The sequence below is a fragment of the Paraburkholderia sp. Clong3 genome (assembly GCF_050436485.1).
GTDB lineage: Bacteria > Pseudomonadota > Gammaproteobacteria > Burkholderiales > Burkholderiaceae > Paraburkholderia > Paraburkholderia tuberum.
Genome location: NZ_JBNDMH010000002.1, coordinates 2,071,238 through 2,298,260, shown reverse-complemented (window position 1 = coordinate 2,298,260; position 227,023 = coordinate 2,071,238). Strand labels below are relative to the sequence as shown.

Genomic DNA, 227,023 nt, shown 5'->3' with positions numbered 1-227,023 from the left:
AGCGCTTCCTGCCGCGTATCAAGCCGCAGATGCCCGGCTCCGCGTGGCTGCTGAATCTGCTGCACGTGACCAAATCGCTGCGCAGCGAATACGATCATCTGATGCTCAGTCTGCACGACGGCATGAAGGCCGACCTCGACTATCAGAAGACGAGCCCGCAACAGACCATGCCGTTTCCACCGGGCAGCGTGTGGGTGTGCTTCTCCGACCAGACCTCGCATGCGGTGATGTCCGGCCAGTTCATGCTGGAGCAGACTTTCTTCCTGCCAGTGAAGGCGATGGCGCAGCCGGAATGCGCGCCGCTCGGCATTCTCGAGCGCCTGAAGGGCAGGGCGCTGGTTTGAGCGCGGCGGTCGATTCGAGGGCCGGGCAGATGCCGGCCCGCATCGCGCGCGTGAGCGCGCTGCGCTTTCCGAATCACGCGGGGCGCCGATGCTAAGGGCGATCTATCGCGCGCTCTGGTGGCTCATCGCGCCGCTGGCGGTGCTGCGTCTGTTGATCCGTTCGCGTAAGGAGCGCGGCTATCGCGAGCATATCGGCGAGCGCTTCGGTTATTCGCGCGGACGCTTGTTGGAGGACAGCGCGCCGTTGATCTGGGTGCATGCGGTGTCGGTCGGCGAGACGCGCGCCGCGCAACCGCTGATCGATGCGCTGATGAAGGCGCGCCCCGACGCGCACATTCTGCTTACGCACATGACGCCGAGCGGCCGCGCGACCGGCATCGAGATTTTCGGCGACCGCGTGTTGCGCAGTTATCTACCGTACGACATGCCGCATGCGGTACGGCGCTTCTTGCGCGGGTGGCGGCCGTCGCTCGGTCTCGTGATGGAAACCGAGGTGTGGCCGACCCTGATCGACGAGTGCCGTCGCGCCGACGTGCCGCTCGTGCTGACCAACGCGCGGATGTCGGCGCGTTCGTTCAAGCGCGCGGCGAAATTCGGCGGTGCGACGAAAGACGTGTTCGGCGGCTTCGCGCGCGTGCTCGCGCAGAGTCCGTCCGATGCCGAGCGGTTGACCTCGCTCGGCGCGCGCAATGTCGCGGTGCTCGGCAATCTGAAGTTCGACATGAGCACGCCGCCCGAACTCGCGGCACGCGGCCACGCGTGGCGCGCGGCGATCGGCACGCGGCCCGTGTGGGTCGCGGCGAGCACGCGCGAGGGCGAAGAAGCGCTCGTGCTCGAGGCGTTCGCGGCGCTCGGCATCGACGATGCGCTGCTGCTTCTGGTGCCGCGTCATCCGCAGCGCTTCAATGAAGTCGCGGCGCTCGTCGAGAAAGCGGGGTTGCGGCTCGAACGCCGATCGAGTTGGGCGCCCGATGCGAAGGTCGCGTCGGCGGCGCGCACCGCTGACGATGGCGTGGCGCCGCTGCCTCGCGACGTGAACGTGCTGCTCGGCGATTCGATGGGCGAGTTGGGCGCTTACTACGCGGCGTCGGATCTTGCGTTTATCGGCGGCAGTCTGTTGCCGCTTGGCGGACAGAACCTGATCGAAGCGTGCGCGGTCGGCGTGCCGGTGCTGATCGGGCCGCACGTGTTCAACTTCACGCAAGCCACCGCCGATGCGGTCGCGGCCGGTGCCGCCGTGCAGGTGCAGGACCCGGCCGATCTGGCGCGCGCGCTGCGCGAGCTGTTCGGCGACAAGTCGCGGCGGCTCGCGATGGGCGGTGCGGCTGCCGCGTTTGCGGCGAGGCATCGCGGGGCGACGGCGAGGACGGTGGATGTGTTGGCGGCGTTGTTGCCGGAGTAGAGGTGACTGTGGTGCCGCGGTTAGCAAAAAAGGGACGCCCGACTCTGTTGTACTTTTTCCTGCAGTGGCGTCGTGCCCGAGATGTCGGGGGCCTCAGGAAGCGACAAGGCGCAGTCCGCGCCAATCGAAGTGCAAAATTCTGAGCTGAGGTCCCGGAACGCCGGTGACGACCGCGCCGAGCGAATTATTCAAGCCGCGAGCGCCACGCACTTTGTGGCTAACGCTTGCTTATGTGATATGAACCATCCGAGTGTTATTGCTGCTTCGCGACAGACTCGTCGCTTATTGGGCTTGTGTCGGCGCTACGGCGTCGAGCGCTTCCTCTTCCTGCGGAGGTGTGTGGGTCTGCCGGATTTGCTCAATCATCTTGGTTAAGACATCAAAAGCCGTTTCCGGCGTGGCTTGCGTCGGGGTTGGTTTGCCTGGGTTTTGATGTGCAATCCAATCGCGATATTGCTTGATTTGCTTGACCTGCCCGATGAGATCGGGGTCAACTTCGCCTTTGAAAAGATTGAGAATCTCACCGAACTTCCAGTATTCGACTTCATTCTCGAACTTTTCAGCCAGCTTGTCGGAATACTGCTGCGGATATCCGGCGGCCAGCAGCCGATTGGCCGTTTGCAGATGCTCGATGACGAACCGCTCAAATGTGGCGAATAGCGCCAAAATGGCAAGGTCAGCCGCTTGCCTGGCTGCGTCTTGAAGGGCGGTATTTGCTTCCTCCGGAGTTGCCCCAATGAACTGTGTGCGTCGGATGAGTTCTTCGTGCTGGATTTGAATCGTGCGCGTGGCGACCTTGAAGCAATCGTTCGCCACAGCAAATGCCTTATAGACTGGATCCAGAGGATTATTAAAATTCATAGTCGGAAACATCCGTGAGCAGGTCAAGAAACAGACTCTCTTCAACGCGCTTTGCTCGACGTACTCTCGCCTCGATCCAGTACCAGCCATCTCCGTCGACTCCAGAAAGCATGGGTGCCGACGACGAGGTTGTGTTTTTCCCACCAACGGTAGTCTGCGTCGAAAACGTCGGACCTTTTCCAACGTAGAAAAGGAACGCATGTCTCGTCACACGGCCGATTAGATCCACTCTCCCGTGCGCGCCGATGATTTTCGATCCGACAGGCTGGATCTTGGCCACTGACACTCCGTCCTTTGATATGTGAAGGATCGGGGCATCATATTGGGCCATCATCTCTTCACTGAGTGTTGTGACGTCGCGTTCCACGGTTAGACCATGGTCTCTGCACCAGGCACTCACTTCCCCCAGGAAGGTTGTGACGCGCTGCACATATTCGGCGGAAGAAGAGCCTGCATCTTCGGTTGTTGGTTCAGCCATTGTCTGTCCTTGTATCGTCAGCATGCGCGCACTGCGGCACGCCAACGTCTGCCAGCACAGTCCACATATTTGCGCGTATCAGTGAGATATGAGCAAATGTTCTCGCGCTCACATCTGAAGCCTCAGCGTACCACTGAATCCGTCGCAAAACCTTCAAAGCGTTTGCTGGCGCTGTTGCGGAATGATCGATTCACGCTCGCCAAGCTTACGTTCGGCGATTTGCAGAGCCACGTGGCGGCGCGTAACGAAGCGCTCGAGTGGGGGCGTTTTCCGAGGTGAAGGTGAACAAACGCGCTATACGCCCGACGTCGCGCTGCGTGAGGCGGGGCGGTATACGCCTTTGCCTACCGTGCCGGGTGCTCCAGAGTTCAACTGAGTTTTCGGCGCAGGGACCCGCGCGCTCAGCGAAGAAGTTTCCAATCCATTCGAACGCGGCTGCGCGTTGTTCCTGTTCGGCGCGTTGCAGCAGTTTTTCTTCGACGGCAACAAGCGCACGTCGCGCTTCATGATGAACGGCGTGCTGATGGCAAACGGTATCGATGTGATCAGCGTGCCCGCTCATCGCGCGGCCGACTTCAACGAAAAGATGGTGCGCTTCTATCTATCGAAGGATGGCACCGAAATGCTGGCATTCCTGCGCGAATGCCATCCTGGCGAGTGAAGCGTCACTTGCTTACACCTTCAACAACCCCTTCTTTTCAATAAACTTGACCACATCATCAAGACCCTCGAGCGCCTTCAGATTGCACATCACAAACGGCCGCTCGCCGCGCATCTTCTTCGCGTCCGATGCCATCACATCGAGGTTCGCGCCCACCAGCGGCGCGAGATCCGTCTTGTTGATCACGAGCAGGTCCGACTTCGTGATGCCGGGTCCGCCCTTGCGCGGAATCTTCTCGCCGCCCGCGACGTCGATCACGTAGATCGTCAGGTCCGACAGCTCCGGGCTGAAGGTCGCCGCGAGGTTGTCGCCGCCCGATTCGATGAACACGATGTCCGCATCCGGAAAACGCGTGAGCATGCGGTCGACCGCTTCGAGGTTGATCGATGCGTCCTCGCGGATCGCGGTGTGCGGGCAGCCGCCCGTCTCGACGCCCATGATGCGCTCGGCCGGCAGCGCGCCCGCGACGGTCAGCAGACGCTGATCCTCTTTCGTATAGATGTCGTTCGTGATCGCGACGAGGTCGTACTGGTCGCGCATCGCCTTGCACAGCATTTCGAGCAGCGTGGTCTTGCCCGAGCCGACCGGGCCGCCGACGCCCACGCGCAGCGGCGGCAGCTTCTTCGTGCGGATCTGGCTCGCGGTATGGGAAACGGAATGATGAGATGCGTTCATGATGGATCGTGGGAATCGTGCTACGAGCGGAAGAGCCGCGAATACTGCGACTCGTGGCGCGCCGACAGAATGCCGAGCTGCGGCGCGAACGTGTTGAGGTCGTCACGCGAGGTCGCGAGCGCGCGCGCGACGGCCGCGTCGATCGGCTCACGCAGCGCGACGATGATGCGTTGCCCCGCGAGTTGGCCGAGCGGCACCGCCTTCAACGCGGCGGCGGCCTGGTTCTCGACCCAGCTGAACGCATAGGCGGCGAGCGCGGCATCGACCGGAGCATCGTGCGCGTGAGCGGCGAATGCGAACGCGCTCGGCTGCGCGAGTGGCGTGAGCGACGCGAGCGTTTCGCGCCTCGCCACGTCGCCCCATTCGAGCGACACACACAGCTGTCGCAGCGACCAGCCCATCTGCTCCGTTTCGCGGCGCAGTTCGGCGGACTCGCGACTCGCGAGGAATTCGGCGTTGGCGTCGGCGAGTTCCACGGCGTCGTGCGTGCGCCAGCGTTCGGTCTGCTGCGCGAGGAACGGCAACTCGCCGCGCGCGAGCACGTCGGTCAGGCCGCGTTCGATCCATATGCGCGCGGAGTCGGCATCGGTGATGAGCTGCGCTTCAATCGCCGCTTCGAGACCCTGCGAATAGCTGAACGCGCCAATCGGCAGTGCTGGCGACGCGAGATGCAGCAGCGCGGTGAATTCAGCGATGCGCATGACGATGCGGGTGGTGTCCATGTCCGCACGATTCGTCGTGCACGTGGTCATGGTCGTGATCGTGCGAGTGCGAAGAGCCCTCATGGGCATGAGCATGCTCATGCCCATGATGCTCACCAAACACCTGCTGCGCGATCGCATAGTCCTCGGCGAACGTCTCGTCGTGCCCATGCTTATGTCCGCCGCCATACGCCCCGGCCTCAGGCTGAAACGGCAGCGACACCTGCTCGACCGTCGCGCCGATGCGCTTGAGCATGTCGGCGAGCACCGGATCGTATTCGAGCTTCAGATAATCGGCGCCCACTTCCACCGGCGTATGACGATTGCCGAGGTGATAGGCGGCGCGCGTCAACGTCAACGCGTCCGATGCGCGTACGACAAGCACGGCTTCATCAGCCGCAACGACACGCACGAGCCCGCCATCATCGGCGACAAGCACGTCGCCATCGCGCAGCACAGTGCCGCGCGGCAACAGCAATGCGATTTCCTCGCCGTCATCGAGCGTCGCGGCGAGACGGCTCTTGCGACGTTCATCGAACGCGAGCGTCAACGTCGGCGCACGCTTGACGAGTACCGGCGCGATCTTCAGATGCGGCGCGAGAAGTTTGTTCAGTGTACGCATGATCAGAACAGGAAATAGCGTTGCGCCATCGGCAGCACGGTGGCCGGATCGCAGGTCAGCAACTGGCCGTCGGCGATCACCTGATAGGTTTCCGGATCGACGCTGATGTTCGGGCGCCACGCGTTGTGAATCATGTCGGCCTTCGTCACGTTGCGGCAGTTCTTCACCGCGACGATGCGCTTGTGCAAACCATAGCGTTCGGCCACATTCGCATCGGCGGCGAGTTGCGACACGAAGGTCAGCGACGTGCGGCCCAGCGCTCCCCCGCGCGTCGCGAACATCTCGCGATAGTGCACGGGCTGCGGCGTCGGAATCGACGCATTCGGATCGCCCATCTGCGCCATCGCGATCATGCCGCCCTTCAGGATCAGCGACGGCTTGATGCCAAAGAACGCCGGCTCCCAGAACACGAGGTCGGCCCACTTGCCCGGTTCGATCGAACCGACTTCATGCGCGATGCCGTGCGTAATCGCCGGATTGATCGTGTACTTCGCGACATAGCGTTTCGCGCGGAAATTGTCGTGGCGCGCGTTGTCCTCGGGCAGCGCGCCGCGTTGCACCTTCATCTTGTGCGCGGTCTGCCACGTGCGGATGATCACTTCGCCGACGCGGCCCATCGCCTGCGAGTCCGAAGAAAGCATCGACAGCGCGCCGAGATCGTGCAGGATGTCCTCGGCGGCGATCGTCTCGCGGCGAATCCGCGATTCGGCGAACGCGATGTCTTCGGCAATCGACGGATCGAGGTGATGGCACACCATCAGCATGTCGAGATGCTCGTCGAGCGTGTTGACCGTGTAGGGCCGCGTCGGATTCGTCGACGACGGCAGCACGTTCGCTTCGCCGCACACCTTGATGATGTCCGGGGCGTGGCCGCCGCCCGCGCCTTCGGTGTGATACGTGTGGATCGTGCGGCCCTTGAACGCGGCGACGGTCGCTTCGACGAAGCCGGCTTCGTTTAGCGTATCCGTGTGGATCGCGACCTGCGTGTCGGTATCGTCGGCGACGCCAAGGCAGTTGTCGATCGCCGCGGGCGTCGTGCCCCAGTCTTCGTGCAGCTTCAAACCGATCGCGCCCGCGGCGATCTGTTCGGTGAGCGGGGCCGGCTGGCTCACGTTGCCCTTGCCGAGAAAGCCGAGGTTCATCGGATAGCCGTCGGCCGCTTGCAACATGCGTTCGAGATGCCATGGCCCCGGTGTGCAGGTGGTCGCATTCGTGCCGGTCGCGGGGCCGGTGCCGCCGCCGAGCATCGTCGTCACGCCGCTCGCGAGCGCTTCCTCGATCTGCTGCGGGCTGATGAAGTGGATGTGCGTATCGATGCCGCCCGCGGTCACGATCAGCCCTTCGCCCGCGATCACTTCGGTGGCCGCGCCAATCGCGATCGTCACATTCGGCTGGATGTCGGGATTGCCGGCCTTGCCGATCGCCGCGATGCGGCCGTCCTTGATGCCGATGTCGGCCTTCACGACGCCCCAGTGATCGAGGATCACCGCGTTCGTCACGACGGTATCGACGACCTCGGCATGCACGCGCTGCGACTGGCCCATGCCGTCGCGAATCACCTTGCCGCCGCCGAACTTGACCTCTTCGCCGTAGGTCGTGAAGTCGCGCTCGATCTCGATCAGCAGTTCGGTGTCGGCGAGGCGCACGCGGTCGCCGGTGGTGGGGCCGAACATCTCCGCGTACGCGCGGCGGCCAATGCGTAGTGTCATGGTGTGGGTCCGGAATGAGCTACAAGCGAGCGACAGGCAAGGCAAGGCGCAGCAGGGCGGTCGAAATGCCAGGGCGCGGGCAGCGCATCACAGCTTGCCCATCACCTTGCCGTTGAAGCCGTAGACGATGCGCGCGCCGGCCAGCGCGACGAGTTCGACCGTGCGCTCCTGACCGGGCTCGAAGCGCACCGCGGTGCCCGCCGCGATGTTCAGGCGAAAGCCGCGCGCCGCTTCGCGATCGAACGACAGCGCGTCGTTCACCTCGTAGAAATGATAATGCGAGCCGATCTGCACGGGACGGTCGCCGGTATTCGACACGACCACCGTGACCGTCGCGCGGCCCGCGTTCAGTTCGTGCTCGCCGTCGTCGATGAGGAGTTCGCCGGGAATCATGGGGCCTGCCTTGACGAAGAGGAGTTCAGGGAATCGGGTGATGGACGGTGACGAGCTTGGTGCCGTCGGGAAACGTCGCTTCGACCTGGATGTCGGGGATCATCTCGGGCACGCCCTCCATCACGTCGGCGCGCGTAAGCAGCGTGGTGCCATAGTGCATCACCTCGGCGACGCTCTTGCCGTCGCGCGCGGCCTCCATCAGCGCGGCGGTGATGAAGGCGACCGCCTCCGGATAGTTCAGCTTGAGGCCGCGCGCGCGGCGCCGTTCGGCGAGCAGCGCGGCGGTGAAGATCAGCAGCTTGTCCTTCTCGCGAGGTGTCAGCTTCATCGGGTGTGGGTCTCGGCGTTTGATGTCTCGTGGCGGCGTCGTGGTCGCGTCGCGGTGACGGGGCCTGGCGTCGCGCGATCAGCCGGTCACGGTATCAAGTCCGGCTAACGGCGCGCTTACAACTACGTTTGCGACCGCGCATGCCACCGCGTTTGCAGAATTACAGGTCGGCGGGCAGCGGTGCGCCGAACCACTTCTTCGACATCGCACCGAGCGTGCCGTCGTGTTTGGCCTGGGCGATCGCAGCATCGACCTTCTGTTGCAGGCGCGGCTCGTTCTTGTTCATGCCGACGAAGCACGGAGAGTTCTTGATCACGAACTTCGGCTCCGGACGGCGCGGCGGATTCTTCGCGAGGATCGCGGCCGCGACGATGTTGCCGGCCGCGATCAACTGCACCTGGCCGGACAGGAACGCGGCGATCGTCGCGTTGTTGTCCTCGAAGCGCTTGATCGTCGCGTTCGGCGCCATCTGCGTGAGACCGATTTCCTCGAGTGCGCCGCGCGTCGCGCCGACGGTCTTGCCGGTGAGATCGGCGGGACCGCTCACCTTGATGTCGGCGGGACCGAACACGCCCTGGTAGTACGGCGCGTACGCGCTCGAAAAGTCGATCACCTTCTCGCGCTCGGGCGTTTTGCCGAGCGACGAGATCACGAGGTCGACCTTGCCCGTTTGCAGATACGGAATGCGGTTCGCGCTGTTGACCGGCACGAGTTCGAGCTTCACGTTCATCGCTTTGGCGAGCAGCGCGGCCGTGTCGATGTCATAGCCCTGCGGCTTCATGTCGGGGCCGACCGAGCCGAACGGCGGATAGTCCTCGGGCACGGCGACCTTCAGCACGCCGGCCTTGGCGATGTTGTCGAGCGTGTCGGCGTGCGCGGGGCCCGCATGAAACGCGAGATCGGCGACGATGGGCAGGGCGAGCAATGCGGCCAGCAAGGCGCGGCGCGCGGAGCGGGAGAGAGTGCGGGTCATGGGCGTGAGCGGTGGTGGTGTCGTGGGTGTCGGGTCGTCGCTGGCTTCATCGTGGCCGGCCGCGAAGTGGCGAGTGCCACGCAAGCTGTGTGCCATCCCTCTGCCGCGTGGCGCGGCGGCGTGCTACGCCAGTTCGCGCACATGGTTGGGGCGTGCGCGTGCGCCGCCTTGGTGCGCAAAGAGCGTGATGAAGACGAAAGCGGGAAGCGCGCTGTCAGGTCGACCAGATCCGCAACGGCACCGCCGCGACACCATGCACGACCGGCCGTAATTGCAGCCAACAGCGCGTGAGCGCGTGCTGCAGCGTTTCCATCGAGCGCGACACCGCACGCACGAGCAGCACGCCGTTCGTCACGCACGAGGCGGCCGCTCGCAACGTGTCGTCGAACGGCAGTTGCGCGCTCAGCGATTCGGCGAGCGCGTCGTCGCAAGCGGCGCCTACGGCCCACAGCGTGCCGTAGGCCGGAAAGCCGGCGAGCCCCTGCGGCGCGTCGCGCAGCGGATCGTCGGCGGTGAGGCTCGCGCGTTCGAACCACAGCAGCTCGCCATTCGCGCCGACGATGCGCGACACCGCGCGCAAGCTACCCGCCGACCAGCGTTCGCCGGCCGCCTGACGTCCGAGCTGGGTCGCGTCCCAGCCGATTGCGCTCGCGCCGTCGGCGAGCGTCAGCGAAAAATCGAGGTGCGCGTTCGCGTGATCGAACACGATGTTGTTCTGCGGCAGCCAGTCGAGCTTCGCGTGCTCACCGACACGCAGCGCGATGCGCTGCCGCGCCGCGCGGCCGTTCGACTTGTACCACTTGGTTGCGCCCGGCGTCGTCAGCACCGCATGCGTTTGCGCGGCGAGCGTGATGTCGATGTCGAGCTGATCGCCACCCGCGACGCCGCCGGGCGGATGCACGATCACCGCGTGACAGATCGCCGGGCCTTCCGGATAGAGCGGCCGTTGCACGCGCAGCGGTCCGTCGTGCAGCCGGTGCGCGAGCGTCGTGCGAGCGTCGCCGCCGACGAAGCCGAGTTCGAGTCGCGCGCGCCACGGCGTGTGCGCGGCGGCGAGCGTGGCGTGGTTTTCGTGAAGCGACATGCGGATGGATGGGGGAATCGGCGTGCGACGAGGATAGCACGCGTGTCGAAGCGCGGAAGCCGCGGCAGCGGCTATGACGCGGTACTCTCGGGCGAGGCTTCGGTCACCGACAGCACCTTGATGCCCTCCCACTGCGGATGCAACAGTCGCAGCAACGCAAGGATCGCGCGGGGGGTGTTTTCCTGGACGGTCAACGAGTCGCTGCCTGTCTGGATTGCTTTCTTGCCATGTTGGCAATACTGATATTCGACGTGAACCGTCACGGACATGCTTTTCTCCCTCCATATCGATGTTGTGTCGCCGACCCGGGCCGTATCGCGGCGGCGTCTAGGGTACGAGTGTCGGCTCGGCGTGATCGTCCACGCCCCGTTCCGCGCGATCGATGAATCCGCAGTCGAGCAATAGCTGACAGAAAGCTTCCGGCGAACACGACGGACCGGTCGTCCCGGCCATTCTCGCGAGAACGTCGGGGAACGACGCGAGCACGTGCCAGCTGTCGTAATACGCGTGCAACTGCGGCGCGAGTTCGTTGCCGAGCTTCTCCCAGCGCACCGACAGCATGCCGACCGTACCGCCGCTGTCCACTTCGAATAGACCAAAAGTGACCGCCGACACGACGTTCATCACCCTGCAATAGGAGGCTGGATTTCTGTAAAACTCGCGTCTGACCTGCTTGTTGTCGTCCATGGTGTCCACCTAGTCGAACCGTTGCGGCGTTGCCTAGCCTGTGTAACGGTTGCGCGGCGGATTACTTGAGCTCGCTTACACGGCAATCAACCCCCTTACCCCATCCGCATCCATGTTCGCCCCCTCGCCGCCCGCGACGATCTCGCCGCGACTCATCACCCAGTAACGATCGGCGATCGCTTTGGCGAAGTCGTAGTACTGCTCGACCAGCAGCACCGTCATGCCCATGTCCTCGACGAGCTGCCGCAGCGTGCGGCCGATGTCCTGAATGATCGACGGCTGGATGCCCTCGGTCGGCTCATCGAGGATCAGCAGTTGCGGCTCGCTCATCAGCGCGCGGCCGATCGCGAGCTGTTGCTGCTGACCGCCGGAGAGATCGCCGCCGCGCCGGTTGCGCATGTCCTTCAGTACCGGGAAAAGCTCGTAGATGCGCTCGGGGATTGTCTTCGGCGCCTTTCTGCTCGCGGCGCCCACCAGCAGATTTTCCTCGACGGTGAGGCGCGGAAAGATATCGCGGCCCTGCGGCACGTAGGCGAGCCCCTGAGCGACGCGGGCATGGGTCGGCAGTTTCATCAACTGTTCGCCGCGCCATGCGATCGCGCCGCTTTTCGCGGGCACGACGCCCATCAGGCAGCGCAGCAGCGTGGTCTTGCCGACGCCGTTGCGCCCGAGCAGCACCGTCAGCTTGCCGTCGGGCACCGTGAGCTTCACGTCGCGCAGAATATGGCTGCCGCCGTAGTATTGGTTCAGTCGGTCTACTTCGAGCATTGTTCAGTCGTCCTGTCGGGTTGACGATGCGGTGCCGCTTCCAGCAGCAATCAGCGGCCTAGATAAGACTCGATCACCGTCTCGTCGCGCTTGACTTCGTCGAGCGTGCCGTGCGCGAGCACGCGGCCTTCGGCCATCACCGTCACCTTGCCTGTGTCGCCCGCGAGCGCCGCGACGAACTCCATGTCGTGCTCGACGACCATCATCGAGCAGGTGCCGCGCAGGTGGTTGAGCAATTCGGCGAGTTGCATCGTTTCGTCATCGGTCATGCCGGCCGCCGGTTCGTCGAGCAGCAGCAGCGCCGGTCGCTGCATCAGCAGCATGCCGATTTCGAGGCGCTGCTTCTGGCCGTGCGATAGCTCGCCGGCGAGCCTTCGCGCTTCGCTTTCCAGCCCGATCAGCGCGAGCGTTTCCTCGATGCGGGCCTGCGCGTCGCCATCGAGCCGCGCGCGCAGCGACGCCCACCAGCCCTTGTCGGTCTTCATCGCGAGTTCGAGGTTTTCCCACACCGGATGCTGCTCGAACACGGTCGGCTTCTGGAACTTGCGGCCGATGCCGGCGCGCGCGATCGCCGGTTCGTTCATGCGCGTGAGATCGATCGACTGGCCGAGAAACACCTTGCCGTGATCGGGCGCGGTCTTGCCCGTGATCACGTCCATCATCGTCGTCTTGCCCGCGCCGTTCGGGCCGATGATGCAGCGCAGTTCGCCCGCGTCGATCGCGAGCGACAGCGCGTTCAGCGCGCGAAAGCCGTCGAAGCTGACCGTCACGTCTTCGAGGTAGAGGATCGTGCCGTGCGATACGTCGATCTCGCCGGGCACGACCGCGTGTCCCATGCTCGCGACGCCGCTCAGCGAGCGTTCCGGTGGTGCTTCGGGTAAAGCCAGATCGGGAACCATCGGGTTTTCGTTCATCAGCGGTTCCTTTTACGCGTCAGCAGATCGGCGAGCCCCATGATGCCGTTCGGCAGCAGCAGCGGCACCAGCACGAAGATCAGGCCGAGAAAGAACAGCCAGTATTCGGGGAAGTTCGCCGTGAAGAAGCTCTTCGCACCGTTCACGGCGAACGCGCCGATGATGGGGCCGATCAGCGTGCCGCGTCCGCCGACCGCCACCCAGATCGCCATTTCGATCGAGTTGCCCGGCGACATCTCGCCCGGATTGATGATGCCGACCTGCGGCACGTACAATGCGCCCGCAATGCCGCACAGCACCGCCGACACGGTCCACACGAACAGCTTGTACGCGAGCGGGCTGTAGCCGAGGAACATCAGCCGCGTTTCGCCGTCGCGCACCGCGGTCACCACGCGGCCGAGCTTCGACGTGACGATCGCGCGCGCGCCGATGAACGCGGCGATCAGCACGGCGAACGTAATGAGCAGCAAGGCGGCGCGCGTGCCCTGATGCGTGATCGGAAAACCGCCGATGCGCTTGAAGTCGGTAAAGCCGTTATTGCCGCCGAAGCCCGTCTCGTTGCGAAAGAACAGCAGCATCGCGGCAAAGGTCATGGCCTGCGTGATGATCGACAGATAGACACCCTTCACGCGCGAGCGGAACGTGAAGAAGCCGAACACCCACGCGACCACGGCGGGTACCAGCACGACGAGCAAGAGCGCGTAGCCGAGGTGTTGCGTGCCCTGCCAGTACCACGGCAACTGGTGCCAGTCGAGAAACACCATGAAGTCGGGCAGATCGCTGCCGTACTTGCCATCGTGGCCGATCGCGCGCATCAGGTACATGCCGATCGCGTAGCCGCCGAGCGCGAAGAACAAAGCGTGACCCAAACTCAGGATGCCGCAGTAGCCCCACACCAGATCGAGTGCGAGCGCGGCGATCGCATAGCACATGAACTTGCCGGTCAGCGTCATCGCATACGCGGACAGATGCAAGGCGCTCGTCTCCGGAATCACCAGCGCGGCGAACGGCACGCCGAGGCCGAACACGATGATCAGCGCGATCAGCGCGAGCCACGCGCGACGCGACAACAGCGCGGGCCGCGGTGGCAGGCCGAGCGCGAAGCCGGTGTTGGACTCGCGCGCGCCGCCAGCGCCAGCGGCACCGGCGCGCGACGACGAAGCGGAAGCGGGGTCTGCCGATGAAGTAGCCGATGTCATCTCATGCCTCCGCGCTACGGCCCTTCAAGGCGAACATGCCCTGCGGACGCTTCTGGATGAACAGCACGATCAGCACGAGCACCGCGATCTTCGCGAGCACCGCGCCCCAGAACGGTTCGATCGCCTTGCTGACGAGTCCCAGCCCGAAGCCGCCGAGCACGGTGCCCGCGAGCTGGCCGACGCCGCCGAGCACGACCGCCATGAACGAATCGATGATGTAGCTCTGGCCGAGGTCCGGCCCGACATTGCCGATCTGCGACAGCGCGCAGCCGCCGAGCCCCGCGATGCCCGCGCCGAACGCGAACGCATACGAATCGACGCGCGCGGTCTTCACGCCGACGCACGCGGCCATGCGACGGTTCTGCGTGACCGCGCGCACGAACAGACCCAGCCGCGTGCGCGTGAGCACGGCCCACGCGATCGCGACGACGATCATCGAGAACGCGAGAATCGCGAGCCGGTTGTACGGCAGGATCAGATTCGGCAGCACGGTGACGCCGCCGCTCATCCACGACGGATTGACGACCTGGACGTTCTGCGCGCCGAACAGCATGCGGGTGGCCTGAATCAGGATCAGGCTCACGCCGAAGGTGGTGAGCAGCGTTTCGAGCGGGCGGCCGTACAGGTGCTTCAGCACGAGCCGTTCGAGCACGATGCCGACCAGCGCCGCCGCGACGAACGCGGCCGGTATTGCGAGTAGTGGATACCAGTCGAACGCGTTAGGCGCGAAACGCTGAACGAGGTTCTGCACGACATAGGTCGCGTACGCGCCGATCATCAGGAATTCGCCGTGCGCCATGTTGATCACGCCGATCAGGCCATATGTGATGGCGAGGCCGAGCGCGGCGAGCAGCAGCACGCTGCCGAGCGACAGCCCCGCGAACAGCGTGCCCGCGATCTGGCTGCGGCGCTGGATCGCATCGAGCTCATCGATGCCGCTTTGCGCGGCCGCGCGCACGCGTTCGTCGGCTTCGGCAAACGTGCCGTCGGCTTTCTTCGCGACCAGCGGGCGCAGCAGTTCATTCATTTCGAGGTCGTGGCGCGCGGCGACCAGTTGCACCGCTTCGAGGCGCCTGGCCGGATCCGGGTCGTGCAATGCGCTCATCGCCCACAGCGTGTCGAGACGTTTCTTCAGCACGGGATCGGTTTCTTTGGCGCGCGCCGCGTCGACGAGTGGCTTGATCGACGGATCGGGGTTTTGCAGCAGCGCATCGACGGCGGCTGCGCGTGTCGCCCGATCGGGCGAGGCGAGTTGCAGACCCGACAGCGCGCCCGCCACTTTCGAGCGCAGCAGGTTGTTCAGCGTGACCGGTTGCGCGTCGCTCGTGGCGACGGGCTGGCCGGTGACGGCATCGCGGGTGGCGTCGCCGTCCTGCAGCAGTACCGCGCCTGCGTCGGTGGCGAGCGCGTTGTCGTCGGCGAGCGCCTTGAGCACCGCGAGCGACGCGGCATCGTGCGTCGAGATCAGCTTGTCGATCGCGGCGGACTTGGCCTCGAAGTCGTCGCCCGCGAGCGGCGCGACGTCGGCCTGGGTCAGCGCGAATGCGGCGCCCGGCGCGGCGGCGAGAAGGACCGCGAGCGGCAGCAGGAGCGTCGCGCCGCGTCGTCGTACGGAAGTCGGAAATGAAAACGCCATGATGGCCTTTTGCACTGGGTTGAATCGATGAGCCGCCCGAGAGCGCGAGGGCGTCGCGTCAGACGTCGCCGCCGCTTCAGCGGGACGTTGCCGCGCATTGGCGTGCGCGGTCACGCCGCGCGACACAGCGAACGCGCGGCGGCGGCGCGAAGCGCAGGGCGTCTGGGTCACGCGCGAGCCGCGCGCGCGTCGGCACGCAGGTCGCGCGTCGCGACCGGAGCGGCGCTACCCGCGCGGTGACCCGCGCGCCACACCGCCGCCGCGAGCCGCAACGAGGCTCACGCCGACACGTCATGCGACGCGCGAGCGCCGCAGGAACGCCGGAATCGAGCTGACCACATCCGGCTTGCCAGCATTGCCGGCGATGAACGGGCTCCACGGTTGCGCGCGAATCGGTCCCTTGGTGTGCCACACGACGTTGAACTGGCCATCCGCGCGTACCTCGCCGATCATCACCGGCTTGTGCAGATGGTGGTTGCCGTCCATCTCCAGCGTGAAGCCCGACGGTGCGGCGAAAGTCTGGCCGACCATCGCGACGCGGACCTTGTCGACCTCGGTGCTCTTTGCTTTCTCGACCGCCTGCTTCCACATATGCATGCCGACGAAGGTCGCTTCCATCGGATCGTTGGTCACGCGCTTCGTGCCGCCCGGCAGGCTGTTGTCCTTGACCCACGTGGCCCATTGCTTCTTGAACTTCTCGTTGGTCGGATTGCGCAACGACATGAAGTAGTTCCAGGCCGCGAGATTGCCGACGAGCGGCTTCGTATCGATGCCGCGCAGCTCCTCTTCGCCGACCGAGAACGCGACGACCGGCACATCCGACGCCTTCAGCCCCTGGTTGCCGAGCTCCTTGTAGAACGGCACGTTCGAATCGCCGTTCACGGTCGAAATCACCGCGGTCTTGCCGCCTTGCGAAAAGGTCTTGATGTTCGCGACGATGGTCTGATAGTCGCTGTGACCGAACGGTGTATAGACCTCCTGAATGTCGGCTTCCTTCACGCCCTTCGATTTGAGGAACGCGCGCAGGATCTTGTTGGTCGTGCGCGGATACACGTAGTCGGTGCCGAGCAGGAAGAAGCGCTTCGCGCCGCCGCCTTCGGCGCTCATCAGGTATTCGGTCGCGGGAATCGCCTGCTGGTTCGGCGCGGCGCCCGTATAGAACACGTTGCGCGACATTTCCTCGCCTTCGTACTGCACCGGATAGAACAGCAGGCCGTTCAGCTCCTCGAACACCGGCAGCACCGACTTGCGCGACACCGAGGTCCAGCAGCCGAACACGACCGCGCACTTGTCCTGCGTCAGAAGCTGGCGCGCCTTCTCGGCGAACAGCGGCCAGTTCGACGCGGGGTCGACGACCACCGGCTGGATCTGACGGCCCATCACACCGCCGTTCTTGTTGATGTCGGCGATCGTCATCAACGCGGTGTCTTTCAGCGACGTTTCGGAGATCGCCATCGTGCCGGACAGCGAATGCAGGATGCCCACCTTGATCGGGCCGCTATCGGACTGCGCGTGCGCGAACGGCACGCGGCCCGCGAGCGCGAGCGCGCCGGACATGGAGCCGAACTTCAACAGACTGCGACGTTTCATGTGCTTTCCCCTTGTCATTGATGGTCCCTGTTTATGAGCGTCGATTTCAGCCAGCCTGGCTGAGCTCGCACGACTAGCCAATCGTCTACTGCAAGGCACATGCCATGTGACACATTCGGTGCGATGCGCGTGCGATGCCCGTTGCGGCGCGGCTATCGGCGCGAGTGCGGCGCGTCGGGGCATCGATGCCGCGGCGCGAAAGTGGTGCAGTCGCGCGCGCCGCGCCTCGTTCGGGTGCGTGTCGCGCCGCGACGACGCGCACTTCGCCGCCAGCGAAGCGCCGCTGGCGCGCGCTGGGCATCGGCGGTGCATGGGCGGTGCATCGGCGGCATCGGTACGCCGCGTCTTTGTGCATGTCGTGCGCTCTGCCTACTCTGGATGGCCACTGATGCGGAACAAGGAGGCTCGACATGAGCGAACGCGCCGCGGGTGCTCGCGAGCGCGAAGGGGATGTATTACACGACGCACGATGGCCGCGCGAGCTTAGCCAAGAGCAATGATTGAGTCGATCAATTCCGCCCCACCCTCGATGTCTTCGTGGCCAATAAAACGAGACACTTCCATATGCCCATCGCCGAATACATCAATTTCGACGCGCTGGCCGACCACGGTGATGGAAAGAAGCACGCTACCCAGTCGTTGTCGGCTTAAGGAATAGTGAATTTTGGCATCGTCAAGCTTGTCGAGCAGGTCATACAGTGGATGAGGCATGGCTGTCGTCCTATTTCTTGAATCTTCCGTCGTTGAGTAGCTTGAGCGCCTTGCGGGCATCTTTTACCCCGTCCTGCGCATCGCTCCGAATATCGTCCAGTGTTGAGTTTAGGTATTGGCCAGGAAACTCACGCAACACGGACCCTTTGCACTCTGCTGAAATGATGTCGCATGCATACATGTCGCCGCGACTGCCAATACCGGCCAGATACGCGGCGTCACCACTCACCGCGTCCTGCCTATACTCGAACGGCTCTGCATCGCCGAGCAGCGTTAAGGTGAGCCCATCATTGGCCAGGCCGCTGCCATTTGCGCTATCCGCGTCACTCTCAGCGGCCGGCGCACCGACCATGTCGACAGCCGCTTCGAGCAGGGCGCCCACGTCGCTGCTACCGACATGCATTGCTGCGCGTGCGGTTGTCAACCCCGTTTGCCGTGTGGCCGGATGATACGGGCCGACCAACATGGGTCCGCCGTTCGTGAGATCGACTGCCCTCGCCGCGAGAGTCCTGATTGGCGTGACGTGTGACTGCGAAAACAGGTCGGTACGACGCCCCTTAATGGCAAGCAGGGAGCCCCTGCGCACCTCGTCGAGAAGCGCACTGATAACCCACCAGCCATCTGTCTCGGGGTTCCGGTCCCGCACATTATGAAACCACAGCCAGCGATGCTTCATGATGCGCTCGACCAGCTTCCGGTCCTCCCCCCAGTCGCGACAGTTCAGTTCGGCAATACCGAGAAATTCCCGCGTATCTACTTTGGCCTTCTCGGCGTCCGCTGCCTTGCGCAGGCACGCCTTGTAGTGCCACTCGTCACAGATCACATAACATGCACCCAGAGGCCTATGGCAGAACATTTCCAACGAGTGCATCTCAAATACTGACAGGGACATAGGCGTGCCGACGATCTATTTGAAGGCGCTGCCCGGATCGGCAGCGATCAGATAATCACCGCGCGATCGCTTGTCCGTATATGGGCGACGGCCCAAAATTTCCGCTTGCTTTTGCCAGCGTGCGCAATAGTCATCGGTCGGCAGGGACGTCCACGAACAACCGTTAGTCCCTGCTCAATGATGGGCTGAACGTTCGCTCACAAAAAACAAAACACCCCACAAGCCGTCGATCTTGCGGGGTGTTCGCCACCATTTCTGGCGTAGCGCCAACGAAAAGCGGCGCAAGGACCGTCAGCCCTTGCGCCGCTTCAACGCGCTACCTTCGCGCCGAATCTCAGTAAGTCGGAACCGACGGATCGACCTGACGCGACCACGCGTCGATCCCGCCTTGCAGATTGAACACGTTGGTGTGTCCGCGCGATTCGAGGAACATCGCGACCTGCGCGCTGCGCGCACCGTGATGGCAGATGCAGACGATCTGCGCGTCGTCATCGAGTTCTTCGCTGCGCGCGGGAATCTCGCGCATCGGAATCGACACGATGCCGGCGATCGACGCCGTTTGCAGTTCCCACGGCTCGCGTACGTCGAGCAGCACGGGTGCGGGGCGCGAGGTATCGGCGAGCCATTCGGCGAGTGCGGGAGCGGTCAGGTTTTGCATCAGCGAGACATCCAGTTCGTGGGACGGCGGCTTGCTCGCCGCCCGTCCAGATCAACAATACAGCGCCAGGCGCAGCGAAAAAGAGCCGCTTAGAACCTGAACCGCGCCGGCTGCACCGCGTTGGCGAGCGGCTCGACATAGGTTTCGAACACGTCGGAGATGCGGTATTGCTTCTCGTCGATGCGCGTGATGATTTGCGCCTTCATCACCGGCGCGCTGCCGACGAACGCCGCGAGACGGCCGCCGACCTTCAGCTGTTCGAGGATTTCCTGCGGCAGCACCGGCAGACCGCCCGACACGCAGATCACGTCGTACGGTGCCGCGCCGGTCCAGCCGCGCGCGGCGTCGCCGGTCGCGACTTCGACGTTCAGCACGCCGTTGGCGATCAGGTTGCTCTTCGCGAACTCGGTCAGTTCCGGTTCGATGTCGACGGTCAACACGTGTTGCGCGCGATGCGCGAGCAGCGCCGCCATGTAACCCGAGCCCGCGCCGATTTCCAGCACGCTTTCGTGCTTCTTCACCGCAAGTTCCTGCAGCACGCGCGCCTCGATGCGCGGCGCCAGCATGTGCTGGCCGGCCGGCAGCGGCACTTCGAAGTCCGCAAAAGCCAGGTCGCGGTAAGCGGCGGGGACGAAATTCTCACGTTTGACGATCGACAGCAGATTCAGCACGTCCTGGTCGAGCACTTCCCAGGGGCGGATCTGCTGTTCGATCATGTTGAAACGCGCTTGCTCGATGTTCATGGTGGATTCGGCGGTTTTGGTTTGGCGAGCGGGCGGCGGCCGCAGACTTTTGTCCTGACCCGGCCCCGGCGGATTGCCGGCGGCCGCGGCTTCGGAGCAAGGTATTCGCATCGCAAGCCGCGTCAGGGGAACTGCGGGATTGTACCAAATGGCGGACTCGCGCCGGCCGCTCGCGGGCAAGCGCCAGGCCGGGCGGCCCCCGTGTTAATCCCTAGCGATCCGTCCTTGCGATTCGCATCACCATCGCCACAAAATGTAATCGATTACATTTTTGCTGCGAGGTCGTGTGTCCCGAACGCCGTCCCGATCGTCGCCGGCCGTGGTGTCCGGCGCGAGCAGTCGACCGCAACCTCAGCCGCAGAGGCGCTCGCCGCGCGCGGCCGACAGGCCGTCGATCGCCGGCGTGGCCGAGCAGGCGGGCGTGTCAGTCGCGACGGTGTCGCGCGTGCTGAACGGCCACGAGAACGTGCGGACCGCTACCCGCGACAGGGTGCTCGCCGCGATCGACGCGAGCGGCTACCGCGTCAACGAACTTGCGCGCAATCTGCGCACCGCCGAAAGCCGCCTGCTGCTGACGATGGTGCCGGACTTCGGCAATCCGTTTTACGCGGAGATCGTGCGCGGTATCGACAGCGTCGCGCGTCAGCACGGCTATTTCATGCTGCTATGCGACACCGGCGCGGACCCGGGGCGTGAGCGCAGCTACTTCGACATGCTGCGGCGGCGCCGCGCGGACGGCGCGATCTGCCTCGATCCGGCGACGATCCAGCAGGCGCTCGGCGAAGCGTCGCAGGCGCTGCCGTGGGTCGCGTGCTGCGAGTTCGATCCGCAGATGGGCGTGCCCTACGTCGGCATCGACAACTACCGCGCGGCCGGCGACGCCGTGCGCCACCTGCTCACGCGCGGCCACCGGCGCATCGGCTTGATCAATTCCGACGTCGACTATCTGTATGCGCGCCAGCGTCAGCAGGGCTACCTCGACGCCTTGAGCGACGCGGGCATCGCGCCCGACCCGCGCTGGCGCATGAATCTGAACAGCCTCGATTACGAGGCGGGTGCGTCGGCCGCGGCTGCGTTGATGCGGCAGCCCGATGCGCCGAGCGCGATCTTCGCGGTGTCGGACACGCTCGCGATCGGCGTGATCCACGGCTTGCGCAGCGTCGGCAAGCGCGTGCCCGACGACGTCGCCGTGGCCGGCTTCGACGACATCTCGCTCGCCGCGCAGATCGATCCGCCGCTCACGACGATCGCGCAGCCGATGCGCGAGCTTGGCGAGACCGCCGCGCGTCTGCTGCTGCAACGCCTCGCGAATCCGCAGGCCAACGTGCCGGGCGTGCTGCTGCCGCATCGCCTCGTGATCCGCGGGAGTGCGTGAGCCATGAGCCTCGCGATCCGTTTCGACGACATCCGCAAGGACTTCGGGCCCGTGCGCGTGCTGCACGGCGTGAGCTTCGAACTCGCACCCGGCCGCATCTACGGTCTGCTCGGCGAGAACGGCGCGGGCAAGTCGACGCTGATGAAAATCCTCGCCGGCTATGAAACGGCAACCTCAGGCAGCGTACTGGTCGACGGCCACGCGCAGCGCTTCGCCGGCTCACGCGACGCCGAGGCGCAGGGCATCGTGCTGATCCACCAGGAGTTCAACCTCGCCGAGCATCTGACGATCGCGCAGAACATGTACCTCGGTCACGAGAAGCGCCGCGGCTGGTTAGTCGACGATGCCGCGATGCGCAGCGACGCCGCGCGCTATCTTGCGCAGGTCGGGCTCGAGCGCGCGCCGGACACGAAGGTGCGCGAGCTGATCGTCGCGGAAAAGCAGATGGTCGAGATCGCGAAGGCGCTGTCGCGCCGCGCGCGTCTCCTGATCATGGACGAGCCGACCGCGACGCTGACGCCCGCCGAGACCGAACGGCTCTTCGCGCTGATGCTGAAGCTCAAGGCCGATGGCGTGACGATCGTCTACATCTCGCACAAGCTCGATGAAGTGGAGCGCATCACCGACGAAGTGATCGTGATGCGCGATGGCCGCTTCGTCGCGCGCGGTGAAACCGCGGGGCTCGCGCGTCAGCAGATGGCGAACCTGATGGTCGGGCGCGACGTGTCCGACATGTTCCCCGACAAGCAGACGGTGCCCGCCGACACGCCGATCGCGTTGCGTGTGAACGGCCTGACGGTGCCCGACTGGGTCGAGGATCTGAGCTTCGAGGTGCGCGCGGGCGAAGTGCTCGGCTTCGCGGGCCTCGTCGGCGCGGGCCGCACCGAGGCGTTCGAGGCGATCATCGGCTTGCGCAAACGCACGGGCGGCACGATTGAAATCGCCGGCCGGGCAGTCGATCTGAAGAACCCGCGCGACGCGATGCGCCACGGTCTCACGTATCTGAGCGAGGACCGTAAGGGCAAGGGTCTGCACGTCGACCTGAGCCTGCAGGACAACGTCACGCTGATGACGCTCGAACGCTACGCGCATCCGCTGCTCGACATCAAAGCGGGGCGCGCGGCCTTGCAGAAGGCCGTCGGCGAATTCGGCATTCGTACCGGCGACCTGTCGAGCCGCGCGCGCATGCTGTCGGGCGGCAACCAGCAGAAGCTCGCGCTCGCGAAGTTCCTGCAGCCCGACCCGAACGTGATCGTGCTCGACGAGCCGACGCGCGGCGTCGACGTCGGCGCGAAGCGCGACATCTACTTCCTGATTCATCGTCTCGCCGCGCAGGGCCGCGCGGTGATCGTCATTTCATCCGAACTGGTCGAGCTGATCGGCTTGTGCCATCGCGTCGCCGTCATGCGCGCGGGACATCTGCAAGCGACGCTGACGCTCGAGCATCTGACTGAAGAGGAGTTGATCGCTCATGCGACCGGCACCCACTGAAGCCGTGCAATCACGGCGCGCGCTGCGCGTCGCGCAGCGGCTCTACACGCTCGGGCCGCTCGCCGGGCTGATCGTGCTGTGCATCGTCGGCACGCTGCTCAATCGCGACTTCGCGACGCTCGACAACCTGATGAACGTGCTCACGCGCACGTCGTTCATCGGCATCATCGCGGTCGGCATGACCTTCGTGATCATCTCGGGCGGCATCGATCTGTCGGTCGGCTCGATGGCCGCGCTGATCGCGGGCATCATGATCTGGCTGATGAACGGGCTCGCGGCGGGCGCCGCCGGTCATGCGTTGCCGCCGCTCGTGATCGTGACGATCGGCATCGTCGCGGCGTTCGTGCTCGGCGCGCTGTTCGGCTGCGCGCATGGGCTGTTGATCACCAAAGGGCGCATCGAGCCGTTCATCGTCACCCTGGGCACGCTCGGGATTTTTCGCGCGGTGCTGACATGGCTCGCCGATGGCGGCGCGCTGACGCTCAATGATTCGCTATCGGACCTCTACGGTCCCGTCTACTACGCGAGCCTGTTCGGCGTGCCGGTGCCGATCTGGGTGTTTCTCGTGGTCGCGGCCGGCGGCGCGCTGATCCTCAATCGCACCGCGTTCGGCCGGCACGTGCAGGCGATCGGTTCGAACGAACAGGTCGCGCGTTATGCGGCGATTCGCGTCGATACGGTGAAGATCGTCACTTATGTGCTGCTGGGGATTTGCGTGGGCGTGGCCACCGTGCTCTACGTGCCGCGCCTCGGCTCCGCCACGCCGACCACGGGCCTGTTGTGGGAGCTCGAAGCGATTGCGTCGGTGGTGGTCGGCGGCACCGCGCTCAAGGGCGGCGAGGGACGCGTGATCGGCACCGTGATCGGCGCGATCCTGCTGTCGGTGATCGCGAACATCCTGAACCTGACCAGCATCATCAGCGTGTATCTGAACGCGGCGGTGCAGGGCGTCGTGATTATTTTCGTCGCGTTCGTGCAGCGTGGGCGGCGCTAGCCGCGCACTTCCAGGCGGCGCGAGCGCAGTGAAAAAAGCGCGCTGAACAAATCGCAGCGAAGCAGGCGTAGCAAAGCAGGCGCGGTAAACCAACGGCAGGTCCGAAAAATCGGGGCGAGCGAACGCCTCATGATTGGAGACACACACCATGAAGCAAGTCATTCGAGCGATCGGCGCCGGCGTGCTGGCGTTGGGGATACTGGGCACGAGCGGCGCGGCGCGCGCCGACGACAAGGTCACGCTGGGCGTCGCGATTCCGACGGCCGATCACGGCTTCACCGGCGGCATCGTCTGGTGGGCGAACAAGGCGAAGGCGGATCTCGAGAAGGCGCATCCCGATCTGAAAGTGATCGTGAAAACGGCCGCCAACGCGCCCGAGCAGGCGAACCAGTTGCAGGATCTCGTGACGGTCAACAAGATCAACGCGCTCGTGATCTTCCCGTACGAATCGGCGACGCTGACACAGCCGGTCGAGCAGGTGAAGAAGAAAGGCGTGTACGTGACGGTGGTCGATCGCGGCCTGACGAACACGAGCGCGCAGGACGCCTACGTGGCCGGCGACAACACCGCGTTCGGCAAGATTCCGGCCGAGTACCTGGCAAAGGCACTTGATGGCAAGGGCAACGTCGTCGCGCTGCGCGGCATTCCGACCACGCTCGACAACGAGCGCTGGACCGCCTTCACCGGCGTGATGAAAAACTATCCGGACATCAAGATTCTCGACGCGAAATACGCGAACTGGAATCGCGACGACGCGTTCAAGGTGATGCAGGACTACCTGACGCGCTTCAAGCACATCGACGCCGTATGGGCCGCCGACGACGACATGGCGGTCGGCGTGCTGAAGGCGATCGATCAGGCGAAGCGCAGCGACATCAAGATCGTGTTCGGCGGCGCGGGCTCGAAGGGCATGGTGAAGAACGTGATGGACGGCGCGCCGATGATCAAGGCCGACGTGTCGTACTCGCCGAAATTCATCTACGACGCGATCAAGCTGACGGCCGAAGCGCGGCTGAAGGGCGACAAGCTGCCGGCCACCACGATCATTCCGTCCGTGCTGATCACGAAGGAAAACGCCCAGCAGTTCTATTTCCCCGACTCGCCGTTCTGAGCGGCGCGCCGGGCATCGTCTAGCACGCGCGGGCGCGGCCCGCGCGCAAAGTTCGAGGAACCGTACGATGAAAACCATCAAAGGGCCGGCGATTTTTCTCGCGCAGTTCGTGGGCGACGACGTGCCGTTCGACAACCTCGGGCATCTCGCGGATTGGGCCGCGGGTCTCGGCTTCAAGGGCATCCAGGTGCCGTGCGACTCGCGCCTGATCGATCTCGACAAGGCGGCCGCGAGCGACGCGTATTGCGACGAACTGCGCGAGAGCGCCGACAACGCGGGCGTCGCGATCACCGAACTATCGACCCATCTGCAAGGGCAACTGGTCGCCGTGCATCCGGCTTACGACACGCTGTTCGACGGCTTCGCCGCGCCGCAGGTGCGCGGCAATCCGGCGGCGCGCACCGAATGGGCGATCGCGCAGATGAAGCTCGCGGCGCAGGCGTCGCGTCGTTTGGGCCTGAGCACGCACGTGTCGTTTTCGGGCGCGCTCGCGTGGCCGTATCTGTACCCGTGGCCGCAGCGGCCGGCCGGTCTCGTCGAAGCCGCGTTCGAAGAGCTCGCGCGCCGCTGGACGCCGATTCTCGATGCGTTCGACGCGGCCGGCGTCGATGTCTGCTACGAACTGCATCCGGGCGAAGACCTGCACGACGGCGTGACGTTCGAGCGCTTTCTCGCGGCGGTCGATCAGCATCCGCGCGCGAACATCCTGTACGACCCGAGCCACTTCGTGCTGCAACAGCTCGACTATCTCGCGTTCATCGATATCTACCACGAGCGCATCAAGGCGTTTCATGTGAAGGACGCGGAGTTTCGTCCGACCGGCAAGCAGGGCGTGTACGGCGGCTACAGCGGCTGGGTCGAACGCGCGGGGCGGTTTCGCTCGCTCGGCGATGGGCAGATCGACTTCGGCGCGATTTTCTCGAAGATGGCGCAGTTCGATTTTCCGGGCTGGGCCGTGCTCGAATGGGAATGCGCATTGAAGCATCCGCACGACGGGGCGCGCGAAGGCGCGGAGTTCATTCGCCGGCACATCATCCGCGTGGCCGAGCGTGCGTTCGATGACTTCGCGGGAAGCGGTGTCGATACCGCACAGTTAAAAAGCGTGCTCGGCATCTGACGGCCGGGCGGTGACAGCCGACGCAACACATGGGAGCGCAAACAATGCAGCGAAGAAGGTTCAGGCTGGGGATGGTCGGCGGCGGGCAGGGCGCGTTCATCGGCGCCGTGCATCGGATCGCCGCGCGGCTCGACGATCGTTTCGAACTGGTGGCGGGCGCGTTGTCGTCCGATTCCGAGCGCGCGCGGGCGAGCGCCGTCGAAGCGGGCATCGCGCGCAGCTACGCGGATTGGCGCGAGATGGCGCGCGCCGAGGCCGCGCGCGAGGACGGTATCGACGCGGTCGCGATCGTCACGCCGAATCATCTGCACGCGCCGGTCGCGACGGCGTTTCTCGAAGCCGGCATCCACGTGATCTGCGACAAGCCGCTCGCGGTTTCGCTCGCCGAAGGCGAAGCGCTCGCGAAGCTCGCGCAGTCAAAAAAGCGGCTGTTTGCGTTGACGCATACCTATTCGGGCTACCCGCTCGTGCGGCATGCGCGCGAGCTGGTCGAACGTGGCGAACTGGGCGAGATTCGCGTCGTGCAGGTCGAGTATGCGCAGGACTGGCTCGCCGAGCCGGTCGAAACAGGCGGCGCGAACAGGCAGGCGGGCTGGCGCACCGATCCGGCGTTGGCGGGGCCGGCCGGGTGCCTCGGCGATATCGGCACGCACGCGTATCAACTGGCCGCTTTCGTGACGGGGATGATGCCGCGCGCGCTGTCGGCCGAGTTGCACACGTTCGTACCGGGGCGTCGTGTCGACGATCACGTGCAGGCGATGCTGCGTTATGCGAACGGCGCGCGCGGCATGTTGTGGGCGAGCCAGGTGGCGAGCGGCGCGGAGAACGCGCTGCGCTTGCGCGTGTATGGCACGAAGGCGGGACTCGCGTTCGATCAGGAGGAGCCGAACGCCTTGTGGTTCACGCCGTTGGGCGGCGCTGCCGAACGATTGACGCGCGCTCGGGTGAATAGTCAGGTTGCCGCGCATGCGACCCGTGTGCCGGCCGGGCATCCGGAAGGCTATCTGGAAGCGTTCGCGCAGTTGTACCAGGATGCGGCGTTGCAGATCGATGCGTTGAACGATGGTCGCGCGCCGCCAGCCGAGAGCCTGCTGTTGACGACGGTCGATGATGGCGTCGACGGTTTGCGGTTTATCGACGCGGTGCTGAAAAGCAGTACGGCGGATGGGCGGTGGGTGCAGATGGAAGGGGCATGAAGCGTTGCAACAAAACGCCAGGTCGACGAAGCTGCCGAAGCGTCAACCGCCCTTGCTTTTCTTGATCTGCGCTTCGAACGCGATATCGAGCTTGCTGGCCTTGCGCGGCTTCTGCGGGCCGTACGCGTCGACGAACTTGACGAAGTCGTCGAGCGTCAGCGGGTCGGACACTTTCTGGTCGACTCCGCTCGATTTGTCGACCAGATAGAACAGGCCGCCGGACAGACTGATCGCGGCGAAGCGCGGGTTGCCGCTGCGCGTTTTCAGGCGCTCGACGGCGTGGATGGCTCGGGTGGTGCGCATGATGGGGACTGCGGCGGCTGATTGACGAGAGCGTTACTTTAACAATTTTGCCGACGGTATGCGGTTGGGGACTACGGACGAAAACACGCGATGAACCACGACCCGCTCAGCGACGGCAAGATCATCGCTTGCTGGCAGCGCAACGCGTCGCTCCGGCGTGCTCGCTCAACTCCCGATGCAACGCCCGATACTCCTGCGCGAGCTTATGTCCCGGATCGAGATGAATGACGGGCGTCGCCAGCTGATGCGACTCGCGGATCTTCACCGACGATGACAAGCGCGACCCGAGCACCGGCAAGCCTTCGCCGATCAGTTCGTCGACGAGCTTTTGCGGCAGGCTCGCGCGAGGCTGGAACTGGTTGATGACGATGCCCTCCACCTGCAGCGCGTCGTTGTGATCCTGCTGGATCTCCTTGACGTTTTCGAGCAGCGTGTAGAGCGCGCGACGCGAGAAGTCGTCGCAGTCGAACGGAATCAGACAACGCTCGACGGCGATCAGCGCCGAGCGCGTGTAGAAGTTCAGCGCGGGCGGCGTGTCGATGTAAATCGCGTCGTACATGTCGAGTTCGTTCAGCGCGTCGCGCAGCTTGTAGATCTTGTAGCGCGATTCGAGCTTGCCGTGCAGCGTGTCGAGGTCCGGATGGGCGGGCATCACGTCGAGATTCTCGAAGCGCGTCGGATGGATGAACGAGGTCGCTTCCACGGGTTTGAAGCTGAAGCCGAGCGCGGTTTCGAAGAAGCCCGCGACGGTGGGGTGGACTTCGCTCGCCTGCGGGCCGAGCAGGTACTGGGTCGAATTCGCCTGGGCATCGAGGTCGATCACCAGCGTGCGCAGCCCTTCGCTCGCGCTGATGGCCGCCAGGTTGCAGACGATGGTCGATTTGCCTACGCCACCTTTCTGATTGAATACAACGCGCCGCATGGTCTCCCCTTGAACGGAAGCGGTTACAAAGGGCCCAGCATACCTGAGTCGGATGACTGCGCTGATTTCGACGGGTTGTTCATGACCGGGTCAGCGTTGCGCGGTATCCACGTCGACCACCACCTTCACACGTCCAGTCCCACTGCCGACGAGCTGATAGGCCTCGTCCGCGCTGCGCAAATCGAACCGTGTCTGATCGACCACGGGCGCGAGCGCGCCGCTTTCCACGAGCCGCGTCGCTTCGCGCATCATCTCGCCGAGGTGCGCGCGATATCGACCGGTCAGCAACGGATACAGCGTGAAGATCCCTGAATAGCTGGCTTCACGAAACGACAGCGGCGCAAGCGCATGCGTCCCCCAGCCAAGCGCACTGACCACGTGCCCAAAATGCCGGACCGCGGCGAACGACGCATCGAGCGAGGCCCCCCCTACCGTATCGACGACCAGATCGAAGCCTTCGCCATCGGTCAAAATCGCCACATACTGTTCGACCGTCTGCGCGCGGTAGTCGATCGGTGTCGCGCCGAGCCGCCGCACCAGCTCGGCATTGTGTGCGCTCGCGGTTGCATAGACGTCGGCGCCGAGCGCGCGCGCCAGTTGCACGGCAATGTGGCCGACCCCTCCGGCGCCACCCTGGACCAGCACTTTGGTTCCGCCTTGCAGATGCGCGCGATCGACGATACCCGCATACGACGTGATGAACGCGAGCGGCAACGCGGCGGCCTCGCGCAGCGACAGATTGCGCGGCGCATGGGCGAGCAGGGCGGCATCGACCGCAGCGTACTCGGCGAGTGACCCCTGGATGCCGCCGACGCCGCCGGTCATGCCATACACGTTGTCGCCGACAGCGAACCCGCCGACGCCATCGCCGAGCGCCTCCACCGTGCCCGCGAGGTCGATACCGAGGACGAGCGGCAACGGGTGTTGCGCGTGCGCGGCCTCGCCCGCGCGAATCTTGATGTCGAGCGGATTGAGGCCGCTCGCGGCGACGCGCACCAGGACCTGGCCGGCAGCGGGTTCCGGGCGGGGCAGCGGCGTGTAATCGAGCTGGCCGTTGTATTGGCTGAGGACCAGAGCGTGCATGGACATGGCGGTCTCCTTGGTTCGACGCGTTACCGCGCGGCCGCATCGACGAGGGCGGCCACACCGCTCACCGGCTTCATCAAATCGTCCGGCAGACCATGCCGCTCACGAAGATAGGCCGTCGAGTTGAAGGATAGCCACGCACGGCCGTCCGCGTCCTCCCAGACAAGCACCTTCAAAGGAAGATCGAGCGCGGCGGTCGGCGCGAGTTGCATCAACGGTGTACCGGCTTTGGGATTGCCGAAGATCAGGAGCCGGCTGAACGGCATCGCCAGTCCCTCGCGCCCAGCGTCACCGCTGAAATCGATGCACGCGAAAACCGTCAGCCCTCGCTCCAGAATCAAGGTTTGAAGACGCTCGGCGGTCGCGTCGCCCGCATGGGTGCTTGCAACGGTGACGATGCCAGCGCTGGCGTTCTCTGTGATCGAAGCGGTGGCCATCATGCCTCCCGTGCGGATGTTGTGCTCCGGCAGCGTTCGCGTGATCAGGTCTGCCGGACGGGCAACGCGTTGACCGTGACGCAGCATGCGTCGCATGCGTGCAATGCGCCAACGGAGAAGCGGATCCATGCAGTGTAGGCGTTCGCTGGCGCGGTGTGGCCGATCGTGCGGACGCGCTGTGAGGGAAGTTCTACCGAAAGGCGAAAGAAAGCGGATGGGGTGCCCGCTGAACGAACGGCGGCTTGCACATTCGCGAAGCCGCTGTCAGGGGCGCCTGATCGGCGCCCCGATGCCAGATTACTGGCTCAGGTAAACAAACTTGCCATTCTTGATGGTGCCCATCACGCTCGCCCGCTGATCGAGACCGACGTGATCCTTCGGGCTCGTATTGACGACCCCGTTCGGCACCACCAGCTCATGCGCGTGTTCGAGCTCGTCGCGCAATGCGACGCGAAACGCCGGCGTACCCGGCTGCGCGGTCTTCAACGCGCGCGCGACGGCGTCCTGCAGGCGCGGGTACACGCCGGCCGCGTCGCCCGCGAACTGCGTGACGCTGCCGGGGCCGTACTTCGCCTCGTACGCGTCGACGAACGCGAGCGCCGCCTTCTTCGACGGATGATCGGCCGGCAGCGTGCGCGCGACGACGACCGGTTGCGTCGGGAACAGCGTGCCTTCCACGTCTTTACCGCCGAGCTTGATGAACTCCGGCGTCGCGATGCCATGCGTCTGATAGATCGGGCCCTTGTAGCCGCGCTCGATCAGCGTGCGCTGCGGCAGTACCGTCGGGGTGCCCGCGCCGGCGATCAGGATCGCGTCGGGCTTCGCGGCCATCAGCTTCAGGATCTGGCCGGTCACGCTCGCGTCGGTGCGGTTGTAGCGCTCGGTCGCGACCAGCCGGATATGGCGCAGCGCAGCGAACTTGCTGAACTCGTTGAGCCAGCTTTCGCCGTAGCCATCCGCGAAACCGATGAAGCCGACCGTCTTCACGTCGTGGTTCGACATGTAGCGCGTCATCACGTCGGCCATCGCGCTATCGGTCTGCGCCATCTTGTAGGCCCAGATCTTTTTGCCTTCCTGCGGCTCGACGACGATCGCCGAGCCGATCAGCGTGATCATCGGCGTCTGGCTGTCGGCGACCGGATCGAGCGCGGCCATCGCGGCCGGCGTGATGTTCGGGCCGACGACCACGTCGACGTGGTCCTCGTCGATCAGCTTGCGGATGTTGCGCACGGCGTTGCCGGGGTCGGACGCGTCGTCGAGGAAGATGTAGTCGGCTTTCTGGCCGGCGATCGTCTGCGGCCACATCAGCATCGCGTTCTTGCTGGTGATGCCGATCACGGCGGCCGGTCCGGTGTACGACAGATCGATGCCGACTTTCAGGTCGGCGTGCGCCGCGCCGGCGACGAGCAGCGCCGCGGCCGCGAGGCCGCGCAGGGTGTTGCGCACTTTATTGTTATGCAACTTCATCGGAAGGTCTCCGTAGCGAGAGAGCGGTATGGAAGCGGTTCAAAGCTCATAGGTTTCGTGTTCGCCCTTCAGCGCCTGCTCGATCAGCTTGCGGCTCAGGCTCGGCGACAGCAGCTCGACGAGCGTGTACACGTAGCTGCGCAGATACGCGCCCTGTTTCAGCGCGACGCGCGTCACGTTGCTGCCGAACAGATGGCCGACCGGCATCGCGCGCAAATGGCGGTCGCGCTCGGCGTTGAACGCGATGTCGGCCATGATGCCGACGCCGAGGCCCAGCTCGACGTAGGTCTTGATCACGTCGGCGTCGATCGCCTCGAGCACGATGTCCGGATGCAGCCCGCGCAGGCGGAACGCCTCGTTGATCTTGGTGCGGCCGGCGAACGCGTTGTCGTACGTAATCAGCGGGTACTGGGTCAGGTCGTCGAGCGATAGCAGCTTGCGCTCGAGCAGCGGATGGTCGGGCTGCAGCACCGCGACGTGGTGCCACTGGAAGCAGGGCAGCGACACCAGATCCTTGTAGTTCGAGATCGCCTCGGTCGCGATCGCGAGGTCGGCCTGGTCGTGCAGCACCATTTCGGCGACCTGGGTCGGGCTGCCTTGCAGAATTGAAAGGTGAACCTTCGGAAAGCGCTTCTTGAACTCCGCGATCGCCGCGGGCAGCGAGTAGCGCGCCTGCGTGTGGGTCGCGGCGATCGTCAGGTTGCCCTGATCCTGCGCCGCGAAGTCCTTGCCGACCCGCTTCAGGCTTTCCACTTCCTGCAGGATTTTTTCGACCGACTCCAATATGATGCGGCCCGGCTCGGTCAACGAGCGCACGCGCTTGCCGTGGCGGGTGAAGATTTCGACGCCAAGTTCGTCCTCCAGCTCGATGATCGCCTTCGAGACGCCCGGCTGGCTCGTAAACAACGCCTTGGCCGCTTCGGTGAGGTTGAAGTTCTGCCGCACAGCCTCGCGGACGAAGCGGAATTGGTGCAGGTTCATATATAACCTCGCCGCATATAAAAAGAATTTTTTAGTCGTTTGAAATATAAGGCGAGTTTATTACGATCTGTCCATCATTTTCAATATGGATATCTGTATTTGTTATAAGCAAATGAGCGATGGGTCTAAACGCTCGCTTGCGATAGCTGACAAAGCCGGTATTCAAGCCGCGGCCGAGCCGGACGGTCGCGTGTCACGCAAGTTTCGAAAAAATTGGGGCCCCCGAATGTACCAATACGATCAGTACGACCAGACCATCGTCGATGAACGGGTCGCGCAGTACGCCGATCAGGTTCGCCGCCGCTTGTCGGGCGAATTGAGCGAAGAGGAATTCCGTCCGCTGCGCCTGCAGAACGGTCTGTATTACCAGCGCCACGCGTACATGCACCGCATCGCGATTCCGTACGGCAACTTGCGCAGCGACCAGATGCGCGTGCTCGCGCAGATCGCGCGCGAACACGACCGCGGCTACGGCCATTTCTCGACGCGTTCGAACATCCAGTACAACTGGATCAAGCTCGAAGAGACGCCGGAGATTCTGCGCAAGCTCGCCTCGGTGCAGATGCACGGCATTCAGACCTCGGGCAACTGCATTCGCAACATCACCGCCGATCAATTCGCCGGCGTCGCGCCCGACGAAGTCGTCGATCCGCGTCCGTGGGCCGAAATCCTGCGTCAATGGTCGACGTTCCACCCCGAATTCGCGTGGCTGCCGCGCAAGTTCAAGATCGCCGTGTCGGGTTCGAAGGAAGACCGCGCGGCTGTGCAGATCCACGACATGGGCGTGTATCTGCGCAAGAATGAACAGGGCGAACTGGTGGCCGACATCCTCGCCGGTGGTGGTCTGGGCCGCACGCCGATCGTCGGGGCGGTGATCCGCCGCGATCTGCCGTGGCAGCATCTGCTGACCTACTGCGAAGCCGTGCTGCGTGTGTACAACCGCTACGGCCGCCGCGACAACATGTACAAGGCGCGTATCAAGATTCTGGTGAAGGCGCTGTCGCCGGAGAAGTTCGCCGCGCAGGTCGAAGAAGAGTGGCAGCACCTGAAGGACGGTCCGTCGACGCTCACCCAGGCCGAAGTGGATCGCGTGACGCAATACTTCGCGCCGCCCGCTTACGACAAGCTGCCGGACACCGATACGCCGTTCGAAAAGCATCTGCTGGAAAACCGCGCGTTCGCGCGCTGGGTCGAGCGTAACGTGCGTCCGCACAAGGTGTCGGGCTACGCGTCGGTCACGCTGTCGCTGAAGCCGACCACGGTTGCGCCGGGCGACGCGACGGACGTGCAGATGGACGCGGTCGCCGACTGGGCCGACGAATACTCGTTCGGCAAGGTCCGCGTGTCGCACGAACAGAACCTGATCCTCGCCGACGTCAAGAAGCGCGACCTGTTCGCGCTGTGGGAAAAGGCCAGGGCGCAGGGTTTCGCGACGCCGAACATCGGCTTGTTGACCGACATCATCTCGTGCCCGGGCGGTGACTTCTGCTCGCTCGCGAATGCGAAGTCGATTCCGATCGCGCTCGCGATCCAGGAGCGTTTCAACGATCTCGACTACGTGCACGACCTCGGCGACGTGTCGCTGAACATCTCGGGCTGCATCAACGCGTGCGGTCACCATCACGTCGGCAACATCGGCATTCTGGGCGTCGACAAGGACGGCTCCGAGTGGTACCAGGTGACGCTCGGCGGCGAGCAGGGCACCGGCGCGACCGGCGCTCACCTTGGCCGTGTGATCGGCCCGTCGTTCTCGGCCGAGGAAATGCCCGACGTGATGACGAAGGTGATCGATACGTTCGTGGAAAACCGCCAGGAAGGCGAGCGTTTCATCGATACGTACACCCGTATCGGCATCGTGCCGTTCAAGGAGCGCGTGTACGCCGCGCGTCAACCGGCTCACGCGTAACCGCGAAAGGATACTGAACAGATGGCTTCAATCATCAAGAACCGCGCGATCGTCAACGACGACTGGAGCGTCGTGCGTGCCGCGGAAGACGGCGCTTTGCCGGCAGTGGCCGAACTGCCGCCCGGCAAGGTCATCGTGCCGCTGGCGCTGTGGCAGGCCGAGCGTGAAGCGCTCGTGGCCGCGTGTCAAGCCGCCGACATCGGCGTGTGGCTCGCGCCGGATAACGAACCGGCGGACCTCGTCGGCGACTTCGACAAGCTCGCGCTGATCGCCGTGGACTTCCCGGTGTTCCGCGACGGCCGTGGCTACAGCATCGGCCGTCTGCTGCGCGAGCGCTATGGCTACAAGGGCGAACTGCGCGCGATCGGCGACGTGCTTCGCGACCAGATCACGTTCATGTTCCGCTGCGGCTTCGACGCGTATGCACTGCGCGCCGACAAGGACATCAACGACGCGTTGAAAGCGTTCGACGACTTTAGCGTGCAGTACCAGGGCGCCGTGGACACGTCGCCGCTGTTCCGCCGCCGTGCCGCGCAGGCTGGCGCCGCCAAGGTCCCGGCATGAGCACCGCGCAATCGTTGAGCCCGGAGCTCGCAGCGAAGGTCGAGCGTCTCGACGCGCTGCTCGACTCGATCGCCGCGCGTCACGCGAACGTGAAGCTCGCGAGCAGCCTCGCGGCCGAAGACATGCTGCTCACGCATGCGATCCTGTCGCGCGGCGTGAAGATCGGCATCTTTTCGCTGAACACGGGGCGTCTGCATGCGGAAACGCTCGGCATGCTCGACCGCGTGAAAGAGCGCTACGGCTACGACATCGAGCAGTTTCATCCGCAGGCGGCCGCGGTCGAGCAGTATGTGAACGGGCACGGTCTGAACGCATTCTATGAAAGCGTCGAGCTGCGCAAGCGCTGCTGCGAGATCCGCAAGGTCGAGCCGCTCAATCGCGCGCTTGCCGAGGTCAGCGCCTGGGTGACCGGGCAGCGTCGCGAGCAATCGGTCACGCGTGCCGAGCTGCACCAGGAAGAGCACGACGACGCGCGCAATATCGCCAAGTTCAATCCACTCGCGGACTGGACCGAAGCCGAAGTCTGGGATTATCTTAGTGCGTTCGACGTGCCGGTCAATCCGCTGCATGCGCGCGGTTATCCGAGCATCGGCTGCGAGCCGTGTACGCGTGCGATCCGCCCCGGCGAAGACAGCCGGGCGGGGCGCTGGTGGTGGGAGTCGCGCGATACGAAGGAATGCGGCTTGCATATCACGGCGATTACTCCGATTGCGGTCGAGCGCAACGAAAACGCGTCGGCCTGAGCGCCGCGTACCGAGCTTGCGGCGCATTACTGCCGAAACCGATCTGAATATTTTCGCCCGTGCGAGCAGCGCTTGCCGGGCGAACCAACGAAGGACCCGCTATGAGCACCACGCTCGATTCCTCTGTCAACGCTCCGCTTGCCAACACGGTCAACCGGATGGATCACCTCGATTGGCTCGAAGCCGAGTCGATTCACATCCTGCGCGAACTGGTTGCCGAATGCAGCAAGCCGGCGCTGCTGTTTTCGGGCGGCAAGGACTCCGTGGTGGTGCTCGCGCTCGCGCTGAAGGCGTTCGGCCTCGGCGCGAACCGCAAAACGCAGCTACCGTTCCCGCTCGTGCATATCGACACGGGCCACAACTACGACGAAGTGATCGACTTCCGCGATCGTCGCGCGCAAGAGATCGGTGCTGAACTGGTGGTCGGCCATGTTGAAGATTCGATCAAGCGCGGCACCGTGCGTCTGCGTCGCGAAACGGATTCGCGCAATGCCGCGCAGGCGGTGACGCTGCTCGAAACCATCGAGCAGTACGGCTATACCGCGATGATCGGCGGCGCGCGCCGCGACGAGGAAAAGGCCCGCGCGAAAGAGCGCATCTTCTCGTTCCGTGACGAATTCGGCCAGTGGGACCCGAAGGCGCAGCGCCCGGAACTGTGGAGCCTGTACAACGCGCGTCTGCACAACGGCGAACACATGCGCGTGTTCCCGATCTCGAACTGGACCGAGCTCGACGTATGGCAATACATCGCGCGTGAACAGCTCGAACTGCCGTCGATCTACTACGCGCACCAGCGCGAGATCGTGCGCCGCAACGGCCTGCTCGTGCCGGTCACGCCGCTCACGCCGATGCGCGAAGGTGAGACGAGCGAACAGGCGCTCGTGCGTTTCCGCACGGTCGGCGACATCAGCTGCACGTGCCCGGTCGAAAGCGACGCGGACGTCATCGAGAAGATCATCGCCGAGACGGCCGTCACCGAAATCACGGAACGCGGCGCGACGCGGATGGACGACCAGGTGTCGGAAGCGGCGATGGAGCAGCGCAAGAAGCAGGGTTATTTCTAAGCACACTTGGGACCGGAGTAAGCGCTGAAGCGCTAACTCCGGCCGACAGAGGGACAAGGAAAATCATGAGCAGTATTCATCAACCAGAAGACCTCGGCGTGCTGCGTTTCATCACCGCGGGCAGCGTCGACGACGGCAAGAGCACGCTGATCGGCCGCCTGCTGTACGACAGCAAGGCGGTATTGAGCGACCAGCTCTCGGCGCTGTCGCGCGCGAAGAACAAGCGCACCGTCGGCGACGAAATCGATCTGTCGCTGTTGACCGACGGCCTCGAAGCCGAGCGCGAGCAGGGCATCACGATCGACGTCGCCTACCGCTACTTCGCCACCGCCAGGCGTAAGTTCATCATCGCCGATACGCCGGGCCATGAGCAGTACACGCGCAACATGGTGACGGGCGCGTCGACCGCGCATGCGGCGATCATTCTCGTCGACGCGACGCGCGTGACGTTCGACAACGGCGTCGCGCAACTGCTGCCGCAAACCAAGCGTCATAGCGCGATCGTCAAGCTGCTCGGTCTGCAGCACGTGATCGTCGCGATCAACAAGATGGACCTCGTCGACTACAGCGAAGCGCGCTTCAACGAGATCCGCGACGCGTACGTCGAGCTCGCGCGTCACCTCGGTCTGCAGGACGTGCGCTTCGTGCCGGTGTCGGCGCTGAAGGGCGACAACATCGTCACGGCGAGCGAGCGCATGCCGTGGTACGCGGGCGAGCCGCTACTCGACGTGCTCGAAGCGCTGCCGGTCGAAACCGCGAACGGCGAGGCGCTGCGCTTTCCAGTGCAGTGGGTCGCGCGCCAGGACGGCAGCCGGGCCGACGATTTCCGCGGCTACATGGGCCGGGTCGAATCGGGTGAAGTGAAGCTCGGCGACACGATCGTCGTGTTGCCGGCCAATCGCGAAGCGACCGTGGCCGAGATCATCGCGCCGGTGGTCGGCGGCACCGCGCAGGTGGACCGTGCGTTCGCCGGTCAGACGGTGACGATCCGTCTCGCGGAAGACGTCGACGTGTCGCGCGGCGACACCTTCGTGCTGCGCGAAGCGGCGCCGGAGCCGGCGAAGAAGCTCGAAGCGGACCTCTGCTGGTTCGACGACACGCCGCTGTCGACGCAGCGCAAGTATCTGCTGAAGCAGACCACCAGCACGGTGTTCGCCAAGATCGGCGCGATCAAGGAAGTGCTCGACGTGCATACGCTGTCGCAGGCGACCGATCGCAAGGAACTGGCGATGAACGACATCGGTCGTGTCGCGCTGACCTTGCAGAAGCCGCTCGTGTGCGACGCCTACGACTCGCATCAGGGCACCGGCGCGTTCGTGCTGATCGACGAGGCGACGAACCACACGGTCGCCGCCGGCATGATCCGCGTGTTTTCCGCCTGAGCACGGCAAGGCTAGCAGGCGACGGATGGGCCACACAGGCGGCGCAACGCGCCGCCGCGTACGCTCCAACGAACAGGTTGATGTCAATGGGTAAGGTTTATCTGATCGGCGCGGGACCCGGTGCCGCGGACCTGATTACGGTGCGCGGCGCGCGGCTGCTCGGCGCCGCCGACGTCGTGCTGCACGACGCGCTGGTCGAGCCGGCGATGCTCGACTACGCGCCCGCGCGCGCGAAGCGCATTGCGGTCGGCAAGCGCTGCGGCCAGCTATCGACGGCCCAACAGTTCATCAACAAGCAGATCGTCGATGCGGCTTTGGAGCACGACGTAGTCGTGCGTTTGAAGGGCGGCGATCCGATGCTGTTCGGCCGCGCCGACGAAGAGATGCGCGCGCTCGAAGCCGCGGGCATCGAGTATGAAGTCGTGCCGGGTATCACCGCCGCACTGGCAAGCGCGGCCACGCTGAAGCGTTCGCTGACGCTGCGCGGCGTGTCGCGCAGCGTCGCGCTCGCGACGTTCAGCCGCGCGCCAGGTTCCGATGAGATCCGCGAGCAGGTCAACGCCGATTCGCTGGTGTTCTACATGGGCCGCGACAGCGGCGTCGAAATCGCGCAGCAACTGATCGATGCTGGCAAGCCCGCGACGACGCCCGTGGCGATCGTCGAGGCGTGCAGCACGCCGCGCGAACGCATGCTGACGCTGACGTTGGAAGATCTTGCGGCCGGCGAAGCGCAGCGCTGGGTCGATGCGTCGCAGCCGAGTCTGTTGATGATCGGCGAGGCGTTCGCGGCGCGGCAGACCGAGGCGAAGCGCTCGTCGAACGGGATGCTGGTCGCGGCCTGAATATCCTCGGCGGGGCCGACCCGAGAGCGGCGAATCTGAGCAACCAGAACGAAAAAATCAGAGCTGCCGCAGGCAATACTGCGCGAGCGCATCCAGCACCGAATCATCCTCGCCGACTGCCACCGCGCAGTGAATCTCGACACCGGGATGCGCGGCGCGGCAATGATCGACGATCGCGGGCAAATCCTTGCGGACATGACCGCCTTGCCCGAAGAACACCGGCACCACGGTGATCGCATCGCAGCCTTGCGTGACGAGTTGCGCGACGGCCGTCGGCAGGTCGGGTTCCATCAGTTCGAGAAAGGCGAGCGTAACCGCAGGAGCTTCGCCCGTCGCCGCGCGCGCGGCGCGCAGCTTGTCGGCGAGCCGTTCGAACGGCTCGCGCCAGCGCGCATCGCGCGCGCCGTGGCCAAACAGAATCAGTCCGTGCACAGCCATCGCATCAGCTCCTGACGATGCCCCTCAACGCACTGGCGTTAGTGCCGGTCGACCCACTTCAAGCCGACGAGCCCCAGCACCAGGTAGACGAGCCCAGGTGTCGCCGCGGTCAACGGCGCGGGCCACGTATTGAGCGTGCCGATATGCGAGAACAGCGTGTTGAACAGCTGGAAGCTCATGCCGAGCATGATGCCGCCGAACACCTTCACGCCGACCACGCCCGCGCGCGTATGCAGATACGCGAACGGCAGCGACAGCACCAGCATCACGAACACCGCGAACGGATACAGCACCTTGCGCCACAGCGCGATTTCATAGCGCTGCGTGTCCTGATGGTTTTCGGTCAGATGCTGGATATAGCGGAACAGATTGAACATCGACATCCGGTCCGGCGACACCAGCAGCACCGACAGGATCTGCGGCGTCAGCTCCGAGCGCAGCGAATACTCGGGCAGCGTGACCTGCTTCGCGCGATAGACCGGATTGAGCGCATCTGCCGGCGTACCCGGAGCGGGGGCCACGTCGAGCAGTTGCGTATCGGTCACGCCGGTCAGCAGCCAGTGGCCCGGCGGCTGATAGCGGCCGCTCTGCGCGATGCGAATGTTCGTCAGGCGGAACTTCGAATCGAACTCGTAGATGCGCACGTTGCTGATCGTCGCGTCGGGCTTCAGCTCGCCGACGTTGACGAAGCGCGTGACCTGCTCGCCGTCGGCGCGCTCGGTCAGCGTGTCCTTGACCCACACGCCCGACTGGAAGTTGCTCGACACCGACGAGCCGAGCGCCTCGAGCCGCACGCGCTCGGAGAGCTGATCCGTATACGGGCCGACCACTTCGCCGATCAGATAGGTGACGATCACGAGCGGAATGCCGATCTTCAGCAGCGAGCGCAGCGCCTGATTCGTCGCGAGGCCTGATACGCGGAAGATCGTGTATTCGGAGTTCGCCGCCATCTGCGCGAACACGTAGATCGCGCTGATCAGCGCCGCGACCGGAATGATTTCGTAGAAACGCGACGGCGTTTGCAGCGCGACGCGCAGCACCGCGTACTGAAACTTGTAGTTGCCGTGGCCGACCGAGTTCAGTTCGTTGATCAGGTCGAAGAAGAAGAACAGACCTGAAAATGCAAACAGGATGAACACGAACGTGAGATAGATCTGACGCGCGAAATACCTTTCATAAATGCGCATCGCTCAGGCTCCCTGCGAACGGCTGAACATGGCGCGCGTAAATAGCGGCCGGTTGCGCACCCGCATCCAGAAGATGAACGCGACGATCCCGAGCACGATCACATGCAGGATCACGAGCCCGACGCCGAACGACATCTTGCCCTGCTCGATCCACGCCTGCACGACGTTCAGCAGATTCGAATAAGTGAGGTAGATCAACACGGCCATCACGAGGTTGATCGTGCGGCTGCGCCGCGGGTTCTGGTGCGCGAGCGGAATGGCGAGCAGCATCAGGTTGATCGCGATCAACGGAAGACCCGCGCGCCACGCGAATTCGGCGAGGTTCTCTTTAGTGGGATTGCGCAGCAGCGTGAGCGTCGGCAAGCCGGTGGTGGTCGGCGTATTGACGACCGGCTGGCTCTGGATCTTCACGCCGTAGCGCTCGAACTCCATGATGCGGAAATCGGGGTGGCCCGGTTCGCCGTCGTAGCGGCGGCCGTTTTCCAGCACGACGAAGCGGTCGCCGTTCTTGTGCGTCTCGATGTGGCCGTTCTTCGACACCACGACGTTGATCTTGCCGCCCTCGGTGCTCGTCACGAACACGTTTTCCACATGTCCCTGGTCGGGCGACATCTTCTCGATGAAGAACACGCGATGCGTGGTCGGCGATTCGCGGAACTGCCCCGGCGCGAGCAGCGAGACTTCGTCGCGCTGCTGGAAGCGCGCGCGGATCAGCTTGCTCTGCTGGTTCGACCACGGCCAGCCGACGAACACGAAGAACATGATCAGGATGATGATCGGCGTGGCGAAAATGCCGATCGGCTTGATGAATTGCGTGAGACTGACGCCCGAGGACAGCCACACGACCATCTCGGAGTCCTGGTACCAGCGCGTGAGCACGAACAGGATCGACACGAACAGCGTCGCGACGAGCATGATGGCCAGATAGCCGATTACGGTGAGGCCGATCAGGACCAGCACGTCGCGCGGGTCGACCTCGCCCGAGGCCGCGAAGCCGACGATGCGGATCATCATCGTCGTCAGCACGAGCGTGAGGAGAACCATGAACACGGCGCCAGCCGTGTACGCGAGCTCGCGCTGGAGGGAGCGTTCAAAGATCATTGTTGATGACGAGAGGGGGCGCTCACGGCGACGCGGGGGTGTTCGTTCCCGTCACGCCTCCGGTGCAGCCGCCGCGGGAAAAATAGCGGATAATTGCGGCTTTCATCTTAAGCCCAGATTTTATCCGAGGACAAGCGCGATGGACTTTAGCATAAAAGCCTGTGATTGGACCAAAGGCTCGACGAACGGTTTCCTGACCGGGAAATCCGATTGCATCGTGATCGGCGTGTTCGAGTCGCAAACGCTGTCGGGCGCCGCGCTGGAGATCGACGCGGCCACCAAGGGCCTGCTCACGCGCGTCATCAAAGCGGGCGACATGGACGGCAAGGCGGGTACGACGCTGTTCCTGCACGAGGTGTCGGGCATCGGCGCGTCGCGCGTGCTGCTCGTCGGCCTCGGCAAACAGGACGCTTTCAGTCAGAAAGCCTACGGCGAGGCGGTCCGCGCCGCATGGCGCGCGCTGCTCGGCACGAAGATCGTGCAGGTCACGTTCACGCTCGCGCAACTGCCGGTGCTCGAACGCACGGCCGACTGGTGTGTGCGCGCCGCGATCCTCGCGCTGCGCGAGTTGACCTACCGCTTCACGCAACTGAAGAGCAAGCCGGACAACACGCCGCGCGCGTTGAAGCGCATCGTGTTCAGCGTCAACACCGGTGACGAGAAGGCCGCCAAGCTCGCCGCCAGGCAGGGCGGCGCGCTCGCCAACGGCATGGACCTGACGCGCGAGCTCGGCAATCTGCCGAGCAACGTCTGCACGCCGACCTATCTGGCGAACACCGCGAAGAAGCTCGCGAAAGACTGGAAGCTGAAGGTCGAGGTGCTCGGCGAGAAACAGTGTGAAGCGCTGAAGATGGGCTCGTTCCTGTCGGTCACCGCGGGCGCGGTCGAGCCGGCGCAGTTCATCGTGCTGCAGTACCAGGGCGCCGCCGCGAAGGCCGCGCCGGTCGTGCTGGTCGGCAAGGGCGTCACGTTCGACACGGGCGGCATCTCGCTGAAGCCGGGCGAGGGCATGGACGAGATGAAATACGACATGTGCGGCGCGGGCTCGGTGCTCGGCACGCTGCGCGCGGTCGCCGAGATGGGCCTGAAGATCAACGTGGTCGGCATCATTCCGGCCGTCGAGAACATGCCGTCGGGCACGGCCACCAAGCCGGGCGACATCGTCACCAGCATGAAGGGCCTCACGATCGAGGTGCTGAACACCGACGCCGAGGGCCGCCTGATTCTGTGCGACGCGCTCACCTACGCGGAGCGCTTCAAGCCGGCCGCGGTCATCGACATCGCGACGCTGACGGGCGCCTGCATCATCGCGCTCGGCCATCACAACAGCGGCCTGTTCTCGAAGGACGACGCGCTCGCCGGAGAACTGCTCGACGCGTCGCGCGAAGCGGCCGACCCGGCATGGCGCCTGCCGCTCGACGACGAGTACCAGGACCAGCTGAAGTCGAACTTCGCAGACGTCGCGAATATCGGCGGGCGTCCGGCGGGCAGCGTGACGGCCGCGTGCTTTCTGTCGCGTTTCACGGATTCGTACCCGTGGGCGCATCTCGACATCGCCGGCACCGCGTGGAAGAGCGGCACTGCGAAGGGCGCGACGGGCCGTCCGGTACCGCTGCTCGCGCAGTTCCTGATCGACCGCGCCGGCCAATGACGCAGTGCGGTAAGCGCGCGCACGGCGCGCGGCAAGCGGCGCGGAGCGGCCGATGACGAGAATCGACTTTCACTCGAACGTCGGCGATTCGCTGCTGTACGCGTGCCGCCTCGTGCGCAAGGCGTATCTGGCGGGCCAGCCGCTCGTCGTGCTGGCCGAGCCCGCGCGCCTGCGCGCCTTCGACGAAATGCTGTGGACCTTCTCGCCGCTCGACTTCGTGCCGCACTGCATGGCGGGCGCGCCGCTTGCCACCGACACGCCCGTCGTGCTGGCCACGAATCTCGACGACGTGCCGCATCATCAGGTGCTGCTCAATCTGGGCGCAACGGTGCCGGCGCAGTTCGCGCGCTTCGAAAGATTGCTCGAAGTGGTCGGTAACGCACACGAGGAACTCGCTGCGGGCCGCGAGCGCTATCGCTTCTATCGCGATCGCGGCTATGCTTTGAACAACTACAAGCAGGGCGGCTAGTTCGTTGCGCTGCGCGTCATGGCCGCGAGGAACGCGGCATGCGGACCGCCTGCCCTGGCTTCGACTCAAACACGGAGAGCGCACGTGTCCGATCCCCACGACAATTCGATTCCGGTCCTGAACGAGGTCCTCGTGCCGGGCCGCGCGCGCGAGGCGTCGACCGATGCCGCCGCGCCTGCATCCCAGCCGGGTGCCGAGCCCGCAAGCCCAGCCGTCGCGCAACCGGCGGCGGTGCCCGAGCCCGCTTCCCGCACGGAGCCCGCGTTCGTGCCACCGCCCGCGCATCGAGCCGACCCGACGCTGGCGCCCGAGCCGGTACTCGCGCCCCAACCGGTGCCCACGCCCGAGCAACTGAGTTCGCCGGAGCCCGTGCTCGTGCCGGAGCCGATGCCGACGCGAGAGGCCCCGCATGCGGCGGAGCATGAGCCCCTCGCGCAGACCGAGCTTCATCAGCCACACGTGGCTGATCACACGCACCCGAGAAAACACGCACGGCCGCATCACGGCATTCATGTGCGACATGGGCATGACGACTTGCATGAGGACGTGGAGGTGTCGCCCGGCGTGTTCGATCGTACCGAGCCCTTCATACCGCTCGAAGCCGGCGCGACCGTGCCGCCGGATATCGACCATGAAGGCGCGCACGAAGCCGCTCCCGCTCAGCCCACACTCGATGCCGACGCGCTCGCCGCACGTTTGCACGGACGCTTCCAGCGTTTTCTGACGGGCGAGGGGCGCGGCATCATCGAGGCGCGCTGCCGTGATGCAGTGCAGCAGCACACCAGTCTGCTCGTGAGCCAGATCACGCGCGAGGTCGCGCAGACGCTCGAAGCCGAGATGACCGACTGGGTACGTGAAGCGGTGGAAGAAGAAATCGCGCGGCGCTCGCGTTGACGCCGCGGTGACCTGAGAGCGCCGTTATTTGAGCGTCAGCACCCAAGCCGCCAGCGTGGCCGCCTGATCGGGCGTCAGTTGCGTGTTCGCGGGCATCGGCACGGTTCCCCATACGCCGGTGCCGCCATCGAGGATCTTGCGCTTCAGATAGGAGGCGGCGTCGTTGCGTCCCGCATAGCGGGCTGCAACGTCGTGCAGCGCCGGCCCCATGAACGGGCGAGTGACCGAGTGGCAGCTCATGCAGTTCTTCTGCTGGGCGAGCGCGAGCCCGGCTGTTTCGGCTCGGGCTGCGGGACTGGCGGCGCTCAATGCGGCGGCGAGCGCAACAGTGGCTGCCACGGCTGCGTACGACATCGATTTCATTATGGTCTCCGCCAGTGCAGATGCCCGGCTCGTGGTGCACGCATTATAAGAGCAATGGGGCGCACGGATTTTCGTGCGCCCCTTGCGTTTTCGCGTAACGTGGCGGCGGGTTATCCCTGTCGGGGCGGGCCACGCCGGCCGCGGTCATTACCCCGTCACCGCCCCTCGATTCGCCGGCTGCGCGAGCGCGAAATACTTGGCCATCACGCCGCGTGTGTAGCGCGGTTTCGGCGCCTGCCATGCGGCGCGGCGGCGCTGCAGCTCGGCATCGTCGATGTTCAGTTGCAGCAGCAGCCGGTGCGCGTCGATCGTGATCGAATCGCCTTCCTGCACGAGCGCGATCGTGCCGCCGACGAACGCCTCCGGTGCGACGTGCCCAACCACCATGCCCCAGGTGCCGCCCGAGAAGCGGCCGTCGGTGATGAGCCCGACCGATTCGCCGAGCCCCTTGCCGATGATCGCCGAGGTCGGCGCGAGCATTTCCGGCATGCCGGGGCCGCCCTTCGGGCCAAGATAGCGCAGCACGACGACGTCGCCGGCGACGATCTTGTCGGCGAGGATCGCCTCGAGCGCGCTCTGCTCGTCGTCGAATACGCGCGCCGGGCCCGTGATGACCGGGTTCTTGAGCCCGGTGATCTTGGCGACCGCGCCGTCTTCGGCCAGATTGCCCTTCAGGATCGCGAGATGGCCTTCGGCGTAGAGCGCCTTGTCGATCGGGAAGATCACCTGCTGATCGCTGCGCGGCTTGGCTGGTACGTCCTTCAACTCCTCGGCGATCGTTTTGCCGGTGATCGTCATGCAATCGCCGTGCAGAAGCCCGGCGTCGAGCAGGATCTTCAGCACCTGCGGAATGCCGCCCGCCTTGTGCAGATCGGTGGCGACGTACTGGCCGGACGGCTTCAGGTTGCAGATCACCGGCACTTTTTTGCGCATGCGCTCGAAGTCCTCGATCGTCCATTCGATCTCGGCCGCGTGCGCGATCGCCAGGTAGTGCAGCACCGCGTTGGTCGAGCCGCCGGTCGCCATGATCAAAGCAACCGCGTTTTCGATCGACTGCTTCGTGATGATGTCGCGCGGCTTCAGATCCTTCTTGACGGCTTCGACGAGCACACGCGCCGATTCGGCGGCCGAGTCGACCTTCTCCTGGTCGGGATTCGCCATCGTCGACGAATACATGAGCGACATGCCGAGCGCCTCGAACGACGAGCTCATCGTATTGGCCGTGTACATGCCGCCGCACGAACCGGTCGACGGGCACGCATTTTTCTCGATGCCCTCGAAATCCTCCTGCGACATGCGGCCCGCCGTGAATTCGCCGACCGCCTCGAACGACGACACGATCGTCAGATCGGTGCCTTTCCAGTTGCCCGGCCGGATCGTGCCGCCGTACACGTAGATGCCCGGCACGTTCATGCGCGCGAGGCCGATCATGCCGCCCGGCATGTTCTTGTCGCAGCCGCCGATCACGACCACGCCGTCCATCCATTGCCCTTGCACGCAGGTCTCGATGCAATCGGCGATCACCTCGCGCGACACGAGCGAGTACTTCATGCCCTCGGTGCCCATCGACATGCCGTCCGAGATCGTCGGCGTGCCGAAGGTCTGCGGGTTCGCGTCGGCGCGCCTGATCGCGGTGACGGCCGCGTCGGCGAGACGCTGCAGGCCGGCGTTGCACGGCGTAATCGTCGAGTGGCCGTTGGCGACGCCGATCATCGGCTTGTCGAAATCCTCCTTCTGGTAGCCGAGCGCGTAGTACATCGAGCGATTCGGTGAACGCGCGATGCCTTGCGTGATGTTCTTCGAACGACGGTTGTAGGCCATGGGGAGCTCCAGTCTGGCTGTTCTGATGAAAGCGCGCGGCGGCGTCCGCGCGCGCATCCGTTCAGTGTAGTTCCGCCAGACCGTGCAAACCGGCGGTTTTGCGTGACACGCGTCGTGTGTATTATTCGCGGTTGTTCAGGTCGTAAAATATATTAATCATGCTGCCGACGATCCCCGACCTGCGTCAGTTGCGCTATTTCGTCACCGTCGCCGAGGAAAAGCACTTCGGGCGCGCGGCCGCGCGTCTGTCGATGACGCAGCCGCCGCTGTCGCAGGCGATCCGCGCGCTCGAGGAGACGCTCGGCGTCGAGCTGTTCGCGCGCACCAAGCGCTCGGTCGAGTTGACGGCGGTCGGCGCCGATCTGTTGCCGGAGGTGCAGCGGCTGCTCGCGGCCGCGGAAGGGCTCAGGCCGCTCGCGCAGAGCCTCGCGCGCGGCGAGGCGGGCGTGCTGTCGCTCGCGTTCGTGTCGACTGCGGATTACGGCCTGCTGCCGCTGCTGCTGCGCGATTTCGGCGCGCGGCATCCGCGCGTGCGGCTCGAACTGACCGAGGCGACTAGCGACGTGCAGGTCGAGGAACTGGTGGCCGGGCGTATCGACGCGGGTCTGGTGATCGCGCCGCTGCCGTCGCGGCATGCGGCGCAGCTGTCGTGGCTGCCGATCGCGCGCGAGCCGCTCGTGATCGCGATGTCGACGGAGATGGCGCAAGGCTTGCGGGGCAGCGTGAACGCAAACGGCAAGGGCAGCGCCGCCGAAGACCCCGCCGCCGAATGGCTCGACATGCCCGTCAGCCTGCGCGATGTCGCCGACGCGCCGCTCGTGATCTTCCCAAGGCGTCTCGCGCCAGGCTTTTATGACATCATTATGGATTGCTACGGCGTTGCGGGCCTCGCGCCACGGATCGGCCAGGAGGCGATCCAGATGCAGACCATCGTGAGTCTCGTGTCGGCCGGCATGGGCGTCGCGCTGGTGCCGCAATCGTTGCGTAACCTGCGGCGCACGGGCGTCGTGTACCGGCCGCTGTCCGAGTCGGTGCCCGCGATCGAGACGGGCCTCGTCTGGCGCAGCGACGAGGTCAGCCCGGTGCTGGCGGGCTTCATCGACATCGTGCGCGCGCATGTGGCGAGCGTCGCGTCGCGTGTCTAGATCCCGCTTCTGATTCCCTGTAAAAACTGCTTTCGAACCTGAACTGCCCATAACTACACGATGCTCATTCACCCCAATTTCGACCCTGTCGCCATCCATCTGGGGCCGCTCGCCGTGCGCTGGTATGGCTTGATGTACCTCGTCGCGTTCGTCGCGGCGATCGTCGTCGCCCGGCTGCGGCTGCGGCTGCCGTACGTCGCCGCGCAAGGCTGGACCGCGAAGGATATCGACGACATGCTGTTCTACGGCGTGCTAGGTACGATCCTCGGCGGCCGGCTCGGCTATGTGCTGTTCTACAAGGCGAGCTTTTATTTCGCGCATCCGCTCGACATCTTCAAGGTCTGGGAAGGCGGCATGTCGTTTCACGGCGGCTTTCTCGGCGTGACGATCGCGATGATGCTGTTCGCTTATCAGCGCAAGCGCTCGTGGCTGCAAGTCACCGACTTCGTCGCGCCGATGGTGCCCACGGGCCTCGCGGCGGGGCGCCTCGGCAACTTCATCAACGGCGAGCTGTGGGGCCGCGTGACCGATCCGTCCGCGCCGTGGGCGATGCTGTTTCCCGGCGCCGCGCCTGACGACGCCACATGGCTCGCCGCGCATCCGCAACTGGCCGCGCAATGGCATCTGAACGAAGTGTTCGCGCAATATCACATGCTGCCGCGACATCCGTCGGAGCTGTACGAGATCGCGCTCGAAGGCGTGGCGCTGTTCTTCGTGCTGATCTTTTTCTCGCGCAAACCGAAGCCGCTCGGCGCGATTTCCGCGATGTTCCTGATCGGCTACGGCCTGGCGCGCTTCACGGTCGAATTCGCGCGCGAGCCGGACGATTTCCTCGGCCTGCTCGCGATGGGGCTGTCGATGGGTCAATGGCTGTCGCTGCCCATGATTCTCGCAGGCATCGGCTTGATGGTGTGGGCGTATCGCCGTGGGCGTCGCGAGCAGGCGCAGGCGGTTGGCGCGAACTGAGCGGCGCTCGGCTAGCGTAGCGAGTGTTGCATGAAAAAACGCCACGGCATCGATGGATGCCGTGGCGTTTTCTGTTTGGGCTTGCGCTTGCGCGTCACTTCATCTGCACCGACCCCGACACATTGACCGTCACCGTCGACGTGCCGCCTTCGAGCGACAGCGGCGCGCTCTTCGCGTCGGCGCCCATCGCGCGTGCGCTCATCATCATCATCGGACGCGGCATCACGCCGCTGTGATTGACGTTGACCTCGCGGATCGAATAGCCGCTAAAGCCGAACGCCTGCGAGGACGCCGCGGCCTGCTCGCGAAACGATTTGATCGCCTCGCCGCTGAGCCGCTGTTCGGCCGCGCGCTGCGCTTGCGGCGACAGCGAGAAACGCACGTTGCCAACCTGCATGATCGATGCCATCTGTCCGGCGAGCTTCGATGCCGCGGCGAAGTCGCGTGATTCGAGCACGACTTCCGTGCGGCCGCGCCACGTCGAGATGCGTCCGTCGCGGTCCGTCGACGGGAAGATCGAGAAAGCGCCCGAGCGCGCGGTCACGCCGCTGACGCCGCGCGCTTTCTGCAATGCCGCGTCGGCGCGTTCGTTCAGCGTCGACGTCAGCGACGACGGCTCGCTCGCTTCCTGCTCGTAAAACAGCGTGATTTCGACTTCGTCCTGCGGGACTTCCGCGCTCGCCTGCGCATTCAGCGACAGCACGCCCGAAGGCTGCGGCATCATGGTCTGCGCTCGAGCGGGCGCAGGGTTCAGTGCGAGTGCCACAGGCGCGCCCAAGGCGAGCGCAAGTGCGAGGGACCGTGCGGTTTTTGTCGTCATGACTGGAATCCTTGTTTGAACAGGTTGTGCACGTTCGACGCGAGCGCCGGGTGTGGCGCGCGGTTTGACGGATGCGCTGGCGAATGCATCGGCTTGCCGTCGAGCGGCCGGTTCGAGCTCACGCTTTCGTCGACCGATTAGGCGCGTTTTACCGACGCTTGGTTCCCCAATTAGTGCTTCGCCGCCGCATCGGAAACGATGACCTGGATGCGATCACGACAGGTGCCGCGTCGCGCGTTCGCCCTTAAACCAGCTGTTTAGTGATGAAGCGCCATTCGGCTTCGGTCACCGGCGTGATCGACAGGCGGTTGCCTTTGGCGAGCACGCGCATGTCCTGCAATTCGGCATGCTCGCGCAGCGCGGCAAGCGGAATCAGCGCTATTTTCTTCTTGAACACGACCTCGACGAGCATCCAGCGCGGCGTTTCCGGCGACGATTTCGCGTCGTAGTACGGACTCTTTTTATCGAACTGCGTAGGGTCCGGATACGCGGTCGACGAGACCTCCGCGATGCCCGCGATGCCGGGCTCCGGACAGCTCGAATGATAGAAGAGCACGCCGTCGCCGACCTGCATCACGTCGCGCATGAAGTTGCGCGCCTGATAGTTGCGTACGCCGGTCCACGGCAAGGTGCGATGAGGTGCGTTGGCGAGGTCGTCGATGCTTGCTTCGTCCGGTTCGGACTTCATCAGCCAGTAGCGCATGAATCGGAGTGAGCGTGTGAGATTGAACGAAGCGCTCCAACAGCAGGCGCGTACGGAAAAGCCCCTGAAAAAGGCGCTCAAACGAAAAAACGACGACCAAAGAAAAACGGCATCGAACCGAAGTCCGATGCCGTTCCAGATAAGATCCCCGCCTTAGCCGCTAGGCCGGCATCCTGAACCGAGGGTTCAGAATTGGTCGCAGTTAGCAACACTTCGGGTACATCAGACTGAGTGACGCGCACACCCGTGCTACAAATTTCCGCAACCGTGCACATGGCATTGGTTCAAGGAATGTATGACCTTGGCGAACCAGGCAGGGAAGCTAAACCGATGAAGCTACAACCCAAACCGTTCAACACGTGACCGGTTCGAAACCGGCCCACTACTGCTTACTGCAAGCTGTACTGCTCGATCACAGTACCTAGCTGTTCGTTCATTTGCTGCATTGTACGCCGGATTTCTTCAGCGGGAAATGCTTCTCCGTGTCGCACGCTGCTTTGCAGCTTAAGCAGTTCCGATGCCAGCGACAGCGCAGCCATCACCGCGATGCGATCGGTGCCGCGCACGCTGCTGCCGCTGCGGATTTTCTGCATCTCGGCGTCGACGCGTGCGACCGCCTCGAGCAGCGCGCCTTCCGTTTCCGGCGAGCAGGCGAGACGATAGGGTACTTCGAGAATCGATACTTCGATCTGCTTGGTGGTCATGCGCTTTCTCCGTGTCGGCTCACGTCGCTTTCCGCTTCCTCGTGTTCGGGCCGGGCGGACTCGAGCAGATCGAGCTGGTTATCCGGTTCGCTGCTCGCGCGTGCGCGCGGCAATTTTTCGAGAATCGCATTCAGGCGCACCTGAGCGTCGTCGATCTTGGCGGACAGCGCGTCGCGTTCCGCCTGCAGTGCGTCGCGCTCTTCGCGCAATTGCGCGAGTTCCGCATGCGTGGCTTGCACTTCGGCACGCGTTTGCGCGAGTTGCTCTTCGAGCGCGAGCCGCGCTTCGTTGTGGCGCTGGCTGATCGCAATCAGCTTGCCGATGTTCTGGGAGAGTGATTCGAGTTCGGTGAGCATGTGCTGCGTCCTCTAAAGACATCGCATTTTAGCGCGGAATATTACAGGTTCCGACAATTGTCTCGTTTCGAGACGTAACAGCATCGCTTCGTGCACGTTCGTTGGGTGTCGCGTCGTCGACCATAAGATAAAAACCGGCAATCCATCCGACAATAACCTGCATTCAACAGAACCGATTGCGCTCCGGTCGACCTTTCTTGACGCCCCGCGACGCCGCTCCTAAACTTCCCGCACTCTGGTGCCCGCGCGCGCTTTTCGGCGCGCGCAGTTAAACGGGAAGCAGGGCGCGCGCGGTGCCAAAACCGGATGCGCGAACCTGCGCTGCCCCCGCAACGGTAAGCGACCGCATGTGATGTGCTCATGCAGGTCGGTCCTGGTCGCAAGGTTGGAAGTTCAACGTGCGAGTGTGCCACTGCGCGTCACGCGTGGGAAGGCGGGATCGATGTGTCGTAGCCCGGATACCGGCCAGAAAAGAGGGACGTCCCCCCGCGAAAACGCTAAACAAGGGGGCGCCTCGTGACGCGTCGGCCTGCGGGGAAGCAGGCCGCGCACGCTATCCACAGGAATGTCATCCCATGCTGTCCCCCATCGCCCGCGCAACGCTGCTCGCGTTCGCGAGCCTGCCGCTCGTCGTGCATGCGCAAAGCGCCGAGCCGGCGTCTTCATCGTCCGCGACGGATGCAACCGCTGCGAGCGCCGCAAACGTTGCCGACGCGGCCAATCTCACTTCCACCGATGCGCCGGGCAACCTGCTGTCGCCGATCGTCGTGACCGCGCAACGCGGACCGCAAGCGTTGCGCGATGCGATCCCGCAGACCACGCGGTTCGATCAGCAGGACATCGCCGACACGACCGCGACCGATCTGCCCGGCCTGCTGCAACTCGCGCCAGGCGCGCAAATCTCGCGCACGGGTGGCCCCGGTTCGACCACGAGCCTCTTTCTGCGCGGCGCATCGTCGACGCAATCGCTGCTGCTGATCGACGGCGTGCGCGTCGATTCGGTGAGTCTCGGCTCAGCTCAACTCGCACAGATTCCGCTCGATCAGGTCGATCACGTCGAAGTGGTGAACGGCAACGTGTCGGCGTTGTATGGCTCGGGCGCGATCGGCGGCGTCGTGCAGGTGTTCACGAAAGACGGCGGCGATCATCCGCCGCGTTTCAATTTTTCGCTCGGCTACGGCAGCTATCGCACGCAGACGCAAACGGCCGGCGTGAACGGCGCGCTCGATCAGGACGGGCGCACGACCTTCAACATCTCGCTCGCGCGCACGAAGGACGACGGCTTTTCGTCGCTCAATCCGCTCGAGGCGCCGAACGCGAATCCGAACGCAAACGGCAATCTGAACGAGAGCATCAGCGCGTCGCTGCGTCACAAGTTCACCGACAGGTGGGACGCGGGCGTCAGCTACTTCCAGTCGAACAACGACAACAGCTACGACAATGCGTACGGCGAGCCCACCGATCTGAACAATCTCTATAGCAAGGTGCGTCAGGTGTCGGTATTCGCGAACGGCAAGCTGACCGACTGGTGGACCACCCACGTCACGCTCGCCGAGGGCGACGACCGCAGCGTGTCGACCACCAATGGCATCTACAACGGCCGCTTCGATACCGACAATCGCCAGTACACGTGGCAGAACGATTTCGCGCTCGCCGCGAACCAGAAGCTGCAACTCGGCTACGAGCATCTCGACCAGACGCTCGACTCCGACACGTTCGCCGCGCCCGACCGTCACGTCGATTCGGTCTTCGCGGGCTACAGCGCGCGCTTCGGCCGCAACCAGATTCAGGCCAACGTGCGACGCGACCAGTACTCCGATTTCGGTGGAGCGAACAGTTACTATCTCGGCTACGGATTCGACATCACGTCGCGCTGGAAGGTAACCGCAAGCTATTCGGATGCGTTCCGCGCGCCGAGCTTCGACGATCTGTACTATCCGATCAGCGGCAACCCGTCGATCCAGCCCGAGCGCAGTCATTCGGTCGAAGCCGGTTTGCAGTACGCGACCGATGCGCTCGGCGTGATGCGTCTGAACGCATTCCAGACGCGCTATACGAATCTGATCGACTACGTGCAGACGATCCCCGGCATCTACCTCGCGGAGAACGTCGGCCATGCGAAGGTGCAGGGACTCGAGGGATCGTGGAGCGGTCATGTCGGCAAGACCGACGTGCGCGCAACGGTGACGCTGCAGAACCCGGTCGATCTCGACAACGGTACCGACCTCGTGCGGCGCGCGCGTCGGTTCGGGGCGTTCGCGGTGAACCGCAGCATCGGTGGATGGCGGGTGGGCGGCGAGTGGATCGTCAGCGGTCCGCGCACCGATAGCACCGGCAACCTCGGCGGTTATGGCATCGTGAATCTGTCGGCGCGCTACAACGTCACCAAAGCGTGGTACGTCAGTGCGCAAATCGACAATCTGTTCAACAAGGATTATGAAACGGCCTACTCGTATAACTCGCCGCGACGCGGTGCGTATCTCACGCTCGGCTGGCAGCAGCAGTGACGCGCGCGCCGGGTTGCCGCATGCGTGAGCGCATGCGGATGAGTCGCGCGTCCGCTTCGCTGCGCGCCGCGATGGCGACGCCGCGCCCGATGAACGCGAAACGCGCGGCCGCGATCTGGCTCGGGCTCGCGCTCGCCGCCGTCGCGGTGCTCGGCGCGTCGCTGGTGCTCGGCAGCGTGCCGCTCGCGCCGTCGCGCGTGCTTGCGGCACTCGTGCCGACGCACACGTTCGGCGGCACGGGCAGCGACGATCTCGCCGGCGAAATCGTGCGTACGTTGCGTTTGCCGCGCGCGCTCGCGGGCTTCGCGTGCGGCGCGTTGCTCGCGCTCGCCGGCGCGCTGCTGCAGGTGCTGCTGCGCAATCCGCTGGCCGAGCCATACGTGCTCGGCGTGTCGGGCGGCGCGGCGACGTTCGCGCTCGTTGCGATGATCGCGGGCGGCGCATGGTGGCTCGTCGATGCGAGCGCGTTCGCGGGTGCGTTCGTGTCGATCCTGCTGGTGCTCGGCCTCGCGCGTCGCGAGCTATGGCGCGGCGAGCCGCAGGACACGTCGCCCCGTTTGCTATTGACCGGCGCGGTGATCGCGGCCGGGTGGGGCGCGCTGATCACGCTGCTGCTCAATCTCGCGCCCGACAGCCGTCTGCGCGGCATGCTGTTCTGGCTCACCGGCGACCTCAACGGCGGCGCACTGCCGTGGACCGCGCTGATGGCGCTCGCGCTCGTGCTGCTTGCGATCGTGCCGGCCGCGCCGCGTCTGAACGTGTTGCTGCGCGGCGACGCGGCCGCGCAGGCGTTGGGCGTCGCCGTGATGCCGCTGCGTTTGCGTGTGTACCTGGTCGCGTCGCTGGCGGCGGCCGCGGCGGTGACGACCGCGGGCACGATCGGCTTCGTCGGTCTCGTCGTGCCGCACATGTTGCGGCTCGCGTTCGGCAACGATCAGCGCATGCTGCTGCCGGCGGCCGCGCTTGGCGGCGGTGTCGCGGTGATGGGCGCGGATCTGATCGCGCGGACCGTGATCGCGCCCGCGCAATTGCCGGTCGGCGTGGTCACGTCGCTGGTCGGCGTACCGGTGTTCCTGTGGATGCTGCTCAAACGCCGCCGATGATACGAGCCAAACCCAGCCCCACCTGTTCGATGCTGAGCACGCAGCGCCTGACGTTGCGCGCCGGTGCGCGCACCTTGCTCGACGCGTTCACGCACACGTTCCATGCGGGCGAAATCTGGTGCATCGCCGGGCCGAACGGCGCGGGCAAGACCACCTTGCTATCGACGCTGGCGGGGCTGTTGCATCCGGCGGCGGGCCATGTCGAACTCGATGGCGTGCGCGTGGCCGGCTGGCAGCCGCTGCCGCTCGCACGGCGCCGCGCGCTGATGCCGCAAAGCGCGGCCGATGCGTTCAACGCAAGCGTGCTCGACATCGTGCTGCTGAACCGCTTCCCGCATCTGGGCGGCTGGGGCTGGGAGCGCGACGAGGATCGCGCGGCCGCGCGGGCGGCGCTCGAACGGCTCGGCCTTGCGGACTTTGCGGCGCGCGACGTGCTGTCGCTATCGGGCGGCGAGCGTCAGCGCGTTGCCCTCGCGGCGGTGCTGTGCCAGGACGCGCCGCTGTTGCTGCTCGACGAACCGTTGTCGCATCTCGACCTGCATCATCAGGTCGACTGTCTCGAAGCGCTCGTCGCATGGACGCGCGAACCGCGCCGTAGTGTGCTGTTCTCGTGCCACGACCTGAACCTCGCGCGCCGCTTCGCGACGCACGCGTTGCTGCTCGACGGCGCGGGCGGCGCGTATGCGGGCCCAGCGCGCGATGTGCTGACGCCCGCGTTGACGAGCCGCGCGTTCGGCTATCCGCTGATTCTGATTCGCGACGGCGAGCACGAGGCGCTGATACCCGCGCCGCGCGCGCGTCACGAATCGCCTGCCGGCCATGACGCACAGTCAGGCTGATATTCGTTCCTATCCCTTGTTTCGATCACACCTATGACTCGCATCCCACACCCAGCCGGTTTGCCCGAAGTCGCGCCGCTCGATCAGACGCTGCGCGCCGAGCTGCAGCGGATCATCGATACGCGCACCAAACCGCCCGGCAGCCTCGGCCGGCTCGAAACCCTCGCGCGCCAGATGGGCCTGATCCAGCGTAGTACGCGTCCCACCGTGCAGCGTCCCGCGATGATCGTTTTCGCGGGCGACCACGGCATCGCCGCCGAAGGCGTGAGCCCCTATCCGCAAGCGGTGACCGCGCAGATGGTCGCGAACTTCATCGCGGGCGGCGCGGCGATCAACGCGCTCAGTCGCGTCGCGGGTCTCGAACTCGAAGTGGTCAACGCGGGCATCGCGACGCCGCTGCCGTCCACGGACCGACTCGTCGACATTCCGGTCGGGCCCGGCACGCGCAACTTCGCACACGAAGCCGCGATGACGCACGCCGAAGTGCTCGCCGCGATGCAGGCGGGCGCCGCGCGCGTGCGTCATCACGCGGCGCTCGGCACGAACGTGATCGGCTTCGGCGAGATGGGCATCGCGAACACCTCGGCGGCCGCGTGTCTGATGAGCCGCCTGTGCGGTGTGCCGATCGACGACTGCGTCGGCCGCGGCACGGGTCTCGACAATGCCGGACTCGCGAAGAAGCGCAACGTGCTCGCGGCGGCGCTCGCGCGCCATGCGGATGCACGCGCGCCGCTCGACGTGCTCGCGACCTTCGGCGGCTTCGAAATCGCGATGATGGCGGGCGCGTATCTGGCGGCCGCCGAGGCGCGCATGACCATCCTCGTCGATGGCTTCATCGCGACGTCCGCGCTGCTGGTCGCCGATGCGTTCTCGCCCGACGTGCGCGAGTACTGCGTGTTCGCGCATGCGTCGAACGAGGCCGGGCATCGGCGCATGCTCGATCATTTCGGCGCGCAGCCGCTGCTGTCGCTCGACATGCGGCTCGGCGAAGGCACGGGCGCCGCGCTCGCGGTGCCGTTGCTGCGCGCGGCGGTGGCCTTCGTCAACGAGATGGCCAGCTTCGATTCGGCGGGCGTCGCCGATCGCGAACCGTGACGCGCGTGAGCACGCGCTTCGCGATAACGCGAAGCTCGGCCCGCAGCGCCGTGAACCTGCACTCGCCACGTTCATGAACCCGCTCGCGGAAGTGCGCTATTTCTTCACGGCGCTCGGTTACTTCACGCGCGTGCCCGTGCCGCGCTGGGTCGGCTTCGAGCCGCATTATCTGAACGCCGCGGCGCGCTATTTTCCGCTCGTCGGCGTGTTGGTCGGCGGCTTCAGCGCGCTCGTCTATCTGGCCGCGCTGCGCGTGTTTCCGGCGAGTGTCGCGGTGCTGCTGTCGATGGCCGCGTCGCTCGTGGTCACGGGCGCATTTCACGAGGACGGTCTCGCCGATTGCATCGATGCGTTCGGTGGCGCCTATACGCGCGACGATGCGTTGCGCATCATGCAAGACTCGCGCATCGGTGCTTTTGGTGCCATCGCGCTCGTGATCGCCCTGGCGATCAAGTGGCAAACGCTCGCGGCGTTGCCACCGCTGCGTGCCGCAAGCCTGATGCTTGCGGCGCATGGCGCGAGCCGCGCGTGCGCGATCAGTTACCTGGCCACGCTCGACTATGTGCGCGCGGCCGGCAAAGCCAAGCCGGTCGCGCAGCGTTTGAGCGGGCCGGCGCTGCTGTGCGCCGCGCTGTTCGGGCTGCCCTGGCTGCTGTGGCCGAACGGCCCCGGCATGCCCGACTGGCGTTTTGCCGCGCTCACGTGTGCTGTGCTGTTCGCGCTGCGCTTTGCGATGGGCCGTTATTTCGTCAGACGCGTCGGCGGCTATACCGGCGATTGCCTCGGCTTCGCGCAGCAGATCTTCGAATTGAGCATCTACCTGGTGGGGCTTGCATGGATATCGTCCTGATTCGACATCCCGCTGTCGCGCTCGAGGCGGGGATTTGTTACGGCCATAGTGATGTCGCGTTGGCGGAAAGCGCCGAGGTCACGTCCAATGCGTTGGCGGTGAAGCTCGCGAGCTTGCAGGTGCCGGCGCCGCGTGTGCTGATCACGAGTCCGCTTACGCGCTGCGCCGCGCTAGCGACCGAGATCGCGAACGACTTCGGCTGCGTGGTCAGCCACGACGAGCGTTTGAAGGAAATGGATTTCGGCGAGTGGGAAGCGCAGCGCTGGGATACGATCGATCGCGCGCTGCTCGACGACTGGGCCGCCAATTTCGAACATGCGCGCGCGCACGGCGGCGAGAGCGTCGCGCAATTCGTCGCGCGTGTGCGAGCGTGGTTCGATGCGTTCGCGCTGACGCGCGAGCTGTCGCCCGCATACGTGGTCACGCACGCGGGCGTGATGCGCGCGATCGCGTCGTGGGTGCTGGAGGTGCCGCTCGCGCATTGCCTGCAGTGGTCGCTGGATATGACGGGGATCGTCTGGTTGCGACGTAACGACGAGACGCTGCAGTGGTCGCTCGTGCGATGGAATGCGTGACCCGCGTGGTCATCCGGAAAACCGATCCTTTTTTCTCGCCACACGCGGCGCCGTCATGGCGTGGGCTGCTTGCTGCGCGAGCGCGCCAGTTCGAGGTCCTCGCACAGTTGCCGCGCGCCTTGCGCGATGCGCGGCGCGGGGCGATTGATCAGATCGCCGTCGATCGCAAACAGGTTGTTGTTCGCGACGGCCGCGAGGCCCGGCCATGCGCGCCATGTGTCGAGTTGCGGCAGCATCGTGTCGGGCCGCGTCGCGCCGGGTGCGGCGGTGACGATCGCCTGCGGATTCGCCGCGAGCACCGCTTCGATCGACACGGTCGGCACGAGCGGCTGCAGGTCCGCGAACACATTGCGGCCGCCGCATAGCGTGATCACGTCGCTGATCATGTGCTCGCCGTTGAGCGTCATCAGCGGCCGGTCCCATACCTGATAAAAGACGCTGACGGCCGGGCGGTTCGCATACCGCGCGCGCAGACGGGCGATGTCGTCGCGGAAGGCGGCCGCCGCCGCATCCGCGCGCGCCGATGTGCCGAGCAGCCGGCCGAGCCTGGTCAGCGACACGGCGATATCGTCGAGACGGCGCGGCTCGCTGAAAAAGAGCGGCACGTGTAGCTCGCGCAAGCGTTCGAGCTGGCGCTGCGCGTTGCCATGCCGCCATACGACGATCAGGTCCGGTTTCAGCGCGACGATGCGTTCGAGGTCGAGCGCCTTGTTGTCGCCGACGCGCGGGAGTTGCTTCGCTTCGGGCGGATAGTCGCTGTACGACACGGCGCCGACCATCTTCGGGCCGCCGCCCGCGGCGTACAGCAATTCGGTCACGTGCGGGGCGAGGCTGATCACGCGCCGCGCGGGCGCGGCGAGCGTGACGGTCGCGCCGCTGTCGTCGGTGACGGTGATCGCGGCGTGCGCGCTCAGTGCGCTCAGTGCGCTCAGCGCGAGCGCTGCGGCGCCGAACCAATGGAGGAAGCCATGCGCGGGCGGGGCAAAGCGGATGGAACGAGCAAAGCGGATCATCGGACGAGGGCGGATCACGAAGCGTTGAGCGGCTTGGGTTCGAAGGTCACTGCGCTAACTCGACCGCGCGGTATCGATCGAGTCAACCGCCTGTTGCAACTGTTGCTCGAAGCGGGTCCATTCGGCTTCGTCGCCCGGCAGCCCGAAGCGCACACTGGCCGATGGCACCCGAAGCGATGGCGGAAACAGGCGCGTCCACACGCCGCGCCGCGCGAGCGCTTCATGCAACGCGGCGGCGCGCGCATCGTCGGTCCATGCGAAAAGCGGCGTGCCCCGTGTCGCGAAACCGTGCGCATGCAACAGCCCGGCAAGCCGCGCGCTGTCGCCGATGAGCCGCTCACGCATCCGCGTTTGCCACGCGGCATCGTCGAACGCGGCGCTCACCGCATGACGCGCGGGACCGCTGACGGTCCACGCCCCCAGCCTGTCGCGCAACGCGGCGAGCAATGCGGGCGCGCCCAGCACGAAGCCGGCGCGCACACCCGCGAGCCCGAAGAACTTGCCGGGCGAGCGCAACACGACGAGCCCGTCCCGATGCGTATGCGCCGCCAGCGACGCGACCCGCGCGGCCGGCAGCGTATCGGCGAACGCTTCGTCGACGAGCAGCGTGCCGCCGCGTTCGCGCAACTGCGCGTGCCAGTACAGCAGCCTGGCGGCATCGATATGCGTGGCGGTCGGATTGTCGGGGTTGACGATCGCGACGTGCGTGAGCGCGGCGGGCAGCGTGTCGCGATGCACGTCGAGCGGCGCGACCGCGTGTCCGGCGCGCGCGAACGCGGGCGCGTACTCGCCGTAGGTCAGCGGCGCGATGCCGACCGTCGCGGGCGAGAGCAACGCGGGCAGCGCGCGAATCGCCGCCTGGCTGCCGGCGACGGGCAGCACGTGCGCGCCATCGGGCGCGCCGTAGTAGCGCGCGGCCCGCTCGGCGAAGCCGTCGCCTTCGTCGGGCAATCGGCGCCACGCGTCGGCGGGCAGCGGCGGCACCGGATAGCCGTGCGGATTGATGCCGGTCGACAGATCGAGCCACTGCGCGTACGCAATGCCGTAGCGCGCCGCCGCTTCGTGCAGGTTGCCGCCGTGCGCGATCGGGCCGCTTGCGGCGTGCTCCCGCGGTTGCGTCCAGTCGCTCATGCGCTCATACCGATCGCTACGCGCGTCGTTCCGCTCAGCCATGAAACGGCACGCTCAACAACGCCAGCACGATCAGCACGGCCAGCCAGAGAATCACCGTGCGTTCGACCAGCATCAACGCGGCGCCCACATGACGCGCCTCGGCGGGACGCCCGAAGCCCAGCGTCGGCCGATGCTCGAGCGTGCCGTGATACACGGCCGGCCCGCCGATCAGCACGTTCAGGCTGCCGGCGCCGGCGGCCATCACCGGGCCCGCGTTCGGGCTGTCCCAGCGCGGCGCCTGCTCGCGCCAGCAGCGCCAGGCGGTCAGCGTGTCGCCGAGCAGCGCGTAGCTCGTGGCAGTCAGGCGCGCGGGAATCCAGTTCAGCACGTCGTCGATGCGCGCGGCGGCCCAGCCGAAGCGCAGATAGCGCGGCGTGCGATAACCCCACATCGCGTCGAGCGTATTGGCGAGGCGAAAGCCGAGCGCGCCAGGCCCGCCCGCGAGCGCGAACCAGAACAGCGCGCCGAAGATCGCGTCGTTGCCGTTTTCGAGCGCCGATTCGACCGCGGCGCGCGCGAGCGCGGCCTCGTCCGACTGCGCGGTGTCGCGCGAGACGATCCGTGCGGTCAACTCACGTGCCGTGGCCAGATCGCGTTGGCCGAGCGCCCGCGCGATCGGCGCGATGTGATCGCGCAGGCTGCGCGCGCCGAGCGCGAACCACAGCAGCGCGACATGCAGCGCGCAGGCCGCGAACAACGGCAGCACGGCGACGAGCCACCACGCGATCAACACCGGCGGCAGAACCGCGAGCGCCCATGCGAGCAGGCCCCTGAGCCGCAGACGCCGGTCGTGATTGAAGCGCGCCTCGATACGCGCCGCCCAGTTGCCGAACCCGATCAGCGGATGCCGGCGGTTCGGCTCGCCGAACCAGCGGTCGACGGCGACGCCCGCGACCGCGAGCGTCGCGACCAGCGGCATGGTCAGCGGCGGCATCACGCGCGGCTCGCGCTTTTCAGCGCGAGCGGCAGTCCCGCGACCATCAGCGTGGCCGCGCTGCTCAACGCGGCGATGCGCTGATTGAGGCGGCCGAGTTCGTCGACGTAAAGACGCGTGGCTTCGCCGAGCGGCACGACGCCGAGGCCGATCTCGTTGCTGACGACGATGATCTTGCCGCGCGCGCCGGCGAGCGCCGCTTCGAACGCGGCGGCCTGCTCGTAGTAGTGCGACAGCGGCGCCGCCGCGCCGTCGGCGGGACATAGCAGGTTTGCGAGCCACAGCGTCAGGCAGTCGATCAGCAGACACTGGCCCGGCGCGTCGTGTTGCGCGAGCGCGCCGGCGAGGTCGTCGTCCGCTTCGACGAGCCCCCAATGCGCGGGCCGCCGTTCGCGATGATGCGCAATGCGCGCGTTGAATTCGGCGTCGTTGGTAACGCGGGCGGTGGCGATGTAGATGACGGGGAAGGCGCTGTCGCTGGCGAGCCGCTCGGCATGCGCGCTCTTGCCCGAGCGGGCGCCGCCGAGGACGAAGGTGAGGTCGCGGGGAGTCATCCTATGATTGTACCGGCGCGATGGGATAATGCCGCTCGATTGCATTGCAACGCCACTGTCCATCTTCCACCTGCACCGCCGTGACCCGAATGACCATTCCTCCCGACACCCTGCCCGTGCCGCGCGGCACGCTGATGATCCAGGGCACCACGTCCGACGCGGGCAAGAGCACGCTGGTTGCGGGACTGTGCCGCCTCGCGCGGCGCGCGGGTGCGCGGGTCGCGCCGTTCAAGCCGCAGAACATGGCGTTGAACAGCGCGGTGACCGTCGACGGCGGCGAGATCGGCCGCGCGCAGGCATTGCAGGCGCTCGCCGCGGGCATCGACGCGCACACCGATCTGAACCCGGTGCTGCTGAAGCCGACCAGCGATCGCGGCGCGCAGGTGATCATCCACGGCAAGGCGCGCATCAACCTCGACGCCCGCGCGTATCACGACTACAAGCCAGTCGCGTTCGAGGCGGTGCTGGAGTCGTATGCGCGGCTGCGCGCGTCGTACGACACGATTTTCGTCGAAGGCGCGGGCAGTCCGGCCGAGATCAATCTGCGCGAGCGCGACATCGCGAACATGGGTTTCGCGGAGGCGGTCGACTGCCCGGTCGTGCTGGTCGCCGACATCGATCGCGGTGGCGTGTTCGCGCACCTGACCGGCACGCTCGCGTGTCTGTCCGACAGCGAGCAGGCGCGCGTGCGCGGCTTCATCATCAACCGCTTTCGCGGCGACATCGGTCTGCTGAAGCCCGGGCTCGACTGGCTGGAAGCGAAGACCGGCAAGCCGGTGCTCGGTGTCGTGCCGTATCTGCATGGCCTGACGCTCGACGCCGAGGACATGCTGCCGCCCGAGCTGCGCGCGGCGGCGAGCGTTGATTCGCGCCGTCTGCTGCGCGTGGTCGTGCCGGTGCTGCCGCACATCAGCAATCACACCGACTTCGATGCGTTGCGCGCCCATCCGCAGGTCGATTTTCACTATGTGCGCGCGGGTACGCCGCCGCCGGCCGCCGATCTGATCATCCTGCCGGGCTCGAAGAACGTGCCGGACGACCTCGCGTTTCTGCGCGCACAGGGCTGGGACGACGTGCTCGCGCGGCATCTGCGCTACGGCGGCCGCGTGATCGGCATTTGCGGCGGCATGCAGATGCTGGGCCGCGAGATCGCCGATCCGCATGGCGTCGAGGGCGCACCCGGCACCTTCGCGGGCTTCGGCTGGCTCGACTATGCGACGGTGCTCACGCGCGACAAGACGCTGAAGAATGTGACCGGGCGCCTCGCGCTGCCCGGCACGCCGGACGTCGCCGGCTACGAGATTCATATGGGCGAGACGCGCGGGCCGGCATTGGACACGCCGGCGCTGCGACTCGACCACGCTGGCCCGCACGAGGGCGGCGCGGACTTTGGCCGTCCCGATGGCGCGATGTCCGCCGATGGCCAGATTCTCGCGACCTACGTGCATGGCCTGTTCGACACGCCGGCCGCGTGCGCGGCGCTGCTCGCATGGGCGGGTTTGAGCGATGCCGAAGCGCTCGACTATCCGGCGTTGCGCGAGGCGTCGCTGGAGCGGCTGGCCGATACGCTGGCCGGGCACGTCGATATGCGCAGGCTGTTCGCGGCGCTGGGGTGACGCTTTGCGCCGGCCTCCTTCATCGGCTTGAACGCAATTGCTGCGCGGGCGGTTCGCTCAGTACAACACCATCTGCGTGCAACGAAACAGTGCGATGGTCTTACCATCCGGACCGGTGACCGTCGCGTCCCAGACCTGCGTGCTGCGCCCAAGGTGCACACCCTTCGCGACCGCGCGGATCGTGCCCTGCGTCGCGGTGCCGAGGAAGTTGCTCTTCAGCTCGATCGTCGTGAAGTTGCGCGAGTTTTCGGGCAGATGCGCGATGCACGCGTAGCCGCACGCGGTGTCGGCGAGGCCGATCACCGTGGCCGCGTGCAGGAAGCCGTTCGGCGCGAGCAGCGCCTCGCGCACGGTCAGTTCGGCGACCAGCGTGCCTTGTTCCAAGGTCAGCACGCGCAGGCCCAGCAGGTCCGGCAGCGTGCCCTTCTGGCGCTCCAGCAGGCGTTCGACGGTGTATTCCGGGCGCAGTTTGCTCATGAGATTCAGGTCCTTGTGGAAAAAAACGGCGGGTTGGAGCGGCCGATTCGCGATGCGGGGGCTTCGGCCGCGCTGAATTTGTCGATATTATCAACGGCTGGACCGGCGGGCGTCCCTGGAAACCGAACTTCGAACGGCAGCGATCGTGGAGCCCGCCGACGCCGGTCACAGCGGATCGGCGGGGACGGAGCAATAGCGCGGCAAACCGGCTGGCGGTGTCCAGCCTTCTTTCCGGGAGATTTCATGTCGGTGATCGTGGTGGCGAATCCGAAGGGCGGCGTGGGCAAGAGCACGCTATCGACCAATCTGGCCGGCTATTTCGCCGCAGCGGGCGAATGGGTCGCGCTGGCCGACCTCGACAAGCAGCACTCTGCGCATGCGTGGCTCGAATTACGGCCCGCCACGCTGCCGAACATCGAAACCTGGGAGGTCAATCCCGACACGCCGGCCAAGCCGCCGAAAGGCCTCGAGCACGCGGTCGTCGACACGCCGGCCGGCCTGCACGGCAATCGCCTGAACATCGCGCTCGATCTCGCCGACAAGGTGATCGTGCCGTTGCAGCCGTCGCTGTTCGATATTCTCGCGACCCAGGAATTTCTCGAGCGGCTGGCGAAGGAAAAGGCGGTCAGGAAGGGCGCGATCGAGGTCGGCGTGGTCGGCATGCGCGTCGATGCGCGCACGCGCTCGGCCGAGCAGCTGCATCGCTTCGTCGAGGGATTGAAGCTGCCGGTGCTCGGTTTTCTGCGCGACACGCAGAACTACGTGCAGCTCGCGGCGCACGGCCTGACGCTGTGGGACGTCGCGAAAAGCCGTGTGGAGAAGGATCTGGAGCAGTGGCAGCCGATCGTCGAGTGGACGAACGGCGCGGGGAAGAAGGGCTGAGGCGGGGGCTGTCCGCCATCAGTCAAGCGTCAAGCTGAGCTTCGCTCAGCTCCAGGCCTGCGTGGGCACGTGGTCGCGGCTGCCCTTGATCTTGTTGTTTTCATCGACGAACACGAGGTCCGGCTTCCAGCCCGCCTTCAACTCCGCCTCGTCGACCACCGCGAACGCCGCGATGATGACCAGATCGCCGAGCTGCGCGCGACGCGCGGCCGAGCCGTTCAGCGAAATCATGCCGCTGCCGCGCTCGCCCTTGATCGCGTACGTCGAGAAGCGCTCGCCGTTGTTGATGTTCCAGATGTCGATACGCTCGTTTTCGACGATGTTCGCCGCTTCGAGCAGATCTTCGTCGATCGCGCACGAGCCCTCGTAGTGGAGCTCGCAGTGCGTGACCGCGACGCGGTGAATCTTCGACTTCAGCATATTGCGTTGCATGATCAATCCAATCCTGTGTGACTGCGCAGTGTAACTGTGGTCGCGCGGGCGGTTGCGGCGTCAGATTTCGAGGTTGTCGATGAGCCGGGTCGCGCCGAGCTTCGCGGCGGCCAGCACCACGAGCGGTGCGCTGGCGTCCTGCGCGCCGGGCGCGATCAGGTTCGAGCGCTTGCGGATCGCGATGTAATCGGGATTCCAGCCGCGCGCCGCGAGCGTCGCTTTGGCCGACTCTTCGAGTTTCGCGAAGTCGCGCTCGCCCGCGAGCACCGCGTCGCGCACCCGATTGAGTTCGGCGGCCAGCATCGGCGCCTCGGCGCGTTCGGCGGCCGAAAGGAACCGGTTGCGCGAGCTGAGCGCGAGGCCGTCGGTGTCGCGCACGGTTTCGGCGGCGACGATGTCGGTCGGCAGCGCGAACTGGTGGCACATCCGGCGCACGATCATCAGCTGCTGGTAATCCTTCTTGCCGAACACCGCGACGCGCGGCTGCACGCACGACATCAGCTTCATCACGACCGTGCACACACCGTGGAAGAAGCCGGGGCGGAATTCGCCCTCGAGGATGTCGCCGAGATCGTGCGGCGGATGCACGCGGTATTCCTGCGGCTCCGGATACATGTCCCTTTCGGTCGGCGCGAACAGCACGTAGACCCCTTCCTTTTGCAGCTTCTCGATGTCGGCTTCGAGCGTGCGCGGATATTTGTCGAAATCCTCGTTCGGGCCGAACTGCAGGCGGTTGACGAAGATGCTCGCCACGACCGGGTCGCCGTGCCGGCGCGCGAGGCGCATCAGCGACAGGTGGCCCTCGTGCAGGTTGCCCATCGTCGGCACGAAGGCCGTGCGATTCTGGCCGCGCAACTGGTCGCGCAATTCATGGATCGAGCTGATGACTTTCATGATCGGACAGGGATAGGCTCGCGCGGCGCGCGATCCGGTTGGCGCGACACCTGGCGGAATCGCGCGGGTCATCGCCTCACCGGCAAATGACGGGTTCGGAGCGCGGATTGTAGTGGATTTGGGCAGCGGACGCACCGAAACGCGGCGGCACTTCCGAGCGGCGCGCGACGAGCTTGCCGCGCACTCCCCGCTGAGGCCCGCCAAGCTTCGCTGCGACGGTGTTCGTAGCGAGATTTCCACGGTCCGGCCGCGGTCCGGCCGTCAAGCGGCCGTCATTCAGCGCTCAGGCCGGCAGATACGCCAGCCGCACGTAAATCGGCGCGAACGGCTCCGCCTGGGTGATTTCGACGAGCGATTCACGGCACAGCTCGAGCACGGCGATGAAATTCACGATGACGACCGGCACGCCGCGGCTCGTGTCGAACAGATCGGAAAACTCGATGAAGCGCGCATTCTGCAACTGCCGCAGGATCAGGCTCATGTGTTCGCGCACCGACAACTCCTCGCGCGAAATCTTGTGATGCTGGACCAGCTTCGCGCGCTTGATCACGTCGGCCCACGCGGCGCGCAGGTCGTCGCTGTTCACGTCCGGGAAGCGCGGGGCGACACTCTGCTCGATGTAGACCTCGGCGCGCAGGAAATCGCGCCCAAGCTGCGGCAACTGGTCGATGCGTTGCGCGGCGAGCTTCATCTGCTCGTATTCGAGCAGGCGCCGCACCAGTTCGGCGCGCGGGTCTTCGGCTTCCTCGCCGGTGTCGGCCTTCTTGACCGGCAGCAGCATGCGCGACTTGATTTCGATCAGCATCGCGGCCATCAGCAGATACTCGGACGCGAGTTCGAGATTGGTCTTGCGCAGTTGCTCGACGTAGCCGAGATATTGCACGGTGACATCCGCCATCGGGATGTCGAGCACGTTGAAGTTCTGCTTGCGGATCAGGTACAGCAGCAGGTCGAGCGGCCCCTCGAAGGTCTCGAGGAATACCTCGAGCGCGTCCGGAGGGATGTACAGGTCGTTCGGCAGCTTGAACAGCGGCTCGCCGTACAGACGCGCGAACGCGACGCCGTCGACCGTGTCGGGCGTCGAATCGGTGGCGGGCGTGGAAAGCGCGGTGTCGGACGGTGCCGGCGCTGGGCCGTGAACCGGGCCGTGAACAGGGCCGTGTATCGGGCCGTGAAGCGGACCATGCACCTCGTCAGCGTGACTCATCGTCGGCGTGACTGGGGAGCTTAGAAGTTCTGGTAGTACGAGTAAGGCGTCTGCTGCACGCGCGAAGTTTTCTGCTCGGCGCGCTCTTCCAGATCGATCGGCTGTTTGTCCCACAGCAGTGCGCGGCCTTTGCGTTGCTCGGCCTCCAGATTGGGCTTCTGTTGTTTGAGCTGGTTCAGGAACTGGGTGATGTCCGATTGATACATGGCTCGACGTCCGTGGTGGGTAGGGTGGCGGCTCTCGGGCTGGCCGCTGCGCGGTGCCGCGGGGAGGGCGCCGTCGTCCGCGATTTTACCGCATGCGTCGCGGGCGGTCGAAAATCGCCGCGGGCCGCCCATTTTTGAGATGAAGCGCGGAGCTCCGCCAGGGGCACGAGAGAGGCCGATCGGGGTCGCGTTGTGGTCAAATAGCATGCCTCGATCGCATGCGCGGCCGGGGCGCGAGAATTCACTCATTGAGGCCGGAGGTCCTGTTTGGCGGGAGGTACGATCGACATGCCGCGTGCGTTGCGCGGCGAGACCGGCCAGGCGCGCGGGCGCGCGCGTGAGCGCGAGGCGCTCGCGCGGTGCTGGCTGCGTGTGTCGCTCGCCATCGGCCTCGGCCTCCTGATGTTGCTGCTCGCCTTGGGCAAGGCTCACGCGGCGAGCAAGGCACCGAGCTACAAGGTCGAGGTGGCCGCCGAGCCGCGCGCGCTGCGCCGGCTGCTCGAACAGAACCTCGATATCTCGCGTTTCGCGAAGCGGCCCGACGTCACCGACGACCAGTTCTCGTTCCTGATCACCGCGACGCCGCAGCAGGTGCGCGATCTCGCCGCGACGCAGGGCTATTTCTCGCCGCTTGTCAGCACCGATGTGCGCACCGTCGACAACCTGCGGCAGGTCACCGTGCGCGTGGAGCCGGGCCCGCAGACCAAAGTCACGTCGGTCGATCTGTCGTTTCGCGGCGCGGTGCTGACCGAAGACCCATCGCGCGAAAACGCGACGCGCTTCGCGTTCTCGCTGCACGAGGGCGAGCCGTTCTCGCAGGGCGCCTGGGACGACGCGAAGAACGCGTCGCTGCACGAGCTGCAATCGCGCCGCTACCTCGCCGCGAAGATCTACCACTCGGAGGCGCTGATCGATCCGCGCACGCACACGGCGAAGCTGTCGGTGATCTACGACAGCGGGCCGACCTTCACGATGGGCCAACTCGACGTGCAGGGCACGAAGCGCTATCCGGAGCGCATCGTCCACAACGTCAATCCGATCTCGCCGGGCGACATCTACGACACGCGCACTGTCGCCGAACTGCAGCGGCAACTGCAGAACACGCCGTACTTCGCGAGCGTCGCGATCGACCTCGACAACAACCCCGCCAAGCCGCTCGACACGCCGGTGCACGTGAAGGTGTCGGAGTTTCCGTATCACAGCTTCCGCGGCGGCGTCGGCTATTCGACCGACAACGGCCCGCTCGTGCAGGGCGGCTACACGTATCTGAACACGTTCGGCGCGGCGTGGCCGTTCACCGTCGAGGGCCGCGCCGACAACACGCAGCAATACGGGCAGATCCAGCTGTCGATGCCGCCGGGCCAGCGCGGGTGGACCAATAGCGTGCTCGCGTCGTACACGACCACCGACGTCTCCGACACGCGCATCTACAGCATCCGCGGCGGCGTGCAGCGCTCGCGCACGTCGCAGTTCCTCGACTACAGCTATTCGCTGCTGTTCTACGACGATCAGCTCGACCAGAACGCGGCGCCGCCGACCCGCGCGCACGCGCTGGTGCCGGGGTGGTCGTGGACGCGGCGCGACACCGACGACCCGCTGTTCCCGCGCCGCGGCAACCTGATCCACGTCGAGGCGGGCTTCGCGGTGAAAGGTCTGCTCGCCGACCAGTCGTTCATCCGCGGCTACGCGCGCGGCCAGCAGTATTTCCCGATCGGCGTCGACGACATCGTGCTGATCCGCGCCGAACTCGGCGGCGTATTCACGAGCGGCAGCTCGAGGGGCATTCCGGCGTCGCTGCTGTTCCGCGCGGGCGGCTCGAACTCGGTGCGCGGCTACGGCTTCCAGAGCATCGGTAACAACGTCGCCGGTTCGATCCTGCCGACCAAGTACCTGGTGACGAGCGCGGCCGAATACCAGCACTGGTTCTCGCACAACTGGGGCGCGGCCGTGTTCTTCGACATCGGCACCGCGACCGACACCTGGGGCGAAAAAGTTTTCTATCCGGGCGCCGGCGTCGGCGCGCGCTGGCGCAGCCCGGTCGGCCCGGTCAATCTCGATGTCGCTTACGGGATCCGCGATAACCGGGTGCGGCCGTATATCACGCTCGGCATCGCGTTCTGACGTTTTGACGACAACCCACTACCTTATTTGCCACCGTATTCACGCATGACCACCGACGTCACCGCCCCGCCCCCCGCGCAGCCGCCCGGCGCCATGCCGCCAGGACCGCCGGAGGGGCAGCAGCCGCCCGACACGCCGCCGCCGAAGCGGCGCTGGGGCCGGCTGCTGCTGAAGTCGGTCGCGGGCACGGTGGTCATGCTGGTACTGCTCGCCGCACTCGCGGTCGGTCTGCTGTACGGGGCGCTGACGACCGAGCGCGGCACCGCGTACGCGTGGCACGCGGCCGTGAAGCTGCTCGGCGGCCGGCTCGCCGGCACGCTCGACGGCGGCACGCTCGCGCGCGGCGTGCAACTGCGCGACGTGCGCTGGCGCAGCCTCGACGGCAGCGGCACCGACATCGAGATCGACCGCGTCGCGGGCAGCTGGGCGCTCGCGCGCGAGCCGTGGCGGTTCACGATCGACTACCTGCACGTCGGCACGATCGAGGCGCGCGTCGGCCCGTCGTCGGCGAGCACCAACGAGCCGCTGAGCTTGCGGCAGGATCTGCAGCTACCGATGCAGCTGGAGATCCGCGACGTGCAGGTCGAGCGGCTGCTGCTGCACCAGGGCGCGTCGACGACGGAGCTGTCGAGCTTCGCGTTTCATGGGCGCAGCGACGGGCGTCATCACGAGGCCGCGATCGATCGGCTCGATACGCCGTTCGGGGCGCTGACGGCAGCGGCGAAACTCGATGGCGTGCGGCCGTTTCCGCTCACCGGCGAAGTCGGTTATGCGGGCAAGGTCAACGATGAAGCGGTGCAGGTGGCCGGCCACCTGAGCGGCACGCTCGAGCAGCTCGTCGCCGAGCTCGATGCGAGCGGCATGAAGCTCGCCGGCCACGCGCGGGTCGAAGCGACGCCGTTCGCCGCGGTGCCGTTGCAGCGCGCGACGCTGAGCTTCGATCATGTGAATCCGCAGGCTTTCGCGCCGGGTGCGCCGCTGGCCGATCTGGCGGTGCGCGCGGAGCTGCAGCCGGTCGAGCAGGGCGCGGCGACCGCCCCTGGCACAGCCAGCGCGGCGAAACCGTCGGCCGCCAGCCATCCGCACCACATCATCGGCGGCCATCACGCGCCGGCCAAACCGGCGGCGGGTTTCGCCGTCGCCGGCCATGTCTCGATCGTCAACGCGAAACCCGGCGCAATCGACCAGAAACTGCTGCCGCTGATCGATGCGAACGCCGACGTGCGCCTCGACGCCCACACGCAGAGCATCTCGAACCTGAACGTGCGGCTCGTGCGCAACGCGACGCTCACCGGCGGCGGCACGCTGAGCGGCCGGCACGGCCGGCTCGATCTGAGCGTCGCGCGGCTCGACCTGAACGCGCTGCAGGCGACCGTGCGGCCGACGCAGCTGTCCGGCCCGATCGGCATCCGCCTGAACGACGACATCCAGACCCTGACGCTCGATCTCGCCGACCCCGCCGCCGCGCTGCGCGCCCAGGGCAAGATTACGTTCGACCCCGCACGCATCAGCTTCAACGACGTGCGCGTCACGTCGGGCCGTGGCCGCATCGATCTATCGGGCGCGCTGAAGCACGATGAGAACTCGACCTACAACCTGAAGGCGCAACTGACCGATTTCGATCCGCTGTCGCTGACCTCGCAGATGCCCGCCCGCACGCCTGTCACGACATCCGGCGCGTCCGCCGCGAGCGGCGCGCAACGCGAGCGGCAAGCGCAAGCCGCGGCGCTCGTGGGCAGCACCGCCGGCGCGAAGAGCGCGGCGCCCGGCGATCAGGCCGCCGCCATCGCGAAGAACACCGCGCAAGCCGCGGCGCAGACCGAAGTGCTCGAGCGCAGGACGCCACCGCCCGCGCATCGCGCGGGCCCTGCGCCACGCGCAGCCGCGCAGGCAGGTCCGCCAGCGCGCAGGATCGAGGCGCGCGTGAACGCCACGGTCACGGCAGCAGGTGTGCTCGCGCCGGTCTTCACGACGCGCGCCGAATTCACGCTCGGTCCGAGCGTCTACAACGACCTGCCGCTCACGGGCGGCGGCATGATCCAGCTGGCCGGCTCGCGAATCCTGCCGAGCCACGCGAATCTTTCGGTGGCGGGCAACCGGGTGAATCTGCAAGGCAGCTTCGGCGCGGCCGGCGACCGGCTGCGCTTCGGCATCGACGCGCCGCAGCTCGATCGGCTCGGCTTCGGCCTCGCGGGCGCGGTCGCCGCGGACGGCGACGTTACCGGCTCGTTCGCGCATCCGAACGTCACGCTGAATTACAAGGCCGACAGCGTCGTGTTCGCGAGCAACCGCATCGGCCATGCGGAAGGCCACGCCGAGTTGCGCGACGGCGCGAACGGCGCGCTCGCGTTCACGACCGACGCGCGCAATGTCAACGCGGGCGGCGTCGACCTCGCCACGCTGACCGCCCGCCTGTCCGGCACACGCGCGAACCACACGCTCGAAGCCGCCGCGACCGGCAAGCTGCAGGACCGACCGCTCGATCTGACGCTCGCCGCCAACGGCAAGCTGACCGACACGCGCGACGGCTCGCGCTGGGACGGCACCGTCACGCGTCTGCAGAATCGCGGCACGCCGGCGCTCAATCTCGAATCGCCGCTCGCGCTCAGCGCCGGGCCGGGGCACCTCACGCTCGGCGCAACGCGCCTGACGATCGAAGGCTCGGTGCTGACCCTGAAGTCATTCGCGTTCGATCACGGCCGCATCCAGTCGGCCGGCAGCCTGACCGATGTGTCGCTCGCGCACTTGCAGGAGCTGCGTCGCCAGATCACCGGCGAGCCGCCCGCCGTGCGCACCGACCTCGTGTTCGACGGCGACTGGGACTTCTCGCTCGGCGCGACGGCGAGCGGCCACATCGAGCTGCGCCGGCGCAGCGGCGACGTGACGGTCGAGATCGGCCGCGGGCTCGCGTCGATGGGCATTGGCGACATCCGAGCGCGCGCCGAATTCACCGGCGGCAACCGGCTCAATGCGACCGTGCATGCGCAGGCGAGCCGCGTCGGCGTGATCGATGCCGACGCGCACACGCCGCTCGTACTGCGCGACGGCATGTTGAGCGTCGATCCGCAAAGCGCGCTGTCGGGCAACGTGAACGCGAACGTGCCGTCGCTGCGCACGACGGGCGGCCTGCTCGGCCCCAGCTATCTGCTCGACGGCCATCTCGCGCTGAAGCTCGCGCTCGGCGGCACGGTCGCGAAACCGAACGTGACCGGCTCGCTGACCGGCGACGGTCTGTCCGCGACGGTCGTGAGCCAGGGCGTGCAACTGAAGGACGGGGTCGTGCGCATCGCGCTGTCGCAGAACATGGTGGACTTCCAGCAGGTCGAGTTCCACGGCGCGAGCGGCACGCTGCGCGCGACCGGCCGCGTGCGTCTCGACAGCTCGGAGCCCGACATGACCGCGAGCATCGTCGCGGACAAGCTCGATGTGTTCGCGTCGCCGGACCGCCATCTGTCGCTGTCGGGCAGTGCGAACATCTCGAACGGCGGCGTGGAGCGCGGCCCCGTGATCGACGGCAAGTTCGTGGTCGACAGCGCGCGGTTCGATCTGCCCGAGCAGGCCGCGCCGAGCCTCGGCGACGACGTCGTGATCATCCGCCCGGACGGCACGCGCTCGGGCGGCCGGCCGCCTCCGAGCGAAGGCGGCCAGCCGCCGGCGAGCCCGTTCGCGCCGCGCGCGAACATCGAGATCGGCCTCGGCAACGACTTCCGCTTCCGTGGGAAGGGCGCCGATCTCGGCCTCGCCGGCACGATCACCGCGACGAGCGCGCCGAATACGCCGCTGCGCGCGGTCGGCAACGTGCGCGTCACGCCGGGTTCGACCTACACCGCATTCGGCCGCAAGCTCGCGATCGAGAACGGCTTCTTCACGTTCAACGGGCCGGTCACGAATCCGGGCATCAACATTCTCGCGATGCGCCGCAACCAGCAGGTCGAGGCCGGCGTACAGGTAACGGGCACGCTGCAGGCGCCGGTCGCGCGGCTCGTGTCGGAGCCAAGCGTGCCGGACAACGAAAAACTGTCGTGGCTGCTGTTCGGCCACGGCACCGACCAGGGAAATAACCTCGGCCAGCAGAGCACGATGACGACCGCGCTCGCGCTGCTCGGCAGCGCGACGGGTCAGCGGATCGCGCAGACCGTCGGGCTCGACGAGTTTTCGATCGGCCGCAGCGAGGTCGGCCTGACCGATCCGCAAGTCGTGATGGTGTCGAAGGCGATCAACGAGCGGCTCGTGATCGGCTACGAGCAGGGGTTGCAGTCGGCGAGCAATGCGATCAAGGCAACGATCAATCTGACGCGATACTGGTCGCTGGTCGTGTATGGCGGCACGTTCTATGGCGCCGACGTGCTGTACACGCGGCGCTTCGACCGGATCTCGTGGTGACGCGGGCAACATAAAAAAACGGAACGCCTGGAAGCGTGCCGTTTTCGTCATACCTGCCTGCGGCGAGGTGGGGCGAGGCGCCCGAAGGCGCCGCGCGTTACTTCACGCGCATGCCGGGCTTCGCGCCGCTATGCGGCTCGAGCACGTAGAGGCCCGGTTCGGCCTTCTCGTCCGCCGCCGATGCCGCTAGCACCATGCCCTCGGACATGCCGAACTTCATCTTGCGCGGCGCCAGGTTCGCGACCATCACGGTCAGCTTGCCGATCAGGTGCTCCGGCTGATACGCGGACTTGATGCCCGAGAACACGTTGCGGGTCTTCTCTTCGCCGACGTCGAGCGTCAGTTGCAGCAGCTTGTCCGAGCCCTCCACCGCCTTGCAGTCGACGATCTTCGCGATGCGCAGATCGACCTTCGCGAAGTCGTCGATCGTGATGATGCCGGCCTCTTCTTCCTTCGCGGCGACGGCCTTGGCGTGGGCCTTCGCCTTCGCCTTCGCATCGGCCGGGGCCGCTTCCGGCGTGGCCTGCAGCGAGTCGCGATTGGCCGCGAGCAGCGCCTCGATCTGCTTCGGATCGACGCGCGTCATCAGATGCTTGTACGCGTTGATCGGGCGCGCCGAGCTGAGCGGCACGGTGGCGTCGGCCCACACGAGCGGCTCGATGCCGAGGAAAGCCTCGACCGCTTCGGCGAGCTTCGGCAGCACCGGCTTCAGGGCCAGCGACAGCAGACGGAACGCCTCGATGCTGACGCTGCAGGTCTCGTGCAGCGCGACCGCGTTGGCCGGGTCTTTCGCCTGATCCCAGGGCTTGGCGGTATCGACGTAGGCGTTGACCGAGTCGGCGAGCTCCATGGTCTGACGCAGCGCGCGGCTGTAATCGCGCGCCTCGTAGTGCGCGGCGATCTGCGGCAGCGCCGCGCGCAGCGTGCCGAGCAGCGGATGATGCATCGCGCTGTCCTGCACGCGGCCGTCGAAGCGCTTGATCAGGAAGCCGGCCGCGCGGCTCGCGATGTTCACGTATTTGCCGACCAGATCGCTGTTCACGCGCGCCTGGAAGTCGTCGAGATTCAGGTCGAGGTCTTCCATCGTGCCGTTCAGCTTGGCCGCGAAGTAGTAGCGCAGCCATTCCGGATTCAGGCCGGTGTCGATCACGCTTTGCGCGGTGATGAAGGTGCCGCGCGACTTCGACATCTTCGCGCCGTCGACCGTCAAAAAGCCGTGCGCGAACACGTTGGTCGGCGTGCGATGGCCCGAGAACTCGAGCATCGCGGGCCAGAACAGCGTGTGGAAATACAGGATGTCCTTGCCGATGAAGTGGTACTGCTCGGCCGTCGAGCCCTTGCGGACCCACGCGTCGAAGTCGAGGCCGCGTTTTTCGGCGAGGTTCCTGAAGCTTGCGTAGTAGCCGACCGGCGCGTCGAGCCACACGTAGAAATACTTACCGGGCGCGCCCGGAATCTCGAAGCCGAAGTACGGCGCGTCGCGCGAGATGTCCCAGTCGGCGAGTTTGGCTTCGCCGGCGTCGCCGAGCCACTCGCGCATCTTGTTGGTCGCTTCGGGCTGCGCGAGGCCGCCGACCCAGGCGCGCAGGAAGTTCTCGCAGCGCGGATCGGACAGGCGGAAGAAGTAGTGCGTCGAGGTCTTGCGAATCGGCGTCGCGCCCGAGACGACCGAGTACGGATTGACGAGCTCGGTGGGCTGGTAGGTCGAGCCGCAGACTTCGCAGCTGTCGCCGTACTGGTCTTTGGCGCCGCATTTGGGGCACTCGCCCTTGATGAAGCGGTCCGGCAGGAACATTTCCTTGACCGGGTCGTACGCCTGTTCGATCTCGCGCGCGTCGATCAGCCCCGCTTCCTTCAGCGCGAGGTAGACGTTTTCGCTGAGCACGCGGTTTTCCTCGGAGTCCGTCGAGTAGTAGTTGTCGAACGAAATGCCGAAGCTGTCGAAGTCGCGCTTGTGTTCCAGCCAGACGCGATCGATCAGCTGTTTCGGCGTCAGACCTTCCTGTTCCGCGCGCAGCATCACCGGCGTGCCGTGCGTGTCGTCTGCGCCGACGTAGTAGACCTCGTGGCCGTGCATTCGCAGCGCCCGGACCCAGATGTCCGTCTGGATATATTCGACCAGATGGCCGATATGAATCTGCCCGTTCGCGTAAGGAAGGGCCGACGTGACGAGAATCTGACGGCGGCCGGGCGGCGCGCCTGCTGGGAGGTCGGTGGCGGGTGCTGACATAAGGATCGGGGGTGCCTGCGGTGGGACGAAACGGTGATTTTAGCAGGGCGCACGCCGCACGCGGACCGGGCGCGGCGGGCTGGACGCGCGGAACAGAGGGGGATGGGGGCGGGCGCTGCGGTGGGGGACAGCCAGGAACGATGCCTGGCGAAGCGGGGTGCAAAACCGCGCGGGCAAAAAAAAACCGGGGTCGATAAACCCCGGAGCAACAACGACAAGAGGAGAATGGTGACGTGATGGCTTCGCCAGCCACGTACCGTAAAGACAGACCGCGGATTTTCCGCAGAGTTCGAAATTTTTTTCGATCCGTCGACAAACCGGTCCGGCGGCTCGTCCCGGCCGCAAGCCGGGCGCGTGCGGCTGAAACGCCCGGCCGGCCCGGCGGTGCCTTCTCCTTGAGAGTTGCCCTTATTGGGTCGCGTGCTGGGCCGTGGCGCGCAGATAGATCTCGACGCGACGGTTGGCCGCACGGCCGGCTTCGGTGTTGTTGTCGGCGATCGGCTGGTTCGGGCCCATGCCGGTGGCCGACAGGCGTTGCGGCGCGATGCCGCGTTGCGCCAGATAGCCGGTCACGCTCTGCGCGCGATTGACCGACAGCGTCTCGTTGTATTGCAGCGAGCCGGTGCTGTCCGTATGGCCGACGACCGACGCGACGACTTCGGGATTCTGCTGCAGCGTCTGTGCGAGCTGGTCGAGCACCGGTGCGAACGACGGCTTGATCGCGTAGCTGCTGGTGTCGAACGTGACCGAACTCGGGATGTTCAGCTTGAGCGAGCCGTCAGGTTGCTCGGTGATCTGCGTGCCGGTGCCCTTGGTCGCGCCCGACATGCGGTTGCGGATGTTGTCCCAGTTGTAGCCGGTGATGCCGCCCACCGCGGCGCCGGTGGCTGCGCCGATCGCCGCGCCCTTGCCGCCGCCGAAGATCGCGCCGATCGCCGCGCCGGCACCAGCGCCCACGCCGGTGCCGACTGCTGTGTTGGTGCCCTGTTGAGTTGCGCAGCCTGCCACCAGCGAGCCGGCCACGGCGAATACGGCCACGCGAGTCATGATTCTTGCATTCATTTTGGTTTCCTTTCGAGTGCGAATGAGCTAGCGGGTAGCGGTCAGTCTATGCAGCGAACATTACGGCAATGCACTGACCACTCAGAAAGTTCGGGAACGATTCCTGCGCCTTGCTTCGCGCGGTCCTACAGCGAAGAAGGGTCTTCGGGCACCGTGTGCCGTCAGACACTACAATAGTGCCTGAAACACACAGCGATGCGACCCTACGGCGTCCCGCGTGCCCCGAAGGGTGCCCGGCACGTTCGATTTTCGCAATGCCGCATAACAATTTCTTGCAAATTCCGCCGCGTGGCCGATCGGTCCATCTCGCCGCGCCGCACCTCTTCCCCACGGAGTATCAATGAGTATCGATCGGGCTTTGGTCGACGCCGCCGTCGCGGCCGTCACTGACCCCAACACGGGCGCGCCGTACGCGGCCGCGAAGAGCATCCGCAACGTGGTTGTGGAGGGCGACGCGGTCAACCTTCAGGTGACGCTCGGCTACCCGGCGAAAAGCCAGTTCGACGCGATCCGCCAGCGGTTCGCCGACGCGTTGCGCGCGGTGCCCGGCGTCGCGAACGTGCGCGTCGAGGTTTCGCAACAGATTGCCGCACACACCGTGCAGCGCGGCGTGAAACTGCTGCCCGGCGTGAAGAACATCGTCGCGGTTGCCTCGGGCAAGGGCGGCGTCGGCAAGAGCACGACCGCCGTGAATCTCGCGCTCGCGCTCGCGAGCGAGGGCGCGGCGGTCGGCATTCTCGACGCCGACATCTACGGCCCGTCGCTGCCCACCATGCTCGGCATCGAGGGTCGCCCCGAATCGCCCGACGACAAATCGATGAACCCGATGACCGGCCACGGCGTGCAGGCCAGCTCGATAGGTTTCCTGATCGAGGCGGACAACCCGATGGTGTGGCGCGGCCCGATGGCGACCTCGGCGCTCGAACAGCTGCTGCGCCAGACCAACTGGCACGAACTCGACTATCTGATCGTCGACATGCCGCCGGGCACCGGCGACATCCAGCTGACGCTCGCGCAGCGCGTGCCGGTTACGGGCGCCGTTATCGTCACGACGCCGCAGGACATCGCGCTGCTCGACGCGAAGAAGGGCCTCAAGATGTTCGAAAAGGTCGGCATCCCGATTCTCGGCATCGTCGAGAACATGGGCCTGCACATCTGTTCGAATTGCGGGCACGAGGAGCACATCTTCGGCGCCGGCGGCGGCGAGCGCATGGGCAAGGAGTATGGCGTCGACGTGCTCGGCAGCCTGCCGCTCGACATCACGATCCGCGAGCAGGCCGACTCGGGCCGTCCCACGGTCGTCGCGGACCCGAACGGGCGCATTGCGGAGCTCTATCGCTCGATCGCGCGCAAGGTCGCGGTGCATATCGCCGAACGCGCGCGCGACATGAGTTCGAAGTTTCCGAACATCGTCGTGCAGAACACCTGAGCGGCCGTTCGGGCGAGGGATTAGGGGTGATCTCGATCCCTATTTTCACGAACTCTCGCGGTATCATGTCGACTTCACGAGTTCGGCTCGGCGGCCGCAGGGGCAGCCGCCAGGCCGACAAGAGGATCGCATGGGAAAACGAATCGACGGGCACGCGGTACATGCGTTCATCGTCCTGACTGCCGGCTGTGTGCTGTTGAGCGGCTGTGGCGTATTCCTGAGACCACAGGAAAAGCGCGCCGACGCGCAACTGCTGCCCACCGTGGGCAACCAGGCGCACGGTCTCGTGACCTTTATCGAGCGCTCGGACGGCGTCCAGGTCACCTACAATCTCACGGGCTTGCCGCCCAATAGCGACCACGCGCTGCAGGTGCACGAGCGCGGCGACTGCAACGCCGCCGACGGCTCCAGCGCCGGTCCGGTGTTTTCGCCGGCGGCCGAACGGCTCAAGGCCGGCGCGCGCGTCGAGGGCGATCTCGGCAACATCCATGCGGACGCGAACGGCGTGGCCACCGGCTTCATCGTCGCGCCGGACGTGTCGCTCGACGGCATCCGCTCGGTGCTGCAGCGCGCGGTACTGCTCCACCGCGATGCGACCGATCCCTACGCTTACCCTCAGCATGGCGCGGGCGCGGCGATCGCCTGCGGCGTGATTCGCCAGCAGTGAAGCGCGAGCGCGCTTTCGCCGCGCCCGTCCCGCCACGGCGTCGTGCCAGTCGGCGGACCCCCTTCATCGAGCGCGCCTCGCGCCATCTGCGGCAGCGTCTCCGTGATCGCGTAAAATAAGCGGCCTTTGCCGGCTGGGCGCCGCCGCCGGCCGTTTTCATCTATCTTTCGTCACACCTGATATTCACGTCGAGCAGCTCTCACCTATGACCATCAAATCTGACAAGTGGATCCGGCGCATGGCCGAGTCGCACAAGATGATCGAGCCGTTTGCGCCCGATCAGGTTCGCGTCTCCGAAGACGGCCGGAAGATTGTCAGCTACGGCACCTCGAGCTACGGCTACGACATCCGCTGCGCCGACGAATTCAAGATCTTCACCAACATCAACTCGACGATCGTCGATCCGAAGAACTTCGACGAGAAGTCGTTTGTCGATTTCAAGGGCGACGTCTGCATCATCCCGCCGAACTCGTTCGCGCTCGCGCGCACGGTCGAGTATTTCCGTATTCCGCGCAGCGTGCTGACCGTGTGCCTCGGCAAATCGACCTACGCGCGCTGCGGGATCATCGTCAACGTGACGCCGTTCGAGCCGGAATGGGAAGGCCACGTCACGCTCGAATTCTCGAATACGACACCTTTGCCTGCGAAAATTTACGCGAACGAAGGCGTCGCCCAGGTGCTGTTTTTCGAAAGCGACGAGATTTGTGAAACGTCGTACGCGGATCGCGGCGGCAAGTATCAAGGTCAGCACGGCGTCACGTTGCCGAAAACGTGACGCCGGCAGCGTCTTGACCCACCAGTTATTCGGGTAACCGCTGCGCTTTTTTGCGTAACGCAGCGGTCGTTTTCTTTTTGGAGAATCGCCCATGAAGTTCCGTTTCCCCGTCGTCATCATCGACGAAGATTTCCGCTCCGAGAACATCTCGGGTTCCGGCATCCGGGCTTTGGCCGAAGCCATCGAGAAAGAAGGCGCGGAAGTGCTCGGGTTGACGAGCTACGGCGATCTGACCTCGTTCGCGCAGCAGTCGAGCCGCGCGTCGTGCTTCATCCTGTCGATCGACGACGACGAGCTGCTGCCGTACGTCGATAACGTGGTCGTCGAAGGCGAGACGCCCGAGCTTGCCGCCGCGATCGTCGCGCTGCGCGCGTTCGTGACCGAAGTGCGCCGCCGCAACGCCGATATTCCGATCTTCCTGTACGGCGAAACGCGCACCTCGCGCCATCTGCCGAACGACATCCTGCGCGAGCTGCACGGCTTCATCCATATGTTCGAGGACACGCCGGAGTTCGTCGCGCGCCATATCATCCGCGAGGCGAAGGTGTATCTCGACTCGCTGGCGCCGCCGTTCTTCAAGGAACTGGTGCAGTACGCGGAAGAAGGTTCGTACTCGTGGCACTGCCCGGGTCACTCGGGCGGCGTCGCGTTCCTGAAGAGCCCGCTCGGCCAGATGTTCCACCAGTTCTTCGGCGAGAACATGCTGCGCGCCGACGTCTGCAACGCGGTCGACGAACTGGGCCAGCTGCTCGACCATACCGGTCCGGTCGCGGCCTCGGAGCGCAACGCCGCGCGCATCTTCAGCGCCGACCACGTGTTCTTCGTGACCAACGGCACCTCCACCTCGAACAAGATCGTCTGGCACGGCACGGTGGCGCCGGGCGACATCGTGCTGGTCGACCGCAACTGCCACAAGTCGATCCTGCACGCGATCACGATGACCGGCGCGATTCCCGTGTTCCTGACGCCGACCCGCAACAACTTCGGCATCATCGGCCCGATTCCGCGCAGCGAGTTCGAACCGGAGAACATCCGCAAGAAGATCGAGGCGAACCCGTTCGCGCGCGAAGCGCTCGCGAAGAACCCGAACCTGAAGCCGCGCATTCTGACGATCACGCAAAGCACCTACGACGGCGTGATCTACAACGTCGAGATGATCAAGGAGATGTTGGGCGAATGGCTCGACACGCTGCACTTCGACGAAGCGTGGCTGCCGCACGCCGAATTCCACGAGTTCTATCAGGACATGCACGCCATCGGCGCGGGCCGTCCGCGCATCGGCGCGATGGTGTACGCAACGCACTCCACGCACAAGCTGCTCGCCGGCATCTCGCAGGCGTCGCAGATCGTCGTGCAGGATTCGAAGAACAGCCGCTTCGACAAGCATCGCTTCAACGAGGCGTATCTGATGCATACGTCGACGAGCCCGCAGTACGCGATCATCGCGTCGTGCGACGTGGCCGCGGCGATGATGGAAGCGCCGGGCGGCACCGCGCTCGTCGAGGAGTCGATCGCTGAAGCGCTCGACTTCCGCCGCGCGATGACCAAGGTCGACACCGAATACGGCGACGACTGGTTCTTCAAGGTGTGGGGCCCGGACCAGTTCGCCGAGGAAGGCATCGGCTCGCGCGACGACTGGATGCTGCGTCCCAACGACGCATGGCACGGCTTTGGCCCGCTCGCCGAAGGCTTCAACATGCTCGACCCGATCAAGGCGACGATCGTCACGCCGGGTCTCGACATGGACGGCGGCTTCGGCGAAACCGGCATTCCGGCCGCGATCGTCACGAAGTACCTGGCCGAGCACGGCATCATCGTCGAGAAGACGGGCCTGTACTCGTTCTTCATCATGTTTACGATCGGCATCACGAAGGGCCGCTGGAACTCGATGGTGACCGAGCTGCAGCAGTTCAAGGACGACTACGACAACAACCAGCCGCTGTGGCGTGTGCTGCCCGAGTTCGTGCAGCATCATCCGATGTACGAGCGTGTCGGCCTGCGCGACCTGTGCCAGCAGATCCACAGCGTGTATCGCGCGAACGACATCGCGCGTCTGACGACCGAGATGTACCTGTCGAGCATGGAGCCGGCGATGAAGCCGTCCGACGCGTTCGCGAAGCTCGCGCACCGCGAGATCGATCGGGTACCGATCGACGAGCTCGAAGGCCGTGTCACGTCGATCCTGTTGACGCCGTATCCGCCGGGCATTCCGCTGCTGATTCCGGGCGAGCGTTTCAACAGGACCATCGTCAACTATCTGCGTTTCGCGCGCGAGTTCAACGAGCGCTTCCCGGGCTTCCATACGGATATCCACGGGCTCGTCGGCGAAATGGTCAACGGGCGCATCGAATACTTCGTCGATTGCGTGCGCATCTGACGATGGGGTGGGTGACGTTTCTGCCGGCCCTGGCAGCGATCGGCCGCTGGCGGCGCGGGGCCGGCGTGCTGGCCTTCGCGCTGGCGGCCGGCACGGTGGTGTTCGGCGGCATCGCGAGTCCGGCGGCGCATGCCGAGGTGGCCGCCGCCGATCCGATCGACGCGTCGATGCGCGCGTGCCTCGCGCGCGCCGACATGTCGACGACGATGGGACAGGTGCAGTGCATGGACACTGCGCGCATCGGCTGGAAGGTCGCGGTCGACAACGCGTACCAGCAGTTGCTCGCGAAGCTGCCGCCCGCGCGGCGCAGGCTGTGGGAAAGGAGCCAGTCGAGCTGGCTCGCGTCGCGCGATGCCGAGAAGCAGTTGCTCGCCGCGGTCTTCGCCACGACCCAGGGTTCGATGTACGTGCTTTCCGAAGCCGACATGCAGCTGCAGCCGGTGCGCGACCGCGCGCTCGCGCTGCGCAGCGCGCTCGCCGATGCGAACGGTCCGGCGCCGCGCCGGCCGCGCGCCTGCAACGCCGACGCGCGTTGCGAACACGCGATGTTCGATCTGAACCGCTATTATCGTGTGCTCGAATCGAAGATGCCGGCGCAATCGCGGCCGACGCTCGTGCACGCGCAACGCGCGTGGAGCGCGTATCTGACGGCGGCGACGCGGCTCGTCGACGAGCACGGGCGTATCGACATCATCGGCGCGCGCGTCGCGACGATCAAACGGCTCTCCGAAACGGCCGGCAACCACTGACGGCCGCCGACCGGCGCGGCCCACCGCGCATTCAATCCCATTGATAACGGTCTTCGCGCGGCTGCGGCGGCGCGAGCGCCGGCTCGCCGAGCAGATCGCGCATCGCATCCTCGATCATCGCGGACATCGTGTTGAGCGCGAGGTCATTGTCGTCGGTGCCGAACGGTTCTTCGAGCTGCGACGCGATCGCTTCGTGCGCCATGAACGTGTACGCGACGAACACCGCGAACACCGGCGTGAAAATGCCGATGCTATTGACGAGTCCGAATGGCAGCGACGCGCAGAAGAAGTACACGGTGCGGTGGATCATCACCGAATACGCGAACGGCAGTGGCGTCGACGCGATGCGCTCGCACCCGCCGATCACATCCGACAGCCCGTTCAGATTGCGGTCGAACGCGAGCACCGCCATCGGATCGAGCGCCCCCGCGCGTGCCGCGCGCTGCACCCATTCGCCGAGGCACAGCAACAGCGCGGCTGGCTTGTAGCGCGATCCAATCACACGTTCAAACAGTGCGCGGGGCAGCCGCGCGGCAAGGTCGTCGCGCGGTTCGGTCTTGCGCAACTGATGACGCAGCGCATGCGGGAGCGCGCTCAGCATCGCCAGAAACGCGGCGGCTTCTTCTTTGGGCAACTCGCGCGACGGCAGCGTCAGCGCTTGGCGCGTCAGCGAGCGCGACTCATTGAGCAACTGCCCCCACAGCTTGCGCGCCTCCCACCAGCGGTCGTAGCTCGCGTTGTTGCGAAAGCCGAGAAACACCGCGAGCGCAATGCCGACCAGCGAGAACGGCGCGATCGAGTTCAGGTTCAGGCTGACGGGCAGCAGATGATCGTGTGCGGCGAGCGCAATGATCGAGATGAAGAAGATCAGCAGGAGCCGCGGTAGCAACTGCGGCAGCACCGAGCCGCGCCACGCGAGCAGCATGTGAAACCAGTGGAGATGCGGGCGGATGATCATGGCAAAGCGGTTCGGCCAGGAGATAGAGCGCCTATTATCGGTCGCTTTTCGCGTCCCCAAACAGGAAAACCCGCGGCGGGCGCATCGAAGACGATGCACACGCCGCGGATTCGTTCACCGCGAGCGGATCGGGACAGCCGTTAACGGAGGCTCAGTCGCGCGGCGACGAAGCAGCGCCGTGACTGAGCCAGTCGAGCACGGCCGTCGCGTCGTCGTCGGCGCCTTCGCGCGCTTTTTCGACCGTCTCGGCGACGTCGTCGCTCGGCACCGCGCGCCGAATCGCCACACCGACCGCGAGAATGTCGATCATCACGAGGTGCAGGATGCGCGAGATCATCGACAGTTGCGACTCGCGAATCTCGATGTGATCGGTTTCCAGCGCGACCGTCGCACGCTTCGCGAGCGGGGTGTTGCTCGACGTGATCGCGATCACCTGCGCGCCGGCCTGCATCGCGACGTCGAGCACGCGCAGCAGCTCGGGCGCGCGCCCCGACTTCGACACCGCGACGATCACGTCGCCCTTGCCGAGCAGCGCGGCCGAGGCCGCCTGCATGTACAGGTCACCGTACGCGATGGTCGGAATGCCGAAGCGGAAGAACTTGTAGTGCGCGTCCTGCGCGACGATGTTCGAATTGCCGAGTCCGTAGAACTCGATGCGCCGCGCGCCGTTCAGCAGGTCGATGGCGCGTTCCACGTGCTCGAAGTTCAGATGCTCGCGCAATTGCAGAATCGCGGACACGGTGTTGTCGAGCACCTTCGCGCCGAAGTCGGTCGCGGTGTCGCCGAGATGCACCTGGCTGTGGCTGACCGGAATCGTGCCGGTCAAACCGGTCGCGAGCTTGAGCTTGAAGTCCGACAGCCCCTGGCAGCCGAGCGAGCGGCAGAAGCGGATCACGGTCGGCTGACTGACGTCGGCCTTGCGCGCGATGTCGACGATCGGATCGTTGATGATCGAACGCGGGTGGTTCAACGCGAGTTCGGCGACGCGGCGCTCGGCCGGCGTCAGCGCGTCGCGCATCTGGCGAATCCGCTCGAACACCGCCGACGAGCTGCCGCCCGCGCGGTTCGACAGCTGCTCCGCCAGAATCGCCGATACGCCGAGGAACGCCGGGTATTCGGCGGTAATCACATAGGTCGGCACGTTCTGCAGATACGCCTCGAAGCGGCCCTTCGCCTCGAAGCGCTGGCGAAACGACGAACGCGCGAAGAACTCGCCGAGGCGTGGCACGACGCCGCCGCCGATATAGATGCCGCCGAGCGCGCCGAGCGTCACCGCGATATTGCCGGCGAAGGTGCCGAGAATGCCGCAGAACACGTCGACCGATTCGGCCGCGAGCGGCTCGCCTTCGAGCGCGCGCTTGACCACATCGGCGGTATTGACGCTGGCCGGCACGCGCTTCTTGTCGCGGCCCGCGAGCGCGCGATAGATCACCTCGATGCCGGGTCCCGCGGCCACGCGTTCGAACGACACGTGTGACCACTTCTTGCGCGCGTACTGCAGCACGATATCTTCACGCTCGTCGGCGGGTGCGAAGGTGGCGTGGCCGCCTTCGCTGCCGAGCGCGATCCAGCGGTCGTCGGCGGGAATCAGGCCCGACACGCCCATGCCGGTGCCGGGGCCGAGCAGGCCGATCACGCTGTTCGGCCGGCGCTGGCCACCGCCCACCTGCACGCGCTGAGCATCGGTGAGGCCGGGCAGCGCCATCGCGAGCGCGGTGAAGTCGTTGACGACGAGCAGCGTGTCGAAGCCGAGCGCGCGGCGCGTCGCTTCGATCGAAAAGGTCCAGTCGTGATTGGTCATGCTGACCTGGTCGCCGTCGACCGGGTTCGCAATCGCGATCGCCGCGTGATTGACGCGGCCGATCTTCGTGTCCTTCAGATACTTCTTGATGACGTCGGCGACACTCGGGTAGTCGGCGCAAGGATAGATCTGCACCGAGCCGATTTCGCCGGGGCCCGTCTCGAGCGCGAAACGCGCATTGGTACCGCCGATGTCGGCCAGCAGCCTCGGTCCATCGGCGTGCTGGACCGCGCCCGGCACAGCTTTAGTTTGCACACCAGTAGACATCGAGTCTCACTCCCTTGTCGTTTGCCAGCTGCGAGATGGCATTTTTTTGTAGCGCGGCGGACGCGGCGTTGAGCACGTCCATCTTGCGCGGCCCTGCGATCAGCAGAAACAGATGCTTCACGTCCTTCAGCGCGGACAGCGACCAGCTCACGCGCGCGTGCGGCGCCGCGCCCGGATGCACGGCGACGAAACGCTCGGTCGTGTTGATCGCGTGATCCCATTCGGGCGCATCGGCGAAGATCGACGCGGTGTGGCCGTCTTCGCCCATGCCCAGCACCGCGACGTCGGGCGCCGTGGCAAAGCGCGCGTCCGCGTTCAGCGCGGCGACGTGCGAATGCAGATCCTGGGTGGTGTCGACGAGCGGCCAGAAGGTCGCGTGTTGCGCCGCGTTCTGCAGCAACGTGGCGCGCGCGAGCTGCGCGTTGCTCGCGCTATCGGTCTCCGGCACCCAGCGGTCGTCGACCAGCGTGATGGCGATGCGGGGCCAGTCGAACGTCTGCGTCGACAACGTTTGCAGGAACGGACGCGGGCTGCTGCCGCCGGACACCGCCAGCATGGCCGGGCGCGCGAGCGGGGTGGACGTGCCGGTGCCGGCCGCCTGTGCGGCAAGCGACGCATGTAACGCGTCGCCCACCGCTTTCGCCAGCGCGTCGGATTGGGCGCGCTGGTCGTCGAAAGCGTGAAGCTCGATCACTTCTCCTCCGTGCTGCTTTCTTGTTAGGTCTGCGGAATCAGCCTGACTGCTCTCGCACGATGCCTGCAAGGCGGGTGGCCTGCAAACGCATGACGCGATACCGGCGCGACTCCGTTCAGTTCGTCGGTGGTGTTGCCGGCGCCGCGCGCCGAGGTGTTCATCGCGCGCGGCGCCGTCCATCAATTCATCAAACTCAATTCTCTTCCTCGAGCCAGCAGGTGCCGTGCTGGGCGAGCATCGCGCTCGCCGCGGCCGGTCCCCACGTGCCCGCCGCGTACGGCTTGGGCGGCTTGGTCGAGGCCTTCCACTCGTTCAGGATCGGCTCGACCCAACGCCATGCGGCTTCCTGTTCGTCGCGCCGTACGAACAGCGCGAGGCGCCCGTGGATCACGTCGAGCAGCAGCCGCTGATAGGCTTCCATCTGGCCTTCGCGGAAGAACCGGTCGAACGCGAGATCGAGGTATACGCTCGCGAGGTTCATACCCTCGCCGGGCTGCTTCGCGAGACAGTACAGACGAATCGTTTCGTTCGGCTGCAGACGGATCACGAGGCGGTTCGCGCCCGCGCGCAGCGCCGACGCGCCAAGCGCCGAATGCGGCACCGCACGGAAATTCACGACGATCTCGGCGACGCGATCGGCGAGCCGCTTGCCCGTGCGCAGGAAAAACGGCACGCCGGCCCAGCGCCAGTTCTCGATCTCGACCTTCAGCGCGACGAAGGTCTCGGTCGAGCTATCGGGCTTCACGCCGTGCTCGGTCGCGTAGGCCGGGACCGTGTTGCCACGGATCACGCCCGAATGATACTGGCCGCGCACCGCGACCTTGCCGATTTCCTGCGGCTCGACCGGTTTGAGCGCGCGCAGCACGCGCAGCTTTTCGTCACGCACCGAGTCGGAATCCATCGAGTGGGGCGGCTCCATCGCGACGATCGACAGCAACTGCAGCAGGTGGTTCTGCACCATGTCGCGCAGCGCGCCGGTATTGTCGTAGAAATCGCCGCGCGCTTCGACGCCGAGTTCCTCGGCGATCGTGATCTGGATGCTTTCGACCCACTCGCGGCGCCACAGCGGCTCGAACAGCGCATTGCCGAAGCGCAGCGCGAGCAGGTTCTGCACCGGCTCCTTGCCGAGGTAGTGGTCGATCCGGTAGATCTGTTCTTCAGCGAAGATTTCGCCGACCGCATCATTAATTGCGTTCGACGACTTCAGGTCGTAGCCGAGCGGCTTCTCGAGCACGATGCGCGCGTTATGGTTCAGGCCCACCGCGGCGAGCGCATGGCAGATCGGCACGAACAGCGACGGACCCGTCGCCAGATAGAACACGCGGATGCCGGGCATCTCCTGGATCGCGTCGCGCAGTTGCGCGAAGTCATCCGGATTGCCGAGATCGATCTTCACGAACTCGATGCGCGCGAGGAAGCTCGTCCACGCGGCTTCGTCGAGGCCGTTCTTCGACACATGCGGCTTGACGTGCCCGTCGACCCACTGCAGATACTCGCCGCGATCCTCGACGTGCCGCGCGAGCGCGACGATCTTGCCGCTGTCGGCGAGCATGCCGCCCGCGCGGTGCGCCTCGAACAGCGCGGGCAGGATCTTGCGCATCGACAGATCGCCGGTTCCGCCGAAGAGAACGAAGGTGAAGCTTGAGTCGGTATGCATGAGTCTCCGTCGATGTCCTGAAGGGCCGCCGCGCTGATCGGACACTGCACGCGCAGCGCCCCGGAAGAGCGACCGTAGTCCGATAAAATATTTTTTGACACTGAATTGTAGTTTAACTACAATCCAAATCAAGAGGTAGCGTTAATTCGATGAAAAAAGCGTGCGCTGTGCTGACGGAATGCACGCTTTTTGCGAATCGGCGGGCGTCCCCGGCACGCTAACGGACAATGGGACAACGCCTTCCGGTACGCGCCAGCAGGGTGCCGGCGGACCTTACGGAAAGCCGGGGAGTCGACGGGCTTGCGGGTCGTTGCCCGCAGCCGACGTCAGGCTGGCGTCGAGTTGGCGTATGAGGTACCTCGAGTCTGCAGCGCGATGCGGGCAGGCAAAAATCAAAAGAGGAGACAGTCAGTTGCATCCCGAACCACTCACCTCTTGAGCGTCCAGCGGCCGGACATCGGTCCGCCGGCACATGCCCTCGCGCATGCGCCCGACCGTGCTCGATCGCCAGTGTTTTGCCTGTTTGAACCAACCACAGCACCCTGGCGACATCAGGGGCCATTCGTTTTTTTGTTCAGGTGTCTGGAGGAGATAAGCAATGAAATTTCGCGCGATCATGGGCGCTCTGTGCGCTGCGGGTCTGATGTGTGGCGTGTCGGCCGTGCAGGCCGCCGAGTCGATCGAAGTGCTGCACTGGTGGACTTCGGGCGGCGAATCCAAGGCCGTCGGCGTCCTCAAGGACGACATGACGAAGCAGGGCTACACGTGGAAGGACTTCGCGGTCGCGGGCGGCGCTGGCGCGGCTGCCATGACGGCACTGAAGACGCAGGTGATCTCGGGCAACGCACCGAGCGCGGCGCAGATCAAGGGTCCGCTGATCCAGGAGTGGGCTTCGCAGGGCGTGCTGGTGCCAATCGACTCGGTCGCGGGCGACTGGAAGAAGAACCTGCCGCCGGAAATCGACAAGATCATTCGCGCGGACGGCCACTACGTCGCCGCTCCCTTCTCGGTGCACCGCGTGAACTGGCTGTACATCAACAAGGCAGCGCTGGACAAGGCCGGCGGCAAGGTGCCGACCACGTGGCCTGAGTTCTTCGCGGTGGCCGACAAGATGAAGGCCGCGGGCATTCAGCCGATCGCAATGGGCGGCCAGCCGTGGCAAGACCTGACGCTGTGGGAAGACGTCGTGCTGTCGGAAGGCGCGGACTTCTACAAGAAGGCGCTCGTCGACCTCGACGAGAAGACGCTGACCTCGGACAAGATGGTTCAGGTGTTCGACACGGTCCGCAAGATCCAGGGCTACTTCGACGCGGGCCGTACGGGCCGTGACTGGAACCTCGCCACGGCCATGGTCATCAACGGCAAGGCCGGCATGCAGTTCATGGGCGACTGGGCGAAGGGTGAGTTCACCAACGCTGGCAAGAAGTCGGGCACGGACTACATCTGCGCGGTGGTGCCGAACACCGACAAGGCTTATACGTTCAACGTCGACTCGTTCGTGTTCTTCCAGCAGAAGGGCCAGAAGGCCGCGACGCCGGGCCAGCTCGCGCTCGCGAAGACGATCATGTCGCCGGCGTTCCAGGAGCAGTTCAGCCTGTACAAGGGCTCGATCCCGGTGCGTCTCGGCGTGCCGATGGACAAGTTCGACGACTGCGCGAAGAAGTCGTACGCGGATGAGCAGATTGCGATCAAGGCCGGCGGTTATGTGCCGTCGCTCGCTCACGGCATGGCTCAGCCGGATGCCGCGGCAGGCGCGATCTCCGACGTCGTCACGAAGTTCATGAACTCGCAGGAAGATTCGAAGACCGCGGTTCAGGCTCTCGCGAAGGCAGCGAAGACCAAGTAAGCGTAAGTACGAAGTGTTGCGCCCGGCGGCTTGCATCCGAAGCACCGGGCGCGCCCTTCGGGCCGTGTCGAGTCGGACCTCGAGCTGCTTTCGTTCGCAGCGCAGTCCGGCGCCACCCGGCTCACCCTGGTTTCATGGAGTCACACCCATGACTGTCGCGGTCCCGCGCCATGCGTGCACGGGCAGCCCGACGGCACAGTTTCAGCAGGAGTCGAGTAGTGACTGCTTCCATCAGCGGGAACGGGAAAACGGCCACCGTCACCCGCCGCACGTCGCCCATGGCGGCCCTTGCCGATCGCTATATTCCGAAGCTGGTGCTCGCACCCAGCGTCTTGATCAGCCTGATCTTCGTGTATGGCTTTATCGCAATCACCGGCTATCTGTCGCTGTCTACTTCGCGGCTGATGCCTCGTTGGGAGTTCGCGGGTCTCGACCGCTATCGCGAACTGTTCCAGAACGACGTGTTCTGGACTTCGGCCGCGAACCTCGGCTGGTTCGGGATTCCGTTCATCGGTATCTGCATCGGTCTGGGTCTGTTGCTTGCGATCCTGCTCGATCAGCAGATCCGCAACGAAGGCGCGCTGCGCGCCGTGTTCCTGTATCCGATGGCGCTGTCGTTCATCGTGACCGGCACCGCGTGGCAATGGATTCTGACGCCGAGCATCGGCATCGAGAAGGTGTTTCACGACTGGGGCTGGACGAGCTTCTCGTTCAACTGGCTCGGCGACCCGGACAGGGCGATCTTCTGTATCGTGATCGCGGCGGTCTGGCAGTCCACCGGCTTCGTGATGGCGCTGTTCCTCGCCGGCTTGCGCGGCGTCGACAGCGAGATCTTCAAGGCCGCGCAGATGGACGGCGCGAACCTGCCGACCATCTACCGCAAGATCGTGATACCGAGCATGCGGCCGGTATTCTTCTCCGTGCTGCTGATCCTTTGTCACATCACCATCAAGACGTTCGACCTGGTCGTCGCGCTGACCGCCGGCGGTCCGGGTACGTCGACGTCGCTGCCGGCCATCTTCATGTACACGTTTTCGTTCAACCGTGGGCAGCTCGGCGTCGGCGCGGCATCGTCGATCATGATGCTCGCTACCGTAGTGGCCGTGCTCGTGCCGCTGATGTATCTGGAATCGAGGAGCACCCGCAATGCAGCCTAAGATGACGATTAGCCGTGCCGTCATTTACGCGGCCCTGGTTCTGTTCGCGCTGTACTTCCTGTTCCCGCTGTACGTGATGCTGTCGACGTCGTTCAAGGACATCGACCAGTTGCGCACCGGCAACCTGCTGACGCCGCCGACGAGCTGGACCTTCGCGCCGTGGCTCAAGGCGTGGAGCGGCGCGTGTACGGGGGTGCGTTGCGACGGCATGCAGCCGTTCTTCATGAACTCGGTGCGCATGGTGATTCCGGCCGTGCTGATCTCGTCGATCATCGGCGCGTTCAACGGCTACGTGCTCACGCACTGGCGGTTCCGCGGCGCCGATCCGATCTTCACGATGCTGCTGGTCGGCTGCTTCATTCCGTTCCAGGCGATCCTGCTGCCGATGGCGCGCCTCGAAGGCATCCTCGGGCTGGCGAACACGGTGAGCGGCCTCGTGCTCGTGCACGTGATCTACGGTATCGCGTTCACGACGATGTTCTTCCGCAACTTCTACGTGAGCGTGCCGGCTGAACTCGTGAAGGCCGCGCGGATCGACGGCGCGGGTTTCTTCACGATCTTCACGAAGATCCTGCTGCCGGTGTCGCTGCCGATCTTCATGGTGTGCCTGATCTGGCAATTCACGCAGATCTGGAACGACTTCCTGTTCGGTATCGTGTTCTCCGGCGTCGATTCGATGCCGATCACCGTGGCGCTGAACAACCTCGTCAACACCTCGACCGGCGTGAAGGAATACAACGTGGACATGGCCGGCGCGATCATCGCGGCGCTGCCCACGCTGCTCGTCTACATCATCGCCGGACGTTACTTCGTGCGCGGCCTGACCGCGGGCGCGGTGAAGGGCTAAATCACCCTGGAGCGACGGCGTTTCACCGAACGCGTGCCGTCGTCGCCTGACAAGACGTTTTCAAGCAGTACCAGAGACTAGAGGATTCACAGCATGGCAAGCCTTTCCATCCGTGACGTGTACAAGACCTACCCGAACGGGGTGCCGGTTCTGAAGGGTGTCAACATCGACATCGAAGACGGCCAGTTCCTGATTCTGGTCGGCGGCTCAGGCTGCGGTAAGTCGACGCTGCTCAACATGATTGCCGGTCTCGAAACCGTGACCAAGGGCGAGATCCAGATCGACGGCAAGACGGTCAACAACCTGTCGCCGAAAGATCGCGACATCGCGATGGTGTTCCAGTCGTACGCGCTCTATCCGTCGATGACGGTGCGCGACAACATCTCGTTCGGCCTGAACATCCGCAAGGTGCCGAAGCAGCAGCAGACGCAGATTGTCGAGCGTGTGTCGAACACGCTGCAGATCAAGCATCTGCTCGATCGCAAGCCGGGTCAGCTGTCGGGCGGCCAGCGTCAGCGTGTCGCGATGGGCCGCGCGCTCGCGCGCGATCCGGTGATGTTCCTGTTCGACGAGCCGCTGTCGAACCTCGACGCGAAGCTGCGCATCGAGATGCGCTCGGAAATCAAGCTGCTGCATCAACGCCTCGGCACGACGATCGTCTACGTGACGCACGACCAGATCGAAGCAATGACGCTCGGCGACCGCATCGCGGTGATGAAGGACGGCATCGTTCAGCAGTTCGGCGCGCCGCAGGAAATCTACGACTCGCCGTCGAACCTGTTCGTCGCGGGCTTCATCGGCGCACCGCCGATGAACTTCATCGAAGGCAAGCTGGTCGAGCAGGGCTCGGGCGTCGGCATCGAACTCGATACGGGCGTCGCGCGCAAGGTGCTGGTGCTGCCGTTCGATTCGGCGAAGGTGCGCTCGCACGTCGGCAGCAACGTGATTCTCGGCCTGCGTCCGGAACGCATCACCGATGCGCGCGGCGCGCACGGCGACGACTCGAAGCTGCAGCCGGTCGAAGTGAAGGTCGACGTGATCGAGCCGACTGGTCCGGACACGCTGGTGTTCGCGCAGATCAACGGCAAGCGCGTGGTGAGCCGCGTGCACCCGGCGTCGAACCCGCAACCGGAGAACAATGCGACGCTGCTGTTCGATACGTCGAAGGCGGTGTTGTTCGATCCGGCGAATGAAGAGCGGATTGCGTAAGTCGTCGCCTAAGCGCTGAATCCGTCGCTACAGAAAAGCCCCATGTGTTGAATTGCGCATGGGGCTTCTGTTCTTTTGCAGGCGTTACGCCGCCTCGGGCAAACGCAAGTCCGGATTGTTGCGCGCGAGCTCGCTGACCCAATCGATAAACGCGCGCAGCCGCGAACTCAGATTGCGGCGATGCGCATACAGAATCGACAGCGGTGTACCGGGGCTCGTGTAGTTGCCGAGAATCTCCGTGAGCGCGCCTTGCTCGATCAGCTCGGCGACCATGAAGCGCGACGGCTGGATGATGCCGTGGCCCAACACAGCCGCCGTGATGTACACCGAGCCGTCGTTGACGGCGAGCGTGCTATCCATCGCGACGCGCTCGATTTCGCCGTCCACTTCGTATTCGAACGGGAAGGTCCTGCCGCTGCGCGCGGACACGTAGTTGACCGCGCGATGCTCGCCGAGGTCCGCCAGTGTGGTCGGCGTGCCGAACTTGCGCAGATACGCGGGCGATGCGCACGTGACGATGCGCGCAAGCCCGATGCGCTTCGCAACGAGGCTCGATTCTTCGGGCGTGCCCATGCGGATGACGCAATCGACGGCGTCCTGGATCAGATCGATGTTGCGGTCCGCGAGACCGAGGCGTACGTCGATCGCGGGGTATTGCGCGTAGAAGTCGTCGAGCGCGGGCAGCAGCAGCGAGCGCGCGAGCGTGCCGGAGGTGTCGACGCGGATCGTCCCGGCCGGATTCTCGCGCTTGCTCGACAGCGACGACTCGGCATCGGCGACGTCGGCGAGAATGCGCACGCAGCGCTCGTAGAACGATGCGCCGTCTTCGGTCACGCTGACCTGGCGGGTCGAGCGGTTCAGGAGCCGCACGCCGACGTGTTCCTCGAGCGCCTGGATCGTGCGGCTGACCTTCGCGCGCGGCAGATCGAGCGATTCCGAAACCTTGGTGAAGCTGTTCGCTTCGACCACGCGCGTGAAGATCTCCATCGCTTCGAAACGGTCCATGGTGTGCCTTGTGGGTGGTGAGCCAGAAGAAGGGCGGGACAGGTTTGCGACACGACAGGAAGTCTACAGCCAGCAAAACAGCTTGTCTGCCGGGCCTCGTTCGCGCGCAACTGCCACCGCCGCTCGTGGCTCAATCCCGCTCCGGCGCGCCCAGCGGAAATAACGGCCGGTAGGGCCGCGCCTCGTCGACCGCGCGTGCGAACGAGGGCCGCGCGAGCAGCCGCTGCCGGTACGCGCGCACGTGCGCGAACGCGGGGTCGATCGGGTGCGTCCAGTCGGCGTAGAACAGGAACGGGGCGGCGCCGCAGTCGGCGAGGCTGAAGCTGTCGCCGGCGGCCCATTCGCGCTCGGCCATGTGACGGTCGAGCCATGCGTACGAAGTGTCGAGCAGCGCGCGCGCATCGGCGACGCCACGCCGGTCGCGCTCGGCTTCGGGACGCAGGCTATCGAACACGACTTTTTGCTGTGGAGTCGAAATGTAGTTGTCGAAGAAGCGGTCCATCGTGCGCACCTCGAGCGCGGCGCGCGGATCGGCGGGCAACAGCGTGACAGGCCCCGGATAATGCAGGCCCAGATATTCGATGATGATGCTCGCCTCGACCACCGTGCGCCCGCCGTCGACGAGCACCGGGAAGCGCCTGATCGGCCACAGCGCGGCCAATTCGGCCATGACCTTCGGGTCGTCATGCGCGAGCACGCGCATCTCGAACGGCGTACCGTTTTCGTACAGCGCGGTGAGGGCCTTCTAGCAGTAGGACGAGAACGGATGGGCATAAAGCAGCACGGGCATCGCGATCACCTTTGACGGTTGCACAGCACGAGTACGCAGTGACGACGAGAGCCACACCGCGCGACGGCCGGGCTGGCCGTTTACCCCACGACGAACGACGGCCGAAAAAATCGACCTCAGACCTTTGCGCTCGCCCCATGCGGCGGCAACGACCCCGGCTGCAACAGCACGACCACCGCACCGGCGCCGCCGTCATGCGGGCGCGCCTGACAGAACGCGATCACTTCGGATTTCTGCACGAGCCAGGCGCGCACCTTGCCCTTCAGCACCGGCTCCTTGCCGATCGACCCCAGACCCTTGCCGTGAATCACGCGCAGGCAGCGCAGGCCGCGTTTGGCCGATTCGCGGATGAATTCCGCGAGCGCCTCGCGTGCCTCTTCGCGCCGCATGCCGTGCAGGTCGATCTGCGCCTGCACGATCCAGTCGCCGCGCCGCAGCTTGCGCACTACGTCGCGGCTCAAGCCGGGGCGGCAATACGACAGCGTTTCGTCGGTTTCGAGCAGCACTTCGGGGTCGAATTCGTCGGAGATCGCTTCGTGCAGCACCGCCTCCTCGTCGAGCAGCGTCTGCACCGGCAGCGGCGGCGGGGGATTGCGCGTGAGCGTCGCGCGCGGCGGAATCGCGAGCGGCGCGACTTCGCCGATCTCGCGGCGGAACAGATCGGCGTCGGCGGCCGCTTCGCGCTGCGCCGCTCGCGTCGCCGCCTGTTCGCGCTCGCGCCGCTCGGCTTCGCCCTTCAACGCTTCACGCAACGCACCGAGTCCGGCGAGCCCCGATGCGCGATCGAGCTTCGGGGCGACGGCGGGCGCAGCCGTTGCGGGCGCGGGACGCGTGGCGGCTTGCGGGCGTTTCGGTTCGTTCGGATGGGGCTGATTCTTCGGCATGTCGGCAATACAGGCGGAAAGGTCGGTCGGTGGTGCTGCCAACGCGCTCGACGCACATTGACAAAGCGGCAAAAACGACAAAGGCCGCCGGCATTTCAGCCGCGGCCTTCGTGAGCCAATGACAGCAGCGCTGCGCCACCGTCATTTTACTGTCGCGCCCGCTTGTCGGGACTTCGTCTCGCCATACGGCAGCGCGGCGCGGATCAGCGGTCCGCTTCCGCGCTCATCGCGTGCTCGCCGGCCATCTCGTTGATGGTCTCGAGATAGCGCTGCGCGTCGAGCGCGGCCATACAGCCGGTGCCCGCGCTGGTGATCGCCTGGCGATAGACGTGGTCCTGCACGTCGCCCGCGGCGAACACGCCCGGCACGCTGGTCGCGGTCGCGAAACCGTTCAGGCCGCCCTTCGTGATGATGTAGCCGTTCTTCATCTCGAGCTGGCCTTCGAAGATGTCCGTGTTCGGCTTGTGGCCGATCGCGACGAACAGGCCCTGCAGCGCGATGTCAGTGGTCTCGCCACTCTGCGTGTGCTTGATGCGCAGGCCGGTCACGCCGGAGTTGTCGCCGGTTACTTCTTCGAGCACATGGTTCCACTTGATCTCGACGACGCCTTCCTTCTCCTTCGCGAGCAGACGGTCGATCAGGATCGGCTCGGCGCGGAACTTGTCGCGGCGATGGATCACGGTCACCTTCTTGGCGATGCCGGCGAGGTACAGCGCCTCTTCGACGGCCGTATTGCCGCCGCCGATCACGGCGACGTGCTGCTGCTTGTAGAAGAAGCCGTCGCAGGTCGCGCAGGCCGACACGCCCTTGCCCATGAACGCCTCTTCCGACGGCAGGCCGAGATACTGCGCCGATGCGCCCGTCGAGATGATCAGCGAATCGCACGCGTATTCGCCCGAATCGCCGATCAGGCGAATCGGCTTCTCATCGAGCTTCGCCGTGTGGATGTGGTCGAAGATGATCTCGGTATTGAAGCGCTCGGCGTGCTCGAGGAAGCGCGCCATCAGTTCCGGGCCTTGCACGCCGTTGGCGTCGGCGGGCCAGTTTTCGACGTCGGTCGTGGTCATCAGCTGGCCGCCTTGCGCGATGCCGGTGACGAGCACCGGCGCGAGGTTGGCGCGCGCCGCGTAAACCGCCGCCGTGTAGCCGGCGGGACCGGAACCGAGAATCAGAACCTTGGCGTGTTTCGTTGCAGTTGCGGGCATGATCGAATCCTTGTACGGCGCGCGGCTCGCCGCTGCGTAGCCGTGCGTTTTTGAGCTGAAACTGTAGATGGGTATCAGTCGGGCATTATAAAGGGCGGGGCGTGCCGCTGCGCCATCAAGCTTTCTGATCGCCGCGATAGCGTGGCGGCGTGGGCGCTCGGGGCGAGCCCGCGGCGCGATACGGCGAATTCAGCGCGCCTCGCGCATGCATCTGTGGTCAAACAGCCAGGTTACCGTCATTTACAGCCTCGCGCGGGACACAGCGTTTACAATAGCCCGGATCGAAGTTTCCGGTAGCCGGGATCGGGCCCGAAGCCGTGCGCGGCGAGGCTCGGGCCGCGTTCCCGGCGGCAGTTTCAGCCTGAACCGGCTACCCCAGGCAACAGGATCAATGGCAAAAGCTCCCTATACCGCGAGCGCGCAGGCATTGCCGCACCGCATGTCGCGCCTCTTCACCGAAATCCGCTGGATTCTGCAGGTGGCCCTCGGCGTGTTCCTGCTGATGTCGCTCGTCAGCTACAGCAGGCACGACCCGAGCTGGACCCATGCCGCGCAGGTCGACCATATCTCGAACTGGGCGGGCCGCGTCGGCGCGTGGACTTCCGACATCCTGCTGCTGCTGTTCGGCCTGTCCGCCTACTGGTGGATCGTGCTGCTCGGCCGCCACATCTCCGCGAACTACAAGCGCATCACCCGCAACGAAGAGCCGCAGGACGACGACGCGCCGCGCGGCGTCAGCTGGCTCGCGGACGCGTTCGCGTTCATGCTCGTGCTGCTGTCGTGCAACGGCCTCGAGGCGCTGCGCATGTGGTCGCTGAAGGTGCAGTTGCCGCGCGCGCCTGGCGGCGTGATCGGCGAGGCTGTCGCGCGCGGCATCTCGCATGCGCTCGGCTTCACCGGTGGCACGCTCGCGCTGCTGCTCGGTCTCGGGATCGGGCTGTCGCTGTACTTCCGTTTTTCGTGGCTGTCGGTCGCGGAGAAGGTCGGCGAATCGATCATTTCCGCGGTGACGTTCGCGAAGCTGCGCCGCGAGGCCGGGCTCGATCGCAAGCTCGGCGAAGCGGCCGCCGTGAAGCGCGAAGGCAAGGTCGAGAAGGGCCGCGTGCGCATCGAGGAGCACGAGCCCGTAGTGATCGTGCCGCCGCTCGCCACGCCGGCGAAGTCGGAGCGTGTCGAGAAGGAACGCCAGGTGCCGCTCTTTACCGATCTGCCCGGCGACTCCACGCTGCCGCCCATCGCGCTGCTCGATCCCGCGCCAGCCGCGCAGGAAACCATTTCCGCGGACACGCTCGAATTCACGTCGCGCCTGATCGAGAAGAAGCTGAAGGACTTCGGTGTCGACGTGAGCGTGGTCGCCGCGTATCCGGGGCCCGTCGTCACGCGCTATGAAATCGAGCCGGCCACGGGCGTGAAGGGCAGTCAGATCGTTAATCTCGCGAAGGATCTCGCGCGCTCGCTGTCCCTCGTGTCGATTCGCGTCGTCGAAACGATTCCGGGCAAGAACTACATGGCGTTGGAGCTGCCGAACCAGCGCCGTCAGACCGTGAGCCTGTCCGAAATTCTCGGCTCGGCCGTGTATGCGGATGCCGCGTCGCCGCTCACGATGGGTCTCGGCAAGGACATCGGCGGCAAGCCCGTGTGCGCGGATCTCGCGAAGATGCCGCATTTGCTCGTCGCCGGCACGACTGGTTCGGGCAAGTCCGTGGGTATCAACGCGATGATCCTGTCGCTGCTGTACAAGGCGAGCGCCGAGCAGGTGCGCATGATCCTGATCGATCCGAAGATGCTCGAAATGAGCGTCTACGAAGGCATTCCGCACCTGCTGTGTCCGGTCGTCACCGACATGCGCCAGGCGGGCCACGCGCTGAACTGGGCGGTCGCCGAAATGGAGCGCCGCTACAAGCTGATGAGCAAGGTCGGCGTGCGTAACCTCGCCGGCTACAACAACAAGATCGACGAAGCGGCCAAGCGCGAAGAGAAGCTGCCGAATCCGTTCAGCCTGACGCCGGACGATCCGGAACCGCTGACGCGTTTGCCGAACATCGTGATCGTCATCGACGAACTGGCCGACCTGATGATGGTCGTCGGCAAGAAGGTCGAAGAGCTGATCGCGCGGATCGCGCAGAAGGCGCGCGCGGCCGGCATCCATCTGATTCTCGCTACGCAGCGTCCGTCGGTCGACGTGATCACCGGCCTGATCAAGGCCAACGTGCCGACCCGTATGGCGTTCCAGGTGTCGTCGAAGATCGACTCGCGCACGATTCTCGACCAGCAGGGCGCCGAGTCGCTGCTCGGCATGGGCGACATGCTCTATCTGCCGCCAGGCAGCGGTTTGCCGGTGCGCGTGCACGGCGCGTTCGTGTCGGATGATGAAGTGCATCGCGTCGTCGACAAGCTCAAGGAGCAGGGCGAGCCGAACTATATCGAGGGCATTCTCGAAGGCGGCGTGAGCGGCGAGGGCGACGAAGGCTCGGCGGGAACCGCGTCCACCGAAGGCGAGTCGGACCCGTTATACGATCAGGCGGTCGACGTCGTGCTGAAGAATCGCCGCGCGTCGATTTCACTCGTGCAGCGGCATCTGCGCATCGGCTACAACCGGGCGGCGCGTCTACTCGAACAGATGGAGAATTCGGGCGTGGTGTCGGCGATGTCGTCGAACGGCAATCGCGAGATCCTGGCGCCGGCGCGCGAGGCGGAATAGCCGCAACGAGCCATGGCGGCCATCGCGAGCGACGCCGCGTGCACCGTCCGGTGCGCCATTGCGGCTCGACGCCGGGCCAGTCAGGCTGTGTTCAGCGAGTGCATCGAGCCGGCGCAGCCCATCACCGAATTCATTCAAGGGAGAAAAACCTATGCAAGCAATCGCGCAGCAGGATGCCCGACAGCGTCGAGCGGGCCGCCTCGGCGAGCGCGTGTCCCGCGGCATGCGCAAGATCGCGCGCGCCGTGGGCAGTGTCGCGATCGGTGCGTCTCTGTTCGTCGCCTCGCACGCATTCGCGAGCGGCACCGAGCAACTGAAGGCATTCATCGCGCAGGTCCATTCGGCGCGCGGCACCTTCGTGCAGCAGGAAGTGCGCGCGCCGAGCAAGGCGCAGGGCGCGGCGAGCGGCGCGCTGTCCACCGCGAACCCGGCCAAGCCGACCACGTCGAGCGGCACGTTCATGTTCGCGCGGCCCGGCAAGTTCATCTGGCAATACGAGAAGCCCTACTCGCAATTGCTGCAGGCGGACGGCGACAAGTTCTACGTCTACGACAAGGATCTGAACCAGGTGACGGTGCGCCCGCTCGGCAACGCGCTCGGCGCAAGCCCGGCGGCGATCCTGTTCGGCAGCAACGATCTGGACAAGAACTTCTCGCTGCGCGACGCGGGCGTGAAGGCCGGCATCGACTGGCTCGAACTGACGCCGAAGGCGAAGGACACGCAGTTCGAGCGCGTCGGCATCGGTTTCAAGGACGGCAATCTCGAAGCGATGGAATTGCACGACGTGTTCGGTAACGTGACGCTGCTCACGTTCTCGAACATCCAGAAAAATCCGCAACTGCCGCCCGATGCATTCAAGTTCACGGTGCCGAAGGGCGCGGATGTGATCAACGGATAAACCGCGCGGTAGGCGCCGACACTGGCGCCTTTGCAAACGCCCGCGAAGCCGCGCTTGTCGAGCGCGGCTTTTTATTTCGCGCGGCGCGTGGATTGCTTAGGGATGCGCGCCCGGCGCCGCGACGAACATTAAATCGTCGTACCGGCAGACGTAATGATTTAGTGCGAGACTGGAAAGAGCGGCATTGCTCATGGGCTGGAGTTGGCGCGTCCGATCATTTTCCGGGATTGGGTACGCAATCTCTAACAATTTTTTTGCTGCAACGCAACAAAATAACGCCTAAACTGATCGAATCTGGGTTGTCGCTTCAGATGTCTGGAAAGGTGAGGCATGTCATGAGATTGTCTTCTTCACACGATTCACGCTTGTCCCCATCCCTCCATGTGTTCCAGCAGGAGGGCGGGTGGCATTGGGGAATAACGGTTCCGCGCGCGGCCGGAAGTGGTTTCAAGGTCGTTGCATATAGTGAAAAAACCTTTATCGATGAGGCCGAAGCCCATCGGGAAGGCAATCGCGCGCTCGAGCGTTTCGCCGATACGCCGGCGGTTCCGCTTGAACGGCAGTAAGGCGGTCAGGTTATCTAACGTATCCGGCAGCCCGTTATTTGGGTTTTCGAGCGGGAAACGCAAGAATTACCGCCGGTGATAATTTAATATGCAACCAATTGCATATTTTTTTGACTTCCGAAAAATCGTAGCGATAATGTCTCGTTTCGAGATATCGCATTTATTTTGACTTTCGCGGAATATGAAACCACCCACGCGCTAAGCGTGGAACTGGACGGCGTAAACTACGCCGGAACTTATCGCGTCATGACGGGCACCGTCGTCGTCCATTTCGCGAACGAGAGCAAATTCGCCTCGTACGCGCCGAATCGGCCGGAGACCGTCGCCCGTTGGCTGCTCACGGATCTGTGTCGCAAGGCCGAATCGCGTCGGCGCAAAGCGGCGAAAAAATAGCCCGCGGCGCGCCCTGTGATTGGCCGTTCGACGGTCACAAAAAAAGGCCTGCATTTGGATTGCAGGTCTTTTTTATTTTGTGACAGCTGCGTCTAATGCAACGCGCTGAGGGTGACGCGCTCACGCATACGCGGTCTTGCGCGCCGATACGAACGCGTAATAGCACACCGCGCCGATCGCAAGCGACGGCAGCGTCGCGCCGACATTCGGTAGCCATTGATTGATCACCTGGTACGAGGCGATGCCGATCGCCCAAGCGACGAACGCGCTCAGGTGCCAGCCGCCCGAGAAGCCGTAGCGGCCGCGCACATCGGCGAGCACCGCGGCGTCGACGCGACGCTTGCGCACGATGAAGTGATCCATCAGCACGACGCCGAACAGCGGCGCGAATACCGAGCCGATCAGCAGCAGGAAGTTCTGGTACTTCGCCATCGGCACGAGCAGCGCGATCAGCGTGCACAGCGCACCGAACGCGGCTGACAGCAACGGCACGCTCGCGCGTGTCCAGAACGTGCCGGTCGATACCGCGGCCGAGTGGATGTCGGCGAACGCGTTGTCGATTTCGTCGATCAGAATCAGCAGCAGCGCAAACCCGCCGCCCGCTTGCGCGAGCGCGCCGGTCAGCAGTGCATCGCCGCCGCCGGCCGCGAGCCCGTAGACCGCGCCGAGCGCATAGAACCAGATGTTCGCGATGCCATAGCCGTATAGCGTGCCGCGGAACGTCTCGCCGGCGCGGCGGCCGAAGCGCGTGTAGTCGGCGATCAGCGGCAGCCATGACAGCGGCATCGCGACCACGAGGTCGACCGCGCCGCCGAACGACATCTCGCCGGTGCCGGGACGACGCATCAGGTCCGCGAGATTGTGGCGCGCGAGCAGGTTCCACGTGAGCCACGCGGCGCCCGCGAGCAGCAGCCAGATCCCCCACTTGCGCAGAAAGCGCCGCACGAACGACAGCGGGCCGCTGATCGCGAGCAGCGTCGCGAGCACGCCGAAGATCACGGTCCACACGAGCGGCATCGACAGGCCGAACGCCTGTTTCGCGAGCGCATCGGCAGAATCGCGCATCACGATCACCTCGAACGAGCCCCAGCCGACCAGTTGCACCATGTTCAGCACGGCCGGCACCGACGCGCCGCGCACGCCGAGCGTCGGACGCAGCGACGACATCGCCGCGAGCCCGGTGTCGGTGCCGATCACGCCCACGAGCGCGAGCAGCACGACGCCGATCACGCTGCCGAGCACGATCGCGACGAGCGCATGCGGCAGCGACAGCCCCGGCACCAGCAGCGCGCCCGCCTGGGCGACGAGCAGGCCGATGCCGAGCGAGAACCACAGCGCGAACGCGTCGCCGGTGCGAAACGCGCGGCGCGCGTCGGGCACCGGCGTGAGCGGCGCGTAGGTGGAGCCGGCGTCGCCGGCGACGGAATCTTGAGCCATCTGATGTTCGTTCCTGTTGGTGGTGCTGTGATTCTTTGCGTTGCCGGCGCCCCGGGTCGGCCATCGCTTGGCCGCCGTCACTGTCATAATGCAGGACGTTGCCCGCGTTCGTGCCTGTGTTTCCGGCCGGACGCGGGCTTTGCGCTTGTCCCGCGAGGCGCTGCTCCGAAGCGGTGCGTGCCCCGGAAAGCCGAGATTATCCCCAAAACGTCATGTTTGAAGAAACCCGTGCCAATGTTCCGCTCGCCGAACGCCTGCGGCCACGCAATATCGACGAAGTGATCGGCCAGTCGCATCTGCTCGGTCCGAACAAGCCGCTCAGGGTCGCGTTCGAATCGGGCGAGGCCCATTCGATGATCCTGTGGGGCCCGCCGGGCGTCGGCAAGACCACGCTCGCGCGGCTGATGGCCGATGCGTTTCATGCGCAGTTCATCGCGTTGTCGGCGGTGCTGTCGGGCGTGAAGGATATCCGCGAGGCGGTCGAAACCGCGCAGATCCATCGCGCGAACGGCCATCAGACGCTGGTGTTCGTCGACGAAGTGCATCGCTTCAACAAGAGCCAGCAAGACGCGTTCTTGCCGCACGTCGAGTCGGGCCTGTTCGTGTTCGTCGGCGCGACGACCGAGAATCCGTCGTTCGAGGTCAATAGCGCGTTGCTGTCGCGCGCCGCCGTCTACGTGCTGAAGAGCCTGACCGACGACGAACAGGGCGAGTTGCTCGAGCGCGCGCGGAAGGAACTCGGCGGCCTCACGTTCACCGACGAAGCGCGCGCCGCGCTGATCGGATCCGCCGACGGCGACGGCCGCAAGCTGCTGAACAACCTCGAGATCGTCGCGCGCGCGGCCGCCCGGCAGAAGACCACCGAAATCGACGGCGCGTTATTGGGCAGCGCGCTCGCGGAGAATCTGCGCCGCTTCGACAAGGGCGGCGACGCCTTCTACGACCAGATCAGCGCGCTGCATAAATCCGTGCGCGGCAGCAACCCGGACGGCGCGCTGTACTGGTTCTGCCGCATGCTCGACGGCGGCGCGGACCCGCGCTATCTCGCGCGTCGCATCGTGCGCATGGCGTGGGAAGACATCGGCCTCGCGGACCCGCGCGCTGCGCGCATCACGCTCGACGCCGCCGAAACCTACGAGCGTCTCGGTTCGCCCGAAGGTGAGCTCGCGCTTGCGCAGGCGATCATCTATCTGGCGGTCGCGCCGAAATCGAATGCCGGGTACAACGCGTACAACGAGGCGCGGCGCTTCGTCGGCAAGGACCAGTCGCGCGCGGTGCCGGTGCATCTGCGCAACGCGCCGACGAAGCTGATGAAGGAACTCGGCTACGGCCACGACTACCGCTACGCGCACGACGAACCCGATGCGTACGCGGCCGGCGAAACCTATCTGCCCGACGGCATGCGCGAACCGCATTGGTACGAGCCGACACCGCGTGGTCTCGAAGGCAAGATCGGCGAGAAGCTCGCGCGCCTTGGCGAGCTCGATGCGCGGTGGCGCGCCGAGAACAAGCCGAAGAAGGCTTGAGGCGTTTCACCTTTGCCGGTGCGTTAAAATCGCGTTTTCATACAACGAACATCCGTCCCATCCCATGCTCGACATCCAGCTGCTGCGCAAAGACCTCGACGGCGTCGCAAAGCGCCTCGCCGACCGCGGCTATACCCTCGACGTCGCGGCCTTCACCGCGCTCGAAGCGGAACGCCGCGATACCCAGACCCGTACCGAAGAACTGCAGGCGCGCCGCAACAGCCTGTCGAAGCAGATCGGCGCGATGAAAGGACGCGGCGAAGACACGTCGGCGGTGATGGCCGAAGTCGGCGGCATCGGCGACGAGATGAAGGCGTCGGCGGTCAAGCTCGAAGACATCCAGAAGCGTCTGTCCGATCTGCTGCTCGACGTGCCGAATCTCGCGCACGAAAGCGTGCCGGTCGGCAACGACGAAGCCGGCAACGTCGAAGTGCGCCGCTGGGGCACGCCGCGCCAGTTCGACTTCGAGGTCAAGGATCACGTTGACGTCGGCACGCCGCTCGGCCTCGACTTCGAGACCGGCGCGAAGCTGTCGGGCGCGCGCTTCACGATGCTGCGCGGCCAGATTGCGCGGCTGCATCGCGCGCTCGCGCAGGTCATGATCGACACGCACACGCAGCAGCACGGCTATACCGAGATCTACACGCCGTACATCGTCAATCCCGACATCCTGTACGGCACGGGCCAGCTGCCGAAGTTCGCGGACGATATGTTCCGCGTCGAAAAGGGCGGCGGTGAACACACGGTCACGCAGTACCTGATCTCGACCTCGGAAATTTCGCTGACGAACACGGTGCGTGAGAGCATCGTCGAAGCGGACGCGCTGCCGATCAGGCTGACCGCGCACTCGCCGTGCTTCCGCTCGGAAGCGGGCTCGTATGGCCGCGACACGCGCGGCATGATCCGCCAGCATCAGTTCGACAAGGTCGAGATGGTGCAGGTCGTAGCGCCAGGCGCATCGTACGACGCGCTCGAGCAGATGGTCGGCCATGCGGAGGCGATTCTGCAAAAGCTCGAACTGCCGTATCGCGTGATCACGCTGTGCACCGGCGACATGGGCTTTTCCGCAGCGAAGACCTACGACCTGGAAGTGTGGCTGCCCGCGCAGAACACCTATCGTGAGATTTCGAGTTGCTCGAATACCGAGTCGTTCCAGGCGCGACGCATGCAGGCACGCTTCCGCAACGCGCAGGGCAAGCCGGAGCTCGTGCATACGCTCAACGGCTCGGGTCTCGCGGTGGGCCGCACGCTCGTCGCGGTGCTCGAGAACTTCCAGAACGCCGATGGCTCGGTGACGGTGCCCACGGCACTGCGGCCCTACCTCGGCGGCGTCGAGCGGCTGCAAGTGCCGGCGGCCTGAGCGTCGCCGATGCGCGCGCAGGCGCGGTGTCGTCGCGTGTCTGACGATGGATGCCGCGAACGGCATCGAGGTCCCGCGAAAATTTTCTAGAAATTTTTTGGACGAGGGGGCTTGGAAAACTGATTCGAGCTGTTCTATAATCTTTTTCTCCCAAGCAACGGCCCGCTTGGATCCGACGATGCAGTAGCGAGTTGGAATACCCGGAAAGGTGGCAGAGTGGTCGAATGTACCTGACTCGAAATCAGGCGTACGGTTTTCCCGTACCGTGGGTTCGAATCCCACCCTTTCCGCCAAATTCTGAAACCCCTTGATTTCACCGAGATCAAGGGGTTTTTGCTTTGAGTTCTCGAATGGCTTTGCCAAGGCAATTCGAAATTATTCAAGCATCATTTCTATTTTGGCGAAATCCTTTGTTTCAATTTTTTACATAAGCCATTCGTTGCTCGTGGTCTTTTTCATCTCATTTCCATACAAATATCTTAAGTCATCCGTACTGCACTGTCCCCTAATTCATATACCGGACATATTCGGGGCGTGGCTGTTGCACGCTATAAGGGGTCGAAGTCAGAAAATTTGCGGGCGACCCGCCCCCCGATCGACTTCTGAAAGTGCGAATCTTCGCCGACCCCACAGATCTCCGCAAGATCTGCCCTTTTTTACAGATAAATAAGTGTTCCTGGTAAAACGGTTTGACTTTGGCTAACCTGGCGTCTTGGTCGGTGCCGGGGTCGTGGATGAAGTGTGTCGTAGTGTTGAAGGCAGTCGAGGAGCTGACATTGCAGCAGATGTCGATCAATCACCGTCATCGGGATACGCGCACACGCGCGGCGGGCCTGTTGATGCTCGGACGTGGCCTCAAGGCCCGCGCCATTGCGGCGCAACTGGGCGTGAGTGGCCAGAGCGTCTACAACTGGTCGCACGCATGGCGCGAGCGGGGCATATGCGGCTTGATGGGCGCACATAACGGCGGCCGGCATGCGCTGCTGACTGAAGCCCAGATCGCTGTGGCCCTTGAGATCGCCCGCGCCGAACCGCTGACCCTTGGTGGCATTGCCCAGCGCGTCGAAGCCGCGCTCAACGAGCCGCTGCCCTGCAAGGTCGAAACGCTGGGCGAAGCTCTCAAGCGCAACGGCTTTTCGTTCAAGCGCAACCGCTACGCGCTCAAAAAAAGCGCAACGAAGAAGCGTTCGCAATGAAACAGGCCACACTCGAGAAACTCCAACAGGCTGCACGCGGGGACGCCGTGCGGTTGGTGTATCTCGATGAGGCGGGCTTCCATGGATCGCCGCCGGTTCAACGTAGCTGGTCACCACGAGGCTTGCCTCACCAGGTCGAACCGAACCATCACTGCCGCCGCAGCGTGATCGGCGCACTGGACTTCGGCGAAAACACGCTGATCCACGCCGCGCATACCGGCACCATTAAAGCCCAGGATGTCGAGTGCTTCATCGACAGTGTGCTCGCCACCGGGAACGGTCTGCCCACGGTGATCGTGCTGGACAATGCCAGCATCCATCACGGTATCAGCGACGCGACGCGCCAACGTTGGCTGCTCGAACATAAGGTCATCCTGTTTTACCTGCCTGCCTATAGCCCCGAGCTCAACATGATCGAGATCGTCTGGCGGCACCTGAAATACCGATGGCGTCGAGCCCTCACCTGGACGCGCGAGACCATCGATGCCGAACTCGCAGCACTGCTAAGCAGGTACGGCGCCGATTTTCAAATCAATTTTTCCTGAACACTTACGATTTTTGGTTGGGCTCGGTCATTCGTTCAGGGTACGATTTACGCCGTCAGAAGCTTTTACAGGAAGAATTTTCCTGAAAATGAAAGCTTCGGCAATTAATCAGTAAAACGTTTGCACCGCAAACGTTTGCGAACCAACGCGCACCCAGCCCTGTCAATCTGAACCACCGCGAGGAGCACCTTCGCGCGCCTCGGTTCAATCGGACAACACAGACGTGCGTTCAAAGCACTTCGGGACAATAGTCTTTAAGGCCTGCAAATTCATTTGCATCGAATCCTTATTGATTGTCCGTCGAATCACAACGAATTCACATTTTGGTCTTTTTATCGGGAATTTTCCCGACATTTGGAATTACTCCGCGATGATAAAACGACGTCAATTCATTGGGGGCCTGACGGCCCTGAGCGCAAGTTATCTTTTGACCGCGTGTGGTGGGGGCAGTGGGTCATCGAATGCGACTGGCAAGGCAGCCGCCGCGACCGGTGCTTCCGGTGCCGCGGCAGCTTCGGGTGCGTCCGCTACCTCCAGCACCGCGGACAATACGTCGCCGGTCGCGAAGGCGAGTGTCCCGAACATGTCGCCCGATGGCACCTCACTGCCTTCCGCGCCGTACATCATCGACCAGTTCGGCGCGACGTGGACGCTCTCCAACGGCGTCATCTATCGCAACGGCGCGACGTTCGGCATCACGTACAACGTGTCGCTCGTGTTGTTCTACGGCGGCAAGATCTGGCATTGCGGCACGGGGGGCGAGTTCTACGTCACTGCGGACGTCCCCAACCTATGGCTGCATTGCAACGATCCGCGCATCGCGATCACACCGCAGGCCGGCATGTTCTATGGCATGAACGGCCACTTCGACTACACGTACACGCCCCAGCAGATCGTCTCGATCCTGAAGGCCATGGGCTGCACGAGCTATCGCGTCGGCGTCACCAACAGTTCGAACCAGCTGAACGCGGCGATCGGGCTCGCACAGGCTTTCCAGGCGGCGGGCATGACGTTGGTCGCGCTGATCGACCAGGGCGTCTACGACTCCAACGGCAACCTGCTGGCTGGCGAGAATGCCGCTTACAGCCAGGGTTACGCGGTTGCGCAGTCGGTCGCGAACGCACTGAAACCGTATGGCGTGACCATTTACGAATGCGGCAACGAGTTGACGCGCACGAACGCCACCGTGCTCGACTTCAACGCTGCGGGCACGAAGGCAGCGGACTTCAACAACGCGAACTGGCCGGTGATGCGCGGCGTGATGCGCGGGATGATCGACGGCGTGAAAGCGGTTCAGTCGAACGCGAAGTGCGGCATCAATTTCTGCGTGAACGATGTCGGCGCGGCGGACGCGCTGTGGGACGGTAATCAGCCGGATGGCAGCGGCGGTCACCCGACCGTGCGCTGGGACATCACCACGTGGCACAACTACGAGGTGTATGGCGATGTGTTCTCCCTCGGTGCGGACGGCGCCCAACCTGGCTTCGATCTGCCGATCTATTGCAAGGCCCGGTATGGCGTGCCGTTCATCATCACCGAGTGGAACACCGGACCGGAGCAAAACGAGACCTATCGTGGGAACTACATCACGACGAAGCTCGGCGAGTTCTATCAGAACCGCAAGACGCACAATATCCAGGCCGTCATGTATTACGTGCTCGACAGCGGCGACCAGACCTTCGGCATCATGATGAACGGCTCGCCGTTGAATCCGTCGTACAGTGCGTTCCAAAGCTTCACGGCGGCCCATCCGGACAACTAAGCCGCGGATATTGACGTAAGCAGGCCCGCGCGTCTGTGGTCGATGCTGCCCGGTGTCAAGGGCAGCACGTCGCCGGGCCTGACAGCGGCGCCCAACCGTTGCCTTCAGCGTATCGAGGCCAGGGGACGGGCGTCTCATCCCACCCGAAACCCTTCCATCACCTCCCTCAACGCCCGCGCCTGTTCCGCGAGCGACGCGGCGGCCGCCGCGCTTTCCTCGACGAGCGCCGCATTCTGCTGCGTGACCTCGTCCATCTGCGTGATCGCGATGCCCACCTGCTGAATCCCATCGCTCTGCTCACGCGACGCCTGCGCAATGTCACCGACGATGCTGGTCACGCGCGCGATCGCCGCTTCGATCTGCTGCATCGTGCCGCCCGCGTCTCCGACGAGTCCCGCGCCGCGTTCGACGCTTGACGTCGAAGCGGCGGTCAGCGCGCCAATCTCGCGCGAGGCCGCGCACCTCGCCGGCGACGACCGCGAAGCCGCGACCCTCGTCGCCGGCACGCGCGGCTTCGACCGCTGCGTTGAGCGCGAGGATGTTGGTTTGAAATGCGATGCTCGCGATCGTGCTGATGATGCCCGTCATCTGCGCCGAGCCCGTGTGGATCGCGCACATCGTTTCGATCTTGCTGCCGACAGCGTCGCGGCCATGCGCGGCGAGGTTCGACGCGCCGCGCGCGAGTTCGCTCGCCTGTTCGACATTGCTCGCATTGATCTGCACGGTCGCGCTCAGCTGCTCCATCGCGGAGGCCGTCTCGCCGAGCGCGACGACCGACGCATAGTGCACCGCTGCGTCGGAGAAGGCATTCATTCGCGCGTTCCGGCGCTGGTCGGCAATGGCGCCGAAGCAGTACGCCCGCAATCAGCGTGATCCGTACGATATGGCGAAGGGCGGAACGCAGCGGGCGGCATGACGGGACGCCCGAATTTTAGTTCGGGAAACTGAACGATCACGATGTCCGGCTCGATGATCGTTCGAGTCCCTTTGCCGCCAGTCCATCTGAACGAGCAGGCCCGCAAGCTGGCCGAGCAAAAGCCCGTCATTATGATTCGGGCGCGCGCCACGGCATAGCTCCGCTAGCGCCACCGCCTCCTGCCGCGCACCGCTTCAGCCGATTTGCGCGGGGTCCATCCGCGATCCTCTGTACAATTGCCCGAAATCGCCCAATCGAGCGGCGGTTGCGGGCCGCCGGGCTTTCGGGCGCGACGGGTCGTCTCGCGCTTGACCCGCGACTCACATCGACTGATTTCATGGCCATTACCTACAAGACTCCCGACGATATCGCGAAGCTGCGCATTGCGGGCCGCCTCGCGGCCGATGTGCTGGCAATGATCGGCGAGCACGTCAAGGCAGGCGTCTCCACCGAGGACCTCGACGCGCTGTGCAACGACTACATCGTCCACACGCAGAAAGCGATTCCGGCCAATGTCGGCTATCTGGGCTTTCCGAAGACCGTCTGCACGTCGGTCAATCATGTCGTGTGTCACGGCATCCCGAATCGCAACGAGATCCTGAAGGACGGCGACATCATCAACATCGACGTCGCGATCATCAAGGACGGCTATTTCGGCGACACGAGCCGCATGTACTGCGTCGGCCAGTCGAGCACGGTCGCGCGTGCGCTGATCGACACGACCTACGAGGCGATGGTGGCCGGCATCCGCGAGGTGAAGCCGGGCGCGACGCTCGGCGACGTCGGCCACGCGATCCAGAAGGTCGCGCAGCGCGAGGGCTTCTCGATCGTGCGCGACTACTGCGGGCACGGCATCGGCAAGGTCTATCACGAGGACCCGCAGGTGCTGCACTATGGGCAGCCGGGGCAGGGGGTGCGCCTGAAGCCGGGCATGGTCTTCACGATCGAGCCGATGATCAACGCGGGCCGCGCCGGCACGTCGGTACAGCGCGACGGCTGGACCGTGATCACGAAGGACCGCTCGCTATCGGCGCAATGGGAGCACATGGTCGCCGTGACCGACGACGGCTATGAACTGCTGACGCCGTGGCCGGACGGCACGGGCGACTACGACGCGCCGTGAGCGGGACCGCATATTCTGGTCAATAATAAATTTGACTCGCCGGCCGGTTCGGTTAAAGCTACGCGTTAGGGTTTCCAGGGGTTTCGTCTGCATGAGTCCGTCATTGACCGTTCGCCGCATCACTGCTGATCAGGGCGCCGTTTTTCGCGAACTCCGCACTGCCTCGCTGCGGGAGGCGCCGTACGCCTTCGGCGCGACGCTCGAGGACGCGTTGTCGGCCGATGCCGCCAGTTTCGACGCGACCGCGGCGAATCACGCGGTTTCGCAGTCCGTCGGTGCATTCCTGCTCTATACCGAGGGTCATCCGGCCGGGCTGATCGAGGCGCATTTCGACGACACCGCGGCGCGCCGCGCGTTCGTCTGCGAGTTGTGGGTGGCGCCGGCCGTGCGCCATCTGCGCGGCGGCGAGCTGCTCGTCGATACCGCGAGCAGCTGGCTCGCGAATGCGGGCGCCACGGAAATCTACGCGTGGGTGGCCGACGCGAACCGCAACGCGATGCGCTTTTACGAAGCGCTGGGCTTTGGCCCGACCGGCGAGCACCGGCGCGTCGAGCGCGCACCCGAGCAGGTCGAAAGTCTGCTGGTGCGGCACGTGCCGACTACTTCGCAGGTGTTACAGCAGTGATCGCCCAAGCGGCGCGTCGCGCGCGCCGCTCGTCTTCGCCGTCCCTTCATCACGGTCTTTTTCCCGCCAGCGTTTCTTTCGCACCGTCGCGCGTCGATCGCATCGACGACACGCGTTGCGCTCGCGCGCGCGAGCACCGATTCTCCCGGGAAAAATAGTGGCCGCGCGCTTGTACGCCTGTAAAATACGCAAAATTTTTCGCCGAACGCTATGTCGCCCAAGAAATCGCCCTTTTTCGAACTGCGCAGCGGCTCTGTCGACACGCTGATGTTCGTGGTCAAAACGACCGACCTCGATGCGATGCGTGCCGAGCTGACGCGACGCTTCGAGGCGACCCCCGAATTCTTCGCTAACGACGTCGTCGCGATCGACGTGCGGCGTCTCGCCGGCAACGAACGCGTGCCGCTCGCCGACATCGCGCAACTGCTCGACAGCGTGCGCATGCGTCCGGTCGGCGTGGTCGCGAATGCGGAGCAACAGTGGGCGACGGAGTCGGGATTGCCGTTGCTCGAAGCGCGCGATCGCCGCGGCGCGCCGGCGAAGCAGGCCGATGAGGACAGCACGGCGAGCGCGGCAAACGCGGCAGCAGGCACCGAGGCAAGCGCGGGCACGAGCGCGTCCGCCAGCTCTGCATCCGCAGCCGCTAGCGCGGCCACGGGCACGGCCGCTGCCGCCGCCGTCGAACCCACGCCCGCCGCCGAGCCGGTGCGTCTTGCCACGTCGCCGCAAACGATGGTGGTCGACAAGCCGTTGCGCTCGGGTCAGCGTATTTACGCAAAAGGCGATCTGGTCGTGCTCGGTCTGGTCAGCTATGGCGCCGAGGTGATCGCGGAAGGCAACATCCACATTTACGCGCCGCTGCGCGGCCGGGCGTTGGCCGGCGTGCAGGGCAATCACGACGCGCGCATCTTCTGCACGTGTCTCGAACCGGAGCTGATCTCGATCGCGGGCATCTATCGAACGACCGAGAACCCGCTGCCGGCCGACGTGCTCGGCAAGCCGGTGCAGATCTGGCTCGAAGAAGAAAAACTGATGATCGAACCGCTGCGGCTCACGTAAAGCGCCGCGAAACGCGCGCTGCCCCGAGCGATTGCGGCACGCGGCGTTTCACGGCGAGGCGGGCCGCGCACCAATTGACGCATTTGACGAACACAAGGTAAGGGTAATGGCAAAAATCATTGTGGTGACTTCGGGCAAGGGTGGCGTGGGCAAGACGACCACGAGCGCGAGCTTTGCGTCGGCCCTCGCGTTGCGCGGCAGCAAGACCGCCGTGATCGACTTCGACGTCGGCCTGCGCAACCTCGACCTCATCATGGGCTGCGAGCGCCGCGTCGTGTACGACCTGATCAACGTGATCCAGGGCGAAGCGAATCTGAACCAGGCGCTGATCAAAGACAAGAAATGCGAGAACCTGTTCATCCTCCCGGCCTCGCAAACGCGCGATAAAGACGCGCTGACGATGGAAGGTGTCGAGAAGGTCATCAACGATCTGATCGCGATGGACTTCGAATACATCGTCTGCGATTCGCCGGCCGGTATCGAGTCGGGCGCGCTGCTTGCGATGCACTTCGCCGACGAAGCGCTGATCGTGACGAACCCGGAAGTGTCGTCGGTGCGCGACTCCGATCGCATTCTCGGCATCCTGTCGTCGAAGACCAAGCGCGCGATCGAAAGCAAGGAACCGATCAAGGAGCACCTGCTGATCACCCGCTACAACCCGAAGCGCGTCAGCGAAGGCGAAATGCTGTCGCTGACCGACATCCAGGAAATTCTGCGCATCGATCTGATCGGCGTGATTCCGGAATCGGAAGCGGTGCTGCACGCGTCGAACCAGGGTCTGCCGGCCGTGCATCTGGACGGCACCGATGTGGCCGAAGCCTATAAGGACGTCGTGTCGCGTTTCCTCGGCGAGCAGAAATCGCTTCGCTTTGTCGATTACCAGAAGCCCGGGCTGCTGCAGCGCCTCTTCGGCACCAAGTAAGGGGAGCGCACGTCATGTCGATTCTTTCGTTTTTGCTGGGCGAGAAAAAGAAGTCCGCGTCGGTAGCGAAGGAACGCCTGCAGTTGATCATCGCGCACGAGCGCGCCGGCGGCCATGCGCCCGCCGATTATCTGCCTGCGTTGCAACGCGAACTGGTGGCCGTGATCTCGAAGTACGTGAAGATTTCCGACGACGACATACGCGTGAGTCTCGAGCGTCAGGACGATCTCGAAGTGCTCGAAGTCAAGATCGAAATACCCCAGGCCTGAGCTTCGGATGGACCGCGGTCCATCTCGCATCATGTGCAGGACGTCGCAGGGCGTCGCGTCGCAGCGACGTGATGCGGTGCGGCGTTCGGCTCGTCGTCTGGCTTCTGTCTGAAGCCGTCTCTTCGCATCTCCACGGCGCTCGCCATTTCCCGGTCGAAATGAACCGTTGCACTCCAGCGGTGCCGTTACCCGCGCAACGTCAGCCTCGCGTCGCCCTCGCGCATCTACTGACGCGGCGAGTCGGCGGTATCCGTCGTGATGTCGCCTGCGGCATCGTCGGCGCTCGGCTCGCCGTCCTCGCTTTCCGCTTCCGGCACCTCGACCTCGGGCACTTCCGGCACTGGCGCGGGCGTGGGCTGCGGCAGCGGCGCCACGTAGCGCTCGGCGAGCGACTCATAGAGCGGCGGCGCGAACAGGCGGGACACTCGGCTCGCGATCAACGCGGTGGCCATCAGCGAAATCACGAGAGCGTGGCCGTCGATCATCTCCATCACGATTACGAACGAAGTGATCGGCGACTGCGTGACCGCGGCCAGATAGCCGACCATCGCGAGCGCGATCAGCATCGGCAATTGCATCGAATCGAACACCATGTGCAGCAGATTGCCGAAGCCCGCGCCGATCGACAGCGACGGCGCGAAGATGCCGCCCGGAATGCCCGGCAGGTATGAGCCGACCATCGCGATCATCTTCAGGAACGGATAGAACACCGACAACTGCTCGTGTCCCTCGAGCAGGCCGCGCGCTTCCGTATAGCCGCTGCCGAACGTCGTGCCGCCCGAGATCACGCCGACCACCGCGATCGCGAAGCCGCACAGCGCGGCGAACGCAACCGGCCGCTCGCCGTGCAACTGACGCAGCGGCTCCGGAATCCAGCGCGCGGTATTGAGCAGCAGCCAGCCGAAGATACCGCCTGCGATTCCCGTGACGATCGCGGTGAGCACCACCGCGACGGCGAGCAGATCAGGGAAATGCGCGCCGATCTGGATCGTGCCGAAATACGTGTAGTTGCCGTTCAGGCCCAGTGCGACGACACCCGCAATGATGATCGCCGTGATCAGCACGCCACTCGTGCGCGCCTCGAAGCTGCGCGTCAATTCCTCGATTGCGAATACGACGCCCGCGAGCGGTGTATTGAACGCCGCCGACAAACCCGCTGCCGCGCCCGCCAACGTGAGCTGCCGTTCGATCTGTGCATTCGAGCGCGGATAGAACCGGCGCAGATTGAACATCAGCGCGGCGCCGACCTGCACGGTCGGTCCTTCACGGCCGATCGTAAAGCCGCCGAGAATCGCGAGAAACGACACGCCGATTTTGCCGAGCAGAATTCGCAGCGACAGCAGCCGCGTGCCGTATCCGCGCTGTTTCGTGTGCAGCGTTGCGATGACCTGCGGGATGCCGCTGCCCTCGGAGCCGCGAAAGAACTTGCGCGTGAGCCAGACCGCGAGTGCGGCAACCGCGGGCGTGATCACGAGCGGCGCCCACACATACCGCTGCCGGACATCGAGAAACGCGTCATACCCCCAGTCGATCAGACGCGCGTACAGCACCGCGACCAGGCCGACGGCGATTGCACCGAGCCAGAAGATGCCGTATTGCCGCCACAGGCGTTTTGCGCGACGCATGACAGCGGGCGAACGGGAAGGGAAGGGCCGGGACATGAATTAGATTCGTGCAAAGGGCCAAGTATAAAGCGTGCGGGACCGACCAGAATACGTGAAAGATGTTTGAAATAATGAAGTGAAGTGAATCATCAGGCGGATATTTTTTGCTGTAACGTGCCGTATTGAAAATCGGACCGCGCGCGCAACGGCCATTTGGCGGGATCGGTAAAAACGTCAGCTAGAATAGTTTCAACTTGGAACAACGAACAGACCATCAATGAAGCGAATACTTATTGTCAAGGTCACTTCACTAGGCGATATCGTGCAGGCGTTGCCAGTCGTCGCCGACATCAAACGCGCATTTCCTGGCGTTCAGGTGGACTGGGCGGCGGACGAAGCATTCGCGCAAGTCGTGCATTGGAGCCAGGGCGTCGATCGCGTGCTGTGCGCGCCGCTGCGCCGCTTCAAGAAGGCGCGTCGCTGGAGTGATCTGAAGGCGATCTGGGCATCCATCGCCGAGCTGCGCGCGTATCGCTACGACTACATCATCGACATTCACGGCGTCTACAAGAGCGCGATCATCGCCTTCCTCGCGCGCTCGTCGCGGCGCATCGGCTATCAATCCCTGGATCTGGGCGAGCGTGGCGCGGCGTTCGCCTACACCGGGCGTTTCGGCCCACGTCCGCAAGGCAACGCGTGGCACGGCATGCGCATCAGCGCCAGCGAGGCGCTCGGCTACGAAGTGGAAGGACCGCCCATCTACGACCTGCAGCTACCCGAAACCGTCCCGCAGCCGTTCGCGACGCAAGACGCGCCTGTCGCGGCGCTCTTTCACGCCACCTCGAAAGCCGACAAGAAATGGCCGCTCACGCACTGGGCGGCGCTTGGACGCGAGTTGAGCGAGCGCGGTTTCCGTGTGGTGCTGCCGTGGGGTTCGGACGGTGAGCTTGCCGAAGCCGGGCAGATCGCCGCGCAGGTGCCAGGCGCGACCGTGCTGCCGCCGTTGAGTGTGACCGAAGTTGCGCAGATGATCGGCGCGTGCGCGCTCGTGGTCGGTACCGATACGGGTTTCGTGCACCTCGCGCATGCGCTGCAGAAGCGCACCGTGATGATCTTCGTCGCGACGTCGCCATCGCATTGCGGCGTCGAGGCGCCGTATCGCTCGACCTCGATCGGCGACGGCGACTCGGTGCCCCCCATCAGCGCGGCGCTCGAAGCGATCGACTACGTGTACGCGGCAGAGCCGGTGCTCGCGATGCAGCAAGCATCAGCCGCCGCCTGAGTTCGTTCGCGCGCTCGCGCAATCGTTTGCGCAAAAGAAAAGAGGCGCGATGCGTAGTCCACCCTTGCTGGCGGAGACTGCATCGTCGCGCCTCAAAGAACGCCCGTGTCGGGGAACAGCGGGCGGAGAGGAATCGATTACACGTCTGTTAAAACTGTCGCTTTTCGTTGGACGCCGAAGCGTCCGATGCGCGCACGCCAGGGCGGCAAGCTGATACGCCGCGGTGCGTCGAGGCTCGCACGGCGCGCGTCGAACCGCTCGATTGCGGCGACGCTGGCGCGGCCAGCAAGGCTGCTATCGCGACAGTGCGCTCAACGGAGTATAGGCGGTGTTTTCCGCCATGGTGGCGCGATCCGGCGGCAGCGGGGCGGTCGATCGAACGCGCCGATCCAGCGCGCCCGTCCTGTAACAGCTCGGTGATGTTCCCTTACAAATGGCAACGTTCGCTGCGGCGCGCATCGTGTCCAATCGGGTCATTCGGGGTTTGCGCTCGAATCAATCTGACTCGATGGAGAACAACATGAAACGCTTGATCCTGACTCTCGTGGCCGGCACGCTGCTCGCATCGGCACTCGGCGGCTGCGTTATCGCGCCGGCGCCGGGCTATTACTACGGCGGCGGTGGCTACTACCATCACGGCTACTACTACCGCTAAGCCGCGCGCCGTGCTCAGGCCCGGAGCACCAGCCTCAGGCGACCAGCATTTCGAACGCGACCACCGCGGCAATGGCCGCGGCGTTCGCGGCCAGCGCCTCGACGACGACGGATTTCCATGTCTTCGGACGGAAGCGCAGCGCGAGCAGCAGCGAGCCGAGCAAGGCCAGCGCGATGATCGTCACGATATCGGCATTGTGAAGATGGACGTTCATGCGGATCTCCCCGTTTTTTATAGGGTTATGTCAGGGAGTATAGGCAAGTCAAAAGGACGCGCAAGGCGGGGGTTTTACCCGGGCCGGGCCGCGGAAACAGCGAGGAAATAATGCTCTCTGCATGCTGCCGCAGACGCGTAAAAACTGCGCGGGTGCAGCATCGATCGAACCTCGGCAAACGCGCATCGACGAAAGCGTCGTTCCGTCGATGCGCGTTGCATCATTTCATCAAACTCTCATCACGCGTCTCGCGCATGCACAGCACGCCGACAAGGCTCACGGCCGCGGCGACCGACACGTACGCGCCGACCCACGCCAAGCCGCCGTGCGCGGCGAGCACCTGCGCGATATACGGTGCGACCGACGCGCCGAGAATTCCGCCGAGGTTGTACGCGACGCCGGCGCCCGTATAGCGCACGTTGGTCGGAAACAGTTCTGGCAGCAGCGCGCCCATCGGCGCGAAGGTCACGCCCATCAGGAACAGCTGGATCACGAGAAACAGCAGCACGAGCAACGGCTCGCCGCTGCCGAGCAGCGGCGCCATCGTGAAGCCCGACAGGATCGCCGCGATGATGCCGACGATCAGCACCGGCTTACGCCCGAAGTGATCGCTCGCACGGGCCGACAGCGGCGTCGCGATTGCCATGAACACGACCGCGATGCATAGCAGGCCGAGGAACGTCTGCCGCGGAATATGCAGCGACCCGACGCCGTACGACAGCGAGAACGTCGTCGCGTTGTAGAACAGCGTGTAGCAGACCACCATCGCGAGCGCGCCGAGCACGGTTGGCCGCCAGTGCTGCGAGAACAGCGTCGCGATCGGCACGCGCACGCGCTCCTTGCGCTCGATCGCTACCTGGAACGCGGGCGTTTCGGCAATCTTCAGCCGCACGTACAGCCCAAGCGCGACGAGCACCGAGCTGACGATGAACGGCACGCGCCAGCCCCAGCTGCGGAACTGCTCGTCGGAGAGCGACATTGCGAGCGCGAAGAACAGGCCGTTGGCCGCGAGAAAGCCGATCGAGGGCCCGAGCTGCGGGAACATGCCGAACCAGCCGCGTTTGCCGGCCGGCGCGTTTTCGGTGGCGAGCAGTGCGGCGCGCCGCCCCATTCGCCGCCGAGGCCGATACCCTGGCCGAAACGCAGCACGCACAGCAGGATCGGCGCGAGGCTGCCGATCGCGTCGTAGCCCGGCACGAAGCCGATCAGCGTGGTCGACAGGCCCATCACGAGCAGCGACGCAACCAGAGTCGATTTGCGGCCGATGCGGTCGCCGAAGTGGCCGAACAGGAACGAGCCGATCGGTCGCGCGACGAACGCGATGCCAAACGTGACGAACGCCGACAGCGCCTGCGCGGTGGCCGAGCCATGCGGGAAGAATACCGGTCCGATCACGAGCGCCGCGGCGGTCGCGTAGACATAGAAATCGTAGAACTCGATCGCGGTGCCGATGAAGCTCGCGAAGATGATCCGCGCCCTACTGTTTTGCCCGCTTGCGGGCTGAGCGGCGGAAATCGGCGAAGTGGACATGCAGGGTCTCCAATTGTATGAGGCCGCGGCGCGCTGAGCCGTGCGTCGCAGACAGGCGGCGCGCAAGGGCGGCATCCTCGTTGAGGTATAGGTTTGGGCGCCGCACGCGGGGTGGCGGCGCGGCACTGCAGTCGGCTCATGCGCCGCGCCGGCGGGTGTGCGGACGGCGTGAGCCATGCCGGAAGGCTCCGGCGCGGGGAATCGGAAAATTATAGCGAGCGCGCTCGTCGCGCAGCAATGGCGGCGTAAGTTTGCGCGGCAACGAGGGCGGCTTTATGAGTTATGCGCGATGACTCGGGTAGCTCGCGCGTGGCCGACCCATGCGCGGCTGCGCCGGGCGGTGCGTGTCAGCGCACGCGCCAACCGCGCTCAGTCGTACGTTTCCGCTTGCGGCGAGGCGAGCTCGCGCAGCTGGAATTTGCCGTTGTCGTTGAACAGCCAGTCTTCGAACAGCTCGAGCTGGCCGCGGCCGTTCAGCAGCTTGCCGGGCGGTAGCGGCAGCGGCGCCGAGCGGCGCAGCGTCGCGAGCGCGGTGCTTTCGGCTTCGCCGTCGCCGTTCGTGCGATACACCGACGACTCGACGATGTGTCCATAACGATCGACCGTGAACGACACCACCACCAGCGAGCGCAGCATCGGCTGGGGCCTGCCCTGGAGCACATACGACGGATTGCGCTCGACGATCCGTCGTGCGACCGCGTCGCGATATTGATCGAGCGTCGCGCTGTTGATCGCGGCCACCGGTGTGCTGACGGTTTCGTGCGGCGTCAGCGGTGTGATCGTGCAACCGGCCACGGCGACAACACCGAGCGCGGCGAGCGATAGCCGATGCATGCGAGCGGCCATGAAGGAGCGCAGAGCCACACGGTGAGGAACAGGAGGGGGAGAAGTGCGAGAGAGCATCGTCGACGAACCGCGAGGAGAACCTGATTGAATGGTAGTCAAAAACTGCCGGGATTCAATTGGCGTTCGCCCGCCGGATGTCATCGTGCGTGCCCCGCTGAGGCGCTTTGCGTTCCGATGTAATGGCCGGAAATGTGCGCGCATTGGTCGGCGAGCGAAACCCGCCTACACTCTGATGGCCTCTTGCTGAGGCATCGGTGGAAGTCTTTTCAGCCCGCTTCTGGGGGGCTTTCTTTTGCCTTCGATTCGCCATTCACACGCGGCAATAAAAAAGGCGAACCCGCCAAGCGGGTTCGCCTTTTCGATTCCGGTTCAACCAGCTACGCCGCAAGCTTAGGCTCACGGCGCTGCCCAGGCGTCGATTACTTCAACGTCGCACGCGCCGCTTTCACCGCGGCCAGCACCTGCTCGGGCGCGGTGCCGCCCGGATGATTGCGGCTCGCCACCGAGCCCTCGAGCGTCAGATACGAGAACACGTCGTCGCCGATCAGATGCGCGACGTTCGGCAGTTCGCCGCGCATTTCGTCGAGCGTCAGGTCCGCGAGATCGCAGCCGCGATCGGCGCACACGCGCACCGCGAGCGCGACTGCTTCGTGCGCGTCGCGGAACGGCAGGCCGCGCTTGACGAGATAGTCGGCGAGGTCCGTCGCGGTCGAGAAGCCTTGCAGCGCGGCGTCGCGCATCGCCTGCGGCTTGACCGTGATGCCGGCGACCATTTCGGCGAAGATGCGCAGCGTGTCGGCGACCGTATCGACGGTGTCGAACAGCGGCTCCTTGTCTTCCTGGTTGTCCTTGTTGTACGCGAGCGGCTGGCCCTTCATCAGCGTGAGCAGCGCCATCAGATGGCCGTTCACGCGGCCGGTCTTGCCGCGCGCGAGTTCGGGCACGTCGGGGTTCTTCTTCTGCGGCATGATCGACGAGCCGGTGCAGAAACGGTCGGCCAGATCGATGAAGCCGACGCGCGGGCTCATCCACAGCACCAGCTCTTCGGAGAAGCGCGACACGTGCGTCATGACGAGCGCGGAGGCGGCCGTGAATTCGATCGCGAAGTCGCGGTCGGAGACTGCGTCGAGCGAGTTCGCGCAGATGCCGTCGAAGCCGAGCGTCTTCGCCACGGCGTGACGGTCGATCGGATAGCTGGTGCCGGCGAGCGCGGCCGCGCCAAGCGGCAGACGGTTCACGCGCTTGCGGCAGTCGATCATGCGCTCGGCGTCGCGCGAGAACATTTCGACGTACGCGAGCAGATGGTGGCCGAACGTGACGGGCTGCGCGACCTGCAGGTGCGTGAAGCCCGGCATGATGGTCGCGGCGTTCTTCTCCGCGATCTCGAGCAGCGCCACGCGCAGTTCGGTGAGCAGCTCGCCGATGCGGTCGATCTCGCCGCGCAGCCACAGGCGGATGTCGGTCGCGACCTGGTCGTTGCGTGAGCGGCCGGTGTGCAGGCGCTTGCCGGCGTCGCCGATCAGCGCGGTCAGGCGCGCTTCGATGTTCAGGTGCACGTCTTCGAGGTCGAGCTGCCATTCGAACTCGCCGCGCTCGATTTCACCTTTGATCTGCGCCATGCCGCACTGGATCGCGGCGAGGTCGTCGGCGGAAATGATCTTCTGCGCGGCGAGCATCGACGCGTGCGCGAGCGACCCTTCGATGTCGACGAACGCCAGACGCTTGTCGAAGAAAACCGACGACGTGTAGCGTTTGACGAGTTCCGACATCGGCTCCGAGAAGCGGGCCGACCAGGCTTCGCCTTTTTTGTGCAGTTGGGACGTCATGGTGTTGGGCGGTAAAAACGAGCGGTGAAGAGGCTGGCAACGCGAGTGCGCGAATCGTGCAAGAGCGCCGCCGCAGCGAAGAAAGACGAAGATTTTAACACCGGGTGAGGGCGGCCAAAGCGCTGCCGCCCATTGCGGGCCTATTCGCGCACCAGCACCACGAGCTTCAGATCCTCGCGATGCGCGGGCTTGAACGTGATCTGGTCACACACGATGCGCCCGTCGCGCGGATGGTTGAACTCGCGCCTGCCACCTTCGCGCCCGCCGACGTCCTGGGAGGCCCAGTAGCGTGCGAACTCGTCGCTCGCGGCCGACAGCGAATCGATCAGCCCACGTGTGGGCGCATCGTTCAGATGGCGGATCGAGTCGGCGCGGAATTCGGCGGCGAGCCGCCGCGCGCGCGTTTCCCAATCGACGATCAACGCGCGCGCGGCCGGCTCGGTGAACGTGTAGCGCAGCAGGTTGCGGTCGTGCGCGCCGTCGAGCCAGCCGACGAACAGATCGGCCGCGCGCTCGTTCCACGCAAGCGCATTCCACTGCCGGTCGAGCACGTAGGCGGGCGTGTCGATGAGCTGCACGGTTTGCAGCAGCGTGGCGGGCGCATCGGCGGCGGCCGGGTCGGGCTCGGCCGGATCGCGTTGCGCGGCCAGCTCGAACAGATACGCGCGCTCGGCGCGCGACAGCTGCAACGCGACCGCGATGCGCGCGAGCGCATCGGCGGAAGCGGACACTGGCCGGCCCTGCTCGATCCACGTGTACCAGGTCGGGCTTACGCCGCACAGCTGCGCGACTTCCTCGCGCCGCAGACCGGGCGTGCGGCGACGCGGCCCCGGCGGCAGTCCGACCGCCTGCGGCGACAGCCGCTCGCGATGGGCGCGGATGAAGTCGCCGAGCGCGCGGGCCGGGGTGGCGTCGAGCGGCGGCGGGTGATCGGCGGAAGACGGCGTCGTCATGCTATCGGCTGCGCGTGGAGGGGGTAATAGAGATACCAGAATAATTGCCGAACTTGTACTGGTACATGGCGGGCTCCATTGTAGCGGCCGGATTCGCGCAATGAGAAAAGCCGGGTGTGACCTGCGTCGGCCACACCCGGCTTTTGTCCGCCAATGCGGCAACCTCAACCGGTATTGCGCAACCCCGCCGCGATCCCGTTGATGCTCAAATGAATGCCGCGCCGCACGCGCGCATTCGTGTCGCCCGCGCGATAGCGTTTGAGCAGTTCGACCTGCAGGTGATTGAGCGGATCGAGGTACGGGAAGCGATTCTTGATCGAGCGCGCGAGCAGCGGATTCTCGGCGAGCCGCTCGCTCTTGCCGGTGATCTCCGACAACGCCTTCGACGTGCGTTCCCACTCGGCGACGATGCGCTCGAACACATGCTTGCGCAGCTTCTTGTCGGTCACGAGCGCGGCATAACGCGACGCGACCGCGAGGTCGGTCTTCGCGATGACCATGTCCATGTTCGACATCAGGTTCGAAAAGAACGGCCAGCTCTTGTGCATCTTCTGCAGCAGCGCGAGACGGCGCGCGCGTTCGGCGTCGGACGGCGCGCTGTCGAGGTGCTCGGCGACCGCGCTGCCGAAGCCGTACCAGCCGGTCAGCAGCAGCCGGCATTGACCCCACGAGAAGCCCCACGGAATCGCGCGCAGATCCTCGATCTTGCGTTGCTTCGGATCCTGCAGCTTGCGCGACGCGGGGCGGCTGCCGATGTTCAGCTCGGCGATCTCCGCGATCGGTGTGGACTCGAAGAAATACTCCTTGAAGCCCGGCGTTTCGTAGACGAGCGCGCGATACGCGGCCATCGCCGTATCGGACAGCTGCTGCATCGTTTCCTCGTACACCGGCAGCTCGGCCAACGTGTGGTCGTGCGGCAGCAGCGACGCTTCGAGCGTCGCGGCCACGACGGTTTCCAGATTGCGCCGGCCGATTTCCGGATTCGCGAACTTGCTCGCGATCACTTCGCCCTGCTCGGTCAAACGGATCTGACCGTCGACGGTGCCCGGCGGCTGCGACAGGATCGCCTGGTAGGTCGGGCCGCCGCCGCGCCCGACGGTGCCGCCGCGCCCATGGAACAGACGCAGCGTCACGCCGCGTTCGTTGAACAGCGACACGAGCGCAAGCTCCGCGCGATACAGCTCCCAGTTCGACGTCAGGAAGCCGCCGTCCTTGTTGCTGTCCGAGTAGCCGAGCATCACTTCCTGCTCGTTGCCCTGATGTTCGATCAGCGCGCTAATGCCCGGCAGCGCGATCAGATCGCGCATGATGTGCGGCGCGTTGCGCAGGTCGGGGATCGTCTCGAACAGCGGGATCACCATCAGGCCGGCGCGCGCGGGGTCGTGCTCGTCGCCGAGGCGTCCGCGCAACAGGCCGGTTTCCTTCTGCAGCAGCATCACCTCGACCAGGTCGGTAACGGTCTCCGTGTGCGAAATGATGTAGTTGCGCACCGCGCGCGCGCCGAACTTCTCGCGCGTCATGCGCGCTTCCTCGAGCACCGCGAGTTCGCTTTTCACGAGCTCGGAGTAGTCGGCGGAGGGCACGCGCAGCGCGCGCGGCTGCGCGAGCTCGGCGACCAGCACGGTCAGCTTGTCGGCTTCCGGCAACGCCGCGTAATCGTCCTCGACACCGGCGCGCTTGAGCAGCTCGGCGATCACCGCTTCGTGGATGTCGGAGCTTTGCCGCAGATCGATGCTCGCGAGATGGAAGCCGAACACTTCGGCCGCGCGCGCGAGCGGCGCGAGACGCGGCGCGGCGAGCGGCGCGCCGTGATGCTCGGCGAGCGAATCCATCAGCACGTGGAGGTCGCGCACGAACTCGGCGGCGTCGTCGTAGGGGATCGCGCGGACCGGCGCGACGCCGCGGCCGGCGCTGCGCAGCGGCACGCTGCCTTCGCCGAGGCGCACGCGCGCGCTTGCCGCGAGCCGCGTGTAGATGCCGATCAGCGCGCGACGATACGGCTCGTCGGTGCGATGCGGCGAATGGTCGGGCGAGATGGCCGCGAGCTCATTCAGCGCATCGCTCGCGCCGACGAGCACATTCGACATCGATAGCTCCTCGCCGAGCTTGTGCACCTGCTCCAGGTAGTGCTCGAAGATCACCGCGGCCTGACGCGTGATCGCATTTTCGAGCGTTTCGGCGGTGACGTTCGGATTGCCGTCGCGATCGCCGCCGATCCAGCTGCCCATCTGGAAGAACGGCGGCAGGCGCGCTTCGAGACCATGCTCCTTCAGCGCCTCCTCGATGTCGGCGTACAGCGCCGGCAGTTCTTCGAGGAAGGTGCTGCGGTAGTACGACAACGCGTTTTCGATTTCGTCGGCGACCGTCAGACGCGAGTCGCGCAGCATGCGCGTTTGCCACAGCGACGTGACGCGCGCGCGCAGCATCGCTTCGTTGTGCGCGCGCTCGCGGTTCGTCAGCGGCTGGTCGCGCTCGGCGAGCAGACGCGCGATGTCGTGCTGCGCGTCGAGAATGCTCTTGCGCTGCACTTCGGTCGGGTGCGCGGTCAGCACCGGCATGATCAGCGCGTCGTCGAAAAACCGCTGCAGCACCGGTGTCGCGGCGGCACCAGCCGCGGCGAGCCGCTCGAGCGCATGGGCGATCGTGCCCGGCTGCGAGGCCGAGCCCGCGAGCGCGTGAATTCGGTGACGGCGGTTGCGGTGACGGTCCTCGGCGATGTTCGCGAGATGCGAAAAGTAGCTGAACGCGCGCACGACGCTGACGGTCTGCTCGGGCGTCAGCGTGCGCAGCTTCTTGTCGAGCGTCTGCGCGGCGGCGCTGTCGTCCTCGCGACGGAAACGCACTGCCGTCTGCCGGATCGTCTCGACGATGTCGAACACCGCCTCGCCTTCCTGCTCGCGCAGCACGTCGCCGAGCAGACGCCCGAGATAGCGGATGTCCTGGAACAGCGGGTGGTCCTTGTCCTCGCGCGTGCGGCCGCCGCTCTTCGCGGTGGTCGCGGCGACGGACTCAGCCGGCGGCACGTCCTTCGGTTTCGACGGTTTCGCGGCGCGCGGGGGTGTTGCGTCGCCATCGACCTTGGCCTTGGCCTTGGCCGGCTTGCGCGCGGTGGCCGACGTCGCGGCCTGTTCAGCCTTGCTGGCCTTGCCGGCTTCCGACGCCTTTTGCGCCTTGTCCTGCTTGACGGGCACCGAGGTCTGCGCGGCCTTCGGGGCTTTGGTGGCGCGAGCGGCGAGGGTGCGGCGCCTGGCGCGCTGGTCGGCGCGCGTGTCGCCATGTTGACCGACGCTCGACGATATGGCGTGCGCGGCAACGTCGGACAGGGCGTCAGGCGCCGCGGCGTCGGCCGGGCGAGCGGTGGGCGAGGCAGTGTTGCGGCGGGCGGGGCGCGCCGATCCGAAAGACGTCACGATGAGTTTCCTCGGGGAAGCCAGGGTCTGTTGATTGATGAACTGCGACTGCGGAACTGCTAGTGCAACTGCAACGGAGACTTGAAACGGCGACTGTACACGGCGATTGCTCGACCCACTGGAAGCGGGGCCCGCGCGTGCCGCACCGCGTACGCGGAACGACACGAGCGCTGCCGAATCGCGCGACGCCGACGAGGGAGAGAGGAGCCACGGGCTGCCAGCCCGCGCTGGGACCGAACACGCGTCAGGCATCGCCTTAGCATGTTCGCCGCCTTGCATCATCCCGCATGCCGCCGCGCAGTGCGCGAACGACCGTACGTGACAACGCGCAATGGGGGCCTTCGCGCGTGGCGCGAAGCCCGTCTCCTCCGTCGATGCCGCTTGCGCACGGCGCTTCGCCGTGCCTTGGAACCAAAGGGCGCGAACGAGGGCGCGTGCTAACATTGATTGTTATTCCATCCCGACATCCAGCAGCAAGCTAATGAACACCGAGACGTTTTCCACGCCACCCCACACGCTGGTGATTGCGTCGCGAGAGAGCCGCCTTGCCATGTGGCAAGCCGAGCATGTGCGATGTGCGCTGCACAAATTATATCCATCTTGTGACGTAAAAATCCTCGGAATGACGACACGCGGTGATCAGATTCTCGATCGCACGCTGTCGAAGGTGGGTGGCAAGGGGCTCTTCGTGAAGGAGCTCGAAGCCGCGCTCGCCGATGGCCGCGCCGACCTCGCGGTGCATTCGCTGAAAGACGTGCCGATGGAGTTGCCCGCCGGTTTCGCTCTGTCCACCATCATGGAGCGCGAGGACCCACGCGACGCGCTCGTGTCCAATCAGTACGACTCGCTCGCCGCGCTGCCGGCCGGTGCCGTGGTCGGCACCTCGAGTCTTCGGCGTGAGGCGATGCTGCGTATGCGCTATGCGCATCTCGACGTGCGGCCGTTGCGCGGCAATCTCGATACCCGACTCGCCAAGCTCGATCGCGGCGATTACGCGGCGATCATTCTGGCCGCGGCCGGGCTGAAGCGGCTGGGTCTCGCCGATCGCATCCGCGCGCTGCTCGATCCCGAGGACAGTCTGCCCGCGGCGGGCCAGGGCGCGCTCGGCATCGAGATTCGCGCCGATCGCGCGGACCTCGCCGCATGGCTCGCGCCGCTGCATCATCCGCACACGGCGGCGGCCGTCGAAGCGGAGCGCATGGTATCGCGCGTGCTCGGCGGCAGCTGCGAGGTGCCGCTCGCGGCCTACGCAACCTGGGGCGATGGCGCGCTGCATCTGCGCGGCATCGTCGCAACGCCGGACGGCCAGCGCGTGCTGAGCGCGCAGGCGTCGGCGCCGGCGCCCACCGTCGAGCGCGCGCGCGCGCTCGGCGAGGAAGTGGCGCACTCGCTCGCGCAGCAGGGCGCGCTCGACATCGTCCGCGCGCTCAGTACGGCGAGCGGTCCCGCGGCCGCGCCCAGCGCGGCGGCCAGCGAGTGATGGCCGCCGTCTCGCCCGAGAAGGCGCCCTTCACGGTCGTGATCACGCGGCCGGCCGGCCAGTCGAGCGAACTCGTCGAACGGCTCGAAGCAGCCGGACTCGCGTCGCTCGACTTCCCGCTGATCGACATCGCGCCCGTCATCGACGACGCGCCGTTGTGCGCCGCGCTCGCGTCGCTCGAACGCTACGCGCTCGTCGTGTTCGTGTCGCCGAACGCAGTCGATCACGCGTTCGCGCGCCAGCACGATATCTGGCCGCATGCGCTGCCGATCGGCGTGGTCGGCCCGGGCAGCGTGCAAGCGCTCGCGCGCCACGGCGTCAGCGCGCCCGAGCATCGCGTGATCAGCCCCGCGGCGGGCGCCGACGACGAATCGACGAGCTTCGACTCCGAGAGCCTGTTTGCCGCGCTCGAGGCGCAACTCGGTGCCGCGGGCCTCGAAGGCAAGCGCGTGCTGATCGTGCGCGGCGACGGCGGCCGCGAATGGCTGAGCGAGCGCCTGCGTGAAGCCGGCGCCGAAGTCGACGCGGTGGCCGCTTACCGGCGCATCGTGCCGGAGCCGTCGATCGGCGCATGGGCGCGCGTGCACGAACTGCTTGCGGGCACGCCGCACGCATGGCTTCTGACCAGCTCCGAAGGCGTACGCAATCTGCACGAACTCGCGCACGAGCATCTGACCGCCGGCGAGATCGAGCAGCTCAAACACGCGCCGCTCGTCACGCCGCATCCCCGCATCGCGCAGACCGCGCGGGCATTGGGTTTTGATAGGATTACGGTGTCCGGCGCGGGCGACGAGCGCATAGTTCGAGCCCTCGTTGCCGCAGCCGCCGTGCCTCCCGTCGTCCAACCGGTATCGTCCAACCCGGCTCAACCACGCATGACTGAAACGAACGCATCCACGAACGCCTCACCCCAGCCGCCAGCAAGCGCCGCCTTGCCGCCGAACCCACCCTTCACGCCGTACGAAGCGCAAAAGCGCCGCAGCGCGAGCGGACCGCTGCTGTGGTTGGTCATCGTGGTCATCGCGTGCGCGGCGGGCGTGGGCGGCTTCGCGATGAACCGCAAGCTGGTGCGCACCGAGCAGGAACTCGCGCAGCGTCAGCAGGCCAACGACACCCAGACCAACGAGCTGCGCATCAAGATCGACCAGGCGCTCGCCACCGTGCATCAATCGGACTCGCAGGTCGCGCAGCTCGAAGGCAAGCTCGCCGATGCGCAGGCCGCGCAGCAGGCGCTGCAACAGCAATACGCGGATCTCGCGCGCAATCGCGACGACTGGACGCTCGCCGAAGTCGGGCAGATGCTGTCGGCGGCGAGCCAGCAGTTGCAGCTGACCGGCAATACGCAGCTCGCGCTGTTCGCGTTGCAAAGCGCCGATACGCGCCTCGCGGCGTCGGACAGTCCGCAGGCGGTCGCGGTGCGCAAGGCGATCGCGCAGGACATCGACAAGCTGAAGGCCGCGCCGTCCACCGATCTGACCGGCCTCGCGATCAAGCTCGACAACGCGATCGATCGCGTGAACGGCCTGCCGCTGTCGGGTGAAGCACCGATTCCGCGTGCCACGCCGCATGCGGCCACGTGGGCCGACACCGCGAAGGTGGCCGCGGCCACCGGCAAGCCGCGCTGGGAAGTGTGGATCGACGAGGTCACGCACGGCATCGCCGAACAGCTGACGAGCCTCGTGCAGGTGCGCCGTATCGACAACGCCGACGCGATGCTGGTCACGCCGGATCAAGGCTACTTCGTGCGCGAGAACCTGAAGCTGCGTCTGCTGTCGGCGCGTCTCGCGCTGCTGTCGCGCAACCAGACCACGCTGAAGTCTGACCTGCAGGCGGCGCAGTCCGCGTTGACGCGCTACTTCGACGCGTCGTCGAAAGACACGCAGACGGTCATCGATCTGGTCAAGCAGGTGGACGCCGATTCGGCCGCGGTCGAGCTGCCGAACCTCGATACGAGCCTGCAGGCCGTCAATCAATACCGGAACCGGGGTTAATCATGGCGATCCGGGGACTCCTATGGCTCGCGGCGCTGTTCGCCGTCGCGGTCGTGCTCGCGGTGGGCGGGCGCTTCGACGCTGGGCAAGTGCTGCTGATCTATCCGCCGTACCGCGTCGACATGTCGCTGAACCTGTTCGTCGTCGGGCTGGTGGTGCTGTTCATCCTGCTCTATGCGCTGTTGCGCATCATCCGCAATATCTGGCGCATGCCGCAGCGCGTCGCCGCGTACCGCGCACGCGCGCGTATCGCGAAGGCGCACGCGGCGTTGCGCGATGCGATCGGCAACCTGTACGCGGGGCGTTTCTCGCGCGCGGAAAAGGCCGCCAAGGACGCGCTCACGAATGGCGACAACAAGGGCGCGGCCGGTTTGATCGCGGCGACCGCAGCGCATCGCATGCATGAGTACGCGCGGCGCGACGAATGGCTCGCGCAGATCGACGAAGCCGACTGGCAGGACGCGCGCCTGATGGCCACCGCCGACATGCGCGCCGACGGCCGCGACGCCGACGGCGCGCTCAATGCGCTGACCGAGATGCAATCGCAGGGCGCGCGGCGCATTCACGCGCAGCAAATCATGCTGCGCGCGCAGCAGCAACTGAAGAACTGGGGCGAAGTGCTGAAGCTCGTGAAGACGCTGGAGAAGCGCGAGGCGATCCATCCGGCGGTCGCGGTGCGGCTGCGTCAACTGGCGGCGGAAAATCTGCTGCGCGATCGTCGCCACAATGCGGACGCGCTGCTCGAACTGTGGAACTCGCTGTCGGCGACCGAGCGTCATTCGCCGCGCCTCGCCGACACCGCCGCCGAACTGCTGGTCGCGCTGAACCGTCCGCAGGAGGCGCGCAAGATCGTCGAGGAGGCGCTCGCGCAGAACTGGGATGCGCGCCTGTTGCGACGCTATCCGGACACGGCCGGCGGCGACGCGTTGCCGCTGATCCAGAAGGCCGAGGCGTGGCAGAAGGATCGGCCGGAAGACGCGGACCTGATGTTCGCGCTGGGGCGTCTGTGTCTGCATCAGCAGTTGTGGGGCAAGGCGCAGTCGTTCCTCGAACGCGCGCTGAAGCTTGCCGACAACGAGACGCTGAAGATCCGCTCGCATCGCGCGCTCGCGCGTCTGCACGAGCAGCTGGGCGATACCGACAAGGCGAGCCAGCACTATCGCGAGAGTGCGTTGGCGATGAACGTGACGTGAGTTCGGCGTTTTCGGCCATGCGCTGAAGCGCGCAAGCCTCGGAAACCGCTACCTGATGGCCGCAGCCCCGCGCTGCGGCCTTTTGTTTTTTCCGGCTTCCGCGGCCGGCGTCCCAGCGGCCGAGCGTGCGCTGGACTCGCGCGCAATTTGTAGATCCCGAGCTCGAATCGTCGGGACTGCGCTTTGCTTCACCACCTCACTGGATGTGCAATCTCGGAGGTGTTCAAAGTGGCCAGCGACGCTGTGACGGTGCAAACCGAGACCCGCAGCGGCGACGTCGAGCGCAAGCGCGTCGTCGTCATTACGGGGGCAAGTGCCGGCGTGGGGCGCGCCACCGCGTCCGAATTCGCGCGGCAGGGCTATGACGTTGGGCTCATCGCGCGCGAGCCGCGACGGCTCGCTCGTGCCGCCGAGGAGATCGCCGCGTCCTATGGCGTGCGCGCACTCGCCATTCCGGCCGATGTCGCCGATGCCGACGCGATCGAGCGCGCGGCGCAGCGTGTGAAGCGCGAGTGGGGCGGCATCGACGTCTGGGTCAACGTCGCGATGGCGACCGCATTTGCGCCGGTGTCGGCGCTCAGCGCGCGCGATGTCGAGCGCGGCACGCAGGTGACCTATCTGGGGCAGGTCAACGGCATGCTGGCGGCGCTCCCCGTGATGCGCGCGCGCGGGCACGGGACGATCGTCAATGTCGGCTCGGCGCTCGGGTACCGGTCGGTGCCGTTGCAGGCGATCTATTGCGGCGCGAAGTTTGCCGTGCGCGGCTTCACCGATTCGTTGCGTTCCGAGTTGCTGCACGACGGAGTCGATATCCATCTGACGATGGTCGATCTGCCCGCGGTCAATACGCCGCAATTCGACTGGGCGCTCAATCGCACGGGGCGCAGGGCACGGCCGGTGGCGCCGGTGTTTCAGCCGGAAGTGGCGGCACGGGCGATCTACTTTGCGGCCACCCATCGACGGCGGCAGGTGTGGGTCGGGTGGTCGACGGTCAAGGCGATCCTCGCGAACCGGATCGCGCCGGCGCTGCTCGATCGCTATCTCGCGCGGGCGGGTTACGACGGGCAATTGACCGATGAACCGTTGCCCGCCGATGCGCCCGCGAATCTCTACGAGCCGGTGCCGGGCCACTACACTTCGCATGGTCGCTTCGATGACGAAGCGCGTGCGTACTGCTGGCAGATGTTCACCGATCGGCATCGCAATGCGGTGTACGGCGCGGCAGCGATGGCGCTGGCGGGGGGCGTCGCGTGGCTGCTGAGGCGCAAGCGGCCCTGATGCGCGGCCGGTCGGCCTCATCTCTGTCGCCGACGGAATGTCTGGACTATCCTTCGAATGACGGTACCGCCCACAAACCGTGGCGCGGCGTCCTCGACTACGAACATTCCAAAAATGGACGCGGACAGGCCAGTTCCTCACAAAGAACAGACTGCTGTAAGCAGCGCGCGCCGCTGGATGCGCTGGCTGCCGGGACTGACGGTGCTCAAGACGTACCGGCTGAGCTGGTTGCCGAACGATCTGACGGCGGGACTGGTACTGACCACGATGCTGGTGCCGGTTGGGATCGCTTACGCGGAGGCATCCGGCGTCCCTGGCGTGTACGGCCTCTACGCGACGATCGTTCCGCTGTTGGCGTATGCGCTGTTCGGTCCGAGCCGGATTCTCGTGCTCGGTCCCGACTCCGCGCTCGCCGCTCCGATTCTGGCGGTCGTGGTGCAGATCGCTGCGGGCGACCCGTCGCGCGCGATTGCGGCGGCCAGCATGATGGCGATCGTGTCCGGCCTGTTCTGTATCGTGATGGGCTTGCTGCGGCTGGGATTCATCACTGAATTGTTGTCGAAACCCATTCGATACGGCTATATGAACGGCATTGCGCTCGCCGTGCTGGTCAGTCAGCTGCCCAAACTGTTTGCCATCTCAATCGAAGAGCGCGGGCCATTGCGGGACATCGTGAGCCTCGTGCAGGCCATCGCCGATGGCAAATCCAACTGGTATAGCTTCGCGGTGGGCGCTGGAAGCCTCGTGCTGATCCTGTTTCTCAAGCGCTTCGAAAAGCTGCCGGGCATCCTGATCGCCGTGATCGTCGCGACGTTGTGCGTAACCGCATTGCACCTCGATAGCCTCGGTGTGAAAGTGCTCGGCAAGATTCCTCAAGGCCTGCCGACCTTTGCGCTGCCGTGGGTCACCGACGCCGATCTGGTCAAGATTCTGCTCGGCGGCTGCGCGGTCGCGCTGATCTCGTTCGCGGATACCAGCGTGCTGTCGCGAACTTTCGCGGCACGTTTTCGCAGCCGCGTCGACCCCAATCAGGAGATGGTCGGGCTCGGCGCGGCCAATCTTGCGGCCGGCCTGTTCCACGGCTTCCCGATCAGCAGCAGCTCGTCGCGCACGCCGGTCGCCGAGGCGGCGGGTGCGAAGACGCAACTGACGGGCGTCGTCGGCGCGCTGGCGGTCGCGGCGCTGCTGATGGCCGCGCCCAATCTGATGCGCTACCTGCCCAACAGTGCGCTCGCCGCGGTCGTCATCGCGGCGGCGATCGGTCTGTTCGAGATCACGGACCTGAAGCGGATTTTCCGCATCCAGCAATGGGAGTTCTGGCTGTCGATGGCCTGCTTTGCCGGCGTCGCGGTGTTCGGTGCGATTCCCGGCATCTGCTTCGCGGTGGTGATCGCGGTCATCGAATTTCTGTGGGACGGCTGGCGACCGCACTACGCGGTGCTCGGTCGCGTCGAAGGTTTGCGCGGCTATCACGACTTGCAGCGCTATCCGCATGCCCAGCGAATCCCCGGGCTCGTGCTGTTTCGCTGGGATGCACCGCTGTTCTTTGCGAATGCCGAGCAGTTTCAGGAGCGCCTGCTGGAAGCCGTCGCCGAATCGCCGGCACCGGTGCGGCGTGTGGTGGTGGCGGCCGAACCGGTGACGAGCGTGGACGTCACCTCCGCCGACATGCTGCGGGAACTGACGCGCACGCTCGACGAGCGCGGGATTGCGCTGCACTTTGCAGAGGTGAAGGATCCGGTTCGCGACAAGCTCAGACGCTTCGAGTTGACGGATCTGATTGGCGATGCGTGCTTTCATCCGACGGTAAACAGTGCGGTTGATAGCTATGTCGAGGGGGTTGGGAAGGAATAGTATTTGGACCTGGAGCTGGATCACCGGAGAGCCGGCATGCGCCTGCCGTCCGCGTCCAAAACGCCTGCGAAAACGGTTTGGGACCGCGCCAGTTCACGTCCGCGGCATACCGTGATCCTGTGTTTCGCCGTGGTATTCGTTGTCACGTTGATTCTTGCCGTACACCAATATTTTCTCGTACGTGCCCGGGAGCTCGATAACCGTTCGCATCGGCTCGAGATTCAGGCCAGGGTTCTCGATGTCGCGGTCCGCAATAACAAGCAGCACTTGCAGTTTCTTCGCGAGAGTGCCGAGCGGCTCCTTGCGGACCGGACAGCACAGCTCGATCGAACACCGGATGCCTCGCTCCAGGCAGTACTCCGGGCGCAGGACGAGCGCGTCTGGAATCTTCAAGTTCGCGATATCGACGCTCCCATTCGGGGTATCGGCACACAGCAGCTCGCGGTGACTCCTGGTTTGCACCGTGACGAGCCCACATTTGTCGAGGACCTGCGGCTCGCCCAAATGATGAGCCGGCTGTTTGCCGTGCAATTCCAGATGGGCACGGGTCTCGAACGCGCGGTATATGTCTCGCCGACCGGTATCGTGGTCGCTCACCCAACCATTGACGACGACGAGGTAGTCCGGCTGTTGCAAATGTACGGCAGCTCGCGCCTGTTACAGCTGGCCAACCAGAACCCGCTCGATTATGACGTCACGTTCGATCCGGTTCGCGGGCGCAAGAACCCGGCAGGACCTCGGCTGCTGTTTGGCACAGCGGTGATGAGTAACGACGTGGTTCGCGGCCTCATATTCTTTGTGGTCCCGCAACGCGTCGTTCAGGACTATCTGTGGAACAACACCACAGCGGATGAAACTCACGCTCTGATAGACCCGAGCGGGATGCCCATTGCAACGAGCGGAAGTTCTTTCTCGGTCAATGATGAGAATTGGCTGAAGACTCTGCCGGCGCAGTGGAACACGCTCTCTGCTTCCACGCTGTTTCGGACACCCAGCGGAACGTTGAGTGCGGGACAGGACTTCCTGCTCTTCAGAAAGCTGGATACGGCGGATCTCGTATTGACCGATTACGTATCCGCTGCGACCGTATTCTTCTCGGTCGTTCGCTTGAGCAGCGCGCTGTTTGCCGGGGTGTGGATACTGATGGCATTGCTTCTCTGGGCCACTCTTTTTGTCGTCGACCAGCTTCTTTCCACGCAGATGGCACTCAACGGGCGGCTGCGGGAATTGTCGCTCGCGGACCCCCTGACCGGTCTCGCGAACCGCCGCCGTTTGAATGAGGAATTCGACGCACTTTCACGGCGCAACGACGAGCGCCGCATCGCGCTGCTGATGATCGATGTCGACCATTTCAAGGTGATCAACGACAACTGGGGGCACGCTGCCGGAGACGAGGCACTGAAGCACCTGGCCAACGTGGTCAGGATTGCCGTGCGCCCGGGGGATCTGATGGCACGTCTGGGTGGCGAGGAGTTCTGTGTGCTGCTGCCCGATACGACCGCGGACGACGCGGCCCGGATTGCGGAGCGCGTGCGCGAGGCCGTCGCCCGCAACGCCTGCGTCCTTCAGGAGACGCAATTAACCCGCACCGCGCCGGGCCGTGAGATATGGTCCACGATATCGATCGGGGTGGCGGAGAGTGTCTCGGATAACTGCTTTGACCTCGAGGGGTTGATTGCGGTCGCGGACCAGCGACTGTACGACGCGAAGGCGAGTGGGCGAAACAGGGTGGTGGCAAGCGAGTCCATGCAAAGCTGAAAATGCGGATGTCGTCTCTGTACATGCGGCGCTTTGCCACCTGCTGTTCAAGACGGGCTCTATTCACGGTGTTGCCGTTTCAACGCGGAGTAGTCACGATTGAGGCGAACGTCCATCAGGACTGGCGTTTTGGGTTCGTCTGGCGCCGGATCCTTTGGGTCGGGGTCGCCGAACGCAAATTCGACGTCCACCGGAAATCGGCTCATCGGCAGTTTCGAAGCACGATAGCGATAGTGATGCAGACGAATCTGCGGTGGCGTCGTTCCCATATCGTTGCCGGGCCACCGCTCGCCGTTGCCGTCGACCCAGTAGCCGATATCGACATGGAGGAGGTCTTCCAGCGTCGAGCGGTTGATGTCCGTCAATTGTGGATTGAAGCGGATCGTGAAGCGCCTCACGACCTGCTTGATTTTCGTGCGGTCGGCCGAGGGGTCGAGCGGATCGGGTACCACAACTACGATGATTTGCGTGTCCGGCAACACCGGATTCACGAAGGAATACTCCGCAACACCTACCACACCGCGCTCAGGCCGCGCCGCAAGAATGCAGCCGAATATCGTATGTGCGGGATCGAAGGGCTGGTCGTCCCGCAGGATCGTCATTGCCGTGGTCAATATTCTGAAGGCCATGTCGCGCTGGGCATCGGTCACAGTCGGTCTCATCTCAGCTCCTGACCCCGACTGTTCTGAGGGCGTCGGCGTACTGGGCCGTGCATGTACCGGGATTGCGAACGAGAGGATCACCAGGATTGCGCCAGTAGGCCTGAACCACTTCCGCGCGCCGTGGCGCTTTGCCACCTGCTGTTCAAGACGGGCTCTATTCACGGTGTTGCCGTTTCAACGCGGAGTAGTCACGACTGAGGAGAACGTCCATCAGGACCGGCGTTTTGGGTTGGTCCGGCGCCGGATCGTTCGGGTCGGGGTCGCCGAAAGCAAATTCGACGTCCACCGGAAACCGGCTCGTTGACAGATTCGAAGCACGATAGCGATAGCTATGCAGCCGAATCTGCGGTGGCGCCGTTCCCATATCGTTGCCGGGCCGCCGCTCGCCGTTGCCGTCGATCCAGTAGCCGATATCGACCTGGAGGAGGTCTTCCAGCGTCGAACGGTTAATGTCCGTCAACAGTGGACTGAAACGGATCGTGAAGTCCAGCATGACTTGCTTGACCTGCGCGCGGTCGGCAGAGCGGTCGAGCGGATCGGGTATCACAACTACGGTGATTTCCGTCCGTGGGAACGCCGGATTCTCGAAGGAATACTCCGTAACACCTACCACGCCGCGCTCAGGCCGCGCTGCAAGAATGCGGCCGAATATCGTATGTGCGGGATCGAAGGGCTGGTCGTCCCGCAGGATCGCCATTGCCGTGGTCAATATTCTCAAGGCCATGTCGCGCTGGGCGTCGGTCACAGTCGGTCTCATCTCAGTTCCTGGCCCCGACGATCCTGAGGGCGTCAGCGTACTGAGCCGTGCATGTACCGGGATTGCGAACGAGAGGATCACCAGGATTGCGCCAGTAGGCCTGAACCACTTCCGCGCAGGCGTAGGCATCTTCTTCATGAATCTGGCTCCTATAGCCGGTTTCGAATTGCACCATTTTTTGAGCTGTTTCAGCGGAGACATTCAGCAGGTCACATACCTTCCTTTCAGCACTCGGGAGATCTCGCCTGACGTACTCCCAGCCCCGCTTGTCCTGCATGTAGGAAATCAGCCAGTAGTAGTGGAATACAAGCATCCTGTGCAGACCGATGTGAACGCGTTGATCGTCGGGTAGCGACGTGTTCCCAGCCGCTGTATAGGCTTTTTTCAGCATCGTCGACCAATACAACGTCTGGACATTCGGCAGGTCTCTGTAGTCCTCCGGAAAGTGCTGAAGCAAAGAAAGCATCCAGAAGTACTGCTGACAGTGGCGAGACTCGTGATACAGAGTGTCGGCAAATGCCCTAAGACGGTTATCCAGCGAGGCCGGCTGGTCCCTGAGTTCGACGATGTGCGCGATCTCGCTCTCGTTGACGGCGATTACCCAGTACTTCCCGATGAATGCGGCGCTGACATCCTGCCGCAGGGCGTACTGCGTTGCCCGCTGTGGATCGACAATCACAAGCTTTGGCATGGCACCACCTTTTTCCGAGTTGGCGGCATCGCGTCGTGGCAATCCAAAGGGCCCGGCACCAAGCGCGATTTCCAGTTGCGGCGTGACCGCGTTTTGAATCGTCTCTATCGAACTGGAAGTCAACGGCCACCTCACCCCGGCCCAATCGATTCCCTGCAACGCGGTTTTAATCGCAGCCGTATAAGCCTTGGTCACCGGATATTCAACATCCTTGCGCATCGATATACCAGCCGGCGCATCAGCCTCGGTCGCACCGTTGATGAAGTGATGAAAGCGCAGACCGAAGTTCATCGGATCGCATGAAACGAATTCGGGCGGCTTGTCTTCCGTCGTCGCGCTTTGATTGGGAGAGGCCACGGCCTTTCCTGCGACCCTGGCGGTGCGTTTCTCGGCGTTGGGCACTGCGCCCGCAAACGGCTCGTTCGCCTCCCTGATCACCGCGCCTCTGCTCACCGCAATAACCTTGTCCGGTTCACTCGCGGCGAACAGTTCAACCGTCGCGAATGCAAGCAGATTGCTCGTGACGAGACTCGTTTCTCCAAGCGCATTGGTTACGCCCTGAATCACCTGACCATCGTCGAGCGTGATCCGGTACGGCTGGTTCGGCAGCGCAAAGCCCGTAGCGTGTTCGATCAGAACATGATGCGCGGCCAGCTTGCCCGGCCTTCCGGGCGTTACCGGCACACTGACAGGCCGCCCCGCTGGTCTGTCAGTTTGGTGACTACGCGCATGGACCCGATGCTCCCCATCCGTATAGACCCTGTACCCTTCCGAATTGATGACCACCTTCGTGCTTCCCGCATGGAGCACGATCTCTTTGCTGGCCATCAGATTGATCGAATCGGTTCTACTGATGATGCTGACGACCCGCTGCGCGATGATCTCCACATCATCGCTCTGCGCGTCGATTCGCACCTTGCCTGACGCGGCCTTGAGCCTGATGCCGAGATTCTGCGTGAACACCCGCACGCCGTTGATTGCCGACGCCAGAAGCGATTTCGCCGCCGCCATGCTGACGTGTCCGCCCGCTGTGAGCGCGATGTGTTCGATACTCGCCACGTGCATGCTTTGCGCTGCGGTGAGACCGACCCCCGCGGCGCTGGCCAGCACCATGTCGGGTGCGCTCAGTTGCGGGAAGGGAAGGTCCGCACGCGCCGCGACGCCGCGTATTGCCTCGTTCTGCGCCTTGATGGCCCGCGATACGTCGCTTTGACTGGTCTGCTGCTCCTGTGCCTCATACTGCCGCGCGAGACCCGCGAGGTTCTCGTGGATATCGCGCGCCTGCGTGAGGCGCGCCACGGTCTCGCCGAGATCCTTTGCCGGCTCGGTCGCGCCGCGACGCGCCTCCGTGGTGATCAGCATGCCTCTGTTGGCGCGCGCGACACCCCATGCGTCGGTGGCCAGTTCCCAGCCTTCGCCGCGGGCCTGCTGTCGGCCGGCCTCGCGCACGACCCGCGTGTTGTAGCCCAGCACGAGGCGCGAGCGTGCGTGATCGCTGGCGAGCTGTGCCTGGAGTTGGCCCGGCGTGTCATCCAGTACGACGTGATTGGTCTGGCCGTCGCAGCCACCTTTGAGCTCACTGCTCAAGACGCCTGAAAGTGCCTGGTTATCCGGTAGTTTCCAGGGCGGCTGGTTCCAGCCATTGATCATCCGGCCCGATACGTACGGCTTGTCCGGGTCCTCTTCGTGGTAGCTGACCATGACCTCCTGACCGACACGCGGCGGATAGATCGCGCCGAAGCCATTGCCTTGCCACGGCGACGACACGCGCACCCAGCAACTGGCGCTCTCGTTTGTCGGGCCAAGCCGGTCCCACACGAAACGCACCTTGGCGCGCGCGTATCCATCGACCCAGATCGGCTCGTGCTCGGGCCCAACCACGATCGCCGTTTCCGCCGCGCAGCGCGGCTTTTTCTTCGGGCGGTTTCTGAAGAATGTATTGGCAGGCTGAAGCACGAAGCTGGTCACGCACTGGCGCAACGCGTCGTTCGTGTCGTTACCGGACGGCTGTGTGTTCTGCGGCGCGTTGCGAATGTCGAGTGTGGTCGATACCGCCAGGTACTCGGCGTTGATGTCGCATTGCGGATGGTTGTCGAGCCAGAATGTTTTCCCGGTTGTCAGGCCGCGCAGATTCCCTCGGCCCTTCAGACGTAGCCGGTGGCAGCGCATTGCATCGACGCGCACGCTCGCGAGGTGTTCGGCTTCATTGCGGAAGTTGTTTCGCCTACCCGACAATCCCGTCGCGCCGGCGAGCGGTTGCGAGTAGTCGCCCCAGCCGTGTTGCTCGATGTTGTCGAAGGCCCGTTCGCTGAAGCTCTCGTACTCGCCCTCGAAGTGCATGCCGGGGCGCGTGTAGTCGTAGTCGATCAGACTGACCTTGCCCGTCGTGATCTGACGCGAGACCTCGAGCCTGTGAATGTGTTCTTCGTCGACGTGCCGGCTGTCAGGCGCGTGATAGCGGATAGTGTCGTAGCCGTTGTCGTGCTGTTTGTGCGAGCCGGGCGAATCGCACAGTACCAGCGTCATTCCGTCGAACAGATAGTAGATTCCCCATTCTCTCCAGATCCGCGTGAGGAATTCGAAATCGGATTCCCACATCTGCCGGACATGGTCCCGCTTTGGGTAGCCTTCGCACAGACCGGTCGCGCCCAACTCCATCACCACCGGAAAGTGATAACGCTCCTTGAGTATCCGGTCGGTGATGTCCACCACGCTCGCGTCCTGAAAGATCCTGCTTTCGCGGTTCTTCGTGGCCAGCCACAGCCAGGGGCGCACGACGAAGCGGTAATGGGCGCGCCGGTCGTCGGTGCCGGTCTGTTTCATGCCCGTGACGAGGCCCGAAATCGTGCGGCGGCCCGCGCCCGCGTGTGCTACCTCACCGGGTTCCAACTCCTGTTGACCGAACAATCCGTTCCCGTCGAACGCGATCGAAATGTCGATGACTTTGCCAATCAGGTTATCGGGTACGACCAGTTCCTGGGCTTGCCACAATCCGAGCGTCGGACTTTCGATCGTCGCCACATCGAGCGTGTATCGATAGAGCTTGCCCAGGGATTCGGTGCCGCGCAGGCGTAGCGGAGCCAGCAAAGGCTCATTGCCCCATGTGGGTAGCGCGTCACTGGAAAGACCTAGCGTGCGGTCCTGTGCGGGTTCGACCATGCGTGCAAGGAGCTCGGTGTTTCGTGGCAATCGGGAAGCGATCATGAAGCGATCAGGATCGCGCCGCAGCCCGTCCTGTCGCCGGCATGGCTGACCCGCTTGCCGTTGTGGGTTCGCTGGCCGGTCGCGGTGATCGGATAGACACCGCCACACCTCGGACACTCGACGCCGTGTCCATCGAGTGCAACCGGGATGCCCATGTGCATGAGGTCTGTCGCGGCCTCGATGACCGTGCCGTCGTGCGTCGTCTTGTCTGCGAGCCGGATCATCGGCTGGCCGTTGCCGTTCTTCATCGCTCATCCTCTGTTATGTGCGAACGACAGTATCGGGAGCGGGGCAACCAGGAGCATTCGGAATTGGATGAATTTTTAGCCTATGTAGGCGATTTATTTGATTTGTCGGGCGAACGGGATCTCACAGCTTCCAGGAAGAAGCATCCCTCATGCGCCGAGGCCCCGGATGAACCTGCCAACAGCGCGCTCGCGAGCCGATGCTTCCGGTTTTAGAAAGACTGATGACGGAATGCGGCTTTGGCGGAGAAGTCGAGGCGGACTGAGGTCTGAGGGGACTTCGTGATTTCGCATCGATTGATGCAGCCGGAGCGGCCACCACGCCGCACGGCTGCATTCTTCGGCACGCGCCGTCCATAGACGACGCGCACTTCGCTTAAAAGAACCCCAGCGCCTCCGCCTGATAGCTGACCAGCAGACACTTCGTCTGCTGATAGTTCGACAACGCCATCTTGTGTGTTTCGCGCCCGATCCCCGACTGCTTGTAGCCACCGAAGGCCGCATGCGCCGGATACAGGTGATAGCAGTTGGTCCACACGCGTCCCGCCTCGATCTCGCGTCCCAACTTGTAAGCGCGGGTACCGTCGCGAGTCCACACGCCCGCGCCCAGGCCATAGTACGTGTCGTTCGCGAGTTCGATCGCTTGCTGTTCGTCCTTGAACGTCATCACCGAGGCGACCGGCCCGAAGATCTCCTCCTGGAACACACGCATATCGTTGTTGCCGAACAGCATCGTCGGCTTCACGTAGAAACCCTCGCCGAGGCCGGCGCCAGGGGTTGCGCGCTCGCCGCCGACGAGGCACCGCGCCCCTTCGTCCCGGCCGATGTCGATATACGACAGGATCTTGTCGAGCTGCTGCTGCGATGCCTGCGCACCGATCATCGTTTCGAGGTTCAGCGGATGGCCAGCCTTGATGCGTTCCACCCGCGCGATCGCCTTCTCGATGAAGCGCTCGTAAATCGACTCCTGAACCAGCACGCGCGACGGGCACGTGCACACTTCGCCCTGATTCAGCGCGAACATCGCGAGACCTTCGAGCGCCTTGTCGAGGAACGCGTCGTCGCGATCGAGCACGTCGGCGAAGAAGATGTTCGGGCTCTTGCCGCCGAGTTCGACCGTCGACGGGATCAGGTTGTCCGCGGCTGCGTGCAGGATGCGCTTGCCGACCGGCGTCGAGCCCGTGAACGCGATCTTCGCGATGCGCTTGCTGGTGGCGAGCGCTTCGCCCGCTTCCTTGCCGAAGCCGTTGACGATGTTGATGACCCCGGCGGGGAACAGGTCGCCGATCAGTTCGATCAGCACGAGTATCGAAGCCGGCGTCTGCTCGGCCGGCTTCATCACGACGCAGCAGCCGGCCGCGAGCGCGGGCGCGAGCTTCCATGCGGCCATCAGCAGCGGAAAATTCCACGGGATGATCTGACCGACCACCCCAGCCGGCTCGTGAAAGTGATAAGCGACCGTGTTGTCGTCGATCTCCGAGATGCCGCCTTCCTGCGCGCGGATGCAGCCCGCGAAATAGCGGAAATGATCGACGGCGAGCGGCAGGTCCGCGGCCATCGTTTCGCGCAGCGGCTTGCCGTTGTCGATCGTCTCGGCCACCGCTAGCAGCTTCAGGTTCTTCTCCATGCGCTCGGCCACCGCCAGCAACTGGTTCGCGCGTTCTGTCACCGACGTCTTCGCCCATTTGCGGCGCGCTGCGTGCGCGGCGTCGATGGCGAGGTCGATATCGGCAGCGTTCGAACGAGGCACGCGACAAAACGGCTGCCCGTTGATCGGCGACACGTTGTCGAAATAGTCGCCGCCGACCGGCGGTACCCACTTGCCGCCGATGTAGTTTTCGTAACGCTGGCGATAGGGATACTCGATGTCGATGCCGAGGGCTTTCAGGTCAAATGGATTCATCACTTGTCTCCGTTTTGTGATGGTGATCGGGTGACTGCGCGGGACCACATCAGGCACGAACCGTACCAATGCATCGAAGTGGGATATTTCAGGGATTGCGGTGAGCCGCATGGCGGAAGTGTTTCGTTTCGGAACAGTTGCGCGGGCTGCGGGTGTTCAGAAACGCCGCAGGTCCGGCCGACGCTGACGCAGATCAAGGATGCGGGCCCGCGCGGGGTCGCCGCACGCGTCGGGCGCACTGACAAAGGGAGTATTCTGTTGACACGCATCAAAGCGTCCGGCACGACCCGGGCGCATTCAGGAGGAGACAATGCGCGACGACGTTCATCCGCTCAGCGTGGCGGCGGCTAATCGCTCCAAAGGTTGGCCCGCACCGGCGATCCAGAAAGCCCACGAACGCTCCGAGACGTTCGGCCTGCGCGCATCGATCCGGCCGGATTACGACATTCTGTCCCACACGGGCCTCGCGCTGAAGCGCGAACAGAACCAGGCGCTGTGCGCGCATGCGATGCCGGTCATGGAGACGCTGCGCGAGCAGATCGTCAACACGCAAAGCATGATCGTGCTGACCAACGCCGACGGGTTGATCCTGCATTCGATCGGCGACGACGACTTTCTGCATCGCGCGGAAAAAGTGGCGCTGCGGCCTGGCGCGAACTGGGCCGAGGATCGTCAGGGGACCAACGCGATCGGTACCTCGCTGGCCGAGGGGTGTGCGATGGTCGTTCATGGCGATCAGCACTATCTGGCGGCGAACCGCTTCCTGACCTGTTCGAGTGTGCCGATTCTCGATCCGTACGGCGATCTGATCGGCGTGCTCGACGTGACGGGCGACCACCGCAGCTATCACCAGCACACGACGGCACTCGCGAAAATGTCGGTGCAGATGATCGAAAACCATCTGTTCTCGACTGCGTTTCGCGACGTCCTGCAAGTATCTTTCCACGGACGTCCTGAGTTTCTCGGCACACTGATGGAAGGGATCATTGCGTTTACCGATGATGGTCGCTTTCTGTCCGCGAATCGAAGTGCGCAGTTTCAGTTGGGCTTGTCGCTCGCTGCGTTGCGCGCGCATACGCTGTCGTCGCTATTTCAGATCTCGTATGCGCAATTGATCGATCGTTTGACGCATGGCGTCGCGCCGCATCTGATGCTGAATTTGCACAACGGTGCGGTGGTTTGCGCGCGCGGGCAGTTCAGGCGGGCGTCGTTTGGGCTGGGGCATGGGGCGGTGGATGTGCAAGGTGTCGCCGCACCGCGACCGGTATGCGCAAACGCGCGCCAGCCGGCTGCGGGACTGTCGCGGCTCAGCGATCTCGATACCGGCGATGCTCGTGTGTCCGCACTGATCGCGAAGGTTCGCAAGGTGCTCGGCAAGGATATTCCGATTCTGATCGCCGGCGAGACCGGTACCGGCAAGGAGTTGCTCGCGCAGGCGATTCATAACGATTCGCCGCGAGGTGATGGGCGGTTTGTTGCGGTTAACTGTGCTTCGATTCCGGAGTCGCTGATCGAATCTGAGCTATTCGGGTATGAAGAGGGTGCGTTTACCGGAGCGCGGCGGAAAGGGGCGATCGGCAAGCTGATGCAGGCGAATGGAGGCACACTGTTTCTCGATGAGATCGGGGATATGCCGTATTCGTTGCAGGTGCGGTTGCTGCGTGTTTTGCAGGAGCGGGTTGTGACGCCGCTTGGGGCGACGCGGGCGGTTCCTGTCGATGTCTCCATTATTTGCGCGACCCACCGGAACTTGCGCGAGATGATCGCGCAGAATCAGTTTCGTGAGGATCTTTACTATCGGATCAACGGGCTTGCGGTTCGGTTGCCGGCGTTGCGTGAGCGGAGCGATCTCGCGGTCGTCGTTCAAAAGATGTTGCAGTGGGAATCAGTCGAAAGCGGGGGGCGGCAGGCGCTCAGCGTTGCGGCTGATGTGATGGCGGTGTTCGGCCGACATGCGTGGCCGGGTAACTGTCGGCAACTGGCTAATCTGCTGCGGACTGCGGCGGCGATGGTGGAGGAGGATGGGGTGATTCGCTGGGAACATTTGCCGGATGATTTTTTGGATGATGTGGGGGGCGCGGGTTGCGGCGATGGCGAGGTTGGACAGGGGGACTCTGCTGCGCCGGCTGCTTCGAGCTCGTCAGCCATTTCGGCCGGTTCGGCTGCGGATGCCCCTGCTGCTGGCGATGCGTCGCTGCCCGACGGTGCTCGGCTGCAGGATGTTGCCACCTCTGTGGTTGCGATGACGCTGGCGCGCTATGGCGGAAACGTGTCTGCCGCGGCGCGTGCACTCGGGGTCTCGCGGAACACGATCTATCGCAGGATGCCGGCTGTGCAGCCGGGGCGGGTGGCGGAAGAGGATTGACGCGGGAGTTTTCGCAGGACCAATCGATAATGGCCGCGGTGACCGGCCAGTTTTCCCTATGAGTCGAGTCACATGGGTGACGAAGGCTGCGGCGCCCGATGGCCGCCCGCCCGCCGCGCGCGCCGCGTGATGATCATGGACGTAACCCCCATTACTTCACGAGCTCCCGCAGACTGTCAACGACCTCCGGGTTAGCCAGCGTGGATACGTCTCCGGGGTCTTGATGGTTTGAAAGTGCTGCGAGCACGCGCCGCATGATCTTGCCCGACCGGGTCTTGGGCATGTCCGGAACAATGACCACCCGGTGCGGCTTCGCGATGGCTCCGATCCGATCGACTACCGAGTTTGTGACCCGCTTTGCAAGCTCCTCCGAAGCTTCCACCCCGGGCTTTAACGAAACATACAGTTCGGGCACTCTGCCCTTGATCTCGTCGGCGACCGGCACGACAGCCGCTTCGACGACTTCGGGGACAAGCAGGGCGGCTGACTCGATTTCTTTGGTACCGAGGCGATGGCCGGCGACGTTGATCACGTCGTCGATACGACCGAGAATCCGGAAGTAGCCGTCCGCAGCGTCGACAGCACCGTCTCCCGCCATGTAGGGCCAGTCGCGCCAGTCCTTGCTCCTGGGATCCCGGCAGTAGCGGGCATAGTACGTTTTCACGTAGCGCTCCGGGGCCCTCCAGATGGTCTGAAACGCGCCGGGCCACGGATTGAGAATACAGATGTTGCCCGCCTTGCCGGAACCGCTTGCAAGTTCATTACCGGCGTCGTCGTAAATCACCGGATGAATGCCAGGTATGCCCGGACCGGCACTGCCGGGCTTCATCTTGTGCAACGCCGGCACCGTGCTGCAAAGGAACCCGCCCGTTTCAGTTTGCCACCACGTGTCGACAATGACGGCCTCCCCCTTCCCGACAGACCGGTGATACCACTTCCAGACTTCGGGCTCGATGGGTTCGCCCACGGTCGTCATGTGCTTGAAGTGATAGCCGTACTTCGCGGGTTCGTCCGGTCCGCTGCGCCGCAGTGCGCGGATCGCAGTCGGCGACGTGTGGAAGATATTGACGCCGAGGTTTTCGGCAATTCGCCAAGGGCGCCCGGCATCGGGGTAGACGGGCACGCCTTCGTACACGACCGACGAGGCCGCGAGCGCGAGCGGGCCGTAGACAATGTAGGAGTGACCGGTAATCCAGCCGATGTCGGCCATGCACCAATACACGTCCTCGGGGTGGATGTCCTGGATGTATTTCGATGTCCAGGCGACGTAGGCGAGATAGCCTCCAATGGAATGCTGGCACCCCTTGGGGCGGCCCGTGGTACCGCTCGAATACATGAGGAATAGCGGTGCCTCAGCGGGCATCTGCACGGGCTCGACACGTTTGCCGCGGAACGCCTTGAGGGCGTCGTTGACGATGACATCGCGTTCTTCCACGAGCTGCGTCGGACTCGAATACTTGCCCGGATACCGCTGCCAGATCAGAACCTTCTCGGCCTGGTGACCCTTCCCGGCAGCTTCGGCGAACGCGGTGTCGGCTTTTTCCTTGTGATCGATCAGCTTGCCGCCACGCCAGTAAGCGTCCATCGTAATCAGCAGACGGCTCTCGGAATCCAGGATGCGGTCGGCGCAGGCCGCGCCGCTGAAGCCGCTAAATACCTGCGAGTGAATCACCCCGAGCCGGGCGCAGGCGAGCATCGTGATGGGCAGCTCCGCCACCATAGGCATATGGAGAGTAACCCGGTCACCGGCTTTTAGACCGCAGAAGTCGCGTAGCATGGCCGCGAACTCGCTTACGCGGACATAAAGTTCCTGGTAGGTGACATGCTGGACCGTCTCGTCCTCGGGCTCTGGCACGAAATGGATCGCGGCCTTGTTCCGGTAGGCGGCGAGGTGACGATCCACGCAGTTGTAGCAGGCATTGATCCGACCACCGACGAACCAGCGCCAGAACGGAGGATTGCTCGCGTCGAACATCGTGTCCCAGTACCTGTACCAGTCGAGCAGGTCCGCGAACTCCTTGAAGCACTCGGGGAATTTGTCGAGAGAGAAACGTGCGAACACGCCCGCGTCTGTCAGATTGGCTTGGGCGATGAACGAGGCGGGCGGCGGGAAATATTCCTCTTCAGGCCAGTGCACGGCGATTTGCGCCTCGGAAACCTCGGCCGCTTGTTGCTCTGCGGAAGCGCGGCGCGATGACTTGTCTCGTGACATGACAGTTCCTCCTTGCTTCTAGGTGCCCAGGGACACGAGGTGTCCCACGCTACCCGCGGCAGCGCGTCTTTTGACTTGTCTCATGGGTCTGGACACCAGGCGCGACAGTCCGTGCGCTGCATAACGAATTTAAGGCCAGGGCGGATGCAATGCCAAGCAACGTATTCCCTGTCAAAGAGCTGCATCCCGAGGGCCAATGGTGTTGGCGCGACGACGAGCGTTGACTTGCCGGTCGGTCAACCCTGAACTAAATTTTCATTGGGGTTCATCAAACGGGAGAGGCGCCATGGATCTGCTCGTTGAACGTGTCGATGTATGGGCGGCCACAATCGAGGACAGGCCCGGCGGTCTCGCCGAAGTGTTAAGTGTCCTGCGAGATGCCGGAGCGAACCTGCAATTCATCATCTCCCGTCGAACTGCGGAAGCACCCGGGAAGGCAGTCGTGTTTCTCGCGCCGCTTCAGAACGACCGAGAAATTCGTGCCGCCTCGCAGGTGGGGTTCAACGTCCTCCCGAGTCTTCACTCGGTGCGGGTGATGGGCCCCGACCGGCCGGGCATCATTGCAGAGTTGACCCAAAAGTTGGCTACCGGGGGAATCAACCTTCGCGGCGTTTCGGCTGCCGCTATCGGCACACAGTTCGTTGCCTACCTGGCAATGGACGCGCTGGGCGACACGATTCGTGCAATGGAGATTTTGCAGCAGGCGTAGGACGTTGCGCCGCCGCGACAGCAACGGGTGCCGCAATGCCGTGTGCTCGGCATGGCCCACTCCTCAGACAAGACGAAGGCGACATGCTGCCGACGCCCCGAATTTCTTCACCGGCCCCGATATACCAGCGCTGGTATCTTGCTGTGTGTTAGCGCCTTTTGCGTTTCGTCCTGACACGTTTACGACGTCGTAGAGCCGGCCAGTGATCACACCCGCCGATAGCGCGAATTGTCAGGGGGTATTCGTTCGAACATCAGAGTACCTCCATCGAACGGCGATCCATCGCCTCGTAACGAGTCCAGTCGGTCCACCTTTCTCGACCCACTTAGCTGATGTGAATGGCGGTCGGAATCCGACATTGGATGGCGGCGTCGGACAGCCGGGCGACGCGATTGCTGTTCAGCCCGGCGACTCTGGGACGTTTCATGAGGCTCACATTCGGGTGCGTCGGAGGGAGCCCGTAGGGCGAGCGCAGACGCACCGGGGATGTTCGGTTCGGCAGGGGGATGACGCGGGAATCGGGATGCGGTAGAAGAACGACTACAACTGACCGCCGAAGAAACAGGCCCGACACCGGTCCTAACCGCCAAGTTCATTCCAGTGTCGAGCCCCACACGCGCACAACGGGGTACGGGTGCCGGGCCAGTATGGCACGGCTGATCCGCCTCGTCGATTCCGCTTCGGCATTGACGGGGACTGCCGATGCCGGCCACTGGCCGCCTCTTTCTGTGCGCCCGCTGCCGGGCGCAGGTCGTCGTGTGCCGCCGTTGCGATCGCGGCCAGATTTACTGCGGTGGCGACTGCTCACAGGCCTCGCGCCGCGCCCGCCTGCGCGAGGCTGGCCAACGCTATCAACTCAGTCGTCGTGGCCGCTTTGCACATGCCGAACGGATGCGTCGCTATCGTCAGCGCCTCAATAAAGTGACGCATCAGCGTTCCCCGACACCCGTCGCCAATGCTCTACTGCCACTGACTTCGACGACGACGGCCACCGCATCGACATCCACTGTCGCCGCGCCCGGATCGACGCCTTGCTGCTTCTGTCGCCGCATCTGTTCGGGCCTTGTACGCATCGGGCCACTGCGCCGTCGGGTCTTCCGTGATGTTCGTACTACTACTGACAGAACAGGAAACGACCCATGACCATTGGAGCTGAACTCGAGGCGCAGATCCTGCGCTATTACCACGTGGAGAAGTGGCGTTGCGGCACCATCGCGCGCCAGTTGCGCGTGCACCGCGGCACCGTCCAGCGCGTGCTGGCCCAGGCCGGCCTGCCCAGGATTGGCGCCGTGCAGCGAGCCTCACAGATCGATGCTTACCTGCCGTTCATCCACGAGACGCTAAAGAAGTTTCCCTCGCTCACGGCCAGTCGCCTGTATGCGATGGTGTATGAGCGCGGCTACCGGGGCAGTCACCACCACTTCCGGCACCTGATCTCGCTGCACCGGCCACGCCCGGTACCTGAGGCTTACCTGCGCCTGCGCACGCTGCCCGGGGAACAGGCGCAGGTCGATTGGGCCAGCTTCGGTCACCTGCAGATCGGTCGGGCACGACGACCGCTGATGGCCTTCGTGATGGTGCTGTCGTGGTCACGGCAGATCTATCTGCGCTTCTTCCTCGATGCCCGTATGGACAGTTTCCTGGCAGGACATGCCGGCGCCTTCGAAGCATGGTCCGGGGTCCCCAGGGTTCTGCTTTACGATAACCTGCGTAGCGCCGTGCTTGAGCGTCAGGGCGATGCGATCCGCTTCCACCCGACATTGCTCGCGTTCGCCGCGCATCATCGTTATGAGCCTCGTCCGGTGGCTGTCGCACGGGGCAACGAGAAGGGGCGCGTTGAACGGGCAATCCGCTTTGTACGCGAGAGCTTCTTTGCCGCTCGCAGATTCACGGACCTCGACGATCTCAACGCCCAGGCGGCAATCTGGTGCGCGGGACCCGCTGCTGAGCGGCCCTGCCGCGAAGAACCCATGATCACCGTGCGCGAGGCCTTCGGGCGCGAACAGCCCAGCCTGCTCACGTTGCCGGAGAATCCGTACCCGTGTGAGCTGCTTCTCGCCGTGAAGGTCGGCAAGACGCCCTACGTGCGCTTCGACCTGAACGACTATACGATCCCGTATACCCATGTGCGACGCACGCTCACGGTACGAGCTGATCCCCGGCGCGTACGCATTCTCGACGGCGCCGATCTGCTCGCCACCCATGAACGCAGTTACGATCGCGGCGCGCAGATCGAGATTGCCGCACACATCGATGCGCTCGTCGCAAGGAAGCACGAGGCCCGTCACCATCGCGGTCTTGATCATCTGGCCCGGGCTGCGCCGGCCAGCCGGACCCTGATGCTGCACGCCGCTGAGCGTGGCGGCAATCTGGGCAATATCACCACGCACCTGCTGCGACTGCTCGACCGCTATGGCCCGGCCGAACTGCAGGCCGCGATCGAGGAAACCCTTGCCAGCGACGCGGCGCCTCATCCCAATCCGGTACGTCTGGCGCTTGAGCGCCGGCGCGAGGCACGGCAGGCCCCGCCGCCAGTCACCCTCATCCTGCCCGAACACGTGCGCAACAAGGACACGCTGGTGACACCACACCGGCTCGACATCTACGACCAGCTTGCGGGAGGCGCCGATGAACACGCCTGAGAACCTTCATGGGCGCGCGAACGCCCTGCGTCTGTACGGACTGCTCGCGCATTGGACCGATGTGGCCGCCGAACAGTGGGTCGCGCCGCTGTTGCAGTGGGAAGAGGATGAGCGCGCCCGCCGATCACTGGAGCGACGTATCCGCGATGCCCGCCTGGGCAACTTCAAGCCGCTGTGCGACTTCGACTGGAGCTGGCCCACGCGCTGCGACCGGCTTGCCGTTGAAGAGTTGATGTCGCTCGGGTTCGTCAGGGATACCGCCAACGTCGTGTTGATCGGCCCGAATGGTGTCGGCAAGTCAACCCTCGCGCTCAATCTCGCCTATCAGGCGCTCGTGCACGGTCACACCGCGCTGTTCACTACCGCCGGTCAGATGCTCGGCGAACTGGCCGCACTGGACAGCGATTCGGCGCTGCGTCGACGCCTGCGCCGCTATGCATCCCCTGACGTCCTGGTGATTGATGAGGTCGGTTACCTCTCGTACTCAAACCGCCACGCCGATCTGCTGTTCGAACTGGTCAGCCGCAGGTACGGATCGGCAAGTACCGTGGTCACAACCAACAGACCGTTCTCCGAATGGCACGAGGTGTTCCCGAACGCCGCCTGTGTCGTCTCGCTCGTTGACCGGCTGGTCCATCGCGCCGAAGTCATTGCCATCGAGGGCGAGTCCTACCGGGTCAAGGAAGCGCGCGAGAGGGCCGAGCAACGCGCCAGCAGACGCAGTAGCGCGCGTGCGGAGAAGAAATCATGAAGCGCCTGGCACACCTGCCTTCGGGCATCACCCGTGGGCTCGACTTCCTGATACCGGACAACTGGTCGCCGGAACAGGCGCTCGCCGTCGTCGAACTCATCGGGGATCTGCGTGCCCGGATCTGCATGCACTATGACCTCGCCCTGCATGACCTGCTGCACGAACAGCATTCCCCTCCCGAGGATCCCAATCTCAACGACATCGGCGATCCATTCTGATTGGGACCGGCCACCCCGACCGAGGCCGTCAACGGCGCTTCATTGTTGACGGTCCTGGTGAACCTTGTGCCGCCATTTATGTGCGGATTTACGCCGCCGTCAACAGCTGATACCGGAAAGACTCGATACTCAGACTTGGTCTCCGTCTCCATGGAGCACCGCAGGCCTGACTGGCCGGCGCGCTTGCTGCACGCCGGCCGACCCGCGCCGAGTGGCTAGGCCGCTCGCGGATGGGCTTGTGCCCAGTCGTGTGTCGGAAGCACGGTGTGTCCGAAGCTTTCGTTGATCACCATCGCCGCCGACGCATAGAACGCCAGTAGAGCGGTGATCAAGCCTACATAGCCGCCGGCCCGCGTGGCAACGCCCATACCTGTCCATGCGCCGATCGCCAACAGCAGAAAAGTGATCCACAGCGAGAGAAACACCAGTTGCACAGAGGTACTCGTGTGCAGCGAGCCGATCCACATGTAGAACGTGAAGACCCCCCACACAAACAGATACCAGCCGATGAAGGCCTCAGGCACCCTGGTGCCCAGGAACGCGACAAACAGCGCAAAGGACCACCAGAAGGCGCCGTAACTGAGGAACGCCACCGTGCCTAGCGTATTGCCGCGTGGAAATTCGAGCACGCCCGCGATCATCTGCGCCGTGCCGCCGAAAGCGAACGCCAGCGCCAGCACGAGCCCCAAGGCATCCTTGTCGAACCAGCCGGCGTTCACCATGCTGAGCATCCATGTGGTGAATGCGAATCCAGCGAGCCCGAGCGGCGCCGGGTTGGCTAACTTACTGTTCATAAACCGCCTCCTTGGTGGTTAGCCCTCTGAGACATATCCGGAGGCGATACGAATCCCTCGGTCGCCGCCGAACGCGACCGCGCCATGCTCGCTATCGATGGCCATCAGCGCAATATGCGTTCGGCCCAATTTGTGGCGCAGCCACGTGCAAGCCTGCGCGGTTCAACTTAAGTGTAGGATGCGTCGCGCCGCTCGCCGAATCGGATGGTACTGATCTGGCTGGAGGATGACCGCCAGATAGACGCAGCGTGTCGCTACCCGTATGAACGTGATCGAAAGCGGGTCAATGGCGTTCGAGCGTCGGTTGGGCAGAAGAAAGTGATGGGATTCGACTCGCTCACCGTCGCCCGTTTGGACTCACCTAACCCCTGCTTGACCGGGAGCCTCGATTTCAATCGGGTCAAGGTGGACGGCGGGTGCTCAGCGGTACCGGCAACGTTCTTGCGCGAAGGCTGCCGGTACAGGGATACGAAAGCATGATCCCGCGTGCACATCTCCCCGCGCGGGGGGAGATGTGTCTAGCGCGCCGCGATCCCTTGTGCCCCCGACGGTACGCCGGTGACTGAGCCAAGTGGCTCGAGTGTTCCGTCTGGCATCACGCGAAAGCCACTTACAGCGCCGTTACCTTCACGAACGTAGAGGAATTTGCTGTGACCACTGAGCGCCATGTCAAGGGGAGCGCTGAGTGTGCCTGCAGTCGGATTGAGCAAGCGTACTGTACCGTCCGCCGCGATCCGCAGACTGCTGATCGAGCCGCTACCGGCATTGGCGGTGTAGGCAAAACGTCCATCGCCCGTGGTGACAAGCCAGCAAGGGGCGCTCTGGCCCAAGGGAATTGCTGCACTGATGGAAGTCAGATGTTTGCTGTCCTCGACCTCATATGAGGAAACCGAATCAGACCCGGCCTCGGAGACGATCGCATAACCCCGGGTCGTGATGGAAAAGCCAAACGGCGTGACGCCGTTTGACCTGTGGCGGGTTGGAGTCGAGGCGTAACCGGTGAAGCCGACATAATACGTGTCAATGAATTGTGTGCCCTTTTCGGTCACGAGCAGTTCGTTGCCTTCCGGCGCAAACTTCACTTGCGCGGGCTGGGCGAGGTTTCCGCCGGCAAGTGGTCGCTGTGAACCCGGTAACGGAACGAGACGCTTGCCAAACGCGTCGACGATAAAGCCACTGATGTTCGGTGTGCCGCCGTTCGGTGTGCCGCCGGCATTGAGCACATACGCGATGGGCCCCTTGACTGTCACGCTGACGGGCATTTGACCGCCCGATGGTTTTTTGTCGAGCAGCGTCAGTTTGCTGCCGTCGACCGCGAACAGCGAAACTTCATTGCTGCCGGCATTCACGGCGAACAGAAAGCCCCCTTGCAACGTCAGCGAACCCTGCGAGCCTAGCGGATCGGTTCCTGTGCCTGCTCCTTGGCCGCCGGTTGAGTACGTGGCTTCATAGGTGAGTATTCCGTTGGCAGCCCGCGAATAGACAAGAACGGAGTTCCCGGACGGCTGGTTTGACAGAACGTAAACCGCTCCTGGCGGATCGACCTCCGAATCGGCTTGCGCAATGCTGATTGAAGCGAATCCTAACGCCGTAGCGAACGCGATGGTTCGCAACAGAAACGTTAAACGGCACGTGATAAATGACATGGCGTACTCCTTGCGTGGGCGACGAGCGAACGGGTGACGTCGGATGGACGAGTGGGCAGAGCAGGTAGCTGTACGTTACGTCCTTGATAAATTGGGCTACAGGCAGACCTGCAAGAGCGTTACCCAGTTCGCGAGCTGTTTCATTACTTCACCCCTTGTCGCGTTTACTAACGGTGGTTAAGGAGGTCGAACAGGGAACATCGGGAAGCGGTGGATTGGCCGGGAGCGCGTCGCCCCCGGCAATGATGCTAACGCTGCAATCCACTGACCGGTCCATGTGGGAACAGACGGGTCGCGACTATTCGGCGTCGTACATCTCCGTTCGGCTTGACTGCGGCTCTCGCGGACCTGAGTCAAGGGCGGTTTTCGTCGGACGTACAGCCATTCGCCGCCCCTCGTTTGTATATAGTCCATCTGGGCCGCTTGACCATGAACATTTTTTGACGGGTGCTCCCGATGCCGTTAAATCCCGGCAAGGTATGACTGATCCGCCAATAAGTGCTGCCAATGGACTACCTTCGGCCTTGACTTGAAAAGCCCTTCGGGGCGAACAGATTGACGATGGCCTCCTGTAGGGCAGCAAGGGGACATTCGTCAACGTGGATTGAGTGACTCGAAGGGGTCGCGTGCCGCCAATCGCTGCCGGGCTGCAGCCGGGGAACGAGCGACACTCGCGGACCTGCAACAAACGACCGCGGTTCTCATGAAGCGGACCTTGCATCTAAACGCGGTAGCTTTCACGACGTGATCGACTCCTCATCACGCTGGCCGCGCCGGGGCAGTACACTACCGATCTCGGCAAAAGCCAGGTAATCCCATCCACGTCAGACAGTCCATGGACTACTTCGCCGCAGTACGGGCCTTCGTTTGCGCAGCGGAACTGCAGAGCTTCAGCAAGACGGCCAATGCACTGTCAGTCAAGACCTCGACTGTCTCCCGCTATGTAAGCGAACTCGAAAGAGATCTGGGCATCGCCCTATTCAACCGGTCGACGCGCGGCCTCGTCCTGACAGAAGGCGGCCGGCTGTTTCGTGAACACGCCTTGTTAGCGTTGCAAGCACTCGATGACGCGCGCGAAGTGACGTCGTCGCTAAATCGCACGCCACAAGGCGTGCTGCGCGTGACAATGCCACCGGCATTCGGCCGCCTGCACATCGTGCCGCATCTGCCGGCCTTCATGGCGCGCTATCCTGATATCGACCTCGACATCGTCTCTACGGACGAAACGCTCAACATGATCGATGCGGGCATTGATGTGGCGATCCGTACCGGCGTGCTGCCCGATTCGTCATTGATGGCGAGGCGCCTGGCACCGCATCGTCGTATCGTCTGTGGCAGCCCGGCGTATTTCGCGCGTAGCGGCACACCGCGTGTGCCTGGCGATCTGGCCGCGCGCGATGCGCTTCGCGTGTCCCTGGTCCCGGACGACAAATGGTATTTCACGCTGGTCACCGCGGACGCGCGGGCGTCGCAAGAACAGGAACAGGTGCTGGTGGAGTTGCAGGGGCGCTTGCGCGCTGACGACTCCGAAGCCGTGCTCGCGCTCGCCGTGGCCGGTTGTGGCGTGGCGCTCCTGCCGACATGGCTCGCCTCTACGGCCCTGCGCGGAGGACGCTTGCAGCATGTGCTACCGGAATGGGAAGCACGCACCGGACGAGCCGAACCCGCGGTCTGGGCGGTCTACCCACCGAAGAAGATCGTCTCGTCGAAGGTGCGCGCCTTCGTGGATTTCTATGCCGAGGCGTTTGGCGAGCCGCCGTACTGGGACGACGGACTCGCACTGGAGCGTCAGCCTTGATGCGCGAAGCGGATGTCTAGCGTGCGCAGGTAAGTCTGCAAGCCTGCATCCTGGATCGGAATCACATAGGCGTTTTCGTTCGTTTCGTTGAAATGCGCATGCCAGTGTCCCGGCGGCGTGACGAATGCCATCCCCGTTTTCCAATCGACGCGGGTCGGGTTCACGATATTGCCATCCCTGTCCAGTTCCGTTCCGACCAGCGTATAGACACCCAGCTTGCCGCTGGCGATGAAGTCGAGTGCAATCGACTGGTGCCGGTGCGGCTTCTGCACCGAGTTGGGCGGCACGATGCCGAACATCGCCCACAACACATGCGTGACCGTGCGCGTGTGCGGAAAGTTGGTGTTGCCCATTAGTACGCTGATGCGGTTGCGACGACCCGCGTTCGCTTGTTCCGCGACCGCGCGCAGTGCTGCCTGCGCCTCGGCGGCCGGATAGCGTGTCGGCGCAAAGCGCGCATGTACCCCGGTGGTACCAAGATAGGTGAGCAGTGGCGCGTCATTGACGTAATAGAGCGTGGCCGTCGCAGCAGCGGACAGCACCGTGGCATGGCCGCCTGGGAGCGTGAAGAAATCGCCCATCGAAAAGGGGAAGCTCGTTTCGGACTGCTGCACGCTACCCGCTCCGCTAATGACGTAGCAGACCTGCGAGGTCGCATTGGGATCGAGTGTCAACGCGTCGCCCGCATTGATGCGCAGGAAGTTGGCGCTCAAGCCGGGACCGGTCGCGGGACCCGGGCAGCCCAACTCCGCAGACAGGTCAAGCGGCACGACTCGGGTTGCGCCGTCTGCATAAAGCGAAGGCGAGAAGCTGCAGAACGGCACACGCGAGATGAGCTTCGCACCGATCGGATTGGCGGACGAAGTGTATTCGAAGTATTGCGCGTCTTCCGTGGCGACATTCGGTTTGGTGAGAAGCGCGGGGGATGTCCTGGTCAGCATGGTTTTGCTCCTTTTGAGTTTTGAGGGGGCTTCGCGCGGTTCCATTTGTGAGGATCCGCATCCGAAGGCTGACCTGACTTTAGGCGCGGGGCGTTGGCGCCGGAAGTGCCGGACATCGAAATCACCTTTGCGCAAAAGGAACACCGTGCCACGACGGTTTCGAGGCGCGGCGGGTTGTTCATGCCGGGTCGCTATGCAGTTCATCATCGGCCAAGGTTCGGCCAGGAGGCAATGTTCAACGAGGTTGTGTTGACGGGCCGAAATCGTACCGACAGCGGACGTTTGATTTCGGACTCTGATCGAGCGCTTCACGCCCTGAGGCGGTCCGTCAAGGTTTTAGAAGGGGGAAGCATGAGGTTTGCAAGAAGGGGCGAGCCTCGCTTCCTCAATGCGTTTAGATAGACGCTTTCGTCGTATCGTGTCCCAGTCTGGCCAGCAGCGGTAGAGGATGCGTATCCATTTCAACACCAGCCATTTCTCTTGAGGCCGGTCTAGCGGCGTAAGCACTCATGCTGGCAGGCTGTCCTGTTCATGGATTTGGGGATTTCCCAGGCAGCCACAGGCCTGGGTAAACCAGAGATCCGGGGCCGACGACATTGGTTCGACATGTTGTTGAGTGCCGCGCTAACAGGACCTTTCAAGCCGCCTCTGGTTCCATCGCGAGAATATGCCCGGCACGATCAATTCGATGCTGACGTGACATGGCTTAGCTCCCTAAGCATTGGAAACGTTTCGGGTCTTAACGTTTCCTTCAGATCGGTCTAGTACGATCTTGTGCAACATGTGTTTCACCGTATTCGAGCACATGCTGCGCATCCCGTCGCGTTGGTACGCTGACGGCAGTTCCTCCTGCGGGCGGTTACGCATCGAGGCGCCAATTGAAGCATCGGAAGGTTTTGAATAGATCCGGGGCGGACTGAAGTTGCCTTCAATCGTCGCCACCATGATCCATGGCGATCATGGTGCGGGCCGCGATCGTCGTTCACGTTGCGTCTTAAAGTAACTGCAGAAAGCTAGTTACGCGAACCTTTCGCCACACTGCTGCGCGAGGGCGAAAATGAGATCGATGACTTCTGGAATCAGGGTGACAGGGAGACGGTGCGGAGCCGCCGCAATCACGGCGTTCACTTTTTCAGGCGCATATGCCGGCGGGATCGATCATGAAGTCGCGCTGGATCAGAGCGGCATATGGAACCGCAATGTTCAGCTCGCACTTGAATACGCCGTGATAGCCACGACGGCGGGTGGGGCTCTGTGGCTTGGGAACGACAACGAACTGGGCCATACATTCTGGCAAACGGCCGACGCTACGGCGATATCGGCGGTCGCTGCTCAAGGCATGAAGTATGCGTTCGGTCGCCAGCGGCCCAGCGCTGGCCAGGGACCGAACCAATGGTTCAGCGGCGGAAAGAGTTTTCCCAGTGGTGAAGTCACCCTTCAGGCGAGTTTCGTAACGCCGTTCATCGTCAACTATGGTCGGCGTGATCCGTGGGTTTGGGCACTCGAGGTGTTGCCGCTCTATGATTCGATCGCACGCGTGAAAAGCCAGGCGCATTGGCAGACCGACGTCCTCGCCGGTTGGGCGCTGGGCACGGCGGTAGGATACTTGAGCACGACGTGGCAGACACCCCTGTTCGTGCAGATTCTCCCGCACGGTTTTACGGTCGGCTTCGCGAAGCGGTTCTAGATCTGGTTGCGAAACGGACGTGACTGGTGTGCAGATGGCGGCGCGGCGACGTCCTGACCTCGGTTGAACAACGCTCCGTAAGTTCGACGCGGAGAGTTGCTCGCCACCACCCGTATCCAGGATTGCGAACCGTCATCGCGATGGAATGGCCGTTTGAATCCGCCCTCCAAACCTGACGATTTCACAACGTTGCGTCGAAGGACCGAAAGGGGTCGACAGTACGCATTCGCTCGCAGCGAGTGCGACATTCGCCAACTCCGACATGCGAATGTCGGAAATGCGACTTGGAGCGGCCTCACAAACCCCGACAGCCGAACGTCGGGTATGGCCGAATGGACTAAACCGCTCGCGCGGTAGGGGGCTGCGGCCCGTCTCTGGCGGCGAATGGGAGGCCAGTGGCGCCGGCGCTTATGTTGGTGGTTGAGGCAATCCGCCTCGTCCTCCAGCAGGAGCCCCATCATGACCTCCTCCGATCCGGGCATCAGCCCGCTGCGCCGCCGTATGCTTGAGGACTTGCGCATGCGCAAGTTCGCACCCAAGACCCAGGCCGCCTACCTACGTGCCGTACGTCAGTTCGCCCGATACCTCGGGCGTTTACCCGATACCGCCACTGTCGAGGACCTCCGGGACTACCAGCTGCATCTGGTCGATCACGGCGCGTCGCCGGTGTCGCTGAACGCCGCGATCAGCGGTCTGAAGTTCTTCTTCGAAGTCACGCTCGGCCGGCCTGAGCTGATGGCGCGGATGCAGCCGGTACGCGTGCCTCGCACGCTCCCGGTTGTGCTCAGCCCCGAGGAGGTGCGCCGGCTCATCGCGGCAGCCGGAAACCTCAAGCATCAGACCGCGCTGTCGGTCGCCTATGGCGCCGGGCTGCGTGCGAGCGAAGTGGTCGCCCTCAGGGTCAGCGACATCGACAGCCAGCGCATGACCCTGCGCATCGAGCAGGGCAAGGGCCGCCGTGACCGCTACGCGATGCTCTCGCCGGTCCTGCTCGAACGTCTGCGCGTCTGGTGGCGCGTTGCCCGTGCCCAGGGCTGCATGCTCGATGGCGGGTGGCTCTTTCCGGGCCTCGATCCGATCGACCCGCTCAGCACGCGGCAACTGACCCGCGCCATCCATGCGGCCGCCGAGACCGCAAACATCGACAAGCGCGTATCCATGCACACGCTGAGGCATTCCTTTGCCACGCACCTGCTGGAACAGAAGGAGGATATCCGCGTGATCCAGGTGCTCCTTGGACACAGGCAGATCGAGACCACCACGCTCTATACCCAGGTTGCCACTGACCTCCTGCGCAAGGTGGTCAGTCCGCTGGACCGCCTGCCCGCCGGCTAGCCCGGCCGCACGCGGAGCACCCCGTGCTGGAGGTCGCGGATATCTTCCGCGCCTGCGGGCCGGCGTGGCGGCGCACGGTAGCGCTGAGCCTGGGGCAGCTGAAGGTCATGTCGGCCATCGAACAGTGCCGCAGTGCGGCACTCGGGGGGCATGTGCTGCGCTGCGCCGGCTGCGACCGCATCGAGGTTGCCTACAACTCCTGCCGCAACCGTCATTGCCCGAAGTGCCAGGGCAGTGCTGCGCATCGCTGGCTCCAGGCACGCCAGGCCGATCTGCTTCCGGTCGGGTACTACCATGTCGTCTTCACGCTGCCCGCGCCCATCAGTGCCATCGCCTGGTACAACAAGGCCGTCATCTACGGGCTGCTGTTCGATATCGCCGCCGAAACGCTACGCACCATTGCCGCTGATCCGAAGCACCTCGGCGCCCAGATCGGCGCGACGCTCGTGCTGCACACCTGGGGCTCGGCACTCACGCATCATCCGCACGTACACGGTATCGTCCCCGGTGGTGGGCTGTCGCCCGATGGTCAGCGGTGGATCGGATGCCGGCCCGGCTTCTTCCTGCCGGTACGTGTGCTATCGCGCCTGTTCCGCAGGCGCTTGCTCGAAGCGCTCACGGACGCGCACCGGCACGGCCACCTGCAGTTCTTCGGCCAGTACGCTGAACTTGCCGACCCAGCTGTCTTTGACGTGTGGCTTGCGCCGCTGCGTGCCTGCGAATGGGTCGTCTACGCAAAGCGTCCCTTTGCAGGACCCGAAGCAGTGCTCGCGTACCTGTCGCGCTATACGCACCGCGTCGCGATCTCCAGCCAGCGCCTGCTTGCATTCGATGAACGCGGCGTGACCTTCCGCTGGAAGGACTACCGTGCGAAGGGGCACACCCGCTACAAGACCATGACCCTCGAAGCCGGCGAGTTCATGCGCCGCTTCCTGCTCCATGTGCTGCCCGGTGGCTTCCATCGTATCCGTCACTACGGACTGCTCGCCAACCCGGTGCGCCGCGCCAGTCTCGCGAAGGTCCGCGAACTGCTGCACGTCGCGACCGACGTCAACACATCAGCTCACGAAACCGTCATCGAAACGCGCCCCGCCTTCATCTGCCGGCACTGCGGCGCGCCGATGATCGTCATCGATATCCTTGCGCGCATTGCACCGATCCGCGCACCACCCACGCGCCGGGGCGAGATATGAGCGCCACTGTTCCAGGACGAACAACCCGACCCTCGGCTTTGCGGCAACGCGGCCCACGAGCAGACCTTTGCGTCTGTCGCTTCGCACAGGCCCTTGCACGTCCGTTCCGCCATCACGATGGCGCCACTGCACCGCTTCGGCACAACCTCAGCCCTCAACCGGCCTCCCGCCTGACCACGCATCCCGCAACACCGCTCGCCATCCCGGGCAATCAATCGCCATAGCCCCGAAGACTCCATTGCATCAGAGCACTCCGCGGTTTCCTCCCTTCAGGTTTATTCAACGCCTGCCCGCACGCGCCGGCGCGCACCCCGAGTCCACGGACATGGGCAGGCATCGAACAAACCTCAAGATGAGAAGCGACCGCTATCCCTCAGATTTAATGGCTGCTTCCTGGGCGCAGTGGAAACCTGAGTGTCCGAGCTGGTTACCGAAGATTGATTGTTGGCCGATCACCACAGGTGCCGCTGCTCGTGTACGGCTATAGCTTTCGGTTGGGAGCTCACACGCGAGGCACTAACCCGAGTCATTGCTCCAAATGCCAACGCGCCCAACACTGGGGGGACGCTTTTGAAGTAAGTCGAGCGAAGCTCGCCCGCCAAGTTGACACCGACTGATTTTGCGTCCGCTTCACTAAGGTCATATAAACCCGACCTCGTCGGTGGCATTCCGCGAAGGCGGGCAATCACTCTTTCTGCAACATTCAGCAGCGACTCCAATCACTTATTAACCATCCTCGCCGGCACACTAATAGCAAGCAAACCGCCCAGCACCATAAACGCCGCCAACATATACATCCCCGAATCGTTCGCCGCGGTAACCTCCTTCAACCACCCCACAGCATAAGGACTAAGGAAACCGGCAAGGTTGCCAATCGAATTAATCATCGCAATCCCGGCAGCGGCGCCGGTGCCTGCCAGAATCGCCGTAGGCAAACTCCAAAACAACGGCAGTGTAGTGAGGATGCCCATGGTAGCCAGCGTCAACCCAGTCATGGCAAGCAGGGTGTTATGCGCCCAAACGACGGAAAGCACGAGCCCCACAGCACCAAGAAACGCCGGCAACGCAATATGCCATCTCCGTTCCCTCGACCGATCCGCACTCCGCGCCACAAACACCATCGCCACAACAGCCGCCGCAAACGGCACGGCCGATAGCAGCCCAATCAAAAACGCATCGGTAACGCCGGTCGATTTGATAATCGTCGGCAACCAGAAGCTCACCCCATAAAGCCCCATCACAAACGAGAAGTAGGTGAGGCTCAGCATCAACACCCGCCCGCTAGTGAGTACCTGCCGAATCGGCATATCGTGCTTGGTCGCTTCCTCAGTTGACACCTGACTCTCAAGCAACTGCTGCTCTTCCCGGGTCAGCCACTTAGCCTTCGAAATCCGATCATCGAGCATCACGAACACGATGATCCCGACCAGCACCGACGGCACCCCTTCGAGCAGAAACAGCCACTGCCATCCGTGCCAACCGTTCACGCCGTTGAAGTTCTTCAGGATGTACCCAGACACCGGCCCACCAATCACCCCCGACAACGCAATCGCCGTCATAAACCAGGTCGTCATCCGTCCACGCCGATGCGCCGGATACCAGTAGGTGAGATACAAAATAATCCCAGGAAAGAAACCCGCCTCTGCAAGCCCGAGCAAAAAGCGCATCACATAAAACATCGTCGGCGTGGTGACTAACATCGTCAGCATGGATATCACGCCCCACGAAATCATGATCCGCGCGATCCAGACACGCGCGCCGACCTTATGCAGGATCACGTTGCTCGGCACTTCGAAGATGAAATAGCCGATGAAGAAAATCCCCGCGCCGAAGCCATACACCGCATCGCTCAAGCCAAGATCGGTGCTCATCCCCAGCTTCGCGAAGCCGACGTTCACGCGGTCCAGATAGGCAACGATGTAGCAGAGCATCAATAGCGGCGCGAGCCGCCAGGTAACCTTGCGATAAGTCGCCTCTTCGAACGTCGAAGGCGGCGCGCCAGCGCCGGGATGGTGGAGCGGATCTGCAGGACTAGCCATGACTATGTCTCCTCTTTTTTATGGAATTGAAGTGCCGCCGCCGAACGATTCTATCCGCGCCAGGTCTTTTGCAGGACGAATCGATATCGGGGGAAAACACTGACTGCGCACGCAGTGCGTGCGCAGCGCTTGACCTACCGCTACACGCAGCGCCCCCCATCCACTTCGAGGCACACGCCGGTAATAAACTCCGCCTCATCCGAAGCCAGATACAGCGCCGCATTCGCAATATCCTGCGGCGTCGAAAACCGCCCGAGAGGAATCCCTGCCAGGAACTTCTGCCGGTTCTGCGGCGTATCCTCGACCCCCATGAACTCGGACAACAGCGCGGTCTCACCGATCACCGGATTCACGCAGTTCACGCGAATCCGCTCCGGCCCCAGCTCAACGGCGAGCGACTTGCTAGCGACGATCACCGCGCCCTTGCTGCCGTTGTACCAGACAAGCCCGGGCCGCGGCCGCACGCCCGCCGTCGACGCGATATTGATAAAGCTGCCGCCGCCTTGCTTGCGAAAATACGGCACGAACTCCTGCACGCTCCAGTAGATGCTCTTCACGTTCACCGCATAGACGCGGTCGAACTCGGCCTCGGTCACTTCGAGTACCGGCTTGTTGCGATGCGTGGTGCCCGCGTTGTTGACGACGATCTGCACGCTGCCGAAGTCTTCCAGCGCGGCCTCGCGCAGCGTGCGCCAGTCGTCGCGTTGCGCGACGTTGCCGGGTACCGCGATCGCCTTGCCGCCCGCAATCGCGATCTCACTCGCGACGCGTTCGGCGGCCGGCCCGTTGAGGTCGTTGACCACGACGTTCGCGCCTTCGCGCGCAAAGGTCTTTGCGATGCCTTCGCCGAAACCCGAACCGCCGCCCGTGACGATGGCCGTTTTACCTGTCAACCGCATGATGTCTCCGTTGTTCGTGATGGATAGAGCGATGCGTTGTTGCGTGTAACGTGCTGCTCGCGCCGATCGCGAGCGAGCCCTACGGCACCCGCTAGCCGTGCCGGATCGCGATCGTCTTCAGCACCGTAAAGCCATACAGCGCCTCGAAGCCTTTCTCGCGACCATGTCCCGAATGCTTGACGCCGCCGAACGGCAATTCGACGCCGCCGCCCGCGCCATAGTTGTTGATGAACACCTGGCCCGAGCGCACGCGTCGGGCGAGGCGCATCTGGCGCGCGCCATCGCGTGTCCAGATGCCGGCGACGAGCCCGAACTGCGTGCCGTTCGCGAGCGCGAGCGCTTCGGCTTCGTCGCGGAACGACATCGCGGCGAGCACCGGACCGAACACTTCGTCGCGCGCGAGGCGGTGGCTCGCGGGCACGTCGCGCAGCAAGGTCGGGGCCTGATAGAAGCCGCTTTCAGGCGCTTCGGGAATCACCTCGCCGTGCGCGGCCATCGCGATGCCGTCGTGTTGCGCGTCCGACAGAAAGTCCCACACGCGTTGCTGCTGTTTCGCGCTGATCAGCGGTCCGCAGTCGAGGTCGGCATTCGACGGCCCGACGCGCAACGCCTGAAAGGCGCTGCTGAGTCTGTCGAGCAGCGGCTCGTAAATCGCCTGCTCGATCAGCACGCGACTGCCCGCCGAGCAGGTTTGCCCGGCGTTCTGCACGATTGCGGAGATCAGCACCGGCAGCGCGGCGTCGAGATCGGCGTCGGCGAACACGATTTGCGGCGACTTGCCGCCGAGTTCGAGCGTGACCGGCACGTGGTTTTCGGCGGCCATCTGCGTGACGAGCTTGCCGGTTTCGGGCGAGCCCGTGAAGGAGATGTGATCGATGCCCGGATGACGCGCGAGCGCGGCGCCCGCTTCGTGCCCATAACCGGTCACGATGTTCAGCGCACCGGCCGGCAAGCCGGCCTCGGCGGCGAGCTCTGCGACCCGCAGCACGGAAAGGCACGCGTCCTCGGCCGGTTTGACGACGCACGCATTGCCGGTCGCGAGCGCCGCGCCGACGCTGCGCCCGAAGATCTGCATCGGGTAATTCCACGGCACGATGTGGCCGGTCACGCCGTGCGGCTCGCGGATCGTCAGCACCGTGTAGCCGGATTGGTAGGGCAGGGTTTCGCCGTGCAGCTTGTCGGCCGCGCCGGCGTAGAACTCGAAGTAGCGGGTCAGGGCGGCGGCGTCGGCGCGCGCCTGCTTGAGCGGTTTGCCGGTGTCGCGCGCTTCGAGCCGTGCAAGGTCTTCCTGGCGCGCTGCCACCAGCAGCGACAGCCGGTACAGCACGCGGCCGCGCTCGGCGGCGCTCAGCGCGCCCCATGTGCGGTCGAACGCTGCGCGCGCGGCGTGCACGGCGGTGTCGATATCGGCCTCGGTGCCGCGCGCGATGCGCGTGAACGGCTGGCCGTCCGAGGGATCGAGTACGGCGATCGATTCGCCGCCGGAAGCGGCGCACCACTCGCCGCCGATGAAATGCCGTGCTTCTTCCATGCATGCTCCTTGATGACGTGCGGCCGGCGTGCGGCGGCGCGGGTTCGAAGGGGAGACACAAAACGGTAGAGACGCGAAGCGAGTCGCCAGACGATTATCGCGCCGATCCGACCGCGGATGCCACCTGCCGATTGGCTATAATGGCGCATTCCGTACGGTCCGGTGCGCGGCCCCGTTGTTCGGGGCGAGAGGGTTTCAGTGCCCGACGTTCGCGGTTCGCACACAGTTCGCACCGCATCGGCAGCTCGCGCGCCGTTCGCCGCCTTCCGATTTCCATCCCCTTCAGAGAGCGCTCATGAGCTTCAATCACGTTCCCGCAGGCAAAGACCTTCCGCACGATTTCAACGTCATCATCGAAATCCCGGCGCAAAGCGACCCGGTGAAGTACGAAGCCGACAAGGACCTGGGCCTGCTCGTCGTCGACCGTTTCATCGGTACCGGCATGCGCTATCCGGCCAACTACGGCTTCATTCCGCAGACGCTGTCGGGCGACGGCGACCCGGTCGACGTGCTGGTGATCACGCCGTTCCCGCTGCTGGCAGGCTCGGTCGTGCGCGCCCGCGCGCTCGGCATGCTGCAAATGACTGATGAGTCCGGTGTCGACGCGAAGCTGATCGCCGTGCCGCACGACAAGATCTGCCCGATGACGGCGAACCTGAAGTCGGTCGACGACGTGCCGGCTTACCTGAAGGACCAGATCAAGCACTTCTTCGAGCAATACAAGGCGCTGGAGAAGGGCAAGTGGGTCAAGGTCGAAGGCTGGGCCGACGTCGATGCTGCCCACAAGGAAATCAGCGAAGGCGTGGCGAACTACAAGAAGTAGAGCAGGGTAATCGCGAAGTGAAAGATTGACCTCGCCTTGCGAACACTCAGTAGGTCTTTAAGGGGCAATCCACAACGGTTTGCCTCTTTGCGTTTGTTCGGCTGAATTTCGGCGGTGAGACCCTGCGCGCCTTTGGTTTTAAAGATAGAGAAAATTTCTCAAAGGTTTTCCGAGGCGCCCAGCAGGGCGCTGAGGCCAATCACGCATGCCGCACAAATCTTCGTGCAAGATTGCGTAGTTCTTTGAATTTGTTGAATTTTGTGTTTTTTCGTATAGAGTTCTCCGGGGTAATTGGTTTTCGACCGGAGATTGCCTGTGGACTTCTCGGCACTTACTGCAGTTGGCATCATCGTAGACTCCGAACGTGACCGACGCGCGTTGGAGTTTCTGGTCACTGTCCGCGGTACCGAAGTTGTCGTGCGCGGGTGCACGGAATTGCCCGGGCGGACTCGTCCCTATGTTTCCAATATTGCTAAGGCGCTCGGTGTCGTGATTCCCGATGAAGTTGTTATCACGCCACGAGGCAGGCCGATCACGATCGCACACTCTTGAGCACCGTACGCAGCGTTTCGGCGTCAACTACACCATCGACCTTCACCACCGCCCGGCCAATTCGAACTTCAATCGTGCCGATGGTCCTGGTTGGCTTCACCATCTCCTGTTCGACCGAAGATGTCGGCGTGATGGCAACCGGCGCGTCGCTCACGACCATCACCGGAACAAGCCCGGTCGTCCCGGCAGCTTGCTCTGCACGATAACGCCGCCGCCACTTGAACAACATGTTCGCGTTGATGCCATGTTCCCGGGCGAGTTTCGAAACAGAGACGCCTGGTTCACATGCAGCCGCGGCCAGGCGACGTCGAAACTCTGGGCTATGGTTCGGGCTGCCTTTACGTGTTCCCGACGCTGGCTTCTCTTCTGATCCCAAAATGGTTCCCGCTACTCGAAATGGTGGCAACCACTTTGGCCTCTCCGATTGCACAGATCAAGACGGCCGTGCCGCGACGCTTACTGACAACCCACCCGGGATGTGAAATCAGACGCCTGTGTTTCAATGCGAGTTGTCCGCCATTGTGACCAACGACGCGCTCTCGGTATGTTTGCCGCATCTTCCGTTTAGGACTGGAGACTTTGTGAAATCAATCGGTTGCGCCGGGTTCGACGTGGCGGCTATTGTGTGCAGGGTGGTTACGGCGGGACCGCCGCTAAATGTCCTCTGGGTCGACCTTAATCACCCGACCGACTGACTTTAGCCGCTCGCGTAGAACTGTTTTGGGATAGAACTTGCCCTCTCCCGCTCATCACTGAGGGCTCGTTTGCCGCATCTTCGAGCGACAGCATGCGCCCGGATTCGCGCAGCAACCCCGAGGTCCTCGTCAAGTTCGTCCCAGTGTAGTCCGCTCGGCGTGAGGCTCATCGCAGGACGCTGTTCTGGCACGGCTGCCGGCAGTTTCGGTGAAATATCCAGTGGCACATTCAACTGCCGACCGTCGGTCGATTCGACGGTGAAGGCGTTCTCGGCGAACGTTATCACAATGAGATGTGGCAACAATTTACGCTCCCTAATGTGAAGTGAGTGTCGCTCAATGACACGACCAGCCACGGACGAAGCGCCCGATACCGAATCTCACCGCGGCTGCGTCCACTCCCCATTCGGCGAGGATGTATGCCCTAAAACTCCTCGACCCAGGGCCGCAGTTCGACTTCCCATGTCCACGCACTGCGGTGCTGACGATGAACGTGCAGATATTCGCTGGCTATGGCGTCTGGGTCCAGCCATTTGTCGTCAGTGCTGCCGTCGTCCGGTTGCGCCCGACCACTGGCGATGCCGCCGTCGATGACAAAATGCGCCACATGAATATTTTTCGGTGCGAGCTCTCGCGCCATGCATTGGGCCATCCCTCGCAAGGCGAACTTGCCCATTGCAAATGGCGTCGAACCGGGTAGACCTTTTACGCTCGCCGTAGCGCCGGTCAGGAGGATGGTGCCGTTGCCGCGTGCCAGCATTCGAACAGCCGCTGCTTGGGCAACGAGAAAGCCACCGAAGGCGGTCACTTTGAAGGCATCCTCAAGTTTCTCCGCCTCGACATCTTCGACAGCCGCGCGATAGCGGCCACTCGCGTTGTAAACAACGAGGTCAGGAGCGCCGAATGCGTCTTCTACGTGGTCAAAGAGTGCCTTGACCTCGTCCGCTCGACTGGCGTCGCAACTCAAGGCGAGAGCGCCGGTCTCGTCGACGAGGTGTGTCAGCTTGCTGGTGTCGCGGGCAGCGAGTGCAACCTGCATACCCTCGGCCGCAAACAGTCGCGCGAGGGAGGCACTCAATCCCTTTCCCGCACCCACTGTAATGGTCTAATTCCCTCGGACAGGTCGATAGGAGGACAATCCGGAATCGACGAGGAACAGAGCTAGATGACAAGGAAGCGCCGACAATTCGATGCCAGCTTCAAGCTGGAAGTGGTGAAGATGATACGAGACCAAGGCTTGTCGGTGGGCGAGGTTTGCCGGTCGATGGACCTTGGCGAGACGGGGGTACGGCGCTGGCTGGCGCAGTACGACGCGGAATGCGCGGGCGGTGCTGGCGCGGGCAAGCCGCTGACGGCCGAACAGCAACGCATTCGGCAACTGGAGGCGGAGAACCGGCAACTGCGTGAAGACAACTCCCTGCTAAAAAAAGCCTCGGCCTTCTTTGCACGGGAACTGAAGTGAGTTACCGCGCGGTAGCCCACTTGCAAGAGAAGGCCGTATCGGTCAGTGCCGCGTGCCGGGTATTGGGGGTAAGCCGCTCGGGCTACTATGCGCACCGGCGCGCCAAGCCGAGCCCAAAGCGCCTGCATGAGCAGACCCACATCAGGGCAGCATTTGCTGCCAGCGGCGCGAGCTACGGCAGCCGGCGTGTGATGCATGCCGTACGCGAGCAAGGGCTTCGCACGGGCCGCCATCGGGTGCGCACGCTGATGCGCGAAGCGGACTTGCGCACGACGTGGAAGCGCAAGTTCGTTTCGACGACCGACAGCAAGCATACGTTGCCGGTGGCCGAGAACGTGCTGGACCGTCAGTTTGACGTGGCTGAGCCGAATCGGGCGTGGGTTTCGGATATCACGTATATCCGCACGGCCCAGGGCTGGCTTTATCTGGCGGTCGTGCTGGACCTTTACTCGCGCAAGGTCGTGGGCTGGTCCATGGCACCCAGCATGCCGGCCGGATTGGTCATGTCGGCACTGACCATGGCGTTGCAGCAACGCCGGCCAGTGCCGGGATTGGTCCTGCATTCGGACCGTGGCAGCCAATATGCAAGCGACGCATATCAAGCCTTGCTCAAGCGGCATCACGTGGTTTGCAGCATGAGCCGCAAGGGAAATTGTTGGGACAATTCGGTGATGGAACGCTTCTTCCTGAACCTGAAGATGGAGCGCGTATGGCAGCGCCGGTACGCCAATCACGACGAGGCACGGCAGGACATCACGCAGTACATCGTCGGCTTCTACAACCCCGTGCGCTTGCACTCGACTTTGGGCTATCTGTCGCCCGCCGCCTACGAGGCGAAATCGACAGCAAAAGAACCTATCTGCCTGTCCGAAATTACTTGACCACCACACACAATCAAAGCGGTCTCAATTCGACTCATGGTTCCTCCTGCTTCAACAGGGACTTGAGTAGCTACGTATGCCGTGCCGTCAGTCCGTTTCCGCACACCCTAACTTTTTAGCGGAGTGGATCGCGGGGTGGACGCTTCGTCATATTGTCCGCCGGCAACATGCCCGGCAGGGCATCCACAAAGAAATCTGCTTGCAATGCAGCCCCAGCCTGCACGTCGTACTGTGCAAAGTCGCGCACACCGGCTGCCAGAAGAACCTCGTCGTCGAGGAAGAAGTTTCCCGAACACTCCCTGGCTTGGCGCGTCAGGATATAGTGGGCCGCGTCGGCAACTATCTCAGGCTTGCGACACGCTGCAATCATGTCCTTACCACCAATCTCATTTCGCACAGCCGCGGTCGCGATAGCTGTTCGAGGCCACAGCGAATTGACTGCGACACCTCGGTCTTTGAACTCCCCGGCAAGCGCTAAGGTGAACAGGCTCATCGTGTATTTTGCAATGGTGTATGCCGCAAAGTCGCTGAACCATTTTGCGTCGTGGACCAACGGAGGTGACAGCGTGAGGATGTGCGGGTTCGGCGAATTGAGGAGATGCGGCAGGCACGCTTGCGCGCACACGAACGTGCCTCTGCCATTGACCCCATGCATCAGGTCGTACCGTTTGACGGGTGTGTCTAGCGTGCCAGTCAGTCGAATGGCGCTGGCATTGTTCACGAGGATATCGATGCCACCGAACATCTCAACGGTCTCGGCAACCGCGGCTTTCACGCGTTCTTCGTCGCGAATATCCACAACAAGCGGGAGCGCCCTGCCGCCAGCAGCTTCAACAGCCGCCGCTGCCGTATAAATCGTGCCCTCGAGACGCGGGTCCGGGTCGCCGGTCTTCGCCGCAATCACGATATTGGCTCCGTCACGTGCGGCTCTGAGCGCAATGGCGAGTCCGATGCCGCGACTGCCACCAGACATGAATATTGTCTTGCCGGCAAGGGTCATGGTTGTCTCCTGAACACTCCCTGTAGCATACGCTGCTGCCGTCATTACGCCGTTGCCGATGTAGCCGTTACTCGTGAAGGGGATGGCGTACGTTGTCGCCGACGACTTTCTGACGGCGTCGTATTCATCGTGAAAGCCGACATGACCGGCGGGGGGCTGCCGGCCAGAATGCGCGTTTCGGCTTTACCTGGTCCGGCGAGCCACCCGTACAGCCCCAGCCGCTCCCTTTTGTCATGTACCCGCCAGCAGTAAGCGGGACAGGAGAACTGTATGAAACGCGCCAGCCTTTTATTGGCAGCGGGCACTACTGCCCTGTTTTTACCGGCATAACATCGTCGTCCGGCGACATACTGTGCATGCCTGTATCGGTCGAGCCAGTGTTCTTTGGCATTTTGCCCGGTCTCGCGTTCCACGGGCTCGAGACAGGCTCGCTGTGGTATGTCATCCCTGCTGTTGCGGCACCGTGAGCACCGCCGCCCCCACTTCCACCGTTCCCATTCCCTCCACCCTGCGCAAACGTCGCGCTCGAGGCGCAGAGCGAGACGACAGCGACGCACGCCAGCACGACTTTCCGCGTTGTCTTTTCCATCACATTTCTCCTGCGATTTCGGCGCGTGCTGTAGCAGCGTCGAAGTTTCATGCACCGCTAACGCCTGACCGTTGGATGACTGATTGCGCAGCGGCGAAGCGCAAGCAGCCGCTCGGGCCAGAACAGGGCAGACATTTGCCTTATCCGGACGCCAGGCATGCAGGTAAGTCGTGGTTCGGCGCCGAAAATGACAGAGCCAAGCTGGATTCGAACATTTGACCGTGCGCGCCGGTCCTGCTACTTCGGCATCGGTATCTTGTCGACCATCACGACTACGCCGGTACTCTGGATGACGTCGTAGGCCGAGATGTCTGCCGTGTGCCCCCGCAGCGTCCAATAGCACGATGTTGTGTGGTCCGTCCGGGGACGTGAGCGTCTCGCCGTTCACGGTTTTAAGTTCCACCTTCCCGTCACCTTCCCTGATGGGCTGGTCGAGCTTCTAAAAATCGTAACGCCCCGGGATAACGTGACAGGAAAGGATACAGGTCAGCATCGGCTTGTTTTCTGGTTTGATGAGGCTGTCGACCGTGGCCGGCGGCAATGCTGCAAATGCTGCAAATGCTTCATTGGTTGGTGCGAAAACGATAAAGCGCGCAACACGCTTCTGCGTACCCACGAGGCCTACCGCCTTAACTGCGACGACGGGCGTGGTGTGGTCCGTCGAATTCATCGCGATGTCCACAATGTCTTCGACGGGATACGTCGCCGGACCGTCCACCGTGACGGTATCGCTAGCCGCGAAAACCCGGACCCTGCGGCTGACAACGCGGCAGCAACGAGAAAAGCGGTGTGTTTCATGAGAGGTTTCCTCATGACGGGACGCCGGATTGCGCTGCGTTGACTGCATATGAACGGGGGCCTCGGGTAGCTGGATGCGGGGGGGGGGGGGGGGGGGGGGGGGGGGGGACAGGTGTGTCGCTGCTTCCGATGGCAGTGCGAGCGACCAGGCGCGACTGTCGCCCCTGACTTGCCGATTGTCAATTCCGCTGTCAATCACGACCTTGGCGTTCTATAACATAAACGCAGCAGCGGTCTTATTGGTCAATGGGCGTACAACGTCCTGTCACCGGCGCACTCATTGCGCATACTTCTGCCCCGCCCGGTACCAGCCTCGCGTCATTACCCAGGTAGTCATCGGATAAGTCCGGCTTTGTGCACAAACGGTGCAACAAGCCAACTTCGCATTTGCTCGGCTAAATGGCGTCGGAGACGACGCTGTATGGCATTTGGTGGAGCGAAAGCAAGAATCAGCAAGGCGCGAGAAAAGGTCTTATGCAAGCATCGCGCGCTCGTGGGGATGCCAATCCCCTTGTTATTCCGGGGTCGTGGTATTCGCAACCCGTTGACGAAAAAGAGGTGACGAGATGAAAGTGCAACTTTTAGCTGTAGTCAGCGCAGTATCCCTGCTCGCTGCGACCGGCGCCGCCCACTCGCAGCAAATGCAACCGTCGGGCACAACTGACCCGTCGTCTGCCCAGCAGCCCATGACAACTGCTCAGCCGGCCACGACTATGGACCGCACCCCTGACCTGGGATACGGACCGCAGCCCGGCGGAAGCAGCGGCAGCGGCAAAGCCAGAAACGGTGCCGCGTGCACGGTGGGCCTGTCCTGCGATATCTATCAGGGCAGCTAGCCACGCATGCCCGAAGTGGGCTTCGCACCTCCGAAATTCCCGTGTGGATTTCGAGTTCGGAGCACGCGAATAGCGAATCTCATGCGTGGAAAACTCAACGTAGATTAAAGGAGCCAACGTGAAATCATCACTGATGGTCGCTTCTGCTGCCGGGTTGTTTGTCATGGCCGGGTTTGCGCATTCGCAAGGCGCGCCCCAAGTCCCTCAACCCGCCCCACAGGAAAACGCCGCGACTCAAGCCACCGACCCCAGTGCGGGGATGGAGGCATATGGCGGTATGCCCGACACGAAGGTACAAAGCGGCGTAAAACATGCCAGGCCGTGCAGGGTAGACCCACAATGCAACGTTTTTTTCGGAGGGAGCTAAAAAACGGACTGACGGTGGGCGGGCCAGGAACGGAAAGCGCTGGGTGCCGTGTCGCGAGGGGGAACGACATCCTTGGTCGGGCTTACCGGGTTCCCTTTCACTCTTTAAGGGTCGGGCGCGTCCTGATAGGGGAGGCGCCTCGACATGCGAAACGCGCGCCGGCTTCAAGAGCGAGCGGAATGGAGGTCACTACGAGAGTTTGAGCGCCGGGGCGCCTTGAGTTCGGAATAGACGCCACGAATTGCATGCGTCATGACGTAGACCTCGACTCGGCCCAGGGCCAACCGCTTTTCTTATGCGCATCCCCCTGAACGGGCGGCGCAGCCGTGACCGATGCCTCGACCGGACCCGCTTCCTCCACTGCATTGTGCAACGATTCGGCCCCCGCCTCCTTCCTCACCCCGGGAAGCCCAGTCACGAACCACTTCTCCTTCTTCTGGACGTGAGCGGCGTACGCCTTCCAACCGTCATGGTTGCCCTCAAAAAGGTCCTGCTGAACGGTTGACGCAAGCGCATTGCGGTTGGGCTCAGTATCAAACAGCTCCTTTGGCCACAGGAAGAACGCGCTGGCGATGCGTGCACTAAACTCGACCCCCTTCATCTTGGGCGCAAGCGCCCGGAGGAACTCGAAGTCCTGCAACGAATCCTCTTCCTGCGCAAGCTGCGTCACCGGCGCGTTCGCGCCGACTTGTCCTGGCTAAACAGTTCAACGCTTCGAGAATGTCCCCGAGATGAAGCAGCAGTTCCCGTCTATCAAATCGGTCGTCCATTGCCTTACCTCCATTCATTGCGTCCTTGATACAGTCTGGCCCTTGAGGGGCAGGCGACGCGCAAATGCCGGGAGAAGCGATGGTCCGCACACGACAGGCCCATTTTTGCGGCGCTTGTCGTATCTGGCAGCGTCAGGATTAAGGAAACGTCTGCTGGAGGTACAGTTGCCCCAAGGCACTTGGGTCGCGCGCCAGAATCCGGTTCGTCCGGCTGGGCTGCGCACAAAACAGGGCCGCAGTGTTATATCGGCGAAGCGCGGCGGCTGAGCCAACTTATGGGCGCTGCATCGGGCGCGAGGAACTGCAAGTTTCGCCCTCGCGCCGCTACCGCCTTCTACTCCTGGCTGCGGCAGACCTTGCGATAAGGTGAGAAGCGCCAGTGACCGGTAGGGTCCTTGACTGCAACCGCGCCGAAGTCGTACAAGACCTCGCGAACGGCTGCCGCTCGCAGGCCGCGTATGTCTCCGACCACCAGAAGCGTGCGCGTCGGCGTCTCGATGCCTGGTCCGGTATCGGGCAGCGAATTGCGCTCGTCTGCGCTGCTGTATCGAAGTCGGCTGTTGCGGTTCAGTTGTACGGAACGACCCGAGGGTCTCGTGCCCAGCGCGGGCTAACTCGCGCAACACATTTACACACTAATGAAAATTCGGCGGCTTTCCTCGCCATCTGTCACAGCACTCCGGTGGCTTCGTTATTAGCCGCGGAAAGCTTACGCGTCTTGTGCCGGTTGAAAACGCGGCGATGGCAGACCGCAGCGTAATTGAGTGGGACAAAGACGACCTTGAGTCATTGGGTCTGCTTAAGATAGATGTCCTTGCGCTCGGCATGCTCTCAGCTATTCGCCGCACGCTCGACCTCGTTTCCGAACAGTGCGGCGAACGCTTTGAAATGCAGGACATCCCCGCCGAGGACCCGAAAACGTACGAGATGATTTCCGCTGCGGACACAGTCGGCGTTTTCCAGATTGAATCTCGTGCCCAGATGTCGATGTTGCCGCGCATGCAACCACGGACGCTTTACGACCTGGTTATCGAGGTCGCCATTGTCCGGCCGGGGCCAATTCAAGGTGGTGCGGTCCATCCATATCTGCAGCGTCGACAGGGATTCGAGCCGGTCTCATACCCGAGTGATGCACTGAAAACGGCGCTGGGTCGTACGCTCGGCGTGCCCATTTTTCAGGAACAGGTGATGCAAGTTGCCATACTCGCCGCGGGATTCACTGCCGGCGAGGCCGATGCATTGCGACGTGCCATGGCCGCATGGAAGCGCAAAGGCGGTCTTGAAAAATACTACGACCGCATTGTGAATGGTATGTTGGAGCGGGGCTATGACCAAGGTTTCGCCGATGGTATTTTTGAGCAAATCAAAGGCTTTGGTGAATACGGCTTCCCCGAAAGTCATGCGGCCAGCTTCGCGTTGCTCGTATACGCGAGTAGCTGGCTGAAGTGCCATGAACCAGAAGCGTTCCTTGCTGCCATGCTCAACAGCCGGCCGATGGGATTCTATTCGCCGTCGCAGCTTGTGCAGGACGCACAACGCCATGGCGTGAACGTGCTGCCAGTTGACGTTGCTGTCAGCGGCTGGGACTCTGCTCTGGTGAGGCTGGCAGACAACGACCGCCCGGCTGTCCGACTCGGCATGTCGTTCCTGCGCGGCATGAAGGACGGCGCCGCAGAGCGGATTGAAAATGCCAGAGCCGTGCGTCTGTTCGAAACCGTCGCTGACCTTGCCCGCAGAGCGCAGCTTGACCGCAAAGACCTGCATGTCCTTGCCGATGCTAATGCCTTGGCATCCGTTGCCGGCAATCGTCGCGAAGCGCTTTGGCAATCTGTCGCCGCTGTGCCGGACAAAGACATGCTTGCGATAGCGGCCATCGAGGACGAGACTCCTGAACTGGGCGCGCCGACGGAGGCGCACGACATCGTCGTGGACTATCGGTCGGTCTCACACTAGGTCGACATCCGCTCGAGCTGCTGCGGCCGCAACTGCTCGCAAATCGGCTGATGCCAGCGTCGACGCTGCGCACCTATCGCGACGGGCGCCTGGCTCGTGGGTGCGGACTTGTTACAGTACGGCAACGGCCGGGCACTGCGAAGGGGGTCATGTTTGTGACGCTTGAAGACGAGACCGGCAACATGAATGTAATCGTGTGGCCGAGCCTGCTCGAAAAGCAGAGAAAGGAAGCGCTCGGCGCATCGCTACTTGCCGTGTACGGAACATGGCAATGCCAGGGAGAGGTTCGACATCGGGTCGCGCAGCGCGTTATCGATATGTCTCATCTGCTTGGTGGCCTGACTACTGCGAGCAGAAATTTTTGCTGACTTGCCATTTGCCCCTGGAAGCGGCATTTCCTTTCAACAGCCATATTTCGATTGGCCTCGTCAGCACAAGAGGCGGCTTTTCGACTAGGTTGGCTTGCCGCGCTGTTGCTCTCGATGGGTTACGTGGTCCGCCAGCAAGCGACGCATTGTGGTCAGTAAAATTTGCCCATCTACAGGCTTGCAGAGAAAGCCGTCGTAGCTTACGAAGGCTGGTGGGCTGGGCTCCCCCGAAACCAGAATGAATGTGACGTCAGCTAATCCGGGACGTGTTCGCAAACGGTGACAGAGCTCGCTTCCCGACATCACCGGCATGCGCCAGTCGGCAACCACTATGTCGACAGGGCATTCGATGAACATCTTCAATGCCGCCTGGCCGTCGCTCGCGCTTCTTACTTCAAATCCGTCAGCGGCGCAACAGGCGCCCCACGCGGCCAAAGCCTCCGCATCATCGTCTACCAGCAGTACGCTTGCCATACACAAATGTCCGAGTGGCCCCACGTTCTTTGGCAGCTTGATGCAGGCCAAAGTTCACGGGGCCATTCATCGACGCCGCATATTCGTCGCGGTCGCGTCGTTCGAGAGAGTGCGTATCATGGGAGCATGAAACGGAGATCGATGTGCTACTAGGCTCAAATCCAGGCGGACTACCGGAAATTTGTGCGCACCTTTGGCGCACTGATGGACATACACGAGTTCGCGCGTCTGTTTTTCGAGCGCGCCGAGGGCATCAGCAAGGCGAAAATACCGAAGGCAATGGAAGACGCTTTTGCCGAACCACAGAATGAAGCGGAGCGCGGAATCAACGCTCTCATCAGCCAGTTCAATGCCGGACAGGCAACGAAGCTCGAACAGGACCTGTTTAAACAGCGCAAGCGCCTAGCGGATGCGGAACGGTCACTGCAGACAAAGATAACTAAAGCAGCAACCGATGCGTTATCAATGTCGCATTGCCGGAAAACCCGCCTTCTACGATGTCAAATACCCTGGAACTTACAATGCGCGCCGGGATAGTCTCGAAGGTTTCTGGGCACCATGCTTTGGACGCACGCATGGCGTCTTGCTTGTCGAAGTGTTCTACGAGAATGTGAGCAAGGCGAAGTTCGAGGGAACGTTACTGGAGACTCATGAGCGAGATGAGAATGTTGTTCTGGAATTTCGTCCGAGCAATGGCCAACTGATGCTGGTCGCCTGCCTCTGGTCTCGATGGAGCGCCCCGGGTGAGCCGGACTTGCTGTCGTTTGCGGCAATTACGGATGAGCCGCCGCCAGAGGTCGCGGCGGCAGGACACGACCGATGCATCGTACCTATCAAGCCTGAAAACGTCGATGCGTGGTTGAACCCGGATGCGTCAGACCTGGCGGCACTGTACGCGATACCTGGTGACAGGGACCGGCCGTACTACGAGCACCGGCTGGCTGCATAGGGAAGACGCTTGATTTGACGGCAGGACTGGCGGCTTAGTGATTATAGAAGTCGACGATGCGCTCCCAATGCCGCTTCAGGTTGCTCCTCTCGGTTGATTGAATGTATAACTGCATTGCTTGGGTCCGCGCCTGTGCCGGTGCATCCGGGGCGTTGGCGTGAACCCCTGCGGTATCCATCGCAAGGTCCATGAATCGCACGAAGTCGCTCTGGTTGCCAAACTCGTTCTTTCGCGTGTCCCATGTCCATTTGTAGTTGACTCCATCGAAGTCGTAGTCGTTGCCATGGTAATCGGCGTAGCGATACGTCACCCAGCTCTCGAATATTGCTTGAGGAATAAGTCCCTCGCGAAAGTACAGATACTGCTCGTGCTGAAGATTCCACAGCTTTATGAACAGGCTGTGCGCCCGACTTTTGATGACAGGCAAGGGCATCAGAGGAGGTTGGTTTGCGGCTTGGGCGGCTTGGACAGGGCCTTGAAGTCCGTACGCTTCGCGAAGCTCGAACAGTTCGCTGAAAATGTCTCCATAAGTCTTGTGGCAGTTCGCGACGATATTCACGCGTGCAATGCTCCAGTTGCGCCAAACGGTCAGAATGGAGAGCAAGACCGCGAACACTGATACCAGGAGTGACAGGAGCGCGAGCGCACTGGCGACCATCCACCCATATCTTTTCCCCAACTGTTCCTCTTCCACCACCGGAGGGGTACTGGCTGGGGACGAACCGCTGGCAGCAGGATTACTATGGGGGCTTGGTGTGCTTGCAGCCGAGCCACTGGTTGTGGGGGCTGCCGATGTTCCGACCTGAGGCGGGGCAGAGCTTGCTGAACTAGCAGCGAGACTTGACGCGGCTTGCGCTGCCGGAGGCTGTGAGGAGGGCTGCTTTGCTGATGCAGTCGATGTCGGCTTCGGAGGAAGTTGTGCTGTAGAGGGTTGTGAGAGGCTTGAGGCGGCGAGTGCAACAGCGACTATCAGATAGGCGGCTCTCACACGAGACCACAGATATCGCCTTCTGGCGAGAGAGCGCATGCTGTTCAGAACCTGCCGCAATGATTCCATGGCGAACTCGAGTGCGTTAAATCCCGCGCGATTTTGCGCCTCTTCTCGTGCTTGTTGCCCAGACTCAACGCCAAGTCTTCATCCGAGAGAGATTCGAGCGGCGCGAACTTTGCCGTACCTGCGGCGCAAATCACGGCGTCCACGGTTCCAGGTTTCTGGTACATGGACACGATGGACGCTTTGTCAGCGAGGCCCACGGACAGGTCCGAGCCATTGCGGCTTGCGCCAATGACCTGGAGTTCGGACGAGAGCAGGCGCGCGTTCGCGTTGCCGAGCGCTCCGGTTGCGCTGACTATCAGTACGCGCATGCGGGCCTCCTGCGTCCGGAAGGGTCACGCCAGCGCGGCGTGACGCTTCACGCCTGGCGGGAGGGGAAAAGGAAGAACGAATATCGTACTACCCCGTGACGTGACGTGCATTCCACACCTCACGCGCGCCGTGGGCGGTCTAATTTTGCTCGTTGGCTCACTCATTTGATTGCCTGGTCCGGTCTCCGTCGGAGCTGGTGACGTCGACATCGAGACTTGCCTACGACGCGTTCAGTGCTGCCTGCACCTGTACGGGGGCGCCGGGCTTGCCCGAAACTTGCGGCGCAATCATAAGGTAGCGGTGCCTGTCGCCAGCAGGCTCCATACCTGGCGTGACCAACTGGCGAATCTGACCAAGCGCATTCACAATCGCCGAGCCGGCCGGATTGGTCATGAAGTTCGCTAGCGCCTCTACCTTGCCGCTGCCGTCAGGATTGTCTGCAAGGCACAGTACATACGGCTGCTTCGGTTGCAGACCGGTGACGGCCGCCTGAAGGACCTGCAGGAGACCCTGGTCAAACAACGCCACAGTCGTGGGGGCACTACTGGCATCGGCCGGCTTGCCCGACCCCACGGGGACCAGCACCAGGTGAATGCTCTGCCCGGCGAGTCCGAGCGGCTGCGTGTTTTGCGTGCCGTCTCCTTCCGGGACCGCATTCGGTACGTAGGCTACGGCCTGCGGCGCCTGTCCAATGGGTACGGTCGCAATGACCTTGTTTGTCAGCGTGTCGATGGCGGTCATCGCGTCTGCGTTTTCAAGGCCGACGTAGATGCGGCTGCCGTCACCGGACGGCCATAGACCATGCGGCAGACTGCCGACAGGAATTGTCGCGATCTGCGAGAAGTCGTTGGTCCGGAACACCTTGAGCTGATTCAGGCCTCCAACGGTCACATAGGCGAACGTACCGTTGGTGTTATGCACGATGTTCACGTGATTTGTAATCGGGCCCGTGTCGAGCGTTTTGATAAGTTCGAATGGCGGCCGCGCGTCGAAGACCTGAGTCTTGCCTGAATATTCCACGCCAAAGTGAACAGGGATTCCACGGCAAAAAGAACACGAATTCCACGGCAAAGTTAATGCCGATTCCACGGCAAAAAGAACAGGGTTTCCACGCCATCGCGAACACGGTTTCGGGGTGGCGGCGACGCGGGTCAACGGTGGCACGATCGACAGTTTTGTCGGGAGTGCCGAATGGCAAATGTCAGGTTGACCATGCGCAAAATCAGGGAAGTGCTGCGGCTGCATTTCGAGTGTGACCGCAACCAGAGGGAGATCGCCGACGCGGTCGGTGCCTCGACAACGACGGTGTGGCATTACCTGCGCCGCACGCGGCTGGCGGGGCTGGGCTGGCCCCTGCCACCGGAACTGCTGACGGACGACGCGGCGCTCGAGGCGAGACTGTATCCGCCGCCGGCACGGCGCGAGCCAACGCGCGGCATGCCGGACTGGCCGGCGGTGCATCGCGAGATCGGCAGGAAAGGCGTCACGCTCGATCTGCTGTGGCAGGAATACAAGGCGCAGCATCCGGACGGCTGCGGCTATAGCTGGTTCTGCAAGGCTTACCAGGAATGGGCGCAGCGGCTTCCTGTCACGATGCGGCAAACGCACGTGCCGGGCCAGAAGCTGTTCGTCGACTACTCGGGCAAGAAGCTCGGCATCATCAATCCGGACACCGGTGAAGTCCGCGAGGCTGAACTGTTCGTCGCCGCGCTCGGCGTGTCCGGTTTTACCTTCGCTGAGCTCACCTGGACCCAGCAGTTGCCCGACTGGATCGGCTCGCACGTGCGCGCCTTCGCGTTCTATGACGGCCTGGTCGAGATCCTGGTGCCCGACAATCTAAAATCGGGCGTCCACAAGCCGGGGTTCTACGATCCGGACATCAATCCAACCTACCAGGAAATGGCCAGGCATTACTCCGTGGCTGTGATCCCGGCTCGCAGTAAAAAGCCGAGGGACAAGCCGAAAGCAGAGCTGTCGGTCCTCCTGGTGCAGAGATGGGTCCTCGCCCGCCTGCGCAACCAGCGCTTCTTCAGCCTGGGCGAGGCCAACCGGGCGGTCGCCGCGTTACTGGGCGATCTGAACAACCGGCCCTTCAAGAAACTGCCCGGCTCCCGCCGTAGCGTCTTCGACGAAATCGATCGTCCGGCACTCAGGCCCTTGCCCGAGCAGCCCTATCAGTACGCTGAGTGGAAGGTCGCGCGTATCGGCCCTGACTATCACGTTGAACTTGATCAGCACTATTACTCGGTCCCATATCGCTACGCGCGCGAACAGGTCGACGTGCGCCACACGATCAACACCGTCGAGATCTTCCATCGCGGCCAACGCATTGCCGCTCACGGCAAAAGCGCTCGCCGTCGCTACCACACCACGATCGACGCGCACATGCCGCCGGAGCACCTGGCGGTCGCCAAGGGCTGGGACCCGGAGCGGCTGCGCAACTGGGCCGCCGACATCGGCCCGCATACGGCGGCTGTCATCCAGCACCTGCTGGGTGCCCGCAAGCACCCCCAGCAGTCGTATCGCACCTGCCTGGGTGTGCTGCGCATGGGCAAGGATTACGGACGCGACCGGCTCGAAGCTGCCTGCCGCCGCGCGATCGATCTGAAAGCGCCGAACTACAGGTTCATTGACTCGACGCTGAAGAACGGCCTGGACCGGGAGCCCGAACCTGCCACCGGGCAGGCCGACCTGCCGCTTGTGCATGCCAACGTGCGCGGGCCTTCGTACTACCACTGAAGCTGAAAGGGAGTCTATATGCTGCATCATCCCACTGTCGACAAACTGCACGCGCTGCGCCTGCCCGGCATGGCGGCGGCGCTTGCCGAGCAACAGTCCCAGGACGGCATTGACCGACTGGGCTTTGAAGAACGTCTGGGGCTGCTGGTCGAGCGTGAATCCAGTGAACGTGACTCGCGACAAACGGCGGCCCGGCTGCGCCGGGCCAGACTGAAGGTCCCCGACGCTTCGCCCGAGGACATCGACTATCGCACCGCCCGCGGCCTGGACCGGGCGCTCACCGCCCGACTGCTGACCGGTGAGTGGCTTCGGGAGAGGCAGAACCTGATCCTGGTTGGCCCGACCGGGCTCGGCAAGAGTTGGTTGGGTTGCGCCTTCGCCATCCAGGCGTGCCGCCAGGGGTTCTCCGCCTGCTATCTGCGCGTGCCGAAACTGAACGAGGAACTGGCGATCGCACACGGCAGCGGGCGCTACGCGCGATGGCTCGCCCAACTTGCCAAGACGGATCTCGTGATTCTCGACGATCTGGCAATGGCGCCGCTGACTGATTCCGCGCGGCGCGATCTGCTTGAGGTTCTTGACGACCGTCACGGGCACCGCTCCACGCTCGCTACCTCCCAGATCCCGGTGGACCACTGGCATGAGGCGATCGGCGAACCCACTGTCGCCGACGCGATCCTTGACCGGCTGGTGCACAACGCTCATCGCATCACGCTCGCGGGCGAATCGCTGCGCAAGACGCGCAGTCGATTGACCGCAAAGCCGCAGTCCGAGTAAAAAGGTAAAGGTCCCGCGTCGCTGCGCTCCGTTTGTTCGCGATGGCGTGGAATCCTTGTTCACTTTGCCGTGGAATCACGATTCACTTTGCCGTCGAATGGCTGTTCTCTTTGCGTGGAATACGCAGTCTTGCCCACATCCTTGAGCGTGAACCACACCTGCTTGCCGTCCGGGGTCGCAGCGATGTTCGGGCAGAACGGGCTCGCCTGCTTCACCGTGCCGACAATCTTGTGGTCGGCGACCGAAATGACCTTCGTCTCGGGATTGAACGAAGAGCACACGTAGCCATACTTTCCATCCGGCGAGAAGATTTGCATGCCCGGGCCGGCCGGCACAGTAATCCGGGTCTTTTCTTCAAAGGTTGTACCGTCCAGCACGGAAACATAGTTTTCACCGCGCACGGTCACCCAGACCTCCTTCCCGTCGGGTGTAAAGAAGGCCTCGTGAGGCGACCGGCCCACGTACGTAACATGCTTGACCGCATTCGTCTGAGTATCGATGAACGAGACCGAGTTCGAGCCGATGGATACGACTGCAATTGTCCGGTGGTCGGGCGAAAAACCCATGCCGTGCACCAGCAACTGGCCTTTGTACAATGGGCTGAAGTTGCCCGGCGATGGGTCGCCCAGACGAATCAGCCCGACCATCTTGTTGTCCGCCGGGTCAACGACGGAGACGGTATTCGAGAATTGCTCGGCCGCATAGACCCGGTCGCGGTGACTCACGGCAATGTCTGGGTCGGACGACGAACCGGGTACCTGTCCGGCCCACGCGAACTGCGCTGCAGTCAGTGCCGCTGTGGTCAGGGCGGTGGTGAGAAGCGGCGTGCGTTTCATTTGGGCTCCTGTTGCGTGTGATTCGGCATGTTCATCTGCCTGCCAGGGTTGGACATCGAATGTGTGTGGTCTGCGGATGACGGGACGCGCTGCTGCTGGTCTGGAGCGGGTGCCGAAGGGGGCAGGGGCTGCCCGAGGGCGAGGCGCATGGCAACGATTTCCTGCTGTTGCTCGACGACGATTTCCTGGGCGAGACGACGCAATTGCTCGTTATCTCCATAGCGTAATTCGGCCTGCGCCATGTCGATGGCTCCCTGATGATGAGGCACCATCATGGCGACGAAGTCCCGGTCGACATCGCCAGTCGGCTTGATGGACATGTCTGTCATCATCTTCGTCATTGCCGCATCGTTTTCATGCAGGAAGGGCGCTTCGTTTGAGTTTGTGCCCTGTGCACCAGCAGCGGATGCAGGCGGTGCGCCAAGTCCCGATATGGAAAGCGCGACGGCTACCGACAGTACCAGTGGTCCAGACAGACGGATTGGGATGCGCATACAGGTTCCCTTTTCTCTTTTGGATTGCAGTCTCTCGGCAGGCCGGAGGCACACAGGCGAGACCTTGGCAGCGCTTCGCGGGCAACGGCAGACTGAATACAGTCGACCGTCAAAAGCGCGTCGCAGTGAAAAACGTAAGATTGGCGACGGGGGCGAAGACCTATAATGGGCGCGGAATGACAATGAAATCAATATCTTGTGAGAATCTTTCGCGATCTTCTAGCCGCGGAGCGCTACTAAGCGCGCCGCCGTTCATCCGCTTGCTGCATGCAGTACGAAAACCGCGCGAGTCCGCAAGGACCGCGCGGTTTTTTCATCTGATTTGCGCGGCATTCGACCACCGTGCAAGGATGCCGCGATCTTCGTCTCGCACGCTTCGTCTCGCGCGCATAACCTGAACGCATCGCTCCGATGAACGGAACGCATTTTTATATTTAGGTGTAAACCCTTATCATTCGCCGCACGACCTCGCGCGCGAACTCCAGGCATCTACGCGCGTTTCCATCACTTCAAGAACCACGGTCCGGATGATGAACCGCAGCAAGTCCCACTCGACATCGCCGCGCTGGTCGACCCGGCTGCATTCGGTCGTCACCGCGATCTATCGCAAGCGGCCGGTCTGGATGGTGTCGTTCGCGGCGAGCGAGGCGAATCTGTCGGAGGGCTTGAGGGCGGCGTGCGCATCGACGGCGATGCTCGCGCTCGGCAACGTGCTGCACGATCCGGTATTTGCGTGGGCGGCGATCGGCGCGTTCTGGACCTGCCTCGCCGATGCCGCCGGCTCGAACCGCGCCCGCTTCATGTCGATGATGAGCTTCGCGCTGCTGTCGACGCTGTGCGGCGGCATGACCGCGTTCGCGTCCGCCTCGGGTGCCGCGTGGGCCGCGCTCGCGGTGCTCGCGTTCACGACGCTCGGCGCGTTCGGCCGCATCTGGGGCGCGGCCACGTCGCAGGTGACGATCCTCGCGGCGACCGCCTGCGTCGTGATGGTCGATCGGCCGATGCACGACGCGCGCGCGGGTGTCGCGTTTCTCGGCGTCTATCTGGTCGGCTGTCTGTTCGCGATCGTGCTGAGCTTGACGGTGTGGCGCATTCATCCATTCGGCGCGAGCCGCGCGTCGTTGCGCGCGGTGTATCTGCGCCTCGCCGATGTCGCGTTCGATAGCGCGCGGCTTGTCGGCGGCCGTGCCGCGCCGCGCGAATGGGCCACGCATGCCGCGCGCTTTCGCGCCGATGCGCGCGCGTCGCTCGAACGTTCGCGCGATGCGCTCGCGAACGTGCCCGCCTCGAAGGCGGGCGGGGCGGCCGTCTACGACACGTTGCTCGGTTTGCTGACCGATGGCGAAGCGTTGTTCGCGTATCTGATCGCGGTGTCGGGCGCGGGCGCGAAAGTGCCCGACGATCCGCGCCGCACGCAACGCGCGGTGCGCTCGCTCAATGCGATCGGCGAAGTGCTCAGCGACATCGGCAGCGCGACCGGCGACGCGCGCTGGGAACGTCTCGCGGACCTGCAGGCGCGTCTGCGGCGTCTCGCGCATCGGCTCGAAAGCGCGTTGCTCGAACCGGTGAAGCTGCAATCCGGTTTCGAGCTCGTCGATTTCGCGCCGCGTGAGGTGCACGTCGAGCCGTGGAGCGCGTGCGTCGCGCGTTATACGGCGCGCGCGTGGTCGACGCTGAAGGCCAACCTGTCGTGGCAGTCGGTCGGCTTGCGCCATGCGGCGCGTGTCGGCGTGACGACGACGGCGGGCTTCGTCGTGATTCGCGCGCTCGGTCTGCCGTTCGGCTATTGGGCCACGATGGCCACGCTGCTGATCCTGCAGCCGTCGATCGCCGCGACCTGGCCGCGCAGCATCGAACGCGCGACGGGCAGTATCGTCGGCGGCGTGCTCGCGGCGGCGATCGGCTATGCGATTCATTCGCCGCTCGGCATCTCGCTCGCGGTGTTCCCGCTGGTGATGGCGACGATGGCGCTGCGCCCCGTCAGTTACAGCCTGTTCGTGCTGTTTCTGACGCCGACCTTCGTGCTGGTCGCCGACTTCGCGACGCCGGGCGCCAACGAGTTGGCGTTCGCGCTGACGCGGCTCGGCAACAACGTGCTCGGCTGTGTGCTTGCGCTGCTCGCGACGTTCCTTCTATGGCCGACGCGCGAGAAGCTCGATGTGCGCGTCTATCTCGGCGACGCGGTGCGCGCGAATCTCGCGTATCTGCGCGCGTCGCTCGACGCGCCTCGGCATGGCGGCAAGGAGATCGAGCAATTGCGCCGCGCCGCGGGCCTCACCAGCAACAACGCGGAAGAAGCGATCGGCCGCGTGCGGCTCGAAAAGCTCGAGGACTCGATGGCCGATACCGTCACGCTGACGGTGCTGAGCCTGCTGCGACGGATGGCCGGCACCGCGACGCAGTTGCGCCTCACCGCGAACCGTCGCGACATGCATAGCGAACTCGACGAATGGGTCGAGGCGATCAGCGCGGCGATCGAGGCGGCGCTGAATCGCACGTTACGGCCGGTGCGGCTCGAGTTACCCGCTCGCGAGCAGTTGACGTCGCTGGAAGCAGATGTGGTGGGCGAGCTGGCCCGGGTGCATCGGCTGCTGACGGAGAGGATGCGGGAGGCGAGGGGGTAGCACGACTCAGCCGTCGGAACGCTCGCCGTCTTCCGCGACGTCATTCACCGCTGCCACCGGCAACACCGACTGCAGCGTGAACACCCCGGCCGCCAGCGCCCGTTTATCGGCCGCCGTGAGCCGCTTGACCCAATACTCGGCGCTCGACGCGCTCGACCGGTCCGCCAGCTCGAACGACGCCAGCACCCGCACCGGCTTGCGCGAGCGCGTATAACGCGCGCCCGTGCCGCTCAGATGTTTGTCGAAGCGAGCAGCGACATCGGTCGCGATGCCGGTATAGACGCTGCCGTCCGAGCATTCGAGCAGATAGAGAAACCACGCCATAACCGCGCTTCTAGCCTTTGAACGGATTGTGTTCGCGCAGCTCGTCCACGTACGTGTGGATGCTGTTTTTTTCGTTATCGAGGAAATGGCCGACCGCATCGGCGAACGCCGGATGCGCGAGCCAATGCGTCGAGCGCGTGACCGTGGGCAGAAAGCCGCGCGCCATCTTGTGCTCGCCCTGCGCGCCGCCTTCGAATGCGCCGAGCTTTTCTTCGATGCAGAATTCGAGCGGCTGATAGTACGCGGTTTCGAAGTGCAGGCACGGCACGTGTTCGAGCGCGCCCCAGTAGCGGCCATACAAGGTGCCGCCGGTTTTCTCGTCGCGCTGATAGACGACGAGCGAGCTCGCGATCGGCTTGCCTTCATATTCGGCGATCACGAGCAGCAGATTCTCCGGCATCGACGCGCCGATCATCCGGAAGAAATCGAGGTTCAGATACGGACTCGAAAAATGCTCGCGATAGGTTTGCCGATAGCACTTGCTGAAGAAGCGCCAGTCGGCATCCTCGATGTCTGCGCCGCGGATCCTTCGCATCGTGATGCCGGCCTCGTGCACCTTGCGCCGTTCGGCGCGGATGTTCTTGCGCTTCTTCTGTTCGAGCGTCGACAGAAAGTCTTCGAAGTCGCGATAGCCGTCGTTGAGCCAGTGAAACTGCACGCCTTCGCGCTGCATCATGCCGATATCGGTGAGCGCGTCCGCTTCGCTCTGCGTCGGAAACAGCACATGCAGCGACGACACCTCGGCCTGCTCGGCGAACGCCATCAACGTGGCCGCGAGATGGCGCAACGCATGCTCGTTCGCCGACAGCAGCCGGCTGCCCTGTACCGGCGTGAAGGGCACCGCGCACAGCAGCTTCGGGTAATAGGGCAGGCCGTTGCGCTTGTACGCGTCGGCCCAGGCCCAGTCGAACACGTACTCGCCGTACGAGTGTCCCTTCAGATAGACGGGCGCCGCCGCCGCGAGCATGCCCGTGCGCGCGTCGGTCAGCGTGACGAATTGCGGCGCCCAACCGGTGTCGGGAACCGCGCATTGCGTCGCGTTGAGCGCGCTCAGAAACTCGTGCCGCAAAAACGGCGTGGGCTGCGGCTGCGCGGCGAGGAGGGCGTTCCACTCGGCGGCGTCCACCTCGGAGGGCGAGGCCAGAATGCCCGTGCGATAATCGATACGTTGCTGGTTCAATCTGAGTGACTGTATGCAATGACCGGCGCGGCGCTCTGAAACTGAAGCTGCCACGTCGTTCGTTGAGTTCGTTTATCCGGTTTGTTCAATCCCGTCGAGCCATCGAGCCGCGGTACCGCGAGCCGTGAAGGCTTGCCTGTCGATCCTGCCATGAAGACCCGAATCGCTCTTGCTCAAATCAATGTCACCGTCGGCGACTTCGCCGGCAACGTCGCGAAGATCGTCGCCGCCGCGCGCGCCGCGCACAGCGATGGTGCGAAGCTGCTGGTCGCGCCTGAACTCGCTCTGTCGGGTTATCCGCCCGAAGACCTGCTGCTGCGCCCCGCGTTCTATACCGCGAGCGCGGCCGCGTTGGCCGATCTCGCCGCACAGTTGAAGCCGTTCACCGGTCTGCATGTGATCGTCGGCCATCCGCTGCGCGACGGGTCGGACAACCTCGCGCACCGCCCGGCGAACGGCCATGGTAATGCAAACGCGCCGATCGAGCGCGGCGTGCCGCCAGTCGATACGTTCAATGCGGCGTCGCTGATCGTCGACGGCGAAGTGAAGGGCACCTATCGCAAGCAGGATCTGCCGAACACCGAAGTGTTCGACGAGAAACGCTACTTCGCCTCCGACCCGCAGCCGTTCGTGTTCGAACTCGACGGCGTCAAGTACGGTGTCGTGATCTGCGAGGACGCGTGGCATGCGTCGGCCGCGCAGATGGCAAAGGCCGCGGGCGCGCAGGTGCTGCTGATTCCGAACGGCTCGCCGTACCACCTGAACAAGGAAGCGGTGCGCTTCGACATCCTGCGCGCGCGCATTCGCGAAACCGGTATTCCGATGGTCTACGTGAACATGGTCGGCGGCCAGGACGAACTCGTGTTCGATGGCGGTTCGTTCGTGCTCGACGCGCGGGGCGAACTCGTCGCGAAGCTCGCGCAGTTCGAGGAAGCCACGGCTGTCGTGGAGTTCGATGCTGGCACGCCGCTGCCGGCCGCGATCGCGCCGGAGCAGTCGATCGAAGCGCAGGTCTACGCGGCGCTCGTGATGGGCGTGCGCGACTACATCGGCAAGAACGGTTTTCCTGGTGCTTTGATCGGTCTGTCGGGCGGCGTCGATTCGGCGCTCGTGCTGGCCGTTGCATGCGATGCGCTCGGCGCCGACAAGGTACGCGCGGTGATGATGCCGTCGCGCTACACGGCCGATATCTCGACCAGCGACGCCGCCGAGATGGCGCGCCGCGTCGGCGTGCGTTACGACGAGATCGCGATCGCGCCGATGTTCGACGCATTCCGCGGCTCGCTCGCCGAGGAGTTCGCGGGCCGCGCCGAAGATGCGACCGAAGAGAACATTCAGGCGCGCATTCGCGGCACGCTGCTGATGGCGCTGTCGAACAAGTTCGGCTCGATCGTGCTGACCACCGGCAACAAGAGCGAGATGGCGGTCGGCTATTGCACGCTGTACGGCGACATGGCCGGCGGCTTCGCGGTGATCAAGGACATCGCGAAGACGCTCGTGTACCGGCTGTGCCGCTATCGGAACGCGGCCACCACGTTTGCCACGCGCGACGTGATTCCCGAGCGGATTCTGACGCGCGCGCCGTCCGCTGAGCTGCGCGAGAACCAGACCGACCAGGACAGCCTGCCCGAATACGAAGTACTCGACGCGATCATGCGCATGTATATGGAGGAGGACCGTTCGCTCGCGGAGATCATCGCGGCGGGTTATCAGGTCGACGACGTGAAGCGCGTCACGCGCCTGATCAAGATCAACGAGTACAAGCGCCGTCAGGCGCCGATCGGCATTCGCGTCACGCATCGCGCGTTCGGCCGCGACTGGCGTTATCCGATCACGTCGCGCTACACCGAACCGGTGGAGTGAAAGACGACACCCGCGCGCGGATGCCGCAATGCATCCGGCGCGGCGTAGAATAAAAATCATCCTTTTCCTTTCCACTCTTCCCATCAAGAGACGAGGTTCGCCATGAAGCGCATCACCGCAGTCATCAAACCGTTCAAACTCGACGAAGTGCGCGAGGCCCTCGCGGAAGTCGGCCTCACCGGCCTGACCGTTACCGAGGTCAAGGGGTTCGGCCGCCAGAAAGGGCATACCGAGCTCTATCGTGGTGCGGAATACGTGGTCGACTTTCTGCCGAAAGTGAAGATCGAAGTCGTGGTCGCGGACAGCCAGTGCGATCAGGTCATCGACGCGATCATCGGCGCGGCGCGTACCGGCAAGATCGGCGACGGCAAGATCTTCGTCGCGGACGTCGAGCGCGTCATCCGTATCCGTACCGGCGAAGAGAACGAAGCAGCGGTATAAGCCGACGCAATCACGCACCGGCCCGGTGCGCGCAACGGCAAAAACCGTGCGCCGAATAAAAAACGGTGCAATACCCTTGCGGATATTGCACCGATACGCGCCTCTCGCAGCAGCGTGAAAAAGATTCTCTCGAAGAAATTCGTGTTACACCCCGAGGGATATGACCCTCGGGGCGCACCGTTCGCTTAGAACGAGTGCTGGATACCTGCGTACACGCCGCTTTGCTGGCGGCCTTGCAGCGGGTTGTCCGTTGCAGCGGCGAAGCCCGCATTGTTCGCGTTCAGACCGAAGTTAGCATTGCGGCTGTTGCGCACCGTCGCTGCCTGCAGGTCGAGCAGCGTGCGCTTCGACAGGTTGTACGAACCGCCGATCGTGTAGATCGTCGCATTGCCCGCGCCGTTGTTGCCGTTCACGTGGTAGACCGCCGCGATCAGTGCTGCAGCCGGCGTTGCCTGCCACGTCACACCGCCCCATTCGTGATTGAGCGTGGTCGGCTGGCCGGGCATAACGCCCGTTGCGCCTGCCGAACGGACTGCCTGGTAAGCGGCCTGAATCTTGAACTGGCCGAGGAACACGTTCAGCAGAGCCGAGTACTCGCGCGATGCCGCGAATACGCCGTTGGCCGTGTTAGCCGTATTGATACCGTTGTTGGCGACCGGGCCACCCCACAACTGGCCGTTCGCCGGGTTGCGGATTTCGTCGTACAGACCGCGGACCTGGAAGAGCGCCGTCGTGTAGGTGACCTGCGCGCCAGCTTCGCGACCTTGCGGCGTCGAGCCGTTACCGTTCCAGCTCGTCGCGTTCGACAGCGCGTACTGACCGTAGAAGTCAAAGCCTGCGATCTTCGGCGATTGGTACGCGAAGTTGTTGCTCGACTGCGGCCAGTTGCGGCCACGCACCAGCGATGCCGACGACCAGTTCGACTGACCGAACGGGTCGAAGTCCCACACGCCGTTCGAGATGAAGAGCATGCGGCCCATCGTGAACGTACCGTACTGGTTGTTCGAAATACCGACCGTTGCCCAGCGATTGAAGAGACCGCCGCCGCCAGGACCTGCACCCGTCATCGTGTTGAACGCGCCTTCCAACTGGAACAGGATCTTGTTGCCGGCGCCAATGTCCTCGACACCCTTCATGCCCCACAGGCTGGTGCCCCAGTCGCCGCTTTCCGCCTTGAAGCGGTTCGAGCTGGTGTTGGCCGCGCCGTTGGCGTTAGCGCCGGTCGGGACGCCGGACATGTACTCGAGACCTGCATCCAAACGGCCATACAGCGTGACGCTACTCTGAGCGTGTGCAACAACGCCGGCCGACATCAGCGCAGCGACGAGCAAAGCTTTCTTCATCTTCTCCTCCATACCCTGTCAAAAAAAAGAAACCCAGTACTGCGAGTGGTGTTCGGACGCGATAAGCACCGAACAGAAAGCGGTACCAGGGGAGAGTGGCGGGTGGATAGGGATTCTCCTGCCATGACATGTAGCGTCGAGCTATCTTTGCGTCATGCCGATCCCACGCCGACCGGTTCTCCTCTGTGTTTTGAAGTGAAACTACTTTTAATCAACTTTGTTTTGGTACTTTGGTTACCAATTTATCAAAAATAACTTTAACTGGGAGAAGAAATTAGTACCGCCAACAGGGGGTGTCGCCAAATTGCAATACGAATGTGGGCTGGGACCCGAAGGAGTTCCTCGGGAAAAGGCGCAAAGCCTTGTCCGGCAAGGGAATCGCGGCTTGGAAGGGGTCGTATTAAGGATTGTCACTATTGACGAGTCAAAAGCGGCAGGTTAGGGCGAAAACTCGGCCTGAATGGCCCGTTTTGTGGGATTTTCGGCGCTTTTTCGTCGTTCGAATGGCCGGGCGGAAGGACATGGTGAAAACGAAAAAGGCGCTCGTAAGCGCCTTGTAAAACTACATTGACTACATTTTTTATGCCATTCGCATCATAAGTCGCGGGTAATTTTATTACTTGAGACTGCCCGACAGGAATTGCTTCAGACGTTCGCTCTTCGTGTTCCTGAACACTTCGTCGGGATGGCCTTCTTCCTCGACGCGGCCCTGGTGCAGAAACATCACGTGGTTCGACACGTTGCGCGCGAAGCCCATTTCGTGCGTGACGACGATCATCGTGCGGCCCTCCTCGGCGAGCTTCTGCATTACTTTCAGCACTTCGCCGACGAGCTCCGGGTCGAGCGCGGAGGTCGGCTCGTCGAACAGCATCACGTCGGGGTGCATCGCCAGCGCCCGCGCAATCGCGACACGCTGCTGCTGGCCGCCCGACAGATGCGACGGATACTGCTTCTCGAGACGCGGCGCGAGACCGACCTTCTCCAGATATTCGCGCGCCCGGTCCTCGGCTTCCTTGCGCTTCAGACCGAGCACATGCACCGGCGCCTCGATGATGTTCTCGAGCACGTTCATGTGCGACCACAGGTTGAAGTGCTGGAACACCATCGAAAGCTTGGTGCGCACACGCTGCAACTGCTTCGGGTCCGACACGCGCAACGCGCCGTCCCTGGCGGTCTGCGTGCGCACTTCCTCGCCGTCGACGAAAATGCGCCCCGCGTTCGGCTGTTCGAGAAAGTTGATGCAGCGGAGCATCGTGCTCTTGCCCGAACCGGACGAACCGATCACGCTGATCACGTCGCCGGCATTGGCTTTCAGCGACACGCCCTTGAGGACTTCGTTGTCGCCGTACTTTTTGTGAAGCTCGTCGACGAAGAGCTTCTGCTTCTTGGAGTTCATCAGGATCCTTAACGAGCTTGCTTGTCCAGGGACGCGCAGTTACTTGCCTTGCGGCCGCAGGTAAGCGAGCCAGCGACGCTCGGCGCGGCGGAACAGCCACACGAGCGCGAAAGAAATACACAGATACAGCAGCGCGGCGATGCCGAACGCATTGAACGACTGGTACGTCGCGGAGTTCACGTCGCGCGCGATCTTCAGGATGTCCGGCACCGTGGCCGTGAACGCGACGGTGGTCGCGTGCAGCATCAGGATCACTTCGTTGCTGTAGTAGGGCAGTGCGCGGCGCAGCGCCGACGGCAGAATCACGCGCCGGTACAGCGTGAACGACGACATGCCGTACGCGCGCGCCGCTTCGATCTCGCCGTAGGGCGTCGCCTTGATCGCGCCCGCGAAGATTTCGGTCGTGTACGCGCAGGTATTCAGCGTGAACGCGAGCAGCGTGCAGTGCATGCCGTCGCGAAAGAACGCGTTGGTCAGCTCGTTGTTGCGGATGATCTCGAGGCTGTAGAGACCCGTGTAGCACAGCAGCAGCTGCACGTAGAGCGGCGTGCCGCGGAAGATATACGTATAGAGCCACACGAGGCCCGCGAGCCATTTCTTCTTCGACACGCGCGCGACCGCGAGCGGCACCGACAGGCAGAAGCCGAGGCCGATCGACACGACCAGCAGCCATAACGTGATCGCGACGCCGGTGAAGCGATAGCCGTCGGTGAACAGATAGTTGCGCCAGTATTGCTGAATGATCTCGATCATAGATCCGCCTTTCGCACGCCGGTCGAGTAACGCTTTTCGAGGTACATCAGCACGAAGTTCGATACGGTGGTGATGACGAGATAGATCGCCCCCGCGAGCAGGGTAAAGAAGAAGAACCGCAAGGTACCCTTGCCGGCGTCCTGCGAGGCCTTGACGACGTCGGCGAGACCGATGATCGACACGAGCGCGGTCGCCTTGACCATCACCTGCCAGTTATTGCCGATGCCCGGAAGCGCGAAGCGCATCATTTGCGGGAACATCACGCGCGAGAACACCTGCCAGCTCGTCATGCCGTAGGCGGCGCCCGCTTCGAGCTGGCCGCGCGGCACCGCGATAAACGCGCCGCGGAACGTCTCGGTGAAGTACGCGCCGTAGATGAAGCCGAGCACCGCGACGCCGGCCACGAACGGGTCGATGTCGATCTGCTCCCAGCCGAGCGCGTCGGTCAGGTTGTTCAGCCAGATCTGGATGCTATAGAACAGCAGCAGCATCAGCACGAGATCGGGCACGCCGCGCACGAGCGTCGTATACACCGTGCCGATGCCGTTCGACAGACGGTTCTTCGACAATTTCGCCGCCGCGCCGAGCAGGCCGAGCACGAACGCGAGCGCGAGCGAGAACACCGCCAGCTTGACGGTTTGCCAGGTGCCGCTGAGAAGCAGCGGGCCGTAGCCTTGAAGGAACATAGGTAGTCCACGACGATGCGCTACGCGCACCGCGAAAGACGCGGTCCGCGTAGCGCCGCGTCGGGGACGAGCGCCTGGCTCGCCGTGATCCGCAGCGCACAGCGTGCCGCTGTGCAAATCATGCTGCAGAAACGTTGGTGCTCCTGCAGCGCGCTTGTGGGACTTTCGTCTCGGATTGTTTTGAATCTACTGCCTGGTGAATCTACTGCCTGGTGTCGCCACCTTCGTTGCCGCTTTCACTGCCACCGGCACGAGCCGGCTTACCACGCAGTATCCTGCCTGTTTCGCTCAACGGCCGGGATAAATGTCGAAATCGAAGTACTGCTTTTCGAGCTTCTTGAACGTGCCGTCCTGATGAACCTCGGCGAGCGCCTGATTGAACTTCGCCTTCAGCTCGGCATCGCCCTTGCGCAGACCGATCGCGGTGCCTTCGCCGATCGTCTGCGGATCCTTCACTTCCGGACCGGCCCAGGAGAACCCTTTGCCGCGCGGCGTCTTCAGAAAACCGGCGTCGGCCTGCACTTCGTCCTGCAGCGCGGCGTCGAGGCGCCCCGACGCGAGATCCGCGTACACCTCGTCCTGATTCTGGTACGACACGACGAGCACGCCCTTCGGCTCCCACCAGGCCTTCGCGTACTGTTCCTGCGTCGAACCCTGCTCGACGCCGACGTGCTTGCCTTTCAGCGATTCAGGGGTGGGCCGAAGCGGCGAACCGGTTTTCGCAATCATGCGGGCGGGCGCGTCGAGCATCCTGTCGGAGAAGTCGATCTGCTCGCGGCGCTTGTCGGTGACGCTCAGCGAGGAAACGATCGCGTCGAACTTGCGAGCTTTCAGCGCCGGGATGATGCCATCGAGATCCTGCGCGACCCACACGCACTTCACGTTCATCTTCGCGCACAGCGCGCGGGTCAGATCGGCATCGAAACCGACGATGTCGCCATCAGGCGCCTTCGATTCGAATGGCGGATAACTGGCGTCGACCCCGATGCGCACCGTTTTCCATTCTTTCGCCGTCGCGCCGGTGGCCATGACTGCCAGAGCCACGCACAGTGCGAACTTCTTCATGTTTCTCCTGAATCAAACTGATCGTCGTAATGACACGACTCGACGAGCACCGGCCGAGGGCCGACGGTCGCTATTCTAGGCGGTCAAAATTGCCGTGCCGCAGGGATTGTCGCCGCGCTCTGGTCGTCCTTGCGCGGGCGGTTAGTCCGACGTGGCGCGCCGGTCCGGCGCGTTCGGTGCTTGTCGGGCGTGGCTCGCACGGTGTGGTGCCGAGTCGAAGCCCGTCGCGCACCGGTTGCGGCCGGCCCGCCGAGGCTTGCCGGCGCGGCCTGCACGTCCCGTGGGACGTCCACGCGGCTTGAAAAGCGCGGTATTTTACCCGAAGAGCGGCAAGCTGCCAGCGCAGCGCGGCATCGAGCGGCAAGACGCCGTGCAACGCGTTGTGCGTGCGCGACGCCGGCGCGGTTTTGCGGGCGCCGGGCATCCGGGCGCCGGGCGTTCCGCGCGATGGGCTCGCCGGTCGCGCGATTGCATGCAGCGATGGAACGCTGCGGTGCGGTTGCGCACGATTGTTATAAGGGGGCGCAACCCCTACATTCCCGGCATCGCTCTGATTGATTATTTACCGGGAGACTTTCCATGATCGAGATTCGCCGCTCCGCAGAACGCGGTCATGCCAACCACGGCTGGCTCGACTCGTATCACAGCTTCTCGTTTGCCGATTACCGCGACCCCGAGCACGTGCACTTCGGGCCGCTGCGCGTGATCAACGAAGACCGCATCGCCGGCGGTCAGGGTTTCGGCGCGCACGGGCATCGCGACATGGAGATCGTCACGTATGTGCTCGAAGGCGCGCTCGCGCATCGCGACAGCATGGGCAATGGCTCGACGATCCGTCCCGGCGACGTGCAGCGCATGAGCGCGGGCACCGGCGTGCAGCATAGCGAGTTCAACGCGTCGCGCGACGAACTCGTGCACTTGCTGCAGATCTGGATCATCCCGCGCCGCGCGGGCGACCAGCCCGGCTACGAGGAAAAGCGCTTCGACGCCGACAGCAAGCGCGGCCGCCTGCGCGTGATCGCGTCGCCCGACGGTCGTGACGGCTCGGTGACGATCCATGCGGACGCGTCGATCTACGCGGGACTGTTCGACGGCGCCGAACACGCGACGTTCGCGCTGCCGGCGGGGCGCCTCGGCTATCTGCACGTCGCGCGCGGCACGCTGAGCGTAAACGGCACGGTGCTCGAGGCGGGCGATGCCGCGAAGCTCAGCGACGTCGACACGGTGACGCTGGAAAAGGGCGACGACGCGGAAGTGCTGCTGTTCGATCTGGGTCAGTTGAACCGCTGATTCAAGCAGTTGATTCGCGCGGGCCGCCGATCGAGCGGCGAGCAGCGCCAAACAGCAACGCCACGGAAAACCTCTTCCGTGGCGTTTTTCTATTAGCGAGGCGCCCTCCCTGGTCCGCCTCGCGAATGCGCCGCTTATTGATTGGCGGCCGGCGCCGACGCGGCGCCCTTGTGATGCTCCCAGCGCTCGCGCATCTTCTCGTGACGCTGCTCCATCCGCGCGAAGCGCTGCTTCAGCGCCGTGCTGACGGTGGTCTTCTGCTGGTCGTTCAGGCCGTTATAGAACTTCAGCCACGCGTCGGTGGTTTGCTGACGCAGTTGCGCGTCCTTCTGCTCGATCTGCTGATGCGTCGCGGCCATCGCGTTCAGATCGAGGATCGGCTGTTGCTGTGCGGCCTTGAACTGGTCTTGAACCTGCTTGTGGTTGGCGCGCATCGCTTCGTGGTTCTGCTTCATCGTATCGAGCGCGTTTTGCCACAGCTTTTCCTGATCCGCGTTCAGCTTCAGCTGGTCGTGGAGTTGGGTCAGTTCCTTCATGAAGTGGCCATGCCAGCCGCCGGGCCCGCCGTGCGCCTGCTCGGCGGGTTGGGCGGCGTAAGCGGCGCCCGCGCCGATGGCGAGAGCGGTGGCAGCAACGGCGAGAACGCGCGACATCTTTTTGGTGGACATATGAGGCTCCTTGTAATGGAATAGCCGACGAAGCAACCGGTCTTTGGACTGCCTGCACTCGGTAAGGCACAGCGTAGAGAACCGGGTGCGCCGCTGTGTTACGCGCCCGGACGCCGCTATTACCAGCAATTACGTGCGGCTTTCACCGTAACACCCGGTAACCCTTCAGACCGTTTGGAAAACGAAATCCCTTTTGGCTGCGCGTTAAACTTCATTCCATGGCTACTCAAATCCTGGTCGTCGACGACGACGTCGAACTGCGCGATCTGTTGCGCGACTATCTCGCCCGTCAGGGCATCGAAGTTTCGGTGCTGCACGACGCGGGCTCGCTCGAACGGCGCCTCGAGCGCGAGCGCCCCGACCTCATCGTGCTGGACCTGATGATGCCCGGCGTGGACGGCCTCACCGCGCTGCGCAAGCTGCGCGCGTCGGGCGACGATATCCCCGTCATCATGCTGACCGCGCGTGCGGACGACGTCGATCGTATCGTCGGGCTCGAACTCGGCGCGGACGATTACCTCGGCAAACCGTTCAATCCGCGCGAACTGCTCGCGCGCGTGCAGGCGGTGCTGCGGCGGCGCCGCACGCTGCCGTCGGCGGCCGCGCCCGAGCAGCGCGAGCCGTTCAGCTTCGGTCGCTTCACGCTGGATTTCCAGTCGCGCACGCTGCATCTCGAAGACAAGCCGCTCCCGCTGTCGGGCAGCGAGTTCGCGCTGCTGAAGATTTTCGTCAATCACCCCATGCGCACGCTCACGCGCGAGCGCCTGCTGGAACTGCTGCACGGTCCCGAGTACGACGGCACCGACCGCGGCATCGACGTGCAGGTGTGGCGCCTGCGTCGCATTCTCGAAACCGATCCATCCACGCCGCGCTTCATCCAGACCGTGCGCGGCCGCGGTTACGTGTTCGTGCCGGACGGCGAGCAGCATGCGTCGGCCCATTGATTCGCTGTTCGGGCGGCTCGCGCTGCTCGTCGTCGCGGTGCTGTTGCTGTCGCATTTCGCGTGGTACGCGCTGATGCGACTCGAACGTTCGCAACTGCAGACGCGCTACGCGGTCGAGGAAGCGACCTTCCTCGTCGACGCGGTGCGTCAGCACGTCGCCCGCACACCGGATCAACCGCTGCCGTCGCGTGTGAAGCTGGTCGACCCGGCGAGCCCGGACGTGCCGGCGGCCAGCGCTAACATGCCGCCGCCGCTCGCGCGTTTCGTCGAGGACGTGCGCGACCGCATGCCGGCCGACACCCAGGTGCGCGTCGGTCCGCCCGGCGCTCCGCCCATGCTATGGGTGCGCGCCGTGACCGATCAGAACTGGATCGTCGTGCCGGTGCAGCCGCTGCGCATGCCGCGCTCGCTCGACCGCACGGTCTTGTGGCTCGTCATCATTTTCTCGTTTGCGGTGATGGCGGCGCTGTTCGCCGCTTGGGCGCTGCAGCGGCCGCTGCGCTTGCTCGCGCAGGCGGTGGCGCGCTTCGGTCGCGGGCTGCCGGTGCCGCCGGTGCCCGAGCGCGGGCCGCGCGAGTTGCGGCAACTCACCCATGGCTTCAATCAGATGGTGCAGGAAGTCGCGCGCACCGAGAACGATCGCGCGGTGATGCTTGCCGGTGTCGCGCATGACCTGAAGACGCCGCTCGCGCGTCTGCGGCTGCGCGCCGAAATGATGGACGACGCGAAGACGCGCGACGGCGTCGTGCGCGACGTCGATTCGATGACGCATATCGTCGAGCAGTTCCTGCTGTTCGCGCACGACGGCGCGGACCGCAGCGAACCCGTGGAAGTGGATGCGCAGTGCGAGCGTGTCGTGCGCAGCTATCGGGCGGTGGCCACCAGTGCGCCGACCGTGCACACGGAACTGAACGCCGGGCCGTCATTTCTGCTGCCGGCGGCCACGCTCGACCGGATCCTGTCGAATCTGATCGACAACGCGCATGCGTATGGCGCGCCGCCGGTGGTCGTCGCGACCGCGCGCACACCGCAGAGCTTTACGCTATCAATTAGCGACAGCGGCACGGGCATCGCCGCCCAGGACCTGATCAACGCGAGCCGGCCGTTCGTGCGGCTCGATCCGGCGCGAGGCGGCAACGGCCATAGCGGGCTGGGCCTTGCGATCGTCGAGCGGCTCGTGCGGCGCGCGGGCGGTGAATGGGAAATCGGCAATCATGGCGGCCGCGGTTTGCGGGTGTTGATGAGTTTTCCGTTCGACGTGCTGCCGCGGGTCGCGACCGCCTCGGAAAACGCCTGGTAGAAGCAGGGGTGTTGGAGTCGCGATGCGCGCGCGAGGCGTCGGCATCGCGAGCGGCGAGAGCTCAGTCCGAAAACAGCGTATTCAACGCGTTCGCCGTTTCGCTATCGACGGTATTCCACGTCACCGATTCCGCCTCGAAAATATAGTGCGTCGTATATTTGCCGAGGCGCGCGAGTATTTCCTCCTGAATCAGTTCCGGCGCGACCTCCAGTTTCAGATACCACGCGGTCGACGACAGACGCGTCTGGAACGCGCCGTATTCGGCGAGCAGATGGTCGAAAGCATCAGCGTCGTGATCGCGACAGACGATCACCAGATTTCCCTTCATGCGAATCTCCCGTTAGTGCGGTAGTGACAATCCGATATCAGGATTGATGATACCTGCTTCGTTGTGGGAGGCTCGGCGTCGTTTTCAGCGCGGGGCAGGGTGTCGGCGTGGGTTGGCTGAGCGGAGAGGGCGATACCGTCGCGCGCTGAATATTTCGGCGAGCGTCAGGCATTCACCAGGCATTCACCAGGCATTCACCAGGCATTCACCGCGGTGCGCGTAGGCGGCGCCGTATCGTCGGGCGGCAGTGCTTCGGTGCGGTCGCGCCCGCCGGTCTTCGCCGCATACAGCGCGGTATCGGCGCGGCTCATGAGACGCTCGGGCAGATCGTCGGGCGACAGTTCGGTGATGCCGATGCTCACGCTCAGCCCCGCCGAGGCCGGCAGCTTCGGCGAGGGCACCGCTTTCAACCGCAGCCGCAGACGCTCGACGACTTCGCGCCCGCCCGTCAGATCGGTGGCCGGCAGCAGCAGGCCGAACTCTTCGCCGCCGAGCCGGCCGACCGCGTCGGAGCCACGCAGCTCGGCGCGACACGTATCGACGAAATGTTCGAGCGCGCGGTCGCCGGCGGCGTGGCCGAAGCGGTCGTTGATCTGCTTGAAGTGGTCGAGATCGGCGATCGCCATGCACAGCGGCTCGCGCCCCGCGTGCGCGCGATCGATCTCGTGGCGCAGCAGGTCGAGGAAATAGCGCCGCGACAGCGCGCCGGTCAGCGCATCGTGCCGCGCCTCCGCCGATAGCAGCGTATTGGCCGACTGCAACTGCTCGGCGAGATCGCGTGTCGCGCGATGGTGGCGCCGCTCGCGCACGTAGGACACGGTGATCACCCACGCGAGCGCGACGGTGCCGGCGAGCGTCAGGAACACCAGCAGGTGGTCGCGCTTGTGGTTGCGCAGCAGCTCCGGCCACGCGGCGAGCGGATCGACCAGGTGCGCGGAGAGCCCCGAGTTCAGGCCGCCGCGGTTCTGATAGAGCGCCGGGGCCGGCCGTTCGATCATGCCGAACAGCTGCGCGGCGACCGACGCCGGCACCCACGGCGCCTGCTCACGCACTTGCGTGTCTTCGCGGATCAGCATGTCGGGGAACGTCTCCCGGCGGTAGATGATGCGCCGCTCGGCGGGGCTCATCAGCGTGACGCGCGAGTTTGGCAACGCGTGGCCTTCGAGCGCGCTGTTGTGCGCCATGATGATGACGCCGTTGTCGTCGGACACGAAGGTGCCCGCGTGCGCGACCCAGTGGCGCAACCGCGCGATGCCGACCTTCGCGACCACCGCGCCGACCAGCAGCCCGTCCGCGTACACCGGCGCGGCGATGAAGATGCCCGGCTCGCCGCTCGCGCGACCCACGCCGTAGGCTTCGGAGAATGCGCCGAGCAGCGCGTTGGTCAGATAGCCGCGCGCGCGCATGTCCACGCCGACGAACGATTGCTGCGCACCCTCGGGATTCGACATCGTGCCGCTCGACGCGACGCAAATGCCGTTCGCGTTGACGATCCAGACCTGATCGAGCCCGGAGAAGCCCTGCGCTTCGTGCAGGAACCTGCTGACCCCGGCCATCTTCGGATCCTTGAGCAAGGCGGCTCGCAAGGCGGGTTCCCCCGCCTCGCTGTTCACGGCATAATTCTGCGATTGCACGAGGGCACGCTGGACCACGTCCATTTCGGCCATGGTTGCGGGGATGGCGCGGGACATCGCGAGGTCGCTGGCAATCACTTCAGCCATGTTGTCGACGATCGACGTGGACATTTGCCGCTGCGTGCGCAACGCCGCGTCCAGCTCTTGCTGTACCATCCGGTCCGCGACCATGCCAGCCACGAACCAGCAGACGAGTACGATCAGCACGAAGCTGACCGGCCCGGCTACCTGGCGCAAGGTTGTCCTGTTCATCGACCCTCTGATCCGTCTGGCTGTGACATGCAACTTGCTCGTTCGTGGGCAGCGCGCTCTCAACGCTGTGTCGTTATCTGCATCAGCTGCGGTTTCGTCCCGTCGCGAGCGACGTGCGCTGCGCCGTCGCCATGCCCGGGATGATCCGCTGATAAACAGGTACGTCGTTTCCCGATTTTAACCGTCGCGGGGCACGATGCCACCGTTATTGCTGGGATGCCGCCTGCATATGCCGCGCCGATCAGGTTCTTAACGGCAGCCGCGCCGCTTTCTTGATAGCTGTGCGGGCCAATGAAGCGATCGAGCGACGATGGCCGGGGGCGATGCGCCGATGTGGCTTGCGCGCCACGCCGCGAGACGGCCTCGCGACGTGTCACGCTGAAGCACGCGGCAGCAGGGTACAGTGCGGCGCGGCGACGCGTGCCGGGGCTTGCTGAAGCCTTACGCCACGGCCTCGCGAGGCCGTATCGCAATTTGCGGCGAAAGGTTGTGCCTGAAACATAGGATGGTGTAGTGTCGTGCCGTCCAAAACGAGAAAAGCCCGCCAGCCCTCGGGCGGCGCCCGCGGCGACAGGAGTTCGGCGTGATGGTTGTGGTCGTGGGCGACGCGTTCACGAACCAGTCCATTGCCGGACCATGTGTCTCCAACGCTAACGATTTACCACGCACGCGCGTTTTGCCATGCCTGATTTCCGCTTTCCGGACCGACCCATAGACCGCCGCGGAGCAGCCGCGGCCTCCTTCGAGCGTTCGAATGCCTGTTTGAAGAGGGAGGGCATCTGATGGATTTCAGCTTCAACCTGAACCGCACCGCCAATGCGTCGGCATGGCGCGTGTTGCCCAACCGCTGGGACTTCGTCGCGTTCCCGCTGATCATCTGCCTGATCGCGATGGCGTCGATCGGCTTTCACGAGACGCTCGCGCCGATGTCGACGCTAAAGACGCAGGCGATCTCGCTCGATCCGGCCAACCTGCCCGAGTACGCGATGCGCACCACGCTGCGCATGCTCGCGGCGATGGTCGCGTCGCTGATCTTCACGTTGGTCTACGGGACGCTGGCCGCCAAGAGCCGCCGCGCCGGTCTCGTGCTGGTGCCGATCCTCGACATCCTGCAGTCGGTGCCGGTGCTCGGCTACATCTCGTTCACGGTCACGTTCTTCCTCGCGATGTTCCCGGGGCGCGTGCTCGGCGCCGAACTCGCCGCGATCTTCGCGATCTTCACGAGCCAGGCGTGGAACATGACGTTCAGCTTCTATCAGTCGCTGCGCACGGTGCCGCGCGATCTCGACGAAGTCTCGCGCGGCTTTCATCTGACTTCATGGCAGCGCTTCTGGAAACTCGAAGTGCCGTTCTCGATGCCCGGCCTGATCTGGAACATGATGATGTCGATGTCGGGCGGCTGGTTCTTCGTCGTGGCTTCCGAAGCGATCACGGTCGGCAATCATACGATTACGCTGCCGGGCATCGGCGCCTACCTGGCGCAGGCGATCAGCGACAAGAACCTGCACGCGATTGGCTGGGTCATCCTCGCGATGACGGTCGTGATTCTCGCGTACGACCAGTTGCTGTTCCGGCCGCTCGTCGCGTGGGCGGACAAGTTCCGCATGGAGTTCACGAGTTCGGGCGATGCGCCGGAATCGTGGCTGCTCGACCTGATCCGCCGCACGCGGCTGATTCACCGGTTGCTCGTGCCGCTCGGCTGGATGTTCGCGCGCGCGGCTCGGGTGCGCTTCCAACTGCCGGCGTTCAGCGCGCCGCGCTTTCACATCCCGCAGCGCGAGAAGAACTCGAAGCTCGGCGACTTCATCTGGGCGGCGATCGTGCTGCTCGCCACGGTGTATGTGGTGTACCGCGTGTTCCTGTATGTGCGTACCGGCGTGACGCTCGACGAGATCGGCCACGTGTTCGTGCTGGGCCTGATCACGCTCCTGCGCGTGGTCGTGCTGATCGCGATCGCTTCCGTGATCTGGGTGCCCGTCGGCGTGCTGATTGGCCTGCGCCCCGCGCTCGCGGAAAAGATGCAGCCACTCGCGCAGTTCCTCGCGGCGTTCCCGGCGAATTTGCTGTTCCCGGTTTTCGTGATCGCGATCGTGCGCTTTCACCTGAATCCGGACATTTGGCTATCGCCGCTGATCGTGCTCGGCACGCAGTGGTATATCCTGTTCAACGTGATTGCAGGTGCAAGCTCGTATCCGAACGACTACCGCGAGGCGGCCAAGAATTTCCACATTCGCGGCTGGCAGTGGTGGCGTCAGGCGATGCTGCCGGGCATTTTTCCGTACTACGTGACCGGTGCGATCACCGCGTCGGGCGGCGCGTGGAACGCGAGCATCGTTGCCGAGTTCGTGCAGTGGGGCGATACCAAGATCGCCGCGCATGGCCTCGGCGCCTATATCGCGCAGACTACCGCGGCGGGCGACTATCCGAAGATCATCGTGGGCATCGCCGTGATGTCCCTGTTCGTGACCCTGTTCAACCGTCTGCTGTGGCGTCCGATGTACGCCTACGCCGAGGGCAAGCTCCGTCTAGATTGAGAAATGAAGGCTTAACGCGATGCAAAATCCTAAAGCTGCTATGACCGCCGCGCCGATCCAGACGCCGCCGAAGCCCCCGCGCCTCGGCGAGGAAATCCTGCGCGTGAAGGACGTGTGCCGCGGCTTCAACAAGACGCAGGGCGAACTGCTCGTCCTCGACGACGCGAATCTGTCGCTGCGCGAGGGCGAGATCGTCGGTCTGCTTGGCCGTTCGGGCTCGGGCAAGTCGACGCTGTTGCGCATCATCGCCGGTCTGATCGAGCCGACCGACGGCGAAGTCACGTACATGGGCAAGCCGCTCGCAGGTCCGGCCAAGGGTGTCGCGATGGTGTTCCAGACCTTCGCGCTGTTTCCGTGGCTGACCGTGCTGCAGAACGTGGAAGCGGGTCTCGAGGCGCAAGGCGTCGGTGCGTCGGAGCGGCGCACGCGCGCGCTCGCCGCGATCGACCTGATCGGCCTCGACGGCTTCGAAAACGCGTATCCGCGCGAGTTGTCGGGCGGCATGCGCCAGCGCGTCGGCTTTGCGCGCGCGCTCGTCGTCGATCCGACGCTGCTGCTGATGGACGAGCCGTTCTCCGCGCTCGACGTGCTGACCGCCGAAACGCTGCGTACCGACCTGCTCGATCTCTGGACGCAGGGGCGCATGCCGATCAAGGCGGTGCTGATCGTGACGCACAACATCGAGGAAGCGGTGTTCATGTGCGACCGCATTCTGGTGCTGTCGTCGAACCCGGGCCGCGTGATCGCCGAGATCAAGGTGCCGTTCAAGCATCCGCGCAACCGTCTGGACCCGGCATTCCGCCGCCTCGTCGACGAGATCTACGCGAAGATGACCGCGCGTCAGACCGACGAAAAGACCAAGAAGGGGCTGGAGCTCGGTAGCTGGCTGCCGCACGTGTCGACCAACCTGATGGCCGGTCTGATCGAAACGCTCGCCGCCGCGCCGTATCACGGCCGCGCGGACATGCCGGAAATCGCGCGCTCGCTGCATCTGGAGGTCGACGATCTGTTCCCGATCGCCGAAGTGCTGCAGCACCTCGGTTTCGCCGACGTGCGCGAGGGCGACATTTTCCTGACGCCGCCGGCGCGCGTGTTCTCCGAGTTCGGCACGCAGGAACGGAAGATGATGTTCGCCGAGCATCTGCTGCGGCACGTGCCGCTCGCGGCGCGGATCAAGAAGGTGTTGAACGAGCGGCCCGGACATCGCGCGCCGCGCGTGCGTTTCGAGCAGGAGCTCGAGGACTTCCTGTCGGACAGCGCGGCGGAAGAGACGCTCGACGCGGTCATCAACTGGGGCCGTTACGGCGAGATCTTTTCGTATAACGACCAGACCGAAATCTTCAGTCTGGAAGACGTGGAGTCTTAAGCTTGGGTTGCCGCGGAAACGACTGCGGTTCAGACAAAAAAGCGGCGAGGAAAACCTCGCCGCTTTTATTGCAGATTGCCCCAGCGTGTAACCGCCGGCTCGGCCGTGGCCCACTTCCAACCCTTGTCCTGCTGGCACGCGCTCGCCGTGAACCACCTCTCGGGCGCGTTCGGGCCGTCGCCGTCCTGCACCGAGAACACGAAATCCTTGCACAGCGCGAGCGCCGAGCTGAACGCGCGGGTCACGCGCACCTCGCCATGGCCGTTTTCGATCGGCAAGGTGTGCTTGACCGACCACGGTTTCGTTTCGCCGACCGGCATCGTGCCGACCAGCGCCGCCATCAGATCCTGCTGATCCTTGTGCATGCTGCGCATGTAGCGCGCGACCGCTTCGTCGGTCGCGGCCTGCACGGCCACGCCGACGCCGAGCGCGACGGCCGGATTGCTGGTCACGAGGCCCGACGCGACACCCGCCGCCGCGCCGCTCGCGGCGCCGATCGACGCGCAGCCGCTCGCCAGCAGGCTCGCGCCGACGCATAGCGCGCCAGCCGCGATGAGCCGCATCCGATCACCCATCGGACCGCCAAGCGAACGCAATTTCATTGCAGCGCACCCCAGCGCTCGGTGGCGGGTTCGGCCGATGCCCAACGCCAGTCCTTACCATCACGGCAAACCGATGCGATGTAGAACGCGCTGCTCGCGGGCTTGTCGCGCGTTGCGTTTTGATCGACGGAAAAGACGATTTCCTTGCAGTCGAGCGGGCCGGTGCTGATCAGACGGCTGACGGTCACGCGGCCGTGTTCGTCGTCTTCGATTGGGAAAGAGTGGGTGATGCTCCACGGGGCGACCGCGCCGACCTCGAGCGGACCGGCCGCCTGCGCGATGCTGTTCTGCGTATTCGTGTGAACTACGCGCTCCGAGTACTGCACACCGGCGCGCGCGGCGGCGACCGCGCCAAGACCGATACCGGTCGCGACCGCCGCATTGCTGGTGACCTTGTTGGCGACCGCGGCGCCCGCGACACCGGCGCCCGCGACCGCGCCTTCCGTGTACAACGAACTACAGCCGCTCAATGCCGACGAAACCGCCAGCGCCAGCGCGATCAGCGCTGTTACGTGGGGGCGTTTGCCAGCGACAACGGACTTCGCGTTGACAGCCCACACCATGTTCTTTTGCATTTCTCCCGTCCCTGCCCGTACAGGTGCCTGCGTTCACGCTTCGCGCGTGTAAACGAAGGACACGTCGTTCATTATGCAGCCGCATTGTGCAGGATGCGTTTTGTAATTGGCAGCGAAAAAATGCAAGAAATTGCAAAACATCGTGCGCAGCGATGTTTTCTGTCGCATGGGCGGGCTTACCTGGCTCTGCCAGGTATTGGGGACATCAGGTGAATTTGCCGTCGGCGTGAGACGTTGAGCAGGTGAATTCGGTGCCGCGAAACGCGCGGCGAAAGGATCATGACGAACAGCGCAACAGCTGGCCGCCGCCATCGGCGGATGGCTCGCGTTGCACCGTGCCTATGAGCCGGCTTCGTCTTCCCCGCTTTCGTCGCCGTATGCGCTCAGCCGGTTGTACAGCGTTTTGAGGCTCACGCCGAGCGCTTTGGCAGCGCGTCGCTTGTCGCCGCCGCAGTACTTGAGGGTGCCGAGAATGATCTGCTTCTGCGCGTCGGCGAGCGGCGTGCCGATCCACACGCTCATCGCGTCGCCTTGCGTGACCGCTTTCTTGACTCGCGACGCAAGATGCGGATGCGGCAATTCAACCGTCTTTTCCGCGAGAATGAACGCGCGATATACGGCGTTCTTCAACTCGCGCACGTTGCCCGGCCACGACCATGAACGCAGCGTTTCGATCGAGCGTTTGCTGAAGCTCTTGTTGGTGCCTTCCTGCTGATTCAATTGCGCGAGGAAGTGTTGCGCGAGCAGTTCGCGATCGTTTTCGCGCTCGCGCAGCGGCGGCGCGCGCAGCGGAAACACCGCGAGCCGGTACATCAGATCCTCGCGCAAGCCGTTTTCCTTGACGGCTACCGCGGGGTCGCGATTGGTCGCTGCGATCACGCGCACGTTGCCGCTGATCAACTCGTTGCCGCCGACGCGATAGAACGTGCCGGTTTCGAGCGCGCGCAGCAGCTTGACCTGGCGCACCGGCGCCATTTCGGTGATTTCGTCCAGAAACAGCGTGCCGCCGTTCGCATGTTCGAAGTAGCCGACGCGGCCCTGGACCGCACCGGTGAAGCTGCCTTTTTCGTGGCCGAACAGTTCGGCTTCGATCAGCTCGTCGGGAATCGCGCCGCAGTTCACGGCGACGAACGCGCCGTCCTTGCGGCCGCTGCGCTCGTGAATGGTGCGGGCGATCAGCTCCTTGCCGGTGCCCGATTCGCCGATGATCAGCGCGGTCGCGTCGGTATCGGCGACGCGTTCGATCTGTTCATACAGATCGAGCATTACCGGCGACGAGCCGTACAGCAGCCCGTACGATTTCAGTCCCGCGACGGCGTCCGCGACGCGCTGCTTCGCTTGTGGCGAAGCATTGCCACCGGCGGACACGGTGGGCGAGTCCAGATCGATTGACGCCATAAAAAGGGAAGTCCTGTGCAAATGGAGTTCGTGTTGCGGCGCGCAGGCCTTGAATGCGATAGACCGTACAGCCACTATCTCATAAAAGACAATTTAACCACTTCGACACTGATTCCGGCAATCGAACTGGCAGCCGCTGAAATAGCCGTGCGAGCAATCGGTCGAAAGTGCGCGAAATTGGCTTTATCAGCGCGCTGGAGCGGTAAATATACCGGGCACATGCATTGCATCATTGACCGTTTGATCGAGTCGTGCGAGGTTTGACGGCTACGTCGCAGCGCCGCCGGCCAGCGCAAACCGGCAACCCGCATCGTGCGCCCGAAGCCCGAACTGTTGCACCGGTCGACGCACCGATTCCGCGGCAACGCACGAACGCCGAATCAGACGAGGAGTGAACGATGACTGACACCACACAACAACTTGCACTCGGCGGACAGAAGATCGTCGAGGATCTTCGGGTGCTGCTGAGGGACTCGGAGGAAATGCTGCGGCTCGCCGCCAACGTGCCGGGCGAAGGCGTCGGCGCCTTGCGCGACCGGCTCGGCACGCACGTGGAAACGCTGCAATCGACGCTCGGCGATGCGCAACGCAACGTGCATCGCCGGTATCGCGGGGCGGCGGTCAGCGCCGAGCACTATGTGCGCCATAACCCGTGGCGCTCGCTCGCGCTCGCGGCGGGCACCGGTTTTCTGCTCGGCGTGCTGGTCGCGCGTTAGACGCGGCGCAGAGAGCGGCGCTCGCATCGGCTCGCCGGAAGGCGTGGCGCACGCTTGGCGCGGCTGCATTCATCCGCATCACGATCCAAGGAGTTCATGATGACACGACCCACAATTGGTTTTTTTGGCGCATTGATGGCAATCGGCGGCTTCCTGGCGGTTCGCTACGTGCAACACAAGCGCACGGGCCAGGTCTCACCGGCGCGCGAGCTGAGCAGCTGGGAAAACGAGGGCGGCGCGGTGGCGGCGCCGGCGACTTTGTCGACCGAGCTGGCGCCCGCCTCGCACAGCGGCAACGGCTCGGGGCAGGTCAACGGCGAACACCGCGCATGGCCGTTTCCGCGCGGCTGACGCGGTTCGCTCGAATGCAACGGGGCCTGCTGCCGGCGCTTGGAACGGGATTGTTAAATGAATCTTATAAAGCCGTATAATAGGTAAATAGGCAACAATGACGCGGAAGTTGGCGCGAATTTGGTCGTCATTGTTGCAATTTTTCATCAAATGGTCGGCGGAACGGAACGCAGTCGATTCCGCGTCATGCAGCCGACCGGACCCAGCCGCATGCCCATTGGCATGTTCCGCATATTTTCTGACCCACGCTTGCAGGCTTTCGAAACGCGATGCCACATGTACTCATTGTCGATGACGACGCAGGTACCCGCGAGGCACTTTCCGCCGTCATCGGGGAAGACGGGCTGACGACCGCCACCGCGGGCGATCTGCGCGAAGCGCGTATTCAACTGATCCGGCAGATGCCGGACGTCGTTTTCACCGACCTGAAGCTGCCCGACGGCAGCGGGGTCGATCTGTTCGAAGATCTCGATCCGCGCTCCGGCGTCGAAGTGATCGTGATCACCGGCCACGCGACGGTCGAGTCGGCGGTCAGCGCACTGAAAATGGGCGCGGCCGACTACCTCGTGAAGCCGATCAACATGCAGCGCGTGAAGTCGATCTTGTCGCGCCTGCCGCGCGCCGGCGACCTGAAGGCCGAAATCGGCACGTTGCGCGGCGAGTTGCGCCGCATGGGCCGCTTCGGTCTGATGCTCGGCAATTCACCGGCGATGCAGGAGGTCTACGACCAGATCAGCCGCGTCGCGCCGACGGCGGCCTCGGTGATGCTCGTCGGCGAGTCGGGCACCGGCAAGGAAGTTGCCGCGCAGACGCTGCACGAGCTGAGCCTGCGCCGCAAGCACGCGTTCCTCGCGGTCAACTGCGGCGCGATTTCGCCGAATCTGATCGAATCGGAAATGTTCGGCCACGAGCGCGGTTCGTTCACCGGCGCGGACCGGCAGCACAAGGGCTATTTCGAGCGCGCGAACGGCGGCACGCTGTTCCTCGACGAAATCACCGAGATGCCGATCGAGCTGCAGGTAAAGCTGCTGCGCGTGCTCGAGACCGGCATGTTCATGCGCGTCGGCACGACCAAGGAAATCGAAACCGACGTGCGTCTGATCGCGGCCACCAATCGCGATCCCGAGCAGGCGGTGCTCGAAGGCAAGCTGCGGCTCGATCTGTACCACCGGCTGAACGTGTTTCCGATCAGCCTGCCGCCGCTGCGCGAGCGCGGCAAGGACGTCGAGCTGCTCGCGCAATCGTTCCTCGATGAGCTCAACGAGCGTCACGGCACGAAGAAGCATTTCCCTGTCGCGGTGAAGGACATGCTGCTGTCGTATCCGTGGCCGGGCAATGTGCGCGAGCTGAAGAACTACGTGCAGCGCGCGCACATCATGTCGAGCGCGGATTCGGATAGCACGGCGACGGTGCCGTTGCAAATCACGCTGTCGAAACCCGCGGCCGGCACCGCGATCACGATCCCGTTCGGCACCTCGCTCGCGGAAGCCGACCGTCAGCTGATTCTTGCGACGCTCGAGCAATGCGGCGGCGTGAAGACGCGCGCCGCGGAAATTCTCGGCATCAGCCTGAAGACGCTGTACAACCGGCTCGTCGAGTACGGCAACGATGCGCGCGACGACGGCGATCCCACCGACGAATCACGCGCACTCGGCGGCGCGGACGCCTGATCCGCGCCGCGTTCGCACGTCATCCGCGTCCCCCGTATCCGCCCGCCCGGGCTTCCGGGCGGGCACCCGAACGGCACAAGCCTTGCTGCGCTCCGGTGGAACGCAAAACGAGGTCACCGACATGCCGCACCTGCCGCCGCAACTGTCGTATTACGCCGCCATTTCCGCGCCGTCCAGGCGGTTGCACGCTCATCGGCCCGAACCGGTCGAGCCGCCCACTGCACCTCCCATCGCGCCGCCGGACCCGGCCGAACCCGACACGATCCCCGGCCCGACACCCGATCCGATCGAACCCGTCGAACCGGTCACGCCGCCGATCGGCGATCCGCCGCCGCAGCCAACGCAAACGCCTCAGGCCGCCGACCGTCCGTCGCGACCACGGCAATGTTGATACGACCGTCGATGTCGGCGCCCTGTCGCGCACTCGATGGAACCACATCCCGCACTGCAAGGCGTCATGCCCTGGGTCGGTGCAGAGCATTGCTGTAGTTGTTACAAAGCCGGCGCATGTTTTACCGGCAATTTACCGTTTCGCCCCCTAGACTGTAGGGATGCCGCGACAAGCGGCAGGCTTCCCCCGGAGGCACGATCATGAGACACCCCGCATTGCGACGTTCCGCGCGGCACCCCAAGCGCGGGCCACGGCCGGCCGAGGTCGAGACTGAGCCGGTGGTGTCGCCGGACCCGGCCGCGCAGAATCGGATCGCCCCGCATACGCCGCCGGACGGCGAGCACAACCAGGGCGGGGTGCGTCAGGAAGGCCTCGAATACCAGCGCGATCTGGGCTCGGAGCAGGATGCCTGAGGCAGCGTAGCTCCGGGCGGGGGTATCCCGGCGACCGGGATACCGGTAAGAAAGACCTCCGCATTCGTCGGATTTAACAGAAAAATTTTCTTCGCGATCCGTGATGATGGCGGGGATTTGCTCGTTTGTCACATTTTCATACAACTTTATTTCCGATATCTCATATATCGGCACGATGATTGCATGCACCGTTTTGGCGCAATTCCGCATACAACGAAACAATGGAGCACTAATGAGCAGATTGATCGTGGTATCGAATCGTGTCGCACCGATTCAGGAAGCGCGTCCGGCAGCGGGCGGGCTCGCGATCGGCGTGCTGGACGCACTGAAGGAGACCGGCGGCGTCTGGTTCGGCTGGAGCGGCGAAACGGTCAGCGAGCCATCCGCGCCCGTGATCGAGAAGCAGGGCAACGTCACCTACGCGACTGTGGGCCTCACCAAGCGCGATTACGACGAGTACTACCGCGGTTTTTCGAACACCACGTTGTGGCCGACCTTCCACTATCGCAACGACCTGTCCCGCTACGACCGCGAGGACTACGCGGGCTACCAGCGCGTCAACGCGACGCTCGCGAAGCAGCTCAAGGAACTGCTCAAGCCCAGCGACATCATCTGGGTGCACGACTACCATCTGCTGCCGTTCGCGCGCTGCCTGCGCGAGCTCGGCGTGAAGAACCCGATCGGCTTCTTCCTGCACATTCCGTTTCCGGTGCCCGAAGTGTTGCGCACGATTCCGCCGCATGAAGAACTCGTCAAGGCGATGTGCAGCTACGACGTGATCGGCTTTCAGACCGAGGCGGATCGCCAGTCGTTCGTCGACTATATCGAGCGCGGTCACCACGGAACGTCGAGTGAAGACGGCATGGTGCACGCGTACAACCGCTTCCTGAAGGTCGGCGCGTACCCGATCGGCATCTATCCCGACGCGATCGCGAAGGCCGCCGAGCAGTTCACCGACCGCAAGGCGGTGCGCAGCCTGCGCGACGGCATGCGCGGGCGCAAGCTGATCATGAGCGTCGACCGGCTCGATTATTCGAAGGGGCTGGTCGAGCGCTTCCAGGCATTCGAGCGGCTGTTGCAGAACGCGCCCGGCTGGCACGGCCGCGTGTCGCTCGTGCAGATCGCGCCGCCGACCCGCGCCGACGTGCAGACCTATCAGCGCATCCGGCAAACGCTCGAAGGCGAGGCGGGCCGCATCAACGGCCGGTTCGCGCAGCTCGACTGGACGCCGATCCAGTATCTGAACCGCAAGTACGAGCGCAATCTGCTGATGGCGCTCTTCCGCCAGTCGCAGGTCGGCTATGTGACGCCGCTGCGCGACGGCATGAATCTGGTGGCCAAGGAGTACGTCGCGTCGCAGGATCCGGCCGATCCGGGGGTGCTCGTGCTGTCGCAGTTCGCGGGCGCGGCCGAGCAGCTGCCGGGCGCGCTCGTCGTCAATCCGTTCGATCTGTCGCAGATGGCCGAAGCGCTCGAGCGCGCATTAGCGATGCCGCTCGCCGAACGTCAGGCGCGTCATGCGGACATGATGGAGCCGATGCGCGAGAGCAACCTGTCGGTGTGGCGCGATACGTTGCTCGATGATCTGCGCCACGTCGCGACCGCGTCTTCGGTGACGGCCAAAGCGGTAAAGCTCGCTGACGTGACGGCATCGCCCTGAGCCGAAGGGCGCGGCCCGCGCAGGCGGGCGGCGCCTGTGCCGCTCACGTCGTGCGTGGAGTGACAGGGAAGATCAAGGCAAAAAGGCGTGCATCGCCTCGTGCGATGCGCGCCTTTTATCGTGCATGTCTTGCGCGCGTAGCGGCCACAGCCCTCAGGCCGGCTGCGCCGCCTTCTGCATGACCCGCATCGTGCTGACGACCGCCGCGACCGCCGAGAACCCCGCGGCCACATACAGCGCGATGATCGTCCCGCTCTGCGGCGCGACGCCGAAGATCAGCGCGACCAGCGCCGCGCCGAGCGTTTGCCCGGTCAGGCGCGCGGTGCCGAGCATGCCGCTCGCGCCGCCGCTGCGTTCGTGCGGCGCGGACGACAGCATCGTGCGATTGTTCGGCGACTGGAAGATGCCGAAGCCCGCGCCGCACAGCGCCATGCGCCACGAAATCTGCAGCGCGTCCGGGTGAGGCCCGAGCGTCGCGAGCAGCAGCAGGCCGACGGTCATCGCGGCGAGTCCGACGCCGCCGAGCCAGCCGGCCGATATCCTGTCCGACAGCACGCCGGCAATGGGCGCCGCGATGATGATGATCGCGGGCCACGGCGTCATCAAAAGACCCGTTTCGACCTGCGACATGCCGAGCGTTTCCTGCAGCAGGAACGGCAGTGACACGAACGCGAGCATCTGCGCGCAGAACGAGCAGACCGACGTGCCGACCGACAGCGCGAACACCGGAATACGCAGCAGGTCGATCGGCAGCAGCGGGGCGGGCCGCGTCAGCTGGCGACGCACGAAGAAGTAGCCGATGACCAGCGCTCCGAGCGCCTCGAGCGTTACGTAGCCGAAATGCTCGCCGTGGCCGAGGCCATCGACCGCGAAAATCAGCAGGCCGAACACGAACGCGTTCATCACCGCGCTCAGATAGTCATACGGGGATTCGTGGCCGGGGTTCATCGGCAGCGCCTTGAAGCCGCCGACGATCGCCGCGATGCCGATCGGCACGTTGATCGCGAACAGCCACGGCCAGCTCGCGATCGCGAGCACGCCCGAGGCGACCGTCGGCCCGACCGCCGACGACACCGCCACCACCATCGCGTTGATCGAGACGCCGCGCCCGAGCTGGTTAGGCGGATAGATCATGCGCACGATCGCGGTGTTCACGCTCATGATGCCGGCCGCGCCGAAGCCCTGAACCACTCGCGCGAGCGCGAGCGTCGCCAGCGAGTTCGACAGCGCGCAACCGAACGACGCGACCGTGAACAGGATCAGGCCCGCCAGATAAATGCGCCGGTAGCCGATGCGGTCGCCGAGCGACGCGAGCGGCAGCAGCGAGATCGTGATCGCGAGCTGATACGCGTTGACGACCCAGATCGACGCGGCGGCGCTCGCATTGAGGTTGCGCGCGATCGTCGGCAGCGCGACGTTGGCGATTGCGCTGTCGAGCACCGCGAGCGTCAGCGAGAGCGCGATGACGAGCATCGCCCAGTAGCGTTGTGGGACCGGTAGGCCCAGTTCCTTGCCTTCGAAGCGGGAAGCGGAGGGCGTCGAGCCGTCCGTGCGCGGGGAGGGTGCGGGCATCGATTGTTTGATTTGTCGGAGATGTTGGCGCGCCTGTGCGCGGCTCACGCGCTGGCCGCTGCGGGCGTATCGGTCGGCGCGGCGCCGGCGTTACCGGGCGCCGGCGCCGCGCGTGCGTTATTTGAGTTCGTAGAGGCCCGTGTGGGTCGTCGAATCGATTTCGTTCAGGTGCGTCATGAAGCGCGCGACCGCGTTGGTGGTTTCCGCGCTGACCGGCAGATGCGGCACTTTCAGCGCATGCAGCCGGAAGATATAGCGATGCGTGCGATCGCCGCGCGGCGGCGCGGCGCCGCCGAAGCCGACCGTCCCGTAGTCGTTGCGCACCTGCATCGCGCCCTGCGGCAGCAGCGAGCCGTCGGCCTTGCCGGCGTTGCGCGGCAGCGAGCGCGCGTCGGCCGGAATGTTCACGACGACCCAATGCCAGAAGCCGCTGCCGGTCGGCGCGTCGGGATCGTGAACGGTGAGCGCGAAGCTTTGCGTGTCCGCGGGCGGCGCTTCCCATTGCAGCGACGGCGAGATGTTTTCGCCGTCGCCGCCGAACGCCTTGTCGTTGTACTCGTGGGCTCTCGGCATGAAGCCGTTGGTGGGAAAATCGTCGGACCAGAGACGGAAGTCAGCCATGATGTGCCTCCCTTGTTGATTGGTTCTGGGATCGTCGGAGTTCGCGATGTCGCGGCGGGCGCGGCGCATCTCGCGGCATGCCGAAGCGCGTGAGGACGTGCCGCGAAAGCGCCTGGAAGCACCCGGAAAACGCCGCCGAAGCGTGCCTCGAAGGCATCTCGAAAGCGCGCCGGGTGAGCCTTTCGAGTGTAGCACCAGCGGCGCGAGACTCGCGCGAGCCGGGCAGGTCGCGCGCGGTTTTCAGCCGCGTTCCTCCAACTCCGGCGCGTCGCTTCCGATCCACGCGACGAGCCGCTCGATCACGCCCGCGATATCGCGATTCCCGCCTCGCAAAGCGCATTCCCACACGACCGCGACGCGCCAGCCGCTCGCGAGCAGCGCGGCGCGCACCTTGTCGTCGTTGCTGCGATTGCGGCCGATCTTGTCGCGCCAGAAGTCGGGCCGCGTCTGCGGCCATTTGAACAGATGACAGTCGTGGCCATGCCAGAAGCAGCCATGCACGAGCACCACCGCGCGATAGCGCGGCAGCACGATGTCGGGGCGGCCGGGCAGATCGCGCGCGTCGAGCCGGAAGCGCAGGCCCCGCCGATGCAGCAGGCTGCGGATCAGGATCTCCGGCTTGGTGTTGCGGCCGCGAATGCCGGACATCATCCGGCTGCGCGTCGCGCTATCGACGATATCGACCATCGTCAGCGGGCCAACGGGTCGCGCGGCCGCTCACGCGTAGAGCGGCAGGGAGTGTTTCGACGCATCGCGGGTCGGGTGGGCAAGCAGGGTTTGCACATGCGGCAGCATGATACGCGCCACTTCGCGCATCACCGGCATCACGACGCTATTGCCGAACTGCCGGTAGGCCTGCGTATCGCTGACCGGAATCCTGAAGGTGTCGGGAAAGCCCATCAGTCGAGCGCATTCGCGCGGCGTCAGGCGACGCGGGCGCAGCGCCTCGCCCTGATAGACGAGAATTTCGGAGCCGTCCTTGTGATAGCGCGCCGACAGCGTGCGCGTCACGCTGTCCGGATAGGCCATGCCGAAACCGAAGCCGTTGCCCGCCGCACGATGCTTGGCCGCGTAGTTTTGCAGATACGCCCACAGCTTCGGGGTGAGCGTGTACTTCGGCTGCACGCGGCGCGCGGCGTGGTCGAAGAAGCGCTCGTGGTCCCACGGCAGCACCGGTTCCGTGCCGTCCGTGCGATGCAGGATCGCGCCGAGCCGCGGACCCTGTTCGGGCAGGCGCAGGTCGTCCCATGTGAACCCGGTCTTGCCGCGAAAGCCCACCACGATGATGCGCTCGCGATGCTGAGGCGTGAAATGCTGGCCATCGATCACGCGGTAGTGCACCTCGTAGCCGAGCTCGTCGCGCAGCGTTTGCAGGATCACGTCGAAGGTGCGGCCCTTGTCGTGCGACAGCAGGTTCTTTACGTTTTCGAGCAGGAACGCGGCGGGGCGCTTCGCGGCGATGATGCGCGCGACGTCGAAAAACAGCGTGCCCTGGGTCGTGCATTCGAAGCCGTGCGGCCGGCCAAGCGCGTTTTTCTTGCTGACGCCGGCGATCGAAAACGGCTGGCACGGAAAGCCGCCGAGCAGCACGTCGTGGCTCGGCACGTCCTCGGCGGGAAACGTGACGATGTCGCCGATCAGCGCGTGCGCGCCGCCGCTCGCGGAGTTGTCGCCGTGGTTCTCGCGATAAGTCCGCGTCGAGAACTCGTTCCACTCGCTGGTGAACACGCATTCGCCGCCGTGCGCCTCGAAGCCCATGCGAATGCCGCCGATACCCGCGAACAGATCGATGAAGCGGAAGCGCGCCGCGTCGCCCGCGTGTTGCGCCTCACGCGCGCCTTGCCGCAGTAGATCGCGCAACGCGGCTTCCAGCATCGCGGGACAAGGCGTTTCACCTTTTTCCCAGCGACGCACCGTCTTGATGTCCTTGCCGACATGGGCTGCGATTTCGCGTTGGGTGAAACGGGCGCGCGCCTGCTTGAGCAGGTCGAAGGGGGCGGCGAGGGTCACGTGGCGTCCTTGCTGGGAATTTTTGCGGACATTATGACCTAAGGTCGTCCCATTTCCCTATTGTTGGCGCCGATTGATCAGGAATTTTTCGCGATACGTCGCGCCGCTGCGTTTGTCTGCGGCGAAACATGCCTGTGACGAAGGCGGATATACGCTCGTCCCGTGACGCTGGTTTCCGGCGTTGCGACGTGTGTTGGCGGCCGCGACCTCGTGCCCGGCCGCTTTTTTTGCGGCGCGCAAGACGAGCGGCGTGCCCGCTTGGCGCCACGCGTGCGGGTGCAGCGGGTGGGGGCGGATGCGGATGCGGTCAGGCCGACTTCACCTTCTTCACCGGGGCAGCCCGCTCGAATCGCGAGGTCGGCGCGGGCGCGAAGCGTTCCCATTCGGGCAGCGGCGTCGAGGCCAGCCGATCGAGTTGCAGCAGCAGGCTGTCGACTTTGTCCAATTGGGCGGTAGAAAGCTGGCCGCTGTCGACCAGCGCGGTCAGTCGTTTGCGCCAATAGGTGGCTGGCAGGATCGGACCGCCGAAATCGCCGCGCAGCGATACGTGCATCACCCGCGCGATGTGCGCGATGTCGTGGTCGATCAACGCAGCTTGCGATGATCCCGAAATCGTAGTCTCCGTGCGGTCCATGACTCCTCCCTGAGCGCATTTACGGCGCTGCGCGGCGAGACTTTAGGCCTTTTGATAAAAAATTTGCCCGATCGCGCGTCGGCGTTCGTCGGTGCCGCGGCCCCGCGCGCGGAGCAGCTGCCGGGAACGGCCGTTGCTGCTTCCCACACACCGGCGGAATACCGCGCCGGCATTTCCGTCGACTATGCATATGGGAGCCGAGCATGAACAAGGATCAAGTGAAGGGCGTTGGCCAGCAGGTCAAGGGCAAGGTCAACGAGGCCGTCGGCAAGGCCACGAACGACCCTGCGAAGGAACTCAAGGGCGACCTGCAGCAGGGCGCCGGCAAGGTGCAGAAGGCCTATGGCGATGCGAAGGAAAACGCCAAGGACGATGCAAAGCGCGGTCGTCACTGAACCCGTTTGGTGCAGGTTGCCGTAACGGCGGAGGCGTCGCGATCGTCGCGGCGCCTTTGTTTTTTGTACGGCGCAGGTCGGACACGACGCGTCCGATTTTACAAGTTGGGTCACGGCTGACGTTGGCGCGGCGGCCGGCCTGGGAGTAACCCGTGATCGCGATGATCGGCATTCCGCACGCGCCGCGAGCCCTTTAGACTTGGCGCAATCCCATCAGGAGGTCGCGCCGATGACACCCGAAAAGATACTTTCGATGTTCGAACGGCAGTATTTGGAAGGCAAGGCGCCCCCCGATCTCGAAGCGACCTGCGCGAACTTCGCGACGTGGCTCGCGGCCGCGTGGGAACTGCTCGACAGCACCGAAAAGACGCTGCTGCTGACGGTCGGCGCGGCGCTGTGGCGCGAGGGCTTCAATGTGCGCGCGGGTACGGCGACGAAGGACTTGTGGTGAACCGCCGATCGCGAACGGCGCTGTTGCCGCAGCGTTTGTAGGGTCTTCACGCGGCCTTGCACGCGTTGTGTCGAGGCGGTTTATATTGGGCGGTCTTGCAATTTCTGTCCCATAGGGCGACCCGAACCCATGACCGATTTATCCGCTTTCGCGATCACGAAGAAATGGCCGGCCGAGCATTCGGACCGGATTCAGCTCTATTCGCTGCCGACGCCCAATGGCGTAAAAATCTCGATCATGCTCGAGGAAACCGGCTTGCCGTACGAGCCACATCTGGTGCGCTTCGATACCAACGATCAGATGACGCCGGCGTTTCTGTCGTTGAACCCGAACAACAAGATTCCGGCGATTCTCGATCCGAACGGTCCCGACGGCAAACCGCTGCCGCTGTTCGAATCGGGCGCGATCCTGATTTATCTCGCCGACAAAAGCGGCCGGCTGATCCCGCAGGACGCCGCCGGGCGCTACGAGACGATCCAGTGGGTGATGTTCCAGATGGGCGGCATCGGTCCGATGTTCGGCCAGGTCGGCTTCTTCCACAAATTCGCCGGCAGGGAGTACGAGGACAAGCGTCCGCGCGATCGCTACATCGCCGAATCGAAGCGGCTGCTCGGCGTGCTGGAGCAGCGCCTGGAAGGACGCACATGGGTGATGGGCGATCAGTATTCGATCGCCGATATCGCGATCTTCCCGTGGGTGCGCAATCTGGTCGGCTTCTATGAGGCGGGAGAACTGGTCGGCATTCAGGACTTCCCGAACGTGCGGCGCGTGCTGGCGGCGTTCGTCGAGCGTCCGGCGGTGGTGCGCGGCCTGAATATTCCGCAGCGGCCGGCTTGATGGCCTGTTGCGCGCGCCCGCCGCGCTGGGCGTCGTCGCGTTTCATACCGACGGCATCGTTGCCGCGCATGGCTGGCTCGTCCATGTTTTTCCGCGCGTGTCGCGCTATGGCGAAATCGGCGTCGACGTCTTCTTCGTGATCTCCGGCTTCGTGATGGCGCTGGCGACTCTGGGTTTGCCCCCGGGAATCCAGTCGGCGCGCTCGTTCGCTCGTTCATATGCGCCCGCATCGCGCGGGTCGTGCCGCTCTACTGGATTCTCACCGCGTTGTTTATCGCGCTCGTCGCGTTCGTGCCGGGCGTTTCCGAAGCGTTCGGTCATGCGCGCGTGAGCGCCTGGCATCCGCTGTCGTCGTTCCTGGTGCTTCGACGGTTTTTCGTGTCCTTGAAATTAATACCGCTGAGCGCGTATAACCTTTGAGGTGAGTAAAGTTCTTACCGGCTTATCGGGCGAGAATCGCGCGACAGCGCTGTGACGCGACCGGACGAAAAGGTGAAGCAATGAGCGCCGTTACATTGTTCGCGTGGTCCGTTCCGGCGTATTTCCAGGATTCCGTGGTCGACCATACATGGGTGACGACCTACGACAGCCGCGTGAAGATTTACCCAGCGCTGGCGGACGTCCTGATCGCGGGCGAGCACTATTGGTACAGCTGGGGCAGCTTCCACGCCCGAGGTGGGACGCCGGTCAGTGCGGATGGTTTTTTGGCTTCCGGCGCGGCAAATCTGCTTTATGCTAGTTGTCTATGTAAGCCCGATGTGGACTCGAACATCGATCCGGCCGCTCGTGGAACGATATTCAGCTATGGTCGCGATGGTGTATGCCATCAGCTGTCAAACCAGATTCTTTGGGCGACCGGCAGCGGTGGAGCGGCTCCAGCTACCGTCCGCAAGTCCAGGGGCTACTGGTTGAGCATCGCGATCTTCGGAACATACGGCAAGCAGCATGCTGCATGGGCGAGCAAGAAGATTCAGTGCTCGACACCAAGCGGGAGTGACGCGATGAAGCCAGGACATCAGGAATCCGATGTCGACGATTTTCAGGAGCATCTTCAGGCGACTTTGAAGGGTCCCGACGCGGATGCGAAAATCAAGTCGTTGATGAATCATCGACGCACATTCATGGTGCGGGTCGAGCGTTTGCAACATGCCCCGCAGGGCGGCGATGTTCCGTCCGCCTCGGAGCTGAACCAGGCCTATTCGTCTTTTCTCCACGACGCTGCTGACATTCTGGGTCCCGAGGACTTCGAGCGAGTCTTTGGTGCACGCCCAAAGGATCAGATGAACGTCGTCGATCCTTCGATATACGAGCAAAGTGTCCGTCGGCCGATGCAAAAATAATGGAGCCGCCGGACTGGCGTCGTCTCAAACGCGTTTCGCGATCACCGTCGTCGAACTCGCAATGTCGAGATTCTTTTTTGCGCTTAGCTGCTTCACAAACGATCGATCCAGCAACGTCGGCGGTCCTTGCAGAATTTCTTCGACCGTGAGCGCCTTGAATTCCTTCAGCGCATTCTCGTCGAGACCATCGGCCCATTCGCTCATGATCCAGTAAATCGACCAGATGGCCGATGTCGATTCCGGTACGTACACACGTTCGACATTGATCGCAGATCCGAAGAGGTTGAGAATCCCCTCGGCTGTCATGTTGTAGTAGTGATGCGGGTAGCCGTGAGTAGGTTGAGTGAGCGGAACCACCACGACCAGATCGCCTCCTGGCTTCAACACGCGAAGAATCTCTTTGGCGGCAGTGAATGGGTCCTTCACATGTTCGAGGACATTCAACGACAGAAGGCCATCGAACGATGCATCTTTGAATGGCAGAACTTCGCCGACACCTCGCACATCGGTGGATGGATAGTTGGTGATGTCGAAATTGATCACGTTTTCGTAGATCGCGGGACGGCTGCCGGCCCCACAATCCAGAATGATCCCCGACGGATGGCGCTCGATCATACTCAGTGCATCCTGATCGTACAGATTGCTTCCGGCCAGTTCCGAGTCGTAAATGTCGAACTGGGAGCGCAGATCGGGCGACAAAAAATCGAAAAATTTTCCGTCGTCACTAAATGGCATATCAGTGCGAAGGACAGACGCTATTATTTTTCTTCGTTCCTGCCTGGATTGGGCCGCCACCTGTGCATCTTGCCTGCGATGACTTTCGGCGCTTCCGAAAACTTCGAAATGCGATCTTCCCGATCGTAATGCACCGAGCCTGACAGCCTCAGCGACGTCCGGATTTGCGGCGAGATAGGCCTGCTCACAAAAATTCAACGCGGTAACGCATTCAAGCGCTTGATCCATGTCGGTCCTCGGAAACGTTTCGAAGTCGGCTCGCAGATTATAGCGATCTGAGATTTCCGGGAGCGCCTGATTTTCCGGGGTTGTCGGACGGGTGGTTCGCCTGGAAGGCGGATCGGCAACAAAAAGCACCGCAGCGCAAGGTGTGCGGGGCTGACAGAATTCATACGTCAAGGTTGGCGATGTTTGCGGGGAGTTTTCGATTGTTTGTGCCCCCACCTGTGCCCCTAAAATCGGTCTCCTGAGGATAAACGGGTGCGATTTCTGTGTGACCTGGATGCGGCGCAATCGATCGCGGGGCGATTGATTTGCTTGTATAGCCCCCTAAAGCGGGGCCGCTTCATATCCGGCGTCACATAAGCGAGTAGTTTTTCGCCGCTTCACCGCCTCAGTGCTGCTCCGCATTCAGCAGCATCCAGACTCGTCTCCTCCTTGCAGGGAGCCTTGCAAGTCCGGTTTTTCGTCCGGCCTTTTCGGCGCTTCGACACGCGCACGGCCGTGCGTGGTGACGCATGGCGGACCGGCGCAGGGGCGAGTGTCAACGATTGTGTCGGATCTGTCGCTCCGTTCCCGGCTTTGTGCTACATAGCCTCTTCAAATCGCTTTTGGAGGAGGCACAAGTTGATGGGATTACAGACAGATGGCGATTGACTTCGACGTCGGAACGCATCGGCGCTGCACGCTCTACACGCGACATGAGTATCACGGTAATGCCCTGAGCAACGAGGCGCGCGCCGGCCGCCAGCTCTTTACCTCGGCAGGATTGCGGGAACTCACGCGCGACACACGTCAGCTGGCGCGGCTCGTCGAATTCATGCGCAACGCGCGCAGTGGCGCATACGCGAGTAGCGCTGCTCCAGAGCAGACCGCTCGGGCGCTACAGAACGCCGTCGAACGTGGCGATGTGATCGCAGTCGTGCCCACGCCGCGTACGTCGCGCGGAGGCGGTGCGCCTATTGAGCGGAAGATCCGGCCGTACTACGCGACCGTCACGCCGTCGCAGCTATTCAGGCGCGCGCTGCCTGTCGTGAGTGCCGGGCGTTCATTCCAGCGTCCAGTACTTCCGCGACTGGCCGCCGACGATGATCTCGCCATGTGGTTCGCCCGCCCCGGTGACGTGCTTCCGGATGGACCGCGTGTTTCGGTGTGCGCAGTGTGGTTGCGCCACCGACGGCGACGAGGTGTCATCCATCTGTGCGTGCGGGATCCGGCTCAAGGGTGGGAAGGATGCCGGCGTGCGGTGTGTGTTGAACGACGAGCAGACGCAGGAGAACCCGTTTGAGGTGGTGGCGAAGCAGGTTGTCGGCTGAGCAGCGCCGCATCCCGTGGAGGGACATAGTTGCCGGCCTGCTTGCAGATATCAGCGCCCAGACACTCGGGTGCCCCTTCCTTTGGCCGCATTTTCGGTGCAACATTGGCGTCACAAAATTTGACCATTTCCGGGGCGACCATGAGACTCAAGTCTGCTGTCGCATCGCTGTTGATTTCAATATCAACGATCGCTGTAGCGCAGCAGCCGACAAAGGCTGCCGTGTTTGTCGAAGACCATACAGAAGACAATCAGGGGCATCGCCTCGCGTATGCAGTGAAGGAGCAGATTCGAAATTCGGCGGGCATGCGTATTGTTGATACTCCCGGAGAGTCTGCGCTGCAGGTCCATCTCGGAAGCATTGATGCAACCGGCTCCCAAATACAAACTGCATTCACGGTCGTGTACACGCTGACGGATTTTGGAAACCCGGGATCTTTCCAGTTTTACTTGGACTCTACTGGCGGACTTTGCGGCGCTCAGGCGATCGACCAGTGCGCGAACTCTATTGTGGCCCGTCTGGATACCAACCTTTCCAGCGTGCGAGCTGCGTTCGCCGCTGCCGTCAAGAAGTGATGTGATGCTAGATGGATCGTTACGGCAAGCGGCCGTGACGCGAGCGTGCGGTGCATGATGAACGACGAGCGTACACCGAAGAACCCCTACGTCATCGTGGCTGGAATGGCTTGCTCAGCATAGAATGCGCTGTTTCCATGACCAGACCTAGTTATGAATATCGACCGTTTCGGAAATGTTAGTCTGCCGGCTCTACCCCCGCTGCCCGATCCTCCACACGTGCAGGCATTCGAAACGCTTGTAGGGCAGGTTAGAGCTTTTGAAGCTACGCTGTCAGACAGTGAAACGGTCGGTGCGATGCTCGCATCATTCGGCCAGACGGTGACGTTG

The 227,023-nt window shown here is 64.1% G+C and carries 200 protein-coding genes, 1 tRNA gene, 1 other RNA gene, 7 pseudogenes and 1 riboswitch (2 of these 210 cut by a window edge); of the genes and pseudogenes, 98 read left to right on the top strand and 111 right to left on the bottom strand.

Translation table 11 applies throughout. From position 1 onward, the window contains the following. Both OKW30_RS14810 and waaA read left to right on the top strand, forming a co-directional pair. On the top strand, positions 1-344 hold the 3' portion of the coding sequence (locus OKW30_RS14810; RefSeq protein ID WP_184020906.1) for a Kdo hydroxylase family protein. The gene continues 541 nt to the left of window position 1, outside the view; the window shows 344 of its 885 coding nt (coding positions 542-885); its start codon lies beyond the left edge, outside the window; its stop codon occupies positions 342-344. 88 nt (positions 345-432) lie between these two features. After that, positions 433-1,746, top strand: coding sequence for a lipid IV(A) 3-deoxy-D-manno-octulosonic acid transferase (gene waaA, locus OKW30_RS14805; protein ID WP_187628536.1), 1,314 nt, complete (start codon positions 433-435; stop codon positions 1,744-1,746). 282 nt (positions 1,747-2,028) lie between these two features. Here waaA and OKW30_RS14800 read toward each other — a convergent pair whose 3' ends face one another. Beyond that, on the bottom strand, positions 2,029-2,607 hold the full coding sequence (locus OKW30_RS14800; RefSeq protein WP_184065214.1) for a hypothetical protein: 579 nt from the start codon (positions 2,605-2,607) through the stop codon (positions 2,029-2,031). After that, positions 2,597-3,085, bottom strand: a complete 489-nt coding sequence (locus OKW30_RS14795; protein ID WP_429346987.1) for a hypothetical protein — start codon at positions 3,083-3,085, stop codon at positions 2,597-2,599. Before OKW30_RS14795 ends, OKW30_RS14800 begins: the two co-directional genes overlap by 11 nt. A gap of 442 nt (positions 3,086-3,527) precedes the next feature. On the opposite strand from OKW30_RS14795, the gene OKW30_RS14790 reads away from it, so the two are divergent. Next, positions 3,528-3,746, top strand: coding sequence for a hypothetical protein (locus OKW30_RS14790; RefSeq protein ID WP_429346986.1), 219 nt, complete (start codon positions 3,528-3,530; stop codon positions 3,744-3,746). A 12-nt stretch (positions 3,747-3,758) separates the two neighbouring features. Here OKW30_RS14790 and ureG read toward each other — a convergent pair whose 3' ends face one another. From ureG to OKW30_RS14695, 19 genes are all read right to left on the bottom strand, one after another. After that, the gene (ureG, locus tag OKW30_RS14785; RefSeq protein ID WP_187628541.1) at positions 3,759-4,421 is read right to left on the bottom strand and encodes an urease accessory protein UreG; all 663 of its coding nucleotides are present in this window, start codon (positions 4,419-4,421) and stop codon (positions 3,759-3,761) included. A 20-nt stretch (positions 4,422-4,441) separates the two neighbouring features. Further along, a complete protein-coding gene (locus tag OKW30_RS14780; RefSeq protein WP_429347758.1) occupies positions 4,442-5,122 on the bottom strand; it encodes an urease accessory protein UreF in 681 nt (226 codons plus the stop codon). Beyond that, a complete protein-coding gene (gene ureE, locus OKW30_RS14775) occupies positions 5,109-5,744 on the bottom strand; it encodes an urease accessory protein UreE (RefSeq protein ID WP_184059706.1) in 636 nt (211 codons plus the stop codon). Before ureE ends, OKW30_RS14780 begins: the two co-directional genes overlap by 14 nt. A gap of 2 nt (positions 5,745-5,746) precedes the next feature. After that, the gene (gene ureC, locus OKW30_RS14770; RefSeq protein ID WP_187611811.1) at positions 5,747-7,453 is read right to left on the bottom strand and encodes an urease subunit alpha; all 1,707 of its coding nucleotides are present in this window, start codon (positions 7,451-7,453) and stop codon (positions 5,747-5,749) included. 87 nt (positions 7,454-7,540) lie between these two features. Then, positions 7,541-7,846, bottom strand: a complete 306-nt coding sequence (locus OKW30_RS14765; RefSeq protein ID WP_429346985.1) for an urease subunit beta — start codon at positions 7,844-7,846, stop codon at positions 7,541-7,543. Between the two features lie 25 nt (positions 7,847-7,871). Next, positions 7,872-8,174: an urease subunit gamma gene (gene ureA, locus OKW30_RS14760; protein WP_008923043.1), complete on the bottom strand. Its 303-nt coding sequence runs from the start codon at positions 8,172-8,174 to the stop codon at positions 7,872-7,874. A 160-nt stretch (positions 8,175-8,334) separates the two neighbouring features. Continuing rightward, the gene (locus OKW30_RS14755) at positions 8,335-9,147 is read right to left on the bottom strand and encodes a transporter substrate-binding domain-containing protein (protein ID WP_090803364.1); all 813 of its coding nucleotides are present in this window, start codon (positions 9,145-9,147) and stop codon (positions 8,335-8,337) included. A 214-nt stretch (positions 9,148-9,361) separates the two neighbouring features. Continuing rightward, positions 9,362-10,231, bottom strand: a complete 870-nt coding sequence (locus OKW30_RS14750; protein ID WP_429294637.1) for an urease accessory protein UreD — start codon at positions 10,229-10,231, stop codon at positions 9,362-9,364. A gap of 71 nt (positions 10,232-10,302) precedes the next feature. Continuing rightward, positions 10,303-10,500 (bottom strand): hypothetical protein, encoded by a 198-nt coding sequence (locus OKW30_RS14745; protein ID WP_184059700.1) that lies wholly within the window; start codon positions 10,498-10,500, stop codon positions 10,303-10,305. Positions 10,501-10,558: 58 nt separating this feature from the next. Next, on the bottom strand, positions 10,559-10,918 hold the full coding sequence (locus tag OKW30_RS14740) for a hypothetical protein (RefSeq protein WP_429346984.1): 360 nt from the start codon (positions 10,916-10,918) through the stop codon (positions 10,559-10,561). A 75-nt stretch (positions 10,919-10,993) separates the two neighbouring features. Further along, complete coding sequence (gene urtE / locus OKW30_RS14735) at positions 10,994-11,686, bottom strand: urea ABC transporter ATP-binding subunit UrtE (protein WP_184065223.1); 693 nt, start codon at positions 11,684-11,686, stop codon at positions 10,994-10,996. A 50-nt stretch (positions 11,687-11,736) separates the two neighbouring features. Continuing rightward, the gene (urtD, locus tag OKW30_RS14730; RefSeq protein WP_184065225.1) at positions 11,737-12,600 is read right to left on the bottom strand and encodes an urea ABC transporter ATP-binding protein UrtD; all 864 of its coding nucleotides are present in this window, start codon (positions 12,598-12,600) and stop codon (positions 11,737-11,739) included. Further along, positions 12,600-13,799, bottom strand: coding sequence for an urea ABC transporter permease subunit UrtC (gene urtC, locus OKW30_RS14725; RefSeq protein ID WP_429346983.1), 1,200 nt, complete (start codon positions 13,797-13,799; stop codon positions 12,600-12,602). The genes urtD and urtC overlap by 1 nt, the downstream gene beginning before the upstream one ends. Position 13,800: 1 nt before the next feature. Then, entirely contained in the window at positions 13,801-15,435 is a 1,635-nt protein-coding gene (gene urtB, locus OKW30_RS14720; protein WP_429347757.1) for an urea ABC transporter permease subunit UrtB, read from the bottom strand. A gap of 291 nt (positions 15,436-15,726) precedes the next feature. Next, positions 15,727-17,025 (bottom strand): urea ABC transporter substrate-binding protein, encoded by a 1,299-nt coding sequence (urtA, locus tag OKW30_RS14715; protein WP_184065234.1) that lies wholly within the window; start codon positions 17,023-17,025, stop codon positions 15,727-15,729. A 483-nt stretch (positions 17,026-17,508) separates the two neighbouring features. Next, positions 17,509-17,736 (bottom strand): hypothetical protein, encoded by a 228-nt coding sequence (locus OKW30_RS14710; RefSeq protein ID WP_184020941.1) that lies wholly within the window; start codon positions 17,734-17,736, stop codon positions 17,509-17,511. A 10-nt stretch (positions 17,737-17,746) separates the two neighbouring features. After that, the gene (locus OKW30_RS14705) at positions 17,747-18,628 is read right to left on the bottom strand and encodes a hypothetical protein (RefSeq protein ID WP_184065237.1); all 882 of its coding nucleotides are present in this window, start codon (positions 18,626-18,628) and stop codon (positions 17,747-17,749) included. A 334-nt stretch (positions 18,629-18,962) separates the two neighbouring features. Beyond that, entirely contained in the window at positions 18,963-19,286 is a 324-nt protein-coding gene (locus OKW30_RS14700; protein WP_018419659.1) for a rhodanese-like domain-containing protein, read from the bottom strand. An 89-nt stretch (positions 19,287-19,375) separates the two neighbouring features. Further along, complete coding sequence (locus tag OKW30_RS14695; protein ID WP_429346982.1) at positions 19,376-20,029, bottom strand: protein-L-isoaspartate O-methyltransferase family protein; 654 nt, start codon at positions 20,027-20,029, stop codon at positions 19,376-19,378. Between the two features lie 286 nt (positions 20,030-20,315). Between OKW30_RS14695 and OKW30_RS14690 the strand changes: the two genes are divergently transcribed. From OKW30_RS14690 to OKW30_RS14665, 6 genes are all read left to right on the top strand, one after another. After that, entirely contained in the window at positions 20,316-21,404 is a 1,089-nt protein-coding gene (locus OKW30_RS14690; protein ID WP_429346981.1) for a LacI family DNA-binding transcriptional regulator, read from the top strand. 3 nt (positions 21,405-21,407) lie between these two features. After that, complete coding sequence (locus OKW30_RS14685) at positions 21,408-22,895, top strand: sugar ABC transporter ATP-binding protein (protein WP_184065246.1); 1,488 nt, start codon at positions 21,408-21,410, stop codon at positions 22,893-22,895. Next, positions 22,876-23,889 carry an ABC transporter permease gene (locus tag OKW30_RS14680; protein ID WP_184045512.1) on the top strand — a complete coding sequence of 338 codons (1,014 nt, stop codon included), beginning with the start codon at positions 22,876-22,878 and terminating at the stop codon, positions 23,887-23,889. The genes OKW30_RS14685 and OKW30_RS14680 overlap by 20 nt, the downstream gene beginning before the upstream one ends. Positions 23,890-24,037: 148 nt before the next feature. After that, positions 24,038-25,000 carry a substrate-binding domain-containing protein gene (locus OKW30_RS14675; protein ID WP_184065249.1) on the top strand — a complete coding sequence of 321 codons (963 nt, stop codon included), beginning with the start codon at positions 24,038-24,040 and terminating at the stop codon, positions 24,998-25,000. Positions 25,001-25,067: 67 nt separating this feature from the next. Beyond that, positions 25,068-26,117, top strand: a complete 1,050-nt coding sequence (locus tag OKW30_RS14670; protein WP_184065252.1) for a sugar phosphate isomerase/epimerase family protein — start codon at positions 25,068-25,070, stop codon at positions 26,115-26,117. Between the two features lie 44 nt (positions 26,118-26,161). Further along, complete coding sequence (locus tag OKW30_RS14665) at positions 26,162-27,313, top strand: Gfo/Idh/MocA family protein (protein WP_184065255.1); 1,152 nt, start codon at positions 26,162-26,164, stop codon at positions 27,311-27,313. A gap of 42 nt (positions 27,314-27,355) precedes the next feature. On the opposite strand, the gene OKW30_RS14660 is transcribed toward OKW30_RS14665, so the two are convergent. The 6 genes from OKW30_RS14660 to OKW30_RS14635 form a co-directional block, all read right to left on the bottom strand. Continuing rightward, positions 27,356-27,616: a hypothetical protein gene (locus OKW30_RS14660; RefSeq protein ID WP_184045518.1), complete on the bottom strand. Its 261-nt coding sequence runs from the start codon at positions 27,614-27,616 to the stop codon at positions 27,356-27,358. 121 nt (positions 27,617-27,737) lie between these two features. Beyond that, on the bottom strand, positions 27,738-28,538 hold the full coding sequence (locus tag OKW30_RS14655; protein WP_184065258.1) for a ParA family protein: 801 nt from the start codon (positions 28,536-28,538) through the stop codon (positions 27,738-27,740). 90 nt (positions 28,539-28,628) lie between these two features. Continuing rightward, complete coding sequence (locus OKW30_RS14650) at positions 28,629-29,627, bottom strand: zinc-dependent alcohol dehydrogenase family protein (RefSeq protein ID WP_184065261.1); 999 nt, start codon at positions 29,625-29,627, stop codon at positions 28,629-28,631. Between the two features lie 23 nt (positions 29,628-29,650). Continuing rightward, positions 29,651-30,148 carry a DUF302 domain-containing protein gene (locus tag OKW30_RS14645; protein WP_429346980.1) on the bottom strand — a complete coding sequence of 166 codons (498 nt, stop codon included), beginning with the start codon at positions 30,146-30,148 and terminating at the stop codon, positions 29,651-29,653. A 210-nt stretch (positions 30,149-30,358) separates the two neighbouring features. Further along, the gene (locus OKW30_RS14640) at positions 30,359-31,528 is read right to left on the bottom strand and encodes an ABC transporter substrate-binding protein (protein WP_184065263.1); all 1,170 of its coding nucleotides are present in this window, start codon (positions 31,526-31,528) and stop codon (positions 30,359-30,361) included. Positions 31,529-31,567: 39 nt separating this feature from the next. Continuing rightward, complete coding sequence (locus tag OKW30_RS14635; protein WP_184065266.1) at positions 31,568-32,509, bottom strand: CysB family HTH-type transcriptional regulator; 942 nt, start codon at positions 32,507-32,509, stop codon at positions 31,568-31,570. 226 nt (positions 32,510-32,735) lie between these two features. Here OKW30_RS14635 and OKW30_RS14630 point away from each other — a divergent pair, with 226 nt between their 5' ends. The 6 genes from OKW30_RS14630 (at position 32,736) to cobA (ending at position 39,010) form a co-directional block, all read left to right on the top strand. Beyond that, positions 32,736-34,415 (top strand): nitrite/sulfite reductase, encoded by a 1,680-nt coding sequence (locus OKW30_RS14630; protein ID WP_429346979.1) that lies wholly within the window; start codon positions 32,736-32,738, stop codon positions 34,413-34,415. A gap of 21 nt (positions 34,416-34,436) precedes the next feature. Then, entirely contained in the window at positions 34,437-34,979 is a 543-nt protein-coding gene (locus OKW30_RS14625; protein WP_429346978.1) for a DUF934 domain-containing protein, read from the top strand. Further along, the gene (locus OKW30_RS14620) at positions 34,976-35,722 is read left to right on the top strand and encodes a phosphoadenylyl-sulfate reductase (protein WP_184065275.1); all 747 of its coding nucleotides are present in this window, start codon (positions 34,976-34,978) and stop codon (positions 35,720-35,722) included. The genes OKW30_RS14625 and OKW30_RS14620 overlap by 4 nt, the downstream gene beginning before the upstream one ends. Before the next feature lie 101 nt (positions 35,723-35,823). Then, complete coding sequence (gene cysD, locus OKW30_RS14615; protein WP_184065278.1) at positions 35,824-36,786, top strand: sulfate adenylyltransferase subunit CysD; 963 nt, start codon at positions 35,824-35,826, stop codon at positions 36,784-36,786. Positions 36,787-36,851: 65 nt separating this feature from the next. Then, entirely contained in the window at positions 36,852-38,168 is a 1,317-nt protein-coding gene (locus OKW30_RS14610) for a sulfate adenylyltransferase subunit 1 (protein WP_429346977.1), read from the top strand. Positions 38,169-38,254: 86 nt separating this feature from the next. Next, entirely contained in the window at positions 38,255-39,010 is a 756-nt protein-coding gene (gene cobA / locus OKW30_RS14605; protein ID WP_090803404.1) for a uroporphyrinogen-III C-methyltransferase, read from the top strand. A gap of 57 nt (positions 39,011-39,067) precedes the next feature. Here the strand turns inward: cobA and OKW30_RS14600 are convergent, their stop codons facing one another. From OKW30_RS14600 to lptF, 3 genes are read right to left on the bottom strand one after another with little or no spacing between them, the layout of a single operon-like run. Continuing rightward, positions 39,068-39,448 carry a sirohydrochlorin chelatase gene (locus OKW30_RS14600; protein ID WP_429346976.1) on the bottom strand — a complete coding sequence of 127 codons (381 nt, stop codon included), beginning with the start codon at positions 39,446-39,448 and terminating at the stop codon, positions 39,068-39,070. Between the two features lie 38 nt (positions 39,449-39,486). Beyond that, positions 39,487-40,635 carry an LPS export ABC transporter permease LptG gene (lptG, locus tag OKW30_RS14595; protein ID WP_184065287.1) on the bottom strand — a complete coding sequence of 383 codons (1,149 nt, stop codon included), beginning with the start codon at positions 40,633-40,635 and terminating at the stop codon, positions 39,487-39,489. 3 nt (positions 40,636-40,638) lie between these two features. Next, on the bottom strand, positions 40,639-41,736 hold the full coding sequence (gene lptF / locus OKW30_RS14590; protein ID WP_184065290.1) for an LPS export ABC transporter permease LptF: 1,098 nt from the start codon (positions 41,734-41,736) through the stop codon (positions 40,639-40,641). A 139-nt stretch (positions 41,737-41,875) separates the two neighbouring features. Here lptF and OKW30_RS14585 point away from each other — a divergent pair, with 139 nt between their 5' ends. From OKW30_RS14585 to OKW30_RS14575, 3 genes are all read left to right on the top strand, one after another. Next, complete coding sequence (locus tag OKW30_RS14585) at positions 41,876-43,387, top strand: leucyl aminopeptidase (protein ID WP_184021029.1); 1,512 nt, start codon at positions 41,876-41,878, stop codon at positions 43,385-43,387. 52 nt (positions 43,388-43,439) lie between these two features. Next, positions 43,440-43,856, top strand: a complete 417-nt coding sequence (locus OKW30_RS14580; protein ID WP_187628559.1) for a DNA polymerase III subunit chi — start codon at positions 43,440-43,442, stop codon at positions 43,854-43,856. A gap of 84 nt (positions 43,857-43,940) precedes the next feature. Further along, the gene (locus OKW30_RS14575; RefSeq protein WP_429346975.1) at positions 43,941-44,750 is read left to right on the top strand and encodes a DUF2486 family protein; all 810 of its coding nucleotides are present in this window, start codon (positions 43,941-43,943) and stop codon (positions 44,748-44,750) included. 24 nt (positions 44,751-44,774) lie between these two features. Here the strand turns inward: OKW30_RS14575 and OKW30_RS14570 are convergent, their stop codons facing one another. Next, on the bottom strand, positions 44,775-45,113 hold the full coding sequence (locus OKW30_RS14570) for a c-type cytochrome (protein WP_184021035.1): 339 nt from the start codon (positions 45,111-45,113) through the stop codon (positions 44,775-44,777). Between the two features lie 147 nt (positions 45,114-45,260). Continuing rightward, on the bottom strand, positions 45,261-46,934 hold the full coding sequence (ilvD, locus tag OKW30_RS14565; RefSeq protein WP_184065298.1) for a dihydroxy-acid dehydratase: 1,674 nt from the start codon (positions 46,932-46,934) through the stop codon (positions 45,261-45,263). A 158-nt stretch (positions 46,935-47,092) separates the two neighbouring features. On the opposite strand from ilvD, the gene OKW30_RS14560 reads away from it, so the two are divergent. Further along, a complete protein-coding gene (locus tag OKW30_RS14560) occupies positions 47,093-48,079 on the top strand; it encodes a LysR family transcriptional regulator (RefSeq protein WP_429346974.1) in 987 nt (328 codons plus the stop codon). Between the two features lie 60 nt (positions 48,080-48,139). Further along, complete coding sequence (gene lgt / locus OKW30_RS14555) at positions 48,140-49,045, top strand: prolipoprotein diacylglyceryl transferase (RefSeq protein WP_184065302.1); 906 nt, start codon at positions 48,140-48,142, stop codon at positions 49,043-49,045. Between the two features lie 94 nt (positions 49,046-49,139). Here lgt and OKW30_RS14550 read toward each other — a convergent pair whose 3' ends face one another. From OKW30_RS14550 to OKW30_RS14530, 5 genes are all read right to left on the bottom strand, one after another. Further along, the gene (locus OKW30_RS14550) at positions 49,140-49,865 is read right to left on the bottom strand and encodes an SIMPL domain-containing protein (protein ID WP_429346973.1); all 726 of its coding nucleotides are present in this window, start codon (positions 49,863-49,865) and stop codon (positions 49,140-49,142) included. A gap of 244 nt (positions 49,866-50,109) precedes the next feature. Then, on the bottom strand, positions 50,110-50,568 hold the full coding sequence (locus OKW30_RS14545; protein WP_429346972.1) for an EVE domain-containing protein: 459 nt from the start codon (positions 50,566-50,568) through the stop codon (positions 50,110-50,112). 141 nt (positions 50,569-50,709) lie between these two features. Next, positions 50,710-50,891, bottom strand: a non-coding RNA gene (ssrS, locus tag OKW30_RS14540) — 6S RNA. A 66-nt stretch (positions 50,892-50,957) separates the two neighbouring features. After that, positions 50,958-51,272: a cell division protein ZapA gene (locus OKW30_RS14535; protein ID WP_429346971.1), complete on the bottom strand. Its 315-nt coding sequence runs from the start codon at positions 51,270-51,272 to the stop codon at positions 50,958-50,960. Further along, entirely contained in the window at positions 51,269-51,628 is a 360-nt protein-coding gene (locus OKW30_RS14530) for an ATPase (protein ID WP_187628564.1), read from the bottom strand. Before OKW30_RS14530 ends, OKW30_RS14535 begins: the two co-directional genes overlap by 4 nt. 219 nt (positions 51,629-51,847) lie before the next feature. Further along, positions 51,848-52,112: riboswitch (cobalamin riboswitch) on the top strand. Positions 52,113-52,203: 91 nt separating this feature from the next. Here OKW30_RS14530 and OKW30_RS14525 point away from each other — a divergent pair. The 6 genes from OKW30_RS14525 (at position 52,204) to cobC (ending at position 58,597) form a co-directional block, all read left to right on the top strand. Next, positions 52,204-54,135 (top strand): TonB-dependent receptor domain-containing protein, encoded by a 1,932-nt coding sequence (locus OKW30_RS14525; RefSeq protein ID WP_429346970.1) that lies wholly within the window; start codon positions 52,204-52,206, stop codon positions 54,133-54,135. A gap of 38 nt (positions 54,136-54,173) precedes the next feature. Then, complete coding sequence (locus OKW30_RS14520) at positions 54,174-55,238, top strand: FecCD family ABC transporter permease (protein WP_429346969.1); 1,065 nt, start codon at positions 54,174-54,176, stop codon at positions 55,236-55,238. Continuing rightward, positions 55,235-56,077, top strand: coding sequence for an ABC transporter ATP-binding protein (locus OKW30_RS14515; RefSeq protein ID WP_429347756.1), 843 nt, complete (start codon positions 55,235-55,237; stop codon positions 56,075-56,077). The genes OKW30_RS14520 and OKW30_RS14515 overlap by 4 nt, the downstream gene beginning before the upstream one ends. 33 nt (positions 56,078-56,110) lie before the next feature. Beyond that, complete coding sequence (gene cobT, locus OKW30_RS14510) at positions 56,111-57,172, top strand: nicotinate-nucleotide--dimethylbenzimidazole phosphoribosyltransferase (protein WP_429346968.1); 1,062 nt, start codon at positions 56,111-56,113, stop codon at positions 57,170-57,172. Between the two features lie 73 nt (positions 57,173-57,245). Then, on the top strand, positions 57,246-58,022 hold the full coding sequence (locus tag OKW30_RS14505; RefSeq protein WP_429346967.1) for an adenosylcobinamide-GDP ribazoletransferase: 777 nt from the start codon (positions 57,246-57,248) through the stop codon (positions 58,020-58,022). Next, entirely contained in the window at positions 58,007-58,597 is a 591-nt protein-coding gene (gene cobC / locus OKW30_RS14500; RefSeq protein ID WP_184021063.1) for an alpha-ribazole phosphatase, read from the top strand. Before OKW30_RS14505 ends, cobC begins: the two co-directional genes overlap by 16 nt. 53 nt (positions 58,598-58,650) lie before the next feature. Here cobC and OKW30_RS14495 read toward each other — a convergent pair whose 3' ends face one another. The 4 genes from OKW30_RS14495 to cobU are packed head-to-tail and all read right to left on the bottom strand — an operon-like array spanning position 58,651 to position 62,271. After that, a complete protein-coding gene (locus tag OKW30_RS14495; protein ID WP_429346966.1) occupies positions 58,651-59,610 on the bottom strand; it encodes a cobalamin-binding protein in 960 nt (319 codons plus the stop codon). 54 nt (positions 59,611-59,664) lie between these two features. Beyond that, a complete protein-coding gene (gene cobD, locus OKW30_RS14490) occupies positions 59,665-60,741 on the bottom strand; it encodes a threonine-phosphate decarboxylase CobD (protein ID WP_429346965.1) in 1,077 nt (358 codons plus the stop codon). A 34-nt stretch (positions 60,742-60,775) separates the two neighbouring features. Further along, entirely contained in the window at positions 60,776-61,717 is a 942-nt protein-coding gene (gene cbiB / locus OKW30_RS14485) for an adenosylcobinamide-phosphate synthase CbiB (protein WP_184065335.1), read from the bottom strand. After that, on the bottom strand, positions 61,717-62,271 hold the full coding sequence (gene cobU / locus OKW30_RS14480; protein WP_429346964.1) for a bifunctional adenosylcobinamide kinase/adenosylcobinamide-phosphate guanylyltransferase: 555 nt from the start codon (positions 62,269-62,271) through the stop codon (positions 61,717-61,719). The genes cbiB and cobU overlap by 1 nt, the downstream gene beginning before the upstream one ends. Positions 62,272-62,360: 89 nt before the next feature. On the opposite strand from cobU, the gene OKW30_RS14475 reads away from it, so the two are divergent. Next, the gene (locus OKW30_RS14475; RefSeq protein ID WP_187628573.1) at positions 62,361-63,887 is read left to right on the top strand and encodes a cobyric acid synthase; all 1,527 of its coding nucleotides are present in this window, start codon (positions 62,361-62,363) and stop codon (positions 63,885-63,887) included. A gap of 57 nt (positions 63,888-63,944) precedes the next feature. On the opposite strand, the gene OKW30_RS14470 is transcribed toward OKW30_RS14475, so the two are convergent. After that, positions 63,945-64,364, bottom strand: a complete 420-nt coding sequence (locus OKW30_RS14470; RefSeq protein ID WP_184065344.1) for a PaaI family thioesterase — start codon at positions 64,362-64,364, stop codon at positions 63,945-63,947. A 243-nt stretch (positions 64,365-64,607) separates the two neighbouring features. Between OKW30_RS14470 and OKW30_RS14465 the strand changes: the two genes are divergently transcribed. Continuing rightward, complete coding sequence (locus OKW30_RS14465) at positions 64,608-65,246, top strand: ParA family protein (protein ID WP_184059634.1); 639 nt, start codon at positions 64,608-64,610, stop codon at positions 65,244-65,246. A 45-nt stretch (positions 65,247-65,291) separates the two neighbouring features. Here the strand turns inward: OKW30_RS14465 and panD are convergent, their stop codons facing one another. The 4 genes from panD to OKW30_RS14445 all read right to left on the bottom strand — a co-directional run bounded on the left by panD (position 65,292) and on the right by OKW30_RS14445 (position 67,985). Further along, a complete protein-coding gene (gene panD, locus OKW30_RS14460; RefSeq protein ID WP_018431692.1) occupies positions 65,292-65,678 on the bottom strand; it encodes an aspartate 1-decarboxylase in 387 nt (128 codons plus the stop codon). A 60-nt stretch (positions 65,679-65,738) separates the two neighbouring features. After that, positions 65,739-66,572 (bottom strand): pantoate--beta-alanine ligase, encoded by an 834-nt coding sequence (gene panC / locus OKW30_RS14455; protein ID WP_429347755.1) that lies wholly within the window; start codon positions 66,570-66,572, stop codon positions 65,739-65,741. 283 nt (positions 66,573-66,855) lie between these two features. After that, positions 66,856-67,779 (bottom strand): segregation and condensation protein A, encoded by a 924-nt coding sequence (locus tag OKW30_RS14450; protein WP_429294671.1) that lies wholly within the window; start codon positions 67,777-67,779, stop codon positions 66,856-66,858. Positions 67,780-67,799: 20 nt separating this feature from the next. Next, complete coding sequence (locus OKW30_RS14445; protein WP_184007962.1) at positions 67,800-67,985, bottom strand: DUF3460 family protein; 186 nt, start codon at positions 67,983-67,985, stop codon at positions 67,800-67,802. Between the two features lie 267 nt (positions 67,986-68,252). On the opposite strand from OKW30_RS14445, the gene OKW30_RS14440 reads away from it, so the two are divergent. After that, complete coding sequence (locus OKW30_RS14440) at positions 68,253-70,106, top strand: autotransporter assembly complex protein TamA (RefSeq protein WP_429346963.1); 1,854 nt, start codon at positions 68,253-68,255, stop codon at positions 70,104-70,106. Between the two features lie 45 nt (positions 70,107-70,151). Then, positions 70,152-74,489 (top strand): translocation/assembly module TamB domain-containing protein, encoded by a 4,338-nt coding sequence (locus OKW30_RS14435; protein ID WP_429346962.1) that lies wholly within the window; start codon positions 70,152-70,154, stop codon positions 74,487-74,489. Between the two features lie 97 nt (positions 74,490-74,586). Here the strand turns inward: OKW30_RS14435 and metG are convergent, their stop codons facing one another. Further along, positions 74,587-76,719 carry a methionine--tRNA ligase gene (metG, locus tag OKW30_RS14430; RefSeq protein ID WP_429346961.1) on the bottom strand — a complete coding sequence of 711 codons (2,133 nt, stop codon included), beginning with the start codon at positions 76,717-76,719 and terminating at the stop codon, positions 74,587-74,589. A gap of 408 nt (positions 76,720-77,127) precedes the next feature. Next, complete coding sequence (locus tag OKW30_RS14425; RefSeq protein ID WP_184007820.1) at positions 77,128-77,781, bottom strand: OmpA family protein; 654 nt, start codon at positions 77,779-77,781, stop codon at positions 77,128-77,130. 340 nt (positions 77,782-78,121) lie between these two features. Here OKW30_RS14425 and apbC point away from each other — a divergent pair, with 340 nt between their 5' ends. From apbC to OKW30_RS14400, 5 genes are all read left to right on the top strand, one after another. Continuing rightward, positions 78,122-79,210, top strand: a complete 1,089-nt coding sequence (gene apbC / locus OKW30_RS14420) for an iron-sulfur cluster carrier protein ApbC (protein WP_184021091.1) — start codon at positions 78,122-78,124, stop codon at positions 79,208-79,210. A 130-nt stretch (positions 79,211-79,340) separates the two neighbouring features. After that, on the top strand, positions 79,341-79,877 hold the full coding sequence (locus tag OKW30_RS14415) for a superoxide dismutase family protein (RefSeq protein WP_090803451.1): 537 nt from the start codon (positions 79,341-79,343) through the stop codon (positions 79,875-79,877). Between the two features lie 205 nt (positions 79,878-80,082). Then, a complete protein-coding gene (gene dcd / locus OKW30_RS14410; RefSeq protein WP_008924193.1) occupies positions 80,083-80,652 on the top strand; it encodes a dCTP deaminase in 570 nt (189 codons plus the stop codon). Positions 80,653-80,743: 91 nt separating this feature from the next. Beyond that, complete coding sequence (locus OKW30_RS14405; protein ID WP_018419715.1) at positions 80,744-83,029, top strand: arginine/lysine/ornithine decarboxylase; 2,286 nt, start codon at positions 80,744-80,746, stop codon at positions 83,027-83,029. A gap of 2 nt (positions 83,030-83,031) precedes the next feature. Then, a complete protein-coding gene (locus OKW30_RS14400; RefSeq protein WP_260336381.1) occupies positions 83,032-83,778 on the top strand; it encodes a lysozyme inhibitor LprI family protein in 747 nt (248 codons plus the stop codon). Positions 83,779-83,809: 31 nt separating this feature from the next. Here the strand turns inward: OKW30_RS14400 and OKW30_RS14395 are convergent, their stop codons facing one another. The 4 genes from OKW30_RS14395 to zwf all read right to left on the bottom strand — a co-directional run bounded on the left by OKW30_RS14395 (position 83,810) and on the right by zwf (position 89,155). Next, the gene (locus OKW30_RS14395; protein WP_184065365.1) at positions 83,810-84,736 is read right to left on the bottom strand and encodes a bestrophin family protein; all 927 of its coding nucleotides are present in this window, start codon (positions 84,734-84,736) and stop codon (positions 83,810-83,812) included. Positions 84,737-84,887: 151 nt separating this feature from the next. Further along, the gene (locus tag OKW30_RS14390; RefSeq protein WP_429294679.1) at positions 84,888-86,804 is read right to left on the bottom strand and encodes a bifunctional transcriptional regulator/glucokinase; all 1,917 of its coding nucleotides are present in this window, start codon (positions 86,802-86,804) and stop codon (positions 84,888-84,890) included. Beyond that, positions 86,782-87,498 (bottom strand): 6-phosphogluconolactonase, encoded by a 717-nt coding sequence (gene pgl, locus OKW30_RS14385; RefSeq protein ID WP_090803460.1) that lies wholly within the window; start codon positions 87,496-87,498, stop codon positions 86,782-86,784. Before pgl ends, OKW30_RS14390 begins: the two co-directional genes overlap by 23 nt. A gap of 193 nt (positions 87,499-87,691) precedes the next feature. Further along, a complete protein-coding gene (gene zwf / locus OKW30_RS14380) occupies positions 87,692-89,155 on the bottom strand; it encodes a glucose-6-phosphate dehydrogenase (protein WP_429346960.1) in 1,464 nt (487 codons plus the stop codon). A gap of 598 nt (positions 89,156-89,753) precedes the next feature. Here zwf and OKW30_RS14375 point away from each other — a divergent pair. From OKW30_RS14375 to OKW30_RS14360, 4 genes are all read left to right on the top strand, one after another. Further along, positions 89,754-91,001: an ABC transporter substrate-binding protein gene (locus OKW30_RS14375; protein ID WP_429294681.1), complete on the top strand. Its 1,248-nt coding sequence runs from the start codon at positions 89,754-89,756 to the stop codon at positions 90,999-91,001. Between the two features lie 218 nt (positions 91,002-91,219). Further along, the gene (locus OKW30_RS14370) at positions 91,220-92,158 is read left to right on the top strand and encodes a carbohydrate ABC transporter permease (protein ID WP_184065377.1); all 939 of its coding nucleotides are present in this window, start codon (positions 91,220-91,222) and stop codon (positions 92,156-92,158) included. Continuing rightward, entirely contained in the window at positions 92,148-93,005 is an 858-nt protein-coding gene (locus tag OKW30_RS14365; protein WP_184059608.1) for a carbohydrate ABC transporter permease, read from the top strand. Before OKW30_RS14370 ends, OKW30_RS14365 begins: the two co-directional genes overlap by 11 nt. A 93-nt stretch (positions 93,006-93,098) precedes the next feature. Beyond that, on the top strand, positions 93,099-94,214 hold the full coding sequence (locus OKW30_RS14360; RefSeq protein WP_429346959.1) for an ABC transporter ATP-binding protein: 1,116 nt from the start codon (positions 93,099-93,101) through the stop codon (positions 94,212-94,214). Between the two features lie 84 nt (positions 94,215-94,298). On the opposite strand, the gene OKW30_RS14355 is transcribed toward OKW30_RS14360, so the two are convergent. The 4 genes and pseudogenes from OKW30_RS14355 to trxB form a co-directional block, all read right to left on the bottom strand. Further along, positions 94,299-95,219 (bottom strand): LysR family transcriptional regulator, encoded by a 921-nt coding sequence (locus OKW30_RS14355; RefSeq protein ID WP_429346958.1) that lies wholly within the window; start codon positions 95,217-95,219, stop codon positions 94,299-94,301. 130 nt (positions 95,220-95,349) lie between these two features. After that, a pseudogene (locus tag OKW30_RS14350) lies at positions 95,350-96,009 on the bottom strand (glutathione S-transferase family protein). A gap of 116 nt (positions 96,010-96,125) precedes the next feature. Further along, entirely contained in the window at positions 96,126-96,893 is a 768-nt protein-coding gene (locus tag OKW30_RS14345; RefSeq protein ID WP_184059794.1) for a Smr/MutS family protein, read from the bottom strand. A gap of 203 nt (positions 96,894-97,096) precedes the next feature. Continuing rightward, complete coding sequence (trxB, locus tag OKW30_RS14340) at positions 97,097-98,098, bottom strand: thioredoxin-disulfide reductase (RefSeq protein ID WP_184065386.1); 1,002 nt, start codon at positions 98,096-98,098, stop codon at positions 97,097-97,099. A 391-nt stretch (positions 98,099-98,489) separates the two neighbouring features. On the opposite strand from trxB, the gene OKW30_RS14335 reads away from it, so the two are divergent. Together OKW30_RS14335 and lolA are read left to right on the top strand one after the other, a co-directional pair. Then, entirely contained in the window at positions 98,490-100,799 is a 2,310-nt protein-coding gene (locus OKW30_RS14335) for a DNA translocase FtsK (protein ID WP_184021169.1), read from the top strand. Positions 100,800-100,950: 151 nt separating this feature from the next. Next, the gene (lolA, locus tag OKW30_RS14330; RefSeq protein ID WP_184065389.1) at positions 100,951-101,697 is read left to right on the top strand and encodes an outer membrane lipoprotein chaperone LolA; all 747 of its coding nucleotides are present in this window, start codon (positions 100,951-100,953) and stop codon (positions 101,695-101,697) included. A 359-nt stretch (positions 101,698-102,056) separates the two neighbouring features. Here the strand turns inward: lolA and OKW30_RS14325 are convergent, their stop codons facing one another. Then, entirely contained in the window at positions 102,057-102,326 is a 270-nt protein-coding gene (locus OKW30_RS14325; RefSeq protein WP_429346957.1) for a hypothetical protein, read from the bottom strand. A gap of 141 nt (positions 102,327-102,467) precedes the next feature. On the opposite strand from OKW30_RS14325, the gene OKW30_RS14320 reads away from it, so the two are divergent. Continuing rightward, positions 102,468-102,656, top strand: coding sequence for a hypothetical protein (locus tag OKW30_RS14320; protein ID WP_244144826.1), 189 nt, complete (start codon positions 102,468-102,470; stop codon positions 102,654-102,656). 120 nt (positions 102,657-102,776) lie between these two features. On the opposite strand, the gene cytX is transcribed toward OKW30_RS14320, so the two are convergent. Continuing rightward, a complete protein-coding gene (gene cytX / locus OKW30_RS14315; RefSeq protein WP_184045622.1) occupies positions 102,777-104,093 on the bottom strand; it encodes a putative hydroxymethylpyrimidine transporter CytX in 1,317 nt (438 codons plus the stop codon). A gap of 212 nt (positions 104,094-104,305) precedes the next feature. On the opposite strand from cytX, the gene OKW30_RS14310 reads away from it, so the two are divergent. The 6 genes from OKW30_RS14310 (at position 104,306) to OKW30_RS14285 (ending at position 110,482) form a co-directional block, all read left to right on the top strand. Beyond that, positions 104,306-105,619: a replication-associated recombination protein A gene (locus tag OKW30_RS14310; protein ID WP_187629581.1), complete on the top strand. Its 1,314-nt coding sequence runs from the start codon at positions 104,306-104,308 to the stop codon at positions 105,617-105,619. A 64-nt stretch (positions 105,620-105,683) separates the two neighbouring features. After that, positions 105,684-106,979, top strand: coding sequence for a serine--tRNA ligase (gene serS, locus OKW30_RS14305; protein ID WP_429346956.1), 1,296 nt, complete (start codon positions 105,684-105,686; stop codon positions 106,977-106,979). A 202-nt stretch (positions 106,980-107,181) separates the two neighbouring features. Further along, positions 107,182-107,272 (top strand) — tRNA-Ser (locus OKW30_RS14300). A gap of 441 nt (positions 107,273-107,713) precedes the next feature. Next, positions 107,714-108,175 (top strand): helix-turn-helix domain-containing protein, encoded by a 462-nt coding sequence (locus OKW30_RS14295; RefSeq protein ID WP_429345692.1) that lies wholly within the window; start codon positions 107,714-107,716, stop codon positions 108,173-108,175. After that, positions 108,172-108,720, top strand: a complete 549-nt coding sequence (locus OKW30_RS14290) for an IS630 family transposase (protein ID WP_429345693.1) — start codon at positions 108,172-108,174, stop codon at positions 108,718-108,720. Before OKW30_RS14295 ends, OKW30_RS14290 begins: the two co-directional genes overlap by 4 nt. A gap of 370 nt (positions 108,721-109,090) precedes the next feature. After that, complete coding sequence (locus OKW30_RS14285; RefSeq protein WP_184065400.1) at positions 109,091-110,482, top strand: hypothetical protein; 1,392 nt, start codon at positions 109,091-109,093, stop codon at positions 110,480-110,482. 134 nt (positions 110,483-110,616) lie between these two features. On the opposite strand, the pseudogene OKW30_RS14280 reads toward OKW30_RS14285, so the two are convergent. After that, a pseudogene (locus OKW30_RS14280) lies at positions 110,617-111,250 on the bottom strand (methyl-accepting chemotaxis protein); the annotation flags it as partial. Between the two features lie 485 nt (positions 111,251-111,735). On the opposite strand from OKW30_RS14280, the gene map reads away from it, so the two are divergent. The 5 genes from map to minE all read left to right on the top strand — a co-directional run bounded on the left by map (position 111,736) and on the right by minE (position 115,396). After that, a complete protein-coding gene (map, locus tag OKW30_RS14275; RefSeq protein ID WP_184065403.1) occupies positions 111,736-112,521 on the top strand; it encodes a type I methionyl aminopeptidase in 786 nt (261 codons plus the stop codon). A 91-nt stretch (positions 112,522-112,612) separates the two neighbouring features. After that, positions 112,613-113,146 (top strand): GNAT family N-acetyltransferase, encoded by a 534-nt coding sequence (locus OKW30_RS14270; RefSeq protein ID WP_090803490.1) that lies wholly within the window; start codon positions 112,613-112,615, stop codon positions 113,144-113,146. Between the two features lie 210 nt (positions 113,147-113,356). Further along, positions 113,357-114,205: a septum site-determining protein MinC gene (gene minC, locus OKW30_RS14265; protein ID WP_184065407.1), complete on the top strand. Its 849-nt coding sequence runs from the start codon at positions 113,357-113,359 to the stop codon at positions 114,203-114,205. A gap of 106 nt (positions 114,206-114,311) precedes the next feature. Next, complete coding sequence (minD, locus tag OKW30_RS14260) at positions 114,312-115,127, top strand: septum site-determining protein MinD (protein WP_184065409.1); 816 nt, start codon at positions 114,312-114,314, stop codon at positions 115,125-115,127. Positions 115,128-115,141: 14 nt separating this feature from the next. Further along, complete coding sequence (minE, locus tag OKW30_RS14255; RefSeq protein ID WP_008922443.1) at positions 115,142-115,396, top strand: cell division topological specificity factor MinE; 255 nt, start codon at positions 115,142-115,144, stop codon at positions 115,394-115,396. Between the two features lie 224 nt (positions 115,397-115,620). On the opposite strand, the gene OKW30_RS14250 is transcribed toward minE, so the two are convergent. After that, the gene (locus OKW30_RS14250; RefSeq protein ID WP_260336405.1) at positions 115,621-117,057 is read right to left on the bottom strand and encodes a chloride channel protein; all 1,437 of its coding nucleotides are present in this window, start codon (positions 117,055-117,057) and stop codon (positions 115,621-115,623) included. A 220-nt stretch (positions 117,058-117,277) separates the two neighbouring features. On the opposite strand from OKW30_RS14250, the gene waaC reads away from it, so the two are divergent. Together waaC and OKW30_RS14240 are read left to right on the top strand one after the other, a co-directional pair. Next, complete coding sequence (waaC, locus tag OKW30_RS14245) at positions 117,278-118,282, top strand: lipopolysaccharide heptosyltransferase I (protein WP_429346955.1); 1,005 nt, start codon at positions 117,278-117,280, stop codon at positions 118,280-118,282. A 520-nt stretch (positions 118,283-118,802) separates the two neighbouring features. Further along, entirely contained in the window at positions 118,803-118,937 is a 135-nt protein-coding gene (locus OKW30_RS14240) for a hypothetical protein (RefSeq protein ID WP_260321106.1), read from the top strand. A 34-nt stretch (positions 118,938-118,971) separates the two neighbouring features. Here the strand turns inward: OKW30_RS14240 and OKW30_RS14235 are convergent, their stop codons facing one another. From OKW30_RS14235 to ppc, 6 genes and pseudogenes are all read right to left on the bottom strand, one after another. Then, positions 118,972-119,151 (bottom strand): hypothetical protein, encoded by a 180-nt coding sequence (locus tag OKW30_RS14235; RefSeq protein ID WP_184065415.1) that lies wholly within the window; start codon positions 119,149-119,151, stop codon positions 118,972-118,974. Between the two features lie 220 nt (positions 119,152-119,371). Beyond that, positions 119,372-120,681: pseudogene (locus OKW30_RS14230) on the bottom strand (MFS transporter). A 369-nt stretch (positions 120,682-121,050) separates the two neighbouring features. Then, on the bottom strand, positions 121,051-121,527 hold the full coding sequence (locus OKW30_RS14225; RefSeq protein ID WP_262421532.1) for a TonB C-terminal domain-containing protein: 477 nt from the start codon (positions 121,525-121,527) through the stop codon (positions 121,051-121,053). Between the two features lie 419 nt (positions 121,528-121,946). After that, a complete protein-coding gene (gene argH, locus OKW30_RS14220; protein WP_429346954.1) occupies positions 121,947-123,353 on the bottom strand; it encodes an argininosuccinate lyase in 1,407 nt (468 codons plus the stop codon). Positions 123,354-123,493: 140 nt separating this feature from the next. After that, positions 123,494-124,306 carry a helix-turn-helix transcriptional regulator gene (locus OKW30_RS14215; RefSeq protein WP_090803503.1) on the bottom strand — a complete coding sequence of 271 codons (813 nt, stop codon included), beginning with the start codon at positions 124,304-124,306 and terminating at the stop codon, positions 123,494-123,496. Positions 124,307-124,470: 164 nt separating this feature from the next. Then, the gene (ppc, locus tag OKW30_RS14210; RefSeq protein WP_429347754.1) at positions 124,471-127,719 is read right to left on the bottom strand and encodes a phosphoenolpyruvate carboxylase; all 3,249 of its coding nucleotides are present in this window, start codon (positions 127,717-127,719) and stop codon (positions 124,471-124,473) included. 478 nt (positions 127,720-128,197) lie between these two features. Between ppc and hemC the strand changes: the two genes are divergently transcribed. The 6 genes from hemC (at position 128,198) to OKW30_RS14180 (ending at position 137,270) form a co-directional block, all read left to right on the top strand. After that, positions 128,198-129,196 carry a hydroxymethylbilane synthase gene (hemC, locus tag OKW30_RS14205; RefSeq protein ID WP_429346953.1) on the top strand — a complete coding sequence of 333 codons (999 nt, stop codon included), beginning with the start codon at positions 128,198-128,200 and terminating at the stop codon, positions 129,194-129,196. Further along, positions 129,196-131,187 carry a fused uroporphyrinogen-III synthase HemD/membrane protein HemX gene (gene hemDX, locus OKW30_RS14200; RefSeq protein WP_429346952.1) on the top strand — a complete coding sequence of 664 codons (1,992 nt, stop codon included), beginning with the start codon at positions 129,196-129,198 and terminating at the stop codon, positions 131,185-131,187. The genes hemC and hemDX overlap by 1 nt, the downstream gene beginning before the upstream one ends. A 2-nt stretch (positions 131,188-131,189) precedes the next feature. Further along, on the top strand, positions 131,190-132,380 hold the full coding sequence (locus OKW30_RS14195) for a heme biosynthesis protein HemY (RefSeq protein WP_187629570.1): 1,191 nt from the start codon (positions 131,190-131,192) through the stop codon (positions 132,378-132,380). Positions 132,381-132,608: 228 nt separating this feature from the next. Next, positions 132,609-133,658, top strand: a complete 1,050-nt coding sequence (locus tag OKW30_RS14190; RefSeq protein ID WP_429346951.1) for an SDR family oxidoreductase — start codon at positions 132,609-132,611, stop codon at positions 133,656-133,658. Between the two features lie 114 nt (positions 133,659-133,772). Beyond that, positions 133,773-135,512, top strand: a complete 1,740-nt coding sequence (locus OKW30_RS14185; protein WP_429346950.1) for a SulP family inorganic anion transporter — start codon at positions 133,773-133,775, stop codon at positions 135,510-135,512. A 3-nt stretch (positions 135,513-135,515) separates the two neighbouring features. Further along, positions 135,516-137,270: a diguanylate cyclase gene (locus tag OKW30_RS14180; RefSeq protein WP_429346949.1), complete on the top strand. Its 1,755-nt coding sequence runs from the start codon at positions 135,516-135,518 to the stop codon at positions 137,268-137,270. A 59-nt stretch (positions 137,271-137,329) separates the two neighbouring features. Here OKW30_RS14180 and OKW30_RS14175 read toward each other — a convergent pair whose 3' ends face one another. The 5 genes from OKW30_RS14175 to OKW30_RS14155 form a co-directional block, all read right to left on the bottom strand. Beyond that, on the bottom strand, positions 137,330-137,932 hold the full coding sequence (locus OKW30_RS14175) for a hypothetical protein (protein ID WP_429346948.1): 603 nt from the start codon (positions 137,930-137,932) through the stop codon (positions 137,330-137,332). A 154-nt stretch (positions 137,933-138,086) separates the two neighbouring features. Next, complete coding sequence (locus OKW30_RS14170; RefSeq protein ID WP_316251843.1) at positions 138,087-138,677, bottom strand: hypothetical protein; 591 nt, start codon at positions 138,675-138,677, stop codon at positions 138,087-138,089. A 13-nt stretch (positions 138,678-138,690) separates the two neighbouring features. Continuing rightward, on the bottom strand, positions 138,691-142,539 hold the full coding sequence (locus OKW30_RS14165) for a type VI secretion system Vgr family protein (protein WP_429346947.1): 3,849 nt from the start codon (positions 142,537-142,539) through the stop codon (positions 138,691-138,693). Between the two features lie 41 nt (positions 142,540-142,580). Further along, a complete protein-coding gene (locus OKW30_RS14160) occupies positions 142,581-142,832 on the bottom strand; it encodes a PAAR domain-containing protein (protein WP_184065443.1) in 252 nt (83 codons plus the stop codon). Between the two features lie 373 nt (positions 142,833-143,205). Continuing rightward, entirely contained in the window at positions 143,206-144,732 is a 1,527-nt protein-coding gene (locus tag OKW30_RS14155; RefSeq protein WP_184065446.1) for an aldehyde dehydrogenase family protein, read from the bottom strand. A gap of 310 nt (positions 144,733-145,042) precedes the next feature. On the opposite strand from OKW30_RS14155, the gene OKW30_RS14150 reads away from it, so the two are divergent. Further along, complete coding sequence (locus OKW30_RS14150; protein ID WP_184065449.1) at positions 145,043-147,097, top strand: sigma-54-dependent Fis family transcriptional regulator; 2,055 nt, start codon at positions 145,043-145,045, stop codon at positions 147,095-147,097. Positions 147,098-147,248: 151 nt separating this feature from the next. Here OKW30_RS14150 and acs read toward each other — a convergent pair whose 3' ends face one another. Beyond that, positions 147,249-149,309 carry an acetate--CoA ligase gene (gene acs, locus OKW30_RS14145; RefSeq protein WP_184065452.1) on the bottom strand — a complete coding sequence of 687 codons (2,061 nt, stop codon included), beginning with the start codon at positions 149,307-149,309 and terminating at the stop codon, positions 147,249-147,251. 286 nt (positions 149,310-149,595) lie between these two features. Here acs and OKW30_RS14140 point away from each other — a divergent pair, with 286 nt between their 5' ends. After that, positions 149,596-150,018 carry an ACT domain-containing protein gene (locus tag OKW30_RS14140; RefSeq protein ID WP_090803525.1) on the top strand — a complete coding sequence of 141 codons (423 nt, stop codon included), beginning with the start codon at positions 149,596-149,598 and terminating at the stop codon, positions 150,016-150,018. Positions 150,019-150,822: 804 nt separating this feature from the next. Here the strand turns inward: OKW30_RS14140 and OKW30_RS14135 are convergent. Further along, on the bottom strand, positions 150,823-150,948 hold the full coding sequence (locus tag OKW30_RS14135; protein WP_256211476.1) for a hypothetical protein: 126 nt from the start codon (positions 150,946-150,948) through the stop codon (positions 150,823-150,825). Further along, complete coding sequence (locus OKW30_RS14130; protein ID WP_176133875.1) at positions 150,948-151,091, bottom strand: hypothetical protein; 144 nt, start codon at positions 151,089-151,091, stop codon at positions 150,948-150,950. The genes OKW30_RS14135 and OKW30_RS14130 overlap by 1 nt, the downstream gene beginning before the upstream one ends. 66 nt (positions 151,092-151,157) lie before the next feature. On the opposite strand from OKW30_RS14130, the gene istA (OKW30_RS14125) reads away from it, so the two are divergent. From istA (OKW30_RS14125) to OKW30_RS14115, 3 genes are read left to right on the top strand one after another with little or no spacing between them, the layout of a single operon-like run. Next, complete coding sequence (gene istA / locus OKW30_RS14125) at positions 151,158-152,660, top strand: IS21 family transposase (protein ID WP_429345680.1); 1,503 nt, start codon at positions 151,158-151,160, stop codon at positions 152,658-152,660. After that, positions 152,647-153,411, top strand: coding sequence for an IS21-like element helper ATPase IstB (gene istB / locus OKW30_RS14120; protein ID WP_429345679.1), 765 nt, complete (start codon positions 152,647-152,649; stop codon positions 153,409-153,411). The genes istA (OKW30_RS14125) and istB (OKW30_RS14120) overlap by 14 nt, the downstream gene beginning before the upstream one ends. Continuing rightward, positions 153,408-153,629, top strand: a complete 222-nt coding sequence (locus OKW30_RS14115) for a hypothetical protein (protein WP_429345678.1) — start codon at positions 153,408-153,410, stop codon at positions 153,627-153,629. The genes istB (OKW30_RS14120) and OKW30_RS14115 overlap by 4 nt, the downstream gene beginning before the upstream one ends. A 215-nt stretch (positions 153,630-153,844) precedes the next feature. Here the strand turns inward: OKW30_RS14115 and OKW30_RS14110 are convergent, their stop codons facing one another. After that, a complete protein-coding gene (locus tag OKW30_RS14110; protein WP_184065455.1) occupies positions 153,845-154,423 on the bottom strand; it encodes an acetate uptake transporter in 579 nt (192 codons plus the stop codon). Between the two features lie 518 nt (positions 154,424-154,941). After that, positions 154,942-156,069, bottom strand: coding sequence for a lactonase family protein (locus OKW30_RS14105; protein ID WP_184065458.1), 1,128 nt, complete (start codon positions 156,067-156,069; stop codon positions 154,942-154,944). Positions 156,070-156,904: 835 nt separating this feature from the next. On the opposite strand from OKW30_RS14105, the gene OKW30_RS14100 reads away from it, so the two are divergent. Continuing rightward, positions 156,905-157,867 (top strand): LysR family transcriptional regulator, encoded by a 963-nt coding sequence (locus OKW30_RS14100; RefSeq protein ID WP_090803531.1) that lies wholly within the window; start codon positions 156,905-156,907, stop codon positions 157,865-157,867. On the opposite strand, the gene OKW30_RS14095 is transcribed toward OKW30_RS14100, so the two are convergent. Then, positions 157,858-158,808: a cupin domain-containing protein gene (locus tag OKW30_RS14095; RefSeq protein ID WP_184065752.1), complete on the bottom strand. Its 951-nt coding sequence runs from the start codon at positions 158,806-158,808 to the stop codon at positions 157,858-157,860. The two genes, OKW30_RS14100 and OKW30_RS14095, sit on opposite strands and share 10 nt — an antisense overlap. A 1,066-nt stretch (positions 158,809-159,874) precedes the next feature. Between OKW30_RS14095 and OKW30_RS14090 the strand changes: the two genes are divergently transcribed. The 3 genes from OKW30_RS14090 to OKW30_RS14080 all read left to right on the top strand — a co-directional run bounded on the left by OKW30_RS14090 (position 159,875) and on the right by OKW30_RS14080 (position 163,023). Then, the gene (locus OKW30_RS14090) at positions 159,875-160,495 is read left to right on the top strand and encodes a phosphatase PAP2 family protein (RefSeq protein WP_221307659.1); all 621 of its coding nucleotides are present in this window, start codon (positions 159,875-159,877) and stop codon (positions 160,493-160,495) included. A 459-nt stretch (positions 160,496-160,954) separates the two neighbouring features. After that, entirely contained in the window at positions 160,955-161,830 is an 876-nt protein-coding gene (locus OKW30_RS14085; protein WP_184062687.1) for a tyrosine-type recombinase/integrase, read from the top strand. Positions 161,831-161,853: 23 nt separating this feature from the next. Continuing rightward, positions 161,854-163,023: an IS91 family transposase gene (locus OKW30_RS14080; protein WP_429345668.1), complete on the top strand. Its 1,170-nt coding sequence runs from the start codon at positions 161,854-161,856 to the stop codon at positions 163,021-163,023. Positions 163,024-163,742: 719 nt separating this feature from the next. On the opposite strand, the gene OKW30_RS14075 is transcribed toward OKW30_RS14080, so the two are convergent. From OKW30_RS14075 to OKW30_RS14065, 3 genes are all read right to left on the bottom strand, one after another. Further along, positions 163,743-165,062: an MFS transporter gene (locus OKW30_RS14075; RefSeq protein WP_429346946.1), complete on the bottom strand. Its 1,320-nt coding sequence runs from the start codon at positions 165,060-165,062 to the stop codon at positions 163,743-163,745. Between the two features lie 140 nt (positions 165,063-165,202). Beyond that, positions 165,203-165,961, bottom strand: a complete 759-nt coding sequence (locus tag OKW30_RS14070) for an SDR family oxidoreductase (protein WP_429346945.1) — start codon at positions 165,959-165,961, stop codon at positions 165,203-165,205. A gap of 91 nt (positions 165,962-166,052) precedes the next feature. Beyond that, positions 166,053-167,492 carry an aldehyde dehydrogenase family protein gene (locus tag OKW30_RS14065; RefSeq protein WP_429346944.1) on the bottom strand — a complete coding sequence of 480 codons (1,440 nt, stop codon included), beginning with the start codon at positions 167,490-167,492 and terminating at the stop codon, positions 166,053-166,055. A 295-nt stretch (positions 167,493-167,787) separates the two neighbouring features. Between OKW30_RS14065 and ppa the strand changes: the two genes are divergently transcribed. Beyond that, positions 167,788-168,315 carry an inorganic diphosphatase gene (ppa, locus tag OKW30_RS14060; RefSeq protein ID WP_129958864.1) on the top strand — a complete coding sequence of 176 codons (528 nt, stop codon included), beginning with the start codon at positions 167,788-167,790 and terminating at the stop codon, positions 168,313-168,315. A gap of 532 nt (positions 168,316-168,847) precedes the next feature. Here ppa and tnpA read toward each other — a convergent pair. From tnpA to OKW30_RS14045, 3 genes are all read right to left on the bottom strand, one after another. After that, positions 168,848-169,297, bottom strand: coding sequence for an IS66-like element accessory protein TnpA (gene tnpA, locus OKW30_RS14055; RefSeq protein ID WP_429346943.1), 450 nt, complete (start codon positions 169,295-169,297; stop codon positions 168,848-168,850). Between the two features lie 267 nt (positions 169,298-169,564). Further along, positions 169,565-169,849: a DUF2442 domain-containing protein gene (locus tag OKW30_RS14050; RefSeq protein ID WP_429347753.1), complete on the bottom strand. Its 285-nt coding sequence runs from the start codon at positions 169,847-169,849 to the stop codon at positions 169,565-169,567. 137 nt (positions 169,850-169,986) lie between these two features. Beyond that, positions 169,987-170,658 carry an SDR family NAD(P)-dependent oxidoreductase gene (locus OKW30_RS14045; RefSeq protein ID WP_429346942.1) on the bottom strand — a complete coding sequence of 224 codons (672 nt, stop codon included), beginning with the start codon at positions 170,656-170,658 and terminating at the stop codon, positions 169,987-169,989. Positions 170,659-170,727: 69 nt separating this feature from the next. On the opposite strand from OKW30_RS14045, the gene OKW30_RS14040 reads away from it, so the two are divergent. Beyond that, positions 170,728-171,905 (top strand): IS3 family transposase gene (locus tag OKW30_RS14040; RefSeq protein ID WP_429346789.1). Its coding sequence is split into 2 segments (ribosomal slippage): positions 170,728-170,995 and positions 170,995-171,905, totalling 1,179 coding nucleotides; the frame shifts between segments, so codons are not numbered across the junction. A gap of 115 nt (positions 171,906-172,020) precedes the next feature. Here the strand turns inward: OKW30_RS14040 and OKW30_RS14035 are convergent. The 3 genes from OKW30_RS14035 to OKW30_RS14025 form a co-directional block, all read right to left on the bottom strand. Beyond that, positions 172,021-172,905: an SDR family oxidoreductase gene (locus tag OKW30_RS14035; RefSeq protein WP_184065476.1), complete on the bottom strand. Its 885-nt coding sequence runs from the start codon at positions 172,903-172,905 to the stop codon at positions 172,021-172,023. A gap of 1,028 nt (positions 172,906-173,933) precedes the next feature. After that, positions 173,934-174,341 (bottom strand): fasciclin domain-containing protein, encoded by a 408-nt coding sequence (locus tag OKW30_RS14030; RefSeq protein ID WP_429346941.1) that lies wholly within the window; start codon positions 174,339-174,341, stop codon positions 173,934-173,936. A 1,404-nt stretch (positions 174,342-175,745) separates the two neighbouring features. Next, positions 175,746-176,165 carry a hypothetical protein gene (locus OKW30_RS14025; RefSeq protein WP_429346940.1) on the bottom strand — a complete coding sequence of 140 codons (420 nt, stop codon included), beginning with the start codon at positions 176,163-176,165 and terminating at the stop codon, positions 175,746-175,748. A 754-nt stretch (positions 176,166-176,919) separates the two neighbouring features. Between OKW30_RS14025 and OKW30_RS14020 the strand changes: the two are divergent. Continuing rightward, positions 176,920-178,586: pseudogene (locus OKW30_RS14020) on the top strand (OB-fold nucleic acid binding domain-containing protein); the annotation flags it as partial. An 84-nt stretch (positions 178,587-178,670) separates the two neighbouring features. On the opposite strand, the gene OKW30_RS14015 reads toward OKW30_RS14020, so the two are convergent. Next, the gene (locus OKW30_RS14015; RefSeq protein WP_184065479.1) at positions 178,671-179,060 is read right to left on the bottom strand and encodes a response regulator; all 390 of its coding nucleotides are present in this window, start codon (positions 179,058-179,060) and stop codon (positions 178,671-178,673) included. A gap of 159 nt (positions 179,061-179,219) precedes the next feature. Between OKW30_RS14015 and OKW30_RS14010 the strand changes: the two are divergent. Then, positions 179,220-180,009 (top strand): annotated as a pseudogene (locus OKW30_RS14010) (SOS response-associated peptidase family protein). A 34-nt stretch (positions 180,010-180,043) separates the two neighbouring features. Here OKW30_RS14010 and OKW30_RS14005 read toward each other — a convergent pair. From OKW30_RS14005 to OKW30_RS13995, 3 genes and pseudogenes are all read right to left on the bottom strand, one after another. Then, positions 180,044-180,667 carry a hypothetical protein gene (locus tag OKW30_RS14005; protein WP_184021291.1) on the bottom strand — a complete coding sequence of 208 codons (624 nt, stop codon included), beginning with the start codon at positions 180,665-180,667 and terminating at the stop codon, positions 180,044-180,046. Positions 180,668-181,041: 374 nt separating this feature from the next. Beyond that, on the bottom strand, positions 181,042-181,374 hold the full coding sequence (locus OKW30_RS14000) for a hypothetical protein (protein WP_187629552.1): 333 nt from the start codon (positions 181,372-181,374) through the stop codon (positions 181,042-181,044). Positions 181,375-181,594: 220 nt separating this feature from the next. Beyond that, positions 181,595-182,383, bottom strand: a pseudogene (locus OKW30_RS13995) (YncE family protein); the annotation flags it as partial. Between the two features lie 183 nt (positions 182,384-182,566). Here OKW30_RS13995 and istA (OKW30_RS13990) point away from each other — a divergent pair. Then, positions 182,567-184,114 carry an IS21 family transposase gene (gene istA / locus OKW30_RS13990; protein ID WP_184071870.1) on the top strand — a complete coding sequence of 516 codons (1,548 nt, stop codon included), beginning with the start codon at positions 182,567-182,569 and terminating at the stop codon, positions 184,112-184,114. A gap of 18 nt (positions 184,115-184,132) precedes the next feature. Continuing rightward, positions 184,133-184,891, top strand: coding sequence for an IS21-like element helper ATPase IstB (gene istB, locus OKW30_RS13985; RefSeq protein WP_184071868.1), 759 nt, complete (start codon positions 184,133-184,135; stop codon positions 184,889-184,891). A gap of 125 nt (positions 184,892-185,016) precedes the next feature. Here the strand turns inward: istB (OKW30_RS13985) and OKW30_RS13980 are convergent. Continuing rightward, positions 185,017-185,727 (bottom strand): annotated as a pseudogene (locus tag OKW30_RS13980) (YncE family protein); the annotation flags it as partial. After that, positions 185,724-186,221 (bottom strand): DUF305 domain-containing protein, encoded by a 498-nt coding sequence (locus OKW30_RS13975; protein WP_429346939.1) that lies wholly within the window; start codon positions 186,219-186,221, stop codon positions 185,724-185,726. The pseudogene OKW30_RS13980 and the gene OKW30_RS13975, both read right to left, overlap by 4 nt. 527 nt (positions 186,222-186,748) lie before the next feature. On the opposite strand from OKW30_RS13975, the gene OKW30_RS13970 reads away from it, so the two are divergent. After that, positions 186,749-188,845 carry an FUSC family protein gene (locus OKW30_RS13970; RefSeq protein WP_184065491.1) on the top strand — a complete coding sequence of 699 codons (2,097 nt, stop codon included), beginning with the start codon at positions 186,749-186,751 and terminating at the stop codon, positions 188,843-188,845. Positions 188,846-188,851: 6 nt separating this feature from the next. Here the strand turns inward: OKW30_RS13970 and OKW30_RS13965 are convergent, their stop codons facing one another. Both OKW30_RS13965 and OKW30_RS13960 read right to left on the bottom strand, forming a co-directional pair. Beyond that, a complete protein-coding gene (locus OKW30_RS13965) occupies positions 188,852-189,169 on the bottom strand; it encodes a GIY-YIG nuclease family protein (RefSeq protein WP_090803545.1) in 318 nt (105 codons plus the stop codon). 10 nt (positions 189,170-189,179) lie between these two features. After that, positions 189,180-190,349 (bottom strand): GNAT family N-acetyltransferase, encoded by a 1,170-nt coding sequence (locus tag OKW30_RS13960; protein ID WP_429346938.1) that lies wholly within the window; start codon positions 190,347-190,349, stop codon positions 189,180-189,182. Positions 190,350-190,499: 150 nt separating this feature from the next. Here OKW30_RS13960 and OKW30_RS13955 point away from each other — a divergent pair, with 150 nt between their 5' ends. Continuing rightward, positions 190,500-192,212 (top strand): NAD+ synthase, encoded by a 1,713-nt coding sequence (locus OKW30_RS13955; protein ID WP_184065499.1) that lies wholly within the window; start codon positions 190,500-190,502, stop codon positions 192,210-192,212. A 102-nt stretch (positions 192,213-192,314) separates the two neighbouring features. Then, a complete protein-coding gene (gene glnK / locus OKW30_RS13950; RefSeq protein ID WP_013088783.1) occupies positions 192,315-192,653 on the top strand; it encodes a P-II family nitrogen regulator in 339 nt (112 codons plus the stop codon). 185 nt (positions 192,654-192,838) lie between these two features. Here the strand turns inward: glnK and OKW30_RS13945 are convergent, their stop codons facing one another. From OKW30_RS13945 to OKW30_RS13925, 5 genes are all read right to left on the bottom strand, one after another. Continuing rightward, on the bottom strand, positions 192,839-193,996 hold the full coding sequence (locus OKW30_RS13945) for a porin (RefSeq protein WP_184065502.1): 1,158 nt from the start codon (positions 193,994-193,996) through the stop codon (positions 192,839-192,841). A 616-nt stretch (positions 193,997-194,612) separates the two neighbouring features. Beyond that, positions 194,613-195,392 (bottom strand): ABC transporter ATP-binding protein, encoded by a 780-nt coding sequence (locus tag OKW30_RS13940; RefSeq protein ID WP_184021339.1) that lies wholly within the window; start codon positions 195,390-195,392, stop codon positions 194,613-194,615. 39 nt (positions 195,393-195,431) lie between these two features. Beyond that, on the bottom strand, positions 195,432-196,145 hold the full coding sequence (locus OKW30_RS13935) for an ABC transporter permease (RefSeq protein WP_018419774.1): 714 nt from the start codon (positions 196,143-196,145) through the stop codon (positions 195,432-195,434). Then, complete coding sequence (locus tag OKW30_RS13930) at positions 196,142-196,831, bottom strand: ABC transporter permease (RefSeq protein WP_184007926.1); 690 nt, start codon at positions 196,829-196,831, stop codon at positions 196,142-196,144. The genes OKW30_RS13935 and OKW30_RS13930 overlap by 4 nt, the downstream gene beginning before the upstream one ends. Before the next feature lie 288 nt (positions 196,832-197,119). Further along, the gene (locus tag OKW30_RS13925; protein WP_184065508.1) at positions 197,120-197,896 is read right to left on the bottom strand and encodes an ABC transporter substrate-binding protein; all 777 of its coding nucleotides are present in this window, start codon (positions 197,894-197,896) and stop codon (positions 197,120-197,122) included. Positions 197,897-198,475: 579 nt separating this feature from the next. Here OKW30_RS13925 and OKW30_RS13920 point away from each other — a divergent pair. After that, positions 198,476-199,186 (top strand): pirin family protein, encoded by a 711-nt coding sequence (locus OKW30_RS13920; protein WP_429346937.1) that lies wholly within the window; start codon positions 198,476-198,478, stop codon positions 199,184-199,186. A 134-nt stretch (positions 199,187-199,320) separates the two neighbouring features. Here the strand turns inward: OKW30_RS13920 and OKW30_RS13915 are convergent, their stop codons facing one another. Next, the gene (locus tag OKW30_RS13915; protein WP_018419779.1) at positions 199,321-199,854 is read right to left on the bottom strand and encodes a periplasmic heavy metal sensor; all 534 of its coding nucleotides are present in this window, start codon (positions 199,852-199,854) and stop codon (positions 199,321-199,323) included. Positions 199,855-200,072: 218 nt separating this feature from the next. Between OKW30_RS13915 and OKW30_RS13910 the strand changes: the two genes are divergently transcribed. Together OKW30_RS13910 and OKW30_RS13905 are read left to right on the top strand one after the other, a co-directional pair. Next, the gene (locus OKW30_RS13910) at positions 200,073-200,798 is read left to right on the top strand and encodes a response regulator (RefSeq protein WP_184065514.1); all 726 of its coding nucleotides are present in this window, start codon (positions 200,073-200,075) and stop codon (positions 200,796-200,798) included. Next, positions 200,782-202,098 (top strand): ATP-binding protein, encoded by a 1,317-nt coding sequence (locus tag OKW30_RS13905; protein ID WP_090803562.1) that lies wholly within the window; start codon positions 200,782-200,784, stop codon positions 202,096-202,098. Before OKW30_RS13910 ends, OKW30_RS13905 begins: the two co-directional genes overlap by 17 nt. A gap of 61 nt (positions 202,099-202,159) precedes the next feature. Here OKW30_RS13905 and OKW30_RS13900 read toward each other — a convergent pair whose 3' ends face one another. Both OKW30_RS13900 and OKW30_RS13895 read right to left on the bottom strand, forming a co-directional pair. Beyond that, positions 202,160-202,426 (bottom strand): hypothetical protein, encoded by a 267-nt coding sequence (locus tag OKW30_RS13900; RefSeq protein ID WP_018419782.1) that lies wholly within the window; start codon positions 202,424-202,426, stop codon positions 202,160-202,162. A gap of 194 nt (positions 202,427-202,620) precedes the next feature. Continuing rightward, positions 202,621-204,312 carry a sensor domain-containing diguanylate cyclase gene (locus tag OKW30_RS13895; RefSeq protein WP_184065517.1) on the bottom strand — a complete coding sequence of 564 codons (1,692 nt, stop codon included), beginning with the start codon at positions 204,310-204,312 and terminating at the stop codon, positions 202,621-202,623. Positions 204,313-205,094: 782 nt separating this feature from the next. Between OKW30_RS13895 and OKW30_RS13890 the strand changes: the two genes are divergently transcribed. Both OKW30_RS13890 and OKW30_RS13885 read left to right on the top strand, forming a co-directional pair. Further along, positions 205,095-206,846, top strand: a complete 1,752-nt coding sequence (locus OKW30_RS13890) for an ABC transporter permease (protein ID WP_429346936.1) — start codon at positions 205,095-205,097, stop codon at positions 206,844-206,846. A 19-nt stretch (positions 206,847-206,865) separates the two neighbouring features. Continuing rightward, entirely contained in the window at positions 206,866-208,212 is a 1,347-nt protein-coding gene (locus OKW30_RS13885) for an AAA-associated domain-containing protein (RefSeq protein WP_026225663.1), read from the top strand. A 65-nt stretch (positions 208,213-208,277) separates the two neighbouring features. Here the strand turns inward: OKW30_RS13885 and OKW30_RS13880 are convergent, their stop codons facing one another. From OKW30_RS13880 to OKW30_RS13870, 3 genes are all read right to left on the bottom strand, one after another. Then, the gene (locus tag OKW30_RS13880; protein WP_429346935.1) at positions 208,278-208,814 is read right to left on the bottom strand and encodes a hypothetical protein; all 537 of its coding nucleotides are present in this window, start codon (positions 208,812-208,814) and stop codon (positions 208,278-208,280) included. Further along, positions 208,811-209,389 (bottom strand): hypothetical protein, encoded by a 579-nt coding sequence (locus tag OKW30_RS13875; RefSeq protein ID WP_429346934.1) that lies wholly within the window; start codon positions 209,387-209,389, stop codon positions 208,811-208,813. The genes OKW30_RS13880 and OKW30_RS13875 overlap by 4 nt, the downstream gene beginning before the upstream one ends. Positions 209,390-209,728: 339 nt before the next feature. Next, complete coding sequence (locus tag OKW30_RS13870) at positions 209,729-210,787, bottom strand: sigma-54 interaction domain-containing protein (protein WP_429346933.1); 1,059 nt, start codon at positions 210,785-210,787, stop codon at positions 209,729-209,731. A 398-nt stretch (positions 210,788-211,185) separates the two neighbouring features. On the opposite strand from OKW30_RS13870, the gene OKW30_RS13865 reads away from it, so the two are divergent. The 6 genes from OKW30_RS13865 (at position 211,186) to otsA (ending at position 215,988) form a co-directional block, all read left to right on the top strand. Continuing rightward, a complete protein-coding gene (locus OKW30_RS13865; RefSeq protein WP_184059523.1) occupies positions 211,186-211,503 on the top strand; it encodes a DUF883 family protein in 318 nt (105 codons plus the stop codon). A 99-nt stretch (positions 211,504-211,602) separates the two neighbouring features. Further along, positions 211,603-211,854: a hypothetical protein gene (locus OKW30_RS13860; protein ID WP_429346932.1), complete on the top strand. Its 252-nt coding sequence runs from the start codon at positions 211,603-211,605 to the stop codon at positions 211,852-211,854. Between the two features lie 269 nt (positions 211,855-212,123). Beyond that, complete coding sequence (locus OKW30_RS13855) at positions 212,124-213,524, top strand: sigma-54-dependent transcriptional regulator (protein ID WP_184065533.1); 1,401 nt, start codon at positions 212,124-212,126, stop codon at positions 213,522-213,524. Between the two features lie 121 nt (positions 213,525-213,645). After that, a complete protein-coding gene (locus OKW30_RS13850; RefSeq protein ID WP_184065536.1) occupies positions 213,646-213,915 on the top strand; it encodes a hypothetical protein in 270 nt (89 codons plus the stop codon). 200 nt (positions 213,916-214,115) lie between these two features. Continuing rightward, a complete protein-coding gene (locus tag OKW30_RS13845) occupies positions 214,116-214,328 on the top strand; it encodes a hypothetical protein (RefSeq protein ID WP_090805626.1) in 213 nt (70 codons plus the stop codon). Positions 214,329-214,560: 232 nt separating this feature from the next. Then, the gene (gene otsA / locus OKW30_RS13840) at positions 214,561-215,988 is read left to right on the top strand and encodes an alpha,alpha-trehalose-phosphate synthase (UDP-forming) (RefSeq protein ID WP_184065538.1); all 1,428 of its coding nucleotides are present in this window, start codon (positions 214,561-214,563) and stop codon (positions 215,986-215,988) included. 153 nt (positions 215,989-216,141) lie between these two features. Here otsA and OKW30_RS13835 read toward each other — a convergent pair whose 3' ends face one another. The 5 genes from OKW30_RS13835 to OKW30_RS13815 form a co-directional block, all read right to left on the bottom strand. After that, on the bottom strand, positions 216,142-217,560 hold the full coding sequence (locus OKW30_RS13835; protein WP_429346931.1) for an MFS transporter: 1,419 nt from the start codon (positions 217,558-217,560) through the stop codon (positions 216,142-216,144). A gap of 117 nt (positions 217,561-217,677) precedes the next feature. Further along, the gene (locus OKW30_RS13830) at positions 217,678-218,181 is read right to left on the bottom strand and encodes a YbhB/YbcL family Raf kinase inhibitor-like protein (protein WP_018419796.1); all 504 of its coding nucleotides are present in this window, start codon (positions 218,179-218,181) and stop codon (positions 217,678-217,680) included. A 240-nt stretch (positions 218,182-218,421) separates the two neighbouring features. Continuing rightward, complete coding sequence (locus OKW30_RS13825) at positions 218,422-218,868, bottom strand: very short patch repair endonuclease (RefSeq protein ID WP_184065544.1); 447 nt, start codon at positions 218,866-218,868, stop codon at positions 218,422-218,424. A 30-nt stretch (positions 218,869-218,898) separates the two neighbouring features. Beyond that, entirely contained in the window at positions 218,899-220,191 is a 1,293-nt protein-coding gene (dcm, locus tag OKW30_RS13820; RefSeq protein ID WP_184065547.1) for a DNA (cytosine-5-)-methyltransferase, read from the bottom strand. Between the two features lie 307 nt (positions 220,192-220,498). Next, positions 220,499-220,825, bottom strand: a complete 327-nt coding sequence (locus tag OKW30_RS13815) for a hypothetical protein (protein ID WP_184065550.1) — start codon at positions 220,823-220,825, stop codon at positions 220,499-220,501. A 203-nt stretch (positions 220,826-221,028) separates the two neighbouring features. Between OKW30_RS13815 and OKW30_RS13810 the strand changes: the two genes are divergently transcribed. The 5 genes from OKW30_RS13810 (at position 221,029) to OKW30_RS13790 (ending at position 223,848) form a co-directional block, all read left to right on the top strand. Beyond that, positions 221,029-221,220, top strand: a complete 192-nt coding sequence (locus OKW30_RS13810) for a CsbD family protein (protein ID WP_184065553.1) — start codon at positions 221,029-221,031, stop codon at positions 221,218-221,220. A gap of 229 nt (positions 221,221-221,449) precedes the next feature. Beyond that, the gene (locus tag OKW30_RS13805; protein WP_184021431.1) at positions 221,450-221,671 is read left to right on the top strand and encodes a hypothetical protein; all 222 of its coding nucleotides are present in this window, start codon (positions 221,450-221,452) and stop codon (positions 221,669-221,671) included. Positions 221,672-221,800: 129 nt separating this feature from the next. Next, entirely contained in the window at positions 221,801-222,508 is a 708-nt protein-coding gene (locus OKW30_RS13800; protein ID WP_184065556.1) for a glutathione binding-like protein, read from the top strand. 7 nt (positions 222,509-222,515) lie between these two features. Then, positions 222,516-222,839 (top strand): hypothetical protein, encoded by a 324-nt coding sequence (locus tag OKW30_RS13795; RefSeq protein ID WP_429346930.1) that lies wholly within the window; start codon positions 222,516-222,518, stop codon positions 222,837-222,839. Positions 222,840-223,008: 169 nt separating this feature from the next. Continuing rightward, positions 223,009-223,848, top strand: a complete 840-nt coding sequence (locus OKW30_RS13790; protein ID WP_429346929.1) for a hypothetical protein — start codon at positions 223,009-223,011, stop codon at positions 223,846-223,848. Between the two features lie 24 nt (positions 223,849-223,872). Here the strand turns inward: OKW30_RS13790 and OKW30_RS13785 are convergent, their stop codons facing one another. After that, positions 223,873-224,811: a class I SAM-dependent methyltransferase gene (locus tag OKW30_RS13785; protein ID WP_184065564.1), complete on the bottom strand. Its 939-nt coding sequence runs from the start codon at positions 224,809-224,811 to the stop codon at positions 223,873-223,875. Positions 224,812-225,448: 637 nt separating this feature from the next. Between OKW30_RS13785 and OKW30_RS13780 the strand changes: the two genes are divergently transcribed. From OKW30_RS13780 to OKW30_RS13770, 3 genes are all read left to right on the top strand, one after another. Then, positions 225,449-226,090: a hypothetical protein gene (locus tag OKW30_RS13780; protein WP_429346928.1), complete on the top strand. Its 642-nt coding sequence runs from the start codon at positions 225,449-225,451 to the stop codon at positions 226,088-226,090. Positions 226,091-226,258: 168 nt separating this feature from the next. After that, on the top strand, positions 226,259-226,693 hold the full coding sequence (locus OKW30_RS13775) for a hypothetical protein (protein WP_429346927.1): 435 nt from the start codon (positions 226,259-226,261) through the stop codon (positions 226,691-226,693). Positions 226,694-226,846: 153 nt separating this feature from the next. After that, positions 226,847-227,023: the 5' portion of a DUF6173 family protein gene (locus OKW30_RS13770; protein WP_429346926.1), read on the top strand. 165 nt of this gene lie beyond the right edge of the window; only the first 177 of its 342 coding nucleotides appear in the window; its start codon is at positions 226,847-226,849; its stop codon lies off the right edge, out of view.

What these genes read in the sequence shown, in the direction of transcription:
- waaA (WP_187628536.1), top strand. Translation starts at nt 433, where the DNA reads ATGCTAAGGGCGATCTATCGCGCGCTCTGGTGGCTCATCGCGCCGCTG.
- OKW30_RS14800 (WP_184065214.1), bottom strand. Translation starts at nt 2,607, where the DNA reads ATGAATTTTAATAATCCTCTGGATCCAGTCTATAAGGCATTTGCTGTG.
- OKW30_RS14795 (WP_429346987.1), bottom strand. Translation starts at nt 3,085, where the DNA reads ATGGCTGAACCAACAACCGAAGATGCAGGCTCTTCTTCCGCCGAATAT.
- ureG (WP_187628541.1), bottom strand. Translation starts at nt 4,421, where the DNA reads ATGAACGCATCTCATCATTCCGTTTCCCATACCGCGAGCCAGATCCGC.
- OKW30_RS14780 (WP_429347758.1), bottom strand. Translation starts at nt 5,122, where the DNA reads ATGCGCATCGCTGAATTCACCGCGCTGCTGCATCTCGCGTCGCCAGCA.
- ureE (WP_184059706.1), bottom strand. Translation starts at nt 5,744, where the DNA reads ATGCGTACACTGAACAAACTTCTCGCGCCGCATCTGAAGATCGCGCCG.
- ureC (WP_187611811.1), bottom strand. Translation starts at nt 7,453, where the DNA reads ATGACACTACGCATTGGCCGCCGCGCGTACGCGGAGATGTTCGGCCCC.
- OKW30_RS14765 (WP_429346985.1), bottom strand. Translation starts at nt 7,846, where the DNA reads ATGATTCCCGGCGAACTCCTCATCGACGACGGCGAGCACGAACTGAAC.
- ureA (WP_008923043.1), bottom strand. Translation starts at nt 8,174, where the DNA reads ATGAAGCTGACACCTCGCGAGAAGGACAAGCTGCTGATCTTCACCGCC.
- OKW30_RS14755 (WP_090803364.1), bottom strand. Translation starts at nt 9,147, where the DNA reads ATGACCCGCACTCTCTCCCGCTCCGCGCGCCGCGCCTTGCTGGCCGCA.
- OKW30_RS14750 (WP_429294637.1), bottom strand. Translation starts at nt 10,231, where the DNA reads ATGTCGCTTCACGAAAACCACGCCACGCTCGCCGCCGCGCACACGCCG.
- OKW30_RS14745 (WP_184059700.1), bottom strand. Translation starts at nt 10,500, where the DNA reads ATGTCCGTGACGGTTCACGTCGAATATCAGTATTGCCAACATGGCAAG.
- OKW30_RS14740 (WP_429346984.1), bottom strand. Translation starts at nt 10,918, where the DNA reads ATGGACGACAACAAGCAGGTCAGACGCGAGTTTTACAGAAATCCAGCC.
- urtE (WP_184065223.1), bottom strand. Translation starts at nt 11,686, where the DNA reads ATGCTCGAAGTAGACCGACTGAACCAATACTACGGCGGCAGCCATATT.
- urtD (WP_184065225.1), bottom strand. Translation starts at nt 12,600, where the DNA reads ATGAACGAAAACCCGATGGTTCCCGATCTGGCTTTACCCGAAGCACCA.
- urtC (WP_429346983.1), bottom strand. Translation starts at nt 13,799, where the DNA reads ATGACATCGGCTACTTCATCGGCAGACCCCGCTTCCGCTTCGTCGTCG.
- urtB (WP_429347757.1), bottom strand. Translation starts at nt 15,435, where the DNA reads ATGGCGTTTTCATTTCCGACTTCCGTACGACGACGCGGCGCGACGCTC.
- urtA (WP_184065234.1), bottom strand. Translation starts at nt 17,025, where the DNA reads ATGAAACGTCGCAGTCTGTTGAAGTTCGGCTCCATGTCCGGCGCGCTC.
- OKW30_RS14710 (WP_184020941.1), bottom strand. Translation starts at nt 17,736, where the DNA reads ATGCCTCATCCACTGTATGACCTGCTCGACAAGCTTGACGATGCCAAA.
- OKW30_RS14705 (WP_184065237.1), bottom strand. Translation starts at nt 18,628, where the DNA reads ATGTCCCTGTCAGTATTTGAGATGCACTCGTTGGAAATGTTCTGCCAT.
- OKW30_RS14700 (WP_018419659.1), bottom strand. Translation starts at nt 19,286, where the DNA reads ATGCAAAACCTGACCGCTCCCGCACTCGCCGAATGGCTCGCCGATACC.
- OKW30_RS14695 (WP_429346982.1), bottom strand. Translation starts at nt 20,029, where the DNA reads ATGAACATCGAGCAAGCGCGTTTCAACATGATCGAACAGCAGATCCGC.
- OKW30_RS14685 (WP_184065246.1), top strand. Translation starts at nt 21,408, where the DNA reads ATGAGCCTCGCGATCCGTTTCGACGACATCCGCAAGGACTTCGGGCCC.
- OKW30_RS14680 (WP_184045512.1), top strand. Translation starts at nt 22,876, where the DNA reads ATGCGACCGGCACCCACTGAAGCCGTGCAATCACGGCGCGCGCTGCGC.
- OKW30_RS14675 (WP_184065249.1), top strand. Translation starts at nt 24,038, where the DNA reads ATGAAGCAAGTCATTCGAGCGATCGGCGCCGGCGTGCTGGCGTTGGGG.
- OKW30_RS14670 (WP_184065252.1), top strand. Translation starts at nt 25,068, where the DNA reads ATGAAAACCATCAAAGGGCCGGCGATTTTTCTCGCGCAGTTCGTGGGC.
- OKW30_RS14665 (WP_184065255.1), top strand. Translation starts at nt 26,162, where the DNA reads ATGCAGCGAAGAAGGTTCAGGCTGGGGATGGTCGGCGGCGGGCAGGGC.
- OKW30_RS14660 (WP_184045518.1), bottom strand. Translation starts at nt 27,616, where the DNA reads ATGCGCACCACCCGAGCCATCCACGCCGTCGAGCGCCTGAAAACGCGC.
- OKW30_RS14655 (WP_184065258.1), bottom strand. Translation starts at nt 28,538, where the DNA reads ATGCGGCGCGTTGTATTCAATCAGAAAGGTGGCGTAGGCAAATCGACC.
- OKW30_RS14650 (WP_184065261.1), bottom strand. Translation starts at nt 29,627, where the DNA reads ATGTCCATGCACGCTCTGGTCCTCAGCCAATACAACGGCCAGCTCGAT.
- OKW30_RS14645 (WP_429346980.1), bottom strand. Translation starts at nt 30,148, where the DNA reads ATGCTGCGTCACGGTCAACGCGTTGCCCGTCCGGCAGACCTGATCACG.
- OKW30_RS14640 (WP_184065263.1), bottom strand. Translation starts at nt 31,528, where the DNA reads ATGAAGTTGCATAACAATAAAGTGCGCAACACCCTGCGCGGCCTCGCG.
- OKW30_RS14635 (WP_184065266.1), bottom strand. Translation starts at nt 32,509, where the DNA reads ATGAACCTGCACCAATTCCGCTTCGTCCGCGAGGCTGTGCGGCAGAAC.
- OKW30_RS14630 (WP_429346979.1), top strand. Translation starts at nt 32,736, where the DNA reads ATGTACCAATACGATCAGTACGACCAGACCATCGTCGATGAACGGGTC.
- OKW30_RS14625 (WP_429346978.1), top strand. Translation starts at nt 34,437, where the DNA reads ATGGCTTCAATCATCAAGAACCGCGCGATCGTCAACGACGACTGGAGC.
- OKW30_RS14620 (WP_184065275.1), top strand. Translation starts at nt 34,976, where the DNA reads ATGAGCACCGCGCAATCGTTGAGCCCGGAGCTCGCAGCGAAGGTCGAG.
- cysD (WP_184065278.1), top strand. Translation starts at nt 35,824, where the DNA reads ATGAGCACCACGCTCGATTCCTCTGTCAACGCTCCGCTTGCCAACACG.
- OKW30_RS14610 (WP_429346977.1), top strand. Translation starts at nt 36,852, where the DNA reads ATGAGCAGTATTCATCAACCAGAAGACCTCGGCGTGCTGCGTTTCATC.
- cobA (WP_090803404.1), top strand. Translation starts at nt 38,255, where the DNA reads ATGGGTAAGGTTTATCTGATCGGCGCGGGACCCGGTGCCGCGGACCTG.
- OKW30_RS14600 (WP_429346976.1), bottom strand. Translation starts at nt 39,448, where the DNA reads ATGGCTGTGCACGGACTGATTCTGTTTGGCCACGGCGCGCGCGATGCG.
- lptG (WP_184065287.1), bottom strand. Translation starts at nt 40,635, where the DNA reads ATGCGCATTTATGAAAGGTATTTCGCGCGTCAGATCTATCTCACGTTC.
- lptF (WP_184065290.1), bottom strand. Translation starts at nt 41,736, where the DNA reads ATGATCTTTGAACGCTCCCTCCAGCGCGAGCTCGCGTACACGGCTGGC.
- OKW30_RS14585 (WP_184021029.1), top strand. Translation starts at nt 41,876, where the DNA reads ATGGACTTTAGCATAAAAGCCTGTGATTGGACCAAAGGCTCGACGAAC.
- OKW30_RS14580 (WP_187628559.1), top strand. Translation starts at nt 43,440, where the DNA reads ATGACGAGAATCGACTTTCACTCGAACGTCGGCGATTCGCTGCTGTAC.
- OKW30_RS14570 (WP_184021035.1), bottom strand. Translation starts at nt 45,113, where the DNA reads ATGAAATCGATGTCGTACGCAGCCGTGGCAGCCACTGTTGCGCTCGCC.
- ilvD (WP_184065298.1), bottom strand. Translation starts at nt 46,934, where the DNA reads ATGGCCTACAACCGTCGTTCGAAGAACATCACGCAAGGCATCGCGCGT.
- OKW30_RS14560 (WP_429346974.1), top strand. Translation starts at nt 47,093, where the DNA reads ATGCTGCCGACGATCCCCGACCTGCGTCAGTTGCGCTATTTCGTCACC.
- lgt (WP_184065302.1), top strand. Translation starts at nt 48,140, where the DNA reads ATGCTCATTCACCCCAATTTCGACCCTGTCGCCATCCATCTGGGGCCG.
- OKW30_RS14550 (WP_429346973.1), bottom strand. Translation starts at nt 49,865, where the DNA reads ATGACGACAAAAACCGCACGGTCCCTCGCACTTGCGCTCGCCTTGGGC.
- OKW30_RS14545 (WP_429346972.1), bottom strand. Translation starts at nt 50,568, where the DNA reads ATGCGCTACTGGCTGATGAAGTCCGAACCGGACGAAGCAAGCATCGAC.
- OKW30_RS14535 (WP_429346971.1), bottom strand. Translation starts at nt 51,272, where the DNA reads ATGACCACCAAGCAGATCGAAGTATCGATTCTCGAAGTACCCTATCGT.
- OKW30_RS14530 (WP_187628564.1), bottom strand. Translation starts at nt 51,628, where the DNA reads ATGCTCACCGAACTCGAATCACTCTCCCAGAACATCGGCAAGCTGATT.
- OKW30_RS14525 (WP_429346970.1), top strand. Translation starts at nt 52,204, where the DNA reads ATGCTGTCCCCCATCGCCCGCGCAACGCTGCTCGCGTTCGCGAGCCTG.
- OKW30_RS14520 (WP_429346969.1), top strand. Translation starts at nt 54,174, where the DNA reads ATGAGTCGCGCGTCCGCTTCGCTGCGCGCCGCGATGGCGACGCCGCGC.
- OKW30_RS14515 (WP_429347756.1), top strand. Translation starts at nt 55,235, where the DNA reads ATGATACGAGCCAAACCCAGCCCCACCTGTTCGATGCTGAGCACGCAG.
- cobT (WP_429346968.1), top strand. Translation starts at nt 56,111, where the DNA reads ATGACTCGCATCCCACACCCAGCCGGTTTGCCCGAAGTCGCGCCGCTC.
- OKW30_RS14505 (WP_429346967.1), top strand. Translation starts at nt 57,246, where the DNA reads ATGAACCCGCTCGCGGAAGTGCGCTATTTCTTCACGGCGCTCGGTTAC.
- cobC (WP_184021063.1), top strand. Translation starts at nt 58,007, where the DNA reads ATGGATATCGTCCTGATTCGACATCCCGCTGTCGCGCTCGAGGCGGGG.
- OKW30_RS14495 (WP_429346966.1), bottom strand. Translation starts at nt 59,610, where the DNA reads ATGATCCGCTTTGCTCGTTCCATCCGCTTTGCCCCGCCCGCGCATGGC.
- cobD (WP_429346965.1), bottom strand. Translation starts at nt 60,741, where the DNA reads ATGAGCGACTGGACGCAACCGCGGGAGCACGCCGCAAGCGGCCCGATC.
- cbiB (WP_184065335.1), bottom strand. Translation starts at nt 61,717, where the DNA reads ATGCCGCCGCTGACCATGCCGCTGGTCGCGACGCTCGCGGTCGCGGGC.
- cobU (WP_429346964.1), bottom strand. Translation starts at nt 62,271, where the DNA reads ATGACTCCCCGCGACCTCACCTTCGTCCTCGGCGGCGCCCGCTCGGGC.
- OKW30_RS14475 (WP_187628573.1), top strand. Translation starts at nt 62,361, where the DNA reads ATGACCATTCCTCCCGACACCCTGCCCGTGCCGCGCGGCACGCTGATG.
- OKW30_RS14470 (WP_184065344.1), bottom strand. Translation starts at nt 64,364, where the DNA reads ATGAGCAAACTGCGCCCGGAATACACCGTCGAACGCCTGCTGGAGCGC.
- OKW30_RS14465 (WP_184059634.1), top strand. Translation starts at nt 64,608, where the DNA reads ATGTCGGTGATCGTGGTGGCGAATCCGAAGGGCGGCGTGGGCAAGAGC.
- panD (WP_018431692.1), bottom strand. Translation starts at nt 65,678, where the DNA reads ATGCAACGCAATATGCTGAAGTCGAAGATTCACCGCGTCGCGGTCACG.
- panC (WP_429347755.1), bottom strand. Translation starts at nt 66,572, where the DNA reads ATGAAAGTCATCAGCTCGATCCATGAATTGCGCGACCAGTTGCGCGGC.
- OKW30_RS14450 (WP_429294671.1), bottom strand. Translation starts at nt 67,779, where the DNA reads ATGAGTCACGCTGACGAGGTGCATGGTCCGCTTCACGGCCCGATACAC.
- OKW30_RS14445 (WP_184007962.1), bottom strand. Translation starts at nt 67,985, where the DNA reads ATGTATCAATCGGACATCACCCAGTTCCTGAACCAGCTCAAACAACAG.
- OKW30_RS14435 (WP_429346962.1), top strand. Translation starts at nt 70,152, where the DNA reads ATGACCACCGACGTCACCGCCCCGCCCCCCGCGCAGCCGCCCGGCGCC.
- metG (WP_429346961.1), bottom strand. Translation starts at nt 76,719, where the DNA reads ATGTCAGCACCCGCCACCGACCTCCCAGCAGGCGCGCCGCCCGGCCGC.
- OKW30_RS14425 (WP_184007820.1), bottom strand. Translation starts at nt 77,781, where the DNA reads ATGAATGCAAGAATCATGACTCGCGTGGCCGTATTCGCCGTGGCCGGC.
- apbC (WP_184021091.1), top strand. Translation starts at nt 78,122, where the DNA reads ATGAGTATCGATCGGGCTTTGGTCGACGCCGCCGTCGCGGCCGTCACT.
- OKW30_RS14415 (WP_090803451.1), top strand. Translation starts at nt 79,341, where the DNA reads ATGGGAAAACGAATCGACGGGCACGCGGTACATGCGTTCATCGTCCTG.
- dcd (WP_008924193.1), top strand. Translation starts at nt 80,083, where the DNA reads ATGACCATCAAATCTGACAAGTGGATCCGGCGCATGGCCGAGTCGCAC.
- OKW30_RS14405 (WP_018419715.1), top strand. Translation starts at nt 80,744, where the DNA reads ATGAAGTTCCGTTTCCCCGTCGTCATCATCGACGAAGATTTCCGCTCC.
- OKW30_RS14400 (WP_260336381.1), top strand. Translation starts at nt 83,032, where the DNA reads ATGGGGTGGGTGACGTTTCTGCCGGCCCTGGCAGCGATCGGCCGCTGG.
- OKW30_RS14395 (WP_184065365.1), bottom strand. Translation starts at nt 84,736, where the DNA reads ATGATCATCCGCCCGCATCTCCACTGGTTTCACATGCTGCTCGCGTGG.
- OKW30_RS14390 (WP_429294679.1), bottom strand. Translation starts at nt 86,804, where the DNA reads ATGTCTACTGGTGTGCAAACTAAAGCTGTGCCGGGCGCGGTCCAGCAC.
- zwf (WP_429346960.1), bottom strand. Translation starts at nt 89,155, where the DNA reads ATGCATACCGACTCAAGCTTCACCTTCGTTCTCTTCGGCGGAACCGGC.
- OKW30_RS14375 (WP_429294681.1), top strand. Translation starts at nt 89,754, where the DNA reads ATGAAATTTCGCGCGATCATGGGCGCTCTGTGCGCTGCGGGTCTGATG.
- OKW30_RS14365 (WP_184059608.1), top strand. Translation starts at nt 92,148, where the DNA reads ATGCAGCCTAAGATGACGATTAGCCGTGCCGTCATTTACGCGGCCCTG.
- OKW30_RS14360 (WP_429346959.1), top strand. Translation starts at nt 93,099, where the DNA reads ATGGCAAGCCTTTCCATCCGTGACGTGTACAAGACCTACCCGAACGGG.
- OKW30_RS14355 (WP_429346958.1), bottom strand. Translation starts at nt 95,219, where the DNA reads ATGGACCGTTTCGAAGCGATGGAGATCTTCACGCGCGTGGTCGAAGCG.
- OKW30_RS14345 (WP_184059794.1), bottom strand. Translation starts at nt 96,893, where the DNA reads ATGCCGAAGAATCAGCCCCATCCGAACGAACCGAAACGCCCGCAAGCC.
- trxB (WP_184065386.1), bottom strand. Translation starts at nt 98,098, where the DNA reads ATGCCCGCAACTGCAACGAAACACGCCAAGGTTCTGATTCTCGGTTCC.
- OKW30_RS14335 (WP_184021169.1), top strand. Translation starts at nt 98,490, where the DNA reads ATGGCAAAAGCTCCCTATACCGCGAGCGCGCAGGCATTGCCGCACCGC.
- lolA (WP_184065389.1), top strand. Translation starts at nt 100,951, where the DNA reads ATGCAAGCAATCGCGCAGCAGGATGCCCGACAGCGTCGAGCGGGCCGC.
- cytX (WP_184045622.1), bottom strand. Translation starts at nt 104,093, where the DNA reads ATGGCTCAAGATTCCGTCGCCGGCGACGCCGGCTCCACCTACGCGCCG.
- OKW30_RS14310 (WP_187629581.1), top strand. Translation starts at nt 104,306, where the DNA reads ATGTTTGAAGAAACCCGTGCCAATGTTCCGCTCGCCGAACGCCTGCGG.
- serS (WP_429346956.1), top strand. Translation starts at nt 105,684, where the DNA reads ATGCTCGACATCCAGCTGCTGCGCAAAGACCTCGACGGCGTCGCAAAG.
- OKW30_RS14295 (WP_429345692.1), top strand. Translation starts at nt 107,714, where the DNA reads ATGAAGTGTGTCGTAGTGTTGAAGGCAGTCGAGGAGCTGACATTGCAG.
- OKW30_RS14290 (WP_429345693.1), top strand. Translation starts at nt 108,172, where the DNA reads ATGAAACAGGCCACACTCGAGAAACTCCAACAGGCTGCACGCGGGGAC.
- OKW30_RS14285 (WP_184065400.1), top strand. Translation starts at nt 109,091, where the DNA reads ATGATAAAACGACGTCAATTCATTGGGGGCCTGACGGCCCTGAGCGCA.
- map (WP_184065403.1), top strand. Translation starts at nt 111,736, where the DNA reads ATGGCCATTACCTACAAGACTCCCGACGATATCGCGAAGCTGCGCATT.
- OKW30_RS14270 (WP_090803490.1), top strand. Translation starts at nt 112,613, where the DNA reads ATGAGTCCGTCATTGACCGTTCGCCGCATCACTGCTGATCAGGGCGCC.
- minC (WP_184065407.1), top strand. Translation starts at nt 113,357, where the DNA reads ATGTCGCCCAAGAAATCGCCCTTTTTCGAACTGCGCAGCGGCTCTGTC.
- minD (WP_184065409.1), top strand. Translation starts at nt 114,312, where the DNA reads ATGGCAAAAATCATTGTGGTGACTTCGGGCAAGGGTGGCGTGGGCAAG.
- minE (WP_008922443.1), top strand. Translation starts at nt 115,142, where the DNA reads ATGTCGATTCTTTCGTTTTTGCTGGGCGAGAAAAAGAAGTCCGCGTCG.
- OKW30_RS14250 (WP_260336405.1), bottom strand. Translation starts at nt 117,057, where the DNA reads ATGTCCCGGCCCTTCCCTTCCCGTTCGCCCGCTGTCATGCGTCGCGCA.
- waaC (WP_429346955.1), top strand. Translation starts at nt 117,278, where the DNA reads ATGAAGCGAATACTTATTGTCAAGGTCACTTCACTAGGCGATATCGTG.
- OKW30_RS14240 (WP_260321106.1), top strand. Translation starts at nt 118,803, where the DNA reads ATGAAACGCTTGATCCTGACTCTCGTGGCCGGCACGCTGCTCGCATCG.
- OKW30_RS14235 (WP_184065415.1), bottom strand. Translation starts at nt 119,151, where the DNA reads ATGAACGTCCATCTTCACAATGCCGATATCGTGACGATCATCGCGCTG.
- OKW30_RS14225 (WP_262421532.1), bottom strand. Translation starts at nt 121,527, where the DNA reads ATGGCCGCTCGCATGCATCGGCTATCGCTCGCCGCGCTCGGTGTTGTC.
- argH (WP_429346954.1), bottom strand. Translation starts at nt 123,353, where the DNA reads ATGACGTCCCAACTGCACAAAAAAGGCGAAGCCTGGTCGGCCCGCTTC.
- OKW30_RS14215 (WP_090803503.1), bottom strand. Translation starts at nt 124,306, where the DNA reads ATGACGACGCCGTCTTCCGCCGATCACCCGCCGCCGCTCGACGCCACC.
- hemC (WP_429346953.1), top strand. Translation starts at nt 128,198, where the DNA reads ATGAACACCGAGACGTTTTCCACGCCACCCCACACGCTGGTGATTGCG.
- hemDX (WP_429346952.1), top strand. Translation starts at nt 129,196, where the DNA reads ATGGCCGCCGTCTCGCCCGAGAAGGCGCCCTTCACGGTCGTGATCACG.
- OKW30_RS14195 (WP_187629570.1), top strand. Translation starts at nt 131,190, where the DNA reads ATGGCGATCCGGGGACTCCTATGGCTCGCGGCGCTGTTCGCCGTCGCG.
- OKW30_RS14185 (WP_429346950.1), top strand. Translation starts at nt 133,773, where the DNA reads ATGGACGCGGACAGGCCAGTTCCTCACAAAGAACAGACTGCTGTAAGC.
- OKW30_RS14175 (WP_429346948.1), bottom strand. Translation starts at nt 137,932, where the DNA reads ATGAGACCGACTGTGACCGATGCCCAGCGCGACATGGCCTTCAGAATA.
- OKW30_RS14165 (WP_429346947.1), bottom strand. Translation starts at nt 142,539, where the DNA reads ATGGTCGAACCCGCACAGGACCGCACGCTAGGTCTTTCCAGTGACGCG.
- OKW30_RS14160 (WP_184065443.1), bottom strand. Translation starts at nt 142,832, where the DNA reads ATGAAGAACGGCAACGGCCAGCCGATGATCCGGCTCGCAGACAAGACG.
- OKW30_RS14155 (WP_184065446.1), bottom strand. Translation starts at nt 144,732, where the DNA reads ATGAATCCATTTGACCTGAAAGCCCTCGGCATCGACATCGAGTATCCC.
- OKW30_RS14150 (WP_184065449.1), top strand. Translation starts at nt 145,043, where the DNA reads ATGCGCGACGACGTTCATCCGCTCAGCGTGGCGGCGGCTAATCGCTCC.
- acs (WP_184065452.1), bottom strand. Translation starts at nt 149,309, where the DNA reads ATGTCACGAGACAAGTCATCGCGCCGCGCTTCCGCAGAGCAACAAGCG.
- OKW30_RS14140 (WP_090803525.1), top strand. Translation starts at nt 149,596, where the DNA reads ATGGATCTGCTCGTTGAACGTGTCGATGTATGGGCGGCCACAATCGAG.
- OKW30_RS14135 (WP_256211476.1), bottom strand. Translation starts at nt 150,948, where the DNA reads ATGCGTCACTTTATTGAGGCGCTGACGATAGCGACGCATCCGTTCGGC.
- OKW30_RS14130 (WP_176133875.1), bottom strand. Translation starts at nt 151,091, where the DNA reads ATGCGTACAAGGCCCGAACAGATGCGGCGACAGAAGCAGCAAGGCGTC.
- istA (WP_429345680.1), top strand. Translation starts at nt 151,158, where the DNA reads ATGACCATTGGAGCTGAACTCGAGGCGCAGATCCTGCGCTATTACCAC.
- istB (WP_429345679.1), top strand. Translation starts at nt 152,647, where the DNA reads ATGAACACGCCTGAGAACCTTCATGGGCGCGCGAACGCCCTGCGTCTG.
- OKW30_RS14115 (WP_429345678.1), top strand. Translation starts at nt 153,408, where the DNA reads ATGAAGCGCCTGGCACACCTGCCTTCGGGCATCACCCGTGGGCTCGAC.
- OKW30_RS14110 (WP_184065455.1), bottom strand. Translation starts at nt 154,423, where the DNA reads ATGAACAGTAAGTTAGCCAACCCGGCGCCGCTCGGGCTCGCTGGATTC.
- OKW30_RS14105 (WP_184065458.1), bottom strand. Translation starts at nt 156,069, where the DNA reads ATGTCATTTATCACGTGCCGTTTAACGTTTCTGTTGCGAACCATCGCG.
- OKW30_RS14100 (WP_090803531.1), top strand. Translation starts at nt 156,905, where the DNA reads ATGGACTACTTCGCCGCAGTACGGGCCTTCGTTTGCGCAGCGGAACTG.
- OKW30_RS14095 (WP_184065752.1), bottom strand. Translation starts at nt 158,808, where the DNA reads ATGCTGACCAGGACATCCCCCGCGCTTCTCACCAAACCGAATGTCGCC.
- OKW30_RS14090 (WP_221307659.1), top strand. Translation starts at nt 159,875, where the DNA reads ATGACTTCTGGAATCAGGGTGACAGGGAGACGGTGCGGAGCCGCCGCA.
- OKW30_RS14085 (WP_184062687.1), top strand. Translation starts at nt 160,955, where the DNA reads ATGACCTCCTCCGATCCGGGCATCAGCCCGCTGCGCCGCCGTATGCTT.
- OKW30_RS14075 (WP_429346946.1), bottom strand. Translation starts at nt 165,062, where the DNA reads ATGGCTAGTCCTGCAGATCCGCTCCACCATCCCGGCGCTGGCGCGCCG.
- OKW30_RS14070 (WP_429346945.1), bottom strand. Translation starts at nt 165,961, where the DNA reads ATGCGGTTGACAGGTAAAACGGCCATCGTCACGGGCGGCGGTTCGGGT.
- OKW30_RS14065 (WP_429346944.1), bottom strand. Translation starts at nt 167,492, where the DNA reads ATGGAAGAAGCACGGCATTTCATCGGCGGCGAGTGGTGCGCCGCTTCC.
- ppa (WP_129958864.1), top strand. Translation starts at nt 167,788, where the DNA reads ATGAGCTTCAATCACGTTCCCGCAGGCAAAGACCTTCCGCACGATTTC.
- OKW30_RS14035 (WP_184065476.1), bottom strand. Translation starts at nt 172,905, where the DNA reads ATGACCCTTGCCGGCAAGACAATATTCATGTCTGGTGGCAGTCGCGGC.
- OKW30_RS14030 (WP_429346941.1), bottom strand. Translation starts at nt 174,341, where the DNA reads ATGCAGTCAACGCAGCGCAATCCGGCGTCCCGTCATGAGGAAACCTCT.
- OKW30_RS14015 (WP_184065479.1), bottom strand. Translation starts at nt 179,060, where the DNA reads ATGGCAAGCGTACTGCTGGTAGACGATGATGCGGAGGCTTTGGCCGCG.
- OKW30_RS14005 (WP_184021291.1), bottom strand. Translation starts at nt 180,667, where the DNA reads ATGGTCGCCAGTGCGCTCGCGCTCCTGTCACTCCTGGTATCAGTGTTC.
- OKW30_RS14000 (WP_187629552.1), bottom strand. Translation starts at nt 181,374, where the DNA reads ATGCGCGTACTGATAGTCAGCGCAACCGGAGCGCTCGGCAACGCGAAC.
- istA (WP_184071870.1), top strand. Translation starts at nt 182,567, where the DNA reads ATGGCAAATGTCAGGTTGACCATGCGCAAAATCAGGGAAGTGCTGCGG.
- istB (WP_184071868.1), top strand. Translation starts at nt 184,133, where the DNA reads ATGCTGCATCATCCCACTGTCGACAAACTGCACGCGCTGCGCCTGCCC.
- OKW30_RS13975 (WP_429346939.1), bottom strand. Translation starts at nt 186,221, where the DNA reads ATGCGCATCCCAATCCGTCTGTCTGGACCACTGGTACTGTCGGTAGCC.
- OKW30_RS13970 (WP_184065491.1), top strand. Translation starts at nt 186,749, where the DNA reads ATGATGAACCGCAGCAAGTCCCACTCGACATCGCCGCGCTGGTCGACC.
- OKW30_RS13965 (WP_090803545.1), bottom strand. Translation starts at nt 189,169, where the DNA reads ATGGCGTGGTTTCTCTATCTGCTCGAATGCTCGGACGGCAGCGTCTAT.
- OKW30_RS13955 (WP_184065499.1), top strand. Translation starts at nt 190,500, where the DNA reads ATGAAGACCCGAATCGCTCTTGCTCAAATCAATGTCACCGTCGGCGAC.
- glnK (WP_013088783.1), top strand. Translation starts at nt 192,315, where the DNA reads ATGAAGCGCATCACCGCAGTCATCAAACCGTTCAAACTCGACGAAGTG.
- OKW30_RS13945 (WP_184065502.1), bottom strand. Translation starts at nt 193,996, where the DNA reads ATGAAGAAAGCTTTGCTCGTCGCTGCGCTGATGTCGGCCGGCGTTGTT.
- OKW30_RS13940 (WP_184021339.1), bottom strand. Translation starts at nt 195,392, where the DNA reads ATGAACTCCAAGAAGCAGAAGCTCTTCGTCGACGAGCTTCACAAAAAG.
- OKW30_RS13935 (WP_018419774.1), bottom strand. Translation starts at nt 196,145, where the DNA reads ATGATCGAGATCATTCAGCAATACTGGCGCAACTATCTGTTCACCGAC.
- OKW30_RS13930 (WP_184007926.1), bottom strand. Translation starts at nt 196,831, where the DNA reads ATGTTCCTTCAAGGCTACGGCCCGCTGCTTCTCAGCGGCACCTGGCAA.
- OKW30_RS13925 (WP_184065508.1), bottom strand. Translation starts at nt 197,896, where the DNA reads ATGAAGAAGTTCGCACTGTGCGTGGCTCTGGCAGTCATGGCCACCGGC.
- OKW30_RS13920 (WP_429346937.1), top strand. Translation starts at nt 198,476, where the DNA reads ATGATCGAGATTCGCCGCTCCGCAGAACGCGGTCATGCCAACCACGGC.
- OKW30_RS13915 (WP_018419779.1), bottom strand. Translation starts at nt 199,854, where the DNA reads ATGTCCACCAAAAAGATGTCGCGCGTTCTCGCCGTTGCTGCCACCGCT.
- OKW30_RS13910 (WP_184065514.1), top strand. Translation starts at nt 200,073, where the DNA reads ATGGCTACTCAAATCCTGGTCGTCGACGACGACGTCGAACTGCGCGAT.
- OKW30_RS13905 (WP_090803562.1), top strand. Translation starts at nt 200,782, where the DNA reads ATGCGTCGGCCCATTGATTCGCTGTTCGGGCGGCTCGCGCTGCTCGTC.
- OKW30_RS13900 (WP_018419782.1), bottom strand. Translation starts at nt 202,426, where the DNA reads ATGAAGGGAAATCTGGTGATCGTCTGTCGCGATCACGACGCTGATGCT.
- OKW30_RS13895 (WP_184065517.1), bottom strand. Translation starts at nt 204,312, where the DNA reads ATGAACAGGACAACCTTGCGCCAGGTAGCCGGGCCGGTCAGCTTCGTG.
- OKW30_RS13890 (WP_429346936.1), top strand. Translation starts at nt 205,095, where the DNA reads ATGGATTTCAGCTTCAACCTGAACCGCACCGCCAATGCGTCGGCATGG.
- OKW30_RS13885 (WP_026225663.1), top strand. Translation starts at nt 206,866, where the DNA reads ATGCAAAATCCTAAAGCTGCTATGACCGCCGCGCCGATCCAGACGCCG.
- OKW30_RS13880 (WP_429346935.1), bottom strand. Translation starts at nt 208,814, where the DNA reads ATGAAATTGCGTTCGCTTGGCGGTCCGATGGGTGATCGGATGCGGCTC.
- OKW30_RS13875 (WP_429346934.1), bottom strand. Translation starts at nt 209,389, where the DNA reads ATGCAAAAGAACATGGTGTGGGCTGTCAACGCGAAGTCCGTTGTCGCT.
- OKW30_RS13870 (WP_429346933.1), bottom strand. Translation starts at nt 210,787, where the DNA reads ATGGCGTCAATCGATCTGGACTCGCCCACCGTGTCCGCCGGTGGCAAT.
- OKW30_RS13865 (WP_184059523.1), top strand. Translation starts at nt 211,186, where the DNA reads ATGACTGACACCACACAACAACTTGCACTCGGCGGACAGAAGATCGTC.
- OKW30_RS13860 (WP_429346932.1), top strand. Translation starts at nt 211,603, where the DNA reads ATGACACGACCCACAATTGGTTTTTTTGGCGCATTGATGGCAATCGGC.
- OKW30_RS13855 (WP_184065533.1), top strand. Translation starts at nt 212,124, where the DNA reads ATGCCACATGTACTCATTGTCGATGACGACGCAGGTACCCGCGAGGCA.
- OKW30_RS13850 (WP_184065536.1), top strand. Translation starts at nt 213,646, where the DNA reads ATGCCGCACCTGCCGCCGCAACTGTCGTATTACGCCGCCATTTCCGCG.
- OKW30_RS13845 (WP_090805626.1), top strand. Translation starts at nt 214,116, where the DNA reads ATGAGACACCCCGCATTGCGACGTTCCGCGCGGCACCCCAAGCGCGGG.
- otsA (WP_184065538.1), top strand. Translation starts at nt 214,561, where the DNA reads ATGAGCAGATTGATCGTGGTATCGAATCGTGTCGCACCGATTCAGGAA.
- OKW30_RS13835 (WP_429346931.1), bottom strand. Translation starts at nt 217,560, where the DNA reads ATGCCCGCACCCTCCCCGCGCACGGACGGCTCGACGCCCTCCGCTTCC.
- OKW30_RS13830 (WP_018419796.1), bottom strand. Translation starts at nt 218,181, where the DNA reads ATGGCTGACTTCCGTCTCTGGTCCGACGATTTTCCCACCAACGGCTTC.
- OKW30_RS13825 (WP_184065544.1), bottom strand. Translation starts at nt 218,868, where the DNA reads ATGGTCGATATCGTCGATAGCGCGACGCGCAGCCGGATGATGTCCGGC.
- OKW30_RS13815 (WP_184065550.1), bottom strand. Translation starts at nt 220,825, where the DNA reads ATGGACCGCACGGAGACTACGATTTCGGGATCATCGCAAGCTGCGTTG.
- OKW30_RS13810 (WP_184065553.1), top strand. Translation starts at nt 221,029, where the DNA reads ATGAACAAGGATCAAGTGAAGGGCGTTGGCCAGCAGGTCAAGGGCAAG.
- OKW30_RS13805 (WP_184021431.1), top strand. Translation starts at nt 221,450, where the DNA reads ATGACACCCGAAAAGATACTTTCGATGTTCGAACGGCAGTATTTGGAA.
- OKW30_RS13800 (WP_184065556.1), top strand. Translation starts at nt 221,801, where the DNA reads ATGACCGATTTATCCGCTTTCGCGATCACGAAGAAATGGCCGGCCGAG.
- OKW30_RS13790 (WP_429346929.1), top strand. Translation starts at nt 223,009, where the DNA reads ATGAGCGCCGTTACATTGTTCGCGTGGTCCGTTCCGGCGTATTTCCAG.
- OKW30_RS13785 (WP_184065564.1), bottom strand. Translation starts at nt 224,811, where the DNA reads ATGGATCAAGCGCTTGAATGCGTTACCGCGTTGAATTTTTGTGAGCAG.
- OKW30_RS13780 (WP_429346928.1), top strand. Translation starts at nt 225,449, where the DNA reads ATGGCGATTGACTTCGACGTCGGAACGCATCGGCGCTGCACGCTCTAC.
- OKW30_RS13775 (WP_429346927.1), top strand. Translation starts at nt 226,259, where the DNA reads ATGAGACTCAAGTCTGCTGTCGCATCGCTGTTGATTTCAATATCAACG.